Raw genomic sequence first — 230686 nt, forward strand, 5'->3', positions numbered from 1 at the left:
GATGGTAGCGTTAAAAGACTATACCCGGCCAAATTCAACATTGACATGGCTAAATGTATGTATTGTGGGCTATGTACTGTCGTATGTCCGACAGAATGTATTACCATGACCAACGAATATGACCGCAGCTCACAAAAACTGACTGATCTTATCTATGGTTTCTCCGATATGACCGATAGCGAGGTCGCACAACGTAAAGCAGAATGGACCAAGTTTCAAGCTGAAAAGGAGGCAGCAAAGCAAAAATAAAAGATGGAAAGTATTTTATTCTACGCCTTTGCTACCCTAGCAATCGGTTCAGCACTTTTGCTCGTCAATCTTAAAAATATTGCACGTGCTTTATTCCTGTTTTTTATTGTGCTATTTGCAATGGCAGGACTTTACCTATTTGCTTTAGCCGATTTTGTGGCCATTACACAAATTATGGTGTATGTTGGCGGCGTGCTCATATTGATGTTATTTGCCTTTATGCTTTCCAATAAAGAGCTTTTAAAAGATCTCCAAGATAGTAGCGGTTCATTCTTAAGCCTACCCAAATGGCAAACTATTCCAATCGTGCTTGGTTTCCTGTTACTGATGCTTTATGGCATCGTCGAGTGGCAACAAGCTTCTCCAGCATGGTGGATCTTAAATGCCAAGGAAAATAATACCGAAATCCTCGCAACAGACAATAATATTCATCAGATCGGATTACGTTTTATGACTTTTTATGTATTGCCATTTGAAATCATATCCGTGTTTTTGATGATGGCCTTGATAGGTGCCTCACATTTATCCAGAAAGGAGCGTACAATATGATTACGCTGACGCATTTTTTAGTTGTCAGTGCCTGCATCTTTTGCATTGGTCTTTATACCGTTCTTTCCAAGAAAAATGCAATTATGATTTTGGTCGGTATTGAGTTGATGATCAATGCCGCTATCCTGAACTTTGTTGCTTTTGGAAAATATGATAAATTGAGTTATGGTGGGCAAATTTTTGCATTATTTGCCATCGTTCTTGCTGCGGCCGCAGTCGCTGTTGGATTGGCTATCGTATTAAATGTTTATAGACATTACAAAACCATTAATCCGGATGAGATAAACCAATTAAAAGACAAGTAAGCATTGGATCAATTTGTTCACATATCGCCCCTTCTGACCGCGTTGCTTACCTTGATAGCACCATTAGCGGCATTCGTATATCAAGCAATAGTAGGTAAACGCGACCAGTCCGGCCTTGTTTCTCTCACGGCCATCATCCTCAGCTTTATCGCTGGCGGCTTAACCTGGTTCTCCATATGGAATAATCCGGCTGTATCAATTCAGGTAAATTGGTTCACCATCGGTGAAACGTCATTTAAAGTTGGTATCCTGCTGAACAATCTGAGCACTTTGATGCTTTTTTTGGTACCGACTGTTGCCTTACCCGTACATATATACTCCAGAGCCTATATGCATGGCGATACAGGTATTCACCGCTATTGGATGTATCTCAGCTTATTCTGTTTTGCAATGTTGGGATTGGTCATTATGGATAGCCTCCTGTTGATGTATGTTTTTTGGGAATTGGTCGGTTTTGCATCGTATCTCCTCATCGGCTTCTGGTTCACACGTGAAACAGCTGTACAAGCCAATAAAAAGGCATTTTTGGTCAATCGCATCGGCGACCTCGGTTTTCTAATCGGGCTTGCGATCCTCTTTACACAGTTCAAGACCCTCAATTTAATCGATCTATTTGGGGATAATGGCTTAATTTATCAATCCACAATCGCCCAAGGATTATGGATATCTCCAGTCAATAGCTTACCTCAGATTTGGCTTACCATTGCAGGCTTAGCCTTCTTCTTGGCAGCTATGGCTAAATCTGCACAATTTCCATTACATGTATGGCTTCCTGATGCCATGGAAGGTCCTACATCCGTATCCTCGTTGATTCACGCCGCGACAATGGTTGCTGCTGGTGTATTCCTGCTGACTACCGTATTTCCATTATTTAATGAATCTGCCTTATTATTTATTGCCATCATTGGTACAATAACCGCTGCTTTGGCCGCTTACTTCGCGCTTGGCCAATACGACATCAAACGTATTCTTGCCTTTTCGACCATATCGCAGCTTGGTTTTATGATGGTTGGCATTGGTATTGGAACATGGGATGCTGCTTTATTTCATCTGACAACTCATGCTTTCTTTAAGTGTCTGTTGTTTCTTTCTGCCGGAGCTGTCATTCATGAAATGGCGCATCTTAAAGAACATAGCCACCTGGACTTTGACCCGCAGGATTTACGGAATATGGGCGGGCTACGTCAATATATGCCAAAGACCTTCGTGCTGATGAGCATAGCTTCGCTAGCACTTGCAGGATTCCCTTTGACTTCAGGTTATCTATCCAAAGATAGTATTGTTATCTCTTCCTTTGAATGGGCTATTTCAAAAGGTAACTTATACCTTATCATCCCCATAAGTTTGATTCTGGTGAGTATTTTAACGGCTTTCTACATCGGTCGTTTGCTATTCAAAGCCTTTTTTGGGGAGTTCAGACTGTTGAAACAGCTTCAGGGCAAACTACATGATCAACCGCTGCATGAAGCGCCAAAAACCATGTTGATCCCCATGTTTGTTTTGGGACTGTTCTGCTTATTCCCACTATTTTCTTTCAATCCGTTTTCGTATCACGATTCCTGGTTGATGGACGGCCTTTTATTGGATGAATATACTTTTGCACCAAGCCACAGTGCGCACCTTATCATTCCTGTCATATTGCTACTAGGTTCGGGTATTGGCTGGATCATCGGCTGGAAATGGTATGTACAAAATAAATACCCGTTGAACGCCGCTAGCCAGGGATTAAAAGCCGCTTTCAACCAGGGGTATATCAATGAGTTTTACCAAGCAGTCTTTGTTAATGGCACATTAAAATTAGCACAGTTCTGTTATTGGTTTGACCTTCATATCGTTGACGCTTTAATTTCTTTGATTCAGTTTATCGTCTTATCCCTTTCTCAGCTAAGTGTTTGGATAGACAAATATATTGTAGATGGTTTTGTTAATACGGCTGCTACTGTAGCCTATTGGACAGGCAATCAGGTTCGCCTGGTCCAAAATGGAAAGATACAGACAACATTGTATTCCGTCTTTTTATTAGTTTTACTTGGTTTAATTTATCTTATATTCTTTTAGGAAATGCCTATTTTATCCTTATTGATATTTTTACCGCTATTGGCTACGGCGCTCATTCTCGCCCTACCAACACGATATAAATCGAGTTACAAATATATTGCTTTAGCATTCACAGCAATACAATTTGTACTGGCCGGAATATGTTATGCACAATTTGATGCAAGCAAAACAGGAGTCCAAGATCTGGGGGGCTATCAATTTATTGAACAGCTTTCCTGGATCCGATTAGATTTAGGATCAATAGGTAAATTGGAGATCGATTATCTTATTGGTATTGATGGGATCTCCATGCCCTTGTTATTGCTGAGCGCTTTCGTTATGCTGATGGCTATAGGCGCCTCTTGGAATATCCAGAAAAGTCCGAAGGGATACTTTGCCTTACTCATGGTACTTAATATGGCCGTTATGGGGATTTTCTGTGCATTGGATTTCTTCCTATTCTATTTGTTTTATGAAGTCATGTTACTGCCACTCTACTTCTTGATCGGTATCTGGGGTGGTGCAAGACGCGAATACGCGGCTATAAAATTCTTTCTATATACCCTATTCGGGTCTGTATTTATGTTGTTGATTATCGTAGGATTGTATTTTTCAGTAATCAATCCTTTGACTGGAGCACATACTTTCAACATGATCTATATGATGAATCCACAGAATTATCTTGAGGGTTCTATTTTCGGCTGGGAGGGTTACCAGGAAATTTTGGGTGTTTCGGCTCGACTGATTGGTTTCATTGTGCTTTTCTTTGCCTTTGCCATTAAAGTACCCATTGTTCCCCTACATACTTGGCTGCCGGATGCGCACGTTGAAGCGCCGACACCAGTATCTATTATTCTTGCCGGTATCCTCCTGAAAATTGGTGGTTACGGTATCATCCGTATCTGTTATAGCATCTTTCCCGATATGGCAGCCTTATCCAATTGGTGGCTTGGATTAATCGGCGTTGTATCCATTATTTATGGAGCCTTGAATGCCTTATCACAAAAAGACCTGAAACGAATGATTGCTTATTCATCGGTCTCTCATATGGGTTTTGTGCTGCTTGGTATTGCATCACTGACTGCCGAAGGTATTTCTGGCGCCATGTTTCAGATGATTTCCCATGGATTCTTATCAGCGGCACTCTTTTTCCTTGTTGGCGTGGTCTATGACCGAGTACATGACAGAAATATCTATAGTTTCCGTGGCCTAGCTCAAATTATGCCTAAATACACAGGTTACGTCGCTGTCGCATTTTTTGCATCCCTGGGCCTGCCCGGCTTTTCAGCCTTTATTGGTGAAGCCTTTGTCATTATCGGTTCCTTCAATGCAGCGAGCATAGGAACCGGGTTACCGCGCTGGATGGCACTTGGGGGTTCCATAGGTATCCTATTAAGTGCAGCCTATCTACTTTGGACACTGCAACGTATGTTCTTTGGACAAATTCGCTTAAAAGGTGGTGAATCTTGGAGTAATGCACTTACAGACCTAAATTCACGCGAGCAGATCATCTTATTTCCTACCCTAGCGCTCGCCTTATTACTTGGAGTTATGCCGGCATTAGTATTTAACAACCTAAACGCTAGTGTTCTGAATCTCGTGAGTTTTATCCAACAATTTATTTAATTCGCATGCTCGCATTCAGTCCATATATCAGTTCTTTCATCGATCAGATTATCGTAAGCGTTCCTTATTTTAAGCCTGAACTGACATTGATCGTCACTTTTATTGGTACTATTCTAGCTAGTCTTTTTATTGACAAACACTGGAAGCATACCTCTTTTGTCATCACCCTCATTGGACTATTGCTCAGTGGCTGTTACCTTGTGGGCCAGGGACTCAGTAAGGTAGAGATGGCTGGCTTTTTTGATATGATCCAGGTTGATGCTTTCGCTACTTCGGCGCGATTGATTATACTGCTGTCAACAATCCTGATCGCTGTTTTCATTCAACAACGTCATCAAGAACGTCCTTTAGGGGATCTTTACGCCGTGTTGCTTACGGCAACCCTTGGCTTGAACCTGCTGACTATGTCGAGTAACTGGTTGATGATCTTTATTGCAGTGGAGACAGTTTCGATCAGCTCCTATATTATGGTTGGCTATTTCTCTTCAACAAAAGTTCAATCGGAAGCTGCTTTAAAATATGTACTGTTCGGATCCATCTGTGCTGCGGTTATGCTCTATGGTTTGTCTTTACTATACGGTTTCACGGGAAACCTGAATTTTGACGCTCCAAGTCACATTGCTGGCTTGATGGAAGCACCCCAGATCATGATCAGCATTGCTTTACTATTTTTACTGACAGGTATTGGTTTCAAACTGAGTTTTTTCCCGTTTCATGTCTGGAGTCCGGATGTTTACCAAGGCGCCCCAACAGTTATTACAACCTATCTCGCTACAGTACCCAAAATTGCTGTTGTTGTGCTATTATCCAAGATACTTTCAGCCTGGCTTAACGTGTCCTTTTATTTTAGTGATTTCTTGACTTATGTGATTATTGCGATCGCCATTGCAACTATGCTAATTGGTAATTTAGCCGCTTTGCGCCAACAGGATGCCAAAAGGATGATGGCCTATTCTTCTATAGGGCATACGGGGATACTTCTTATGGCTGTATTGGTTTATCAAAATAATGAGTCAAATGTGCTCTTATTTTACCTTTCCATATACGCCCTGATGAATATCGCTGTGTTTATCTTCATTGATGCCTTGGAAGCTAGTTTAGGAAATACTACAATTGAATCGTATCGCGGCTTAGGAAAGCAGTACCCACTGCTGTTCACCTCCTTTTCAATTGTTTTAATCGCTTTGGTGGGGCTACCCCCTACTGCAGGTTTTGTTGGAAAACTTTTGGTCTTTTCCAAAGTGTTCGAACAATATCAAAACTTCCAATCCTTTGGTTTATTGGCATTGCTCCTAGTTGGTGCATTGACATCTGTCATTTCTCTATTTTATTATTTTAAAATACCACTGAATGCATTTTTAAGAGAAAATACGGGATCTCCAGCAGTGAAGTTCAATATGGTACTCTTGTGTATTGGAATCTTATGTACCGTAGCCGTATTGATCTTAGGTATCTTTCCCGATGTATTACTTTCGGCATTCTAGAAAACAGGAAACTTCTTTCATTTTAAATAAGTCTATCGTCCAATTCATTCCCTTAATGTCTGCGTTGAATAGTAAGAATAACTCCATAATATATTTTATATTTCCTCAATAAAAGTATTATCAATGGTTGAGGAGAGACCGATAAATTGTTTTTTATGTAAAGCGCAATTAAATTGCATATAAAAAGCAATTTATCTAAGTTTGTACCATGATTAGTGCAATAGCAAATCCAATTTTTCAGCGTGCTATCCAGGATTACCACGTCTACGATCAGATTGATCATCCAATCCAAAATCCGTATGACAAACAATCTCTGGAACATCTCCTCTATTTAAAATGCTGGATTGACACCGTGCAATGGCATATGGAAGATGTAGTACGTAATCCCTCGATTGAACCCCAAGAAGGCTTATACTGGAAAAGACGTATTGATGAATCCAATCAGTACCGCACAGATACCGTAGAGTATATTGATAGTTATTTTCTACAAAAATTTCAAGATATACAGGCGAGTCCTACCGCAACAATCAATACTGAAAGTCCGGCATGGGCTATTGATAGGCTTTCCATTCTGGCTTTAAAAATCTACCATATGGAGCAGGAAACATTGCGCACGGATGCTTCCGAAGCACATATCATTTCCTGCCAAGAAAAACTGAACGTTTTATTGGAACAAAGGAAAGATTTGTCCCAAAGTATTGATGAATTGATGACCGCAATCGCATCTGGCGATAAATACATGAAGGTTTATAAACAGATGAAAATGTATAACGACCCTTCATTGAACCCTGTCCTATATTCTTCAGGAAAATAAAACATGTCCTTACCGCAACGGATCATAGTAACCCGATTTTCAGCTATGGGCGATGTTGCCATGGTTGCCTCAGTGTTGAAAGAATTCTGCATTCAGTACCCTGATGTAGAAATTATTATGGTCAGCAGGCAATTCTTTGCCCCATTTTTTGATGGAATAAAAAACATACGGTTTCACGCCATTGAGCCCAAAACAATTCATAAAGGTTTTTTTGGTTTGGTCAGGCTAAAGAAAGAGCTAGCACAGTACGGCACAGATGCTATTGCCGACTTACATTTCAATTTGCGTTCGCGTATAATTGATCTATTATTTTCCTTATCGGGCGTAAAAGTAAAGCAGCTTGACAAAGGGCGGGAAGAAAAAAAAGCTTTAAGCCGAGAAAATAACAAAATTAAGGTTCCTTTAAAGCCAACGGTGGAGCGCTATGCAGACGTATTTCGTGCATTAGGGTTCAAATTTGAGCTCAGCAAAAAATTGGTTTCTAATTTGCAAGATGTACCCAAAGCTGCTTTTAGTATGTTTGCAAACTTCAATCGAAAGAAAATTGGTATTGCCCCATTTGCACAACATCGTTATAAGATTTTTCCTCAAACCAAAATGGAAAAGGTGATAGACGAACTCACGCACAATGGCTATGATGTTTTGTTGTTCGGCGGTGGCGAACAAGAGTTCCAAATTGCCCAAAACTGGACCGAGCGATTTCCCAACACCTATAATACCATAGGCAAATTTTCGCTGCGGGAGGAACTGGATTTGATTTCGAACCTAGATCTCATGATCAGTATGGACTCTTCCGGACTTCATATGGCATCGTTAATGGGCGTAAGGTGTCTTTCTTTGTGGGGAGCAACGCATCCTTATGCTGGATTCACAGGTTATGGGCAACAGCTAACAGACTGCATCCAAGTTGAGCACCCCAATAGACCAAGTTCAGTCTATGGCAACAAGCCCTGTGATTGTGATGGGATAGAAGCAATTGATTTAATTACACCGGAAATGGTGATCGAAAAAATAAGAGCAATAGGATGAAAATAGGATTCGATGCAAAACGCTATTTCCTAAACAAAACAGGTCTGGGAAATTATAGTCGGGACTTAATTCGTATGCTCGAAAAGTATGCTCCCGAAAATGAGTATCTAAAATATACACCAAAAACCGGTGATCAATATATCAATCAACCAGCATCTCAAAAAAATATCCGGTTGCCACAGGGTTTTATCAACACTACTTGGCCTAATATCTGGCGTAATCAACGTATTGTTCATGATTTGAAAAAGGATAAAGTTGATATTTACCATGGACTGTCTGGAGAAATTCCATTAGGTTTAGCAAAGGCACATATTAAATCTATCGTTACCATTCATGATTTAATTTTTTTGAGACACCCTGAACTTTATCATCCAATTGATCGTTGGATTTATAAGAAGAAATTCAAGCATGCCTGCGAGGCATCTGATCGTATCGTTGCCATAAGCGAATGTACTAAAAACGATATTGTCGACCTTTTTCATATACCCGAAGAAAAAATCGATGTTGTTTACCAAGGTTGCCATGAAGCATTTAAAACTATCAAAACTGAAGAGCAGAAAGCAAATCTTCGAGAGAAGTTAAAATTACCACAGGATTTCTTATTGAATGTTGGAACTATTGAACCGCGTAAAAATATTTTACCAGTAGTGAAGGCCATAAAAGACCTTGATATCCCCCTTGTTATCGTAGGTAAACCAACACGTTACTATCAAGAGATCATGGCCTATATGCAACAAAACAACATGGAAAACAGGATATTCTTTTTCCAAGGATTAGCAATGGAAGAATTGGCCGTTCTTTATGCATCGGCAACGATTTTCATTTATCCCTCAATTTATGAAGGCTTTGGAATTCCTATTATAGAGGCGCTTTACTCAGGCACTCCTGTTATCACCAGCAATATGGGCGTCTTCCCAGAAGCGGGGGGACCGGCATCTTGCTATATTGACCCTACAAATATTTCAGAGATAAAGCATGTTATAGCGACGCTGCTTGTCGATTCATCCAAGCGCCATGAAATGATCGAGAAAGGATTGGAATTTGCGCAGAAGTTTAATGATGACCGTGTTGCCAAACAGATGGCTTCTATTTATGCCAGCTTATAAATCGACCGACTGGCCCGTTGAAATAAAATACTTCTTCAATACATGAAGAGAAACCAACTCTTCTTGTGCCCGATCCATAAATAATTTCACATAGGCATTGGCCTGTTTAACAATTGTTTCAGCCTCGTCCGGATGATCTATATAAAACTGTAATTTTTCTTCCAGGTCCGAATAATCGTTTTTAATACAGATAAAATGATAGTCCGGTAATAAGGTTCCTTCCATAAACCAGGTTTCATACGTTGGCATCGGCATGACAGCGATGGAATTTGAAGACATGATCCATTTTAAGTTGGTAGCGACGTCATTTCCTTCCAGGGCAAGAATAAATTTATAAGCTAAATGTCCAGTGATAGAAAGGTAATCGTGATCAGAAGACCTAAATGCTCTTCTTAAATCACATAAGGGATGTTTGTGGTATTTCTGAAAGAAAAGTTCCCGATGGATCTGTGCAAATTCACTCCTTCCAACAAGCTTATTTTTTTTCTCCCGAAAAGGTATATGGTCAGTAATAAAATTAAAGTGCCTACTCTTATCTAGGTTAAATAATACCGAGTTGGCATTGTCACCTGCGATTGGCCTACTTTTCACTAAGGCAGGTTTATCCGGAATAGCAATAATATCACCTGGAAGGATCTGAAATTTCAGTTTTTGATTAAAATAATCAAGAAATTGTTTACTATCAAAATAATAAACACGAATCTTCTTGGGCATCTTATAATCTTTGATCGGAATTGCATCGATTGACAAAGACCGCTGCCGAGATAGTTTATTATAATAGTTTATCCGAAACCGAACCCATTCAGACTGCTGGGCCAAATCTCTGTTCAGCAACACCGAGGCCTTTTTCCGCAGCAGAAACTTTGGTCTCAGCTGTCGTCCAAATACCCTCAAATAATAAAAGAATTTAACATTCTTATTTTTTAAAAAGATTTTCTTGAAATTCAACTTCATACCATATATAAGAAATAAGAGCTGTCGTTATCTAATCGTCCTTAGGTTTGACGACAGGTACACGAAGCTGCATTTTTTTCCAATGTAACGAGCGATCGCCGTAAATCAGAATTTTACTTAGCTTATACTTGAATTTCAAAAGTCCCTGATAATCGTCTGTTATCCGTCGATAGGCAACCTGAGGATCATCTTCTAAAACCCGATTTATAGCTTCGGTATATACCGTTGGTCCTGTCATCTGATGGACATCATGTGGATATCTATTTTCCTCGATATTACGGACGATCAACTCAATTGTTTTTTTCAGGAATGGATGCCCTTTATCGTAGATCAATGCCCATTGTGCATAAAGACTTCTATTCTTCTCATGCGTAATAACCGCCGTATCCTCAGGTTTAATCACTTCATCCAAAACGCCAATAATATCGCTATCTAAATCTAAATAGATACCGCCATAAACATATAAAACCGCATACCTAAAAAAATCCGCTTTGGCAGCTCCGATCTGTAAACGGGCAAAGGCCTTATACGTACGTTGGTCAAAATTTTCCCTGATGAGCGTATCGATTTGCCCATCATCAAAAAACCGTCTGCTATAGCCCTTATTTCGTTTTAGAAATCGCCAAATATAAAACTTCGTCAACAAGGGTATCTTATTGGTTTTAAAAGTCTGATAAATAACTTTTGGAATCGCCACTTGGATTAAAAATTAAATTATGGTAATAAATAGCTTATACAGTATTGTAAAAATAGATTCAAAACTATAAAACATACAAAAATAACGATATATCCCTTACAAACACGTATTTTCTTATATTTAGTTAATCAAATATTCGCTAACTGAGAATAAACTTGTACTTCACAAACATTTCATATTTTTTATATTTTATTACAAAAAATATGTAATATATTTGTCACAATGCAATAAAGTCCACTGTGGTGATCTACATTGTGAAAACATTAAATGTCATTTTTTCAATTTGTTTGTAACGAATTAGCGAACTTTCACGTTACAATAAAGTAAGGTCCAATTTTTCAATTATATCGTATACCTTGAGTCAAAAATTAAGCGCTTTAATCATTACATACAATGAAGAGGATAATATAGTAGAAGTCCTCAAAAGCATGGATTTTGCAGATGAGATTATTGTTTTGGATTCATTCAGTACTGATCGAACGGTTGAGTTAGCCGGTCTGCACCCCAAAGTGAAAATTTATCAAAACAAATTTGAGGATTTCACTAAACAGCGCAATTTGGCTCTGGCATATGCGAATAACGATTGGATACTTTTTTTGGATGCCGACGAGCGTTTGACTTCAGCATGCCAAACGGAAATACTATCGACAATAAACGATCCGCAAGCAAAAGACGCTTATTACATGTATCGTTTATTTTTCTTTTGTGGTGAACGCATTAATTTTTCGGGAACGCAAAACGATAAGAACTTCCGTTTGTTCAAAAAAAGTAAAGCAACATACGACACGAAAAAGAAAGTGCATGAGACATTACTGGTTAATGGTACAATTGGTAGCTTAAAAAACAAGATATGGCACTATTCCTTTGCAGACTACGCGAGTTACAAAGAAAAAATGGTCCATTATGGTCAGCTTAAAGGGAAAGAACTATACGCTAAAAATAAGCAGTACTCGCTCTTAAGTCACCTGGCGAAAGTGTCCTTTAAATTTTTTAAGGCATACTTTTTGAAACTAGGAATATTAGATGGGCGACGAGGATACCAACTTTGCTACTTACAGAGTCTCAGTGTGCATGAAACTTTTAAGTCATTGAAAAGAGAAGAAAAAAAATGAAGATTTGCATTATAAGCTTTGATTACTGGAATTACGACCACCACATTGTAAAGAAATTACAAGAAAAGGGTATTGATGCATCACATATCAATATGGGTACCTATAAATACAAGAATTTTAGTGAAAGGGCTTCCAATGCAGTCAGCAAAATTTTTCTAAATAGAAATATCAAACATATAAAACGACAAGAGTACGTATTAAATACCTTGGAAAAACTAGGTCCTCAAGATCAGATATTGGTACTTAATCCACATACTTTAGATTACAAGACTATCAAACAGATCAAATCTTATACACCATATTTAATTTCCTATCTGTATGATAACCTCGAGCGTTTTCCAGTGGAAGAAAAGTTGGAGTTGTTTGATAAGATCTATTCATTTGAAGATAAGGATGTAAAAAAATATGGTTTTGAAAAGATAACAAACTACAATTATCTTTCAGAACAACCCATTCAGGCCGAAGAAATTGAAAACGACTTATTCTATATCACTTCCTATGACAAACGGCGTATCAAGCTTTTGCGTAAACTCGCGGCTCGTCTTTCTACCCTCCAAGTACGAAGTAAGATTATTGTGGTCGGAAAACAGGTATGGAAAGAGAAATTACGGAACTTTATATTAAGGCCGAAAGGCGCATCACTGATAGAATACCGAAAAAAACCTATCGACAATGAAGCCGTATTAAAAGAATACAAAAAGTCAAAAGCGATAATAGATTTGATGCGTGAAGGACAAGAAGGTTTAAGTTTTCGAGTTTTTGAAGCGATGGCTCTAGAGAAGAAAATAATAACAGATAATCCATGTATTATTGATTATGATCTATATACCACACAAAATATTCTATATATAGATAAAAATTTAAGTAACTTAGACACATCATTCTTAAATAGCCCATATAAAGCTTTATCCAACGACATTTATGAGCGCTATACACTTGATGCTTGGCTGCAGAAAATTTTTAATCTTAAAACTCTTCTATATTAAATGAAGAAAAAAATTCTATTTATCGCTCCAGGATATTACGGATTTAATGAAGTGGTAAGCGATGGGCTCAAAAAATACAGTGGCTATAAAATAATTGACGTCAATTCAACACTCCCCTACCAATACAAAAATCTCGGAGAACGTATCTATAATTTTTTCCTCAAAACTTTTTTGGGTAAAAATTTGAAAGAGATCAAAAAAGGACAATATATCCGACAAACTATAACTCAGCACGGAGAAATCGATTTATTAATCGTTAATCGCCCAGATGTATTGACAACAGAAGATTTACGTCTTGCTCAGCAAGCCTGTAAACGATCAGTATGCTTATTCTGGGATAGTATAGATAAAATTCCCTCACAAAAGAATTTTATTAATTCTTTCGATACTATATTTAGTTTTGACCCCGTCGATTGTGAGCAATTTGGTTTTAAATCAATTACAAATTTCTATTTTGCAACTCTACGTAAAACAATATTACAATATGATATTGCATTACTGATGACTTACGACAAAAGAATCACTGATGCAATTAAATTGTTCAAATATTTTGAAAAACATGGAATAAAAGCTAAAGCAAAAATATTCACCTACAAATCCCACCCTATTAAGGAAGATCTTCCAAAAAATATGGAAGTAATTCATACAATTGTTCCATTTAATAAGGCCTATGAATACTATCTTGATAGCAAGATAATACTAGATTTAGCACACCCAAACCAACGCGGCCTATCATTTAGACCATTTGAAGCTATCGGTTTGGAAAAAAAATTAATAACGACTGCTAATATTGATCAAGCGGATTTATATCATGAGGACAACGTATACATCATTAAAGATATAAATACGATAGATATACCTAAATCTTTTATAGAGAACGATTATAGGATAATCAGCAGCAATATCAAGGAAAAGTATTTTATAAAAAACTGGATTCAAACGATCATATCATAATGCCAAATACGCCAACTATTTATTTTATTTGTCCAACCAATAGATCTGCGAGCGGTGGTGTAAAACAAATGTACCGTCAAGTACAAGTCCTAAATGAGGCTGGGTATCATGCTATAATTCTACATCGTAAAATAGGGAAAGTAGAACGTTGGTTCCATGCCAAAGTTCCCATAAAATACAATCCTTGGTTATTCAAAAGATTAAAATACGATTACCGACAAAAAAAGATCACATTCACTAAAAAAATATTTTTAAAAATACTTCGGTTGATTAGCTGTCATATTGAAAAAGATGCTATTCTAGTATTCCCTGAAATCTATGGTCCCAGAATCCATAAGATCATGCCCTTAAATAAGCGTGTTATTTTTAATCAGAATTGCTATTATACTTTTGACCATTTTGGATTAGATGAAGACTATAAAGATACACCTTATAACTCCACCGATACTCTAGCTACAATTGTCGCCTCTGAAGATGCAAAAGATTATTTTAATTATGCTTTTCCGCATATAAAAACCCTAAAAATGAACTTAGGAATAGACCATAATATCTTTTCATTGGGCACAAACAAAAAAAAACAGATATGCTTCATGCCTAGAAAGCTTGGTGGAGACGTTGCGCAGGTTATTAATATTCTTCGATTAACTGAGCTGCCAAACGACTGGTCTCTCATATCTATTGACAATAAAACTGAATCAGAGGTTGCCGCTATTATGAAAGAGAGTATGATCTTTTTAAGCTTCAACTTTAGAGAGGGCTTCGGTTTACCGCCTGTTGAAGCTATGGCATGTGGTTGCTATATAATAGGTTATATTGGTCAAGGTGGCAGGGAATATTTTAACCCTTCATTTACAACGGCAGTTAATGAAGGAAATATCATCGATTATGTCGAATCAGTAAAGAAAATTATTGATAAATTTAATGTGAACCAAGACGAGATGTTAGAAAAGGGTCGACTGGCTTCTAAATTTGTTTTTGCTCATTACACGATAGAAAAAGAAACAGAAGATACGTTAAACATTTGGAATGAAATCATGCAATCCTCCAAACTATTGGCTCGATAATCACGATTTAAAATACGAATGGAATACAATAATAGAAAAATTATTATACTGGGTACTCCAAAAAACTTTGGGCTGAATTTAGTAATCCGCGGACAACTGGAATCTTTAGGATTTGAAGTTGTGGATATTAATATAGAAGAAAAAGCATTTTATTATAAAAGTTATTTCCTACGGCTCAAAAACCTTTTTCGAAAACTTATTTTAAAAGATCATCAGTATAAAAATCTATTACGCAAAAGATTTTTGGATGAACAATATGAGGAAAAATTTGCACATATCCAGCGAGCAGATTATGCACTTTTTATCCGAGCAGATATTTTTCCCAAATCAATTATTTCTCAGGTAAAAAGTATCACTGAACTTACAGTCGCTTATCAGTGGGATGGTTTAAATCGATATCCAGATATTTTTTCTAGAATGGAGCTTTTTGATCGATTTTTTGTTTTTGATCCTGCTGATTTAGCCATTGACGGTACTTTACCATTAACCAACTTCTATCTGGATCAGCAATTAACTGAACAAGAAAACGGCAGTTTAATTATTCCATCCATTGATATACTTTTCATAGGCACCTATATTGAAGAAAGAATCGCTGATATTTATCGGTTCTTCAATTTATTCAAAGATCGAAAAGAATTAAAAATCAAAGCAATAATTAATACTCACAGCGACAAGTTGATAAAAGAAATAAAAGAAAAGTGCCCTATCATCAGCACTATTTATGATGGCATCACTTATTTAGAGAATATTGATATGGTTAAGAGGTCCAACGTCTTAGTCGATTTTTCTAATTATTTACATGATGGATTATCTTTTCGTGTTTTTGAAGCCATTGGCTTCAAAAAAAAGCTGATCACAACCCAAAAGTCGATTAAAGAATATGATTTCTATCAACCAGAGAATATACTGATCATTGATTCTACAACAGATTACGATCAGGTCATTACATTCCTTAACGCCCCTATGCAAGAAATATCGTCTATAATAAAGAGAAAATATAGCTTCTCTAACTGGATTAAGTATGTTCTTGACCAGAAAGATTATATTCCGATCAATTTCCCTATTCAGCTATAATTTATAAGGTTTCAATTCATTAACTACGTAGTTTAACATCTTTTAAAAATAAACAGATGTAATGAAAACCTCTTTGTACTCGTTATTGATTATAATCATATAAGAAAATATTCATTCCGATAGATGAGTACGGTCACAACTTTTTTATAACTAATTACACAATGGCATGTTGTGATTTTAAAAAAAATAGAACGAAATGGGAGAAACAAAAAAGATCTTAGTAGCAACTAATCATCTAGCCGGAGTCGGCGGTTCAGAAATGTATACTTATGATTTAATCAAAGCACTTAACGTACGGCCTAATGTTGAAGTAGAATACTTCACTTTTGATAAAGGCTTAATTTCAGATAAGATAGAAGAAGAATTACACATACCTTTTATGAAAAAGAAAAGGTATGATCTGATCTTTGCTAATCACAACAGCTCGGTTAAAGAACTCTTTGCTAAGGCGCCCATCATTCAGATCTGCCACGGTATTGTACCCGAGTTAGAACAACCCTCTCCACTTGCAGATTATCATGTCGCCATTTCAGAAGAAATATCCGATCATCTAGTGAACCTCGGTTATGCAAATGATATTATTTTAAATGGAATTGATGTACAGAAAAAAAAACCATTACGTCCAATAAACAGCACACTTCAAAGCGTACTGTCGTTATGTCAGAGTGATAAGGCCAATGCAAAATTAAAGGCTGTCTGTGATGCTAAAGGTTTAGACTTTCAGGCTTATAACAAAAATAGTAATCCAGCAGTCAGCATTGAGCAAAAGATTAATCTTTTTGATTTAGTAGTAGGAATCGGCAGATCTATTTATGATGCAATGGCATGCGGACGTCCCAGTTTAATATATGATCATCGTGTGTACAACGGAAATAAAGGAGATGGCTATTTACGTCCTGAGAATTTTTCAAAATATGTGAAGATGAATTGCTCCGGACGTTATCTTAACCGACAGTATCAAGAAAAAGAACTGATCAGGGAACTGGAGAAATACAACCCCGAAGACGGAGAGAAATTAAGAAAGATTGCTTTGTCAGAATTGAATGCCTATAAAATGGTAGATCAGCTGCTAAATACCGAAGAGCGATTAAACTGGCGTAATCGCATCAATAAATGGAAACGTTTTACCGAACATACGAAATTAATAAAACATGCATTTTTCTATAAAAAATTATATGCATTTACCAAAAATGAGTATTTCAACAGATAGTTAACCCTCCAATAGTCATCGGAAAAAATCAAGTAATTTCTTCCTTAATAGCGTGTTTACTGTATATTCTTTTTTTCAAAATAATCGAATTTCATTTTATATTTCATTGAGCCAAAGTTCTCTAAGCTGTTCAGTTTATACCAAATAGGGAATTCGTAGCTTTTATTTCTTTTGTCACTCTTTTCTTTGAACACCTTCCATGCGGCTTCTATTTCCTTCAATCCTTCAGCTCTTTTAATATAACTTTCCTTACTACCACTGCGTAGATAGATAACTATAGAGCTTAATTCTAAAAGATCTTTATCTGTATTATCCAGCTGCTCACCTGCTTTCAACTTCTTCAAGATATTCTTGATCTCATCAACAGCATAATCACTTTCAACTAAAATCAAACTATGTTGCCCATAAGCAGCAGCGCTTACATAGGTTGGCACATTCCCTTCTGTAGTCAGGGATTCTACATATTTTTTATCGAAGAAAGCCACAAACTCGTCATATTGTGTTCCAAGCACAAGGTCCAACAAAACCTGATCTTCATAATAACCATGCTTTCGCTGCACCATTCTTTCTCCATCTTTATCCTTCACAATGAGTGTGAGAATTTCATCCGCATCAGAGCTATTTTTTAAGAAAGTCCTGATCATATTGTAATCAGAGAAATTACCATAGCTAAAATTGACATTTGCAGAAAATATATCATTCTTAAACAACTTTGCATAAGCTGCAACATTTTGATAATTCGGGGTAAAATCTCCAAACTTAATCGTACTTAGATCGGAATTATGAACAACTTTCATCTTAAAATTACTGATGTCTACACGTAGCTTCTCTAATTCCCCCCCTTCCTTTGTACTATCAACCAACCACAATCCTCCTAAGAAAAGATCTTTATCAATTGTGTTTGACATCATAAAATAGTTTGAAGAAAATACAGCGCTATTTTTACGATACTCCACTAGATCGGTTTCATTATCAAATTGTTCATCTTTCGAACAAGATGTTAAAAATAAAACTGGAATTAAAATAAAAGATAGAATCTGTTTCATTGCTAATAATATTACAATATATAATCGACAAAATTAAATTAATATTTATTATACACAATTAATTTTCATCTATTTTTCTTAAAAAAATTATAACACCTCTATCCCCTTCTTCAGATAATCCTGACAAATCCAATTATTGCTGATATAGTTTTGAATACTTCTTAGGCTTAAACAATAAATAAAATATACGTTTATACCATTTATGATAATATTTCCTTCTGAACTTTCCAAGTTCATCTTCCAAGATAAACAGATAATCCAGAGACATTTCGTTTTCAACATAGATCTGTTGATGTTTTTGAAAAATATATAACTGAACCTCCCGAAGTATCCTATGGTTATCTCTATATTTATCTAATGCCGAATCTATAGTAAATCTTTTTCGATAATAATATTGGGGTTCTTCTATTCGATATACCTCGGCATTAAACTGCTTAAATAAATGGATCCAACATTCCCAATCTTCACAGAAAACAATAGACTCATCGAAGCCACCAATAGCTCGCAACTGGTCTGTACGAACTAAAGCAAATACAGGAATACAGTTCGCTTTTAAAAAATTTTTTAAATTGAATTTAGCTAAAGGGAAAGGACCTGATTCTCGCTCGAATAGCTCCATATTACTATAAACGAGGGTTAAACTCGGCTTCTTTTCAAATATATTTACTCCTAAATCAATATAACTATCCTTTAACTTATCATCACCATCCAAGAAAACAATAAAGCTTCCTCTAGCGACCCTTAACCCCAGGTTTCTCACCGCTGATACACCTTTATTTGTTTGTGAATAAATACTCAATCGAGAATCACCTTTAATAAGCTCCGCGACAATGGACTCCGAATTGTCTACTGAACCATCATTTACTACGATCACCTCAATATTAGTATATGTTTGAGACAAAGCTGATCCAATCGCTTCCTCGATCGTATTTTCACAATTATAGCAGGGAATTACTATGCTTACTAATGGTTTTACAAATTGATTAATCATATAATAATTGCTAATAAAATCTATTTTATTACTGAAATTTTTTGACACCTATCTTTTTTAAGAGTCTAAAGGCACTTGATGATCGAATCTTCTCTAACGTATTCTGTGTATTTGTATGTGTAAGATAATCTTGATAAAAAAGAGGGAATTCTATTTCTAAAACAGCCTTTCTTTCATTTGCGATCTTTAATTGATTTTCCTCCCTGGAGCTAATTCCATTTGTATCAAAATTGGAAATAACTTGTTTGACATGTTTGGTAGAGGCATTTTTTTGCGCTATGACTTTAATAAAGAAAGCCCAATCAGCAGCTATTTGAAAACGCGTATCATATTTTCCAAAACGTCCAAATAGATCCCTCTTTATAAATGTCGCAGGGTGTGCCAAAGAAGCATTAAATAGAAATGAAAAGGATAGCTCCGAGGGATAATGATATATATAAGGGTTTAGCTTGTCTGCAAAAAACAAATCACCATAGATAATGTCAAACTGGTTTAACAATGGAACTATTTTTTCTAAAGTAGTATTTTCATGGAGGCAATCACCACTATTTAAAAACAACAGATACTCACCAGTGGCAAGTGCTATACCCTTATTCATTGCGTCGTAAATTCCTTCATCTTCTTCACTAACCCATTTAGAGATAAATTGAGTTTGTTCAATTAATTCTTTACTCCCATCAGTAGACCCTCCATCAATCACAATATATTCTATCTCATTAAGAGTCTGTTTTTGGATAGATGTGATTGTCTTCAGCAATCCTGTTTTGTTATTTAAATTGACTGTAATAATCGAAATGCTATACTTCGTCATTTTTTCGTGCTTGTTTATAAAAATTTATTCATTACCTCCACAACCCTATTGATATCCTCTTCTGTATGACCATAGGAAATTGGTAGACTGATTATTGTACGATGGATTTCTTCAGAGATTGGATATCCTCCATCTGATAGGATTCCTTTCATCGCTTTTTGTTGATGTGGAGGGATTGGATAATGAATTTCCGTTCCAATTTCATTTGCCAAAAGGTGAGCGCGCAATCGGTCTCGTTCGGGATGACGGATCGCAAAAATATGATAAACATCTTCTTGTCTAGGTTGTACAACTGGAAGTATAAAATCGGACTTTAACTCACGTAGATAAACTGTTGCCAACCTCTGTTTGTGCGCTGTAATTTTATCTAGGTATTTTAATTTCACAGACAAAAAAGCAGCTTGCAGTTCGTCGAGCCGCGAATTATACCCCACCTCATCAAAGACATATTTAGCAGATGAACCATAATTCCGTAGCGTACGAATTGAATTATTCAGTATATCGGCCTTACATGTAATAGCTCCAGCGTCTCCCAGTGCGCCGAGATTTTTGGTAGGATAGAAACTAAATGCACCAAAATCACCAAAAGCTCCTGCCTTTTGACCATTGTACTTAGCACCATGCGCTTGTGCACAATCCTCGATTATCTTTAAGTCATATTGAGCGGACAGCTGAAGAATGGGATCCATATCACTCATCTTTCCATAAAGATGGACAACAAGTATGGCCCTCGTTTTTTTTGTAATGCACTCTTCTATCCGTTTTGGATCAATATTGTACGTGTTTATATCCGGTTCAACAAGTACTGGTTTCAAACCAACTTGAACAATAGCCAATATCGAAGCAATATAGGTGTTAGCAGGTACGATAATTTCATCTCCGGGTTGAAATCCAAAATAGCGCAGTGAAAGAACCAATGCATCTAGCCCGGAGGCTACTCCGATACAGTGCTCGACACCACAGAAATTCGCAAATGATTGTTCAAATTGCTGTACCTGTTTTCCCAAAATATACCAACCTCCGCGTAATACCTTCTGAAAAACATGCGTGTATTCATCCATAAATTCCTTATTGACCTGCTGTAAGTTCTCGTATGCTATCATGTTTTAAATAGGGTTCATAAATGTAATCTGTAGCGTCATAATATTCAGAAGCAAGCACCATAAGAATAGCATCCTCCGAAAAGTCGAACATCTGATGCCAATCTTTTGGCTCTAAAATCAAGCATTGGTCCGGTGAATTCAATTCAAAAATTTGTTCCTTTGCACCATCTTGATTGTAAATTGCACAACGTCCACGCAAGCAGACTGCTGCTTGAACGGTCTGATAATGTCGATGCCCTCCTCTGATAGAATCATCAACTCCATAGATATAGAATATACGCTTGACATCAAAAGGAATAACCTTTTCAATCACTGTCAAATTACCGCGATCATCAGTAAATGTCTTTAAATCAACTTGGTAAGCCATCTCATTTTAAAATAATTGTTGTGATAAAACTCTCCTGTTTTTCCCTTAAAAAAGAGGTTAGCAATTCGACGAATGGATGTCCTAATCTTCGGAATTTTGATATTTTCATGTAGTACAGCAGTAATCCCCCGTTTCTTCAATCCATTACTTACTTCTACCAAAGCGGACATATAGGGCTTATACATAAACAAGAGGCCATTATCATTTAAATCATAGTACGCTGTTGGTAACGGAATAAAACTATTAGCTTCTGCTATCTTGAGCCCATGATAGTGATAAAATATGACTGGAAAACTAAGTCTAGTCCCTATACTTTTTGCCCATATTGAACTATCCCTATCACCAAATTCATATTGTTGAATATTCCAGGGAGCAATTCCCGCTCCTCGATGTTCACAAGCATGAACACAGTTAAATCTCGTCATCCAATCATCAAGATATTTCTGATCGCCAAATTTCCCATCTTCCACGCGCGCATAACACCAATCTAAACAAGCATTGCGCCACCATTCAAGTACTTCCATTCCCTCTTTCGTGTTTTTGAAACAAACGAATTGAACACAATATGTTCCACTTGTTGCTGACTGATCGTATTTTTCAGTATAATGATGTGGTGTAATTAATACCGAATTATCTCCCATCTCTTCAAACAGAACCTGTGGATTTCCAAAAAACAACAAGTCTGCATCCAGATATGTACACGATTGCAATCCATAGGTATTAATTGCATAACGTATAATAGATGGTGTACAAGTCCAGCAATATTCTGCAGCTGTACGCGTCGACTTAACAGCAAGTAAATCCCTATCCTCAAACTGGATTAGCGGAATAATTGTAGCTTTCGGCAGATTGAGATTTTTTAAAATTGAAAAGCACGCCTCATCAAATGCGAAAATATAAAGATGAAATCCCTTAACATACTTATCGAGAGAATTATACATTGCTAATCCTCTAGTCAAATATGTTGAGTTAAATAAAGTACAGTAGTTATGCATCATATCATTTTCTTAAAAAAAAATCCGCTATCATATCCTGCCAACTTTCCATCAATTAGCATATCTTGTTCTCCAATAACATAGGATGCAAATTGAGCTTGTAGTTCATACTCATTAAAATGGTTCAGGAATTTTGCCTCATTAAAAAACCATGCTGGGTAGGATGCATCATAAATAGATGGTGGCACACGTTGCAAGGTAAGGCGGTCAGGTCCCTCATAGACAAACGCCGTACGATCGAAAAAAAGATAGGCTATTCGCAAACCCGTCAAATAACTGAGAAATTCATGCGGTTTTTCCAAATATTGGACAACACTGGATAGAATAATTATATCTGGCAGGCCATCAGCAATACTCTCTTCTATTGTTTTATAAAATTTTAACTGCTTATTTTCAAACTCTTTTTTACCAAGCTCTACATAGGACTCTTGTTCCACAATGTGCCATTCTAACGATTCCAAAGGCTTTAAAAAGTCACGTGTTTGATAATAAGTTGTACCCAAAGAGCCTCCAAAATCAATGACTTTCAATTTCAAATCATTTTTTGTTGCTATATAAAGAAGACTTGAAATTAGTGCAAAAGGAAATTCTTTTTTCTCAAATAGCACGGAATCTCTCTCATATACAGCATGCCCATCACGAATTTTAAGCATCGATTGATAGGTTCTGTTCAAAATCAAATTCGCATCATACCCATCTGTTAAGCTTTTAACATCTTCCCAATACATATATCTTCCTGACCAGCCATATCCATGATCAGTCCTTTCTTTATTACTTTTTTTTGAAAAGAACTTCTTTATCATTTATCTTTTATATTTTTTAGAATCGCAGAACTCATACTTTACTATTTTGTTATAATGAAGAAAGTAATCTCATCATTTTTACAATGAAATATTGCTATCAAGCGTTATTAGTATAGAATCAAAAATTTTAATCATGGACAACAGTAAAAAACTTTATATCATCCGACATGCCAAAGCTGAAACCATTCCGGGAATAAACGATTTTGACCGAGCTCTTACCTCCGATGGAATTCAGCATGCAAAACAGGTTGCTGCCAAGCTTGCCACAAAATTGAATCTTGACGAAAATAGTATGGTGATCAGCTCCCCAGCCAACCGCGCACTTCAAACAACGCGCACTTTTCTGGACGTCATGGGTTCTTCTTCTTTTGATATTCAGATCGAAGAAACGATCTACGAATGCACATACAAACATCTGCTATCCATTATCAATGCAATTCCTGACCATATCAATCAAGTTCTGCTCTTCGGTCATAATCCTACGTTAACTGATCTCGTTGAATACTTAACCCGGAAAGCGGCATATCTACGGACCTCATCATGCGCAGAGATAAAACTCGACACCGGTTTCACTTTTCAGATGCTCAGCGGCAATTGCGCTGATCTTGGGCAAATAATTGATTAAAATTCAAAGAACCATTTGTATTGAAGCACGTCTAGTTGTTCAATCTTTAATAATGACAATAACATTATTAAAAAGTCCTAATAGCATTTTCATTTTCTAATCAACAAAATTTAATAGAAACAAATTCACATAAAAAAAGCCATATACGATTCTTACGTATATGGCTCTTAATTTTAATGATTAAATTGGCTATTTAGCGTTTCTAATATCTTTCATCGGAACTGTTTTCTTGATTCCATCCATTACATAGAAAAATCCAAGGGCGTTTCCCGTAACATTTCCTTGTACATTCGCAGGGACTGCTGACAATAGCCCTTTCCATTTTGTTTCTTGGAACAAATTATATAAAAACTTTGCATATCTCGGCGAAATCGCAAATTTAGAAATCGCTAAACTGTCTTTCCTTCCCATTTCATAACTATAAGTAGCAGCCAGCAATGTATTTAAAACATTTGGAGCTCCCGACCTAAAACTATAACTATAGGGTGCTTTAAAAAATACCATACTTTCATCCGAAAATTCCTTTTGCGGCATGATAAGCCATTTATTGGAATTGCTCATACCAAATAAATATGTATCAACCTTGACATGCCATTTTTTATTAACATCAGATTTTTCTACCGGAATAAAAGACTTTTCTATCGGCACATTGGTGATTAGCTGATCTTGTGATTCATACACCTTCCCATTCAATTCAATTTTTAATTGGAATATATTTCCAACGGTATCTCTTAAATCAAACAATTGACCTCTATACAGACCATTTCCAACATCTTCAAAATCAATTTGATTTGGACCATTTGTCACGATAACCGTAGCAGCAGTAATTCCTTCAAGTTCACTAGTAACGCCAGAAATATGAAGTCGCTTTAATTGAATATATTGCTCTTTATACATGGTATTGATACCACCTTCCACGATCATATCATAAGATTGCCCATCTTCTAGCGCTGATTTTTCACAGGCGTAAAGCATGCTGCAGCAAAACAACAAAACAAGGACTTTCCAATAGATATTTTTATTCATCTGCCCCAACCTAATTTACTAGTTCCAAATTTACATTAACCATACGATTAAAATGAACTTTTAGATACAGGGAACATCATTTATTTTAAAATCTTATTGCATAATTTACTGACGGAACAATTCCTGAAAATGAAGTCTGTTTAACGATGGGGGAACCATTTCCACTCTCTAAAAAACTATAATATAATGGATTACGCCGGTCAAAAACATTATATAGACCTATATTTAAAGTATTTAGCCGACCTTTTTCTCGCTGTTTTTTCGTTTCTAAATCGAAAGAACAGCTTATATCGAAGCGACTAAAAATCGGCATACGATGTGAATTTCTATCCGAATAAATAGGCATAACTATGCCTTCATACTCCGTAAACCCCATTGGATATGTTAATGGCCTTCCTGACTGTAATACATAAAATGTATTCAAATGAATAGTTGTATTGATATCGTAAGACAAACTAACTTTTGCCACATGTGGAATGTCATAGTTAGCCACGTATTCATTGCCTTTATTTATTCCTACAATTTTGCGAAAGGACCGAGAATAGCTATATAGAACAGTTCCCTCAACAGGGCCTATACGTTTATTAAAAGAAAATTCTAAACCATATACTCGACCGTTTCCCTGTTTTATCTGAGTTTCTATAAAAGGATTTAAAATAAGTTGCGCATGGTCAATAAGTTCAACTTGATTTTTCATCTTTTTCCAATACCCATCTATCGCAATGTATCCTCCATGAATCATTCTATTTATGCGAAATGAGACTGCATCTGTATATTGAGGTTTTATATTTTGCCCAGCAGGTATCCAGGCCTCCAACGATGAAAAAGCCAATTCATCATTCTGTAAAAGCTGTAGATATTGGTATACACGGTTATAAGATATTCTTGCATAATAAGCATCGGCAAACTTATACTGAAAAGAAAAACGAGGTTCGATCCCGTAATAAGTCTTTTTCTTATCCAAATCTCCCGCCAATACTTTGTATTGGTTATTCAATAAATAATATTGTCCAAACGAAGTGCTATAAAAAGCATTTAAACGTGTACCTAAAACGACCCGAAAGGAAGAGTCAATCTTCCAGTTAAAGGATACGTAGCCTGCATACTCATATGCTTGTGCCCTGAAAATATTTTCTTCCTTAGCTAGATCAACGGGAGAAATTTCCCCAGGTTTGAACCTATGCAGCGTCCCTTGGATTCCAAAATCAAGCATGCGATCTAATCCTCCAAAATAGGTAAAATCAGTTTTAAGGCTAAAATCTCTAATTTGGGTCAGCCATGTTCGGTTTTCTGGCGATTCGGGTTTACTGATATCCAACCTGTTCGAATAATTACTAAAAATCGCGGACAAATTCATAAACAGGCGTGGACTATGCACATAATTCCATCGTAATGTAGACGCCCAATTCCCCCAATGATTAGTATTTTTATTAGGTGCAACCACTTTATCTTGCCCGATATATCCAGAAACATAAACCCTATGACGGTCCCCAATTGCGTAATTCAATTTGGCATTATAGTCACTATAATTCCCCTTCACATTGAACAAACGATATTCTTTATTGAACACATTCGATATACTTGATCTTGCCGTCACTAAAAAAGATCCCTTCCCTTTCTTTATAAGTGGACCTTCAGCTCCAATGCGAGCAACTAGTAAGCTTGCGCCTCCGAAGACATGTACTGTGTTTACATCGCCATCACGTGTGCTCATCTCCATGATGGATGAAATCCGTCCTCCGAAATTCGATGGGATAGCATCCTTATAAATTTGAGTATGTTTTAAGATATCAGGATTAAAGACAGAAGTCAAACCAAATAAATGCGAGGGGTTGTAAACAACGGCTTCATCCAACAATATAAGATTCTGATCTTTACCACTGCCTCTAACAAACAAGTTACTCCCCCCCTCAGTCAATCCGTTAACACCATTTTGCATCTGTAAAACCTTGATAATATCCGCTTCTCCCTTATAGAAAGAACTTCTCCGAGCTCTATTCCAGTCTATCTTCCCATTTAACACCTGTAATTGCTTACTTCGCCCGATAGAGTCTCCATTGATCACAATTTCACTTAGATTCATATCTAGAGGAGAAAGTTTGATTAAAAATGTACCAAACTCCATATCGGGAGAAAATCTCACAATTTTTGTTTTATACCCGACATAGCTTACCACACAGACATTGGTCTCCAGGGGTAGAGTTAATGAATAAAACCCATATTTATTACTAAAACTACTTTTACTTTTCTCAGCAATCAACAAAGTAGCACCGATCAGGTTTTCACCGCTTAGACTATCTACAACACGCCCCTTAATGGTAAAAGTCTTATCCTCTTTGTAGAAGATCAGGGCCCTATTGATCATTGTGAATCCAATATTGGAATCTTTGAGCAAATAATTAAGAACCTCTTCTAAACTCGATTTATTAAATGATCGACTATAGATAATGTCCTTGTTAAAAATCTGCTCATCATAAGACATGGATATATCGTATGTTTTATGAATTTCGACAAGTATCTGAATGATCTGTTTGTTATGTGTGTCAATTGAAATTTGCGAATCCGTAGGAGAATTCTGCCCCATGGATTTCGAACACATGACTATAACCAACCAGCATAAAAAGAGCAGACGATACAGTACCCTATCTTTCATATCAGCAATGCGAAAAGTCTATTCGTAGATTCTATATCCTTTTTTACCCGATTTCCATTTCACATTGAGGGTCTTGGAGAGAATCTGAACAATCTCATTGAGCGTTTGTCCATCAAAATACATGGTCAGCTTCCGCGCTTTTAAGCTATCCCCAACAACAGTAATATTCGCCCGGAAATGCTTTTCCAAATCCGCACAGATACTATCCAATCGAATATTCGAATAGCTCAGTTTCTGAGCAACTTCGGTATCATTTTGCTCAGAAAGATCTATTTTGGACAAGGATGCTGTTTGTTTTTTATACAGGCCTTTCTGATTTTTTTGCAGAATAAGTTCTTTTGCATGATCTCCTTTTCCACTGCTCAAGGCGACAGAGCCCTCCTTAACAAAAACCTCAACATCATTTTCAAGCAAATTCACTTCAAAAGTAGTTCCGATATCACGCACATAATTGTTTTCAAGATCTACGACGAAAGAATTCCCCGTTTTGTGCTTTACATCAAATAGCGCTTTTCCCTTTTTAAGTTCGACAATCCGTTCTCCTAGAAATGTTCGCCTATTGAACAAAGCTTCCGCTCCTGCATGCAATATCACAATTGAACTATCAGGAAGCAAAATGGGCTGCTGCGCTGCTGATCCATATATTCGGATTTCATTGTCCATCCAGCGGTCAAAGTTCAGATAACAGGCAAAACCGACAACCAACAATACGGCTGCAGCCACAAATTTCATCCAGGGTTTCCAGATTGCTCGTACAGGTGTCTCGATCTCCGCTTCTTGTTGATCCCCTGTTTTATCCAACTGATTTTTAAATTTTTCCCATTGGTTACTGGCATCTACCTTTTTATAGCATTCCAGTGCTCTAAGATCATCAGCTATACTTCTAACTTCTTGGTATAGCTCGTAGTTCGCCACATCCTCCGAAATCCAACGCCCAAGCAACACTCCTTCCCTTTCGGAAATAGTCCCATCCAGCTCTTTCTGAATCAAGTCATAAGGAATAAATCTTGAAGTATTGTTTTCTTCCATATCTATAAGATAATAAACTGAACAAAAAGTCCTAATGAAAAAAATAAAAAGCCGATTAGAAGCAACAGAAATGTCTTTTGCCTGGCCAAAGCCACCCGAATTTTATCGTAAGCAATCGTCAAATGATTTTTTACGGTTTTAATGGAAATCCCTAATTGATCCGCTATTTCCTGTTGTTTCATCTTATCGTACTTACTCATAAGAACGATTTTTCGACACTGCGGCGGCAGCCCTTCCAATATACTTTCGATCATCAATAATTTGGATTCGTAAAGTGCTGCGCTATCGGTCTGATCTTCCTCATCTGTCAGATCCAGTTCCTTGCTATAATCATTATTCCGTTCTAATAAACGTTGATTCTTTTTGAGGTAAGTAAGCGAGAGATTGATAACACTGCGGGATAGGTAGGCTCCAAGTGATTGATTAATGATCAATTTTCCTGCATTTTCCCATAACATCATAAATACATCATTGGTGAGCTCTTCAGCGATTGCCTCCTCTCGCACATACCGAAAAGACAAGATATACAATTTACGGAAATGACTCTTATAAATAGCTTCAAAAGCATTTCTATCTTTTTGGACTATCTTCTTAAGCAGATCAACGTCATTTGACATAGGACTTCGGTAAAGCTAATAATAAATGCATGTAAAACTAATCAAATTCATCGGACATTATATAACATCTAATTAATTTTCAATCCAATGAAGTTACTTTAACACGACGTAGAAATAAAAAAAAATGCTACAGCAAAGTTTATTGCCTGTATGTTTTTCACTAGGCTCGTTAATAATTACTTTTTCACTACCTTCGTCTTATGGCGAATCAATTGCAATTTGAAAATTCACCCTACCTTAAACAGCACGCACACAATCCAGTAGATTGGATGCCCTGGGGGCCGGAAGCTTTAAAAAAAGCAAAAGACGAAAATAAACTGATCATTGTAAGCATTGGCTACTCGGCTTGCCATTGGTGCCATGTGATGGAGCGTGAAAGTTTTGAAAACTCAGCCATCGCCCAAACCATGAATACGTTTTTCGTATCGATCAAAATTGACCGCGAAGAACGCCCCGATATTGATCAAGTGTATATGCTTGCTGTGCAACTGATGACCAATGCCGGGGGCTGGCCATTGAATTGTATCTGCCTGCCCGATGGGAGACCTATTTACGGTGGTACTTATTTCAAACCGCACGACTGGCAGAATATCTTATTGCAAATTGCACAAATGTGGGCGGAGAAACCCGAAGTCGCATTTGACTACGCCGAAAAGCTAAACAATGGCATTCAACGGGCCGAGAAACTCCCCATCCATCCCATCCCCGATCAATACACGATTGAAAATTTAAATGAAATTGTTGCCCCTTGGACCGAGATGTTCGATAAAAAAGAAGGTGGTTATCAAAGAGCGCCCAAATTTCCGCTACCAAACAATTGGTTATTCTTCCTAAAATATGGCGTACTTGCCGATGATCGGGAGATCTTAGATCATGTCCATTTTACATTAAAAAAGATAGCATCTGGTGGTATATATGACCAGATCGGAGGTGGCTTTGCCCGCTATTCGGTGGACCATTATTGGCATATTCCCCACTTCGAAAAAATGCTTTATGACAATGGCCAGCTACTGTCCCTGTATGCCGAAGCTTATCAACAAAGTCGGGATCCATTCTATAAACGGATTATCGAAGAAACGATTACTTGGGCCGAGCGTGAAATGCTTGCTCCAAACCATGGTTTCTATAGCGCTTTAGATGCCGATAGCGAAGGCATTGAAGGGAAATACTATTCCTTCTCCAAAGTTGAATTTGACGAGGTATTGGGCGATGATGCTCCCCTACTCGGGCAATATTTTAACATAACCCAAGCCGGCAACTGGGAGGAGGAGAAAACCAACATTCCTATTTGCGCCATTAATGCAGACCAGTTAGCAACAAAGGTCAATATGTCAGCTGACGAATGGGCAGATTTTTTAAAAATTTCAAAGAAAAAATTATACAACTATCGTGAACAACGGATCCGTCCGGGACTCGACCATAAGCAGCTAACCACTTGGAATGCGCTATTTCTAAAAGGACTAATAGATGCCTATCACAGTCTTGGAAACAGCCATTTCCTTGAACTCGCTTTAAACAATGCCCAGTTTATCTGTACACATCTTATTCAAGACGATCTCCAGTTATTGCACCAACCAAAAGATAACAATAGAGCGATCGCAGGCTTCTTAGATGACTATGCATTCACTATTGAAGCCTTTATAGCATTATATGAGGCGACATTTGACCTCAATTGGCTCACAAAAGCAAGACAGCTCACTGATAAGGCCATTGCATTGTTTTACGATGGATCACAAAAAACATTCTACTATACATCGTCGCAGGCAGAGGAACTCATCGCACGGAAAAGCGAAATTATGGATAATGTAATTCCATCCTCTTCGTCGACAATGGTTCGTCAGCTGAAACGATTAGGTTTGTTTTTTGATGATGAAAATTACATCGCCATTACAGACCAATTGCTGGCGAATGTATTCCCGCAAATCAAGACTTATGGTTCGGCTTATTCAAATTGGGCAATATTATTGCTAGAAGAAATATATGGAATCAATGAAATTGCATTGACGGGGGATAAAGCAATGGCTTTCAAAAATGAACTCGGCAACTATTATATTCCAAATAAAATTGTTCTTGGCGGTACAGAAGAAAATCTTCCATTGCTCGAACATAGAGTCGGAAAGGAGACAAAAGCATATCTTTGTAAAAACAGGACCTGCAGTCTACCACAGGATTCCATACAAGCGTTAATAAATTATATTTAATAAACGGTAGCCTCGGGCTTCCAAAAATCAAAATCAGATGGCTATAAAAGCAAACGACGTCGTAGCATTGACGTACAGACTTCACACAGTAGAAAACGGTGAAAAAGTTTTCGTTGAAGAAACAACTGCAGAACAACCTTTAGATTTCTTATATGGTGTAGGTATGATGTTACCTAAATTCGAAGAAAACATCGCAGACTTAAACGTTGGTGATAAAATTTCATTTGAATTGGCACCGGATGATGCTTACGGTCAAAAAGATGACAAGGCGTTCGCACAGTTGCCAGTAGATATGTTCAAAGAAACAGGTTTACCTCCAGTAGGAGAAGTATTGCCTTTGCAAGACAACCAAGGAAACCAATTCCGCGCTGTAGTAGCTGAGGTTACTCCAGAAGTAGTTGTTGCTGACTTAAACCACCCAATGGCTGGCAAAACATTAAATTTCGATATCGAAATCTTAACTGTACGTCCTGCTACTGAAGAAGAATTGTCTCATGGACATTCACATGGTGTAGACGGTACACAAGGTCACTAATCCTGACCCAAGATACAAAAAAACAAAGCCGGGTGTCAAATGACACCCGGCTTTGTTTTTTTGTTCTTTAAAAATCGTATTTTGTTTTTAAACACACGAACAATGCTAACATTTGCGGAAAAAGTAATTTTATTCAACAAACAACTTCATTACAGAGGGAACCTACCTGTAGGATTCAACGTTATCAACCCCTACCTTGATAACCCCGAAACATTAGTCGTAATGAAACAGTTCTACCAGAAATATTACAATGATAATCTAACCAGAAAATTCATTATCGGTATTAATCCGAGCAGACACGGTGCTGGTGTAACGGGAGTTCCTTTTACAGACACCAAAAGATTAACTAGTGCATGTGGAATAGAGATGCAATCTGCACATACCCATGAAATATCTTCGGTTTTTATGTACGATATGATTGAAGCTTATGGTGGACCAGAGATCTTCTACAAACAGTTTTACATCAATTCGCCATTTCCCCTCGCGATTGTCCGAGAAACAAAGCCCAACAACTGGATCAATGCAAATTATTACGACGACAAGCAACTTTTTGATATGGTCAAACCCTTTATGATCGATTCCCTAAAACAGCACATTTCCATAGGCTTAGCGACGGATGAGGTCTTTGTGCTCGGAAAGAAAAATGCAACCTTTCTTGCTAAAATCAATAATGAAGAAAAGCTCTTTGGAAAAATGACCATTTTAGACCATCCCCGCTATATCCAGCAATATAAATCCAAAGACAAACTGCATTACATCGATAATTACATCAGCTTGTTAAGCGGCCTTTAAATATATCAGTATGTCTTCCCTCCATCATGCTTTAGCCTTCATTCCGACTTTAACTCGGAGACAACACGGACACATATCGTACTCATGTCGCTAGCATGTCGAGCCTATCACGTCGTTGTCCCGAAGCTGTTACGAAATTATTCCGAAGCTTTCTCGAAGTGTATACAACGATCATACAATTTAGATAGATCCCTAACTGTGATGGCGTATTTTTTACAAATTCCACAGCGTCCTTTTGCTTCCTATTTCCAAATCTCCAATAGGAGTCGAACAGCAATTTCCATTTCCCCAAAAATTAACAACAAATTGTTTTTAAGTAACTTAACAAGTAATTTTATCCTATGGCAACATTAAAAAATGGAAATCTGAAAGGCGCCGTTGGAAATATCGTCTTTCGACAATCAAATGAACAAACAATCGTACAGACGATACCGAAACCTGTAAAGAAACCGACTCCGGCCAAAAAAGCTATTGGATCAGATTTTGGACATATCAGCACCGCCGGTGCCCGAATCAGGGAATTCATGGGGGATATACATTTGAACATGCATGATAGCGACATGCACAACAGGTTAATTACACAGCTCAAAAGAGTGGTCCGCCCAAATGGGCGTCCTACTGGAATGAAAACCATTCATGGGGGAAAAATAGATCGTTTAGTCAATTTTCAATTCAACGATAAATGCCACATCCATGATTTTATGCATTTTGACCCAGATCTTAGCTTATTGGATAAGCAGGTCCATATTCGATTTCCAAAGTTCGACCTTCGCAATGACATCGTATTACCAAAACATTGCGACGCACTGGCAATAAATTTTACCGTCGCCGTATTTAACTTCGAGCTACAGCAGCATATCCATTTTTATTGCCACGAGATTGAACTTAACCTTCATCGATCAGAGAAAATAATCGAGCTTGAGGAGCTTATTTTTGATATGGATTATAAAAACGCCGAAACAATAATCGTGGGCATGAATATAGAATATTACAAATTGTTACGTCAAAAACACCTGTTACTTAACAATAAAGAATTTCATCCAGCTGCTATTGTTGCCGCATTTGCTATTGAATCCTAAATAAACCGATATTTTTAACAAGCAGGGAACAAACGGAGTATTCGCCTTTTTTTGCGGCAAATAATTCTTTTATTTACCGCATATACTTTAAAGTCACGGCAGTTTATACACATGAACGATATCGTTTTGGGCAAAAGTACAAACGATACGGCGGTTATTCGCCCCTTCATGCTATGATATAAGAATTATCCGTTACAACTTCGTTGCACGCAGCATTTCTCGCTTGCCAGGCGCACCAGGCGCCTTTTCTATTGAAAATCCCAATGCTTTCATACTGCGTTTGAGGTTTCCGGTAATAGCATAAGTCACAAAAACACCACCAGGTTTAACAAACTGCGCAATATGCCCCAATGCAGCATCATTCCACATCTCAGGCTGATGCACTGCCGCAAAAGCATCAAAATAAACGATATCAAACAAGCGATCCGACTGGAAATTCATCAATAAGGTATGGTCAATATGAAGCTTTAAGTACTCGTTAATCCGTACGTTTTCCGTCAAAGCCTGCTCGTATGCATTCAAATAGCTTGCCCACACGGTCGGATCTACCGTCGCCTCATAGCCCGTTGCAGCAATAGTGGATAAAGGCAAGGGAAATCCTTCTATTCCGACATATTCCACCTGAACGGATTTGGTCCTAAGAAAGTCAGCTGTTTGCAAAAAATTCAAACCTGTTCCGAACCCCACCTCCAAGATACCGACGTCGGTTACCCCTGTTGTTTGTACATAGTGGTCAAGCCCCGTTTTTATAAAAACATGCCTGCTTTCCTGTACTGCACCATGTTTCGAATGATAACATTCTCCTATTTTAGCATTAAACAACGTTTTCGAACCATCTCCTGTCGTTACAAATTCCATTTTTATACAAATACTTTAAGTTCCAATTTTCACACATTCAGTCTAAACAACTAAACAGTAATCCAAATAAATGGCGCATTCCTTACCCATGACACTTAGTCACTGCTACTGTCCAAAGATAAAAAAGCCAATTCGAGTATCAAAACCTTCCTGATTTCAACAGCATCAACAGCTGGGAAAGCGGACGGAAACTCTTTTGTAGATCATAAGCCGAGCATAGCAAGCTCTTTGATACCTTAATGAAAAGATACAAAGCAATCACCTAGATATTTGCAGAAAAAAGCGGATTTTTTCAGCAAGGTAAAACAAAAATGAACAAACACGCATAAATTCAGCTCGTTTTAATAGACCTATTCGAGAAAAACACTATTTTAGCAATCTAATTACGAAATATTCACAAAACCTAATGAAATATCCAAACCTAACAAGCGCAAGCAATACAACAGCATTGGATATGCTCAATGTGACCGAATACAAAGACAATATAAGCAGTTCTTCCATGTGAATGAACTCCTTTTAAAATAACTAATCATACACCTATGAAATACGCTACAAAAACTTTTGTGCAGAACTACGGCAGTATCTTACTTCTACTCCTTGGGATCAGTATTGGAAGTTTGATCGGCATCTTCTTTCCGCATATCGTCAACAATCTTAAACCGATCGGTGACATTTTCCTAAACCTCCTCTTTGTCAGCGTTATACCATTGGTGTTTTTTGCCATATCCGCATCTGTTGCTAATATCAATGGCGACAGTGTACTGGGAAGGATCATCGGCATGATGTCGTTCGTATTTGTACTGGGTATTGTCGTCGCTGGACTGTCAAGCATCTGCTTCCTTTACCTCTTTCCAGTGGATGCTCCACTGCCTATTGAACAAACAAACAAGATCATAGAAACAGTTGTTCATGATTCTTGGGGTGAAAAAATGGTCCGCTTTTTAACCGTTAGCGAATTTTCAAGTTTATTATCACGACAAAATATGCTGGCCTTTGTCATCTTTTCGTTCCTCGTTGGCATTGCTACGCGCAAATCAGGGGCATCTGCAGAGACCTTCCGTAAATTTATAAACTCGGGCAATGTTGTGATGGGAAATCTGCTCGTGATGGTCATGAACCTCGCTCCCATTGGTTTGGGAGCATATTTTGCCTATCAGGTTGGAACATTAGGCCCTCAGCTCTTTGGTTTTTATGCCAAACCTATCGGTCTGTATTACTTTTTTGGAATCTTCTATTTTTTCACGGTATTCAGTTTATTCGCTTTTTTTGCATTCGGGCTAAGGGGTGTCAAACGCTATTGGCAAAATAACATATTGCCTTCCTTGACCGCATTGAGCAGCTGCAGTAGCCTCGCCACCATGCCAGCGAACTTACTTGCAGCCAAGCAAATTGGAATCCCGGACAGCGTCGCTAGTGTCGTCATTCCCCTAGGCACAACATTGCACAAGCATGGATCCGCGATCGCCTGTATCTTTAAAATCTATATCGCACTTTTATTAAGCGGCAAGGAATTTTTTGATCCAGCCAATCTGATTATGGCGGTTGGCATTACTTTACTGGTGAGCATCGTAGCCGGAGGTATTCCTAATGGTGGCTACATCGGAGAAATGCTGATCATATCGGTTTATCAGATGCCAACGGAGGTGATTCCTTCCATTATGATTATCGCCACGCTGGTCGACCCATTGGCAACAATGCTCAATGCTACTGGAGATACCGTAGCCGCTATGCTCACCACCAGATTGATCGGGCAAAAACTGGCTGACCATATTCCCGAAAACCCAGGTTAAACAATCTCCAAACGACAAACATTTGAACGCTGGACCAACGAAGATCCTATCAAGCGGATCCATGTAGGTCCTACCTATGGCCGGCTGATCAAAATCGGTAGGCAAAAAACAGCTCGCCATATTGATGCCGGTGAAACACCGATTTGAGCTCTTTCGAATTGAAGATGTAATTGATACCGTAATTGATCTTGTGGTTAGACCAATTGAAACCAATGCGGTGACTAAGCATCCAAGGCTGAATAGTGTATAACTTGCCTATGGGATCATTTTTACCTCTCCCTCCTTCTACCGTTGCGCTGTAAAAAATACGAGACACGCTTGGTTGATAGACAAAATACCATTCTTTATCATTGTCTGCTCTTCCCTGTGTCAAATGTCCATGTGTAAAGGTGGATGCCTGATAGGATTTCAGCTTCCCCAACCGAAGCGGGGCCGCAATTCCCATATTGGTATTATTTAATCCAATGGTCCCCTCACCTATAATTCCGACATCGAATTGCTGATTTTGACTGCGATATAGTCCTTTTTTATAGGTTGCACTTAAATCAATACCAAAGGAATTTCCAAGCTGCGTATCCCAACCTGTCGCCTCGTACATCCCAAAGAGATGATGGATAAACTTCTGTGCCTCTTCACCGTAGGATTTAGGGCCGATCTGCGCCAATTCAGTCTTGAACTCAACAACCTGATCGTGCGGTAAAAACCGCGTTACCCCAGCACTAAAATAGAGGTAACCTGCAAATGGTCTATCGTATTTCTTTTCCTGCCGTCTATAGTCAATGATACTGATACCATTGTAAATCCGTTGGCCTATTTCAAAATCCAATACCGTATTTGAAGTCTGGCTATCTGTTTTCCCTGGCAACGCAATCCTATAGTTGATATTGATACCATTGGTATAATAGCGGTCCTGACCGGTCAGTAGATAAACGTCATTGTCATTTTGGATAGCAATTTCCTGATTACGGAATTTTACCTGTCCAAAAACAAAAAAGCAGGGGAATATAACAGCCCAAAAGAGGCCTAAAAATCGCAAAGCAACACTCATATTAACAGGCAATTGTAAAATTCATGCGATATCATTAGAACCAAAATAGCAAATTTCACTTCAAATTATCCAAAAGCATTCGAATCTAGCTTATTTTTCCAATTAATTCAAACTATTTAGAATAGATATAAATAATATGGAAAAGTTGCATTATTCCTTTCTTAGCGAATCTATTTGTAATTTTGCATTCGATTAGGTCTCAAATGTAATCAATTTGGGATTTTAGTGAGCACAACGTTGTCAGATTTGGGTAATAATCTTTCTGAAAAAAAAGGAGAATATCTGGCAGATCGGAACTGCTATCCATCGTTAAGAAAAAACAAACCGGGTGAAACGAGCTCATTTTACGATGAGATCAAACACTTATAAAATAAGTAAATACAAATGAAAAAAAGTTCAATTATTCTAATCGCTATCATTGCTGTCGCAATTGCCATGATACTTGTTATCTATACCGATTCAAGTACCTATTCGACATTTACCGAAGCTAAAGAAAAGAAAACCGAACTATATGTGGTAGGTCAATTGAATAAAGACAAAGCGCTTCATTATGATCCCAAAACTGACGCCAACAAATTTTCGTTTTTCATGCGTGACAACGATGGTACAGAATGTGAAGTGATTTTTAGAGGCGCCAAACCTCAAGATATTGAACGTTCAGAGCAAATTGTATTGACAGGAAAAATGGACGGAAATGTGTTTAGGGCAAGTAAGATATTGATGAAATGTCCGTCAAAATATAACGATAAATCGGTCGTCACCGAGATCAATGCTACTGCTTTCAATAATTAATTCGTAAAATCAATTTTCAATGGACGTTAATTACGTTGGTGAGCACCTGCTACCAGGGCAGATCGGACAATTCTTTATTGTACTTTCTTTTGGTGCTGCACTTCTATCTTGTATCAGTTACTTTTTTGCAACAAAATACCCTGAAGAGAATTCATGGAAAAAAATTGCACGTATTGCCTTTTGGGTTAATGCGGTCTCCGTAGTGGCGATTGGTGCAACTTTATTTTATATTATATACAATCATCTTTTTGAATATAATTATGCTTGGGCGCACTCGTCCAAGACACTCCCTACCTACTATATCATTTCCAGTTTTTGGGAAGGTCAGGAGGGTAGTTTTTGGCTCTGGATGTTCTGGCAAACAGTATTAGGTTCTGTTTTGCTATTTAAAGCAAAAAGCTGGGAATCGTCTGTCATGACTTTCGTCATGTTATGCCAAGCATTTTTAGCTTCCATGATTATTGGTGTGGAAATCTTCGGTCTGCGTATCGGTAGCTCTCCGTTTATCCTATTGCGTGAAGCAATGGATATTCCAATCTTTAGAGAAGCTAACTATCTTTCACTTATCACCGACGGTAATGGTTTGAACCCTTTGCTTCAAAATTACTGGATGGTAATTCACCCACCAACACTGTTCCTTGGCTTTGCGTCGATGATTGTTCCTTTTGCGTATGCAACAGGTGCTCTTTGGACCAAGCGATACAAAGAATGGATCAATGCAGCACTTCCTTGGGCTTTATTTGCCGTGATGATTTTAGGTGCAGGTATTATCATGGGTTCATTCTGGGCTTATGAAGCACTTAACTTCGGTGGCTTCTGGGCCTGGGATCCAGTAGAGAATGCATCAATTATTCCTTGGTTTACCCTGATTGCTGCTGTCCACGTCATGATTGCTTATAAGAATTCAGGCCACTCCTACTTCACCGCTACATTTTTGGCGATGATCAGCTTTGTACTTGTTATCTATGCATCTTACCTGACACGTAGTGGTGTCCTTGGAGAGACTTCTGTACACTCCTTTACCGATCTGGGAATGAGCGGACAATTGATCTTATTCAATGTTGTCTTTTTGGTAATTATGGTCGTATTTCTTACCGTCAAAAAGAAAGAGATGCCCATCACAGAAAAGGATGAGGATATCTATTCAAGAGAATTCTGGATGTTTATTGGCGCCTTGGTATTGACTGTCGCATGTGCACAGATCATTGCTTCAACATCAATTCCAGTATTCAACAAGATCTTTGGCACCAAGGTAGCTCCACCTTTGGATCCGATCCAACATTATAACAAGTGGCAATCGGGTTTTGCGGTGATCGTTATGATCTTAACCGGATTTACACAATTTTTAAAATACAAACGTACCGATAGCCGCAAGTTTTTGGCTTCTACGGTAGCATCGTTGGTTGTGTCTCTCATTCTAACGGCTGCTGTCGTCTATTTTACGAAGACGTATACCAACCTGATCTATATTTTGATCACTTTCGCAAGTATTTTCTGTATTTTGGCGAATATCCGTGTATTGGGTGACGCTGTCAAAGGTAAATGGAAGCTGGCCGGCTCTTCGGTAGCCCATATCGGCTTTGGATTACTACTTATCGGTGCCATGGTGGCTGCAGCAACCAACGAGGTCATCTCGGTCAACAACACAGGTTACATTGCTGTATCCGGATTTGACAAAGTAGAGAAACCTGGCGACAACTTATTCTTGACCGAAGGTGAACCTGTACAAATGGGGGAATACAAAATAACCTATATCGGTGATAGCATTGTGGCTCCAAATACGTTTTATAAAATAAAATACGAGCGGATCGACGAAGAAACAGGTAAAGTGAAGGAGCATTTTGTGCTGCAACCTTTTGCACAAAACAACGCGAAAATGGGCGGTTTGATTGGTACTCCAGCGACCAAACATTATGTCACGCATGACGTGTATACACTGATTACCGCAGCTGCAGCTGAAAGTCAGGCAACACATACGAAAGTTCCGGCAGAAGACAAAACTGGTTTCGAAGACTACGAGGAGCCGGCAACGTATCAGGTAAATATCGGTGATACCCTACGCTACCGCAATGGATATTATGTCATTGAAGGCTTAAACAAAGAAGCTCACCTGGAGAAAATTCCAAAAGGTCCTAGTGATGTCATGGTTGGATTGAAAATAAAAGTATTTTCGGCCGACAACAAACAGTATGAAGTACAACCAATCTACTTAATTAAAGACGGTGGTGTTTATGACTTCAATAAAGATGTCAACGAGCAAGGGCTTAAATTCAGATTTACGGGAATTAAACCTGACAAGGATAAACTGGAAATCATGGTTTATCAAAAGCCGCTTCCAGAAAAGAAATGGGTCGTATTTAAAGCCATTAAATTCCCATACATCAACTTTTTCTGGTGTGGAACGATTGTCATGACCATTGGTTTTATCATGTCCATTGTGAGAAGAAATAAAGAGGAGAAACGAAAAGCACTTAAATAATGAACATTGTGATCTTAGGAAGCGGTAATGCCGCTACGCATTTTGGACAACAGTTTCAAAAAACAGGACATCATATCGTTCAGATCTACAGTAAAACAAAGGCCAATGCAGATGCATTGGCCTTTGCTCTTCATTGCGCAGCAATTGACCAACTATCTGAACTAGACCTACATGCTGATCTTTACCTCATTGCCGTTACCGATCAGGCCATTGTATCGCTGGTAGAAGCGCTACCAAAAGATATAAAAGGTGTTGTTATTCATTGTTCGGGAGCAACCGATCTTTCTGTACTAGCCGGATTTAAAAATGCGGGAGTCATCTATCCACCACAATCATTATCCAAAAATAAAGCAGTCGATTTTTCGACCGTCCCACTTTGTGTTGAAGGTAACACGGATGAAAATAGTGCCGCGCTACTTCAGGTAGCACAGACATTTGCACCGCGGAGCATCTATTGTAATTCCCAGCAGCGCTTAGCCATCCACCTTGCCTCGGTCATGGTCAACAATTTCACTAACATCCTTTATCAGATGGCCTATGAGCTCTTAGCAGAAAACGACTTGTCCTTTGATCTAATCAAACCAATCATCCTTGAGACGGCAGAAAAAGTGCAAAATCATATTCCAATAACAGTTCAGACAGGACCAGCGATCCGACAGGACAGCACAACAATGCAAAAACATTTGCAATTTATTAGCAATAAACCAGATTTACAGCAAATCTATCAACTTTTATCGCAGGAGATTAATAAAAGAAAATAGTTTGTGAGAAACGGTTATAAACTTATCAAAACTTACCTCCAAGGGGTAAATATATCCATTTACTTCAGGAACTTTAGTACATTTGCTTCGTCCAAAAGCGCATTTTGGAATGCTAATTGAGTAATAAAATAATCAGTTGGGCTAAACATTAAAATAGCGAATTAAAACTAAACAATCGTATTTTCTATGGAAGTTAGAAAACTCATTCTTTCAATAATGATTGTGATTAATTTAATCATTGTATCATTTGGATTTATATTTACATCAAGCTGGTTTTGGCTGCTTATCATCCCATTTCCATTGCTATTGATCGCGTTATACCATAGTTTCCAGACCAAACATGCCATCCTACGCAATTATCCCTTAGTTGGATATTTCCGTTATATCTTCGAATCTATTCGTCCTGAATTGAGACAATATTTTTGGGAATCAGACATGGATGGACGTCCTTTCAACAGAAGACAGCGTTCGATCGTATACCAACGTGCAAAAAATCAACGTGAAACTGTCGCATTTGGTATGCAGACTGATCCACAGGCTGTCGGGAACGAATGGGCTGCACACTCTGTTTTCCCTTGCCATATCGAAAATCACGACCTGCGCACCACTGTTGGAAATGCAGCCTGTAAAAAACCTTATAGCTTAAGTGTGTTCAACATCTCGGCAATGAGTTACGGTGCGTTGAGTAAAACAGCGATAACGGCATTAAATAAGGGTGCTGCACTTCAAAACTTTGCACACAATACCGGCGAAGGGGGAATCAGCGATTACCACAACAATGGGGGTGATTTAATCTGGCAGGTGGGTACAGGTTATTTTGGATGCCGTAATAAGGAGGGAAAATTTGATCCGGAACTTTTCCGAGAAAAATCCAATCGTGAAAACGTGAAGATGGTCGAATTGAAACTTTCGCAAGGTGCTAAACCCGGTCATGGGGGTATCCTTCCAGCGGCAAAAAACACCCCTGAGGTCGCGGCTATTCGTCACGTCATTCCAGGAACAGATGTGATGTCGCCTCCAGCACATAGCGCTTTCTCCTCACCGACTGAAATGATGCACTTCATACAACAGCTGCGCGAGCTATCGGGTGGAAAGCCTATCGGTTTCAAAATTTGTATCGGCGATAAACATGAGTTTATCGACATCTGTCACGCCATGCAAAACACGCAGATCTTCCCGGATTTTATCTCCGTAGATGGATCAGAAGGTGGTACAGGAGCTGCGCCACTAGAGTTTACAGATAACCTAGGAATGCCACTATACGATGCATTGGCATTTGTAACGAAAACCTTGATTGCTTTTGGTTTGAAAAAACATGTTAAAGTTATCGTATCCAGCCGTATTGTAACGGGTTTCGACATCTTAAAAGTTATTGCCTTAGGCGCAGATGCATGTTATAGTGCTCGCGGTATGATGTTCGCTTTAGGTTGTATTCAAGCACTTAAGTGTAATGAAGACGTTTGTCCGGTTGGAGTTGCCACGCAACAGCCGCATTTATACAAAGGACTCGACGTAAATGATAAATATGTACGCGTAGCTCAGTTCCACCGCAACACATTACGTGCTACAGTCGAAATTATGGAAGCTTGTGGTTTCAAAACACTTTCAGATGTATCTGCTGATAAATTCTATCGTAAGGTAGACGCTATCCGTACATTAAGTTTTCAGGAAATCTATTTCGGAACTGAAGGTAAATTGGTCAATAGCCACACAGATTTCGAAAGCAAACTTTTCGAAGATTAACTGCTAGAAATTCATATAAAAAAGGCCCCCTATGTATTCAACATAGGGGACCTTTTTTATACCCTGATAGTTCACTTATAAAATAACCCCCACTAAGTATCTTTATTTCAAATTAAATAATACGCGATGCAGAATGGTATTTGACAAGGCAATTTGATCGTCGGCTAATCCGCCTAAAGCCTGTTCAATGGTATTTTTTGCCTGCTTCATTCCTTCATCCTTCATCTTTCGTCCTATTTTTGTTAAATAGATCAGATTGGACCGTCTGTCGTTTTTATCATTAACGCGGATAACCAAATTTACCCTTTCCAGGTTATTAATTAATCGAGTGACACTTGGTTTATCTCGAAATGTGCGAACAGCAAGCTCCTGCTGGGTGAGCCCCTCTTCTACCCACAGGTTATACATGATACTCCATTGTTCAGAAGTAATGTTTAACCCGGCCTCCTTGAGATTACGCTGTAATCTCCGCATAACTGCAATTGAGTATTTCCCTGTTAAGAAATTATAAAAATACTCTTGTGATACTAAATCTTGGTCTAACATATGAATAATGGTTATGGTTGTTTACGCAACTTATTGCAATAATAAAACGTTGTCTTTCATATAATTTGAGAAAAAGCTAAACGTATTTTGGCTAATAGTTAGCCTAAATTACACTTTAATCTAACTGTCTCAAACAAAATTTTATCAACATGTCACCAGTAGATGTTGATAAATCATAACAATTTGATTTATACTAGACTGAATTTAACAAATAAAAAGGATACAAACAAAACCTTCATAACTTTAGAAACACCAACAGCAATTAAATCAAACTGAAGGTTCTTTCTGACCAATAAGATCAGGCACTCTCAGAAAAAATAAATGCTTGCAATTATACCTAATTTAGAGCGTGTTACCCGATTGTAAAAGAATCGGAGTCTTTTAAGAAAGGAAATTTCTCCCGTGCTTCCAACAGGTCATTCGGATTTAAGGTAAATGTATACAAATCCTCGTCTTCTGGCTTATAATACACCACATCACCAAGTGGAGAGATACACATAGAACCACCTGAATAGTAAATATCATTACCATCATGCCCAACCCGGTTTACTCCAACAACGTAAGCTTGATTTTCTATAGCACGTGCTGGAATAAGGGCTCTCCAATGTGCAGAACGCTTATCCGGCCAGCTGGCCGTATACACTAAAATATCATAGGCGCCATTTTGATTTTTAGACCAGACGGGGAATCTAAGGTCATAACAGATCATTGGGCAAATTTTCCATCCTTTGATATCCACCAGGATACGTTCATTTCCTGGCTCGAAGTACTCGCTTTCTTTAGATAGTCCGAAAAGATGACGTTTATCATATTTGACATATTTACCATCAGGGAACATCCATACAAAACGATTATAGTATTTCCCGCCTTCTTCAATAATCAAAGAACCGGCAACAACGCAGTTAAGTGAGCTTGCCATTTCAAATAGCCATCTTGTTGTAGGTCCATTTGCAGGTTCTGCACATTTCTCGACATTATTCGTGAAGCCTGTATTAAACATTTCGGGGAGAATAATAACATCCGTTTTCTCACGCAATGAGGAAAGTCTCAATGCAAGATTATTTAGATTCTTCTCGATATTTTCCCAGAATAAATATGCTTGAAATACGGTGATTTTTAAAGGCTCCATGAACGTAATCTAAAAATTTATTTAATTATTTTCTTACAAAAAAAACATTTACAGGCAAGATACGAATTTTAATAGAATTTATACTTATTGCTGTCTTACCAAAAGGTTATTTGCTAACACTAATAACGCTTCTTTGCGATCATTTGGTACATTCAATGCTTCCATTTTTTCAAATGCCCGTTGTGTATATATATCTTTCAATTCGTCGGCAGCACTTTTAATCGCATACTTCTCGTATAAGGTAAGCATATCCGCTACTTTTGATGGAGCAGTTGCTATAGACGCGTCCAATAAGCCTTGTAAGACGGTCTTATCTTCGTCCGAAATTACCGCCATCAACTTCACCAATAAAAAGGTTTTTTTATTGATCATGATATCACCACCAACGATCTTTCCAAAGGTATCTGGATCTCCATAGGCATCCAAGATATCGTCCTGTAATTGAAATGCTAAGCCGACATTCTCTCCAAAATCGTAGATCAGCTGCTGTTGCTGTTCATCTGCTCCAGACAAAATAGCACCCAACTGTAACGCTCCGCCCAATAACACCGAAGTTTTAAGACGGATCATCTCAAGATATTCAGGCATTGTCAGCGAATCCCGACTTTCATAATCCATATCTAATTGCTGCCCCTCACATACTTCCATAGCCACTTTACTCAAAATTTTCAAGGTTGCAGGCAGGTAAATAGGATTACACTTTGAAATTTCCTCATAAGCTTTGACCAACAAGCCGTCTCCAGACAATATAGCAATATTAGCATCCCACTTTTCGTGAACTGTCGTTTTACCCCTTCTTAAAGGAGCCTTATCCATCAGATCATCGTGGATCAGTGAAAAGTTATGAAAAAACTCCACTGCCTTGGCAGCAGGGATAATTTCATCCATCTCTTGCATACCGAATAATTCGGCTGCCATCAATGTCAGCACTGGTCGAACCCTCTTTCCGCCCAAAGTCAATATATACCGTATCGGATCATATAAATTTGATGGTGTTTCAGGAAATTGACTTGTCTCTATCGCCTCTATCACGAGTTGTTGTAAATGTTGCATATATCTTTACGATCGAATCTTGCGAATATAGCAATAATCATATAGAAATGGCAATTTTGTCCCTTTAAAGGAAGTCACCTCAAAATTGTACATTTGTATAAGTCTTTTATTATGCGCATACTGATTATCCATACATTTTATCAAGATCCTGGTGGTGAAGACACTGTATTTCAGCAGGAATCTTCCCTCCTCGCGCAAGGACATGAGGTCCAAACGCTAACCTTTCAAAATAAAAAGGGTTGGCAGGGTGCATTACAGACAATAGGATCTTTTTGGAATATTTGCGCTGCTCAACGTGTCAAAAAAATAATTCGGACGTTTAAACCGGACATCGTTCACGTTCACAACACCCATTACGCAGCGGGCCCGATTATCGTTCGTACAATTGCAAAACTCGGCATCCCTCAGGTCATGACCTTGCATAACTTCCGTTTACTATGCCCTTCGGCGACGCTGTACCACCACAACCATCTCTTTTTGGACTCACTCCAAGAGGAGTTTCCGTGGACAGCCGTTCGACAAAAAGCATTTAACAACTCTATAGTAAAAACATTTCTTCTCGCACTGAATTACTGGTTTCATCGTAAAATTGGAACTTGGGCAAAGGTAAATCGCTACATCAATTTAAGCTCTTTTGCAAAGAACATCTTCGTTGAATCGACCATACACCTTCCGTCTTCTAAGTTCGAGATTAAACCGAACTTCGTTTTCCCTAATGCAATAGCGCCCGAAGATACACAGGCCCACTTCGTATACGTCGGTCGTCTTTCAGATGAAAAGGGGATATTGAATCTGATCGATACTTTTATCGGAACAGATTTTCAACTACAGCTAATTGGTGGCGGTCCGCTCGAAAATGAGGTCCTGAGAAGAATTAAAGACCAGCCGAATATTTCCTACCTCGGTTTTAAAAAAAGGTCAGAAATACTTCCCCTGATAGCCAAAGCACAGGCACTACTCGTACCATCGATTTGTTTTGAAGGTATGCCGATCACGATTCTTGAGGCTTATTCAGTCGGAACAGCTGTGCTCAGCTCAAATCTAGGCCCACTCCCCGAACTGATTATCCCCGGCAAAACAGGACAAACTTTCGATCCCCACAACAAAAACGATATCATCCAATGTTTAACGGAGTGGAGTACAAAAACGACAAATGAAAAAGATGAGATAAGAAAGACCTGTATTGCTTACTATTTTAGTAATTTTACTCCTGAAATAAATGAAGCGAAATTATTAGCGATCTATCAAAACGCTATTCACGATAAAAACTGAATAAATGAGTATCATTGTATTAGATAAACTGGGTCTAGCGCCACAAATCCAAGCTGTACTGGAAACAATTTATGATCCTGAACTGAAACCTGCAAATATTGTGGATTTGGGGCTTGTCTATGAAATCATTACGAAGGAAGAGGGTATTGCAAAGATTGTAATGACGCTGACGGCTCCTGGCTGTCCCGTGGCAGGCGAAATCATGAATGAAGTTCAAGAAAAAGTTGCTGCCGTCGCGGGTGTCAAAGAAGCATTGGTCGAATTGACATTTGATCCACCCTGGACAAAAGACATGATGTCGGAAGAAGCAAAGCTAGAATTAGGATTTTTGTAAAATTCAATAGCTCATACAAGCAAAGGAGGGTCCTACAGTACTGTAGGATCCTCCTTTGCTTGTGAGCACTCATTTAAGAGCAACTCTATCATCCAGAAGTGCTAAGTGGTCTGCTTATTTTCTAAATCACTCAACTTTTTCAAAGGCTTGGAGCTATTGGTATCCGCACCGAAAAGTAATTTCCACAGATTACGGGACTCTTTGGTCAATAGTGGGGATACTATGGAAAGAATGAGAACATATACAACCACAAAGGATTGAATAACGGGCAATAAAGCCCCTGCTTTACCAATGTTTGCCATGATAATGGAAAACTCTCCCCGCGCAGACAAGGTAAAGCCAATATCAAAAGAAGTTTTAGGTTTCATGCCCGAAAATTTAGCTGCAAAATACCCCGATGCAAGATTACCCATCACCGTCACCAGTGCTGCAATCGAAGCCCAAAATACAGCTCCCCCAAGTGACATAATATCAATAGACAATCCGAAACTAAAGAAAAACATTGCCCCAAAAAAATCTTTATAAGGCAGTACCATCGATTCAATCTTTTTGATGTATTGCGAATCTGCCAACACCAAGCCAGCCATCAACGCCCCAATAGCCTCCGCAACATGGATGGTTTCAGAGAAACCTGCTACAATAAACAGTAAGGCAAAGATGATCAATATAAATAGTTCAGAAGTTTTCTCCTTCAATAAGCGATCAATCGCAGGCACCAGTTTTCTGCCCAAAATCAAAAAGGCCAATATAAATCCCAAGGCCAGTAAGGACGTTCCTGCTACCGTCCAAAACGAACTGCTTCCTGTCAGTATCAAGCCTGAAAGGAAAGAGATATGCATCGCTATAAACAGATCATCGAACATAATCATCCCCATAATGACCTCAGTCTCCGGGTTGGCCGTACGTTTGAGATCTGTAAGAACCTTTGCGACAATGGCCGTGGAAGAACTTGTCATGATACCGCATAAGACCATCATCTCCTTAAATGGCATATCCATTAGCCATCCGATCAACAAGCCTGAAGTAAAGTTCAATAAGACGTAAATTGTCCCGCCTGTCACAATTGCTTTACCGGATTTAATAAGGCGATTGACCGAAAACTCAAGTCCCAAGTAGAACAGCAGGAATAATACACCCAACCGTCCCATGAAATCTATAAAGGGTTTACTTTCTGTAAATGTTAAATCCACCAGACCAACCTGCGGAGCGTGCTGTCCCAAAACCATTCCTATAATAATGAAAAATGGAATAACAGAAAACTTAAGCTTATTGGCTATTAGGCCAACAATGGCAACAAGTCCTACAGCGATTCCAATTTCCAGTATTAAGGTATGTGATAGCATAAATTACAGTAAAATTTCCTTCAAAAGTTTAATATTATTCTTCTTTCCAGCAATGACAAGTGTGGTGCCTGGGCTAATCAAATAAGACGGTCCTGGATTGATAACCGTATCATCATCCCGTATCCCAGCAATAATCGATGCACCTGTACGTTGACGAACTTCCAGCTCTCCAATCGTCTTTCCGGCCCCCTCATTTTTGCCTTCCACTTTGTACCATTCAATGCGTAAATCGTCCAAAGCAACTTCAATTGTCTCCAAAGCCTTAGGCTTGTAGGACAAACCACCGATAATACCCGCAATCTGCCGAGATTCATCGTCATTGAGTGTCATGACGCAACGTGACTCATGTTCCTCGTCATCATAGCGATAAAGTTCCCGTCTGCCATCGTCATGGATAACAACAACCATATTGTCTCCCGCATCGGTTTCAATTTGAAATTTTTTTCCAATTCCAATCAGATCGGACTCTCTTACAATAGACATAATCTTCTATTTAAATAAATACTAATAATATAAGCTTCATAACGTTGTTTACAACAATTACGAAAACAAGCTAAAGGTTCTTTCTAACAAAAAACAAAGACTTTTAGAAAAAACAGCATCAGCCCTTAGCTACTAAAACACAAATTTACCCAAAAAATCAATCTTAAACGAATCCGCTGGTATCTGACGGGATGGGCTACAAAGACCAAATTACCCCAAAATACTAAAAAAAGAGCAGAAAAACGACCCTTTTAACCGATATCATCCCTTTTTTCGACGTATGGCATCTTGATGACACAACTGAACAACAATAAAAGCGCTCGACGCACACATGTTATTAACGATCGGAATTCCTAGCCGAATAAATCAGCTTTCATTAGCTCCAATTTTTCATTACAAAACCCCATTTCTATAACGTTTTCGTAGTTCGTGCAATCGTTTGTTCCAAGAAGCAATAGAATTGCCAACGCTTTATTTCTTTATAATTGCCGCATTAAACACTTACTGAATCTAAATTACACACCTATGGTCAAAAAGAGTCATCTCATCCTTCTGACACCATTATCAATTTTGTCATTAGCGGCACCTATTTACGGGGTAGCAAATCCACGTAATTTGGTTGCAATAACCAGTCGTTCACCCTTCCAGCAAGCCGTCTCCGGAAAGGTCGTTGACGAAACGGGGAAACCAATAAGCGGTGTTACTGTTTCTGAAAAAGGTAAAGCAGCAGCAACTACAACCAATCAAGACGGTATCTTCTCACTGAACGTCAGTTCAAAAAGCGCCATCCTAACATTTAACTCGATCGGATTTACGGCGAAAGAAGTTCCCGTATCACAAGCATCACAAATAACCTTGACAAAATCCGAGGATGTTTTGGATGAAGTTGTGGTCGTAGGTTATGGTAAACAGAAAAAGAGCGATTTGACAGGAAGTATCGCTACAGTGGAAGCAAAATCCCTGGAACGAATAAATTCACCGAATGTTGTCGATAAACTTCAGGGTAAGATTTCCGGTCTGGCGATCAATTCCGGTTCGGCCAAACCTGGCGAAACAGCTTCTATCAATATCCGCGGTGAGAACTCGATCTCCGCGTCCAATGCCCCCCTAATTATCCTGGATGGAATTCCTTTTAGTGGTTCCCTGGGTGATATCTCTTCCAATACAATTGCCAGTATCTCGGTACTGAAAGATGCTTCATCCACCGCAATCTATGGTTCAAGAGCTGCAAATGGCGTTATCCTCATCACCTCAAAAAAGGGTGCAGCAGGAAAAGCACGCATCAATTATAACGGCTATTTTGGGGTTCAAAGTGTAGAACGCCGCCTTAAATTGATGAACGGTCCACAATACATCCAATTTATGCGTGATTACCAGGCTTCGAAAGGAAAAACCGGCGATCAACTCAACCCAGAAAATTATCTTTTTGCCAACGTATTAGAACAATACAAAAAAGGGGAAGAAGTCAATTGGCAGGACGAAGTATTCAATAGTGGCGCTCCCATTCAGGAACATCAACTCAGTTTTTCGGGTGGAACGGATAAATCCGATTATTATGCATCTGTAAGCTACCTAAATCAAGATGGTGTGGTAAAAAACACGCCCTACGAAAGATATAATGTCAATCTAAACCTCAACCAAAGTTTAAGCTCTTGGTTAAAGCTAGGAATGACCATGCAGGCTTCTCAAGGGAACCGTGACGGCGTACAGCCTAACCTTGAAAGTGTTGTAAAACTTTCCCCTTACAGTAAAAACCGTGATGTCGATGGCACTGCTGTAACGTACCCAATGTACGCACAAACGCTGTGGGCACACCCTTTCGCAGACGAAAAAGGCCAGTGGGATCAGACCAGAAGAACGGTCTATGCGAATACTTGGCTTGATGTGAAACTCCCTATTGAAGGATTAAGTTTCAAAACCACATTCGGAACCAACTACCGAAATATTAACGAAAACTCCTACTATGGCTCAAATACGGTTACAGGACGTGGCGTGAATGGTACCGGATCAATTTACAATGAGCACTTCTGGGACTGGACCTGGGAAAATCTCTTGACCTATGACCGTACCTTTGGTGACCACAAGATCAATGTCGTGGGCCTCTATTCTTCTCAGAAAACAAATTTGAAAACTTCAAGAATGAATGGAGACGACTTTGTATCAGATGCCGGATATAACAACATGGCTTCTGCCTCTAAAAATCTTAAGATCGAATCCAACCTTCAAAATACAGCGATGATTTCCTACATGGGAAGAATCAACTATGCCTTTAAGGATCGCTACCTATTAACCTTAACAGGTCGTTCGGACGGTTATAGCGCATTTTCTGTTAACAACCGATATGCATTTTTCCCATCCGTTGCAGGAGCCTGGGTGGTTTCTAAAGAAGGGAATGTGCAGGACTATTTCGACTTGTTAAAACTTCGTGTTTCTTATGGTAAAAATGGAAATCAGGCCGTATCACCTTATCAAACTTACGACCGTCTGACCAACGTCGATTATATCTATGGTCTTGACCCAGTCAAAGGACTTGTGATGAATTTCAATGGACGTGGAAGCAATCTAACTTGGGAAACGACAGCTTCATTAAACCTTGGTTTGGATTTTGCGATTCTCAAAAATAGACTTTCAGGAACGATCGACTACTACTCCTCAAAAACATCGGATCTTTTATTAAGTGAACAGGTCCCTGTCATGAACGGCTATAACACCATTTTAACCAATATCGGTGAAACTTCCAACAAAGGGATAGAAGTTACCTTGAATGCCATACCTGTCAAAAATGACAATTTCCAATGGAATGTAAATACAACCTTTGCCTATAACAACAATAAAATCACCAAACTGCGCGCTGACGGAAAAGATGATTTGACCAATGCCTGGTTAATCGGAAAGCCTATCCGTATTTTCTACGACTATAAAGTCATTGGTGTATGGCAAGAGGGCGACGACATCGCAAACTCCTATCAACCTAAAGCGAAACCTGGCGATGCCAAGTTAGCAGACCTCAACAACGACGGTAAAATCGATGCCAATGACCGTACCATGATGGGGAACAAAATATCACCTTATACGCTCGGTATAGGCAATGATTTCACGTACAAAAATTTCTCCCTGTCGTTCTTTATGAATGGGGCATTTGGTGGAACGAAAATAGATGATTTCAAAAACATCGAACGTTTCTTACCTAACAACGGCGCCAATTATCTTGCTGACATGCCTTACTGGACACCGGAGCGTACAAACACAGACATCCCATCCCCTGGATACACGCCAGTAAACAACCATACGTATTATATCAATTCATCCTATTGGCGAATTAGGGACTTTAGCTTGGGCTATACCTTTGATGGCGATTTTCTAAAAAGATTGAATCTCTCTTCCATTAAAGCATTTATTAACGCCCGTAACCTCTATACATTCTCGAAAATCAAAGGTTACAACGTAGAGGCATTAAGCGTAAGTTCGACCACAGGTAATCCAACAACGACAAATATTGCCAGTCCTTATCCTGTTGCGAGAACATTCTCATTTGGAGTAAATGTCCAATTCTAAACACATCAAGATCATGAAGAAAAGAAATACAACTTTATATACAATGCTAGCTGGCCTAAGCTTACTTTTTACAGGCTGCAGCAAGAACTTCTTAAATGAAGACACCAGCAGCTTTCAGTCACCTGATAATACCTATATTAATACGAAAGGCTTCGAAACTGGACTAAATGGTTTATACTCTTATGCCCGCATGGAATTCCTGACCTGGAACGGTAGTATCTTTTCCCAAGGAGCAACTCCACAGGAAGCGCTACAGGTCGGAACAGATATCGTTGCTATCAAAACCACAGGTACAGACGCTACATTGGCTCCATTCAGCAATTATACGCTAAATCCTGCTTCGTCTTATGTCCGCAATTATTGGAAATATGCCTACGGATTTATTGGTAATACCAATACCATCCTTGAGGCTTTAAAAAAGGATGGTATTAGCTGGACAGACAAGGACAACGATCCAAAACGTGTGGAAGCAACGGCTCGTTTCTTCCGTGCCTACAGTTATCGCTACTTAGTCAACCTGTATGGCGATGTGCCTTGGGTGGACAAAGTATCCGAAACACCCCGTCGTGATTTCACGCGTACACCGAAAGCTGAAATCTTGACGCACATGATTGAAGACCTTAAGTATGCAAGTGAAAACCTGCCCGACAATCCAGGAACAATTCAGGAAGGTAAATTGACGAAATGGGCTGCTTTACACTACCTGGCAGAAGCATATATCGAAGCTGGACAGCCTGATTTAGCTGCAGAAGCTGCCAACAAAGTTATTCAAAGTGGCTACTTTAAATTGAACGATCAACGTTTTGGCGCCGAAAAAGATAAACCCGGGGATTATTTCCACGATATGTTTATCGAAAACAATCAAAATCGTGGTTCCGGCAATCAAGAAACGATCTGGGCCATCCAATTGGAATACAATACACAAGGGGGCGGCGACCGCTACACAGATTGGAGTAAACGTGCCTGGGTACCTTTCTATTCACAACAAAAAGGATTTGCCTTGGCCGACTCACTTGGTGGAAGAGGTCTTGGGCATGTACGTCCTTATCAATGGTGGCTGGATAGTTATGAAAAACAAGATGTCAGAAACTCCTCTTTCAATATCAAACGCGATTGGTATTACAACGATCCTTCCGTCCCTGAACTTTATGGCAAGAAGATCGAACTGACCGACGCCATCAAAGAATCAGGCAATGTATTCCCGACAACAACCAAATTTTTCTACGGAAAGACAGCTGTTGACCCTGCATTTGAAGGAAATATGAAGGACCGTGTGAAAGTACGTTTGGCAGAAACTTACCTGCTATTGGCTGAAGCATACTGGCGCGCCAATAAACCGGCACAAGCTAAAGACGCCATCAATGCTGTCCGCGCGCGTGCAAAGGCGTCATTAATCGATGCCACAGCAATCAATGCTGATTTGATTCTCGACGAACGCGCCCGGGAGCTTATTGGTGAGGAAATGCGCCGTATGACCCTTGCCCGTTTTGGTGAGGACATCTTTTTACGTCGCGTGCAAACATTAAACACACAATCAAAAAATGTGGTGAAAAAAGAATTTATTCTTTGGCCTATTCCACAAGAAGTTATTGACAGTAACACTGGCGCAGCCTTCCCGCAAAATCCGGGATACTAAACCTTCCAAAAACCTCCATGTTCCCAAAAGGTCATGGAGGTTTTTCCTTTATAACTTTGCGTCAACTAGCTTATAGGTTCCATCTTCCCGGATCTGACTACGGCCAATGGTTATATTTTTAGAATGATAAAACAAAAAAATCCAGCCCGCTGGCGCGCCTTCTGCCCAATACTCCTGACGCAAGGCTTTGGAGCGCCGACCATCGAAATCATATTTGGCGACATAATTATGGAAAATTTCTTCAGGCTCAGGTAATACATCTCCGCCAAAGAAATAGTGCTGATCATCCGTTTGAATATGAAATGCCTGATGATGTGCGGTATGTCCACCATTGAGCGCATAGCTGATTTCATCATTTATTTTTCCTTCACCTTCCACCAGTACCAAATTTCCACTGCGTTGAATCACATCAAAAATCTCGGTCCTGTATGAACTGGAGATGCCTGAATAGGCGTCTTCCCATTCGCCACGCTGAACAATATATTCGGCTTCAGGAAATGCGATACGTCCTGTTCCGTTTTCAAATGTCACCATCCCACCGGCATGATCCTTATGAAGATGGGACATCAGTACATATTTTACATCTTCGGGTCTAAAGCCAGCCTTACGGATATTATGATGCAGCTGTAGCACAGCACTGTCATCCGTATAGCCAAGGCCGGTATCACAGAGAATAAGCCCGGAATTAGTTTGGATCAAGAAGGGATGGACATGGATAAACATCGCCCCCGGTCGGTCCTTAGGGTCGTCTAGAAGTGGGTCAAAGGGAATAAATTTTCTACTCTTGTCTACGGAAAAAGAACCTTCATATAAAGAATAAGCCTGCACCATATTTAAAACATTGGGAATATGCACGTTAAGCAACAGCGGATCAATACCGGGTTTAGGAATTAGGTAAGTCCAGCCTTAAAACGTATATTTACACTTAAAATATTGTGCAAAGATATGCAAAAAAGGTGGGTACTAAAATCTAAAACTGATGTCAAAATAACCAACAAACTGCGCGAGGAATTAAACATCAACACTGTATTGGCAGAGTTGCTCGTGAGCAGGGGAATTGAGACTTTTGACGAATCAAAGCAGTTTTTTAGACCTCAATTATCGGATTTGCACGATCCATTTTTGATGCGGGACATGGAGAAAGCCATCACCCGTATTATCCAAGCCATCGGCAACAAAGAAAAAATTCTGATCTATGGAGACTATGACGTAGACGGTACCACAGCGGTAGCCGTTGTTTATAGTTTTTTCAGGGAATTTCATAGCCAGCTGGAGTTTTATATACCAGACCGCTATGCCGAAGGTTATGGCATCTCTACACAAGGCATCGACTATGCCGCAGCAAATGGTTTCAGCTTAATTATTGCATTGGACTGTGGTATCAAGGCAGTCGATAAAATAGATTACGCAAATAGCAAAGGAATTGATTTTATCATTGGCGATCACCACCTTCCCGGTGAAGAACTTCCTAAAGCCTATGCCGTATTAGATCCCAAGCGTGCAGACTGTGAATATCCCTATAAAGAACTTTCAGGTTGTGGAATCGGCTTTAAGATTATTCAGGCTTTTATATTGACCAATGGCATGGATATCAATGCCTGCTATCAGTTTCTAGATCTTGTGGCCGTGAGTATCGCTTCGGACATTGTTCCGATTACCGGTGAAAATAGAATACTCAGCCACTTTGGCCTTATTAAACTTAATACGAATCCCTGCGTCGGACTAAAGGCACTGATTGATTTATCAAATAATCGAACGAAGATCTTTACAGTTAACGACATCGTGTTCCAGATCGGCCCACGCATTAATGCTGCGGGCAGAATAGACCATGCCAAAGACGCCGTCAAGCTTTTGATTTCCAAATCGCTACAAGAAGCCAAAGACTTCAGTTCGAGCATAGACGATCAAAATAATGTCCGTAAAGATTTTGATCTCAAAATAACAGAAGAAGCGCTGGCACTCATTGAGGACAATGCCCTACTTAAAAGCCGCAAATCCACGGTATTGTATAAAGCCGACTGGCACAAAGGTGTCATTGGTATTGTAGCTTCCCGCCTGACCGAAAAATATTACCGTCCGACGATTATATTGACCGAAACAAATGGTCATATTGCAGGTTCCTGCCGTTCGGTACTGGGTTTTGACTTGTATGAAGCCTTAAGCGAATGCGCCGATCTATTGGAACAATTTGGCGGTCATAAATATGCTGCCGGATTAACGATGTCCTTAGATAATGTCACCCTATTCCAAGATCGTTTTGAGGAAGTGGTATCGCGACGTATCAGTCCTGAAATGCTGACCCAAGAAATTTTGATCGATGCTAAGCTAGCGTTGAAGGATATAGATGCTAAGTTCTTCCGTATTCTCCAGCAGTTTGAACCTTTCGGGCCCCAAAATGAATCTCCCATTTTCCTCAGTAAAAAGGTAAATGCAGTAGGACAAGCTTTTATTGTAGGCACCAATCACCTCAAGATGACCGTTGTTCAAGAAGACTCTCCTTCATTTGACTGTATCGGTTTTGGACTGGCAGAACATATCACACATATCAATTCCGGACAAAGTTTCGACATCTGTTACAGCATTGAAGAGAATGTGTGGCGCAACAAAAGAAACTTACAGCTAAACATCAAAGGGATTAAGTATTAGTATTGCAATAGTAAGAAGATATTAAATATATTTACACAAGATTTGGTCAGGCATAAAACCCTCATACTGGATTAGATACCAGGCATGAAAGAACGGTGAGGGTTCTTAAGTAGTCCTATTGAACAGATACATATAACACAAGACATTCCACGAAGATGATTTTAAAGGCAGAACATCTCATAAAAAAATATAAGCAGCGCACCGTTGTCAACAATGTTTCCTTCCATGTGGAACAAGGAGAGATTGTCGGGTTATTGGGTCCTAATGGGGCAGGAAAAACGACCTCATTCTATATGATTGTTGGTCTTATCAAGCCCAATGAAGGCAAAGTATTCCTCGACGATCAGGAGATTACGCAGGATGCGATGTACCAACGTGCCCAACGTGGGATAGGTTACCTCGCTCAGGAAGCATCGGTCTTTCGGAAGCTCTCCGTAGAGAACAACATCCTGGCTGTATTAGAAATCCACTATCCGAATAAAGAAGAACGTTTGGCAAAACTGGAAGAACTACTCACAGAATTCAGCCTGCACCGTGTCCGCAAAAACAGGGGTGATTTGTTATCCGGTGGTGAGCGTCGACGTACCGAAATTGCGCGAGCATTAGCTGCAAATCCATCTTTTATACTTTTGGATGAACCTTTTGCAGGGGTTGACCCAATCGCCGTAGAAGAAATTCAGACGATCGTAGCCAAGCTCAAAACCCGTAATATCGGCATCTTAATTACCGACCACAACGTACAGGAAACCCTATCTATTACGGACAGGGCCTACCTCCTGACCGAAGGAAAGATTATGCTGACGGGTACACCTGAGGAAATTGCAGATAATGAGCTTGCCCGTAAATTTTATCTCGGTAGACATTTTGAATTAAGAAGGAAAAAATTTTAAAGATTAAAGAATCTCTCCCCCTATGGCCTTATTAAACTCCATTTTTACTTGGTTCATGAAAAAAAGAATTCACCAGATTGAACTTTTCATGAAATACCCACACGATGTACAAGAAGAATGGTTTCAGAGTTTAATTGCCACTGCTGAAGCTACGGAATGGGGAAAAAAATACGATTATACAAGTATATTAACGCCCGAAATCTTCAAAGAACGTGTCCCTATACAGGACTATGATGATATTAAGGGCTACGTTGATCGCATGATAAAAGGCGAACAGAATATCTTGTGGCCTTCTGATATCAAATGGTTTGCCAAGTCCTCAGGCACCACATCTGACCGTAGCAAATTTATTCCCGTTAGTGAGGAAGCACTCGAAGAGTGTCACTTCCAAGGCGGTAAAGATATGCTTACAATCTATTGTCATAATAGACCCGAAAACCGCGTATTTACGGGAAAATCTGTTGTTATTGGTGGTTCTTCACAAATCAACAATTTCAGTCCGGATTCCTACTACGGCGATCTTTCATCAATCCTCATCCGTAACCTTCCTTTCTGGGCAGAATTTAAGCGAACGCCCAATATGGAGGTTACTTTAAACCCAAACTTTGAAGAGAAAATTGAACAGATTGCCCAAATTACACTCAAAGAAAACGTAACGAGCCTAGCCGGCGTACCGACATGGAATATTGTTATGGCCAAACGTATTCTTGAGATTACAGGCAAAGACAACCTCCTGGAGGTATGGCCAAATCTAGAGTTTTATGGGCATGGCGGAGTGAGCTTCAAACCTTATCGCGAGCAATTCCAAAAATTGATCCCTTCTGACCATATGTATTATCTAGAGAATTATAATGCCTCAGAAGGATATTTTGGTCTACAAGATCAATCGGATTCGGAAGACCTTCTGCTTATGCTAGATTATGGTATTTATTACGAATTCTTACCTACTGAGCGAATGCACGAAGAAAATCCGTCAACCTTACGTTTGGATCAGGTGGAGCTTGGCAAAAACTATGCATTGATCATTTCAACGAATGCTGGTTTGTGGCGTTATAAAATCGGAGATACCATCAAGTTTACGTCATTATCTCCTTATCGTTTTCAGATCTCCGGACGTACCAAACAATACATTAACACCTTTGGCGAAGAGGTTATTGTTGACAATGCCGAACAGGCCCTGGCCGAAGCGAGCAAGTTGACACAGGCACGTATAAGAGATTATACTGCTGGACCTGTCTATTTTAAAGATGCCGAAGCCGGAGCACATGAATGGGTGATAGAATTTGAACAACAACCCAATGATTTTAGGCGTTTTTGTGAAATATTGGATGCTAAACTCCGTGAAATCAATTCGGATTATGACGCCAAACGTTTTAAGAATATGGCGCTACGACCACCTATTGTACACAATGCGCCCGAAGATACGTTCTATAAATGGATGAAATCAAGAGGTAAGCTAGGTGGACAAAATAAGGTTCCAAGATTGAGCAATAGTCGCGAATATCTCGACCCGCTATTGAAAATACTAGCCGAATAATACGGCTTACAGACTGAAATATTCCGCACATTGACCGAATAATAGGGGGTCTCCGGCTGGAGATTAGCCAAAATTTTTGGATTCCCTTATTTTGGCTAATCTCGTATTGCTGAATTTTGTTGTTTTAATGAACCGCTGTGAGTTCGTCTAATTGGTAAGCTCAAGAAAGCTTAGACTATAATGGAGATTTGTTAAGGTTTAATTGCCGTTTTATATAAAAAAACAAAAAAACCAAGGATAAAATTCATAGAAATACCTTTCTTCTGAACTTCAACTTCACCCTGTAACACTGAGCGATTATCGCCTGATGTTACTTCACTACTTTTGTTAAGACTGTGAGTCAATTCCATATTAAGTTTATTTTTATGATAAGTGATTTTATAGCGTTACTGCGGACCAAAAAGCCCATCTATAGGACCGCATTCTTTATGGCCAAACTTTATGCCATAATATGAAACCACGGTGTTAATTAATAAATAATTAATACATTTAATTATTAATATAGATCAACCGAGAGATATGAAGTAAAATTCTTCCATTTCAAAAAAAGTGTAGTAAAATAGAGAACAACTGTCCGAAATAAAAGGCATATCAACGCGGGTAAATTATCCGGGTACAGGTGCAACTTATATTTCATTTTTTTCCTAACTTAGCCTAAGTAATTAAAAAATAAGATGAACGCGACAGAGAACTATTCAATTCGCGTAGAGCCAACTCAAAATTCAAGACTCTCGCAAGTAGATTTCGACAATCTAAAATTCGGAAAGATTTTATCCGACCACATGCTGGTCGCAAACTATGATGACGGTGAATGGAAAGATGTCAGCATCGTCCCTTATGGAGATATCAGTATTAGTCCTTCGATGTCCGCTTTACATTATGGTCAAGCGATCTTTGAAGGAATCAAAGCTTATAAATTTGCAGATGGAACAGTGAGTATCTTCCGTCCGGACAGAAACTGGGAAAGATTCAACAAATCTGCCGCACGTCTTCAAATGCCGGAGGTACCTGAGGAGATTTTTATGGATGGCCTAAGCAAACTATTGGACATCGACCGTAACTGGATCCCGGCAAAAGAAGGTTCATCATTGTACATCCGTCCATTTATGTTCGCAACAGAAGCAGCATTAGGTGTACACCCTTCAAAGTCGTATAAATTTATCATTATCACTGGCCCTGTAGGCGCATATTACAGCAAAGCAATCAGCTTAAAAGTTGAGACCTACTATACGCGTGCAGCAGAAGGTGGTGTTGGCTTTTCTAAAAATGCAGGTAACTATGCATTATCGCTTTACCCTACACAATTGGCCAATGATGAAGGTTATGACCAAATTATGTGGACAGATGCTTCTGAACATAAATATATTGAAGAAGCAGGTACGGCAAACCTTATTTTCCGCATTGGAGATACGATTATTACACCACATGGTGATACGATCTTACACGGTGTAACACGACGTACAATTATGGAATTGGCGGAGAAATGGGGTTATAAAGCCGAGCAGAGAAAGGTATCTATTCAAGAACTAATTGACGGTATTAAAGCCGGTACAGTAACTGAAGCTTTCGCAGCTGGTACTGCAGCCACAATTACGGATATCAGCCGTATCGGTTTTGAAGGACAAGATTACCACTTGCCACCAGTAGAGGGCCGCGAGTTTTCAAATCGTGTTTTGAATTACCTCAACGACTTGCGCTATGGCAAAGTAGAAGATCCATTCGGATGGAACTATTTAGTAAAGTAATTTCCAAAATAAAATAGAAAAGCCTTTGTTATTAATAACAAAGGCTTTTTTTATGGCCTATATACGTTATGCATACCTTGAAACGCGGTCTATATACCTCGTCTGAACCTTCGAGGATAACATCTAGTTCACTGCTGCTAGATCCTTAGGAATGCTCTCCTGTCAGCTCCTTTTGAATAAAATCAATTATAGCGGCTGTCTCCTGGGATTGAAACCAGTGCGTATTACCATATTTTTTAAACCATGTAATCTGTCGCTTGGCATAACGTCTCGAATTTTGTTTGATTTTCTCGGTCGCTTCCGTCAAAGACTGCTTGCCATCGAGATAATCAAACAACTCAGCGTAGCCAACAGTGAGCAATGCAGGCTTCGTTCTGAAAGGAAGTAAAGCTTTCACTTCGTCCAGTAAGCCATTTTTCATCATCAAATCTACACGTAAATTGATCCTTTCATACAAGTTCGCCCGATCCATATTCAAGCCAATGGTAAGGATATCAAAAGGTCTTTTCTCGACATCTTTCTTATGGTAAAATGACATCGGTTTACCAGTCGCCTCAAAAACTTCAAGCGCCCGTACGACACGTTGCGGATTATCGATGTCTGCCGTTTCAAAATATGCAGGGTCAATACTTTTCAATCGATCTTTTAAGACCTCCAATCCCAATACTGCAAGTTCATGATTAAGTCGCTCGCGCACTTCATCCCCCGCCTTGGGCAGATCATCCAATCCTTCGCACAGGGCCCGAACAAACAGGCCCGATCCACCTACCATAATTACGACGTCATGCAATTGAAATAGTTCTTCTAGTTTCAGTAAGGCCTCACGTTCAAAATCGCCTGCAGAATAATCCTGCGTGATGGAGTGTGAATCAATGAAATAATGAGGAGCAGCAGCAAGTTCCGCTGGATCTGGTTTAGCTGTACCAATAGACATTTCCCGATAGAACTGACGAGAATCAGCAGAAATTATCGCTGTTTTAAAATATTGCGCCAATGAAATAGCCATTGTGGTCTTACCAACAGCAGTTGGCCCCACAATGGCTATCAATGTTTTTTTATTTGCCATAATATAGCACTTCACAGGCTGAAAAGAACCTGTAAAGTCTTGTTAATTAATATTCGTCTTCGTAGCCGTTGGATTCTTCACGCTCTTCACCTTCTTCGCCCTCTTCCTCATCGTCACCATCACTGTCGAAGCCATCCAATTCGTCTTCATCATCGACGCCATATTGCGTATCATCTTCCTCTACATAATCGTCCTCTTCAACCGAATCTGACACGGGGAAATTAGCCGCAGTCATAGTTTTGGGAACCTGACCCATAGACTTAAACAGCGCCGGATAGTCTTTTCCATCCTCTTCCTTCAAGATCTTGATCAATTCAACCTGGAAATCATAAGGACGATCAAAATTGTAAACGTAGTAAAATTTCTGATGTGGATCATCAATAAACTTACTTAAACGGATATTCTCCATCAACAATACCTCAGCATCTTTTTTACGTTGTGTAGGCTTGAATGCAATCTCCGTTCCCTTTTTCCACTGATCATTGCTCACATAGAACGAGGAAGATGCATCCGCAGCATAACCTGTTGATTTATGGATTTCCTCATGCAGGTCTATAAATGTACTTTTAGAAGGCATGTCGATCTCACGATATACATCTTCATAATCCTCAAAAGTAACTCTAAATCTATAAATTGCCATCTCTGCTATTTTCTTCTTTTAACCCTCTAAAATTAATACTATATTTTAAGAATTGGAAATTTCCAATGGGATTTCTTGTTTGATCGTCAGGTTCATTTCCCCTGCTTTTTTCACCAAGAATTGATAAGCTTCTACCCTGGAATTTGGAATATCGCCCTCCAGAATAGCCTCACGAATCAAATTTTTCAGCTGGCCTACAGTACGCCCTGGCGCTAAGCCAAATAGGATCATGATATCCTCTCCACTGATCGGCGGCTGCCAGTTTCGAACCTTGTCCCGCTCTTCGACATCCTTCAATTTTTGTTTGACAAGTTCAAAATTCTGACGATATTTTTTCTTTTTAAACTCATTTTTTGTAGTCACATCCGCATGGCATAGCATCATAAGGGCTTCAATATCATCCCCCGCCTCAAACAAGAGACGACGTACAGCAGAATCCGTTACGATATCCTGCGCCAAGACAATAGGCCGAAGATGCAATTGTACCAGCTTCTGAACAAATTTCATTTTCTCATGGAGCGGCAGCTTCAATTCAGCAAAAAGCTTTGGTACCATACGGGCACCACGATCTTCGTGGCCATGAAACGTCCAGCCGAGCTTTTTATCGAAACGTTTTGTTGCAGGTTTAGCAATATCATGCATAATCGCCGCCCAACGTAACCAGAGGTCTTCAGACAATTCACATACATTATCCAGCACTTCCAACGTATGGTAGAAATTATCTTTATGGCCTTTGCCATCAATAACATCAACCCCGTGTAAATTATACATGGCCGGAAATATCAATTCCAGGAGACCGGTATCAAAAAGATATTTAAAACCTACTGACGGCTTAGGTGAGAGAATAATCTTATTGATTTCATCGATAATACGTTCTTTCGAGATAATCTTTATTCGCTCTTTGGTATCGCTAATCGCTTTGATCGCATCAATCGTGATTTTAAAATTTAGCTGTGTCGCAAAACGGATAGCCCGCATCATACGCAGTGGATCATCGGAAAACGTTTCTATCGGATCCAGAGGCGTTCGAATAACACGCTGTTCAAGATCTTGCACGCCGTCAAATGGATCCACTAAAGTACCATAATCCGCTTTATTCAATGAAAACGCCATCGCGTTGATCGTAAAATCACGTCGATTCTGATCATCGGACAAGGTACCGTCTTCCACAATAGGCTTACGTGAATTGGCACGATAAGATTCCTTTCGGGCACCGACAAACTCCACATTGAGTCCTTCATAAACCAACATTGCTGTACCAAAATTCTTATAGACAGCAACTTTAGTATGTAGCCTATCACCCAATAAAGTCGCAAATTCAATGCCGCTGCCGACGACAACAATATCCACATCATTCTTAAAAGGCCGCTTCATAATATAGTCGCGAACATACCCCCCAATGACATAACATTCTGTATTTGTTGTCTCGGCGAGTTCCTTAATGATTGAAAAGATTGGATGTTGTAAATTATCGTACATAGTCAAAACAGCAGGTAAAAAACCAAACAGTTTGCAAAAGTAACATTTTTTTTCCCTAATCCCTATCTTTGGACAACTTACGGAAAGCAAGTGGATTTTTAAGTAATTCGGCTTGTTCACGACGGCGTTTTACAATATGTAAAGCCGAGAAAATTGCCTCTACAAAAGAGCTTTCAGAAGCTAAGTTTTTTCCAGCAATATCATAGCCTGTACCATGATCTGGCGAAGTGCGTACGATAGGTAAACCGGCTGTAAAGTTTACACCGGCACCTTTGGCAATATGCTTAAAAGGGATTAACCCCTGGTCATGGTACATCGCGAGTACCGCATCGAATTTCTCATAAGCACCTTTTGCGAAGAATCCATCGGCAGGATATGGACCAAAGCAGAAGATCCCCTGTTCGTTTGCTTTTTCTACGGTAGGTCTAATGATCTGATCATCTTCGGTGCCAATAATCCCATGATCGCCAGCATGTGGATTTAGTCCCAAAACTGCGATCTTAGGCTTTTCAATCCAAAAATCTTTCTTCAACGAGTCATTCATCAGGGCTAGCTTTTTAAGAATAGCTTCTTCGGTAATATTAGCCGCAACCTCATGCAGTGGAATATGACCTGTTACCACACCAATACGCAATTCATCACAAACCATAAACATCAATACATCATCCGCCTCTACTTTGGCCTGCAGGTATTCGGTATGGCCCGGAAATTGAAATCCCTCCTGTTGAATATTATGCTTATTAATTGGGGCAGTCACTAAAGCATCAATCTTGCCGGCTTTCAGGTCCTCAACAGCTTTCTCCAACGAAAGGAAAGCATATTTACCGCCAATTTCGTTTTCTTCACCCAACGAAATCTTGACGTCTTCCTGCCAGCAATTGATCATATTTGCTCTTTTGGAATGCGCCTGCTCAGCATCATTGATCACGTTAAAACTAAAATCATTTACACCGATCGCTTTACGGTGAAAAGAAGCAACCTTTGTATTTCCGTAAACCACTGGCGTAAAGAAATCGCACATACGCTGATCTACCAAAGATTTAATGATGACTTCAAGTCCAATGCCGTTAATATCGCCTACGGTAATTCCGATTTTTAATTTATCGCTCATTCTATTTAAATGCTTTGATTCAAAAATAGGGATTTTTTTCTTAGAATGACTTTTCACTTATTTATTTTTTACTTTTGCAACATGAGCACAGTAAGAGCAAAAAAACATTTAGGACAGCATTTCTTGAACGATAAAAATGCTGCACAAAAGATTGTGGAAGCATTGGATCCTAAATTGGGTTTTAGCCAAGTGCTTGAAGTAGGTCCAGGAATGGGTGTACTTTCTGATTTTCTCTTGCAAAAAGAGGAATATGAAACCTATTTGATCGATGTGGATGACGAATCCATTGCTTATTTAGACGATAAATATCCCCAATTGGGTAAGCGATTGATCCACGGTGATTTCCTAAACCTTGACTTTTCACAGTATTTTGGTGAGAAAATGGCTGTCATTGGCAATTTCCCTTACAACATCTCCTCCCAGATTCTCTTTAAAATTTTGGATGAACGCCAACGTGTCGTTCAAATGACGGGTATGTTCCAGAAAGAAGTAGCCGAACGTTGTACAGCTAAGGCGGGCAGCAAGGAATATGGTATCTTGAGTGTCTTTTTACAGGCCTATTATAAAGTAGAATACCTTTTTACTGTAAAAGCAGGAGCTTTTAATCCACCGCCAAAAGTATTGTCGGGCGTTATCCGCATGACGCGCAATGACCGTGAACAATTGAATTGTGATGAAAAACTATTTTGGCGTGTTGTTAAAGCGGGCTTCAATCAACGTCGTAAAACCCTCCGTAACTCACTTTCGGGCGTTGTTCCCAAAGATAAAATGTCCGACAATCCACTGTACGAGCTACGCGCAGAACGATTGACGGTAGATGATTTTGTCGGTTTAACAAACGAAATAGCAAACAGTCTTTAATATGCATTCGACGGACAGCACATTTATTATCGTAGGCGGAGGTATCGCTGGATTATGTGCTGCAATAGGGCTTGCAAAAGTAGGTATTGAAGCACATGTCTATGAAAGCGCCAATGAACTCAAAGGCATAGGTGCTGGATTCGGGCTCGCAGCCAACGCCATGCAAGCTTTGGAACATCTCGGATTGAAGGATGAAATCGTTCCGATTGGGCATTACCTTGCATCTTATAATGTCTTGGATCAAAAGGGAAATATTCTTGTTGAACCAGACACCAAGTCAATCAGTCAAAAATATCAACAGGACAATTTCGCTATCCATCGGGCAGATCTGCATCAGTTTCTCTTATCCAAAATCCCCAATGGACAAGTTCATCTCGGCAAACGTGCCGTTTCCTTTAAACGAGAGGGAGAAGATATTCAAGTTTATTTCGCAGACGGAAGCCATGTACACGGCCAAGCCCTTTTGATTGCCGATGGCGTACACTCAGCATTACGACAACAACTCATACCAGGCTCGGCACCTCGTTATTCAGGCTATACCTGTTGGCGGGCCACCATCGATAATAGCAGTATACAGCTCAGTAAAGGGACAGAAACCTGGGGCAGCAAAGGCCGCTTTGGGATGACCCCACTTGTCAATAACCGCATCTATTGGTACGCATGCATCAATACTGAGGCACAAAATCCGGTCTTAAAAAACTGGAAAACAAAGGAGCTCCTCGAAAATTTTAAAGATTATCATGCCCCTATTCCAACGATTCTTTCGGAAACAAAGGATAGCGAGCTAATTGCAAATGACATCATTGACATCGAACCACTTCAGCAACTCGCTTTTGACAATATCCTATTATTGGGTGACGCTGGACATGCAACGACTCCCAACTTGGGCCAGGGAGCCTGTCAGGCTATTGAAGATGTTGCTGTTCTCGTGGATGAACTCCAGACCGCAGCTTCCGTTAGTTTGGCTTTTCAAGGATTCGAAAAAAGAAGATTGGATCGGGTAAATTACATCTGTAATACTTCCTGGAGGATAGGAAAAATCGCACAATGGGAGAATCCATTCCTGATAAGAATGCGAAATTTTGGCATGAAAATAATGCCTAACCGCATGAAACAACAACAATTAAACAAATTATTATCTGTAGATTTTATGCAGATCAACCATAATCATGACGCTGGGATCTAAATCATCGTACTACACCACAACAGTATTCACTGATCAGTCCCACATAAAAAAATAACTGAATGAAAACTACCATTTTGATCGTCGACGACATTCATGAAATCATGCTTGAGAAATTTGAAGAGGCAGGAATCGCGTTCCATTATCAACCGGATATCAGTCGGGAAGCGGCTGAAAAAATTATCAGCAATTACTCGGGGATGGTTATTCGTTCCAAATTTCAGGTAGATAAGGCTTTTTTTGACCTGGCACCAAACCTCCGCTTTATCGCCCGTGCTGGTGCAGGTATGGACAATATCGACGATACAGTTGCTGCGCAAAGAGATGTGCTGTTAATTCCGGCCAATGAAGGCAATCGGGATGCTGTAGGTGAACATATGATCGGTATGTTGCTCAGTCTAATGAACAATCTGAATCGGGGTGACCAACAAATACGATCTGGCCAGTGGTTGCGTGAAGCCAATCGTGGATACGAACTTAAGGGACGTACTGTAGGCTTGATCGGCTATGGGCACAATGGTATGGCCATGGCAAAAAAACTATCCGGTTTTGATGTACAGGTGCTTGCTTATGATAAATATCGAATCGACTACGCCGATCAATATGCATCAGCAGCAGACATGGAAAAGATCTGCAAAGAAGCCGATGTGATCAGTTTCCATATCCCCTTAACGGATGAAACAAAGGGGATGATTGATGTGGATTATCTGGCTAAATTTGAAAAACCTATTTTCTTTTTACTGGGGGCACGAGGCGGTATTGTACAAGTACCCGCAGTGCTTAGCGGCCTTGATTCAGGTTCCATTATCGGAGCAGCATTCGATGTGTTGCCCGTAGAAAAGTTCCCAAAACTCGCTGAACAGAACTGGTATGCAGATCTTATCCGTAGAGACAATGTGATCTTATCTCCACATGTTGCCGGATGGACATTCGAAAGTTATTATAAATTATCGGAAGTGGCTGCCGATAAGATCATCGCCTTTCTGACATCTTAATTTTTACAAAGAGCTATTTGCCAAAATCTCCAATCAATCAATCAATCAATCAATCAATCAATCAATCTAGCAATCAATCTAGCAAGCAATCTAGCAAGCAATCTAGCAATCTCCTCCTATCCATACACGCTTAGGAGGTTAAAGTAACCTATTGCTCTTGAAACGTATAAAAAATCAGGTTCCGGCACTAAAGATACCGATAACAACAACAATCAGAAACTGAAGCACCAAGCTACCGTCAAGTAGATAAGCATAGTGATAATGATCTTTTGTTTTGAAAACAGCCAATTTTAGCAAAGCAAATATGAGCACGTTGGTCAGAATCAATCCAATTTTAATCGATACTGTATAAGGTACCGTCAGGATCAAAACACAATGGAGGCCCAACAGCCCATAAGTTAGATTTTTAGCTTTTTGTTCGCCCAGCATATTGGGCAAAGTCCGCAGGTGATAATAGGAATCCTGTTGGATATCCCGAATATCAAAAGGCAGGGTACAGATAACCAAAAATATGAACTTCAATCCGCAGAGCGCAATAAAAACCCACTGATCTATTTTGACACCGACGTTGGCCAGTTCCACATAGGGAAGCACCACACTGCTGCAGACCCAGACCAGGGCAATATGAAAAATCTTGGCCCCGGGTATCTGTCGAAGGCCCACTTTGCGGTCACGGAAGGTAAACAGGGGCATTCCGTATAATAGACTCAGGATTCCAATAAAACCCAAAAACAAAAAAGAGTACACATGAATATACCACAAGCAATAACCGAGCACAAGCAAAGCGATACCATTGTTTAACCACATGACCCATTCATGATTAAAGATCCAGCGTGTCCGCGGGAATTTTGATTCTTTTGGGTTCTTCGGTTTGGACCACCACAGGCTAAAATTATAAAGCAACAAAGTCGCTGTTCCTTCCACTAAAACAATATACCAATTGATAGGTCGTTCAAATATGATATAAGTCAGCGCGCATTGTGCCATGGCCGCCATGGCGATCAGCAGATTTGTATAGATTGTAATATAGAATAGCTTTCTTAGAAAAGACATCTTGGTAAATCTTGATGCAAGATAACAATCTTATAGATAAAAGTAGTTTAACATTATATTAAACATCAATTTTTTGATAAAATGGGCAAAAACCGCTAAATTGTACACCGAAATCGAAATATCAAAAACGATTTCGCAACGATAACAATATAAATTAAAATAATTCATAATAATCCTAATAACGATGAGCCTACAAATAAAATCATTTGAAGAATATCAAAGTGAATATAAGCGAAGTGTAGAACAACCTGAGGAGTTTTGGGCGAGCATTGCAGATCATTTTTTCTGGAAGAGAAAATGGAATAAAGTGCTGAGCTGGAACTTTGAGGAACCCAATGTCAAATGGTTTGAGGGTGCAAAATTAAATATTACAGAAAACTGTCTTGATCGCCATATTTATGCGAATGGTGATAAACCAGCCATCATCTGGGAACCTAACGATCCCAATGAAGCGCACCGCATTCTTTCCTATAAACAATTACTACAAAAGGTAGAGCAATTTGCCAACGTACTTAAAAATAATAACATCAAAAAAGGAGACCGGGTATGTATTTACTTACCGATGGTTCCTGAATTGGTTATTGCAGTATTGGCCTGTGCACGTATCGGTGCCATCCACTCGGTGGTATTTGGAGGTTTTTCAGCACGTTCTATCGCGGATCGTATCGTCGATGCGGAATGCAAACTGATCGTTACTTCAGATGGTAGTTACCGTGGCAACAAAACCATTGGTTTAAAAAATATTGTGGACGATGCTTTAATGCAATGTGACACTGTTGAAAAAGTAATTGTCTTAACACGTACACGTACACCGGTATCGATGATCAAAGGACGCGATGTATGGTGGGAAGATGAGATCAAAAAAGTAGAAACACAAGGAAATCCAGCATGTCCAGCAGAAGAGATGGATGCGGAAGACAACTTATTCATCCTTTATACATCGGGATCCACAGGTAAGCCTAAAGGTGTAGTACACACCTGTGGCGGTTATATGGTGTATACAGGCTATACCTTTATGAATACGTTCCAGTATAAGCCAAACGATGTATTTTTCTGTACAGCAGATATTGGCTGGATTACAGGACACAGTTACATCGTCTATGGGCCGTTATCACAAGGAGCTACTTCTTTAATGTTTGAAGGTATTCCAACCTTCCCGGACGCGAGCCGTTATTGGGACATTGTTGATAAGTTCAAGGTCAATATTATCTATACATCCCCTACTGCCTTACGTTCATTGATGGCTTTTGGTGATGAATTTGTCGACAAGAACGACCTTTCCTCTTTGCGCGTTTTGGGATCTGTAGGAGAGCCAATCAACGAAGAAGCCTGGAACTGGTTTAACGAAAAAGTTGGTAAAAAGAATTGTCCTGTCGTTGATACCTATTGGCAGACAGAGAATGGAGGCCACTTGATCACTTCTTTGGCGGGAGTAACACCGGAAAAAGCAAGTTATGCGATGTTCCCGATGCCGGGCATTCAACCCGCTTTGATGGATGAGAATGGGAAAGAAATCGAAGGCAATGATGTCACAGGAAACCTATGTATCAAGTTCCCTTGGCCAGGTATGCTACGCACGACATGGGGGGATCATGACAGATGTCGTCAAACCTATTTCTCGACGTATAAGGATATGTATTTTACAGGCGATGGATGTTTCCGTAGTCCGGAGGGTTATTATAAAATCACAGGCCGTGTAGATGATGTATTGAACGTTTCGGGTCACCGTATTGGTACAGCAGAAGTGGAAAATGCCATCAATATGCACGCTGACGTTGTTGAATCGGCCATTGTCGGATATCCCCACCCAGTAAAAGGCCAGGGTATCTATGCTTATGTCATTGCGAATCACCACACCGATGCAGAAGCCACCAGAAAGGATATCATGGAAACCGTTTCACGTATTATCGGTCCAATTGCTAAACCAGACATTATCCAATTTGTTGATGATTTACCAAAAACACGTTCAGGAAAGATCATGCGTCGTATCTTACGCAAGATTGCCGAAGACGATATCGCCAATGTAGGAGATACTTCAACACTTCAGGATCCTGCCGTTGTCGAAGGAATCATCAAAGGCGCTGCGGCTTTGAAAAAATAACGTATAAAGTATCTTAAAAAAAAAGCCTTCCAAATGGAAGGCTTTTTTTTGTGTGAAAATAATCATCTATTGAGTCTAATAGGTAGCATGTAAGCCACATTTACTGCTTCACCGCGCTGTACACCAGGCTTCCATTTCCCAGCCTTTTTTAGCACGCGAATACCTTCATCCCCTGTACCAAACCCCAAATCCTCTTTCACTACAGCATCTTTTATATTCCCTTCATGGTCGATCATGAACATAATCAACAACACACCGCTTACATTATTTCGAATAGCTTCTTTGGGGTAAATATAATGACTGCCGATATAGCCCATTAGTCTAGATATTCCACCTGGAAATTGAGGTGGAATCATATAATTTGTTGAATCATAACTTATTAAAACCCCATTTTCTTTAGTTGTGATACCCGAAATCAATTTATCCTTGCTATAGATTTCAACGTAGCTATCTTTTCCCAATTTGCCATGCCATTTACCCTCACGCAAACTATTTAACATAGTTCCTTCCTCATAGTTATTCTTGTACCCCGAAAAACGAATTAAGCCATTACCATTTTCCAATGTTTTATTCCGAAGAGAGTCATAATATGCTACATAAATCGGTTTTTCTACCTGTACTTCCCCCTTTGCGTCGATCCTATTTGGATAAAACAAAATTTTCTCCAATTGATTATTTGGATAAAAGTAAAAGGCAGAATCTATTTTGGTTCCATTAAAAAAATTTTCTAAATTTTTTAAACGACCATTTTCATAAAACTCATATTTTCTCCCATGATATTTTAAAGGTGATTGGGCAGTTTTACTTATAGCGTTAAGCTTAACTGAATCATTGTGAAAATAGAATTCCTCCACGCGATAAAATGTATCAATTCCATTTCCTTCGGGACTAACTATCCTAAGGTAATAAGCAGAGTCCTTCAGCCTAGTTTCTTCTCCATTTTTTTTATAGTAGGAAATCTTGTTCTGAGCGAGAAGATGTGATACACAAAGGGTGAATAATAAAAAGCAGATAGATCTTGTCAAAAAATGTAAATAATACTTCATAATAATTGTTAATACAGGGGTAATAATAACAAATATCCAGGATAGTAAAAAAATTAAGCGGTTAAATAATGTTTAGTTTTATCGCGTTGGAATTGCCAATACCTGTTTTATGTTATCCACATTATGTTGATAACATTGTGGATAACATAAAAACCGACAGTCATTATATCCTTAACGTACATAATTTAGCCGTATGGGCAAGGTATAACCCACTCTTACGGACTCTCCTCTCAGTATACCCGGCTTCCATTTCTTAAGCATTTTTACAACTCGGATACCAGCTTCACCAGTGTTAAATCCCAAATCACTCTTTACTTTTATATCTTCGATATGGCCATCTCTGTCGACCACAAAATCTATTTCTACTAAACCATTTACCCCATTTTTGACAGCTTCTTTGGGATACTCATAATTTTTAGCAATAAAAGTCAATAACTTATAGATACCTCCAGGGTATTCCGGTTGCGCAAAATAAGTTTTCGCATCATAGTTTATGAGCTCCCCATTTTCTTTGATTTTACTACCCTTTAATAGCTTTCCTTTTTTATACGTTTCGACAAAAGTTTCATTATCTGCCATTCCTTTCCATTCTCCTTCACGCAAATTATTGACCATCCTCCCCTCTTCAAAATTATCGTCACCACCTTCACGTAAACAAATTAAACCATTTCCATCCGCCAATGTTTTATTCTCCAACGAGTCAAAATAAGCCACATAAATAGGATTCTCTGCAACCCGGTTACCTCTTTTATCGAATGAGCTTGGGTAAAATACAGTCAACTCAGGCTTACCATTTGGGTACCAATAGTATGCAGAATCTATCAGTTCACTCTTTTCACTGAAATTTTCCAGGCTCCTTAACACTCCATTTTCGTAAAACTGAGATTTCTGACCTTGAAAGCTAAACTGAGATTTCTGACCCTGAAAGCTAAATGGAAAACCAGCATCTTTGCTGGTGCCTTTTAACTTAATCGTATTGTTATTGATATAATACTCTTCAATAACATAATATTTTTTGTTTTGATCGCTTACAGGACGAATAATACGCTTAAAATAAGCGGGGTCTTTCGCTGTTATTTCTTTCCCATCTTTCTTATGGAATGTTGTGTCGATATCTTGGGCCGCCGCATCCTGCAGATAAAAGACCAATAATGTAATGAAGCAAATGAATTTCAACAATTGATTTAAATAATATTTCATAAAATGTGCGTAGGACAATAATTTTATGGGCTAATTTACATAATTCATGCGATGCATCGATTTAGTGAGGAAAAAAAACAGTTTTCCACACGATGTTAATAACATTGTTGATAAGTTCAAAAGCACTTTAAGATTAACAGAAACAAAAATGCATTAAACACAAAAAAGCCACATCATCCCGACGTGGCTAAAATAAACATATGAATTTAATTAAACAGTTTCTATTTATACGAGTTTACGGAGCTTGCAACCTTCCAGGTTCCCGATTCATTGATCAATGTCACCAAATCTGTTTTCGTGAAATCCTCAAACTTCATGGTGACACGTGCTACCATATAGTTTTCAGACTCCTCGAGTACTTCGGTACTTGTACTGCAGTTCAATTTTTCACCTTTTTGCTTTTTTAGGAACGAAATGACTTCCGAACGGCTATTGGTGCGTGCAGCTTTTCCCTGAAATTTTTGATTGAATTCCGATGCGAACAATTTTTCTACGCCCTGAGATGCACCTTCTGTCATTACCGACACATAGCTATCGATGGCCAAATCGGCTGTGGAAAGGTTCAATGCTTTGCCAGGGTCAGCTGCTGCCATTGCGAAAGTTGATAGTGTAATCAATGCTGCTGCTGCGAATGTCTTTACTAAAGTTTTCATAATTGCTATACTTTATATTGTTAGTTTTTTTATCTCTTTTCTTATTGTCGCAAGGAAGTTGATTTTGTTGCATCATTTCCTTTAAGATTCTGATTCAAAAGTAAGACAACGCAGCATCCCATTTTATTACATTTAGATCAACGGAATAAAAAAGTCGGTAAATGGAGGTAAAGGAGCGGTAAATGGATATCCGCTCCGGTAGGAAAAAACACAGGTACGGGTTAACGTTACTTTTATAACTGGAAAGCAGCTAGAATAGTTGCAGGCGTACAATCAACTTCATTCAGCACATTGCACCGTCGGCCATTTTTATGAAGATATATGATCGTAAATCCAACCAGGATCGGCGTACCAACAAATTCGTTGCATGGAATGCTGATTGTCTTGGCCGGAATTGGATCCTGCCCATAGACGATATCGATTTCCCATTCTTCATCCTTTACCTCAGTGAACTCCCTTTCTTTGAAATTGAAAGAAAAGGTATGGAATTTAAAGGCGATAGCATTACAATCTTTGGGTAGCAGCAATGCTCGGTTAATGTCAAATATTGGAAATGATATTTCGATCTGATTCTCCTTGGTAAGGCTAACCGTTGGATCGATATTCAGCGCATCCTGCATATGGAAATTTTCGTTGAATTGGAAATTCACCAATCTGTCGAGCCTACAGTTGTTTAGGCAAAGTGTTCCCCTATCGTCATTGATATTTGTCTTCATTGCCCTATAAATCTGTCTATTCAAGCGATTGCCCATTTGTCCATCATGCAGTTCCTGATGCACTAACCCAAAAGCCTGCCTAATTGCGGCGCCCGCGCGACTTGCCTGTCCAAAATCTTTACCAGCATTCTTCGTGTCGACGTTTTGTTTTACACGATGTGGTTTACCTTGAATGTAGTTCTTTGTTCCTACCTTCCTGCTTACCAGTGGGCCAACCAGTCCACGGATATAGCCATTATCATTTATTCCCATACAATAAATATACCACCAAAACGACCCTATGTCAAGTATCTTGTTCATTTTTAAGGATTTCGGAAGCTGCAGCAAACAGCAATTATAAATTTGAAAATTTAGTGATACCTTTTTGGGGATTAGTTATAACCAATTCCTAACCACCTTCTAATTGCAAGCAAGATGCAGACAGGATGTCTGTACAGTGAAAGCACCCTTAAAAGGTGGACTCAACGTGGACTCACTGTGCACACAAGGTGGTTACAGTACGGAGTTGATCGCAAGTTGGTATGGAGTTGCTGTCAGGAAAATATAATTATTTGCGCCGAGCGGCTGTATTGAACTTTGAGAATAGTGTAATCACAATAGAGCTTGATATAGCCCCTACGAACAAAGAATCGGGAATGGACGATTTCTCATCCAAGAAATAGTATACAGCAGCTGCTATTGAAAAGCAGACGATGAAGGACAATATTAAAACAAGTATAAATTTGGTTTTCATTAGTCAAGGGTTAATAGAGTACAATTTAATATACAAAAGACATCTAATATATAAAGGTAAATTCATTTAATTTATACCATTAATCCATTTCAGCAACTAGGAACACTATTTAACTACGCTGGAGTGAGAACGTTTTCCACAATGTTATTAACAAACTGTGGAAAACTGCAAACACATCAAATTTTACTCGGAAAATAGGACGATATACTATGTTCTGTCGAAAGTTTTTTACGATGTAAATAAGAGATACATATTATTGTTTATTCAGCAGCCGAATAAAGCTACCATTTGCATAATCGAGTTTCTGCGCATAGTAGTTTGTTTCAGGGCCTGCTACCAACACACCTCCTATTGCACCTAGCAACACGGAAGCTACAACAACATTGGTTGCAGATGCAGTTTCCATAACGGGACCCACAAAAATAAAATCATCATCTTCCTTGATTAAAGCATAAAACTGATCCTGACTTGAAATAAAAGGATTACCAGCATGCACTACTGCATAATAATCTTTCGGGTTTACCTTTTTAAGTTTCCCTTTTTCATTCTCTTTAAAGAAGCCTAAGTTTAAATCCCCCTCTCTTAATTGGGCCTGCCCACCTGATGGTGTTTGAAGGGCAAATTCTTCGTAGGTCAGATATAACCCATCTTTATATGTTTCCGTGTTATAAAGTGCCAATTGTTTCTTTTGAATATCGTCGTAATGTTCGATTTCACTGAGACTATAGCTTTTTGTGGTATCGCCGTTTTTGGTTAATGCATCAAGGATCAGGTTATTGACAACCTCGCTGGCGCGTGCCAAAGTCGCTTTGGTTACATCCATCCCTTTAACGACGATAGCTGTATCAGCTCGGGCTAGCTGTAAATATTCTCCATTAGCCTCTTTTGAGAATAAGATTGCTCTAAAATCCAAAAATCCCTTTTCAGAAAAAGCTCCCGTCAATTCCGCTATGCAGAACTTTTCCAACCGCATCAGCAATTCACCATTGCCTTTACGACCGGTTATTTGTTCCAATTGGCTCTGCAACTGTTTTTCCAATGATGGCTCCGCCACCAACAACCGGTTTGCGTTCATTATACCGACCTGTATGACGCCCAGATTATCTTTTATCTCTCTTGCGTCGTATAGGTTTATTTTGCCATACTTAGCGTTCTCGACGATCTTATGTGGTTTCGTAAATAGAAATGCTCTGGTCTTTTGTTGCGCTTGCACGGCAACTGTATTTATAAGAATAATGAATAGGAGGAAAATAATCCGTTTCATGATAAGTAAATTTCAAAAAATAGGTTACGCTAAGTTATCGCATTATTTGCTTTTCTGCAATGTCCATACTTCTTTATGGATCATGGGCTTTCCACCCGAAGCGCTATCTATATCATTTACAACAAGTTCAAGTAGTCCATTTACAAAAGCATAACGATAAGTTAACTTCTGTGAGACTGGTAATGGTTCCAATTGAAGAGTGATGGTATTGCCATCGACCTTATAGCTGGCTCTTATCCTATCGGCCGTTTTACTTTCGCTATCAGGTTTGTCCGGGTCCTCATATAGGTGCCCATCATCGTTGGGCAGCGTGAATATCTCCGATGTTATCAATGCGGCACTATCAACAGCATAAAACAGCAGTCCTTTATAGGTCGATGGGTAATAGCCATTCTTTGTCAAAAATGTTTTCACGTCCGTTGTTTCCTCTTTTAGTCCAGCAACCGGGTCGGTATACTTTGTATAGATAGTCTTGATTTCCCACTCTCCTACGAAAGGATTAACATCGTCTTTTTCTTTCTTACATCCTAGAAAGAAAACAACAAAGGGAATAATAAACAATAATCTTTTCATCATTTTTCGGTCAAATACGTTGTTATCTACTATAGAAGTTAGAGTTTGTAATTACAATCACAGCACCGTTAGAAAGTCAGATAATATAGCTTCATTTCAAAAAAAATAACTATCTTTAAGTATGCCAAATTTAAACCTATAATACAATAATCAGAATGATGAAAACATACTTAAAAGCGAAATCCCCATTGTCATTAGTTTTGAACATTATTACTGCTCTATTCTTACTCAGCCAAATGCCTCAGCATATCCTAATACATCGAGATGCTGAAATACTGAAAATTATATCAGTAACATTAGTTGATATCTGTGCTATTGCAATTCTGATCTATTCTCTATATAGACTTATCTTTAATAGATTAAAATTCTAGCAATGAACACAATTTTATTAAAGATTTATCAATTTTTTACGACAACCACTATCGTCGAAATATCTATAGGTCGATGGCTTAGAATAATATTTGCTCTCCTTTTATTGGTTATAGGTATAAAGGATAAGCACCATTTAACCACTTGGATCGCACTCCTATTTATTTTGACAGAATTAAATGTCGACATTTTCTCCAAAAGAAGCTCAAAAATTAGAAACGAGAAGTAAGTTAACTTTTATTCCAAACCGCGGGCTCTTGCCTAGCTTTAAGTGTGAACCAATTAGATGTTAATAGCTCCTTTTTAGCAACGGATTTATATCTTCTTTTCACCTTTCTGACAGCCTATTAATAAAAAATAATCTTTTCATCATTTTTTTGGTTAAATAACATGCTTTCCTATGTTTTTCAGGATACCGCATCCTGTTATAACAACCTATATATTTAAAGATCTGAAATTATTTACGTTTCTTAGTTTTAATTTCCACAAATGTGAGTACCAGCGCACCGACTATTAAATACACACATGTTGCAACTAGTCTACCGACGGTAAATTCTGTCACTTCACCTCGAAAGTAAACGTCAATAAGTTGCTGACTGAGTATGATTACCAACATGATCTGGCAGTAGATAAAAAATAATTTGCGGTGTGTTTTCATAAAGATCTATAAGTGCTGACTATTACTCCTGTTTGCTAATAAAATAAATTATCCTTTTTTATCGTCCATTACCCCAAGCGAATTGCACATAGAAATTTCCAAGCCTATCCTTCGGCGCATTCGAAACAGCAGCATTCACTACTTTCCATTCATTTTTTGTAATAGAAGATTTATAACCTACTCTGCATTCAGGACGAAAGATATTACGTTCCGTATTGAAAGTTTTCAAGGTGACACTCAAGTCTACGATAGCAGCATCGTGCTCCATTTTAGTTTGGTTGGACTGCCTGGTCAAAAAGTCTCCAAATTCTCCATTCAGATTTTTCTTTTGAACGGTAAAAGTAGTAGACTGCGTACCTACTCCCAGCTGCGGGCTAAAGATCAATCTGCCTGTACGTATCGCATTGGTAGATACATAAACCGTAAAATCGCCTGTATTCATTGTATTGTCATTTTTACTGCTTGTGGAAAGGCTAAAATTCACGCCAATGAGGGGTTGTTTGATCCTATATGCAAGTCCAGCTCCAGCATTCCACCCAAATAGAGGTACCTTTCCGGAATCATAATCTTTCAAGATCCTATTCAGATTGCTAGCGTTATTAAATTGAACACCGGCAAAATAGATCGTCTCAAATGGCAGATGTTTAGTCCGAGTAACCAATTCGTATTGACGAAACTTTATTGAGGAAAAAGACTATTTCGCTTCGATAACATTGATATTGGGTGCAATTTGTTTCAATTTATCAATAAATTGGGTTGGATTTTCCGGATCAACGAATATATCATCAATTACATTATAATGCAGAATCATTCCCCTTCTATAGGGCCTTAAAACGGTGAACCTCATCGATCCAAACCAAAATACCTTATCAGCTTCAACTTTGCGAATGGAGTTGACATCAACAGAATCGGTTCCCCAGATACTTTTAATAAACAGTTTATTGTCTTCAATCCAATAACGTTTATAGAAGAAAGTGAAATACCAGGTTAATGCAAATACCGCAAACAACAAAAGTGCCCCAGTGTAAAGTCCTTGCTCCAAGTCTCCATATGATACCATGGCAATAAATATAATCATCCCAGCCCCCCATATATAACTACCGAAGGGTATGTGGGTATTAAATACTTCTTTCATAATCAATAGTTTGCTAGGTCAGTTACTTTTATTCCAAACGGTAAAATTTTGCTTAACTGAAAGCGGAAACAAATTATAGACTTCACGATATTGTTCGAAATCTTCTTTCGTATTAACCTGAATATGGTAGATTGGAGGAATGACCTCGCTATCTATATTATCTTTCATAAAATTTATTTCTTCACGTAACAGTGCTGTTTTAATATTTGGCAACCAATCTTTTGCTAAGAGCGCGTTTAATCGCTCTGAATCCTCGAATAATTTAAGATCATTATAATGTGCCACTACTTGTTGAAGACTATCTTTTTGATGTCGATTTTTAGCCCTATAACGATCCACTAATGCTAAGTATCTATTATATAACTTGTTGTTTGCTCCATCGGATACTACTGCAATTTTAATTGATTCACTCCCATTCTTAGCCAACAATAATTCTTCTAGCTCCGATTGTTGATAAGTACTGTCCAGTAACAATGTATAATTATTTGACTCTTTTGCATCTAACCAAAATGTGGCTGACAAATAATATTTTGGTGTACCAAGTTCAGGTTGACGGGCAAATCGTTCGATCTCCTGTGGCTTCACCACATCCCTCTCCCAGGAAAAAACGATTTGATAGATTCCTTTTGGAAGTTTATCAAGCTTTATCTTGAAGGTGTCGCTATATAGCGTGTCTGCGATAACTTTACTTCCACTTTCCATCTCATATAAATCAAAATAAAACGGCGACTTGACTTCCAGACTTCCGGTAAGATCCACCTTTTGATTCCTTTCACAAGCAAATAGACTTAGAAAGAAAAAATATATTATTCCGTGATATTTTAACATAATCCTATATTAGTAATCCTATACGCACTTCATGCGGATAATAGGATATTAGGTTCGACATACTGCATCGAACCTAATATTAAATCAAGATGTTATTAATTATTTTGTCCAGTAAAATAGAAATCAGGATGTTCAATGCTTTTAAATTGAGACATTACCTCAAATGTTTCAGGATTTACAAAATAATCTAATTCAAATGTATCGGTGTTGATTCTTTCTTGAAGTAAATAGCGTACATCATTATAAAGTGCACCTTCATTACCGCCTGGCGTTCCACTAGGTGTAAATTTAAATTTGCCGTTTTCTACTGTATACGTATAATTGTACGTCAATGTCGTTCTGTTTTCGCCATATTTAATGTTAAATACAACAGCCATCTTGTTGTTCACAACTTGAAATTTAAAATCTGTCGTATTTAAAATAAGGGTCTGGCCACCAATATTCCATCGACCGATACCTGCCTTTGTTGACGCCTTCCTTGCGATAAAATCTGTACTCCACCCGTTAAAGGTTGTAACATCTGGAATAGTAATGATTGAAAAACTAGTCCCCAATGCTGTAATATAAGGAATAACAGAAGAAGAATTAATTTTCACAGGATATTCTTTACCTCCGCTGTCGATTCCAACAATCGAATTTTCATCCTTCCAAATAAAACGTTCTATTTTAGCATTACCTAATAGCGCTCCGCCAACAATCTCTAGTCCATCAATCGTACTACAAAAATCTGCAAACGAAGAAGAAAATGTACCATCTGAATTAGCAACAACCACAGACATCTTTTTCGTACTAAAACCAAATGCTATTTCTGCTTCTACCCCGTCAACGACAATGGAGGTCAATGGGTTCTTCTTAAAAAATGTCCTATTTTTTGTAATCGTATTCAGATAATCTTTCGCAATATATTTACTTGCTTCTGATTCGTTCGCCTTTACCAAAATTAAAGGCTTTTGAAACTTTCTTCCTTCAAAAAACAAAGTATCTCCGTGAGTTTTAACATAATCAAACTCAACATCACTTCCCATTCCTTTACCAGCCTGACCTCCATATGTTCCCGGATTTGGATCCTGTAGCATGGTGAGATAGTTATAGGTATCAAATGACAGGGTCGCCGCCATAATTTGACGGACCCTAAAAGTAGATTCTTTGAGTTCCGAAGAAGTTGCATCATTTAAATCGGCAACCATTTTTACGCGATCGTTATCGCCAAATTGCATGTAAAACCCATAGCCGCCAGAATACTCTGTCGTTAAACTTGCTTTCCATCCATATGGAGCACCAATTAATGTTTTCCTAACATACGAAAGGGTATCAGAGATGCGAGAGTCTGGATCAGACCCCAGCTCCAGTTCGACTTCTTTTGATTTTGTACAACTCATTGCGAGTAATACAAAACATATAAAATAAAATATCTTTTTCATCTATACATATTTTTTAATTTCCAATCCATAATACGGAATTTGTTATTCCAAATTCACCTTCTTTATTAAGTGGCATTTTAAAGAGGATTGGTAAATGATTAATATTTCTTAGTTGAGACCTTACCCGTGAGACTAAACTGAGGATTTGCTAAATCCTGAATACTTACAAATTTCAAATAATTAAGTGGCGTTTGTACACCGTTTATGCTCCAGGAGAATTTAAAACTTGTGCTCTCTAAATAATTTAATAAAGGTTTCACATCACTTATAATGTAAGAAAAATTACCGTATCCGTACCCGGCATCGGTCCCTTGTACAGTAGACAATTTTATCTTGTAACTCTCATTATCGATCTTAATAATATCCAAATCATATAAAGCATTCCAGGTATCAGTATTATTGCCAAATGGAATGGACAAGGTCATCTTGCTCGCACTAAGCATCTTTAACCGTACCCCTTTAACCTGATAACTTCCAAATCCATCTAGAATAGGCGTAAATAATTCAATCTGCTTAGGTGATAAGACATTTTCCTGTCCCCAGCTTGATCGAATATCCATATCGATGGTTTCAGTGATTGTTTTGTTCGTCACAGCCGTCAAAAAACTATAAGATTGACTCTTGTACTGCTCCTCCATTACCCTTTGAAATTCCATTTGTAATTGAGTAACATCAATATTAAAATACTTAATCATATAGTCCCGCACAATGGTCTCTTTTTGCTTTAACTTAACATAGGGAATTGAGTCAGATTGATAAGCAAATTGGTCATAATACAATTGCCCTCCAACAATTAGGTGCGACAACGTTTCGGCAAAATCCTCACCAATATTTTTACGGGCATATGGAGTGATAAATCCAAGTGCTCTCGCTGCTGCTGGTGTATTTTCTTGTGCAGTCCAATTGGAATAATAATCTCCAACACATACTTTTTCAAAATCGACTGGTATAAATCGTGTTTGATTTAATATATGGGTAAATTCATGATGGATCACTTGTAAATTCCCAATTACTGAATTAGGATTATTCTCATTCAGTCCATTTAATCCATAGAGTGTTATCCGGCGTCCACCATCAGCTGTTCCTCCTTTCACTGAGCCATCTGGGTCATAATCTCCGGAACCAAATAATGCAAATTGTTTTGGGGTATAGGTTTTAATAAAGGTGGCTCCCCCAATTTTATTGTATACATCCAAAAATCCCTTTTTAACAATATCCATTTGCGGAATCACTTTCGATTCATCTGCAGGAGATATATTTTTATTTATATCATGCATATTACGCTGATAGCGGTATACGACTTCGATATTATAGGGATCTGTCAGATTTTTAGTAATCCATTCATCAATCGCCCCCGGAACAAATGTATCGTAGTTCTGAAGCGTGTAATTTAGTTTATCTTCTTTATTACAGGCAAAGATTAATCCGATCAGACTAACTCCTGTAAATATTTTAACAATTGTTTTCATGATTTATCTTGGGTTTAGTTCGACACCTGCTAACTTCGCTTCTTGTGGAATTTGAAAGACTCTCCTCGGATCTTCAGGTTTAAGTTCTAGAATGGTTTCACGCTCATCATTGCCAATCATATTGTGCCTAACAGTTAATCCTTTACGTATAATATCAAACCAACGGAGACCCATCGACATAAAGCCAATTTGCTTAAACTGTAATGTTGTTTCAATCAAGGCTTCTTTATCATCAGCCACACCAAAAAAATCCTTGGATTTTGCAACTGTTACAGCATAGGTATTGGGATTATAATTATTAATCCTATTGCTGGCAAATAAATTAAGATCCGCCAAGGCACTATTGGTATTCCCCAATTCGGCATAAGCTTCTGCTCGATTCAATAATACCTCATCTGTAATCAATACGGGTACCATTAACATTGGATAGCCTGTATTTGCGGTTGGATTTGTCACGTACCAAAACTCTTTCCACAGATAGGTGGTGTAATGTGGAGATCCATAACTTACCCCAAAGTTATAAAGCTTAGCTCCAGCAGCCGTCATACCATTATAAATATTTTGAAACACATTTATCCCCATCGCATAACGATTGTTCCACCATCTTTGGTAACCGCTATAAGTTTCATTAATCAATAAGTTATAGGGCTGTTCGGCTTTGGCAAATTCTGTACGAACGGACTCAAACCCCAATGTCTTGAACGTGGAATTATAAGGAATTAATTTACCCGTAAAATTACCACCGAAAATCTTATTGGCATTATCCACTACCTTTTGCCATTCTCCTGTAAACAAGTAAAAACGTGTAGCAAAAGCATGAGCCGCTTCAGGTGTAAAGTGATATTTAGGGACATCCCAAAGTCCTTTTCCTTTGTCTAATAACGCTAATCCTTCTTCCAGATCCTGACGAATATTATCATAAGTCGATTTAACGGTTCCTCGATCATATTTTTTTATAAGCACCGTTTCAGGTTCTTTCACATAAGGTACACCTGGGGAATCATTACTAGCTCCCGATTTTGGGTCATATACTTTTGCAAAATAGTTGGCAAGCATAAAATGACAATAAGCACGAGCAACAAGTGCTTCGCCCTTATAAGGCAAAACATCAGCGCCAAAATCATTCTTCTCAATAGCATCCAGTGCATGATTAGCTGCTGCAATTGCCTCATAACATGAATTCCAATAAGCGGTTGGAGAATCCGTATCATCGCCGATAATATCTTTCCACTCATAAAGAGCAGGAACCGGTTGATACAAATCGCCAACACCTTTGTCTTCGACATTGTCCGAATACGTTTCAGCCATAGCCAAAGAATTTCGCCCAGGATAGGCTGACGCAACCAATCGTTTGACTTTATCTACAGTATTGATCTGAGCACGCATATCAGGCTCCTGATCAAGATATTTGCTACATCCGCTGAACAAAAAAGCAGCGGATAAAAGAATATATTTGATAGTATTTAATTTCATGATTTATATTTTTAGAATCCCAACTTCACAGATAACGTAATTTGTTTTGGCACAGGAAGAGCAACTCCACCATTACTATAAAACTCCGGATCGACTCCGTTTAACTTCTTATCTGAGTATAATAACCATAAATTATTCCCTACAAGATTAAACTGTGCTGTTCTGAATTTAATGCGTGACACGAGCTCCTTAGGTACATTGTATCCAATAGAAATTTGTGACAAACGAATATAGTCGCCTTTCGCCACACGCTCGGATGAATAGTTGTAAGCATTGTACGTATAGTTTGCCGCATTTCTTTCTTCCAAAGCATTCTTAACATCGAATTCTGCCGACAACGGATCCAAAGTCGAGGGAATCACCGTTATATACTCATCACCACGATATAAAAACCTATTGATCAAATCCTTTGATACATTATACATATCCAAATAAGATGAGGAATAACTAGGTTGCAGACGAACCTTATTACCAAAAGCAAATTTCATTAAAAAGGACAAACTGAAATTTTTATACTCTAATCGGTTATAATATCCACCCGCTATTGTAGGGTCTACAGGGCCTTCATATTTTAAGAAATCAGTTTCATTGTCCTGCAGCCAAAAATACGTAGCACCTGGTGTCCCGTCAGTACCGATAAACATCGGGTACCCACCTCTTGCGTTAAGCTTATCGAAATCGATAGAATACAATCCACGATGTGGCTTTCCTAATTTGGCCCCACCTTCAGCAGAAACTAAATTCCAGATGTTACGTGTCACATCAAGTTTTGTAATTTCTGTTTTATTAAAGCCTAGGGTAAACTGGGTCCGCCAAGTAAAACCTTGCGGATCTTTAAAAGGATATCCGCCTAGTTGAATGTCAACACCATGCCCCTTCATATCCGCATAGTTACCCAGTTTTTCGAACTGACCTCCAATACCCGATGTTCGAATAGGCCCAATCAAATCGAAAATGTTTCTTCTATAATAATCAAAGTTCAAATCAATTCGACGATTTAAAAAGCTTAGGTCAGTACCAATATTCAATTCGTACATCTTTTCCCAAGTCAATTCTGAATTTTCTAAACCGTCAATATTAATTTTACCTTCTTTCTCCGATTCGTAAGGTCGATATGCCACCGCATTATAAAATACAGCAGAGGAGTTTGACGCATTTCCCATATTTGCCACAAGACCATAAGTTGCTCTTAAGCGTGCTGAAGAGAGAATTTTATTTTCACGGTTGAAAAAATTTTCCTGGTCAATGTCCCATGCTCCCGATAAATTCCAGGTAGGCAGCCAGCGAGCTACATTAGAATGTCCCATTTTATTTGAGCCATCATACCGTGTCGTAAAGTTAAATGAATACTTATCCTTATAATTATAAGCACCTCGAAGTGCATAGGCCAATTTTCGATCATAATTATAGGCCATTGAAAAAGGAACGTTGCCACTTTCAATCGCATACTTGTAATAGCGATAGGTAGGCATTACTAAATTTCCATTGCCATATTCTATTCCTGGACCATTAAAATCATGATTTTGTTTGTCCGCATACTGAAGCTCGTAGGTTCCAAATAAATTTAATGTATGATCATTCCATTTTTGGTTGTATTCCAAATTGTGGCGCATATAATAACTGATCATATTATTATTGGCAACATTAAAGAATCCTCCATTGGGTAATATCACATATTTATCCGTATTGGGGAAATCTGGATCCGCGTACAAAAACCTATTTCCTGCATTTACTGTTTGATCCTGGTTTGCTCGATATGCTTTGGAAAGATTCGCATTTTCTGTGATCATATGCTGTCTTTCGGAGTTGTAATAACGATACATCCCATTTGCAGAATAAGTCAGAGAAGGTAAAATTTTATACGTTATACCAGCTTGAACCTTAATATCCATCAATTTTAACTTGATATAATTATTATCGAGTTCATTAAGGATATTGAATGGTGCGTAGTCTCTATTAAAATACTCAAGTTTTCCATTTTCATCGTAAGCGGTTATAATACGACTCGTATTTAGCGAATAAGAGTATGGGTTAATATCAAAATCACGAGAATAGCTACCATACACAGCATCCGAAACTCTATTTAATGTTCCTGGAGTACGCTGATCCCTAATATTACTTTGGAAGATAAATTCGGTACTCAATTTATCATTGATTTTGTAATTATTACGGACATTCGCAGTAAAACGCTTCGCAGAATTCCCCAACGTAAAACCAGAATCATTCATAAAACTAGTAGATGCATAGGTCTGGCTTTTAGCCGTCCCTGTAGACATACTTAGGGAGTGATCGTGAACAAGGGACTGCTTAAAAAGTAAGTCGAACCAATCTGTATTTGCATTGGTATAGCGCTGCAAAAATTGATACCGAGAGGGAGCATCATTGCGTAAAGCATACGAATCAGTAGAAGGATCATAATCATACATCAGATTATACATCTTGTTAAAGACACCTCCAGTTGGGGAGCGAGAAACCTGTGAATGATTTAAATAGCCTTTGTTTTCCATATCAATGATCAATTGCATCTGCTCCGCTGAGTTCATGATATCAAATTGGTTGTAATTAGGCTTAATATAGGTGGTGAAGTTTCCTGAATAATTAAAATTGACAACACCATCTGTATTACGTCCCCTTTTCGTATTTACGACCACAACACCGTTCATTGCAGCAGCACCATACATGGCTGTGGCAGCAGCATCTTTCAATACAGTGATCGACTCAATATCATCTGGATTTAAACCTGCTACAGAAGAACCTAATAGCGTATTTGCATCCCCTGTTGACAATGCCTCATTGGAGATATTGACCGCCTCATCCAGGATGACACCGTCAATTACCCATAATGGTTTGTTATCTCCAGTCAATGAGGTTGCACCACGTACCCGAATTTTAGGTGCCGCACCAAAAGTACCAGACACGTTCTGAACAGAAACACCAGCCGCTTGTCCCTCCAACATACGAGAAATATCCGGAACCCCTGCACGTTCAGCCTCCTTCGCATCGATCTTCGATGAAGCGCCTGTGAATAATTTACGATCCAAATTTTGGTACCCCGTGGCAACCACATTGACTTCATCCAATTTTTGATCATTAGCTGTAAGTACAATATTTATAGTTGACTTACCAGCCATGGAAATTTCCCTGGTTCCAAACCCGACATACCGAACGACCAAAACCGCAGATGAAGAGGCATTAATCCTAAAGTGCCCTGAATCATCTGTTTGCGTCGAAATAGAAGTTCCCTTTACAGTTACAGTAGCGCCACTTAATCCCTTTCCATTTTTGTCAGTGACTGTACCTGAAACGGATTGCTGAATAGCCAATGGGACTGTCATGCTGATATTCTTTGCATTACTGTTGACCGAAATGGTGTTAGCAATAATTTTGTATTCAATATTATTGCTTTTCAAGACAGCATTCAATGCTTCCTCAACGGACGCATCCTTAACGTTCACAGAGATCCGTGCTTTAGTATTCAGATTTTCACTATATAAAACACGTAGATGGGACTGCTTGGAGATGGCAGACAATGCTTCTTCAATACGTGCATTTTTCATATTCAACGTGACTTTTTGTGCCGTGCTCTTAGCGTGCACACCCGTCACAAATGCGAATAGAAGACATGTACTAATTTTCATAATACGTAATGGTTTGCAAAATCGTGGGTCTTGAGGGATCAAGCTCCACCTTTTGCTAAGTGGTAAGTTATTCATACATTTACACTTTGTGGTTAATTGGGATTTAATTGTTCATTTTTAGATTTAGGACCTGATGATCGCATCTTTTTCTGAACAGGGATGCTGCAACATTCCTGTTCTCTTTTTTAGGTCATTGCTTTTTGATGTATTATTTTATCATAGGCGCGCTATTTTCTTTTTTATAAATTGTTAATCCTTAACTTTTGGTAGCAATAATCAATTTATTGCCTTCTACTTCAAATCTTAGGTTACTGACATAGGATAACATCTCCAATACTTGAGACAGTTTTACATCACGCTCGATACTTCCGGTATACTCCTTGTCCAACTGCACATCTCCTCGGAATGTAACATCGAGATCATACCAACGTGATAGTTGATGTGCAATATTCGTAATCGTTTCCTTCTTGAAATAAAACTCATTATTGTGCCAAGCAAGATCATGGGCCAGATCTGCTTTTCCCTTAACTAAGTTGTCTTTAAAAGAAGAAGCATATTCACCAGGAAATAATTCTACCCGTTGATCATGTTGACGTACCTCCACTCTCCCCTCTGCTAAAGTTGTTCGAACATGATCCGAATAAGAATTAATATTAAAATGCGTTCCGAGCACTTTAATTTCATTACCTTTCGATTCCACAATAAAAGGTTGATCTGACTTGGGGGCAACCTCGAAATAGGCTTCTCCATCCAAAAAGACTCTACGTTCTTTCGGTGAAAACTGCGCAGGAAATTTCAATTGCGATAGCGCATTTACCCAAACTTTTGTGCCATCAGCCAAAGTCATCTTATAGAAACTTGCTTTTGGCACAATCAAAGAATTATACTGCAATGGGATCGCTTGATCTGTTTGCTTAACGATCAGCTCATTGCTGTTCCCGATTAGATTATTGTTTTTAGTCAAGGTTTTAGTGGAATCACTATTCAAAGAGAGCCTGGAGCCATCAGCCAGCACTAATACTGCACCACTTGTAGCAGGAGCAATATCTTGCTTTTTTGAAACTATTACACTTTTATCTCCCGAAAAGAATGAGGCAAAATCACCTCTCCATAATAGAAAACCACCTAACAAGAATACAATAGATGCTGCAATGCTTAAAGACCATTTCCGGAAAGATCTCGCACTGTTGGATTCTTTATTTTTCAACCGCTCCCATGCCTGATTTACATCCAACTGCCGAATAACGGCCAAATCTTCTGCTATATTTTCCGCTTTTCGGAAGGACTCTAAAAGCTGCTTATTTTGTGAACTGGCATTGAGCCATTCATCAAGCTGCACTTGTTCCTCTGCTGTCAATTGACCACAAAGGAATTTCTGTATTAAATCAGTGATATGTCTTGTGTTTTCTTTCATCAATTACCATAAAGAAACTTAAGACGAAGAAAAGGGTGACAAGAATTTAAATATTTTTTAACAAAAATATAATAAGGGGTATAAACTCGGGATTCAAACGTTTGAGTAACATTTTCATGCCGCGTTGCTTTTGTGTTTTTACAGTATTGATACTAATTTGCAGCTCCCGTGTAATTTCAAGATTGGATAAACCTTCAAGATAACCAAGCCGAAAAACTTGTTGACAGGCGAAAGGCATTTCCTCAATAATTTTATATATTTCCTGAATGACCTCACTGTGAATCATATTCAATTCAAGCGCAGTATTATCTTCTTCGGTAAAACCTACAACATTCCAATATTTTTGACGGACCTTTTCATGACGGATATGATTATAACAAGCGAAACGCACAGAACTATAGAGATAGTTCTTTATTGCAATCTCATTATCACTGACATGATCAGTATTTTTGAAATAAGCAATAAAAGAGTCTTGTACCAGATCTTCTGCTAGAGAAAGGTCACCAACAATCTTCCAAGCAAAATGGCAAAGTCCATTATAGTGTGTCTTAAACAATACTTCTTCTTTCTGCATAGTTAGATCTCTTCCACACTCTGATTCTATTATTTTTAGAGATGAGATTATTTAGGGTAAAAAACACATCCAATTGAGGATGTTTAATAATTGTATCGTAAAAATGCTCTTTTTTTTTGTCAATCCCAAATAATAATTCTAAACCCGCATTTATTCCTCTCTAGATTGCTAAACTAGTTTAGTTTTTTTCCGACAAACAAAACAAAATTCCTGCTTTTATTATTTATATAGCGAGAAAACGGCCAAAAACTAGCATTTTTTCGCTTTTTTTTACTATATTGTAAACTTTCAAAAAACCTTCATCGCCATATAAGCATTGGCAACGATGAAATGTAGAAGGTTAAAAATTAAAACAAAGACTACATGCTATTTACTGTTCTTTCAGGACTAATAACATCGAGCCTTATTGTTCCATTTGGTCGATTCCTAAAAACCAAATGGGGTTTTATTCTCGCATTCTTACCGGTACTTCTATTTCTATACTTTGCTCAATATATTGTACCTATTGGTCAAGGCTCCTATTTCGTCCAATCAACATCGTGGGTGCCCTCCTTAGGCATCAATCTGGATTTTAAATTAGATGGACTGTCACTACTTTTCGCCTTATTGATTACTGGGATCGGATCCTGTATATTCTTTTACGCGAATGCCTATCTCAAAGGTCATCGATATATCGATCGATTCTTTGGCTACCTCTGCCTTTTTATGTCGGCTATGCTGGGGCTTGTCCTGTCGGACAACATGTTACTATTGTTTATCTTTTGGGAACTGACCTCGATCAGCTCATTTTTTCTCATTGGATTTAACAATGACAAAAATGATTCACGCAAAAGCGCACTGACTGCACTATCCATTACCGGGTTGGGTGGTTTTTTTCTACTGGCAGGTTTTATTTTGCTGGGTAATATTGCTGGCACTTACCATATTACAGCTCTCATCGGCAAAGTATCGATCATTCAGCAACATCCACTCTTTCCCCTGGTCTTTGGCCTCGTAGCACTTGGAGCGATTACGAAATCAGCACAATTCCCTTTTCATTTTTGGTTACCCGGTGCCATGAAGGCGCCAACACCTGTGTCGGCCTACTTACATTCGGCAACCATGGTAAAGGCCGGAATCTACCTTTTGGCCCGTTTTTCACCGATACTTGGGGGCAACCCGATCTGGATGTATTCCCTCATGGCCATTGGTGGCCTCACGATGCTTTATGCCGCCTTCCATTCGCTTTTCAGAACAGACCTCAAGGGAGTACTCGCTTATTCAACCATATCCGCCCTCGGTATTTTGGTTTTCTTATTGGGGCTCGGCACCAAGGATGCCATTATTGCTGCAAGTGTCTTTATACTCGTACATGCCCTATATAAAGCCGCATTATTCTTGATTACGGGGATTATAGACCATGAAACCGGAACGCGGGATCTTACAGTCTTGCGGGGGCTACGCAAGGTATTAATGCCTGTCGCTATCGCAGGTTTCCTAGCGGCACTTTCCAGTGCAGGTATTCCACTTACATTTGGATTTATTGGAAAGGATCTGATTTACGAGGCAACACTACATGCCACACCCGATTTATTTCTCTATTTGACCTTCGCTGCAGTAGTAACAAATATACTCTTGGTCTCTGCTGGATTTATGGCCGGCATCAAACCTTTTATGGGTAAGCTACCCGAGCAATTTAATACAATCCACCTGCCCTATAAAGCCATGTGGATCCCACCTCTACTTTTAGCTATATTAGGCGTTGTCTTTGGGTGCATCCCAGGACTTGTCGGGGAATGGATTGCCGGACCTACCGCAACAAGTATACTCGCAAGCCGCGAAACATTTCACCTGAAAATCTGGCATGGCTTTAATTTAATCCTGCTATTAAGCGCTATTACAATTGCCGCTGGCACGTTACTTTATTTCATAAACAGGCCCAGCGAGAAAAAATTGGCTTGGATTGCAAATTTCAATAAGATTTCTCCTGAATATATCATCCAATTATGTGCACAGGAAATTGTTTTGTTCTCTACTTTCTTCACCAACAAAATGCACAATGGCTATTTGCGTTCGTATCTGTTGAAAATTATCTTATTTGCCGAATTATTGATCGCCTACCAGTTATATTTGGGCGGACCACTCCATATCAAATGGGAAACCTTATCTCCAGTGAGTTTCTACGAAGTCACCACAGTCTGCATTTTGATCGGCGCCATTGTACTCACCATCCGCACCTCATCCCGTTTAACAGCCGTAGTAGCCACCAGTGTTGTAGGCTATGCCATATGTCTTATTTTCGTGTTTTACAGTGCCCCAGATCTAGCGATGACGCAATTCACCATTGATACACTCACGGTGGTACTCTTCGTATTGGTACTCTTTAAGCTCCCTTCTTTTCTGAATTTGGCCAACCGACGCACCATCATTCGCGACGCCGTGGTCGCTATCGTTTTTGGAATTCTGCTATCCATGGTCGCACTCCGTGTCCTCCATGAACCAACGACAACCAATATCAGTGATTTCTATGGCGATTATGCTTATGTGCTTGCTAAAGGAAAAAATGTCGTCAATGTAATACTTGTGGATTTCAGAGGTTTTGACACCATGTTTGAAATTGTAGTATTGAGTATTGCTGCATTAGGGGTATATAGCTTATTAAAATTACGTTTAAAATCCTCTGATAAAGAATAATGATTGATAAAGGTTATGCACAAATGAGCTGATAACTCCTTGCTAAATAGTAACAAATGAACAGTACAATATTACAGACCGCTACGCGGTATTTATTACCGATACTCTTACTTTTCTCGGTGTTCCTTCTACTCAGGGGGCATTATTACCCCGGCGGAGGTTTCGTTGGCGGCTTGGTTGCTTCGATTGCCTTTGTGCTGCATAGTTTTGCCTTTGGTCCTCAAAATACCATGAAACTGATTCAGTACAAACCCCTGTCACTCATCCCCATCGGATTGGGGATTTCGGCCATAAGCATGTTCTTACCTGCATTTTTTGGCTACCCCGTCATGACCGGGCTTTGGCTGGAAGAGAAAATCCCCGTTATCGGGATGATAGGAACCGCCTTATTTTTTGACCTTGGTGTATACTTTGTTGTCATCGGTGTTGTCCTGACAATTTTATTTACAATTGCTTTAACTACTGAAGAAGAATAATGGAACTGATACTCGTGTTATTGATCGGCATCCTTTATGCTGCCGGAATATACCTCATCTTGCGTCGAAGCATGGTGAAATTGTTGTTGGGGATTATGTTACTGGGCAATGGTACCAATATATTGATCTTCTTATTGGGAAACATTATTAAAGGTAAACCACCCATCATTGGACCCGATCTGAAGGTATTCACAGATATTTATGCGGACCCGATTCCGCAAGCACTTATTTTAACGGCCATCGTGATCAGCTTTGGCCTAACCTCCTTTGCCATCGTTTTACTCAAGCGTGTATATGCATTGCTGGGTACAGATGATCTGGATGATTTGAACACGCCTGAGGAAGAAGATATATGATAGACAACCACATTATTGCCACGATTATCGTGCATTTATTTATTGCTATTGTCCAACTGATGTTGTGGCGCAAATCCACTGCACAACGTTTTCTGAGCGTTGGCGGAAGCTTGCTCGCACTTATTCTTGCCTTTAAACTATTCTTCAAGGTTTATGATGATGGTATTCTGACCATGAATGCAGCGAATTGGAAAGCTCCTTTTGGGATCGTTTTTGTTGCCGATCTATTCAGCAGTACCCTTGTTCTCCTCACTTCTATCGCAGGCCTGGCGGTCTCCATCTTTTCCTGTGTCGGTGTGGGGCGCCAGCGCATACTCTATGGTTATTTCCCGATCTTTCACTTTTTGATGATGGGGCTCAATGGGGCTTTTCTAACCGGTGACATCTTCAATCTGTATGTATGGTTTGAAGTTATTATTATTTCCTCTTTTGTGCTGATGACTTTGGGGGGCAGAAAATCCCAATTGGAAGGTGCCGTAAAATATATGGCCATGAATATTCTGGCTTCCACATTTTTCTTAACAGGAATAGGTATACTTTATGGTATTTCAGGCTCATTAAACATGGCCGACCTGGCCCTGCGTATTCCTAAAATACAAAATCAGGCTTTAGTAGAAATTACAGCAACATTTTTCCTGATCGGTTTCGGTATTAAATCCGCCGTATTTCCACTCTATTTTTGGTTACCGTCCTCTTACCATACGCCACCTTCGGCCGTAGCAGCGACATTTGGAGGCTTATTGACCAAGGTTGGGATCTACGCCTTGTTCCGGGTATTTTCCTTACTATTTATTCCCAATCATTTTACCAAGGAACTGCTTATCGTCTTAGCCATATTGACTATTCTAACGGGTGCTTTTGGCGCACTGATCAAAACTAATATCCGAAGGTTGTTTTCTTATTTGATCGTTTGTCATATCGGTTTTATGATTGGTGGACTGGGCTTATATAGTAAATGGGCTTTATTGGGGGCAGTATTCTATCTGATTCATGATATCATGGTCAAAACGAATTTATTCCTCATAGCCGGTGTTATACGACAACTCCGCGGCACCATGGATATGACTAAACTGGGCGGACTTTATGCCCAATACCCAAAGATTTCATTACTTTTTGCCATTGTTCTTTTTTCACTGGTGGGCATCCCGCCTCTCTCGGGCTTCTGGCCTAAAATCTATCTATTCAAAGATGCCTTCCACTTAGAGAAGTATGCTTTCGCGGGAGCCCTGATTATTGGTAGCTTTATCACCTTGTTTGTCATCGCCAAAATGTGGGCGCAGGTATTCTGGAAAGATGCGCCTGATCCGGAAATCATTGAGGACAAATTTGCGGGTATGATCGGCTATAAAAGAACAATGCTCATACTGCCTGTTGTTATTTTGGCTTCTGCGTCCCTGTATATCGGACTCAACGCTGAAGCGATTATCCATGTCGCGGATCAAATCGCTACACAATTATTGGACACATCACCTTACATAAACGCTGTATTAGGAGGGCAGAAATGATATGATAAAACAGTTTTTAATGAACCTCATGTTATCCTTTATCTGGGTCGCATTGACGGGATCGATGTATTACACCAACTTCCTATTCGGCTTTATGCTGGGATTTGGTATCCTCTGGCTTATGAACAGGAATGAGGTGGACCAACGCTACTTTTATCGGGTCCCCAAAACATTGAGTTTTATTCTTTTTTTCCTGTGGGAAATGATTGTTGCCAATGTGCAGGTTGCCTACGACGTAATAACCCCCAAGTTTTTTATCAAACCTGCGATTGTCAAGTACCCGATGGATGCAAAAACCGATTTGGAAATTAACCTGCTTTCAACCTTTATCTCGTTGACACCCGGCACACTTATCCTCGACGTAAGTGAAGATAAAAAAACGCTCTTTATTCACGTCATGTACATGAAAAGCAAGGAACAGTTTGTTTCTACCCTTAAAAATAATGTTGAACGAAGACTTTTAGAACTCTTAAGATGACTTTAAATAGCTATTTTGATTATGTGATCCTTCCGATCTTGACTATCTCAGTCATACTGGCTTTTATTCGTCTGTATAAAGGACCCCAGATATTTGATCGTGTTATTGCCCTAGATCTCATTATCACCATCGGAATTGGCATTATTACCGTTTATAGTATACGAACTTCGCAGGAAGTGTTTTTAGACATTGCCATGATCTTGGCGCTTATCGCATTTCTTGGTACGATCGCATTTTCATTTTATTTAGAAAAACAAAGCAAAGATGATTGATATTACTTTAGCCATTCTCAGTACCATCGGGGCCTTGGCCATACTATTTGCGTCTATTGGTATCTTGCGGATGCCCGATTTTTATTTACGCCTTTCGGTTACGGTAAAGGCGGCAACGCTGGGTGTGGGACTTTTACTTATCTGTGCGGCAATGACCTTCCCGGATGTATCCGTAACGACCAAGGCTATAGCTATTGGATTTTTTCTGATCCTAACGGCTCCGGTTGCAGCACACATGATTGGTAGGGCAGCCTATATCCAGCGGGTAAAAACATGGAAGGGAACCACCTTAAATGACCTTGAAAAGGAAGGTAAATTAGATTGTAGAAAAGAAGATTTTTAAGAAAAAGCGCATACGGTTTTTCCTAAAAATCTTCTTTTCTTATTCGAACTTCTTTTCTGGATTAGAAGATAATGCAAACAGGTGCTGGTACAGCAATTTCTTTTCCAGTATCTGTCAACAAACCCGTTTTAGCATCCCGGCTAAACAAAACAATGTTGTTGGTATATTGATTGGCGACCAAAAGATATTTCCCATCCGGAGAAAGGTTGAAATTACGCGGACCTTTACCTTTTACTGAAAGATTCGCTATTTTCTTCAATTCCCCATCCTTCTCGACCGAAAAAGTAGCTATCGTATTGGCATCGCCACGGTTGGTCGCATACAGGAATTTTCCATCAGCCGACATCTTAATATCCGCACCACCATTATTCCCTTTAAAACCTTCGGGGTTAATATCAAAAGTACTTTGATACATCCATGCATCACCATCTTTCTTATACGATGCAATTTGACCGGTCATTTCCAATACGACATACAGGAATTTCTCTTTCTTATCAAACACGATATGACGCGGTCCCCCTCCTGCTGGCGTAAAGATATCTTCTGATTCATCAGCAAGACTATAGGCATTTCCCGTTTTACTCACCGGATAAATAGAAATCTCATCCAAACCAAGATCTTGGACGTACAACTTATCTCCTTTATTGGAGAAAAAAGTAGAATGTACATGTGGCTTTTCTTGGCGTACGGGGTCCACCCCCTTACCCTCGTGTTGTATTAAGCGTGCTCTTTTGCTTAAAACACCATTACTTTCTAAATCAAACAACGCCGCAGAGCCGCCTGTATAATTTGCCACAGCGAGCAAGCTACCCTTAGGATGTACCTCAACAAAACAAGGCGACTCCCCTCCGGAAGGAAGTGAGTTTAGAAAAGTTAAATGACCGTCCTTAAAAGAATAGGCAGAAACAGACCCCTCTTGATTTGGAACCTCATTAACGGCATAAATAAAGTTATTATTTCGCGCTAAAAAGGATGGATCTTTACTTTCTTGCGTGCTCGACAAGGTTGTTTCACCAGTTTTAACATCAAAATTATAAATATAGATGCCCTTGCTCGCGGTTTTGCTCGTATAAGTGCCCACAAACATGGGAATCTGTTGCGCAAAACTAGCCAGAGGTAAAATTGTCATCAAATAAATAAATGCTTTTTTCATTGAAATTATTTTATAGATGTAGCTACTCATTTATCGAATGAGACCATTACATCAAGTTTGTTGCTAAATTATACGGGAACCCAATTAAATTCCCTAATTCATTCCTCCGTCTGAGGATCTAAAACCCCCTCCATTTTACAGGCGTAAATATCGTCAATAGACTTGTTAAATTTGGTTAAAACCGTCCTTTCTAATAGGCAAATGCGTATTTTAGCACATCAATTTTAACAATTCTAAAATCGCCCATTTAAAATATTGGGAATACAAAAATATTGTTAAATAAAAGTACGAATAATTCATATAATCTGATAATTTTGTGCTGTTGTTCAAAAAAGTATATATTGAACACAATTACTACGTATACCGCCGAAGGCAGCGTGAATGCTTGTGACAAAAAAATAAATGATGAACAAATAACCGAGTGAAACGAGTTCATTTATACAAATGAAGATCACTCATAAATATCATAAATAATTTATACGGATGAAAAAAAACATTTATATATTGTTTTTATTGCTGTTTGCATCAATTCAGGCCAGTCTTGCGCAACGTCAAGTTATTGATCGCGTTGTAGCAACGGTTGGATCGGGCATTATCTTACAGTCCGACGTGGATATGCAATATTCTCAATGGTTAGCGCAAGGGAATAAACCTAATGAAAATTTTAAATGCGGCGTACTTGAGCAGTTAATCATTCAGAAATTGCTTTCCCAACAGGCAGTAATTGACTCTATAGATGTAACGGAAACCGAAGTTGACGATAACCTTAACTCTCGCCTACGTCATATGTCACAACAGGCAGGAGGGCAAGAACGTCTTGAAAAATTCCTCAATCGCTCTTTATTGCAATACAAAGAAGAAATGCGTTCAAGTGTTTTTGAGCAATTGAAAGCTAACAAAATGCAGCAAAACATTGTTCAAAAAGTAGACGTAACACCATTGGAAGTAAAGCGTTATTTTGAAGGCTTGAATAAAGACAGTCTGCCTTACTTCAATACCGAGGTAGAAATTGGTGAGATTGTGATGATGCCCAAATTGACAGATGCGGAAAAAAAAGAGCAGCGAGATAAGATTGAAGGTATCCGCAAGCAGATTGTAGATGGATCGGACTTTGGTACAATGGCTCGTATATACTCGCAAGATCCCGGATCTGCTCCGTATGGAGGTGATTTAGGTTTCGGCACACGTGACAACTACGTAAAGGAATTCTCCGCGATGGCTTTTAAATTAAAACCGGGAGAAATTTCACCAATTGTAGAATCCAAATTTGGCTTTCATATTATTCAGGTACTCGAACGACGGGGCGAAGAGGTGCACACACGCCATATCCTGATGAAGATCAATCCTGGTACTGCTGCGTTAGAAAGAACCAAAAATAAATTGGACAGTATCTATAAACTGGTTGTTGACAAAAAAATGGATTTCTATCACGCTGCTACAAATTATTCGGATGCAGAAGAAAGCAAATTCAATGGTGGTATGATCCTAAATCAAGAAGGCTCAAGCCGCACAACCGTAATTCCTATGGATGGCTTGGAAAAATCGGTATTTACAGCAATCGATCCCCTAAAACCAGGAGAATACTCCAAACCAGAGCAATTTACAGACAAAATGGGCGATGTTGGCTACCGTTTCAATTACTTGAAAACACGTATTCCGCCGCACAAAGCAAATTTGGACGAGGATTTCACCAAAATCAAAGAGGCTGCCAGACAAGATAAAATCAATCGCAATCTAAGTAAATGGTTCGATGATAAATCGAAAACAACATTTATCAATATCAGTGACGAGTTTGGTTCATGCGATGAATTGAAAAAATGGAAAAAACAATAAGTGTACAGTACAACACTTATCCTATAAAAAAAGGGCTTGAATAGTATATATTCAAGCCCTTTTTTTATTTGGCAATCGTCATGCTATTTCTCAAACATCATCTCGATCAGAATATTCCAGTTCGCTTTCTTCACATCATCCTTCGCCAATTCGCTCAGTTGCCAGATACGAATATAATTATACTTCACCACCTTATCCTTTTGTCGTACTGTTGCAGTTCCTTTTGTATAGGCAAAATCGCCACTATACGAACGTTTTACTTCTTCGGGCACTGTTTCTATCGTCATCCGTTGTTTTTTGAGGTAAGCCATCATTGTGGCCTTTCCCTCCATCGGACTAGTCCAAGGAAACAAAAAGCGGACATCCTCACTTAAAAACTCCTTATATGCGGTTGGGTTATCGGCCTTCAGAACTGTTGACATCAATTTGTCTGTCTCCAGGACAATATCTTCACGCTGATTCAATCGCACTTTAGAGCGGTGCTTCAGATACCACGAATCGGTAGGTTCGATATATTCAAGATCAAATTCCCCATCCTTCCCGTTGTTTTCAACTTCGGCCCGAATATCGACCAGCCACTTACCCTTTTTGTTGCGTTTCCAGACAGTCAAGTACTCTCCATGACGCAACCTTGCACCTACTTTCTGAAAGTCCATAGACCCCGAAGTCACACCAAATTCCTGACTTTTAGCAATCAACGCAAACGTAGGTTGCCAATTTAAAACATCGGGAATATTTGGTCTATTATTAAGATAGTTGTAAGCATTTACTGCCGATGGGACGTAAAACGTAGATTCCTTATCAATGATCGAAAGAAACGCTTGATGCGGCGTAGTGGCTTTAGCCAGTGCTGCAGCATCCTTATCGGCCTGTAATAGGCTTCCAACTTTCTCAGGTATCTGCGCATAAAGTGTTGTACTAGCAACACTCATGAATGCGACGACGGATAGCCTATTCCAAAAATTCATATGCAAATTGATCTTTCTTTTAAAGGTTACATGGAATATCCATTGGTTTCCACGATAATGTGTTTTCCCAATAGGAATATTCCATTTTATTCCTCTTTTATAAATTCGATTTCTTATCTATCAAATCTTATTCCAAAGTGTTCCTTCTTTGCTATCTTTCAATTGAATTCCAATAGAATTAAGCTCATCACGAATACGGTCAGAGGTGACGAAGTCTTTATTTGCTTTGGCTTCATTACGTAGTTTAATGACCAGATTCATGACGTCATCGATATCATCGGATGCTGAAGTCTGATCGTTTCTAAGCCCTAGGATATCCTCAACAAATTCTTTCATGAATACTTGAAGACCTTCCAATCCTTCAGCGGTTACTTTCGCTTTACCATCATAAATCGAGTTGATGATACGTACAATTTCAAACAATTCGGCAATGAGTACAGGACTATTAAAATCGTCATCCATAGCTGCGTAACACTTGCGGCGGATTTCAGCTAAATTGAATGAATCAGCACCCTTCGACACCTTCAATTTGTCTAAAAGACTGATCGCAGTCATAAGTCTTTTATACCCCTTGTCGGCCGCATCCAATGCCTCATTGGAGAAATCCAGCGTACTTCTATAATGTGCCTGTAACATAAAGAATCGTACGGCCATCGGCGAATAACCTCTATTCAATAAGGGATGATTTCCAGTAAATAGTTCGCCCGGTAAAAATCCATTTCCGGCAGATTTGGACATACGCGCACCATTTACAGTCAACATATTCGTGTGCATCCAATATTTGGCAGGGCTCGTATGGTTACATGCTTCTGATTGTGCAATTTCATTGGTATGATGTGTAGCTGCCAAATCCATTCCACCGCCATGAATATCAAACTGATCACCTAAGTACTTTCTGCTCATGGCCGAACATTCGATATGCCAACCTGGGAAGCCAACACTCCAAGGTGCAGGCCAACGCATAATCGTTTCAGGTTTTGCTTTGATCCATAAGGCAAAATCCAAACGCCCCTTTTTCTCATCCTGACCGCTCAATTCACGGGTATTATTGAGCATATCCTCCAATTTACGATTGGTCAATATCGTATAATCGTATGTTTCAACGTATTTTTCAACATCAAAATAGACGGTACCGTTGCGCTCATAGGCATAGCCATTCTCTATAATCTGTTCGATCATTTCAATCTGCTCAGAAATATGTCCTGTCGCAGTAGGTTCAATACTGGGCGGCAACGTATTGAAAAGACGCAATACGTCATGAAAACCTATCGTATACTTTTGAACGATTTCCATCGGTTCCAATTGTTCCAATTTTGCTTTTTTTGCAAATTTATCATCCCCTTCATCACGATCGCCTTCCAAGTGTCCCGCATCGGTAATATTGCGCACATAACGCACTTTATAACCAAGGTGACGCAAGTATCTAAAAATCAAATCAAAAGACACAAACGTCCGACAGTTTCCCAAATGCACATCACTGTACACTGTGGGCCCACATACATACATACCAACAAGATTGGGATGAATAGGTTCGAATTTTTCTTTTGTTCGCGAAAGCGTATTGTATAAATAGAGATTATGGTCCATGTTTAATCGCTGCTTGGAAATCTATTTTTGTCTGAAATATATTTGAATTGGCACCCCTGTAAAGTCAAAGTTCTCACGCAATTTGTTTTCAATAAAACGTTTGTACGGATCTTTGATGTATTGTGGTAGATTACAGAAGAATGCAAACATCGGTGTCCGTCCTGGCAACTGTGTTGCATATTTAATTTTGATATATTTACCCTTTAAGGATGGCGGTGGATAATTCTCGATAATATCCAACATCACTTCATTCAATTTGGAAGTAGGGATCTTTTTGGTTTTGTTGGCATATACCTTGTCGGCAACTTCCAGTACCTTAAGAACACGTTGTTTTTCGGTTACGGAAGTAAAGATAATAGGCACATCTGTAAATGGTGCTATTTTCTCTTTGATGCGATCTTCAAAAGCCTTCATTGTTTTGTTGTCCTTTTCGATCAAATCCCACTTATTGACAACAATTACGATACCTTTACGGTTCTTCTCTGCCAGGTTGAAAATATTAACGTCCTGCGCTTCTAATCCATCCTGTGCATCCAACATTAAAATCGTCACATCAGAATCTTCCAAGGCTTTGATGGTACGCATCACCGAATAAAACTCAATATCTTCATTTACTTTGGACTTACGACGAAGACCTGCAGTATCGATCAATAGAAAGTTATGTCCATATTGATTGTAATGTATACGGATTGAATCACGTGTCGTCCCTGCCATTGGCGTTACAATGTTGCGATCTTTGCCGATCAAAGCATTTGTCAAAGAAGATTTACCCACATTCGGGCGGCCTACGATGGTATATTTAGGTAAGGATTCTTCTTCTTCCTCCTCCACTTCGAAATGAGAAACCACAGCATCCAACAGTTCACCTGTACCCGATCCTGTAGCCGACGAGATATTGAAAACCTCTCCTAAACCAAAGGCATAAAACTCTGCCGATTCATGATGCAATTTCGCGTGATCGACTTTATTGGCCACTACATACACAGGTTTGGAGCTTCTTCTCAGAATATCAGCGATTTCGTCATCCAAGTCGGTAATGCCAGTTGTGACATCCACCATGAATATAACTACTGAAGCTTCTTCAATAGCGATATAGACCTGATCGCGAATAGCTTCTTCAAAGACATCATCCGAACCATGTACAAAACCACCTGTATCAATTACTGTAAATTTCTTTCCGATCCACTCGGCTGTTTCATAATGACGGTCGCGCGTCACCCCGCTAAAGTCATCAACAATCGCTTTTCTACTTTCTGTAAGACGATTGAATAAGGTAGATTTACCAACATTTGGACGACCAACAATTGCAACAATATTTGCCATATTTATTTTATTTGATCCACCCACTATCACAGCAGGTGGCACTTTTATGCTAAAAATATACTTAAGGGAACAAAGATACGGATTCGAAAGGGATTATCGCGACACAAAAACAAAAATGGCTTTACCGTGAAGTAAAGCCATTTATAGGGTTTAAATTATCAATATTCGCCTAGTTAGACGTTGGATTCTGAGTCAATTTGCCCGGATATGAATTGATCGCATCCTGAGGAATAAAATAAGTTACTCTAAAATCTGTTGGTACAATATCTTCAAATTGTTTCTGTGGCCCCGGATAGGTACGGTTTAACGGGTCCCCATTACGGAACACATCGTAGCTGCGTTCAGCCTGATAGGCCAATTCCAACTGACGTTCTTTGTCAATCAGTTTGCTTGCACTGGCCGCATCAATTGAAGTATATCCGCCATTGACAATAGAACGATTTCTGATGGTATTTAAATCATTTAGCGCTGCACCATAATTACCTAATTTTGCATTAGCCTCTGCGCGGTTTAAATAAATTTCACCCAAGCGGCTGATTACAGGGGAGTGCAGTTGAGACTCCTCACCTTCACGTGAGCATTTCACAATATAAAACTGTGGATAAGCACGATTTAAGGAAATATAGTAATCAATCATACCCGAATAGGTATTACCGTCTTCATAGGTAATGGAATAAGTTTGCTGACCAGCATTAATTGTCGCTAAAGTATATTCTTTAACAACTTCTTGATCACCCACCTTTTTTACTTCTCGAGCAATTACTGTATTCCCATTAATAATGGCCGGAATTTGCACATAACTTAATGTTTTAGGGTCACCGACTTTTGCAGGTGAGTTCTGTTTGATAAATCGAAAAACAGTTGAGTAATTGCCTTTATCGTCTTTGGAATAAGTCGGCTCTATAAAAGCTGCGCGTGCGTCCACAATGCTATAATGATCTGGCCGCCAGTCATTACGACCAGTTTCATTCAAAAGATCAATATATTTGGCACTGGAATACATCTCACCCCAGCCCATACCACCAATATTGGAATACATACCACCGATACCATAATAATGATCATCGCCCGAGAACTCAGACGCAACACGTTTCACGGCAAAGATGGTCTCCTTGTTATCTTCAGGTCTAAAGGTATTGTATTTCATGAACTGCTCACGGGCCAACAAGACATATTTACCTGAATTAATCACCTTATTGGCATACTCTAAAGAAAGACGTGCATATTCCGCGTTCGGATTCTTATATGTCCCGCTCATGTATAGATAAATGCGAGAAAGCATTGCCTGCGCTGCACCCTTAGACGCATACGCTGCCCCTTTATCAAGTGTCATTAAAGCTTCTGCTTTTTTCAGGTCACTGATCGCTTGCGCGTATGTATCTTTGACAGACGAACGATCGGGCAAGTTTAAATCATTGAAGACATCGTCAGGAGTACCATTAACGATCGGAACACCAAGATTTGTCTCTGGACTTTGATAATATGGCTTCCCAAATGCACGGCAAAGGTAAAAATACATCATTCCACGGATGTAATAACATTCACCCAGTTTATTATCCATTTCTGTACTCTGACCTTCCGCAAACATCTTGATTACGTTCGAAGACTGTGCAATAGCCTTATAGCCATAGTCCCAAAAATTTTGCAAACGGTAATTATTGGGTGTTCTCGCATAGGAGATAAATTCGTAGAACGCATCTGTCGACGACCCGCGGATCATCATATTATCACCAGCGTATTCACCAAGACGGTGCATCGGATCAGACCAAGCTTTTAACTGCGCATAGGTACCTGTTACCATTGCATCCGGATTATTAACGATATTTTCTTCATCCATTGAAGTATAAGGAAGACGATCTATATCACAAGAGGACACTGCTGTAGCTATTAAAAGTCCTATTAGTATTTTTTTCATGATTGATTTTCTAAACGTTAAAATTAAAATGTCACACTTGCGCCAAACATATATTTACGAACCATTGGGTACACCGAAACGCCCGTTGAACGGATCATTTGACCACCCCCACCTTTGCCATCCGGCTCAGTCAATGGAAGCTCTGGATCGACACCTGAATAGTTTGTAATCGTAAATAAGTTCTCCCCAGCTAAGAAGACACGTAAATTTTTGATGTTATATTTCTTTAGATCAAAGTTGTACCCTAAGGTCAGTGATCTCATTTTCAAGAAATTGTTACTTTCTAAAAAGCGTGTTGAAGGTGAATTACCTTTATCTTGGTTGTCGTATCTTGCAATCGGGTGAGTGGCAACATCGCCAGGTTTTTCCCAACGGCTCCAACCATCCTGTAACTTCATCTGGTTACGATCCGTATAGGTTCCATCCGAATCAAATTCCTGACGCGAGTAATTATATAATTTCCCCCCCAAGGAGAAACCGAACACGGCATTCAGGTCAAACTGCTTATAACTTAAAGCCGTGCTGAAACCGCCAAAAAGATCCGGATTTCCTTTTCCTACATTACGGAAAGTTGCATTGGAATAGTTCGACGTCGTTGTCCTTGTTTCATTGCCATTGGCATCAGTCTCGTATCGATACCACATTGGCAAACCATTATCTACGTTAACACCAGCCCATTCTTTTAAATAATAGGTATCTACCGGAAGACCTGGCTGAAGCAGACGTTGCGCCGATCCAGCGATACCTGATCCATCACCTGCGATAATTGGTTTTGAAACAAGATTACCATTGGCATCTTTTGTCGCAAATAGCTCGGTCAATTTATTCACATTGTGACTCAAATTAACATCCAAGCTCCAATGTACATTGTCATTTCGAACGATGTCGCCACCGATGGTCAATTCAATCCCCCGGTTTTGCATCTTACCAATATTTTTCCAGATAGAAGTAACACCGGTCAGACCGCTGATTGGCACTTGATAAAGTACATTATCGGTCTTCTTGTCATAATAATCAACATTGAATCGCAATCTATTCTTAAACAAGGCTGCATCAACCCCAAAACCAGTTGTGTAAGTTTTTTCCCAAGTCAGATCTTTATTACCAATTTGGCTAATTAATGCCCCTGGTATACCATTATAACTTGATGATGCAGACACCGAGTAAAGACTATATTGCGGATATAATGAACTTGGTCTATTACCTACCGATCCATAAGCCGCTCTCAGTTTTAAATTATCTACCCAATCAGCCTTGAACCACTCTTCCTTATTGATATTCCAACCACCACTAACTGAAAAAAAGTTCCCATATTTTGCATTGGTACCAAAATTGGATGCTCCATCACGACGGAAAGATACCTGTGCCAAATATTTATTATCGTATGCATAGTTTGCATTAGACAAAAATGACTGTACTGCCCATTCGGAAATTCCACCTCTGGTTCGCTCTGGTTTTGCAACAACATCCAATACCTCGAAACCATTTACAATACCTGTTCCATAAGCATCTAAGGTTTTTGTCCAATAGTCGTTAAATTCGTATGCAGCCAATCCATTCAGGCTATGTTTATCCCAAGTCTTGTTGAAACGTAAAATCTGGTTGGTATACCGACGGGCAAATTCCATGCGATAATCTGTCACACGACCAATTACACTTTCGCCGCTGTTTGATCGTGGATCTTGATAGCCGCTATCGGAATAACTATTGTAACGATAATTGTTGACAGAAGAGAAAGTCAACCAATCTGTTAATTTGATGTCGAAATCTAAGTTACCCATAAATTCATAATTGGTATTGGCACTATGATTCCATTGGAGGTCGTACAAGTAGTTTGTGCTTGCATTGTTGACCCAGCCGCTGTAACGATGTGGCACTAAATTTCCATTTGCATCGTAAGGACTGTCCCAAGGCAGGTTTCCATACATGGCATTGACATCATATTGACGATCATCTACAGCACGTCTTGATCCCGCAATAGATGGCTTAATGGTCAGCCAATCGAAAGGCTTATAGTTGGTACGTAATCTAAAATTATAACGATCGTAATCATATCCTTTTACAGCACCGGCTTCGTTGTAGTAACCTAAAGACAAATAAGACTGTAATTTATCATTTCCACCCTGAATAGACAAATTGTGGTTTTGGACAAATCCGGTTTTTGTCGCCAGTTTCCACCAGTCAAAATTGCTATCACGTAATTCAGAATTCCATCGTGGAAATTTGATGTCACCTGGATTAGAAAAAGAGGCAAAATAATCATAAAGTTCAGCTCCATCCATCATTTCCATGTGCCCATTGGAAAGTTGGTTGACACCCATTTTTGTAGAAAAGCTAATGCTTGTTTTGGATGCAGTAGGGTTTTTAGTTGTCACAACGACAACACCATTCGCACCTTGAGAACCATAAATCGAGGTTGAAGCAGCATCTTTTAGGATGGTTAATGACTCAATGTCGTCCGGATTGATATCACCTGGGCTTGAGCCAACAATAACACCGTCAATGACCCACAATGGGCTGGTCGTACCACTTAATGTTGCCTGACCACGAATCACAACACCGCCATTTGACCCTGGTTTACCGGCTCCTGGGGCAACATATACCCCGGCAGCTTTACCATTCAGCATGTTTTCAACCGATGGCGTAGTGACATCGCGTAATTTGTTTCCTTTAACCGCCTGAAGAGCGCCAGTCAAACTTTCTTTTTTCTGTTGTGTTCCATAACCAACAATGACAACTTCCTGGAGTGCTTCACTATTGGACTCCATATTGATGTTAACAACCGGTCCTGTTACGGTCACTTCTTGTGCTTTATAACCAACACTTGTAACGACCAGTACATCACCATATTTAGCATCTATTGTAAAACGTCCATCTGCTCCTGCGGATGTCGATTTACCGCTCCCCTTAACGCTAATGGTTGCTCCAGCCAATGGGCCGTCTGTAGACTGCACTTTTCCATTCACTTTTTGTTGATAAACCGCGTCATTCAACAAAATATTGTTGTTTGGAAATGTAAGACCATTAGCATTAGCCGAGTTGTGTGTACTTGCAATGAGTAAAGCTAATGATAACAGACTCAACTTTTGATTGTCGAGAATCTTTGAAATCATAATATTTAATAGTTAGTTTAAAAATTGATTAGCTTGCTAATCAAAATTTAGGTACATGAATGCTAAAACTAACGGATGATGACAGCATATCAAAATTTAGCGACAAAGAAATAGATTGCGCCAATTAAACAAACGATTGCATAAACACACATTTTACAGCGTGATCCAATATCAAAAAATTAGAACGATTAAATAACAGCAAAAGACAGTTTGTTAACAACCTCACGACAATCGATAATAAGAAATTTAGAAGAGTAGGAAAAAAAGATGATCCTGAAAAACAGGCGGTATTATAGCGTAAATTAGGACACAAAAAAAGCCAAGATATTCACCTCGGCTTTTTTCTTTTAGTAGCGGGGACCAGACTCGAACTAGTGACCTTCGGGTTATGAGCCCGACGAGCTACCAACTGCTCCACCCCGCAATGTATTTTAAATTTCTTTAAAAGAACCGATCATTGCAATCGGCTCTTTCTTTAGTAGCGGGGACCAGACTCGAACTAGTGACCTTCGGGTTATGAGCCCGACGAGCTACCAACTGCTCCACCCCGCAATGTATTTTAAATTTCTTTAAAAGAACCGATCATTGCAACCGGCTCTTTCTTTTAGTAGCGGGGACCAGACTCGAACTAGTGACCTTCGGGTTATGAGCCCGACGAGCTACCAACTGCTCCACCCCGCAATGTATTTTAAGTTTCTTTAAAAGAACCGATCATTGCAACCGGCTCTTTCTTTAGTAGCGGGGACCAGACTCGAACTAGTGACCTTCGGGTTATGAGCCCGACGAGCTACCAACTGCTCCACCCCGCAATGTATTTTAAATTTCTTTAAAAGAACCGATCATTGCAACCGGCTCTTTCTTTTAGTAGCGGGGACCAGACTCGAACTAGTGACCTTCGGGTTATGAGCCCGACGAGCTACCAACTGCTCCACCCCGCAATATATTTTTGAACAAAATTGCTTTTTTCTTTTGAAAAAACAAGATTATGATCCTTCCGAATTGGAGTACAAAGATATATTTTGTTTCTTTGTAATCCTAATAAAATTTAGAAAAATGTCACATAAAGCAGGATTCGTAAGTATCATCGGAAAGCCAAATGCTGGTAAGTCCACCCTAATGAACGCTTTAGTGGGTGAAAAAATGTCTATCATTACACCCAAAGCGCAAACGACAAGACACCGCATTATCGGTATTGTAAACGATGAAGACCATCAAATTGTGTTTTCGGACACCCCTGGTGTTATCAAACCAAACTATTCTTTGCAAGAATCGATGATGAATTTTGTCCAAGGATCGTTGATCGATGCAGACATTATTTTATTTGTGACAGATATCCACGAAAAATACGATGAGAACGATGTCCTGGAGAAATTGCGTAAAACAAATTCCCCTGTTGCCGTGCTTATCAACAAAATCGATAAATCTTCGGAAGAAGAGGTCAAGGCTAAGATTGAATTTTGGCAGGAAAAATTAAATCCGGATACCGTTTTTGCGATTTCAGCAAAATTAAATCATAATGTTGCTGCCGTGATGCACTACATTAAGGACAAGTTACCGATTCACGAAGCCTATTATGAAAAGGATGAGTTAACGGATAAATCCATGCGTTTTTTTGTCTCTGAGATGATTCGTGAAAAAGTATTCAAACTATACGATAAAGAGATTCCCTACAGTACAGAAGTAATCGTTACATCTTACAAAGAAGAAGCAAATATCACACGTATTGCTGCCGAAATTATTGTTGAGCGCGACTCTCAAAAAAACATTATCATTGGAAAAGCAGGAGCCATGATCAAAAAAGTCGGCACCTATGCGCGCCAGGATATTGAAGAGTTTATCGACGGAAAAGTATTCCTCGAGCTTTTTGTTAAGGTAATTCCTGACTGGAGAAGTAAAAAGAACTACCTTAAACGTTTCGGGTACGACGATTAATCCGCATTGAAAAGTTCGTACGGAGATCTTTTTATACCGACCTCCCCTACACGAATTGTTCTTCTTGTAAATTTTTACTTTGCAAAATATTCACGAAGTGCTTTAATCTGTTTCAGATTAAGCACTTTTTTTAGCTCTTCATCTGAGGCTTCCTTCGCTTTTTTCACCGATTTAAATTCAGTTAATACTTTCTCAACGGTTGTTTTACCTATGCCCGGAACGTTTTCCAGCTCTGAAACGAAGGTCTTCCGGCTCCGTTGATTCCTGTGGAAGGTGATTCCGAAGCGGTGTGCCTCATCCCGAAGATGTTGAATGACCTTGAGGGTTTCAGATTTTTTATCTAAATAAAGTGGATATTGATCACCTGGGTAGAAAAGCTCCTCCAGTCTTTTGGCAATACCGATGACGGTTACTTTTCGCTCTATCCCCAACAAGCGCAGGCTCTTTAAGGCTGCGCCTAGCTGCCCTTTTCCGCCATCGATAATGATCAACTGCGGCAAAGGTTGATCCTCATCCAACAATCGTCTATAGCGTCTAAAAACAGCTTCCTCCATCGTGGCAAAATCGTTGGGTCCCTCAACTGTTTTCACATTAAAGTGACGGTAATCTTTCTTCGAAGGTTTTGCATCCTTAAAGACAACAATAGCCGATACGGGATAATTCCCCTGAATATTCGAGTTATCAAAACATTCAATATGCTGAGGGAGCACATTCATGCGAAGATCTTTTTGCATCTGTTTTAAGATGCGCTCGGTCCGAATATCAGGATTAAGCTTTTCATATTGCAACAGACGCTCTTTTCTAAAAAATGCCACGTTCTTTTGAGACAACTCCAGCAATTTTTTCTTTTCGCCCAGCTTCGGAATCGTAAATCGAATCCGTTCGTTCTCTTCAATATCTAATTCAAAGGGTACGATAATTTCTCGCGAAAGGCTTTTGAAGCGTTCCCGAATCTCCGGTATGGCCAAGGCCAAAAGCTCCTGTTCACTCTCATCCAAACGCCGCTTCATTTCGAGCGTCTGTGTCTGAATAATAACACCATTCATGACTTTCAGGTAATTGACAAAAGCGTATCCCTCGTCTGAAGCGATACTAAATACATCCACATTTGTAATGGATGAGTTGACCACCGTAGACTTGCTCTGGTAATTGTCCAGCTTATCCAGCTTCGCCTTAATTAACTGCGCTCTTTCAAAATCCAGAGCTGCTGCTGCGGTAGCAATACTCTCCTTTAAACGATTGGTCACCACAGCAATCTTTCCGTTCAGAATATCCTTGATATCACTCAGGTTCTGATCATAGTCGTCTTCGGACTGATACCCTTCACAGGGCCCCTTGCAATTTCCAATTTGATATTCGAGACAGATCTTAAACTTGCCTTTCCGTATATTTTCCTGTGTTAGGGCCAAATTGCAGGTACGGAGGGGAAACAATTCACGGATCAGATCCAATACAATATGCATCATCCCCACCGAAGGATAGGGGCCATAATAACGGGACCCATCCTTGATATATTGTCGGGTCCAAAAAACCCGCGGAAAAGGTTCGTTCTTGATGACAATCCATGGATAGGTTTTATCATCCTTCAACAGAACATTATACTTGGGTTTGTGTTTTTTGATCAATGAATTCTCAAGCAGCCAAGCATCAATCTCCGTGTCAACGATAGTAAAAGATATACGGTTGATCTTCCGAACCAAAACACGGGTTTTGCCATTCAGCTGATTTTCATTAACGAAATACGAACCGACCCGGTTACGCAAATCCTTCGCTTTACCGATATAGATCAGTTCGTTATTTTTATCAAAATACTGATAGACTCCCGGTCGATGCGGTATCTTCTTTAATTCTTCTCTATAGTCAAATACGTCCATTATGTTCCAATATCAAACACCTTTAGCAAAAAAGCCAGACAACAAATCTCGAAAAAATTTATTGTCTGGCCCAATGGTATTCGTTAAAATAACTTAGAAACCTAAGCGATCATCTTTTAGTTTAGTCGCATCTTTGCCGCTTGAATCTGTAGACCCATCTTCGACATCGGAGCCACCACCGCCCCAATACTGATTACAGTCAATGACGCGGGTAAGCCCACCCTGCGGTTGCTCAAAATCACCCTTGGTATACTTCAAATTTGAATCTTTATACACTTTCTGCATGTAGTAAGCGAATACTGGCATCGCTGCTGCAGCCCCTTGTCCGTACTCCATCCTGTCGAAACTAATGCCTCGATCTTCTGCACCAGTCCAAACACCCGTAACCAGTTCCGGTGTAATACCAATAAACCAGGCATCTGAGTTATCGTTGGTTGTACCTGTTTTACCGCCAATTGGATTTGTGAGCTTATACATCCATTGAATACGTCTCGCCGTACCCTGGGATACCACCTTTTTCAACATATCAACAATAATATAAGCGGATTCACTATTTAAGGCTTTTACAACCTTTGGTGCTTTATCATAGATTGGTGTACCATTTTTATCTTCAATCCGTAAGATCGCTGTTGGCTCAATCCAAGTTCCTTGATTCACAAATGCCGAATAAGCACCCACCATATCAAAGACCGACGCTTCATAAGCACCTAATGAGATCGATGGATAGTTAGGCACATCACTTGTTATACCCATCCGTTTTGTCAATGCAGCTACTTCCGCAGCGCCAACTTCGTGCACCAGATAGGCCGTCGCATAGTTTTGTGAATACGCCAATGCTTTCGCTAGGGTAATCGGGTTTCCACCTTGTGCATTTCCTCTTGGTGTCCATCCGTTATAAGTTTGTTGGTAATTGGGAATACTGTAACATGGGGAATAACCATTGTCAATCGCCACCGCGTACGTAAATGGTTTCGCTGTTGATCCGACTTGACGCGTACCCATTTTTACCTGATCATATTTGAAGTGGTCAAAGTCAATACCTCCAACCCAGGCTTTGATATGTCCGGTCTTCGGCTCCATAGACATCATCGCATTGCGCAACATGAGTTTATTGTACTTAATGGAGTCCATTGGCGTCATCATCGTATCAACACTTCCCTTCCATGTAAATATATTCATCGGAACCTTGACATTGAAGGCCTTTTTGATCTCGTCTTCATTCAAGCCCTCTTCTTTCAAAATACGGTAACGGTCAGAGCGCTTCATTCCGCTAACGAGCAGCTTGGCTTTATCTCCTTTAAAAGGATCTCTATTTTTCCATTGCGCGGCAAATTTAGACTGCAGTTGCCTCATCCACTCTTTTTGCGAATCTTCGGCATATTGCTGCATAGACATATTGATCGTCGTATAGATTTTCAATCCATCACGATCGAGGTCATAAGGTGTACCATCCGGTTTGGTGATGGACAATTTTGCAAATTCCTTTTTGATTTCATCCTTTAATACCGCTCTAAAATATGGTGCCAAACCCTCACCGTAATTTGCGATCTTAAGTTCTAAACCAAGTGGTTTTTCTTTTGCTTTTGTAGCCTCCTCAGCCGAAATAAAATTTGCGGCAACCATATTATTCAACACCGTATTACGGCGTTTCATTGCATTTTGAGGATAACGTACAGGAGAATATACGCCAGGTCCTTTCAGCATCCCCACCAAAAGGGCTGCTTGATCAGCTGTCAATTTATCTGGAGTCGTATTAAAATAAGTCCGCGCTGCAGATTTGATTCCGTATGTATTGTAAGCACCAAAGTCTACCGTGTTAAAATACATGGTAATAATCTCATCTTTGGTATAATTTCTTTCTAAGCGAACAGCTGTAATCCATTCCTGAAATTTCTGGATGACACGTTTAAGAAAATTCTTTTGTCGTCCATCCGAAAATAGATTAAGTGCCAGCTGCTGTGTAATTGTACTCCCCCCCTGTTTGTTACCGGTCAAGGTGTGAAAGATAACTGTAAAGGTACGCGAGTAGTCTATCCCAGAGTGATCATAAAAGCGCTTATCCTCTGTCGAAACCAATGCTTTGACCAAATAAGGTGACAACTCACTGTACTTCACATTGGAGCGGTTTTGGACAAAATAGGTCCCTAATACTTTATGATCTTCCGTGATAACTTCGGAAGCTAAATTACTTTTGGGGTTTTCCAAATCACTGAAGGAGGGTAATTTTCCAAATACGCCAAGACGTATACTCAATATAAAAAGGAAACCTATCGCGACGATCCCGACGATAATTTTCCAAAAATTGAACGTATACCGCTTGACATCAGCCTCAGTAAGTTGATTTTTTTTTGATACTCGTTTCATCTATTTACTAAATTTCAGACGTAAATATTATTCATTTTAAAGACCGCAATGCATAGTCCATTTTTCCATCTGCAGTCGTGTTTTGCAAACTTGGATACGGCATTTTTCGATCTTTAAAGACTTCAATTAAGACATTAATGCTCACTCTATCAGATAGTGTGCCAAGAATCCCTACTTTGGCAAAGGTATTACTAATTGGGCCAAAAGCAAGAATTTAAACGTGAAAATATTGAGGCGAACTACGCGCGTTCAATCAAACAAACCGCATAGGCAACCACCCCTTCCTGACGACCGATAAATCCCATCGTTTCATTTGTTGTTGCTTTAATAGAGATGTCGTCGATGTCCAAACCCGTTGCTTCAGCCAGTTTAACTTTCATTTGTGGAATATAGGGTTTGATCTTAGGAGCTTCGAGACACAGCATCGCATCAATATTGCCAAGCGTATATCCCTTCGCAGCAATCAGCGCCATACATTCTTTTAACAACAATAAGCTACTAATGCCTTTCCAGCGCATATCTGTATTTGGAAAGTGGTAGCCAATATCTTCTAAATTGGCAGCGCCCAAAATGGCATCACATATCGCATGGACCAACACATCGGCATCAGAATGCCCAAAGGCACCAGCATGATGCTCCAATTGCACTCCACCAACAATAAATGGATGACCTTCTTTCATCTGATGGACATCAAATCCAAATCCTACCTTAATTTTCATTACACGATTATAGCTATGGTGTCTGTTCATATCCTAGAAAACATGCCCAAACACCCGATTTAAATACAATAAAATACAGCCTATGTATGCTATTTGATAACCTAGCCTATTAGGTCTAGATCAAACCCGATTCATCTTCGCGGAGATCCCCGGGCATGAACATCTAAACACAATGACAGATTACTGCGAAGATAACAATTCGCAGCTACATTTACCGCGACAAAAGGTTTCTAGCAGGTAGCGCAACGAAAATCATTGAAATAACGGTTTGACCGGATGAAAAAAGAGACGCATAAAAAAAGGCTATCCTTGAGAATAGCCTTTTTTATATTATTGTCTGTTTGTTTTTCGAAACGCTTCTAAAAGTAAAGCTTACGCTTCTACTTCTTCGGGCGCAAACTGATCATACACTTCTCCAAAAGCATCGTAGTCCTGATCGCCATTAGGCTCAAAAACCTGAATATCCTTTGAGCGAGCAAAATCAACTATTTCAGTGTTGACATTTTCGTCAGCGACAACCACCATATCGGTAAAATGCAAAGCACCTTTGTAGATCGCCTCATAACTACCATCACCGTACACCTGCGCATCCGCGGCTTTAAAGGAACCTTCTGGCGCCATTTCAGCATACTTTGTACCTAATGTACCTTTAAATTCTTCATTGAACAAAGAGTACATCACTTTTGCATCCTTGAATGTAGGATCGTCTTTATAAGTTGTCTTCACGTAAGCCGGTACCAAAGCAGAGAACCATCCATGACAGTGTACTACATCAGGGGACCATCCTAATTTCTTCACAGTTTCCAACGCTCCTTTACAGAAGAACACTGAACGCTCATTATTGTCTGCAAAGAATTCGCCATGCTCATCACTAAAAACTTTTTTACGCTGAAAGTAGTCTTCATTATCCAAGAAATACACCTGCATACGGGCCGCAGGTAATGAAGCAACTTTAATAATTAGCGGATTATCATTATTATCCACAACAATGTTCAAGCCTGAAAGACGAATAACCTCATGTAATCTATTTCTACGCTCATTGATATTCCCAAAACGCGGCATTAAGATCCGGATCTCAAAACCCTTTTCTTGCATCGCTTGTGGAAGTTGACGTGTAATTTCAGAAATTTTAGTTAATTCGAGGAAAGGCGACATCTCGTGAGTAATAAACAATATCTTCGTTTTTGCCATCTCCAGTTATTTTTATTTATTATTTTCGAACAGTAAAATCGGTCTACAAAGGTACGAAAAAAATACTTACTATGCAATTTACTATTAATCATCGTTTTATATTCCCAAAATATTATGCACCTTTGCCAACAAAAAACTAAATAGCAAAGTGGAAATTTTCAAAACGAAAGCATCTCTCCAAGCATACCTGCAAGAAGCCCGATCAACAGGTCAAAAAATCGCCCTAATCCCTACGATGGGCGCTTTACATGAAGGACATTTATCCCTATTAAATTATGCAAAACCGATCAGTGATATTCGTGTTTGCAGCATTTTTGTAAACCCCACACAATTTAACGATCCGAAAGATCTCGAAAAATATCCACGGCCCATTGAAAACGACATCAGATTACTGGAATCCGTTGATTGCGACATTCTTTTCTTACCAAGTGTTGATGAGATGTACCCCGATAAAAATGAGGCCTGGCATCTCGATCTTGGCGAACTGGACCAAATTTGGGAAGGTGAAAAACGCCCTGGCCATTTCCAAGGTGTCACGCAGGTGGTCTATAAATTATTTACATTGGTACAACCGGATATTGCTTGTTTCGGGCAGAAAGATTTTCAGCAGGTCATGGTTATCAAACGCATGATAGCCATGAAGGATCTCGCGATTCAATTGGCGATATGTCCTATCATTAGAGATCAAGACGGCCTAGCACTGAGCTCTAGAAACGCACGCTTAAGCGAAGCTGGAAAAAGAACCGCTTTGGCACTCTCCCGTTCGCTGCAATATGTAAAAGATCATATACATGACCCTATCCCCCTAGCGGAAATAAAAGACAAAGCCTTACAGATTTTAATAGACACCGATGGGCTTAGCGTTGAATACTTTGCGCTATGTGAAAGTTCAACGTTAAAAGAAGTCAACCACATCGATTTCAGCAAGCAGCATGTCGCACTTGTCACGGCCTGGGTCGAAGGTGTCCGTTTGATTGACAATATGATTCTGAATAATTTGTCAAATTAATTGACAAATCTTTCAAATTCAGCAGAAAGCCCTACCTTTGCGCCATGGTAATAGAAGTAATGAAATCCAAGATTCACCGCGTTAAAGTCACACAAGCGGAATTGAATTATGTGGGTAGTATCACAATAGATGAAGATTTGATGGATGCCGCAAATATCATCGCTAACGAGAAAGTTCAAATCGTAAACAACAATAATGGAGCCCGTCTTGAAACATACGTCATCCCAGGTCAACGTGGATCAGGTATTATCTGTTTGAATGGTGCTGCGGCTCGCCTGGTTCAAGTTGGCGATATTGTCATCATTATTTCCTACGCGAACATGGATTTTGAAGAAGCTAAGCAGTTTAAACCTTCCGTTGTATTTCCAGACGACAACAATCATCTGATTAAATAATCAGGAAGCACTGTAAGCTTAGTATATAGATATTTCATATTTTTTTAATGAGTAGATCACGAATACTCACAAAATAAAATCGTATTTTTGAAGCGTTACCCTAAAAAGTAGCGCTTTTTTATGTACCGAAAAACAACAAAATCCCCACGTCAGCTTATCGCATTTTGCCAATTGGTATTAATGTCGCTGATTATTATTTCGGGTGTTGTTTTTATGCACAAAGAGGTAAAATCAACCGGTGAAATTGTCATGCACACCCACCCTTATGATTTTACCAAAAAACAAAAGCCGCAAGAAACAGATGACCAAATCGAATACCTCAATGTCATCTATCACAATACCTACGTACAAACCGAATTTACTGTCCTTGAATTTCCTATTCCGCGTGAAGTAAAAGAAGAACATTATAATTCATTTTGTCCGGAGGCGATCAGCACAACGATCGATCACTACCACTTACGTGGTCCCCCCTGCTTAGCATAAACCAAAAATCAAAGATTTCGAGGGCCCGTCCCTGGTTCCATAACAATCAAACGAACTTGGTGCAAACAAGTAAGACATTACGCATGTGCTAAATCGCTTGGCTCCAGAACGACAGCATGAAATACCGCTATCGAGATATCATCTTTGATCCCATTTTTATTTGCCTCTTCTTTGAGAATTGTCCCTGTTACAATAGCGAAAACCTTCGCTGAATACTGTCATTATGGTTTCAGTGAGCTCATTGGCATACATTACCTTGTCGGAAACAAGCTATTACCCTGCTTCCGATAAGACGCAATGCCTTGGACGCTATTCATAACGAGGAACAGACCATGCTATACGAGGCCTGTATTTATAAAATTTTTATAAAATTACGATGCTAAAGCAATACACTTTATTGGCCACATTACTGGCTGGTACATCCACTATATACGCCCAATCAAAACTTGAAGGCTACTTATTCAACAAAAACCATGAGGCGGTTCCTTCTGGTACACTGACTTTAAAAAACAGCAAGCTCGCAACTACATCCGATCCAAATGGCTACTTTAAGCTATCCGCCATACCAACGCAAAAAGTAACCTTAAATATATCGGCAGTGGGCTATCGCTCCATCAGCAAAGTCATCTCTTTAGACACGTTGAAGACGCCCTTGCAAATTCAACTGGAAGAAGACAACCTCAATTTGGATGAGGTCGTTGTTTCGGCTACACGCTATGGCGTCAAACGTAAGGACGCCCCCGTGGTTGTCAATGTCATTGGTCCAAAATTATTTAATGCGACACAATCTGTTGCTATGTCGGAAACATTGAATTATCAGCCGGGTGTACGGGTAGAAAACAATTGCCAGAATTGCGGCTTTTCACAAGTCCGCCTGAATGGCCTCGAAGGCCCCTATTCACAAATATTGATCAACAGTAGGGCGGTATTTTCCGCGCTAAATAGCGTATATGGATTGGATCAGATTCCAACAAGTATGATCGATCGTATTGAGGTTGTGCGCAGTGGCGGTTCGGCATTATTTGGTGCCAATGCGATCGCCGGAACCATCAATATTATTACAAAAGATCCTGTAGAAAACGACTGGCAAGTAAAATCCACCAATTCACTCATTGGCGGCAAAAGCTGGGATAATACGGTCGACTTCAATACATCAACAGTTTCGGAAGACCTCAAAAGAGGAGCCACATTCTACGGTATGCACCGTAATCGGGAAGCTTACGATGCCAATGGCGATGGTTTTTCGGAAATAACCAAACTTCGTAACACCACCTTCGGCACAAAACTATTTTACAAACCGAGTGACGTGGATAAGATAACGGTTGATTTTAGTACCGTGAATGAATTCCGTCGCGGTGGTGATCAACTCGATAAAGTACCGCACCTGACGCAGATCACCGAGCAGTTGGAAACCAGTTCGCTTGTTGGCGGAATCACATACGATCACTATTCCACAGATTATAAGCAAAAAATGTCGTTGTATGGCTCTGTGCAGAAAACTGTTCGCGACAGCTACTATGGCGGTCTTGGGGGCGGAACAACCCTTGCGGACAGCACATTAGCCGCAAATGCCTATGGAAAAACAAATGATATTGCGCTAGTTGCCGGGGGACAATATACCTACAACTTTGAAAGAGATGTATTTACTGCCGGAGTGGAGTTTTCATACAACAACACCCAGGATGAAATACCAGGGTATAAACGAACCATTGATCAGCAGAACAAAGGACTAGGCAGTTATGCCCAATACGAATGGAAGCCTTTAAGCAATTTTAAAACGTTAATCGGAGCGCGATATGATTACACCTATGTTGACGGTAAATATAGTCTTGCAGGTATAAACCGAAACTCGGATCAGCGCTTCGGCACCTTTAGCCCACGGTTGACCATCTTATACGATATCACAAAAGACCTTCAATTTAGAGGCGGCTATGCACGTGGCTTCCGCGCACCACAAGCATTTAATGAAGACATGCACGTCACTTCCATTGGCGGAAACCAAGTATTTGTATTGATCGGTGAAAATCTGAAAACCGAATACTCCAATGCCTATACAGGTTCTTTTAGCTACAATAAAAATTTTGGAAATGTACAAACAAGTTTGCTCGTGGAAGGATTTTACACGGATCTAAACAATCAGTTTGTCAACGTCATGGCGTCTGAAAAAGATGGATTGATTATTCAGGAAATGCAAAATGGTGAAGGCGCCAGGGTGTACGGTTCCAATATTGAAATCAATATCGCACCATCCTCCTGGTTCTCTTTCCAAACCGGTGGGACGATCCAGCGCTCACGCTATAAAAAAGACCAACTCATCTATACAGGAAAAGAAGATGGGCAGGACATCCTCACCAAGAAATATGTCCGTACGCCAAATATCTATGGTTATATGAATAGCAACCTGAAAGCGACCAAACAATTTGCGATCGATCTGACGGGCGTGTACACGGGAAAAATGATTGTTCCACATATCCAACAAGATGTAATGACCCTTAAAAATGCCCGGGACTTTGTGGAATTAAATCTCCGCTTAGGGTACACCTTTCCAATACATAAAGATTTCAGCATTGAAATTTTTGGTGGTGTACAAAACATGTTCAATGCTTTTCAGAAGGACTTCGACAAGGGAGCACTACGTGATTCAGATTATATCTACGGTCCAACACGCCCTCGAACTTATACGCTTGGCCTACGTGTTGGTCATTTTCATTAAGACAAATTTGGGATATGAAGCATTTCCAAAAAATATATGTGCTATTGATCCTATTCTTTTATCCGCTCTGTTCTCATGGACAGGAGCGGATAAATTGGATTGATTTTGCACAACTGGATTCACTCCTGACTGTTTCTCCGCGCGAAACACTTCTCTTTATTCATACAGATTGGTGCAGCTATTGCCGGAAAATGGAACAGGAAATCTTTACAAAAAAGGAGATTGTCCAATTAATCAATGAGCGCTATTACGCCGTTCATTTAGATGCAGAATCTATCCAAGACATTTCTTTTGACCAAAGTATATGGAGGCCCTTAAGCAAAAGAAAGAAAACAGGACAATACCATCCTTTAGCTTTGCAATTGCTACAAGGAAGAAAAATGATCTTCCCAACTCTCCTACGTTTTGACAGCGAATTTTGTCTAAAAAGTATACGACAAAAATACCTGAACTCAAAGGAGTTAGCCGTTTTTTTAGAATAATTTAACATTTACTTGTAGCGAACTCCATTATTCCTGCGTTTTGGATTTTATAATTAATACACACTTTAAGAAATTATGAAAAATATCACGAAATTATTAATGGCGTTTTTGTGTCTGGGGGTTCTTTTTACGGCTTGTAATAAAGATAATATCGATTATGATGCATTGAATAGACAACAAATAGAAGCTGCTAGAAAAGAAAAAGCACGCAGGGATTCCCTATTAAGAATACAAGCACCTCTTTTAGAGCAATACGCCAAAACCAAATGGAAAGAAAATGCACGGTTTTCCGACTCTACAGGAATCTGGTACAAAGTAGAGCTTGCAACAGATAACTCAACACCATATAGTTATACAGGAAGTATCGGCTATTATGGTCCACAAGCAAACGCGTGGTCTGCAACCTTAAACTTCAAAGGCGAACTGATGGATGGAACTGTGTTCGACAAAAATACAGATGGTGTTCCTAAAGTTTATGACGACATTCGCGTTGCCATAAAAACTTATGGCCAAGCATGGGTGCAAGCATTTATTCCTACCATTATTAATATCCAAGGTCAAGATGTAAGATTTGAAGGTTTATTACAAAAAGGATTGCAAAAAGGAGACAAAATAAGCTTTATTGCTCCTTCTTACTATTCTTTTGATCAAGTAGAATATACAACAGGAAGCGAAAAGGTAACTGTTCCTAAAAATACACCAGTAGTATACACCATCGACCTAAAAGCTGTTGGTGCTGTTAAATAAAAAATAAAAACAATGCATTCATCGAAGCCGTTCTCCTAGTGAGAATGGCTTTTTTGTAAGTACACGTTCAGAAGTGTAAATTAATGTATCAAAATGTTAATTGTTATAGCGAAAACCTTTAACGAAGAAAAAATAATATACATTTGCAAAGCTACTTTCATAAAGAAAATAGCTTTTCCTTGAAAAACCAATAAAAAATATAATGAAAAAACTGTTATCACCACTATTCATGGGAATTGCAGCAATCGCTTTCCTTATTATCAGCTGTAACAAAAGCGACGATGCGCCGGTTTATGATGCGAATGCACAATTTAAAACGGATTCTGTAACACTTAAAAATTACGTCAGCCAAAATTACCCTGATGCACAATACAACAGCGAAACAGGAATTTGGTATGAAATTCTTGCCGAAGGAACAGGGAACTATGAATATAAAGTGGTTGACACATTAAATGGCAAATACTTAAAATTTAAACCGACTGTAAAATACGTTGGAAAATTATTGAGTGGAAGTGTATTTGATCAAACTGATACTGCCAAAGAATTTGAAATCATCACAAACACGGGGTATCAGTATCCATTTTACAGCACCATTATTCCTGCTTGGACCTTCGCATTTGCTCCGCAAAAAATCGGTGACATGAAATTAGGTGGCTTAACGGAAAAAGGTCTACAAAAGGGCAGTAAAATTCACATCATGGCACCTTCCCTTTATGGATACCAAAACCAGGCTGTGGGAACTATTCCGGCAAACTCGCCATTGGATTTTGTGATTGAAGTAACGGATATCAAATAATTATAGCTTCTCTTGAAGCAATAAAGCATAAAAGCTCCTAAAATGACATCATTTTAGGAGCTTTTTAGTTCAATGAGGTTTTCAACAATTAATGTGTTTATTGTACGATAGTTTTATATGCTAGCAAAATTATCCAAAACTTAAAAGTAAGATAGATCTTAAAACTGATATATTTTAAGATCAACCTATACCTAATAACAATTTTCAATCGCTTTTTAAACAGTGATCAGTCATTGATCATTCAGTCTACACTGAGCAATCACTGAACAAGCACTGAACAATCACTGAACAAGCACTGTCAAAAGAGTTAATTTGATCACTATCTGATTTTAATTTGCCGCTAAAAAATAAAAGAGAAAAAGGGTAGAAGCTATACTTACGTAACAAAAAGAGCGCTGTTGTGCGACAATAGTATGATCCATAAACAACACCTTAAATTAATTAAACAAAGAAGGAAATTGAAACACGACTTGAAACAGGTGTCTAGAAAGAATAAAAGCTCGAAGTGGGGAACTCCGAGCTTTACCTAACCAATTATTAACCTAAATTATGAAAAGTTCTTTATATATTATTTTTAATATCTTTCGTTTCTTTTGATATATCAAAGGTACTACAGATCTGCTTTCATGTCAAGAAATTTAACAGCATTTAACGTTGTTAAAATTATGTTAAAACAATTTAGCACATTCAATACCGTCCCGCGTTGTAAAAAACATACATCTACAACGATAGCAGCTCAACAGATAGGCTCAACATGGACTCACTGTGCATTCATTCCACTTACAGGCCATAGCCGGTAATACGATGTTCTTCAATTGATCGGAAGATAATTTAGCGCTTTTATTCGACCAAGGGCGGTCTGAGTATCAAAAAAAAGAAATAAATTTGTGAGAAGATCCGACATCAATTGGTATCTTATTTAGTTAGACGATTAATAGCATATGAAAATAGCTTTAGCACAATTGAATTACCATATCGGTAATTTTGAAGCAAATACTAAAAAAATAATTAGCGCGATCCAACAGGCCAAAGAAGCAACGGCCGATCTTATTATTTTCGCCGAACTCGCGATTGGTGGTTATCCTGCCAAGGATCTTTTGCGAAGTAAGGCCTTTAAACGTCAATGCGATGAAGCTATTCATCAAATCGCTGCTCATTGTCAGGATATCGCCTGTATCATCGGAGCCCCAGTCAAAAACAGTGATCCTGAGGGCAAAGAGCTTTATAATACCGCTGTATTTATTGAGCATGGGGAAGTCCGAAACATTGTTAAAAAAGGCCTTTTGCCCGATTATGATGTATTTGATGAATATCGTTATTTTGAGCCCAGCAGACGTTTTGATTGTATCGAGTTGAACGGCGTAAAAATCGCCTTAACCATATGTGAAGATTTGTGGGATGACGACGAAGGGGGCAATTCTTACGTTGGTGACCCCATGGCAGAGCTGAGAAAAGAAAATCCAGACCTCCTCATCAACATTGCGGCATCCCCTTTTTCCTATACCCATTTTGATGAACGGATCAAGGTCCTCAGCCAACAGGTAAAAAAGTCTGGCAGACCGCTAATTTATGTCAATCAAATTGGCGCTCACATGGATATTATCTTTGACGGCCGCTCAATCGCCCTGAATAATGAAGGAACAAAAATTGCTGAGCTAAAAAGCTTTGAAGAAGATCTTCAATTTGTCACCTATCATCAACGAAATATAACCTCCACCACAGCATCTTCGAAAGAGTCTATTGCTGAGATGGCTCTTATACATGATGCATTGATCCTCGGGCTACGTGATTATTTTCAAAAATCTGGTTTCAAGAAGGCGGTTTTAGGTCTGTCCGGTGGGCTAGATTCGGCCTTAGTTGCTGCTTTGGCCTGCGAGGCTCTGGGTGCCGATAATGTATTAGCCATTCTGATGCCATCGGTCTACTCTTCCGACCATTCGATAAAAGACGCGATGGATCTCGTCAACAATACCGGTTGCAAACATTATATCGTTCCGATCAAAGATATCGCCAATGCCTTCGAACATAGTTTAGCTCCTCTTTTTGAAGGGCTACAGCCAGATACGACTGAAGAGAATATTCAAGCGCGCGCACGTGCGGTAATTCTGATGGCCGCTTCCAATAAATTCGGCAATATTTTACTCAATACATCCAACAAAAGTGAGGCTGCTGTAGGATATGGTACACTCTATGGTGATATGGCAGGCTCCATCTCTGTAATCGGTGATGTTTACAAATCCAAAGCCTACGATTTAGCGCGCTATATCAATCGAGAAAGGGAGATCATTCCAGTCAATACCATTGAAAAAGCGCCTTCTGCGGAACTTCGACCAGATCAAAAAGATTCGGACTCGCTACCCGAATACGATCTATTGGATCAAATCCTCTTTGAACTTATCGAAAATGAGAAAGCGGGATCTGAGGTTGTAGCAATGGGCTTTGAAAAATCGTTAGTAGAAAGGGTATGTAAATTAGTTAATAATGCGGAATTCAAACGTTTTCAAGCTCCGCCTATCCTGCGTGTTAGTCCAAAAGCTTTTGGTCCAGGAAGGCAGATTCCGTTGGTGGCAAAATATCCTTATTAATTTTACAATTCGGATTAAACCATATTTATAGTTTTTTGTCTAAAGTAATAGATTGTAAAATCAAAAAGGATGGTAGCATCCCGGACGATAAAAAAACAATTGCCATGAAGACCGTCAACTGTACAATTTTTACAATTGAAAGGTATGCGGATAAAGAATAAAAACAAATTAGTTAAATAAATATAAGTTCCATATAGGCCATGAACCATCATGAGTGTGGTTGTCCAATGCAGCGACAAAATACTCATGGTAGATTCATCACAGTTGATAAATAAATTACTACGATGAAAAAGATTCTATTATTTTTGGTGCTTTGCGTTGCACTCGCATCATGTTCGTCTTATCAATACAATACCACTCGGGTAGAAAAGATGGATTTTACTCCTTTCAAGACGTATGCTTGGTTACCTCCGGTAGACTCGCTTTCGAAGTCTTATTTTGACAACGATATCGCCAAAGCCAATATCCTGGATGCCGCGAATACTGCGCTGGAGGCAAAGGGCCTACAATATTCTAAAGATAATCCTGATTTACTATTTCGGTATATTACCATTGTCAACAATAAAAGCCGTTTGGTCTATGGTGGCGGCGGTTATTACGGATGGGGTGGCCCCTGGGGCTGGTACCGTCCATGGTTTTCACCATATTACTATGGCGGCGGCTATTACCCAGTTGCAAAAGAACGCTATCGTTATGGCCATTTGATTATCGAGGCCATCGATCGCAAAACGAACGCTGTGATCTGGCAGGCACGTGGTTCTGGCGATGTTGACAACCCCGAAAAAGCAATTAATAACATCAGCAAGGTTGCAAAAGGTGTTATTGACTTGTTCCCTGTGAAGACCTTAAAGAAATAAAAACCTACTAGCTGCTTCTTTGATTATTGCATCATAATACGCAAAGAGCTAGAAAATATTTATCAAAAAAAACAGGCTAATCAGCGCGATTAGCCTGTTTTTTTGGGTCTATACAGAAGGCCTAAGCTTTAAATAGAATGGCACTTCAACGCGATCTTTAGATTTATTGATAATCAATTCAGCAGCCATTCTCCCCATCATTTCAAAGTCAGTCGATATTGTCGTAATACCATTTAGGATAAACTTTTTCAATGGAGTTTCATTATAGGAAATGATACCCACATCTTTTCCTATGACCAGTTTTTTCTGAATAACCTTGTTTAACAATTTTACCAGATCATCTTCTATAATATTGATGTAACATGTTCCTTTCTCTACTTTCTCTTCATCAATATCGGATACGAGCTCGTGTTCAAATGCATATTGCTGACAAAACTTATAAAAGCCCTTGATAATGGCTTTTGGAAAGTCGCTATAATCGGGAAATACCAGTTTCAAATTCTTGTACTTACTCAGTACGTCATTAGCTTCCTCCAATGCGGAATAAATATCATGTTCGTAATTTTCATAAACTGCAGGAAAGTCTCCGGGCACATCTTCAATAAACTTACCCAATAACATCAGCTTTTCTGTCGGAATCTTACGGATGATGTCAGGTGCTTTGTCCCTTCCTTCTTTGAAATGTGGAAATAGAACATAGTGGTCATATGTCTTTGTTAAGCTTCCCAACAGTGTATTCAGATACGATAGGTCCGAATTGTATACAAATAGATCCAGGTTGGCATAGTCACTCAGCTCTTTTGCAAAGGAATCGTATACTATTTTTTTATGGGCACTTAGTTTGTTTAGAAAGAGTGCTATCTTAAGTTTAGATTCGACATCCGTTTTATTCACATAATACCCTTTTCCCGGGTTAGATGCGATAATTTCATTTTTCTTAAGATAACGATAGGCCTTCTCAACCGTATCACGGGATATTTCGAGATAAGTGCTTAATTCATTAATGGAAGGCAACATATCATCTCTGACCAATGTTTCATTTTTAACAGCATCTATAATTGTATTTGCCAATTGCAAATATTTTGGAGTAGCAGAAAAATCACTGATTTCTAATGTTTTCAGAAACTGATTTATGGAATTGGTCATTGTAAGATCTAAATAAACCCTAAATTACTGATTTCAATAGTTTAAAACAAGTTGGTTAATATTTATCCATTCACAAATTGCTGAAGTTATCTGGATCAAAAAAACAAAAATAGATTACTCCCATCCTAGTACCACCTGACCTAAACCAAAAAAGACCTTCCCTTGCTTCGTATAGCGTGCGGTGTAAACGACGGTAAACGATCCATCTTCTTCTTCTATCGCACCCAATGGTGTACGGGTGGCATGGTCACCGGCATCGGCCCAAAGGTTGTTGGGGGACTGTACCTTCAGCCGGCGCTCTTTAGCCCAATGGATACCATCGTCAGAAAGGCTGTAGCCGATTTCCTGATCACCAAAAGAATCAAAAATAGCGAGATAGCCACCAGCTTTAAGTTCTGTAACTTCTACATTTTCATTAAAAATAGCCGAAATCGGGATGGGGTTTTGTCCTTCGGGCAGCCGGGTCCAGGGGCCACTTAATCGGGGAGCTTTCGCGATCCCCAGTGGCCAATCGCTCTTGGGCACATGATTATGTCCATCGTAAAATGCATACCAGCTATCCCCTACCCGATAAGGATTGAATGCTGCGATAGCTTGCTGCCCTTCCCAGGATTGACTGTTTGCATCGGGCTGCAAGACAATACCCGTATCGACATAAGGTCCTGCTATACCATCCCGACCCGCAACCGTCGATTTTGCCCGCCAGATGCGACCGGCATAGTCATAGCCTTCCAGTTCGCCCCGGGCCTTGTCACCGCCACGATAGGCCACATAAAAGATATTCCAGGCCTGCTCTTCTTCATTAAATTCAACAGCGGTCACCCACACTTCTGAGCGCAGGTTAGTTGCCGAACGGCCGGGTACACTCTCAACGACGGTGGATTTTCTTTTCCAGGTTACCGCATCTGTACTTGTCCAATAGGCAATCCGCATATCCAAATGTGGCCGACCAAACATTTCATTGACAAACATGTGATATACGCCCTTGATTTTGACAACCTGACCGGTTTCAAAGCCACTTTTATTGCCGCTAGCGCTAATATCTGGGTGCTTATGGTCAATAATTGGGCCTTCTTGAATCTGTTTAACGACTAATTCCTTTTTTCCCTGTGCACAAACTGTTACAGCCATGAAAATACTGGTTATTAAAGCACTGAAGTATAATTCCCCTGATTTTCTACGCATGGTTATCTTTTTGATCAAATTGGTTTTTGTATTATCCTATTAAAACCTGTTTGCTCCTACTTATGTCCTTATTGACAGCGCAAGCACTAGGTTACAGATGTATTTTTCCAATAAAAATAATCAAGCTTTTCCGAGCAACTGTTCTGCACCGTTATGCCCATCAACAGTTCAGGACAGTCAAATCATTTCTTTTCATGATCTTTAAACCATCATATAATAATTAATATAATTATTCATAATTTTAGGTTAAAAAAAGGTTTTCATTCTCCCCGTTTGAAAGCCTTTTTTATGTTCAATTGTATCTTGGAGATAACCGCTCTTAATCACCCCTGATTTATTTTCTTCCGTATATCCTTCCCATTCGATCTAAATACCTTAAAAAGCTGCTGTGGTCCTATAAAAAAGGCCAGACAACGAATTGCCTGACCTCACACGATAACTAATAAAAAAACTAAATTTATTCACCTAATTCATTAATGCAATGCTTGTTTTGTTCTGAAATAACGCAGCTCAATGATATCATTGGGGATGGCTTGCGTATTCCAATGGTCGTGAATGACGAGTGCCGCTCCCAGGGCAGTGGCCTGCGCCATGGAAGCACCGAATACTTCACTGTTGGGAAAGGCTTGTGCGAGTAAGGCCATATAGATCGGATTGCGGCTAAAACCACCATCCACAAATATGCGCTGTACGCCTTTTTGGTTCATCACCAGCGATGTTGTTTTAATCTGTGCCTTGACCAAATGCATGATCAGCACATGATAAGCCTCGCTATAATTATCAAAATGACTCAGGTCTATCGTCGAAAAAGCAGATAATTCATCTGAGATATCCAAAGCCTGATATTTCTCTATAATAGCCCAGTCCAATGTAATCTGCTTGAATTTCCCGGTAGATACCTGAAATGCTTTAGCAATCCGTTTCATCTGTTCCTCGTGCTCATAGCCTGCAAACAAACGGGATGCTTTGACCGGTTTACCCGTATAGGTCATATATAAGAGACAGTCGTTATTCAACTCATCTTGGGTCAGCGGATCCGTGTTAAATGGATTGAATGATATGCACCAGGTACCCGTGGAAATCAAGATAAAAGGTTCATGAAAATTCAATAAATAGGGGATCAATGCCGAGGAACTATCATGTAGTCCGCTCCCCACCAGATACCCACTACCTGGAAATGTTGCCCGATATAAACGATCACCAGGGACAATAGGGGCCATTTTTTCGATGATGCCGCTATCCTTCACCCATTGATGGTAATCATTTTTCCGATAATCCCAGAGTGCTGTATGACAGCCTATACTGGTCATATCTGCATAAGGCGTACCCGAGATCAGATAACTCAGGTATTGGGGCAGGTGAAGTGCCCATTTTACTTCCTTGAAGATCGCCGGTTTCAATTTGGACAGACGATAGACCTGCAGGCCTGAATTGAGGCTTCCCAAACTTGGCGAGGAGGTCTCCGTCGAAAATTTCTCTTTGCCACCATACTGGGCATAAAAGGATTCCAGCATTTTTTTCGGATATTCTTTCAAGTAATTGTACAGGGGTGTCAATGGGCGGCCATCTTTGTCGATATAGACAAAGCTTGCTCCATAGGAGGTGAAATTAATGGCCTTGATCTCAAACTCCCCTTTCCGAAATACTTCATGCAATGAATCAAACACAGATAGGCGCAAACTTTCCAGGTTTTCACAGGGATCGCCGTCTTCATCTACTGTTTCCAAAAAACGGGCTGACCGCTCAAATACGATCTGATACTGCTCGTTAAATAGAAACAACTTCTTATTCGTCTTCCCGACATCAAATATCGCCACTACCGGTATTGGTTTCCCCTTCATTTCTCTCCTTCTTTATAAACCGGTGGCTACGGTATTCAGGCCACGTTCGGCGATAAGTTGATCTCTTAATTTCGTCTCATTAAACAATTGAACAGGGTTCAATGCTGCGCCACTGCGCAAACGCGCTTCAGCTACCAGTGACCTCACATCGGTACGGAAAGCATCCTGCAAAATTTCCTGTGCTTTAACCACGTCGTTTGCCTGTTGCGCCTGCTTCAAGGCAGTACGGTCCACCAGCAGTGCCTGCGCGTAAGCGATCTTAATGGCTTCCACAGATTGCAATAAGTCCACCAATGGATCTTTCAGGTTATGTGAGGCATCAATCATCCAGCCCAACCCTGAAGCATGGTCTATCCCATTGCGGTCCATTCCGTCAATCAATTCGTTAAAAATCAGAAACAATTGATAAGGCTTGATACTTCCCGCCGTAAGATCATCATCTGCATATTTACTATCGTTGAAATGGAATCCCCCCAATTTGCCTTCCATCAGCAACAAGGAAACGATCTGTTCAATATTGGCATTTGGCAAATGATGTCCCAAATCCACCAAAGTATAGGCCTTGGGACCTAATTTATTGGCCAGCAGCAGGGACTGTCCCCAATCACCGATCGTCATCGAATAAAAATAGGGTTCAAATGCTTTATATTCGACAAATAGCTTCCAATCCTCCGGTAGATGCTTATAGATTTCCTGTAAACTCGCCAAGGTATTTTGAAAAGCATCCCTAAAATTTAATTGCCCGGGGAAGGATGATCCATCTGCCAGCCAGACTGTCAGCGCTTTCGAACCGACAGCTTTACCATAGTTGATCACTTCAATATTATGAGCTATAGCCTGTTGACGAACTTTGGGGTCCACGTGGTGCAATGAGCCGAATTTATAACTATGCTCCTGTCCGACCTGATCCTGAAAGGTATTGGAATTGACCGCATCAAAACCGATTTCCAGAGAAGCTGCCAGGGCCTTTATTTTTTCGCTGTCCTTAGGAATATCCCAAGGAATATGCAAGGATATTGCACCGCTGGACTTATTCAGGGCATGAAGTAGGCCTACATCTTCAATTTTCTGCTCCAGGGTACCTGGCTCGCCTGGGCCAGAAAAGCGGCCAAAACGTGTCCCCCCTGTTCCCAGGGCCCAGCTCGGAATGGCAATCTGGAATTGTTGAAGTCTTTCGATAATGGGTTCCACATTCGGTATATCCTGAGCAAGGTAGCCAAATGCTCTTTTATGTTTATCGATGAATTGGTTATTGTGCTGATTTATAATTTGCTTATCAAGAATCATAATGTTTTGGTTATTGTAAAAAATCGTTAGGTGCCGCGCCTGTTTCCCTTTCCACACGCGACACCTAAGATATAAAAATTAGCGTACAAATGCCATTGCCACACCACCATCAACGTTCAATACATTTCCGGTCGATTTGTTCAACAGTCCACCCACAAAGGCAAAACAAGCGTTGGCAATATCTTCAGGTAAAATGATTTCATTGAGTAGCGTCCGTTTTGCATAATATGCTGGTAATTCCTCCACTTTCACACCATAAGCTTTTGCCCGGCCTTCAGCCCAGCCCCCGGCCCAGATATTGCTATCTGAAATCACCGCATCTGGATTGACTACATTCACACGAATACGTGCCGGTCCAAGTTCTGCTGCACATAGGCGGCTTAAATGCAACTGGGCACCTTTGGCGCTGCCGTAACCCGTATTATTTGGGCCACTGACCAAAGCATTCTTACTTACAATATTCAGGATATCACCGCCAATATCCTGACCTTTTAATACGGATATGGCTGCCTGTGTAACCAAAAACTGTCCCTTTACAAGCACATCATACAAGAGGTCCCAATCTTTCTGGCTATGTTCTTCAATGGATTTAGAAATCGATAGTCCAGCATTATTCACAATGATATCAATTCCACCAAATGCCAACGCCGCGTCCTTCAGTGCAGCATGAATCTGCTCTTCATTGGTGACATCGATTATTGCTGCGATGACCGCATCTTTACCAAAAGCTGTAATGAACTCCTGCTCAGAAGCCGCCAGGCGCTCGGCGTTGATATCATTCAACACGATCACTGCACCTTCCTGCGCCATCTTTTTGGCGATTGCTTTCCCTATTCCGCCGCCACTGCCAGTGACCAGTGCAATTTTTCCCGACAGCGGTTTGGGCTTCGGCATACGTTGCAATTTCGCCTCTTCCAATAACCAATATTCAATATCAAAGGCTTCCTGGCGTGGTAAGGCCGTATATTCACTCACCGCCTCAGCGCCTTTCATCACATTGATTGCATTCGTATAGAACTCTGCTGCCACACGGGCGGTCTGTTTATCTTTGGCAAAAGAAAACATCCCCACACCCGGGTACAATACGATAACCGGGTTTTTATCACGGATGGCAGGACTATTATCATGTTTACAGCTTTCATAATAGGCGGCGTACATGTTGCGATATTCTTCAAATAATGGCGTCAGTTTTGCTTTCAGCTCTTCGACGTTATCCAAGTTCTCCGACTTATCAATGTTCAACACCAACGGTTGGATCTTAGTTCTTAAGAAATGGTCTGGACAGCTTGTCCCTAAAGGGGCCAAACGGGTCAGGTCATTCGAATTAATAAATTCCAATACCCGCTCATCATCTGTAAAATGGCCGATCATATGGCGTTCGCTAGAACAGAATCCTCTCAGGATAGGCGCTAATTTGGCAGCTTGTGCTGCACGCTCTTCCTGAGGTAGGCTTGTTTCCTTTTGACCAGCAAATACAGGTCCTTTTTTTCCATAATTTTGCTCCAGGTAGGTCGCACAGGCTTCAATGACATCCAAGGAGTTGATATAACATTCGTAAGCAGTGTCCCCCCAGGTAAACAAACCGTGTGAACCCAGCATAATACCACGAATACCCGGATTTTCTTCCAAACAGGCTCTTAATTGTAGGCCCAGATCGAAGCCCGGACGTTGCCAGTCTACCCAGCCGATCGTTCCCTTAAACAGTTCTTGCGTGATTTGCTTACCATCTTTCGCTGCCGCAATGGCAATTGCTGCATCAGGATGCAAATGGTCGATATGCTTAAACGGCAGGAATCCGTGCAATGGCGTATCTATCGATGGCGCTTTGGAAGCTAAATCATAGATACAATGATTAAATAATTCGACCATCTCATCCTCATGTTCAATACCGCGGTATACATTCTCCAGATTGCGGAGCCGCTGTAAGTACAATGCTGCAAGGCCTGATTTTTTGAGCGTACCAATATCGCCTCCTGAGCCCTTGATCCACATGACCTCTACTTCCTCTCCGGTCAACGGGTCTTTTTCCGTCACTTTACAGGATGTATTTCCACCACCATAATTTGTTATGCGTAGGTCAGCGCCTAAAATATTTGAACGGTACAGCAGTAAAGCAACCTCGTCACCTGCTAGCGATTGTGCTTTCTGGTCGTCCCATAAATAGTTTACATGTTTGTATGTTTTCACTTTGTCTATATTCATATTAAGTCATTATTTTTTAATAGCTGTTCTAATGTATCCATGCGTTTATGATAACAGCATTGTTTCCAGAGCACAAAAGGGTACTCCTGATCTATTGCTGTTTGGTTCCTTTCAATCGCTTTAGCCGTTCATACCTATTAATTTTCCAATGTTTTTGCGAAGCCGACCACACCGATCGAAATAATGATCGTCACGATACCGGCAATGATTGAACGGTACGTTGGCTTGTCGACGCCTTTCCATTCTTTGAGCGCAACACCCCAGGCATTTGAAATCAAAATGATAAAGGCCATATGCAGTATCCATGAGCTTGCCCCATTACCCAGTCTGCTTTCCCCCATTCCATAAAAGAAGAACTGTAGGTACCAGGTTGTACCGGCAAGGGCGCAAAGCAGGAAATTTTTGGCTTTCGGTGCCGCGGGTTTACCATAATCCCGATAGCTTCCATTTTTTAAGAGTAGATAAGCGCACCAGATAAAATTGGTGGTGAAGCCACCCCAGAGGATGACAATATATGTCACGTTATTCTGATAGAGGAATTCACCCTGTCCTGGATGGGCGGCCTTCCAAAACGCATTAGCCACCTCGGCCATTGGTTTGCCAGCTTCGATACCAAAATTGAAACAGGCACTTAAGATACCAGACACAATTGCAACGATAATGCCCAGTCCAAAATTGTAATCCGACTTTGTTTCCTTGGACAAAGAAGATAGGTGCTTTTCTTTAGACATGCCGGCTTTGCCACAGAGGTATACGCCCAAAACGCAGATCATGAGACCGATGAAAATACATATTCCCGAATGTGTGGTAAAGAAATAATCGATACCGTGTTTACCGGCGGTTTGATTGAAGAAATAATAAATGCTTGGCATGAGCGAACCAAAGACCATACTGAGCCCCAGAATAATGCTGCTGCCCAGCGAAACACCGAGATAACGTACCCCTAATCCATAGGTAAGTCCACCGATTCCCCAAAGTAATCCAAAGAGAAATGTATAACCCAAAATGACTGCATCCGTACTTTGGATAATCGTCACAAAGTTGGGGATAGTCAATAGGGCGGCAATCGGAGGAACGATGATCCAGGAAAATAGCCCACCTAGAATCCACATCGATTCCCAAGACCATGCTTTCACTTTTTTGTACGGCACATAAAAACTTCCCGAGGCGAATCCGCCTATGAAATGAAATATAACTCCGAAAACTGCATTCATATATACGTTATTTAGGTTCTTAGGGACTAAGTTAATTCTTTGACTTTTCAGAACTGTTATGCACTGTTATGATCCCCTCGTTTGCGGGGTCAAAAACACAAAGGTGCTGTCCAAAAAGATTGGACAGCACCTTTGTGTTTTGGTATACGCTTAGCCCAACGATACGGGGCTCAACGATGAAAGCCTGATTTTTTTCGTCTGAAGTGCTTACCTCACTCAGCGTCATTCATTGCGCTATAATGAGATAACCGGCCATTCAGGACAAAAGTTATTTTAAAAGATTGACGATGGCAGCTTCCCGATCCTTTGGAAAAACATTCAGTTCAAGCAGTTGCCCATTTTTCAAGCGTCCTTCGACAATGGTCTGGTTGGGTGCATGTAATTTGAAATCCACATCCCAGTCCTTAGGCCAGGCCGGAAACAGGTAAATCTTATCATCAGTTGCCTGCAGCAGCATTTCCTGCAGTCCGATCATGCCAGAGCCACCCCAATTATGATCCGGCACCCAATCAAATCCGGGTCCCCAGAATGTTGGAAATCGCCGGTCAGCATTTTTGAGTTTTAAGACCGTGAGCTCTTTTGCTTCTTCGGTCAAGCCCAGGCGTGCAGCAAAAATATTATGCTGTTTCCAACCGACGTGGCTCCGGAATTTAAGCACATCGGGATCGTACTTGTAGGTATTTATCGCGGTAGCTAGATCGGGTTTACCGATACCATAAATTCCCCAGGGATATACGGCATATAACTGTGGCGATTCTGTATTGTTGACCCTCGCCCATTGCTGTGCCGGTGCCAATAACGTTTTTCCGTTCAGCTCGCGTAATGGCAAGGGTGGAATGCGTGTCAAAAAGCCCTGCAGATAACTTTTAAGTGTTGGATCGACCAGCGTTTCTGGCAAGGTCAGCATCCGGCGGGTCACCTGCTGTAAGGCTGCAATGGTCGTTGCTGAATTATAAGCCATTTTATACGTTTCGGCCGAAGAACCTGGATACAGCACAAGGTGCCCTTGATCGTCCAGGACCTTACTTCCGCGCTGACGTGCTCGATATTGATAATGTTCATCAAAAAAACGTAGGCAGCTTTCGATAAATGGAATATACGTATGAATATCAGCGCCCTGATACCGTTCTGTCTCCAGCATCATCATGCAAAACTCCAATACCGTATCCCACTCATATTCCAGCCAGGCATTGTATTCAAGACCTTTGTCAAAATCTTTTGGCCGTTTCCAATTGTATTCTGCCGGATTAGGAAGGCCGAAATTTTCGATCTGTTCGGTAAAACTCGCTCCCGCATGCCCCCAATAAACCTTGGACCTCCACTCGGCATTTTTTAGTATCCGTTGATAAAACTTGAACTGCGCCGGAAGCATATCTAAATCCCCACTTTTCAGCATGGGCCAATACACCAAACGCTGATTTTGGGCCGTATGCGTTCCCCCACCCCAGTTTCGAAAATCCGGTGTAAAATTAAAACTGCTATCGATGCTGACAGGATCATAGGTAAACAATCCACCATTAAACTTTGTTGGGTAATCGCCATAGGCATTACAGGCCAACATAAACCGAAATAACTGATAGTTCCGGCCGACCTGCCAAGCGGTATCGTTAGGGTCTTTCTCTCCGGGCTGGATAACGATATGACTTCGGTCCCAAAAGGATTTCCACCAGGATTCTGTCGCCTGCTTGCGGGATACCAATGTGGGCTTGGTTGCTGCCAGCTCCTTTAGTGCTGTCTTCCATGCATGCTGTTCAGTCTCCTGCCCCACATGTAAGGTCACTTGAAGTGCATGATGGGTTTTTGCAGTTTTACTTTTGAGGATCCAGGATCGATACGGTGTATTCATGTAGCTGCCTGACCGCTGACCGCTGTACACAAAATCCCGTCCTTGAACAAGACCACCGGAGATCAACTTTTTCAGCGGATTGTACAAGGAATCTTTTATTGCTGCCAATCCTTGTTGATTCACGACAATATCGAATGCGGTACTGTCCTGATTTTGATGGTAGAAAACAATATTATTTGCTGTTACTTCTATCTGGTCCTTGGGGGTTACCACCGGTTTTGGGGGAGCCCATTTCCAGGAGTTGGCATTATTTTCCTTTTTCTTTGGAAAGAGATCCTGAAAACGCCAGCTTTCATAAGCGGCTTCCACCTCAATTTTCCGATTGGCCTTCACTTCGAGATGGACATTGGGGCTGAATACATCCACCCAGACCAACACTTCGGCCTTGACACCTTTATGTTCACCTGTCACGACGATATGACCTTTGTCCAACTGCAATTCTTGCCGGAATTTTTGGCCTTCAAAGGGGTTCGGATACAGCTGGAGACGAATCCGACCGAGTTTCAACAAGGTGTTATTTTCATCAAATGCGCCTGTTTTGCCCAAGTACAAAAGCAACTCCCCATTCTCCACCCAAACGTTCAGGCCAATATCTCCCCCACCCACAGGCATCGATTCAGCAGAATTTTTGCTTTGTGTCGTCCAGGAGACGTTATAGTCTTTCCAGTTGAATTCTTGGGCCCGGGCGGGCGCAACGAAAACAACGTACAGGAATAGCATACCGAAGATAAGTTTTCTAGTCATTTTATTTACCAATCGTCTGTTCGAAAGGAGCTCAATGGTAAGCCATTGACGCCAAACACATCTCCAATAATATAATCTTTAAAGGCATACCGTACCGCCACCGGTTCAGCCACCTTCGGTGAAGCAACAACAATCGTCTTTCCTTTTAATACAGCTTGTGCAGGATAAAACTGCTGATCCTTACCGGCAATTTCAAAAGTCTTTACTTCTTTGCCATAGGCTGTCAATCCCAAAGGTGCATCGCTGAAGGAAAGTACCGCTGTGCTGCCTTTGATTTCAAGCTTGTCGTAACGGGGGCTTTTCAGATTCAGTGTACTAAAGCCATAACTATCGTGCAAGGCGAGGTAAGCCAGACGTTCACCACTTTGTTGTTTATGCGCCGGATGGATACAATTTTGCTCACCCAAATCCATTGTGACGGCCATTCCCGCCTGGGGAATCTTATCGAGCGACTGACGCTGTGCATCCCGCAGGTAGGCTGAATTATATTTTCCACCCACATGATAAGGGGGTAATGCAGCATAATCAAAGGGGGCAATCTGCGTAAAATAGAAAGGCAACTCCTTATTTCCCCACAGATCGCGGAATTTTTCCACCATTCGGGGAAAGAGAACTTCATACTGATCCGGACGCTCGTAATTGGATTCGCCCTGGTACCATATCATCCCCCGGATCCCATAACCGGCAACGGGATGGATCATACCATTATAAAGCATGGTCGGAACCCGGTTTTTATCTTTCAGCCCTTCTTCTTGTCTGGGGATCTGAATATCCTGTTGATCTGCTAGCCAGGAGGCTTCCATCCAGGCCTCGACATTGGAACCGCCATAGCTGCTATGGATCAAACCTACCGGTACGCCCAACGTCTTGCGCAGTTGTCGCCCAAAGAAGTACGCTGTTGCACTAAAGCCGACAACCGACTGTGGTTCGGCTTTCTTCCAACTACTGGGTTTACTGTCCACTGCCGGTTGGAGCAGTGGATTGCGCGGTATGGTGTAGATACGCAACTGCTCATCTTTTGAATTCATGATCGCTTCTGTACTGCCCAGGATAGGTTGTCCGGGATAACCTTTCAAAGGCATCTCCATGTTTGATTGCCCCGAACATAACCACACTTCACCGATCAGGATATCCTGAAGTTCAATGACATTCTTTTCAGCGACTTTGATCTGATAAGCACCGCCGGCAGCCGGTGTTTGCACCTGGATTTTCCATTGGCCCAAGCCGTCGGCTTTCGCCTGGTATTTTTGTCCGTTCCAGGACGTTTGCAAAGTCACAGTAGCCTGTGGATCAGCCCAGCCCCAAACAGGAACCTGCGCCTGTTGTTGCAGCACCATTCCGTCCGTAAAAAGGGCCGCTAAACGAACTTTCGCCATCGCGCTCCACTGCATAAGTAGCAGCGCTATCGTAAAAAAATAAGGTTTCATGTAAACGATGATCTATTGTTTTTGATTTCATGGGAATGAATAACACATAACAGGCATGATTCACTCCGGTTTATGATCAGTTCTCATCCTACGCTCAACGCGCTCGGTTTATTCATCTGATGAATAATCATTCAGACCCTTTTGTTGATCCATAGGAACGTGCGATAGACTGCACAATCCTATGGATGGGTGCATCACAACGCAGGTAACCACACGCTCATATCACCAAATGTACGGTTTCCCCAAGCAAAATAGGGCACCAATCGTACAGGAACAGTCTCCTGCTTTCCCGCAGCAGCTCTGCGGTACAGTGAATTCCATTCCGTGCTGCTTGTACGATAGGCGTTTCCTTCCAATAAGACAATATCCTGTCCGAGTATATCCTGATGTTTGGGTACAAAGTCCGTTGCCGGTTTCATTTTTAAATCAAAGATATTGACATCTGCTGCAACATCCTGCTTTTCCAGACAATACACAATTGGTCCACGCATAACAGCGACCTGGTTACGCGTTTCCTCAACAAGCGGATTTGACTCCATCAAAGAAATCGCCATTGGTAATCTGATCTCGATGCGGTCACCTTTTTTCAGCGATCCAGTTAAAAGGGCATAACCTTTCTCGATTGGTGTTTCAATCTTTACATTATTTTTCCATATTTCGGCTTTGCCGGCCCAACTTGGCACTCGTAGTTTCAGGGTATAGTTAGAAGGAAACTCTTTTAGAGTAAAGGTAGCAGATCCTTCCCATGGATAGCTGGATTCTTGTACAATGTTGATCTGTTTGCCTTGATACCTTGTATTCAATTCATTTCCACCGTACAGGTTGACCGCAACAGCATCTTTGGATAGTCCGTAAGCATAGTTGGCTACTTCTGCAATCGTACGAACGATATTGGGTGGACAGCAATTAGATAATGAGATATAAGGAACCCGCTTTTTCGACCAGCGCTGCTGGAATGGAAGATCGGAGGAGTAACTCAATGGATTGGTATATAAAAATTTGTCACCGTCCAAACTAATTCCCGAAAGCACACTGTTGTAGAGAGCCAATTCCAGGACATCAATGTATTTTGCATCACCGGTAAAATTGGCCATCCGCCAATTCCACAGCATATTGCCGATATTTGCACAGCTCTCATTATGGGCTGTCAAATTGGGCAATTGATAATCCCGGCCAAAAGCTTGGTGGATCTTTTGCACGTCCGTTGGGTCATAGGATGTTCCGTCCGGTGAGGTTCCGTCATACAGTGCACCTAAGCCTCCCGTGATGTACATCTTACGCTGGGTGACATCATCCCAGATCTCAAAAAGACGGTTGCTCAGTGTTGTATCGGCCAGCTCGGCGCATAAATCCGCTACACCCGCATAGAGGTAGCTTGCACGCACGGCATGCCCTGTGGCTTTATGTTGCTTCCGGAAAGGAATGCGGTCCTGATTGTCGTCCGTGCCATCTTCAATTTCACCTTTGATATCGATCAAATGTTTAGCCAGTTCGAGGTACTTGGGGTCCTTGGTTGTCCGATAGAGTTCGATGGTCCCCATATAATGGGACGGACAAATCGCATTGCGGGCCAAGGTTGGGTTGGACTTTTTATAGAATCCATACAGGTAATCTGCCGCTTTTATCGCAATATTCAATAGGTCGCGCTGTCCAGTCGTGCGATAATGTATGCATCCGGCGGTCATTAAGTGACCAATATTATAGGATTCAAAACTTAAACGGTCCTGAAATTCGATATTCTCACCCGATCGTTGCTGGTCAATGGTTGCTTTGGTATAGATATAACCGTCTGCACGTTGCGCTTTGCGGATTACTGGGATTACTTCGTCCAGCATGCGAAGCAGCTTTTTATCTTTCGTCTGTGCATAGATGGCGCAGACAGCTTCCAAGGTTTTGTAAAAATCACCATCATGAAAGGAAGGTCCGCTATGTTCACCCTTTTCCAATCCAGCGGCTATTTCAAAATTGCGATAGGCATGACTGATGGAGGCATCAGTATAGACGTGCCAAAGTTTCGGCACCATCTGCTCATAGCATGACTTTGTACGATCCGCCCAAAAGCCTTTCGTCCATTTCACGTCGCCCATATCTACAGCTTTCTGAACAGCATAGGGACTCGCCCCCGTGTTGGTAATTGACTTTTCTTGCGCCTGCGATCTCCAGGCAAACGCAACAGAAAGGGCCATCATTACTAATTTACGCTTCTTCATCTTTTTCTATTTTACATCTAACCACAGTAAGTCAACTTTCCCTTGTAATCCGGAAGGTAATAAGCCTTTGAGGAACTTGTCTGACGCTGTTGTCTGTATTTTCTTTTCTACTGTTGTATTCTCTTTTTCATAAAGGAAACGGTTCCCCCATGTATTATAGACCTTGACGTCTATTATATTATCACCTTGTCGAATAAAATCTGTTACATCAATTTGATAGGGTTTGGTCCACAGGACACCTGCATATCGGCCATTGATAAAGATTTCGGCCATGGATTCAATGTCCGAAAATTGCAAATAAGCCCGTTGATTTTTAACTATTTTTTGGATATGAACGGTAGTTTGATAATTTCCCGATCCAGCATGATATTTAATGTCATCGTCTGCACTGGCTGTCCAAAACTGAGGCTCTTGCTGTTTAATTGCCCGCTTGCGGGATAGCCCATCAGCCGTAAATGACCAGGCTCCTGTCAAAGCTGTTTTTCGGGAGTATTGATAGGTCGGTATATCGATTTTTGTATCGCTGGTCAATACAAAGCCAGATTGATAAGCATCAAACGATAGTTCAGCCACTGTCCTATCGTTGATCACTTTAAACGGTAAAACCGCTAGTTTATCGCTTACAGGATCGTAACGGTAGGCATATTTTACTTTTGTCCGTAAAGATAAAGTTGCCTTTTGTGCTAAACTATCTTGATTGGCTACAAAAAACAAATCACCACCATCGAAACGGCGATGGTTCCAAGAAATATGTCGATTGTACCCTTCGTTGATCAGCACATCGGGAGCAATATTTAATGGACTAAAATCCTTGGCGTTATAGTTTCCCACAAGTACGCGCCCTTTGCCGAATTGCTTAACTTGTACTGTTGTATTTGTCAATGGTTTGAGGTCGCTGAATAATTCTGCGAGCAAAGCGCGATACTGTTGTGCTTTTTCGTCCGTCAGTTTGCCCCGCCATGTCTGTGGGATATCTTGGAAGAGCACCGTAGCCCCCGCATGGACGAGCGTACGCAAGCGTTCCAGGGTACGTAGTGAATATTGACTGCCATTTGGATTCAACGCAGTTTGACCTGGCATCACAAGGATAGCATAAGCGATATCGTCCGCAAAAATCACCTTACCGTCCTGCACCCGAGTCTGGTTCCAAAGCGCATCGGGGTTGAAGGAATCGTAGGCATAGCCGCGTAGTGGATCGACCCAATCTTCCGGCCTATACATATTGGCTCCAGTAGTTACACCAGCGATTTTTTGCAAGGGTAAGCCGACATTGGCCAACAGAGAATCTGTCCGATGGACACGACCTTCACCGATAATACCTGGCAGCACATCGACCAAAGCACTTGGGAGTACCGATCTTCGGGGAATCTCCTCACCAATAAACACGGCCACATCGCGTACAGGTACCCCGTATTGCAATAACTGCTGTGAACGGATCGCATAATTGACCCATTCCTTAGCGGGTTTCCACCAGGTTTGATCGCGCTGAAAATAGGTTCCGATACCATCCATTGTCATGCCTGGCTTACGGTTCATCCATGGATTATGGACATACACATGGTAAACCAGATTGTTGATCCCCAAGGCATAATTTCGGTCCTGAAGACTTTTCAGGAGCCGTGGATGTTCATCCCATTGCGCTCGAATCTGGGTAAAGGCTTCGGACATGGTGACCCGCTTGCCATAAATATGGCTTCCTGAAATGGCATCTAGGATATCCGCAGGTTTGTCGTGCGAGGGGCTTCTGAGCCAAAATTCCCCCATCGGACGATCGGTCGAAGCAAAATGAGCCAAACCGTCACCAACCATCACAGGGGCTGTGGCCTCGGCAGTAAATTCGACACCGTATTCATCTGCTTTCCGACGTAATGTTGCATAGCCATTCTCCTGCAACAGTTCGCTGATCGTCTGTCTGTAATCTTGCAAAAAGGCTTCAGAATCTTCCACAGTATTGACAAAACAACCTGCTAAAACAGGGAGATAGCCGGTCAGGTCATATCCCCGGCGTTTTAAAAACTCATCCGGAAAACTACGGGTCCAGTTTTGACTGCCACATTCCCAAGAATCAATATGAAATACCGTGAGGACTTCTTTAGATAACTGTGGATCCACATGCTTTTTGGCTGCTCCAAACCACTGATCAAATTGAAAAGCAACTGTAGTAGCGTCCAATTTATCACATTCCAGCCCCTTTCCAGCCCCAGCAGTTTCATTTTTATGCCCTGTGGAGGTATGTCCAAGACGCAATATTTTCCACTTTCCTGCGGGTAATGTTAAGTCTACACGGCTTGCTTGGTCTGGCCTAGGCAAACGGATAAGCTGCTGTTGTCCGAAAACAGCTTCCTTGGCAACAGCGCTTGGGTCGGATTTTTTCCCAACACGCCAGATCTCTCCTGTCTTGCCTTCGATTTGATTAACCTGCGCTTCTTCAAACAGACTGATTCCATTTAATTTTAGGGAAGGTTTCCATTTACCGGAATCAAGATCTTCGGCTCCCGGCTCACTTCCTGTAGGATCGTATACAAAGCGGAAATATTTCGCTTTGGTGTAGGGGATCAGATGTGTTACGCCATTATCCCAATCCAACCAGCCCATTCTCGGGGATTCTAATTGTGTAATCTTCCGAAAGTTTAGGCCATCATCACTGGCCCAAACTTGCAAACGATTCGCTTGGTAGTTGGATGCTGTCCATTCAATCTTCAATGAATTGCAGGGGAAGGGCTGATCAAAAGTATACTGTATCCACCCTGGCACAGCTGTTGCGAAATTTTGGTTGTTACCCTTGTCAGCAAGACGTTTCAGATCTTCACCATAGCTATTGGATACCTGTACCTTCTCTGTAAAGCTTTTTCGCGGCGAATGCGCCAGTGGCATTGCAAATAACGCAATATCCTCGTAATAGCCTTGTTGGGCTTGTGGTTGTGGCAACTGAATATTCCGCAACCGCTTCCCATTGCTATCGATTATGGTATCGGCATACACGACTTTCTGCATCGACTTCTCGGGACTGATCCACGGTCCCCCCGCGGTTGCAAATCCATCATTGGGCAATAAAGCTATTTTTACTCCGTATTTTTTTGCTTCACGGACGATATATTTGAACATATCCCACCATGCTGGTGTCAACGTCTCTGTCGGCGGATCGAAAAGAGGCGGATTAGTTTTGCCCTTGATCGGTGCTAGATAGGCTCCTGCGATCTTATTTTCTGCCATGGCTTTCAGATCCGCAGTAATCCCTTCCTTGGAATAGCTGGCATGCATAAAGTACCAAAACGCCCAAGGTTTTGCTCGTTCAAACGAATGTTGATCCAAAGGAACTAATGCCGTTGGAATACCTTTAATCTGCGCATTGCTGCTCAAACAGCCCAAAAGAAGACTTGTTCCTAATAGCAACTTAATCCTCGTCATATCTTATCTTGTTCTTTAAAGCTATCCAAAAAGGTTGGACAGCCTATTTCTTTCAATTTTGAATGTATCTCCCTTATCGCGTCATTTCAAGTAGTCGACTCTTACAGGGTTTAACTTTACTTGCTGGATATCTTCCTGCTAACCTTTATTTAATCAGATTTTACAAAATCCTTGATCGATTGCTTCAAATCCGTCGGAATCAAATAAAAGGAATAGTTGTAGTTTTTTGCCGGAATTTGATATTTTTCCAACGGTTGCGACACATCTGTCCAGGTGTCATTTCCGCCAACCCCCATCTGCTTTAAATCGACATTTAAAGTGATCTTATCTTCTTTTTTCAATTTAAACCAGTGTTTTGCTTCGACGATTGCTTTTTGTGAATAAGGCCATGCACTCATATACAGCGGCTGCTCGCCGACAACCAAAAGACCTGCATTTTTATTTCGAAGGTGCATCCAACGAACATCCATCCGATTCCCGTTTTCCTGTGGATAAAGATAATGCTCCATGAATTGATCGATGTTCATGTGATAAACACCAAGATCAAAACCATAGGCACGATCAGGGTAGTTTTCCATTGGCCCTAGGCCATAATATTGGATATCTTCAAATGTAGGATTGATCCCCATTTGAAGCCCTACTTTCGGAATATTGGGGAGTCCAACCTTCACCTGCAACTGGTAATTTACTGACACAATACCTGGATTTTTCACCGTATAGATCACTTTTACCTGTGCAGAATCAGCTGCAAGGGCATACAGTGTATGTATTTCATACCCTTGATCTTTTTCCTGCGCGTTTACCGACACTATTTTTGGTGCGCCATACCAGTATTTTAGTTTTTTATCCGGTTTCCAGCCCCGGCGGTCATTGTCCGTAGCCGGCCGCGTAAAGCTTGGGCGAATTGCTTCTTTGATTATTTCTTGTCCCTTGTAATTAAATGCAGTCAAACTTCCAGTCGATTTGTCAAAGCTAACCTGAAAGTCTTTGCCTACGATCTGATACTTATCGGCAGTTTCTGTCTTGATCAATTTACCTCCTTTATTTAATAAAGGTCGCAGGATATTGGATTGTTCCTGCAATCGAACCTGCGAGGAAGAGACTACAAATCCCGCTGGTCCCCATGCTGTCGCTTCCCGTAAACGAAATTGAATATCGAGTTGATATTCCTGATCTGCGGCACGTTTGAAAGGTAAATATTTGGCAAAGCTTACCTGTGTAGAATCGCCTGCGGCCAGATTCATGGCCGATATCGGCACTTCTTTTACGAGCAGCCCATTTCTGCGAAACAATAAGACGGCATCGTAATGGTTGAGGTTCAGCACCGACGATCTATTTTTTAGCTGTACCATGATCTTCTGCGCATCAACCAAAGTGACCTCTGCAGGCTGATAGATTCGTTTATTCTCATACATCGCCGCTTTTGGTCGCCCCCAGGCATCGGTGATACCATTCAAACTAAAAGCGCCATTGTGTACTTTTTCGCCAAAATCACCACCATAGGCCAATACTTTACCATAAACGGAATCTTTGCGAATCAAGGCCTGATCCTTATAGTCCCAGATAAAACCACCGATCAAACGGGGATGTGTACGAAAGATATCCCAGAAATCACGAATGTTACCGGTCGAATTGCCCATGGAATGGGTATATTCAACAAAGAGAATCGGCCGATTATCACCATTATTTTGACGTAGTAAGAGCGCGGGGGTGAAAATGCCCGGATAAAACCGCGACACGATATCGACATAATATTGATCCTTTATGTTCTGAATCCGGTGCGAGTGATCGTTGGATTTTGGATAACGTGGGTCCGAAGGATCAATATACCCCGGTAGTTGGTGGCTTCCCATTGCCGGTTCGTAATGTACAGGACGTGTGATGTCGAAATCATGGATCCAGGCAGCCATCGCGGCAGTATTCGGACCTCTTCCAGATTCATTTCCCAACGACCAGATGATAATGGAAGGATGATTCTTGTCCCGTTCCACCATGCGTGTGACACGTTCCTGAAGCGCCGCCAGCCAGGAGGGATCGTTCATGAGTTTTCCACCAAGCCCATGGGTCTCCATATTAGCTTCATCCATCACCATAATACCATAACGGTCACAGAGCTCATAGATGTAGGGATCATTCGGATAATGAGAAGTACGGATGGCATTAAAATTAAATTGTTTGATTTGGCGAATATCCGCTTCCATATCTTCACGTGTCAGTGCCTTCCCACGTTCGGGATGATGATCGTGACGATTGACACCGTATAGGTAGGTGGTTTTGCCATTGATCAAAAGTTTACTGTCTTTTGAAGAAAAAGCGATGCTCCGAAACCCGACTTGACAAGTCTTCGCTTCCAGCAAGCGATTTTCCTTATCGTAAAGGGTCAGTACCAAACGGTAGAGATGAGGTTCTTCCGGCGACCATTTCTTTGGATTTTTGATCGTCGTTTCCAATAGTCCGAACTTCACATTATCCAATCTCGGATAGATTTCATCAAAGATAGCCGAAGCATCTTTTTCTAATGGTTTGTCGAGAATAGGTTTATTATTGCTATCATACAGTTGTGCTCGTAGCGTAAAACCGTTAATGCTGTCGCCCGAAAAATTATCGATTTTTGGGCGAAGTGAGAATTTGGCGTCCTGATAAGCCCCATCTAAAGTCGCCTGCCAATGAAAATCGGTAATGCGAACTTTCGGTTCTGCCATCAAAAACACCTCGCGGTGAATACCGCTCATGCGCCAATGATCCTGATCTTCTAGATAGGAAGCATCGCTCCAACGCAAGACTTGGATAGAGATGCGATTTTTACCTTTTTTAAGATAGGGTGTGGCATTAAATTCAGATGGCAAGCAGGAGTCTTCCGCATACCCTACGTATTTGTCATTAATCCACAACTGATAGGCAGAGATAACACCACCAAAATGTAAGGTAATATTCATTCCATCCCATGATTCGGGCAATTCGAATGTTTTTTGATAAGACCCTACACCATTGTAATCTTTGGGAATGCGCGGCGGATCAATTGGGCTAAATGGATAGACTGCCGAACGGTAAATGGGAATATCATAACCTTTCATCTCCCAATTGGAAGGCACCTGGATTTTGTCCCATCCCTTGACCTCGGATAAATGAAAATCTTGCGGTGCATCGGCCGGTTTAACGGCAAATTTAAAATCCCATTCGCCATTTAAAAAAAGCATCCGTTTGTTTGTTTCTCTTTCATTCTTCAAGGCTTCTTCAAGCGTGGCATAGGAATATCCTGTCGCACGTGAGGGGTCTCTATTGATGGAAGTAATCATCGGATTTTCCCAAGGCGCGGCAATCTGACCATTCGGTACCGGAGGGATGACCGCTGGCTTACCGTCTACCGTTTGCGCCTGTACTGAAACCGCAAACATCGACAGCAACAAAGCAACACTCAGCTTGGACACGACTATTTTTTTATATAACCTAGTATTTGTAATCGACTTCATATGTTATTCCTTTTTCCAAAACGAGCTCATAGTCGTTTCCTGAGATATGTTTTACCTGACCGTGTTTCACGCGTGGAACAACCTTGCTCCGCAGTTTTAATGTCCCTGTTCCAACAGGTGATTTTACCTTGATCTTGTTTTTCGACACGTAAAGTTCAATCTCACCATTTGGTGTTGGTATTTTTCCCTCCATCCACGCTAAGGATGCCAAATAGGGCTTGATTTCGTACTGCGAATAACCCGCAGCCGTTGGTTGTACGCCGAGATAATACTTGCCCAGAAGATAGATCGGACTTGCTCCCCACGAATGACAGAGGCTCTTACCAAAATCCCTTCCATACATCGCATAGTGTTCAGCTCCTTTTTTCGCTGGATTAAATTCTTCCCAAAAGGTCGTCGCACCCAATCTCAGCATACCGCCCCAATAGTCTTTCATTTCTTTCATCACATAGTCCTTTTCACCAAGTGCACACAAAGCTTCAAGTTCGTAGTAACGCATATAAGGTGTGGTAATCTGTTGGACTTGATCATTTAACAAGACATTAGCCTTCACGCCTGCCTGTTGCTGTTCGTTCAGATAATTAAAGAAAATCGCAAACATATTGCTGTAGCGTGTCACGTTATCGGTTTGCTTGCCATCAATACGACTATGTGCAAAGGCTTTTTTCTGATCGTTCCAATAATAGGCAAATAGCTTATCTTTGAGTTGTTGAGCTTCTTGTTGATAGTGTTGGTTGTCTTTCGGCTCATCAACCAAATCGGCACACATTGCCATGGTTTCGAGACTACGGCACAGCAATAATTGTTCAAAGCTCACTTCCCCTTGCTTGCTGAGACCTTCGGCCCAGTCAATAAAAACCCAATCGCCAGCTAAACCTTTCATCAAACCATCGCTATTTCTTCTATCCAAACAAAACTGCATCAGGCTTTTCATACGTGGATAGATGCCTGCTATAAATTCCTTATCACCGGTATAACGGTAATAATCCGCGATACTCAAAAACCAATAGAAGGTATAGTCCATAATGGTGTTGATATGGCTGATCGTCGGTTCTTTACCCCGTAAGGCTAAAATAGTTCTCTTGACGGCTTCGGAATCAAAACCCAAATAGTAATTCATGGCATACGATTGATAGGCGTCACCACTCCAGATCCATCGATCACGTTTGATACCATCAATAAAAAACTCACGTGTGGTTAGTTCCATGGTATATTTGGCAACATCCCATATCTTGTTTAATTCATTATCGGAACTACGAAAGAATCCGCGATCTGCCACTGGTAAGTATTCATATTTCATGGATATTTGATCAAACTTTACCGATCCTTCGGGTTCTAAATAAACAAAGCGGAAAGCTTTGGATAGATCAAGTGTACTATCTTGTGGCTGTTGATTATGTACCTCAAGTAAATCGATGGTCTCACTGGTTTTCGTCGAAAGTGCTTCCTCTCGGGATTCGCCATAATAGATGTTCAGGCGACCTGTCCCCACCAACTTATGCAGAGTCAGAAAACCAAATGTATTTTTTCCGAAATCGACCAAAATACCATTACCTTGTTTTTCTCGCGAAAACGCTTCTTGTGGTTTCACGGGCAATTTAAACGTGGATGGTCGAGCTGTTGGTTCGTTAAAGTTCCATTTACCGGCCTTAACATAGTTTGTTCCAGATTGATCAGACGCTTTACCTGTCTCATCAATCCATTCCTTATCTTCATAGGTTGCGTTCCAATCGCTATCTGTCGTTACGTTTTTTCCTGCAACATACAGCGCGGGAACATTTCCTTGATTGTAAACTTTAATATTGATTTTTTGCTTTCCCTTTTGAAGCTGTACTTTAGCAGGTGCCCCTGGAAGCATTTTCCCGTTGATCTTGACATTATACTTGCCTTCGGCATAAATACTGATTTCTTCATCAGCAGGCAAATCAAACTCTTTACTGAACTCGACAAGAACATAGTGACTATCCATCTTCCAAAACGGTGGAAAGAAGGTTCCTCTGTCCGTACGACGATTTTGCATGTTGTTGCTTAACCACACTTCATAATCTCCAGGATACCAGATCCAGGTACTTACCTGTTGTGCAAATGCTGTCGTTGTTGCAATTAAACAACCTATAATTAAAATAATTTTATTCATATTCGAATCATTGTTAATCAATTCACTAACACCAAAACCAACGCTAACTTCGGCGGTATACGTGTTTTTCACTAGTAAAACACGCGCTCTAGTTTTTTCAATTGCTCACTAAAATACACGGTGAGACACAACTTAGGCTTTTGCCGGTTTATATCCTTTCAATGCAAACCATAAAATAACAAGATAACAGACCAAAGGTACACTATAACCAATCTGCGTATTATCATGCAGCGCATCAATAATATTTCCGGTCACAAAGGGAAATACGGCACCGCCGACAATTGACATAATCAACCAGGAAGAGGCTTGTTTCGTCTCGTTTCCGAGTCCAGCAATACCCAAAGAAAAAATCGTAGGAAACATAATTGACATAAAGAAACCAAGTCCACCTAGCGCATACAAGATGGCCATACCTGTACCCGAAATGGCTACAGTTGCCAATATAGCACAGCAAACGGCATAAATAGCCAATAAACGCTGGGCTGTCGTATAACGCAACAATAGTGTACCGACGAAGCGTCCGCCCATAAAGAGCAAACCATATACACCTAGGAAATATCCAGCAGTCTTCTCGTCAACACCTGCTCCCTGCTGTGCCATACGAATAAAAAAACTGGTTACACAAACCTGTGCTCCAACATAGAAAAACTGCGCGATCACAGAAAAACTCAAATGCTTGTGTCTAAGTACAGCAAATAATCCCGACTTTTCACCCGTTTCTCTTTCTTCCTTTTCACTTTGAATTTCAGGAAGTTTTATAAACAAAAAGACAAATGCTACAACTAACAAGATTAAACCTAATATCAAATAAGGCATTTTTACGGAAGACGCTTCATGGAGCAGATATGCCATGCGATTACTTTCTGTCATAGCCGACAATTCCGTTTCTGAATAGCTCGTACCCGACAAAATAAAGGTCGTACCTACCACTGGAGCGACCATTGCCGCCAATCCATTAAAAGAGGCCGCCAAATTAAGCCGATGTGTTGCTGCTTCGGGCTTACCCAAAACTGCAGCATAGGGATTAGCCGCTGTTTCTAATAAAGCTAGTCCACAACCAATAATAAATAAAGCCAATAAAAAGAGCTCATACATCCGGTGATCTGCAGCAGGGATAAATAAAAATGCGCCGACGGAAAAAGTAAGCAGCCCGAGAATAATAGACAACTTATATCCCCACTTGCGTAATATATAACCTGCGGGTAGAGCCATAATGAAGTAAGCGAAGAATACGGATGTATCAACCAGTGCCGATTGGCTGTTATTCAACTGACAGGCTTTTTTCAAATGCGGGATCAGCACACCATTTAAATTATGAGCCATACCCCATAAGAAAAACAGGCTGACAATCAGAATAAACGGAAGGAGATAGCCCTTATTAGACGATGCCTCTGTTAGCTTGATTGATGATTTTGTACCAATTTCCATATGCTTATCATTTAATTGAAGCTTCCTTACGTTTTGCTAGCAGGATATGGTCTGCGACCAACACCACTTCACCATGTTGATTGATAATTTCAACATGCTCAACTACAGTACCGAATTCAGGCTTTTTTGCGTCGGATTTTTCAGAAATAGTCACCTCAGCGTGGATGGTATCGCCAATAAACACAGGCTTAACAAAACGAAGGCGATCGTAGCCTTTGGAAAATGCTTCCGGATTAATAACTGAGGCCGTCAGTCCGATACCAATCGCAAAGATCATTGTTCCGTGCGCGATGCGCTGTCCGAAAGGCTGGGTCTTGCACCATTCCGCATCCAGATGATGGGGAAAAAAGTCGCCCGTATGTCCAGCATGAACAACAAAATCTGTTTCGGTAATCGTACGGCCCAAGGTCGTCCGTTTGTCGTTTAATATATAGTCTTCAAAAAAAATCGATTCAAAATGCATATTGTTTATTTTATGTTTATAACCTCTAGTTCCTACTCGCTGATCTCCAATCTTTATTTTCTAGTCTCTACGATAGGTACACCGCCCTGAGCACTGCTTTTATAAGCAGCCTCCACGACGGCCATGGTCTCGATCACATCCTCCACCGCTGCCGGTAATAAGGCAATTTCGCCCAGTTTAAAGCGCATCAAGCTACCCATACTACCGATAAAGGCGTCTGGAAACCAAGTCCCTTCGATCGGGAATTGTACCCACTGCGGCTTACTACCGTCGGTCGGTTTGATGCAATATTCAAATACGTCGGGCACGCCGTGCGGATAATCCATCAATAAGCCCATCGTAGCTTTGATCGCTCCTTTAGTCCCTTCCCATTTGATGTAACTTTCTTCGTTGTGTGGTCCAAATTCATGGTCGTGATTGGTATTAACCACCGCGTGCATAGTATCCCCATAATCAAATAACAAGGTTGTCCGGCTCGAAGATAGTTCTTTGGCTGGATGCTTCAAGGTCTTGGCATAAACCGATGCCGGTGTACCCAAAAAAGAACGGATCAGGTCTATATAATGCACGCTATGGTATAGTATTTCCAAACGCGGATGCACCATCACGTGTGGAAAAAGCTGCCAAGGGGTATGCACGGCTACGCGCACCTCTATATCGTAGAGTTCGCCGATGTAACCTTGATCGATCAGCCAACGAGCCGCATTGACAAAAGGTGCCTGACGCAACTGACAATTGATCGCAGCCACCAACCCCTTGCGCTGGCAGACCTCCAAGATTGCCTGGCTACCGACATAGTAATCGCCCATCGGCTTTTGGATCAATACCGCTGCTCCATCGGGCAAAGTCTCTAAGGTTTCGACATAGATATCCGGCATAGTCGTAATATCGTACACCGCATTTTCGGGTGCCTGCGCGACGGCATCCGCCACCGTATCGTATACATTCGGAATACCGAACTCCTGTGCCAATGCTTCTGCTTTCGCCTTTGTACGATTGACAATACCATGGACATGAAAGCCTGCCTTACGATAAGCCGGGAGATGTGCATCTTTCACTATCCCGCCTGCACCTATTATAATAATGGGCAAAGACGTTTGGGGTAATATTGTTTTATATTGAATATCTATCCTATCCATGTATTTATTTTTTTCTGTGCTTTACTCAATAATGAAAGACTACTCTCCTCGGAATTAATCGCTGCTATGACGGTCTCATCAATGATATGTGCAATCTGCGGCCAGTTGGCCAAGCGCGGTAAAGTACGTGCAGTATTGTGCAATTCAGCCAATTTATTATAAAAGGGTATTATCTGATTGATTTCGGAATCATACCAGGTAGAGTAACGACAGCCTACTCCCCCTTCGACGGTGAGCTGTTTGTCTTGTTGGCGGCCAACTGCAAAGCGGATAAAGTCATACGCAACTTGCTTATGGCGGCTACCTTCTGGAATAGCATACAGCCAATACACATTTAGAGAGGATGACATTCCACCTTCTGCTGAAGGAATGGCTGCTACATCTACCTTACCTTGCGCTGCCGACGCCGCATCAATTTGTGCCCAGGATGCAAATCCAAACCAATTGACCATCATGGCTACTTCTCCCCGCGCAAAGGCGGCACCGGCCTGCACGGATTCATAATTGACCGATTCGGGGTGCAATCCCCTACTCTCTTTAAATAACCCTCTATAAAAATCCAATGCTTCTACAGCCAATGGCTGATCCAGCTTAACAGGTATCTCTCCTTGCTGCAAATCGCCTCCACGGGACCAAAGTTGAATACAGAAATCGAATACCGCATTGTGTCCATCCGGATAGCCGGCAAACACGGTTCCGTACAGGTTATCTTCCGGACGCGTAAAAAATGTAGCAACGGTTAAAAAATCAGTCCAGGTTGTTGGGACAGCCAAAGGCTTTCCGTAAAGCGCTTGAAAACGGCTCTGCTCCTGTGGATCATCGAACAGATCTTTCCGAAAGACCAGGCATTCGGGACCATCATGAAAAGGTAAACCAAACACTTGCCCATCAAAACGTTGTAAAGCCTGTAAACTTTCGGGCCATGCACGCTCCACTTCTTCGGGTGGGTATTGATCGAGCATAAGATCGAGCTTAGCCAAACCTTTCGTTTCGTAAGCACGTGCGATCCAATCGGTATTGATATGGACAATATCCCAATCACCATTATGAAGGCCTTGATTTTCAAAGAAGGCTGCTGTCAATTCCTCTAAATCTAATGGAACAAACTCTATCTTCATATCCGATGGATATAGCTTCTGATAAGCCGCCCAACATTTCTCCATGGCACGCTCAAAAGGTTCAAATTTCCGCACTGCAAAACGTAATTTATCCATATAGTTCCTCCAGTATTTTAGCGGTGTGCTCACCTAGTTTGGGCGAGCCTTTTGTCGCGGTTAACCGCTCGCCATCGATGCGAATCGGACAACGGGTGGTCTCATAAACGAAGCCGTCGCCCATCGCTACTTCCTGTAGCATGTCTAGCACTTTAAAAGCATCGTGCTCTGTCAAGCGGCGCCAATCCAATACGTCTGCACACCAGATGTCAGCTGCTTCCAAGATCGCTAACCAATGCTCCGTAGATGCTGTTGCCAAGTGTACCCCTAATATCGCTTTAATGGTATCTCTTTCGCGGAAAGCCTGTTCACCGTCCGCGAAGCCTTCCAGCGCTGTGCAATCTAATAATTTGCTGAGAAAAGGAATAGAGCCCATAGCAAGCGCCAGAAAACCATTTTGGGTACGGTACACGCCATATGGCGCCGCCAAATATGCATGCGCATTGCTCACCTCGCTACGTTGGGGTAACAATTTACCATCACGAAAATAGGTTGTGACGGCCTCAAATTGTATATCCACAGCAGAATCCAACATGCTAACATGCACGTGTGCCCCCATCTGTTGCATCGCACGACGATACAGGCAAGCCAATACGGCACTACATAGGTTAGAGCCGGCAAACATGTCCACAATGGAAAGCCCCATGGCCACTGGACCATTATTGGCATCGCCGCTCAACCAGGTCATCCCAGTAAGCGATTGCAATAATAGATCCTGGCCAGGTCGCTTCACCCAGGGCCCTTCTTTTCCATATCCCGAGATCTCTCCATAAATCACTGTCGGATTGATCTCTCGGACACCTGCATAGTCAAAGCCCAAACGTTCCATGACACCTGGGCGAAAGTTGTGCAGCACCACATCTGCCCGCGCGATTAAATCACGTATGATCTGTTTGTCGGATTCGCTTTTCAAATCCAAAACCATACTTTCTTTATTCCGATTAATGGCATGAAACACTGTTGAAGTACCATTCAATATTGTATCAGAGGTATATAATTGCCTGCAAATATCACCCGTCTCCGGTTTTTCTATTTTTATAACCCGCGCGCCTAAGTCAGCTAGCCGTAAACTTGCTAATGGGCCGGATAAAAATTGACTAAAGTCGACTACGGTATAACCTGCTAATGGTAACATATTAATTTTCTAAATAATCGTGAACAATTGATGCGGTATGTTGACCCACTTTTGGTGCAGGTTTGTCCGCATATAAACGCTTTCCATCAATCTGGTAAACACTACAGGTGGTGGTTAGTCCGGTACCGTCCTGTAAACTGACTTCCTGCAACATCCCTGTCTCCTTAAAACCTTGCTCCTCAAAAAAACGATGGTAATCGTTGACTGCACCACACCAGACCCCTTCCGATTCCAAACGGGATACCCATTCGCTAGTGGTCTTCTGGCACAATACCGTAGCAAAGGCCTCCAATATTTCATCACGTCGCGAAAACCAGGTTGAAGCATCTTGATAAGGCTCACTAGACAGACCTATTGTTTCTGCAATATGTCCCACGTTGCCCATAGCCAAAGCTAGATAACCATCTAGTGTCTTATAAAGTCCATAGGGTGCACTTAAATAGGCATGGCCTGCTCCTCGAACAGCCGAGCGCTGTGGCAACTTACGTCCATCATTGACATGTGTGGTCAGCATTTCAAACTGCATATCCAACACAGATTCAAGCAAACTGACTTCAACAAGAGCGCCCTGTTGGCTTCGGGCACGTTTCAACAATGCCGCCAATATACCTTGTGTCAGATGTGTCGCGCAATACATATCGACCACAGCCAATCCAAAAGGTACTGGTCCATCCTGCGCACAGCCTGATAACCAAGAAAGTCCCGACAGCGACTGCACAAGTAAATCTTGCCCTGGTTTTTTTGCCCAGGGACCTTCATTCCCGTAGCCAGTTACTGTGGCATAGATCATCTTTGGATTGATTTTCCGTACGCTCTCATAATCCAAACCGATCTTTTCCATCACTCCCGGACGGAAGTTATGTGTCATTACATCCGCCTGACGGATTAATTTCTTAATATTTTCCAGATCATTTTCGTCTTTCAAATTGGCCGCATACGATTCTTTATTTCTATTAATGGTATGAAAGACCAGGCTGCTCTCATCTACAAAAATATTTTTAATCGCAATCTGTCTTCCGCCTTCTCCGGCGCCGGGACGCTCGATTTTGACAACTCGGGCACCGAGATCAGCCAACCGCAGGCCAGCGGTTGGCCCTGCCATAAATTGTGAAAACTCGAGAACTAAAAGTCCTTCCAGTGGTTTATTATCCATTGTCTTCTCTGTTCAATAATGATTCCCGATACATCTTGTTCATCTTTTCTAATACGGCAATTTCATCCCCGCCCTGTCTGAGATAGTCAACTACAATATCACCTGCATGATCCTGAAAATACAGATGACCATCATAACGCGGGCGCAGATAGGCACGCTCCAATGTAGGTAGGGTATTTTTAAAATAGTCGGCCGTATAGGCGTTGACTTGCTCATCTTCCCAGGCACCTAAATGTCCCGGCTGACCACCATTTTCGACATATAATGTTGCCTGAATTTCTGGTGAAGCAACAAATCGAGCGTAATCCATACCCACAGGAATATGTTTGCTCTGAGAGGATACTGCCAATCCCGCACCACCCAGTGTACTAATCATTGGCGTACCGTTTAACGACACTAAATCATGAAAATGCAATACTTTACTGGCATAACCAGTTCGCGCATAATTGGAATAACCATACGCAAATGGACAATAAGCAATTTCATCCCGCTGCGTCATTTCTTCGAACACTTTGAATGGATTTTTCTCATAAAATCCAGCATCCAATTCATCCGCAAGTGATTTGAATAATTTTAAGACCTGTACCCCGACAACTTCGCTGATTACTTTTTCGTCGTTCTGGCAAGGTTCTTCACCCAAAGAACAACAAAGGCCATAAAAGTGCATCAAAGAATCAATCGGCAACAGTGAAAATCCAACCCGTCCTGCTTTAGCTAAGGCCAAGACTTCTTCAATGGTACGAGGGAGCGCCACATCTAGAGAACGTAAAATATCAGGGCGGCTTGCAGCCACTGGTGTCGCCGCATCAGTAGCCAAGGCCCATTGCTTGCCAAGAAAGTTGTAACTTTCATAAGACTTCCCAACACTATTCGCCTGTTGATCGGCCAAAAACTCCGTGGACAGATAATCATCATATGGGGCCAGCATCCCCTTAGCCGCGGCATGTCCCGTCCAAGGGTGATCGATCACCAACAGGTCATATTCCTTGGCTAAATCCGTTACCGACTTATCAGCGAATTCCTGCAAAGTACGTTTTGTCCAAACAATCTCTACTTCCGGATGTAATTCTTCATAACGTTGTGCCGTTGCAACCATTGGCACAAAACCTCTCGTATGCCCCCAGGTAATCCCCTTTAACCGGATTTTCTCTGTCATTGTATTTATGTATTATTTTATGTAGTCTTGTTGAGATATTTATCCAACCATTTGATTACCAAACTTCAACTTATTCCAATATCAAAAAAAAGTAAAACATAACATTGTAGTTGTAGCTATTTTTATCCTATTCTTCTTGACTATCCAGTCACGATAATATAGCCCAAGCAGCGCAATACTGTAATCTAATGTTGATATTAAATATGTTTATAATCTTTTTCCCTTCTAATGCTTTTTCGCAATGAAAAAAGCGGTTTATAATATTCAAATATAAATACAATATTTGAATATAAAAATTTAACCTGTTTTTTGAAGAGCTAAAACGCCGCTTCAAATACTTTTTCTATCTTTAGCCCGATCATTTGTAAGCAAAACATTTTATGACATCAAATAGCTCCGATAAATATAAAGCGCCAGCGCTCGAAAAGGGATTGCAGATTCTGGAATTTCTGGCCTTACAATCCACAGCACAATCACAATCCGAGATCGCCTTGGGATTACATCGAAGTCCCAATGAGATCTATCGGATGCTTGCATCGCTGGAGTCCAACGGCTATATTCATCGTGACCCAATTTCATCCAAATATTCGCTTTCACTGAAATTGTACTATCTTTCGCACCGTCATTCCTTTATAGAGAAATTACGGGCAACGTCTTTATTGCCAATGCAGGAGAGCTCCAACGAAATTAAGGATCCATGTCACCTGTGTGTGATTTACGACAATCAAGTCATGGTAATTGCCTACGCCAAAGGATCTTCCCCCATCAGCATCGTTATTGAAGAGGGTAAGTTATACAATAGTTCACAAACAGCTTCAGGCAAGCTCCTTCTAAGTTTTTCCGAGACCGAAAAAAGAAAATCCATTTTAGAGGCTGATTCCTATTACCGGAGTTTGAAGAAAGCAGATCGCCAACAATTCGACCGTGATTTGGACGATATTAGAATTAAGGGATTTTATGAGATGCCTAGTGCTTACGCAGAGGGCATCATCGATATTTCTGTCCCTATAGGAACCAGCGAAACAGGCACCATCGCCTGTCTCACTGTTTCAAAACTCATCCGACGTCAAACTGAGCATACCGTGTCTACGGAGGACATTGTAACAAGCCTAAAAAAATGCAGATCACAAATTGAATCCAATCTCGGGTTGAGGTGAAAAGGCTACTTAAATACGGTGTACAACAATACCATGACGACAAACAGCATTCCCCAAGCAATTTTGACCCGATTACTCGGTTTTTCCATCCTGATATCAACCATATCTTGATGTGCTAATTCGTAAGCTGATTTTGGGACGAGCAACGATACACCAGTTCCAATAAGCAGCAATAGAACAAACAAACCGAATGAAAGCATCAAGTAATGCGGCCAAAAAGTATAGACATCTTTAGGAAATATCCAAAGATAACATATTCCTGTACCCAAACTTAGTAAGGCTCCAAAGGTTAAAATGGTATTGATGGCCGTTCGATTAGTCCGTTTCCATAATACAGCCATCAGGAAAGCGACCGCTAACGGGGGCGCGATAAATCCAAGGATAGATTGGAACACATCAAAAAGATTAAGTCCTTTAATCTGATCAATCGCCAGTGCGACAAAAACCGAAGTTAAACAGCCCACAATAACTGTATATCGCCCTATCTGCGTAATCTGCTGATTGTTTGCTTTTGGTCGAATATGCTTGAGGTAAATGTCCATGGTGAACACCGTACTCAAGGAATTAAGCGACGAACCAATGGTGCCCACCAATACAGCAATTAACACCACGATTACCAATCCATTCAGGCCTGTAGGAAACAGGTTAGTCACCATCGTCATATAAGCAAGTGATGGGTCTTTAAGTCCCGGAAATAAAACCGAACAGATGATACCGGTGAGGATAAACAAAGGCAAGGAAAGTATCTTGAGCCAAGCGATAAAGTTAATTCCTAGTTGCCCCTGTTCGAGATTCTTTGCCCCCAAAACTGATTGTACCATGGCTTGATCCGTACAGAAAAAAGCGATCGCTGCCACTGGATATCCTAAGGCGATGGCGTACCAGGGGTAATCTGGATCACTCGCAGGTCTAATCAATGACCAATAGCTAGTGGGAGTCTGCTGCGCCAAAGCACTTAACCCTCCGATTTTGGACAGTCCCAGAAAAGTCAAAAATGCCGACACGGCGATCAGCAAGATCATCTGAAAGATATTGATTTTAGCAACTGTCTTTAATCCTCCCGTATACGCAAACAAACCAGCTAAGGAGACTAAAACAGTAACCGATTGCCACATTGGAATACCTAAAATCTGCCGCACTAAAAATCCGCCAGCAAACAGTCCCAACGACAACCATGAAATAAGCATTTTTACCAATGAATACCAAGCCAGAATAGTCTGCGTATTTGGACCGAACCGCTTGCCCATAAACTCGGGTAAGGTACGTACTCCAGTAGCAATATAGCGGGGTGCGAACACCACCGCTAACAAAAATAAATAGATAAAAGCATACCAATCAAAATTGACTGCGACGATACCTGTTGTATAACCTACTGTAGCGAAAGCGAGCAGCATAGATGGTCCAACATTGGTCGCCCACATATTGAAGCCAATACTGTACCAGCTTAAGGATTTGCTGGCTAGGAAGTGTTCTGCCCCTTCTACCTTTTTACGAGATGACAAGAGGCCGATTGTCAGTAATGCTAACAAATAAGCTACGACGATGCAATAGTCGTAAATGGTTAACTTGTCTAAGATACTGTTCATCTTCCTAAGCTCAAGTCGACACCATATCTTTCCAGCAGTTCATTTGGACGGACAGGCTTTCCTGTTGTCAATGATTCATCCATAGCTTGCAATAAAGCTATTGTCCCGATACCTTCTTTCATATCTGGATAGGCTTCCTCTCCAGTACGTATAGCTTTTGCAAAATGCTCTAGGTAATTTTGATACTCACCAGCGTGATGGCTTTTTCCTTCAAAACGGAAATAGTGTTTTAGTTGATGCTCCCAAGTCAACATGCGTTCTTCGCCGGTTTTATCTGTGATCGCATAACGAAGGTCCATATAGTCAGCCTGGCTCGCCCCTTCTGTCCCTCTTAGAATACAGCTCATTTCGCTATCTCGTGTAACAGGCTGTACAGGACCCGTATACGCCCCGCTCACACGGGCGACCCGGCCATCTTCGGCTTTAAAAATAAAATGCATCGTATCAACATTTTGAAGCCCACCTTTTTTCCCATTAGCACTCAACATGCCATAGCCCATCACCTCTTCAATATTGGGGAGGTACCAGCGGATAAAATCAACTGGATGGCTCAATCCTCCATAAAGCCATTTGAAAGAAGACTGCAAAGACCAAGGTTTATCCAAAAACCAGCGGTGATCAGCATGATAATAACCTTCGATCGTAATTAAGTCACCAATAAGTCCAGCGTCAAAATCTTCTCTTTGCTTTTTTACCGGTTCAAAAAAACGGGAGCTCTGTCCGACAAATACACGTTTGTTTTTCTGTGCCGCGAGTTCCAATAAATCGTTGGCATCGGCTAGGTTGTCAATGAATGGTTTGGTGCAGATCACATGCTTATCGTGTGCCAGCGCCAGCCGAATATGCTGTGCGTGAAGATGATCGGGCGTATAAATGGCGATGGCTTCAATACTTTTGTCATTGAGCATCACCTGATAGTCATTGGTATACGCATGAAAATCAAATTCTTTCATACGCTTGCGCCCAAGTTCTTCATTCAGGTCACAGATCTTGACCAATTCGACATATGGGCTTTGCAATGCTGCAGACATGGTGCTACGGCCCTCACCTAGTCCTAAAATTCCTAATTTTAACTGCTGTATATTTTCCATTTTACTGTTTATAAAAAATCCATGTTTCATTTTTTTTGGTTCCGGGAATACCTTCCTGATAGGAACTCATGAGTTTGTTCCACTCCACAACTCGTGGATTATCCTTGGTTGTCAACGGATCAATTGTTTTAAAATTCTGTCCTTTTGGAAAAGAAATATATAACATCAGCTGACGCCCATTGCGATAGACGAGCACTTCGTCAAATCCAGCGTTACAAAAACCTGCCGCAACCTCGGGCCATTCTTTAAATTGTCTTTTATGTGCGTTGTAATAGGCCTCCTGTTTGGACTTATCGTCTACCAGCTGCGCGGTAAGCAGCACAAAATCGGTTTCTTTCACTTTTCCGCCACAGCTGCTGCGATCGAATGTGTAAAAAAGATCATTAAACAACTTATGGGGAATTTCCGGATAATTGGCTATCCAGGCACTGGATATTTTCTTTCCGATCTCATCATCTGTCATGAGCAGGATATAATCCTTCCAACGATATACCTGGCTGCTATCAGCGCCTTGTCGAGCAAAAAAATCTTTTATTTCAGCCATTTTAAGCTGCATTTTCACATCGTGGATCTGGAAAAACACAGGCTTTGTAAATGGTACATAACTGTTGATCCTGTCCGTTGCTACCCATGACTTTTTTGCTTTCAGCAGCTCCAGGTACCTGGATTGGATACCGGCTTGTTGGGGCACCTCAGCAGCGGCGTCAGGCCCATTGTCATCCCATTCCACGCCTGGGCCATTCGCATTTTTCAATATCTTGTTCGTAGGAAACCAATTGTTGCTGACATTCATATCGGCCGAACCTTCATCAGTATAGAGATAAAACCAATGATCCGGCATATGGGCATAAGGTGAGACATAGATACTATCGATATAATTTTCCTGTATTTTTGTTCCAGGTTGCGCCGATAAGGTGTAGATACCAGCTACATCATACATGTATTTGCCATAACGTGTGATCTTATTTTTGAAAACACGATTATTACGCATAGCATTGACTGTAGGTGTCCAGCCCCAGCCCAGGCTGATACCTGTGTACGGAAGATCCAGCAGTTCGTTGTGCAGAATGGATACATTGCGGACAAATCCAGCGCCTATCCCCACTGTTCCCCAATCTTCATTCCCAATATCCTGGATTAGATTGTTACTGACCACAACGCCATCTGTCAAGATTCGCCCATCGCTGGGCTGAAAAGGCAAATGTGCTTCAACTTGCTCATCTGAAAACTGACCAAGCAGTACGCCCGATCCGCCGATCTCCTGGAATAGATTTCCAATTAGACTATCCTTAAGGTTGCCCTGCCGATAATCAATGCCGGTGGATGCCAAATGGGAAAACCGGCAAGCTGAAATACGGGTAAAGGCCGTGTGGCTAAGTGTGACTGCCGCCTGTGGCCGACCCAACCAGGCCTGATTTTCCAGCCCAGCTTTATCAACAGTCCCCGGCTTAGCTAATTTATACGCATCCAAAAAATACATACCTGCCTGTAAAGCAACATGACCGTAATAATGAGGTCTTAACCAGGCACTATGCTGAAATTTCAACCCTTCGATATACACATGGCTAACAGGCGCCTCTAATGTACCTTGCATTGTCAGAATTGTCTCCAGGTAAGGAGCAACAACATCTAACTGGTCTAAATTTTCATCAGGTCTTTTGTAATAATATACCTGATGATTTTCTTCATCTAAATACCATTCTCCTGGTTGATCCAAGAATTCAAGCGCATTCACTAAGCGAAATGCAGAGTTGCCATGTTCTTTGGATAGCCATGGCTTTGGCCAAGGATGTTCGTTCTGGATTTTCCCTTCCGGTTCATGAAAAAATAGTGTGATACTATCTTTTGTAACAATCGTCTCACGAATACGAAGCTGTGCTATTGCCCACCATTGATGGATAAAAAATTCCATACCGGCTTTGTAGCTGAATTTTTTGGGTAACACATTGGGGATAATAGCCGCCTGTTTGTTAAAATCCCAATTGATAATCCGGGGCAGATGGGCATCGTCATGACTTTCTGCCCGAACCGCCTTCCGAGAGCCGATCCATAATTGACGGAAAGGAAAATATTTTCCACCGGCCTGTGGGGCATCGGCCACCATAATATGCTTGACAATAGCAGGGTCCAGTCGTTTTTCGCTTTTTACTGGCCGCCAGCCGGCAACCGCAATCCCACCTGAAAAGATCGCGTTTCCTCCTACGGCTTTAATTCGGGTTGGGCTTTGAGCTGTACCGCTGTCTTCTGGCCGAATCAAAATGGTCTGAACGGGTGCATAGACTGCATCCCGAACCCAGATTGTGATACCATGCTGCATCCTTGGATCCTGTAATCGCCGCCATTCCCTCGCCTCGCGCAAGGCATCTTCCAAATTTGAAAACGGTGCTTCGAAGCTGCCGTCCCGTTGCCCCTTTTTACTTTGTTTACCCACATAGATTTCTCCGCACTGGGCTGAAAATGCCAAAAGCGAAAACACTATAAAAACCGATATGAGAATGATCTGCTTCATCTGTTAATGATTTTTGTGGTATGCCTGTTTTAGTCCTGTGACAGACTAAAGCAGGCACATTTTTTTGCTCAATGACCATGGAAGAGCGAGTTCATACCATAACGCGCTACCATCTGTTCATCCATCTGCTACATAGGGCTATTAATAGCCATTATTCTGAACAAATTCGCCAGGATTGCTGACGGCATCCATCTGTCCCTGCGGAATAGGCCGAAGGCCATGTACGCCATCTTTAAAATATTGTCCTACATCAGGGTTGACCGCCATCAGATAGGAGCGGTTCAATTTGCCCATTCTTTTCAGGTCATACCAACGTGTATACTCACCACATAATTCACGGGCGCGCTCATCGAGTATAAACTGGGCCGTAAGATCCCCAGCTGTAATCTGTCTGGCTCCAACCCGGTCGCGTAACACATTGATGTAGCTGGCGGCTGTGGCATTGGCGCCGTTCAGATAAAAGGAAGCTTCAGCAGCAATCAGGTATACCTCCCCCAGGCGCATGACAGTAGCATAGGCGTCGCTGGTAAAATTGTTTGCCTTCGGACTGATTAACGATCCGGAATTGAATTTCACTAGAGATGGATAAAAACCGATGAATGGATTGTCCACCTGTCCCGGCTGCTGGTTTGTCCGCGTATATTTCATTTTGACCTTATTATCCGATCCATAGACATCTTCGAGGTCAAGCCAAATATAATGCTGTTGAAATTGGGTCTTTTTCTCTTCGGCGTAGCCGGTTTCCTCGCTACGGGCTATTTTAATCGCTAGACTTCCTTTGGGAAGGTTAGCCCCGACGGAGACAGCATTTTCATCACGGTCAAATTGCACGACAGCATCTCTGCTCCAGTTGTAATTGGCATTGGAGGTCCACTGTGTTTGGAATGAAACACCATAACGGGGATCTAAGGTGTTATCGCTATTTTTGAATACATCAAGCAGGTATTTGCTCGGCATAAATGTTCCACCGGACCAACGCCCTACTTCGGTCTGAAATCCGGAAAGCTGTATGGCACCAAAGGTCGTCGGTGTACAGTAAAAACGCTTAAAATCATTGTTGTGATCGTATACATTGGTAGATCCATACTCCTGCGAGTAAGGAATCTGGTAAAGTGCTTCGGCGTTTTTCTTGTTATTTGCCGCATTAAAATTGTCTATAAAGGAGGCGTAAAGGCGTACATTGTAGCCTGCCTGGTTATCAATCAATTTCTTTGCCGCCAGCAGCGCTTCTTCCAAATATTGGTTGGCATTATATTCTTTTGTCTGCAAACAGGCCTTAGCCAATAGTCCCAATGCAGCCTTTTGGCTTGGCCGCCCGGCTTCTGTAGGTCCTACAGGCAAATGCTCTGCCGCAAATCTCAGATCGGGCAGGATACATTTTTCATAAATTTCCAACACAGGTGTACGTATGGCGGCAGTATTGGCTGTAGTTGTCTCCGTAAGATTGAGCGGACAAGGACCAAACTGTTCGACCAAATGAAAATAATACAATCCTCTTAAAAAATAAGCTTGGGCAACTTTTTCCTGTTTTTCCTGCTCACTAGAAAAATCTTTGACCTGATCTACTCTACCGATGACGATGTTGCAGTAATTGATGGCATCATAAGCACCATTCCAGTAATCCTTAGCCATGTCTATGGACATGGAGCCACCGGAAGCATATTTTAAATAATTTTGGTTGTTATTTGAATTGAGATCGGAAGTCCATAAATCTGTTCCTCCTTCGGTAACAAGTAAGAAGTTTCGCCCATAGAAATAACGTGGCAAATCAAAATAACAGCTATTGATTAATTTATCGAAACCGGCCTTATTTTCTGCGACTTTATCCACAGTGACCCCTGAGGGATTATATTCATCAAGACTACAGGAATTTAGAAAAAGGCCAGCACATAACAGTATATTAAAATAGTTGATTTTCATAACATATTGGCATTAAAAAGTAACATTCAATCCTACAACAAACTGCTTGGTCAAAGGAAAATTATCCGAACCGTTGGATTCGGGATCCTGATACTTTAACAAGTTGCTTTTCGTAAAGATGAACGGATTGTTAGCGGTTGCATAAAAACGGAAACGTTCCATGGAAAGCCGCTTAATAAATGATTTCGGCAAACTATAGCCCAAGGTGATATTTCGAATCTTGAAATAGGATCCATCCACGTATTTCAACGCATCAAACCCGATATAACCACTGGTCGAGGAATGTAATCCTGGTCTTGGCAAATAAGCGTCTGGATTTTCTGGTGTCCAGTAATCTATATCATCGGGACTATTTCCCACGCCTGTTGTCGGATCATATCGTGTGATCAGGTTGCTGGACAGCATCTGCCCCCATCTTGCGGTTAAAAATACCGAAAGGTCCCAGTTATTGTATTTAAAATTATTCTGAAATCCACCGGTCCATCTCGGGACCGCTGATCCGAGAATGCGCTTATCGTTGGCACCATAGGCATGGGTACCATCTTCATTGACCGTACCATCGGTGGCTAATTTAATATCACCTGGCCTAGCATTGAACAAGGCTGCCTGCTCCGCTTCACTTTCCTGCCAGATGCCGAGGTATTGATAATCAAAGAATGTTCTGATCGGCTGATTTAAAAATAGGTTATTTGAAATCAGGTCTTTTCCTCCGGGTAGTGCAGTCACACGTTCTTTATTCGCTGCAAAAGTCAATGTTGAATTCCAGGTAACCCCTTCCCCCTGAATATTTTTTGTATTTAAGGTCAGTTCAAATCCTTTGTTGTTCGTTGCACCAATATTCTGCCACATCTTGAAAGGGGCACCCCAGGAACCGCCTAATGAAGCTGGCATATCCCTTAGAAAGAGTAGATCTTTTGTTTCCGTATTGTACCAATCAATGGTCAGGTTGGCTCTTTGGTTCATGAATTGCGCATCGAGACCAATATTGGTCGTATACGACTTCTCCCAGCCCAGGTCCCTATTCGCCAGTTGTTGATTCAGAATAAAGGCCGGGCCGAGCGTACTTTCGCCAAAACCTACCGGCTTAGGTGCGTTATATCCTCCTGCTTGCGTACCGTAAGCCCCTACACCACCAGAATTACCGGTGATACCATAACCAGCGCGTAGCTTTAACTCCGATATTTTGCTTTTCAATGGCGCAAAGAACTGCTCGTCACTCAGGCGCCAGGCAAAAGCTCCCGCTGGAAATACATCCCATTTGTTGCCTGCCGAGAGTCGGGAAACACCGTCCCAACGGCTTGACAAGGATAGCAAGTACCGTCCTTGATAGTTATAGTTGATCCGACCTACATAAGACATTGACTGTGAACCAATATAAGAAGAGCGGATTACGGAAGTTGTGGCCGCACTGAGGTTATGGAAAGAATAGGAGTCGAGGTCGAATCCCGATCCGCCCGCATAGGCCTGCTCTGCTTGGTTTTTTGACCATGATGTGACTGCAGTAAGCGCAAAATGATGATCTTCACGTAGGTTAAATTCATAATTCAGGATATTTTCCCAACGGTAGTTGTAATTTCTGTCATTGATGATAACAGCTGCAGGCAATTTGAATCCAGCCTCCGGATTTGCAATTGACTGCGAGCCAAAATATCTTCCCGTCCGTTGAGAGCCAATCGTCGCACCAAAAATTGAACGAAAGGAAAATCCTTTGACCGGCGTAAAATCAAGATAGGCATTGCCTGCAAAATAATTGTTCAGGATATTATTTTTATACTGATCCTTAATCTGATCGGATAAAGGGTTGGTGACTCCGTCCACTGGAATATGATTGATATTACCGTCGGCATCAAAAGCATCACCTAAAGGCAAAAAGGTCAAACTATTACCGAATACATTTTGTGCAGCCTGGTTATTATCCTTATACGTATACTGTAGATTCGTACCTACTTTAAACAGGTCAGAGAGTTTATGATCTATATTTGCCCTTACAGCGTATTTTTTACTATTATCATTTTTTATAAGGCCTTCTTCATCGTTGTAGTTGAGTGACAAAAAAGCTTTTGTTTTTTCATTCCCGCCATTCACTGAAAAGCTATAGTTCTGCTGGATTCCGTCTTTTAAGACCAAGTCCATCCAGTCCACCCATTTATCATTTTCAAAAGCCTCCAGCTGTGCGGGATTCTTAAAAATATTATTGGCAAATTCCGGATAGTTACCATGCTCACCCCGGTACGCTTCCCTTTTCAGTTTCATATAATCGTCTCCGACCAACCCATGGGGGTATTTGGGAAATCCATTATATCCAAAATAGGAATCAAAATTCACGATTGCTTTACCGGCTTTTCCCTGTTTTGTCGTAATGATAATAACACCGTTTGAACCTGCAGAGCCATAGATTGCCGTAGATGATGCATCTTTGAGAATGTCTATGGATTCGATATCGCTTGGATTTAAACTGGTAAAATCACCTGGGATACCGTCAATAATATAGAGCGGATTATTATCACCATTGATGGATCTGTTGCCCCGTAGGCTCGCACTGACATTGGCACCTGCACGTCCGGATGATTTGCTGATATCCAGACCGGAGACTTTTCCCTGAAGCGCGTCCATGACATTAGCCGTAGGCGTCATCATAATTTCTTCTGATTTGACCGAAGCTACCGCTCCTGTCAAGTCCCGACGTTTGGCCGTACCGTAACCGATGACCACGACTTCGTCCAATGCCTGATCATTTTTCTTAAGCACCACATTGACACTATTTCCAGCTTTTACGGTCAGCACTTTTTCAGCGTAACCCAATGATGTAATTTTGATGGAGCCACTTTCACCTGACAGCTTCAGGATAAATTCTCCAGAAGCATTGGACGAAGTGGTCTGCGTCGAATTACCAAGCGCCACAGTAGCGCCCACGATTGGATTTCCCTGCTCATCCGTAACTTTACCTTTTATTTCTTTTACCTGATTGACCGTGACTTTATGAAGCGTAGCGGCATTTGACACAGCAGTGGAGAAGAGTGCCCCGCCTAGTATAAAGCTGCTGCAAAAGAGCATTAACATCGGATACTTTGAACCGGAAGCAGCGGCCCCCAATGTCATTTTCCCGAGATTAATCTTGTTTGTATTCATATTGAGTTTTTAGATTTATTTGCGTAATGTGGTTATTTTTTTATTTGTTTAGATCCAGCTGTCTCTTTATCATAAATGAATAGCTGGACTTAGATCGTTATTTGTTTGTCACCTAAAGCCGAGCGGATGATCACAGTACAGGGTGTGTCGGCCATTTTTTGAATCATTCCCAATGCTTTTCCCTTAAATGTTTTTCTTTTGGGCTGATGTAAGCCCCTTAGATCGGCCTGAAATCCGTTATCGGTTCCGAGCACTTTCGCATTTCCCTTTACAATAAACTCAATTTCCTGATCATTGTGCAACACGGACTGTCCTGCCTTGTCCACCAGTTCTGCGGTCACAAAAAAAAGGTCTCGGGATTCTCCAGTGGCAAATTTTTCATGTTCCACAGAAACTTTTACTGCATGTGCTCCTGTAGCCGTGCGGACACTCGCTTCCTGAACAACTTTACCATCTCGTTTTTTAACGACTTTCAATTCCCCCTTTTCAAAGGGCACCTTCCAGCTGGCGTGCAGACGATCTGCGGTTTTAGCTGAAGTTCCCAGACTCTTTCCATTGAGAAATAGTTCGACATCATCAGCCTTATTATAATAGGCCCATACATCTACACTGTCGCCAGCTTTCCAATTCCAATGCGGTAAAAGATGAAGGACATCCTGGTTTGTCCATTCAGACTGATACATGTAGTACACATCTTTGGGAATACCAGCAAGATCAACAATACCATAATAGGAGCTCCTTGCAGGATAAGGGTAAGGAACAGGCTCCCCAAGATAATCGAAGCCGGTCCAGACAAATGTTCCCGCCAAAAAAGGACGGTTCTTAACCGCTAGCCAGGCTTTCTCATGGCTTGTACCCCAATAGGCAGCAACATTATCATAAGCCGAAACCGTAAAATCGGGATTACCATTGACGACATATTTGTCTTTTGATGATGCTGGCCATAGCTGAATCGTATCTTGCAACTTGTCGTATACCCCTCTAGTCTCTAGGGCAGAAACAGTTTCTGATGCCAACAGCGGTATATTTTTGAATTCTACAGGTAATTTATCATAATCTTCATGTTTGTAGTTGAAGCCCAGTACATCCAAAGCCTCTGCCTGTGCGATAAAATTCTTTACATAATTATTTTCGGTCAAGGCAGCAGTAACGGGGCGTGTTGGATCCAGAGATTTTACCAATTTGGCCATTTCTTGCGTTAAGGCAATACCCGTGGAGTCAAATTGTTCTCGGATTTCATTTCCGATGCTCCATAGGATAACCGAAACATGATTGCGGTCTCGACGCACCCATGTTTCAATATCCTTGAGGTGTTCCGTAGGAAAGTCAATGTGGTAGTCGAACTTATTTTTTCGCTTTTTCCACATGTCAAATGCTTCATTATAAACCAAAATTCCCATTTCGTCGCAAAGATCGAGTAACTCTTCTGCCGGTGGGTTATGCGCAGTGCGAATAGCATTGGCGCCCATTTCTTTCATCATGACAAGCTGCCTTTTTGCAGCGGACTTATTGAAAGCGGCCCCTAAAGCGCCCAAATCGTGATGCATGCAGACTCCATAAATCTTCAAAGATGCGCCATTTAAGTAAAAACCTGTTTTTGCATCAAACCGAATTGTCCGGAATCCGATACGCTTTTCAATTTGATCTTCAACTGTATTATTTTTATTTAAAAGAGTGAGTTGCACGCGATATAAATTTGGCGACTTTGGATCCCACAACTGGGGTTTTTCCACTTGAAGTGATGCATCAATATATCCATCTTTCTCAACCCCTGTTTTTTTCAGCAGCAGATTGCCATTGGGATCCCATACCGTAATTTGATATTTCTTCCCTGCAACTCCATTAGAACGGGACAGCTTGTTCAATTTGGAAAGTATTTTCAGCTGCCCCAGTTCACCATGGATTTCGGGCGTGGTGATAAAAGTCTCCTGCTCATCGAGGTGTACTGCGCTGCTCTTGATCAGGTAGACATCGCGGTAGATTCCGGAGCCCGAATACCACCTGGAGTTTGGCTGTTTACTATTATCCACACGGACAGCAATCCGGTTGGGCTGATTCCCAAACTTAAGGTGTGGCGTAAGATCCAGTGTAAAGGAAAGGTAACCATTGGGCTTTTTTCCCAAATAAACACCGTTGATCCATATTTCCGAGTAGCGATATATTCCGCCAAAGTAGAGTTGTATACTTTTGCCCTGATCTGCTGCCGGCAATTTAAATTCCTTACTGTACCAGCCAATTCCGCCCGGCAATGCTCCACCGGCATTTCCTGCGGGATAAGTAGCAGCAAAATCAGCGTTGATACTCCAGTCATGAGGCAGTTTGACCGATTCCCAGGCCTGCGGATTGATATCCTGCAGGCGGTAGCCCAACCGGTCCTGCAATGTAAAATGCCAGCTATCATTAAAGCTTATTTTGGCAGGTCCCTGTCCAGATACAAGTTGAAGCTGCAGTAAAAAGAGCATGGAAATAAAATAATGTAACTTCATGTTCAAATGGTGATTTATTAGCACCGCTTTCATTGCCGTCAATGAAAGTGTTGCCTATTTATTTATTAATCAATTTTAGGGTATTTATGCTACCCTAGTTTCAAAACTCAGGTGGAGAGGCCCTCCATAGATGATGATTGCCTAAGGGCTATTCTCGTTTTTGGTTTAAGATCTTAAAAATGCAGGTTACTCCGGCCTAAATCTTTAGAGGTCGCCAAGGCTATGCCGCGGTTACCTTTGCTATCTACGGCACAATAAAAGTGATAGACGATACCCTCCGTTTTCAATACAAAAGACTTGTGGGCATATTGCTGATCAAAGCTTTCACTTGATTCAATTAGGTTGGCGCCTTCCCAATCCGTCCAATGGATCAGATCTTTGGATGCTGCAAAGCGGTTAAATGCGCCCTTACGATCCTTCCAAAATGCCCCGAAATAGAACATTACCCAGGTGTCATGTATACGCTGGATCATGGGGTCGCCTGTGATACCCATGGGATGATGAACCACCGGATCTTTTTGAAAACGCTTCCAGGTTTTCATATCGTCAGATACGGCCATACCAATGCGTTCATACCAGCGGGTTGCCTTGTTGTTCGCCAAAGAATCGCCCACAGCATTGTAATACATCACAAAACGATGTCCCGTATTTTTATCAGGGTCTTCAATGACATAGCTTTTAAATAGCTTATGACGGTTTTCCCACCAAGAAACATCTGGGTCTGTACTGTTTAGGACTGGATTGGTCAGCTGCTGCCACTGGACGGGTTTGATGGGTTTCATACCGGTATAAGCGATTCCTATCGACAAAGGTTCAGGCTCATAACCTGCAGTAGAACCACCGAAATAGGACATCCAATATTTTCCAGCATAGGTATTGAGTTTATATTTTCCGGCCCATTTTGTATCAACCAAGGCATTGTAGCCTGCTCGCTGCTTGGCATCCCAGCTGCCGTCGGGTGCCACAGAGAGCTGTTTCCCCAGGGTCTTCCAATTCAGGAGATCCGAGCTCTGCGCTAACCAGGTCTCATAACCACTTCCATCAAATACAATATAGGTCATATACCAATATTTTCCGGCTTTGTATAGCGTTGGACAGTCCATCAGCTCACCTTTATGCTGCGGAACCAGCACGAGCCCGTACTTGTAAGGTGTCTTTACTTCTTGATAAATTTTTGTCATTTCCGCACTGGAAATTCTTTGGGCCTGTGCCCGAGATGTCCAGCCTGGCAATCCAAAAAACAGCAATATTAGTATTCTTTTCAGTTGTCTCATCTATAATCGTTATTCTTTCATCGTTGCTTTCAAGTCCCCCATGTGACAGCAAAACCATCGTCCATGCTACTTTTAACGACAGGGGGCTTGCTTGTTTTTACTTTGTGATGGTATATTTTCCGGAACCCAACTTCAGCTCTACCTGCTCCTTCGCAGACAACACGAGATCGGGGTCCAGCTGTTTTCCATTAACCAGATAGCTTCCTTTGGGCAATACCAAGGTACATTGGCTATTGACGGGGATCTCCAACTTGTACACTTCCGCTTGTTCCCGGTTAAAATAGATCTTCCCATAAGGGCTTCCAAAACTTATTTCACAATCCTTCAGCAGGTCCATCATTTTGGGCTCGATCCGAAAATTTTTAAATGCGGTAGAACCTGCAGCTTGCTGTATGCCACCCAGACCGGTATGAAACCATTCCATCAGGTGTCCGAGCATAAAATGATTATTGGAGACATTCGGGAGCCCCGCCCAGGATTCGGTCAGTGCTGTGGCACCTTTCCGCAGCTGATAACCATATCCGGGCCTGTCATCACGGTGATGCATGGCATAGATCAGGTCATCACGGTTGTTGGCCTGCAACACCTGCAACAGGTAACGATGACCGATATCTCCGGCCGTCAACGCTGTATCGTTTCGACAGACCGTTTTTGTTAATCTGTCAAAGACTGCCTGTTCAGCCTCCTGAGGTACTAAACCAACGTAGAGCGGCATGGCCAGCGCTGTCTGACTACCAGAGCCATAGCTATGCTCCTGAGGTCGATAAAATTGCTGATTGAACGCATTGAATACAGCCTGCTGTAACGTCTCGAATTTTTTGGCATCTTCTTTTTTTCCAAGCTGCGTAGCAATTTCTTTCATCAGTTTGAGGTCATAGTAATAGATTGCCGTAGCCGTGATTCCCGGGGTAGTCAGCTGGGAAACACCCGGACGCTCTGGTCCCAAATCATACCAGTCACCCAAGCCCTGTGTCAAAATATGGTCCTTCGCCTTGGAGCCCAAATAATCGATATAATGGGTCATCATGGCATAATTATCGGCAAGAAAAGCGTTGTTTCCATACCAGCGATAGGCATACCAGGCCAGGATAATCGAGCTGCTCCCCCACTCGGGTGAGTCCCTGAACATATCGCCCCCCCAGTCAAACTGTACATATTCGGGCGCTATTTCAGGAACCAGACCATCCTTTGTCTGAGATTGTCGCATATCTCGCAGCGACTTGGCAAACAGGCGTTCAGCATCAAAGTTAAATTGTACCGACGGCCCCATTAAATGTAACTGCTCCAGCCAGCCCAATTTTTCGCGGTGTGGACAATCGGTAAAGACACTGACCATATTACTCTTAATAGCCCAATTGATCAATCCATGGATCTGATTAAATAGCGTATCGGAGCTTTGAAAGCTTCCTACCTGCGCTGTACTATTCCGGATATGGGCCAACTGTATCGCATCCATCCGAACCGCTTTGCTACCGGCAGGATGTAACTGAACTTCGGCATAACGAAATCCATAATACGTAAAACGTGGCTGCCAGGACACAGCCCCATCTTTTGCAAAAATATATTGATAATAATAGGGGCTTCCTGAATGTTTTTGACTAGGGCGTCCATCCGCTGTCAGCAATTCGGCCGGATACACCCGTACGGTATCACCAGCTTGCCCGGTCATTTGCATGGTGACTATGCCTGATGCATTCTGTCCAAAATCATAGGTGATCCGTTTCCCCCCATCAGCCTGCTGAAATCCAACAGGTGCGAAGCGCTGCATAATTTTCACCGGATCGATATCCTGTGCCCGTAGATGTGGTCCATCCGTTATGACCGCTTGCTGCCAGTTCCGGTCATCGTAAGCAGGAGCTGACCAATCCTCATGCAAAATTCGTGCATCATAATCCTCGCCCCCATACATGCTGGAAAAAGTAATTGGCGACCGATGTGTTTTCCAGTCGGCATCACTAACGATGATTTCTTGCGTCCCGTCCGTGTAGGTATTGACGATCTTAAGTTTGAGCTTTGGCAGGCCAAAAGCAACTTTATGTTTTTGAAATCGGCCTTTAATTGGTGGGATATAATAAAACCCATTTCCTAATAGGGCAGCGATAGTATTCTTTCCCTGTTGCCAGGCTTGGGTAAGATCGTAAACCACATAATAGGCTTCTTTGTCATATTTTGTCCAACCCGGCTGTAGCACTGCATCATCTACCCGCTTGCCGTTCAATAGCAACTCGTAATGTCCCAAGCCTGCCACATAAGCGATTGACGAACTGATCTTCTTTTTCACCTGAACTGATTTCCTGAAAACCGGAAGGTCGTAAGTTTTATCCAACCGAAGCTTACTGGAGCTTAGTGGCAGTGGATTGACCAACGAATCCGGTAATATATCTTTAGCAATCCATCGGGCATTCCCCCAATCTTCTGCATTCAGCAATCCCGTATGAAATCGTTGTACCGCGCTTCTGGCTGTCTCGTTTTTATTATCACGAACGTGTATCCTGATGTAATAACTTGTACCTGTAACTAAAGGGCTTCCCTGGTATAACAAATTTAGGGATTGTTCTGTCGCTACCCATTGGGAATCCCAAAGTATATCCTGTTTTGCAAAACGAGTGCTTTTACTGATCCGGATACGATAAGCTTGTTGTTGTACATCAAATTTATCGCTGTGCAATTGCCAGCTAAATGAAGGTTTTAATGTATTTATACCCAATGGGTTTTCGCGTCCTTCTATCAAAACACGCGTTACTGATAACTTGGCCATACCAACTATGGGCATAGCAAGCAATAACAGAAAAATGCTTCCTAAAACGATTCCCTTTTTTACAATATTCTTCATTCTTTTTCTTTTTTCCCCGACTGTATTCATATCCAACTATTAAGGCGCTTCAGTCATCACGCGGACACGATCCTGTATCAGTCCCGAAACATTGATTGTCGAAACGCTGGTATCTTTACACACAAAAACACTATTTTTAATCTTGATATTTTTAGCATCTTTAATCGACAAATACCGGTCACCGCGTCCGAAAACACGATCAATAGATACGTTTTCCAAAACAGACTCCGGAATACCTTCAATCTTAATACAGTTTTTAGCCGCATCAATATATATATCCTTTATTTGGATATTCGAGAAACGTGGTGTCAGAGCATTCTTCTGAACTTCGAAATCACGGCTAGCTTGATTGCCTACATGTTGGGCCTGTCCCAGCATATCCCAGCGTAAAGCTGATTCGACCTCCTGCATCCGGATACGCTCAAAGTAAATATCAGATCCGCCACCACCCCGTGGCCTTCTCGTCTTAAAACGGATACCAACATTGGTTTTTCCAAACACACAGTCATGGACATACACGTGCTTGGCCATGCCGGCAGTCTCACTACCGATCGTAAACCCACCATGACCTTTTTCCGAAAAACAATAGCGGACAACAATATCCTGCGAAGGTCTGTTCACCCGCAGTCCATCATATCCACGTCCTGCTTTCACGGCAATGCAGTCGTCGCCGGTATTCAGAGTACAGTACTCCACAAGTACACGGTTGCATGATTCAATATCGATCCCATCCCCACGTGGTATACCCATAGAATGGATGCGGACTCCACGGATCACGACATCCTCACAATAAGTGGGCACGATATTCCAAAAAGCCGTACGCTCGAGCGATACACCTTCAATCCAGACCCTTTTGCAGTTAATGGGCGCAATGAGTGCCGGTGGAAAGATGAAATCTGCGGTCTTCCCATCGTAAATCCGCTGCTCAACAGGCGTATTACTGTCGACAATATTTTCAATGACGTCATGCGTCATGGTTTTATTCCGGACGTTGCCTTCACCGGGGCCAATAATTCTACCTGATCCCGTGATGGCAATGTTTTCTGCCCCATTGGCGTAAATACAAGCCCCCAAACTATATAATTCTACCCCTTCGTTCCGTGTAAACACCACAGGCAGAAAATCATTAATTTCATTCTTAAATTCCAAAACGGAACCTTCATCCATTTTTAGATTAATATGGGATTTTAGCGTAATACGTCCTGTATGGTGGTGTCCTTTCAGTACTAACGTACCTCCTCCATGAGCTGCAAGCTGATCGAGCTTACCCTGAATATCGTCATTCGGCCATACCGTATCTTGTCGCATCGGAAATGTTGGCCGCTGGACATTCCATGCCGTAAAAGGGGATTGCACCTTTTCTGGCTCAGCGGGCATCTGTCCAGCCCCTACCTGATCGGAACGCAACAGTATCTTATTCAGCCGCTTTCCAATCGGAAGACTTCGACATCCCTGCATGCCCATTACTACCACTACAAGCGATATTATCCAGTTTAATTTCATTGAAACACCTGTTTTACGTAACGTGTATTTGCACCAAAATTTTCTTTGACGGCACGTGGTGATAGATTAGCATCGCGAGATCGCTCGATCACGAGCCAACCGCGCCAGCCCATACGGTCCAAGGTCCGTTTTACCAAAGGCATATGCAGTCGTTTGTTATTTTCGAGCCATACACCATCTTCATCCGTACAGTGAATCTGACAGATCCGCTTCTTTCCTAAAATAGTCAGCTCCTGAATCAGATCACGCCCTTCTTTCAACGGATTGGAAAAATTAAAATAGATTTGGATATGTTTGGACCCAATTTCCTTTAAAAGCTCAACCTCAGCTTTTGCATCCAATGCTGTTTCAATCCCGATGATCACACCGGCCTTTTTTGCCATTTCACCTACTATACGAAGACGCTCGACGATAGCAGGTCGCAGTTCGGGATATTTAACCAAGTCGCACGTCACGCCTAAAGGCAAAAAAGCCACTTTAACCCCCATTTTCTGACAAGTGTCCAAACAATCCCCTACCATCTGCTGATAAGTCGGCCGCGTAGCAAAAGACTGTGCATAAAAGCCGGTCATGGCCAACGAACAGATCGTTATTCCGGTTTCCTTTGCTTTGTCAAGAAAGGCCTTCCGTTGCGCAGGATCGCCCAACTTACTATCGAAAGTAATCCGGTTGCCCAATCCGCCCATATCAACTTCCAACCCATCCGCTCCTATTTCTTTTGCCAGGTCAAATGCACTTAGTTTTTGCCGCTTTAAAATCATCAGATCAATTACGGCGACATTGTAACGCTGCTTAGGTGCGGCAAAGACAGCAGAAGGCAGCGCTGCTACACCAATTAAGGCCAAGGTATCGCATATAAATTTTTTTCGGTTCATCATAGTTCAATCTGATATGATTTTAACAATGCTTTCAATTGTTCCATCCCACGAATCGCGTTTTTTGGTAAGTTTTCCCCCTTCTTTCCAAAACTGTATAACAACTCCTCTGGCTCGATCTGAATACCGGTCTCCGCGATGTTATCGGCAGCTTTCGCTTGATCCAAACGAAAATGATCTAGCAGGAATTTGTAGAGCGCCTGTCTTTTGTTATAGCCAAAATCATGACCTTCCTCAGGAAAATGTGCGTGTCGTACCTGATTTTGCTGCCCATAATATCCGTATATCCTTTGCAGGTATGGAAAATCGTTGATAGCAGTCTCCTTCGTCCAATCCTGACCATCGGAGATGATCAGCTGTGGTTTGGGCGCTGTCATCGCAGCCAGTTCGACATTATTGGTCCCGCCACAGACAAAATGCACGGGCAGTCCACTCTCACAGGGACATCCACCAAAGAAGTAGGAGGACATCGCCACGACAGGAGCCACCAACGTAAAGCGATCGTCTAAGGCAGCCATCAAAATACTGTGACTACCACCACCCGATCCGCCACTGATTCCTATTCGCTTTTGATCTACCTGTGGCAAGCTGGTTACGTAATCTAAAATACGTTCAGCGCCCCAGGTCTGCATCAACATGGCTTCGCTGCTGCGATGATCTGAACCAGCAAACTGCAATAAAGACTCCCCCCAGGCAAATAGGTCATAGCTTACAGCCATACAGCCCAGTCGAGCCAAGGTGATAAATCTCTTCTGCGCATCCGAACGATACCGCTGCTGTGGCCAATGACCGTCAGGAGATAATACCACAGGAATGTTTTTCTTCTGTTTGAGCGGAGAATAGATACTGCCATTGATATAGACCCCTGGTATAATTTCTAAGGCAAAATTCTGAACTTGGTAGTCCGCATAGCGACGTACCCTGCCCAATCGAATGGGTTGATTCGGTATACTTTTCAGCTTATCCCAGTACATCGCTTGTCTCAACGCAACACGCAATTGATCTTTTCTCTTTTCCCAACTTGCCTTATCCGTATATTTTTTGGACAGTAAGCTCAGAAAATCCCAACCCTCCTGTGGTTTCCAGCGGTTGTATTCGTATGATTTTAATTTATAGGTATCGGGCTTGGCTTCCTCCTGCAGTTTAAAACCCAATGGATACAGTAGATTGATTTCTGTGCCCACAAGATCTGCCCTAAACTTCCAAGGTGCGTAGTCCACCATAATGTCTTTGACATTGCGTGGATCATATTTGATCTTGACCTGATACCGTTCTTGCATCATTGCCAGAACTTTTTCCAGGGGCTGCTTAAATTTATGTTCATAATTGAGTAAGCTGTCCTGCCCCTGGACAACAAGCGAGACAAAAAACAAGCAGACTGCACAAACGAACTTAATCTTCTTCCTTAACATATGCATTAGGGTCTGGTTTTTTATATCCTTTTTTTGTTGGCCAGATGCCATCCTCAATCGGGATTAACTTCACTTTCTTCGGATCTACGACGACATGTTTCATTTTCTTTCTACGCCAGGTATAGCCAAAATGCAATAGCCCATCTTTGGTTTGAATCACTGCGGGATAAGAATACTGACTGATTGGCGAATCCTCAAGTATAAGTGCGGCCTGCCACTGCTTGCCATCTTTGGAAAAAGCCACATTCAATGGTGTACGCGCCCCTTTGGCTAAGTTACCTTCCGGAAGCACGTGGTTATACACCAGTACATGCCGACCGTCTTTCAATGTTACAGCATCTGTACCCGAATTATTATTGGGGAGCGTCGTTTTTTCCAGTGGGGTCCAATGTTCGCCCCAGTCCTTAGACCAAGATGTTACGACCGCACGGTTGCGTGTGCGCGCCAATATTTGCAACTGACCATTTCCGTGATCAAGTATGCTCGGTTGTATGGCATCCAGATTATCTGCACCACGGGCGATTGGACCTATTTTGCGCCAGGTCTTACCAAAATCCGAACTCGCTTCAAAATGTATGTTCCAGCCACTTCCTTCCGTACTGGAAGGACTCAGCAGGGTGCCATTTTGCAAAAGAACAGGCTTATTTTTCACCGGTCCAATAAAGCCTTCAGGCAACTTTTCGGCAGCAGACCAGGTCTTACCGCCATCTTTGGAGCGTTTGAGCATGCCCCACCATTCCGATGGTTTAGGCCCAATTTTATAGAATAACAAGAGATCTCCGTTAGGTATTTGATATAAAACTGGGTTCCAGGTCGGCAAGCGCTTGCCATCCGGTTGTACACCATCCGCTGCCGACACTGGCGCTAACCAGTTGCCGTTTTCAAATCTGCTCACATAGATCTCCACATCGGGATGACGTTCTTTCGTTCCACCAAAAAAGGCATAAACCAAACCTTGGTCTGTCTCTGCCATGGTAGCGGAATGGCAGGAAGGGAAAGATGCCGTATCATAAATAAACTCATCTTTTATGACCCCTTTTTGCCATTTTTTTAATGTCGGATTTTGTCCGTAAGAACTCAAGGAGCATAAAAACAATAGGGCTGTTGCCAATTTGATCTTTATCTTCATCTGTTTATCGATATTTTATACGTATGCATCTTAACTGTTTTTTCCCCTGCCAACGCATACGATGTTTGTTTTTTATTGGAACTGATTTGGTAAACTCAAGTCTATTTTTGTTGCTTTTCTTTTTCGGATTTTACCTTTGCCACATAATCTTTGAATAATTGACGCCAATTGCGGCCGTTGGCATTTAAGTAAGCTTCACATTTATTTTTGTAAATTTCAAAAATGGCAGAAACTTGCTTAATCCCTTTATAATCTATTGCTTTTTCGCGGGCTTCTTCTAAATTTTTACGGATGGTCTGTTCCTCAACTGCTGTCAGATCTGGGACAATTGCCTTATATCCTTTTAAGGTGAAATCAACTTTTCCGATCGTGTATTTGTCCAAGATAAAAGCAACCTGTTGCTCTTCAAGCTCTTGACGCAAACCAGCCATCAAGTTGTTGTGTATAGAATCGGGCTGCGCTGAATCTGCAATAATGGAACGATCCATATCACTTAATTTTTCGCCCGTGTACGGATTTATTCCTGCTGGAACAGTACTAATCGGATGGCTATTATGCCACTCTTTCACGGCTATCAAATGGTTCAAGATCAAGCTTTTGATCTTTTCTTCTTTTGCAGGATTGGCAAGCTTGAGCTCTGCAGTCCACTCCTGCGATTTTTTCTGCTCCGTTGAATTGTCCTGTGCATACAAACTCAGTGCAAACAAGCTGAGGATAAAGATTGACAAAGTCTTTTTCATATTGTTATAATTTAATGCTGAACTGGTAATCTCCGGATCCGATCATGAACCAAGTGCCTAATTTTTCCTGTCGTAGGATCTGAATATCTTTATCGTTTTTTAATTTTCGGTTGCTTTCCAGGATAGATGACCGTACTGTTGTGGGCAGATAGATCTCTGCTTTGGTATTGGCCGGAATAGAAATCTTCCATTCAAAAGCCGATTTGCTTTTGCTCCAATTGGATTGAATGGTTCCATAAACACTTTTGTAGCTTGCATCCACATGATCCAACCCTGCTACGACCTGCGGTTTCATGACAACAGTCTGAAAGGCATGCTCCTTTGATTTGATACCCGCTAAATCCTCATAGAGCCATACCAAGAGATCGCCCAACATCATCACATGATTTTGTGAATTCATCTTGGGATGGGCTGTATTGCCATTCCATAGTTCCCAAATTGTTGTGGCCCCATTTTCGACCATATAACCCCAGGAAGGATAGGTCTTATTGGTTGCAATCTTATAGGCAAGATCTGCTCGTCCGATTTCGGTGAGCGCACGCATAATCCATTGTGTTCCGATAAGTCCTGTACTCAGATGCCCCCGATTTTCTATTTCGACAATCTCCACAATCCGCTTACTGAGCTTTTCTTTGTTTGTATCTTCGACTAAGCCAAAAGATAGCGCCAATAAATTATCAGTCAATGAATTGCTACCATAATATCCTGCATCGTGATAGAAAGCGGCATTAAATGCGACTCTCATCTTCGCTGCACGATCCAAAAAGTTAGCTTGATCCTGTCCGTTGCCGACGAGGACACTAAAGCGGGCCATGGTCTGTAGCAAATGATAGTAATAAGATGTCGCGATCAATGCGCTTGGATATTTTTTATCGGCAATCTTACCTCTGCCGGCTTCAATGGTTACCGGTGGGAAACACCAATCTCCATAACTGTCCTTGGTAATGATACCGCCCGGGCCTGTATAACGGGCCTGCATATAATCCATCCATTTTTTCATGGCCGGATAATGTTTTTCCAAAATGCGTAGATCTCCGGTCTGCTGATAGAGCATATCGGCGATAAATAGATAAGTTCCTGGCCAGCTGATATTATCACTATAGTAGCGCCAGAAAACTGGTGCAACATCCGGTAACGCGCCATCCTCCTTTTGGGACAGCCGAATATCTTCGAGCCATTTATGATAAAAATTGGCGTTATCAAAGAGGAAGTTCTCACCGTATGCACTGACTGGACGGTCACCCAACCAGGGCTGACGCTCATTGCGTTGAGGACAATCTACCGGAATACCTTTGTAATTGGAAGCGATACCCCACCATGCATTCTGATGAATCTGATTGATGAGTGTGTTGGAAGACACAAAGGTTCCTGCATCGGGTATATCGTCGTAGACAAAACGGCCAACAAAATTACTTTTTGAAGCTACACCCGGATAGCCGCTGACTTCGACATAACGAAATCCATGATAAGTAAATCGCGGCTCCCAGGTTTCCTTTCCGCCACCTTTTAATATATAATGGTCCGTTGCTTTCGCGTCACGCAGATTGGTCGTAAATAATTCGCCGTCTTCGGTCAAAGATTCTGCAAAACGGAATGTCACTGCTGTTCCACGCGTACCGGACACCGTCATCTTTACCCAACCCGAGAAATTCTGTCCGAAATCAAGGATGTATTTTCCTTCAGACTTTTTGACGATCGAAACCGGTGCAATATCTCGCATCACCTTCATACCTTCCGACTGCGCTTCATAATTGCCACCGGGCTCCTGCACAAAAGCAGCCTTTAACCATGTTTTATCGTCATAATCCGGATTTGCCCAACCCGTTAGTTCTTTTCTGGCATCATAATTCTCACCGTCATATTCGTTATTTGCCGTTATGGGTCCTTCGGTCGTTCCTTTCCACGAATCATCGGTCTTAATGACCTCTGTTGAACCATCCGTATAAGTCAGCATAAGCTGCATCTGCATTTTTGGGAATCCAAAAGTTTTCACTTTATAGGGCTTTGCTTGACGCATGGCATAAAACCGTCCATTTCCCAAAATGACACCAAGCGCATGTTTACCCTGCGAAAGTGATTTTGTTACATCCAAAACATTATATTTAATGTTCTTGGTATAATCCGTAGACACTGGAGCCAGTACTTGATCCCCTATCTTCTTGCCGTCGATATATAACTCATAAAGTCCGAGCCCCATCACATAGGCTGTAGCCTGCTTAATCTGCTTGGTTGTTATAAATTCCTTTCTGAAATAACGGGCAGCCAATTGACCAGTCTTTTCATTGTCTGTCGGGAAGTACTGATCAAAACCAATCCAGCGTCCTGTCCAATCCTTGTAATGCAGCAGTCCCATGGTCCAACCCGCCGGCTCAGACCAGCTACTTTCACCCTTATTCGTATACACTTTTACTTTCCAGAACACTCCCATGCGGCTCCGCAGAGCGCTGCCTGCATAAATAACATGCGTAGAATTATTCGAAAGCTGTTTCCCAGAATCCCAAAAATCGCCGATATTCTGATCCAGTTTTTCTTGTGAAGAAGCAACCAAAACCCGATAGGCTTCTTGTCGGATAGACCGCCCGCTGCCCTGCAATTGCCAGCTCAGTCTTGGAGCAATGGCATCTATACCGATCGGATTCGAACGTAATTCAGTCCGCAGGTTTGCAACAGTGATCTGCGCTGTAGCTTGATGCCACAAGATCGACAAGAAGACCATTACAGTAGATATGACAGTTCCTGCTTTCATTAGTTTTCAAAATCAAAATAGAGGACCATATGCAGCGCCCGGCTCGGTTCCTTCTCAAAATCGTAGTAAACGTGCTTCATGCCCATAGGCCCGGTCGTTTCTGGCTTTTGTGTTTTCGTGCCGATGGCTGAAATACCATTCATAAAAGAAATATCGCCTTTCGGAAAAGTAGGTTCCATGTTTTTCCATTCGGTATCTTGCTGTCCTTTTGGCGTATATAAACGCAGAAACACATCCTCCCGATCGGTAAACACGCGGAAACTTTGATCCTTTCCGATAAATTTGGTCCAATACATATTGGCATGGTACCCTTTAAATTCGGGATATTCGAATGGCGATTCGCCCGTTGCGGTATTATTGTACTTCTTTTTCCAAACGCCAAACTGATTCCCTTTCATCCGATTTTTCCAAACCCGATAAGGGCCCATTCCCCGATACTCAACACCTTCGATTTGATCTTCTGGAAAATCGAAATTCACTCCAACAAAACGTGTAAAATAACTTTCAGGAAAATATTGAACATGCATTTTCAACTGTCCCGAAGCAAGGATTTCCCAACGCAAGGTATTATAACTATCTTTTTTATCAAAAGTAGATGCGATAATCACTTTCCCTTCCTCACGGCCCAATTTGAAATTCTTATAATTTGTCGCCGCTTCCTGCAAAACCGGTCCGTTTTTGAAAGGAATTATTCCTTTGGCATTTTGAACCTGCTCCAGCAATCCGCTTCTCTTATTGATTTGAAAGCGAATGCCATTCGCTTTCACCAGATAGGCATTCGCGGTCTCCTGTACGGCAATCTCCCCTGTTCCATTTGGTTTCAGAAGGCTACTTGCCACCTGATTCGGCAATGTAATCGGAAAGCTCCAGGTAAAGAGTTCCTGTTGATGCACATCCTTTGCGGTAAGATATAAGACATCAAAGTCCTCCCAACCCGTAGGGAAATCAACTTTTAAAATCCCTTTATCACCGGGGCGGATATTGGGAGCGACAATCGTTCCGCTTTTTGTTGCTTTCACTTCATCATAGCCGCCTAACTTTTTGAGTTCGTACGAAAATGTACACTGATTAGTATTGGTAAAAGAATATCTATTTTCAATATGGAACGAACCATCAAATCCTTTTGTCATTTCTCGTTTTTCAAAGAAGATAGGACTCCAAACTTCTTTTATGGTAAAGAAGCTTCCTTCCTTTTCGCCATGTGGACCAATAATACCATCCGAACCGCGATTTCCATCAGTATCTATAATACCGCCTTTATCTGTCCTAACGATCCCCTGATCGCGAAAATCCCAAAGAAAACCACCCGCAGCAAGGGGATTGGCAAGCATCGCTTTCCAATAATCTTCCAATCCAGCACCATGCCCGCCATCGTACATGCCATGCAAAAACTCCGTCGGCATAATGATATTGTGTCCATGATCATAGGTACCAATACCATAGTTATATTCCCGGTAATGGGTTGTTTCAAAACCATCATGTACGGCCCAAGGATAAATCACGGCACGTTTTTGAATATCCTCCTCTGCGAAGATGGGATCGAAATCCGGATTATGCCCACCTTCATTCCCATTTGCCCAAAAAACAACGGACGGATTATTTTCGGATACCACCATCATCTCCCGCAATAATTTAGTACCGACTTCCTTATCGTAGTGCCCGTGCCAGCCCGCTATCTCGTTCATGACATATAAACCCAATGAATCACAGACAGCCAGAAAATGATTGTCTGGTGGATAATGGGCCATCCGAACAGCGTTCATATTCATTTCCTTCATGAGTTTCACATCGGCAATGCTAACTTCTTTACTCGTCGTCCGTCCGGATTCCGGAACGAACGCATGCCGATTGACACCTTTAAATCGAACCTTTACGCCATTGACATACACGCCATCACGTTCTTTCACTTCTATGGTTCGAAAACCAAATTTTTGCTCCAGCTGGTGCTGTACCTTACTATTTTTCGACAAGGTAAATTGTGCTATATATAAGTTTGGAAATTCAGCAGACCATAATTGCGGAGCTGAAAATTGTCCCTCGAGCCAATTGTTTTTGTCTGACAGCTTTGCTTTCAGCTGTTTTCCAAATTTCTTTCCTTTTGCATCAAGCAGTTGAACCGTAATTTCGTCCGCTTCTCCCACCGTGGCAATTTTAGCCCGGAATGTACCATCGGCTTTTGCATCCAACGAAACACGTTCAATATGATGCAGGGGCAGAGCCTCCAAATAGACCGGTCTAAAAATGCCGCCGAAAATCCAGAAGTCACCTTCCCGTTCCGCCGCATTCACTGACTTGTTTGCCGAATGCTTAGCAACATGGACCTCCAATAGATTTTCTTCGCCAAATTTCAATAGTTTTGTAATATCGTATTTGAAAACATAATATGATCCTTGATGGATAGCGCCAGCCAGCTTACCATTGATCTTGACTTCGGTATCGGTCATCGAACCTTCAAAAACTATCCGAACCTGCTTATCTTTCCAGGCATCGGATACATTAAATCTATATTTATAGTGACCGACCTCTTTGCCTTTATCAGCCTCTTTATTGAAGCCGTAATTATATTTCCCAAAGCCCTGTTGTTCCCAGTTGGAGGGAACTGGTATTTTAGTCCATTTCCCAGCGTTCAAGCCTTCGGTCACATAAAAATCCCATAACACACCATCATCCTTTCCTGTTCCAGAGAGGTATTGGCTCGCTGTTTTTTGGGCAGATACCTGCAATCCCATAGTCCCAAAAAAAAGTAAGGATAACGCTATTTTTGTTTTCAAGTTCATGATCGCTAAAGACTATTTCAATTTAATATGTTGTAATGGATTATTTGTTCTAAAAGGTGCGGCCGGCAGGTCAGCGGTATTCACCAGGTTGGGTTGCGCGACTTCGTCCCATCCGAACCGAACCTGACGGATCTGCTGTACCTGGTCACTTTCAAGTATGACTGTCTGTCCGTTGATAGCAGCCTGTGCTGGATAAAAGATGCCATCCTCACCCGCAACTTCAAATGATGTTAAGAGGTTACCATCAATGGCCTTTAAGCCTTTCGCATGTTTCAATTTTACCCTTGCTTGTTTGCCTTGATATTTTACGATCTTTAGTTCAGGGCCATCGGCTACAATATTTTTATGATAGACATATTTTAAAGCCTTAAGGGCATGACGACGACCGATTTCCCATTTATAACTTGGATGGAGATCGTGTGGATCATCGACCAAATCCGTCGTAATGATACGTGCTGTATGCGGCAATTGTAAAACCAGATCTTGGGCTTCCCGAAATTCCGGCAACACCGTTCTCGGCATACGGACATGATCTTTTTCGTCCAGGGAATAATAAAAAGGTGCGATCTCGGTAAAATAAAACGGTAATTTGGGGTTCTCCCAAAGAGTCCGCCAATTTTCGATCAGCGCCTTCATTTTATAACTATAACTAATATTCTCTTTTAAAAAGGTATTGGATTCACCTTGATACCAAACAAATCCTTTTAAGGTATAAGGCGCTAATGGCTCAATCATCGTATGAAAGAATTTACCGGGATCGCCTTCTTTCTTTTTATCTTTCAGATAAGGTGAACCTGCCCAATATTCTTCAGAGAACCAAGGCTCGATTCTGCTGCCGCTCACAGCTGATGAAATAATGCCTACAGGAACACCTAATTCTTGCTGTAGCGTTTTCCCAAAGAAATAGGCCGGTGCAGAAAATTGACGCAGTGCCGAATCCCGTGCTACAGCCCAGCCCTGATATTGGCCATCCGGCTTGGCCAGAAATTTTCGGCGTACTAAAAAAATTCGGATATTGGGATTGTTTGCTTCTGAAACTTCATTTTTAGGGAAATAGGTACCTCTCAACGGAGCTTTAACTTTCTCAATTTTACGCATTTGGTATTCCATATTCGATTGGCCCGAGCACAACCATACTTCACCGACCACAACATCTTTAAGTTCGATCGTATTGTTTCCCCTGATGGTCAACGTCTGTCCAACCGCATTAGCCGGCATGGCTTTTAGTTCAACTTTCCAACGACCATTTTGATCGGCTTCTGTCGTCTTCAACTGGTTTTGAAAAGCTACGCTTACCTGCTCGCCAGGGCTCGCTGAACCAAAAATCGCGACCGCTTGGTTGCGCTGCAAAACCATGTGATTCGCAAAAATATTCGGCAATATGACATTCGCCTTTGCCGAAAAACCGGCTACCAATAAAGCTATATGTACAATAAACCGTCTCATTTATTTCAGCTTTTGAGCTTTCAACGAAGTAATCTGATAAGTAGCTTCTTTTACCGAAGCTCCCGCATTTTCGACATCAAAGTCCTGATCTGTTTCCGTATCCGCATTGGGAAACCTTCTGACATCGCCCGTACGGAACGACACTTTGCTCACGTTGCTTACGGGTTGGAAAAATAGCTTCATACCTTTGTCCTCGCCATTAATGGCAACTTGATAAGAACGGGTGTTCACATCGAAAGTTAACACAAAGTGGTAAGATTTTCCAACCTCATATTTCGTCAACGAAGCATTTCGGTACCCGGCTTTATTTTTAATAATGCCGTCTTTGTCCATGATAATTCGCGCAGCTGCTAAGCCACTATCATTCACCAATTCGATCTGTAAAGAGCCATGATCATTTTGCTGTGGCGTCACCGTAAATTCAATGGTCCCTTTTTGGGCCGATTGAATCACACGATCTGCCTTCGCATAGTCAAAAGGATCTTTATCACGCAAGACCAACGCTTTTCCTTCAACCTTGGCACTTGCCCACAATGGACTATAGATATTCCAGTTGTTATAGGCTTGTCCTGCATTTTTCGCAAAATCGTCGTTCACGGCCTCATCTACGGTAGATTTGATCGGAACAGGCACAACTGCAGTCCAAATATCTTCCTTGTTCATGCTGTACGTCAACCACATGTTACGATCGGGAACAACACCATTACCTTCGACGATACCACGAACATATTGCGGTCCATAAGACTTATAGTTACCGCCATAACGCATAGTGGTGATCTCCCCGTTAACCAATAACAAATCCGTGTAATTCAATCCATCATTACTGGTCGATACGGCCAACGGCCATCTGAATTCCGATGGGTTATACACTGTTGCATAGCGCCCGTCGGATGTTTTTTGTCCCCAGATTTTTGCATTGCTATTCACAAATCCGGGGGCACGCAACGGTGAATATTGCCAGGTCTTTCCATTGTCCTTGCTCATCGATGTCAATGCATGCTTCCATAAACCGACGACCCTTCCATCATTGAGATGATAAAAGGAAAACGCTTTTACCGGACGTTGCAAAGGAATTAACGGATCGTTTCGGTCGGACTCCTCTACCCATTGTTGCATCATAAGCGGCGTGCCGAGCAACTCGTCACAAGCTTGTACAAATGCCTTGTCCTTACTCTTCTTATAGAACGGATATTTTGCGGTCTTCTCATCGAAAGAGGCATTGAAGTGGATAAAATAGATCGGCCCAAAGCTACCATCTTTGTGGATCTCCCGAACGACACGTCCAAGACCATTTCCATCATTTGGATCGTCCTTTGCATCCAGGGCTACACCGTAATATGCGAGCGTCAGCAGTTTATCATTCTTTGCATGATAAAAGCCCATACGTTGGTGCATGATTGCATATAAATTTTTCCCGGCCTTATCAGTATGTCCTGGCTTGGTAAAACCTTCCGGAACCAGATAAGTCGGGAACAAATCCGTTGGATTAGACCAATTGCGGCCATCTTTTGACGTCAGCAACAAGGTCTTTCCTTCCGCGATATGCTCACCAATAGGATTGCTCAGAAACTGTAAATAATAAGTATCATTCCAATACGCTAAAAAAGGCTGATGGTTATAGGTAAAATTGTGTCCGCCGGCCAATTCAGGAAATTCTCTGTTTGCTCGAAATACCTGGATATTGTGCGTACCCACAGCAGGTGTCAGCTGTCCGTGGTGATAGTCTACATTGGATAATGTCTTTCCTATATACCGTACCGTATCTTGCTGTGCTACCACCTGTTGCACGACAGCAGCCAGCGATAGACTGACTAATACTGATTTGATCGTCATATTATTTCTTTTTGGCTTCATCCCGAAGCAAATTTTTTAAATCTTTATTGGACGCTTTGAAGATCGTTCCATGTTTATGCCCTTCTGGAACGGAAATCTTGTCGTTGATTTTTTCGAAGACCTTAAAATCTTTGGTGGACACAGCCTCATAGCTTTTGCTACCATATGAATCGAAATAGATTAACCATTGATCCTTGACTTTAAGCACCGCAGGCCCCTCACTTAAATACGGCGAGAAAGGCTCAGAGATCTGCTGAAATGGTCCTAATGCATCTTTTGCAAAAGCCACTTTTAGATTCCGGTTGGGCCGCGTATTATCTTTTAGTACCAATACATAATCTTTTTGCGCCTTCTTGACAATGACCGCATCAATGACACTAAATCCGGGATCGCTAAATAATTTGGTTGCCGTAAAAGATTTAAAATCCTTGGTTGTCGTAGAGTACATGCGGTGATTGTTTTTCTCTTCTTCTACGCCTTTTGCGAAGCGATAAGGAATGGTGGAAGCCCAAATAATAATAAACCGGTCTTCTATATCATCATAAAATAACTCTGGCGCCCAAACATTGACAGTGGTTGCTTCTTGTTGCATCACTGGAACGATCTGTTGATTTTCCCAATGGATCAAGTCTTTTGAACGTGCATAGCCGATTCCTTCATTTCCCTGCCAACCAATGGTCCATACCAAATGATAAATACCTTGTTTATCCCGTATCATCGACGGATCGCGCATGATTTTCTGTTTTCCTAATTCCGGTTTCAAATAAACCCCATTAATCGCATTCCAATGGTAGCCATCTTTGCTATACAGATAACGTAAACCTTCATTAGCTGGTTCGCGGAAGGAGGTAAATAGGTAAACATCCCTCTGACATGAAGCCAAGAGAGATGTCACACTAAATAAAACAAACAATTTGACTAAATTCCTCATTAAATGCTATCTAAGATCAACACCCAGTCGTTTCCCTCCTTTTGCCCGCCTTCGGGCACAAAAGTTTGTACACCTTTATTTTCAAACTCTCCGATTACCTTGGTTGATCCATTTCGGGGGTCAAACCAGGATGCTTTTACTTTGTCCCCTTCGATTTTTCCCATATTAATTTTCATTTCCCTCCCATTGTAATTGTAGATAAATGCGTAATTCCCAGTTCTTGTCGCGAGTAAACGATTGTATTTCTCACCATTATCCGCAATTAAAGACTGATCGGGAACACGATCAAAATAATTGTCTCTTGACAGCATAAGCTCCTTCAAAAATCTCATTTGGAACGCACCCGGCGCATTAATTGCCGAACTCCATAGCTCATCCGAACCATACGCCGAGGTGGAATCTTGCTTCCCATGCATCTGCATGACCGAGTTTTGCCCATAGGTATAACCAAATGCACCCGCAAATACAGACCAATAGCCATATCTTCTGACGTCAGCATCTTTCCAGCGCGGTTGGGTGATATCGTGTAATCCCTGTGGGATGCCTTCATAAGAAGGTTCCCCGTCGATCGTTGGTTTAATGGGTTTTATATCCCAGTCGGCTGCCATAAACTTCCAGTTATCCTCGCCATAATGTTTCTGTTCATTCGCGGAAGTGTCCTGAGCGTAGGTACGGTGTCCAGATTGCACCATATTGAAATCCAGCCAGGGTCTATCGTGGAACCAATCCGAAGAAGCCGTTCGTCCTCTAGGATGAAAAGTCATTAAATGGTTATGATCGATGGCTTTTATTGTTTGGCCGATTTTCTCCCACACTTCCATCTTATCTGATCCCTTAATATCACCACCATTTAACCAAATGATATTCGGACGGTCTTTCCACCTTTCCGCAAGAAACGTGGCATATTTTTCTGCTTGCTCAGCTGATACTTTTCCATCCTTCACCGGTGATCCCCAAACCGGGACCAAAGCAACATAGAGTCCCTTTTCAGCAGCCTTATCAATAATGTAATCGACATGATCCCAATAATCATACGCTGTTGCATTATCCGGATTGTTCCCTTCGGTCACAAGCGGTCTGGAAATATCTTTGTTGACAACCGAAGAATCACCATAACTATTTACGGAAGGAACGGTATGCAGGACCATGGCCTGGATGACATTGAAACCTTTTTGTTTCCGATCCTCCAGGTATTGCTCCGCTTCCGCCCGGTTCATCTTGTTGAAAAGCAACCAGCCCGTATCGCCCAACCAAAAGAAGGGACGCCCATCCTCGGTCATCATATATCGGCCATTTTCCGAGATCTTCAAAAGCGTGGACTGGTTGGACTCCTCATTGGACGCACACGAAAAAAGGGCTCCTGCAACTGTAAATAGTATAAGTTTCTTACGAATAGACATGTTGTTATTTCTTATTTAGCCAAATAATTTCTGGCTCTTTTGTATAATTGCTCAAATGAATATGCTTCCCGAGATTGATCTTCTCCGTTTTAATAATCGTTCCGTTTTTCGGATTAATGCGTGTCATTTCAAAACCGCCTTTATAATCGGATAGATCAATATCTTCTGCATCGGATTTTTCCTTATAAATGATCAGACCTTGGCTACCTTTTAGCAACCAAGTGCCATTGATTTCTGTCGCTTTCATCGCTGATGCTGCACGGTAGACATCGTTGTTTCCTATCTTAGGTAGGTTTGCCATAGAGCCACCTGCCATAAAAGATGCCCAAGCCATCGTTGGGTAGTTGTCAGCAAAGTATAACACTGCTTTATCCGGATATTTTGTGCGGTATTCGGATACGGCTTTATAAACGGCCTCCATCGATGTTTTCTTTGGTTTCAACAATCGTGCATGCTGACGCGGCGCCAGATTTTGCCCACCTTGGGGAGCATAGCTCTTTCCATCGGCTTGATAATGCCAGTAGCGGATATCAATGACCTGAATTTCTTTAGCACGTTCTTTATCGGCTAAGATGGCATCTTGTACATCTTTTGTTGCACTCAAACCAATAATTGGATTTTTACCTGTCTCCGCTTTCCATTCTTTGATTACGTCGACCCAAAACTGAACGAAATGTAAGGGTCCCGTATATTCGGCGCTGATCATCTGAATGACTCCCGAGTTATCTTTAAAATTATCCAAGCATTGACGGATATAAGCGCGATGTAACGAACGACGAACAGGGTTATCGATATCGTAGAACTGTTCTGCCATAAAAATTCGTTTATTACCAGCATAAGGAACCGGTTCTGGAAATCCGACATTATTGATATTATTAGCTGCACGCCATGGGAAGTCCGCGTAATGTGCACCAGCTTCGATAATATTATGTTGAAAATAATTTTGATGCAGTAATACCAAACCTTTTTGGTCTGCTAGATCTGCATATTGTTTCAAGCGTCCCCAGTAAAATTTGTTGTACTTTGTCAAATCATACTTAGACAGGCCGTCATAGGCTAACCCCTGACCACTACGCGCAAATGGCAGTTCATAAAACGGAGGCCACACCTCCCCATTGATCCGACGAATACGTTCGTGATCATCACGTCTCCGATCGTACCAAAGTCCGTAATTGTGATCAATGGCGATAATATTATCTTTTTTTAATGAATCCGTCATCTCCTCAAGATCGTCCGTCAGCCCCGTGCCAACATCTCCAGGCACATAGCGCGTGATATGTGGTTTAGCTTTTTCAGCACCATGCGGTCGAGCGCTACCACTCCACCACGGAACATCCGATTTGGCCCCTACGAGTACTTCATCACCACGTACCAACCAACCGTTTACGACACGCATATCGGCTTGTTTTTTTGCTGGGGTAGTCTCTTTATAGCCGATTTGATCGATGGTTTTTACATTTGCGGTCGTATTTAAGGGATAACGATCACCGGCTTCTGCAATAAAGTCTACCAGTTTCGTCATTGGATTTTCAGACTGACGTGTCAGCTCCATGGCAACACTGACGGGCGGACTACTGGATGCTTCGGTCAAAACTGGCAACAGTACTGCGCGTTCATCAGCCGCTAGGCCAATTCTTTCCCGTAACTGTGCATAATACAAGCTTTTGGGCTTGATATATTCATTCGATTGCTCCCAATAGCCATTTCCCTGAAATTGAGACCAAATCCCAAAAGCCCAGTTCTGTGCCGTTGGGGGTTGGAAACACTCCACGAGTCCAGCTGTAGACTGCCAAAACACAGAATTTGCTGCTGACCAGCCCGCTCCTTGGCCATCTTGACCTCGGTTTTTATAGCTTAGCGCCTGCGCATCAATATCTGTATTATCAAAAAGAACCCCCGATGCCCAGCTATCTATCCCGCCACTAAAACTGAAAGGTTCTACTGCCTGGCATTGGACAAAAGCATTTGGCCCTGCAGCCAAATAACCTACTGCGAAATCGTGGTACCCATGTTCGGAATAGAGCCGTTGAAACAAAGTCTGCTGACCCTTTGTAAAAAACGTATATCTTCTTTGCCCACCGATTTCCGAAACCGGATCCCGGGAAATACAATCTTCTACAGTTAATTTTTGAGTACTTGCCAAAGCGTAGACAGCTGATCCTGCAAAATGCCGGAACTGCATGCGCCGAACCCAAACGTTTTCAGCATTTTCAATCGTAATTGCCATCCAGCGATGGTCTTCGTCTTTTGGGTTATTCGCATCGAAAGCAGATTTAAGTTCGATATTTTCGACACCTACATTTTCGACTCTTCCTTTCCAATTATATTGCTCAACAGTCGCTTGGCCATAGCGTCTGTCCAATGCTGTTGTGATTGGTGCATCAATCTCGATACCATTACCTTTCACTGCGACAATCGTTCTATCCCAAGTAACATCGCGTTGCCCGGGTTTCCAACCTAGCGAAGTAATGCCACCACCAAAATGATCAGTACCAAGCTGATTAATCCAATCTTGCGTGGAAGGTCTTGTAATCCTAATTTTATCTCCAGCTTTATAGGAAGCCGCATGATCAATATCCAATACCCGCGCGTTGACAGGGACGTAAGCACTTGTTACGTTTGTCTTTTTTGCAAACGTGATATCGTCTTTTCCGAGAATACGGATGAGTGTTTCTCTTGTTGTTCCTTCACCAATGATGACCGTTCCATTTGTTGTGAAACCACTACCACGCAGAATAACACCTGAGGCACTTATTTTAAGAGAACCGGAAACAGAATAAACTCCCGCTTGTAAAAGCACCACTCCTCGTAATCCATCTTTACCCAACGGTAGCATTGACACATAGTTGATAGCAGCTTGAATACGCTGTGTAGCATCACCTGTTTTTAGAGGAACGACAACAGCAATCTCCCCTGTAGGAATAGCTGCATTTCCCCCTTTGTATCCCGCATAGGAAAAATCAGGAATCTGATTTCCAAGCGAATCTGCATGGTACACAAACTTTGCCTCATCCCATACCAAAGGTGTATACGCTTTCATTTGTTGTGCATGTGCAGTAAAAGCAATACAGGTGAAAGCATATAATCCGATACAAGAAAAAAACTGCATTCTTTTTCTCATGGTTATTTTTATTTTTTGGGTACGACAGCATCTAATGCTACAACCCCATTTAAATAGTTCTCAATATTGGCATAGCCGTTTTTTGCTATTTTTCTCGAATCGCCGGGATCATTGGGATTTAAACCCATGCTCTTTTCCAGATTGTCAGGAATACCGTCATTGTCTGAATCTTGATAAGGTTCCCCCACATAAGTTGGATAACCGCCCACCTGCGCGATATCCGATATAATTCCTTGTTTGTAAGAATCTTCTGGGAGGCGTCGCTTAACATATGGTGATACAAATCCATGTTGCGCTTTCGTTGTATCATAATAAACCTTATTCTCCGACACTTGCTTAATGATCCGTTGATCAACAGCATCCTGTTTAGGCAGAAAAGCACCTACGTTTTTAAGGACATAATTGTAAGCATCTTGAGCGGATAGTGTTGTAACTGGAGCCATTGGAAAAGCTTTATCAACACGGATTTCTTTTTCACGGCCGCCAACATTCGGTAGATCCTCAATCTGGATACCGCCATCCCAGTTATTGTCAGTGACCTTTGGAAAACCTTCTACTACATTTCCATGTGCATATACCTTACCATACTGATCTTTAAATGCTTTATCTCTTCCAGACTCTGGCTTTAAGATACGGTATGCGATCGGTTTATCTTTAGGTGTAATCGGCCCGGGTTTATAGTAATTATTGATAAAGTTGAATAAGGATTTATTGTCTCCGCCATCAGCACTTCGATTCCACCAGTTCCAAATGACATTATTAACAAATCCAAAGTCACCATACATTCCTATGGAAGGATTCCGGCTAATATTTGAAGCCCATAGATTACGCATAAATGTACTATTCAATCCGCCTATTGTACTTCCGAATGCGTGGTTGTAAGCATCCAATGCTTCAGAAAAAATAGAATTCTGGATCGTAATATTTAATGTAGGCAATTTGAGATTTTTGCCTTCGCGGTCGTATACATGCCGGTAGATCGACATATTTTCATCCAGGCCCCAGCTTGCAGATACGTGATCAATCATGATATTACCAACTACATTACCGCCTACAGCATCATCACGACGCGTTACGTCAGTTTCACCGCGACGTAAACGTAAAAAGCGTAAAATGACATCGTGTGTATCAATCAGAAAAGATTCTCCAGCCACACACACTCCATCTCCTGGTGCTGTCTGTCCAGCAATCGTAATATAAGGCGCCTTAACGACAATTGGTTTTTCCAGTCGAATAATACCAGCAACATTAAATACAACAATACGGGCACCACCAGCTTCACAGGCTTCTCTCAACGTTCCCGGTCCACTGTCCGCAAGACTCGTCACAACAAAAACTTTTCCACCTCGGCCACCAGCAGTGTAAGCACCCCCACCTTCAGCCCCAGGAAACGCTTTAATTTTCGCCTGTGGTAAGTCATTAGGTTTGGCTGCCCAAGGAATATAGGGCTTCCCTTCTTTCTTTATAACTTCCTGTGCCTTCACCCACACTTTTTCTAAGCGTATGTTTTCCATATTTTCCCGTTCAGCAGCCAATTTGTTTAGTGAATCTGGAATAACGGGATATTGAGCTAATGCTGCTATTGGGCTTATTAACCCCAAAATTAACATGGTATTTCGCTTAAATAATGATTTCATATGTAAGTAATTAACATAAGCTCGCAAGCTCCGTTTATTTTTTTTGGTTATATAAATACCCAGCTTACTTGATGCTGTGCCTATCTCCTAAACAAGGGTATGCCAGCAGCAATTATTTCGCCGCCAAATTATTCAGATAGATTTCGATATTCGCATAACCTGATGCTGTAATCTTCGCAGAATCGCTAGGATCATTTGGATTAAGTCCCATTTCTTTTTCTACTGCATCCGGAATACCATCATTGTCGGAATCTTTGTAAGGTGTCCCTTTATATACTGGGTATCCGCCCACTTGGGATATGTCAGTAATAATACCGATTTTATACGAATCCTTTGGTAATCTCCGATGTTCAAAATCTTTTTCTGGCAGTTTCACATTGCTTAATAGTTTGACTGGCTTACCGTTTTTAACATCGCCAATAACCCGTGTATCGACAGGATCTCTTTTAGGTAAGGTGGCTCCTGCATGTTCAAGAACAAAACCGTAAGTTTCCTGCGCAGACATTACAGGGAAATTAGCATGAGGAAATGGTTCCTTTGCGCTCATTGCTGCAAAGTAAGGTTGCGCTTCAGCATAAGTCATCGCATCCCCCTTTTTATTTTCCAATTGTACTCCACCATCCCAGTTGTTTGAAGTGATTTTGGCGTTCCCTTCCACAATGTTACCTTTAACATGTGCACGGCCAAATACCACGTAAGACAGTTTACTTCTGCCGGATTCGGGTTTTAAGATCCGGTAACTTACAGGCTGATCCAGTGGGGTCGCTGGACCTGGTTTAAAGTAATTATTCACAATATTATAAGTCGCCTGATAATCACCGCCATCAATTGAGCGATGCACCCAGTTGTAAACAACGTTATTATAGAAATTGAACAAACCATTCCAGCCAATAGATGGGTTACGGGCCGCATTGTTCGCCCAAAGGTTACGCATAAACGTACAATTTTCTCCACCTAAGGTACTACCGAAGGCGTGGTTCCAAGTATCCAGCGCTTCAGAGAAAATAGAATTTTGAATAGTTATATTCACTGTACCTCGTTTTTCCTCTGCTTTTCCCGTGCTGTCATTATACATATGACGGTACATGGACATATTTTCATCCAGTCCCCAACTTGCAGAAACGTGGTCTATCATAATATTTCCCACCGGATTCCCTCCGATCGCATCATCCCGACGACCGACGTATGTTTCACCGCGTCTAAAACGCATATGACGAATCAAAACATCATGTGTATTGATCCAAACGGATTCACCCGCCACGCAGACACCATCACCTGGTGCAGATTGTCCAGCAATAGTCACATATGGAGCCCGAATAATTAATGGCGTTTTCAGACGAATGATACCCGAAACATTAAATACGATAATACGAGGGCCACCTTTCTCACAGGCTTCCCGCAATGAACCAGCACCATTATCTTCCAGGTTGGTCACAACATACACCTTTCCACCACGTCCGCCAAAAGTAAATTTACCACCACCTTCCGCTTCTGGAAAAGCCGGAATAGTCGCTTGTGGTAAATCTGCAGGCCTCCCAGCCCAAGGAATATAAGGCTTACCTTGTTTTGCATATTCTTCTATGACAGGTAGGGCTTTTTGCCAAGCTTCATCAGACTGTTTGGTCGCTTTGCGCATCAGCTCATCTGTATTCTTCTTAACGTCTTCTGGAATTTTGGGATACTGACAAAATGCGATTGATGTAATGAGACTTAACAATGCTGTCAGCGTTATTTTATGTAACATGTTTATCTAGTTAGTAGGATTTATAATTCTTATTTCAAATATATGTCAGATATACATTTATAAAAAACAATGCGTGTCACAATTCACATACATTGCTTTAATATTTTTTACAAATGGAATTATTTTAGCGGATCAAAAGTTCCAGCTCCATTCATGCTATCCCAACCTGTAGTTTGTTGTAAATAAGGTGAAGTAGATAAGGCTGTTTGATTTAATCCGAAAAAGTAATACTCTGGGTACCATTTAAATTTCCATGGAGTATTTGTCGGATCCAAATCATCTTTTTCAGCAATTACAAAATAATTATCGTACAGATAATCCAAATATTGCTCCTGATTTTCAATTCCGTCAGGATAAGTGGCGGGCTGGCGTTCAACTACAGGAACATTTGAACCATTCCGAACTAACGGATCTGAATTACCGGTATATTCCATGCCATTGTTTTTTACCGTAATTAACAAACCTGTTCTTCTTGTTCCATTTAATGGTTTTAAACCAATACGTTGGGCAGTAGGTGAATCCTCTTCAAAAAGCTTCCAACGTCTAAGATCATAAAATCGTTTACCTTCATACGCAAACTCCAATTTGCGTTCATTAATAATCGCCCCAAATAATTTATTGCGATTCCCTGCAACCGTGGCTAAACCATATGATCCATCACCGACCTCAATTCCTGCACGTTTCCGGATTTCAATGATTCCATCTAAACCTTCTTGTAATTTATCGACGCCGATAGCCGATTCTGCTAAATTCAATACTACTTCAGCAAAACGCATTTCCATATAGTCTGTACCACTTTGCTGAAATCCCGCTGCCCCATTCGATGTAGCAGACGCAGCAGGGTTAGATCCCTTTCGAAGATAGATACCACTTGCGTTAGAACCTTTAGTTTCCGTCGAAACGTAGGCTCCTTTACTATTTTTCCAATAATAGGTCCATTGGCGGTAGCTCTCCCCATTTGCATAAGGAAATAAAGCTCCGTTATAAACGAAAGTTCGGGCAAAGCGTGGATCTCTATTTTTATAAAACTTTTTCGCATCATAAGTATATGTAGATGTCGGATCGTCAATATTTTTACCATCTAACATCGGGAAAGCGTCAAATATCTGCTTAGTTGGCGAAATCGATCCTGCACCGGAAAGTTCTCGCGGGCGAATTACTTGCTCCCAGCCGTTATTTTTTACAGCTGTTGAACTGGAAGATGCATTATTAAATCCGTATACAATAACAGCTTCGGGATTATTTACTTCAGTAAACCACATATCACTCCAAGCCTTGCCTCCTACAGTACCTCCGGTTTGAAATAAACCGAAGCCATTTTGCTCCAGTAGCGCTTTTGCTTCCGCATTTGCCGCATAAGCCGCTTCCCAACGATCACGTGAATCATTTGGATTAAATTGCGGACTAGCATAAGTCAAGAGCACGCGTCCTTTTAACGCTGCTGCTGCACCGCTAGTAATCCGCCCCCAGTTGCCGCCATCCCATTTACCTGGCAAGAGGCTTTTGGCTAAATCCAGATCTTTCACAATTTGCGCAATACATTCTGTAGTTGTACTTCTGGGAATTGAATTAGCATCACTATCTCCTACTATCGGATTTTGTGATTCGAGAACTAAAGGTACACCACCATACATCCGAACCAATTGGAAATACTGAAAAGCACGCCAAAAATACATTTGACCTTTTAATTGATTTCGAGTTGCTTCGTCAATCCCTCCCAGATCGATTTTTTCGAGAAAAACATTGATCTCTTTCATTCGCGTCCACACATTATTCCCAATACTAGCACTCATGCGCTGACCAAAATATTTATTTGCATGATTATTAATATAGGAAATCGCATTCCATTGCTTATTGAAATCGGTTTCCCCAGCTAATTCATCTGTGGTTTGTGTAAAAGTATTGTTATACCCTCCGTTATCCGAAGCATCTTGAGTAGCAACAAAAGATTGTGCATTATTCGCTGGCAAGAACAGGCCATAAACATAATCCACATAAGCTGTGGCTAAAATAGGATCTTGAAACAAATCTGTTTCATCAACGGCCCCTAAATCTCTTTTTTCCTCTAGAAAGTTATCTTTACAGGCTTGATTGGTCAGTAACAAACAACAAAGTCCTATATTTAAAATTGTTAATTTTTTCATTGCCTAATTATAATGTTACGTTAATACCAAAAGAATAAGTTCTCAAATTCGGATATACATCCCATCCTCCACCATTACCGTCTTTATAACCAAATGGATTATAAATTGTCAATGGATTCATAGCACTTAAATAGGCCCTTAGATTTGAAACTTTCAAGTATTTATTAACTTTATCTGGAAATCTATAACCTACATTAAAGCTGCTCATTCGCATTTGAAAAGCTGGAACAGTCCAGAAATTCGAACGAACATTATACATATCTGCCCAATTGGGATTTGGCATATTCCCTGTTGGGTTTAGCACTGGATCATAAACATCTCCCCAAAAAGCGGGTAAATTCGTGTAAACACGCGAAATATCATTATTCAATGGTTTACGTTCAGTAATTTCATTATAACCGCCGAAAGAACCAGTAATAACTGCTTCCGCACTTATCCCTTTATAACCAGCCTTTAATGTCATTCCAACTGAGTAATGATTGGTATTATTTTTGGCTAATTGAATTTGGTCGAATTCGTTGATAATTCCATCAGGACCAGCAAATGTACCATCAGCTTGGAGCGCCCCCCGAACGTCACGATAGTAGAGCATACCTGGCCTCAACTTATCGGCCGTCTCATTGAACACTTGGGTAATATTATACTGGCTGACGTAGTTATCGATATCTTGTTGTGTCTTAAACATACCCAAATAATCATACCCCCAGGCACCATTATCTGAAGAAGCATTTAGCTGGGGATTCCATGGATACATCATATCCACATCATTATAATTCCACACCAGAATCTTATCATTTGTCCATGAAAGGCGCGTGCTAATTCCATAGCTAAATTCGTTAATTTTATCTTGCCACCCCAAGTCAAACTCAAGACCATAAGTATTCTTTTTTGCAAAATTCTCAGCAGCAACAGAACCGCCGACCGAGATTGGGACATTTCCTGTACGCTCGAGGAGCAAATCTCGTCCGAAATTATAATAACCATCGATGGTAGCCGACAACCGACTATTGAAGAAACGGGCATCGATACCGATATTATTTTTATAATCATTAGCCCACGTGGCGTTCCTGTTAGCAGTTTTCTCCATCTTCATTCCTGTGGTTGCGTCGCCGTTTCCTCCAAATACTCCACCTTTTCCGATTTGATAGGTATAACGTTGTTTCCATCCCCAAGCGGCGGTCTGATCATTCCCCAATTTACCATGTGAAAGGCGCATTTTTAAATAATCAATACCTTTTACATGAAAGAAATCCTCTTCACTGATGACCCAACCTACAGAGACGTTATAAAACTTACCCCAATAGTTTTCGGGCGCAAACTTCGTCGAAGCATCCGAACGGAATAATACCTCCGCAAGGTATTTTTCGCTATAGCGATAATTTAGTCGGCCAAGGTAGCCTAAGGTTCCAGATTCATAAGCCGCTGTACGTCCTTCTACAGTACCAAAAGCAGTTCCAAATTGTCCATTCGTATTTTGTAATGGATCATTTTTCCAAACGTCTTCCTGGGACGATTTTGCTTCCGCTTTTTCCACCGAAAATAATCCCGAGAAATTATGCTTCTTCCACTGTTTATCATAGGTCGCCGTAAAGTTTGCCTGATAATTATTACCGGTTGCATTTGAAAAATAAACGCGATTACCGTTGCTAAAAGTGACAGCCTTTTCTCCAGATATATTTTCATCGTAAATATGTCCGTTTTCACCGCTTCTTTGATCAAATGTATAAGTTTGATACTTTGTCCCAATTTGGTCCCCACGCTCATTTTTTAAATTTTTAGCATAGGATCCTCGTAAAGTCAAACCTTTTAACCAAGGGGCTTGATATTCGGCATTGAGGTTAATACTGAATTGTCTTGAATCGGTAGTTGTTAAATTACCTAATTTCTGCAATTCATAATAATGATAAGCAGATAGATCACCTGCTGTTCCCGGCAGACGAACTGGCAAACCATTGACATAAGCTGGAACATAGGGCGAAGCCAACAATAGATTTCTGTAATCGTTATCGTCATTTTCACCGCCAATCTTATTAAAGGTTTTTTGCTGGTTACCTGTATTCCCCGAAACCTGCATACCTACCTTAAAGTTACTTGCCACTTGAATATCACTTCCGGCTCGGAAATTCCAGCGATCATAATCCAGTGTACCCAAATTACCGTTTTGTTTATTATAAGCCACATTTGCAAAATAAGTCGCTTTATCTGCCCCGCCCGAAATATTCAACGAGTGTCGTGTCAGATAACTTGCTTTCCAAGCATCGTCTAACCAATTATAAGAATGATTCTCAAAATAGTCTAGCTCATCTTGCGAGAAAAACCATTTGTCAAAACCAGCTGCTTTTGGGTCACGGTTTGCTCCATTCAGTCCGTTCATGATATTAAAGTAATTAGCAAATTGATACGCATTCATCACTTTTGAATGATAGGTTGCATCATTAATGGCATACGAACCGTTGTAACTGATCTTTGGCGTACCCACTTTCCCTTTTTTGGTTGTTACCAAAACAACGCCATTTGCCCCTCTAACGCCATACACCGCCGCAGCACCATCCTTTAAAAAGGAAATATTCTCAATTTCTGAAGCATCGAGATTATTAAACAACGTCTGATCAGGTTGATTTTGTCCATCTACCTGAATCACACCATCAATCACAAATAAAGGGGCACTTGTTCCGCCATCTTTACCGCCGCCCATTGGATTCCGTAGAATGTAGGAGGGCTTTGCTCCCGGACGACTCGTTCCCCCGCTGACGTTAAGACCTACAACCCGGCCCACCAATGTCGAACCCACATTCGTCGAAGGTAAATCTTCAATTTCTTCAGCTTTTATCGCCACAACCGATCCAGTCAAATGTGCTTTTTTCTGTGTGGTATAACCAACTGTCACAACCTCTTCGAGCTCCTGACTTTCAGCCTCCATGCGTATGTTTAACACATTCTGGTTTCCAACTGGTATTTCTAATCTTTTATAGCCAACAAAATTGAGCACCAAAATCTCATTTCCAACTGGCAAATTTAGCCTGAATGTACCATCTGCGTCTGTTGACGTCGCAGTTTTTGATCCCTTAATGGATATCGTTACCCCCGCAAGAGCTTTTCCGTTTTGATCAACAACCTTCCCTGTGATATTTTTAAAAAAGTGTAGATTGTGTTCACTTAGATTTACTCCATAGGAGTATGACGGAATGATCCCGCCAGTCATTATTCCAATGGCCAGCAGTTTTGCCAACCTTTTAGAGGATTTACTCGGGAATATGAACTGATTCATAATTTGGGTATTAATTTGATTTATTGGGTTATTTTTTTAATCTCGCGGCCCATTTATCGCCTTCTTCTTTGAGGTTATAACCGTGGGAAGCTAAATAGTTATTGATTTTACCTTTGTATTTGCCAAACCAAGCATGCTTTTTTTCAGATGATTCAGCTTGCATGGCAAAATCCCGTGCTTCATACAACAAACTATCAATCATATGAACTTCATCTTTTGTAAGCAGCGGAATCATATCTTGGTAGGCTCTCACCGTATTTGGATAGACATTATAGGTCATACCGTTTTTAACCGCCTCAACTTCAGGCTCTGTTAAAACCTCTTTTAGCCGAGCTACAAAAGCTTGATTTAAACTAGTTGTTTCCCGAAGCGTTTCTTGTGTGATTTGTTCTTTTAGGCTCTTATCCGTATTCTCCTTGATTTTCAAATCACGAAGCGCATAACAAGCGTTTAAAAGATAATACTGATCACGAATAATGTGAACTGCTGCTTCCTTTTTTTTCTGATCTTGTAACGATAATTTCGCTACAATTTTTTCTGACCGATCGGTAATAGTTTTCCAATAAGCGTCTTGTGTTTGACTAAATGTCATAGACACACTTAAAAATAAAAACGTGAGTAATGCAAAACGTTTCATAGGCATGAAATGGTTTATCCCTTCTTTTGGTTATTATTAAACATAAAATAAAGTCCCTTAACTTTACTTTCTTATATAATCTCTCAATTAAACGTCAAAACGACAAAAAAAATTGAGTGTTCAATATAACTGAAAATTTTATGGACAACCATCATGTACTATCCTGACATCAATATTATTTAACCTCCAAATTATCAACAATAACCCCCTCTGAATCACCAGAATACATCTTTACATAATAAGTACCTGCATTGATCATCGTCTTTGTATCAGTATTGATATAATTCCATTTGCCTGAGCGCGTGGGGTCCAATTGTATTGGAGTTCTAGGCACAAGTACATGCTTATCCTTATCTAAAATCTCGTAATAACTTTGACGCGATTGGTTAAATGGATTATGGTACTTAATAGATAATGAATAAACGTCTGCGGCACCTACCTGAAATTGCCAACCAATATAAGCTTCTCGATTGCTAAATTCCAAACGTTTTTGCCCTGCAAAATCAATTTCTGAAACACCTTGTCGCCAACTACTTTGGTAGGCCTTATAGTTTTTCACTTCTTTAAGATCATAGACAGGCAGAAGACCGCTTTGCTGCTGAAATACCACAACTTCCCCATGGCGCTCCGTGGTTAAAAATACCTCATCACCTGCTTGCAAAACCTTACGAAAAACGGAAAGATATTTCCCCGTATTTAATTGTACACTGTCCTTGGTATCTTCAAAATCATAGGGTTTCATCTGCCCCAGAAAAAAGACATTAGTTGGTTCTTTAAAACGTAAATGATAAGATTTATGGGGGTCAATTTCAAAATAATCTGAACCAAACAGAGATGGTGGCAACGAGAAGAATGATGTAACTGAATCCCCCTCCTTCTTCAATACACTACCTATATCCAGCCAACTATGGCGTTGAATTTCCTGATTCCCTAAATCAAGATTATAATGATCTTGAGCACTTGATTTTGAGACTAAATGAACGGGCTTCTTTGACACAATAGTAATTGCCTGTATTAAAGCCTGACCAGCATACGCACGTGGAAAGTTGATCAATAGCTTTCCACCAACCACGTTGACAGCATACGTTTTTTTGATCGCTTGCTGGAAACCCGCATTTTTATAAATATCAAACTTATGTTCTACAATTTGGCCATTGATAGCAATATCGAAAACTCGATCGCCATTTCCCGACGAAAACTTTCCGTACCAAGGTTCGGCAAAATATAATTCAACCCAATAAGTTCCATCTGGAAGATCAAATTGATAGCCCAACTTATCCAGTCCATAGCGGAAGCTCTGAAAAAGCGACCAGTCTTTTGTTCCACCAATTGGATCAAAAATAATCCGTTGACTAGCAAAATTAGTATTCATCCCTTCAAAACTATCCGCCCAAGATCTACTACCCCAGCCTAATTGGGACCGATAAGGTTGGTCAGCTTTCCACTCGGCCCCGTATTCATCCGTAAAATTATCGCCGCCACAATTAATCCGGTAGATATAGTGATATCCCGGCTCAGGTTTTAGAATCTTCAATGGATCTTGAAACAGGTCAGTAAAATGTGGACTTTGTGGAAAATTTTGCAATATAATGGTATCACGAGTAACAACTTTTCCTCCGATGCGACCCTCAGCGTACAATACGTTATACTTGACATTTACACCGTCAAATTCAATATGCTGTCCAAATCCAGCATGTCGTTTTTTCCCTAATGACAGGTATCCTAGATCATTGAACAGTTCGACTTCCTCACAATTCGAAAAAATACGGATATTGTCTTTCACTCCGGGAGCTAACCAACGGTTTGGCCAAGAATGCATAGCAATATAAACCATGGGTTGCTCCTTCTTACCATAATGCGAAAGATACATATAATAAGCGTCTGTGGGTTCCCCCCAAGGTGTCAATAAGCCTTTATAGTTAACTGGTCCAATCCGATCGATCTCTCGATTTCCCTCTCCTCCCTGAATACGGCCCGGATTATCATGGGAGTTCCAAAGCCATAAATAATGACCTATGACATTATTTCTAACAGAATCTGCCAAACGTACTTTTGTTTGTAGGATATCAGCAAAACGCTCTTCGCTGTATTTATTTTCGTTAGGAAGATAGGGTGGCCCGGCATGCATTCCCAAACTTCGCCAAGCGCCATATTCACCAACAAGCAGCTGTTTTTTCAAATCTTCACCATAATATTTTTGGTCTCCCCCGTAGGTTCCCGTCCAATTTTGCGGGACATCCCAATCGGTCCCACTGCCACCATTACATGTCGTCACTAATCGCTGTATGGATGCTGTAGGATCTAGTTTGCGAATTAATACTGTACATTCGCGCGCAAATTCTTCTGGAAGCGTGCTTTCATTTTCGAGCCCCCACAAAATCACTGATGGGCTATTTCTACGTTCGCGAACCCATTCTGTTAATAATTTTTTAAAATTCGCACGAAATGTGGGAGTATCAAACCAGATATGGGCTGCGAGCTGCGTCCATAATAAAATACCGTGTTGATCCCATGCTTGTTGATAACGTAAGTTATGTGGCTGATGTGCATCCCGAAATGAATTGAATCCGAGAGTCCTAATTTGTTTAACCCGGGACTCAATCTCCTCTTTATCAAAGGCATGTGATTGCCCCAGTTTATGTTCATATTCTGCAATGCCATTAATAAATACGGGCTTTCCATTGACAAAGAGACGTAGATCACCAGAAGGCTTTAAACCTTTTGACCAACGAACCGAGCGAATTCCATAGCGCGTTTCTACCTCATCAATCACCTGCCCACCATGTTTGAGTTGCATTTTTATACGATACAGGTAAGGTGACTCCACAGACCATAGTTGTGGATTTGTCAGCACAAGATCTTTCAGCCGAATTTCCTTAATTGCGTTTCCCTCTATCTGGTCCTCCGATGTTGATCGAATAACTAATTGGCCCATCTGATCCAAAACTTCGGTTACAATCTCCAAATCTTTACTTTTCTGGTTTTTATTATTCACTTCAACGACCTGATGTACGACCGCTTTACTAGGATCAGCAGTCTCATCATTCCAGTAGTGCTCGCCAAAAGGTGTGATAGCGACTTCGTTTTTCATCAATAGGCTCACTGGCCTAAAGATTCCCATAGGCTGCGATCCTTCGGAAAAACCGCGCTCCATAGAACAACCTCCATCGACCCAAGGAAGATCCATAATATGAACTGGATGGTCTGCTCGGACAGCTAATAGATTAGGAGTACCGTCCAATCTAATCGCATCAGTAACATCCAATGTAAATGTGGTTCTTCCGCCCGCATGATACCCAACCCGTATACCATTTAACCAAACTGTAGCATAGGAACCTACTCCCTCGAAAAATAAATAGAATCTATTTTTATTTCTTTGTTGATTGAGCGAGAAATTTTTCCGATACCATGCGTAACCATGTAAATTGCCATGTAGCAATCTACGATATCCTTCGTAGCCATCCCAGTTATGTGGAACATCGACCTTCCGCCAGTCCTTATCTGTCTTAAAAGACAGATTGTGAAATCCATTGTACCTCGCAGAATCTTTTTGGTCCATTATCGTCTCCCAGTCAGTATCCAGTGTAATCGTCTTACGAAAGTTCTGACCAAATGAAAATAGTCCAAAAAATAAGATACATAGGCAGCAAAACAGCTTTCTCGTCAACATCAATCTGGTCTTCATTATTTCTTTAAAATCAACTCTTTATCAAAGGCATAAGATTCGCCTCTCTTAGTTTTTATCTTTACTTCATGGTCCTGATAACGCAAATGGAGTTCTTCTCCTGAAAGCGATTCAACGGTCACGGCTAGTAACTGACTATCTTTCCATTCCATACTAATCTGAAAATCACCACGGGATTTGATCCCTTTGACTTTCCCTGTGCCAATTTCAACTGGTAATGCCGGTAATAGCTCAATTCCATCCGTCTGACTCTGGAGCAACATCTCGATAATTCCCGATGCCCCTCCAAAATTCCCATCGATTTGAAATGGAGGATGAGCGTCAAATAGGTTTGGATAAGAGCCGCCACCTTTCCCCGCCGGTCGCAATAGCATTTTTACCATGTGATAAGCATGCTGAGCATCTTTTAATCTAGCCCAAAAATTAATTTTCCATGCCAAACTCCAACCTGTCCCTTCATCTCCCCGTAACACCAACGAGCGTTTTGCAGCCTCTACCAACTGTGGCGTACGAATCATATTGATCTCATCTCCGGGAAATAACCCCCACAAATGGGATACATGCCGATGTTTATTCTCTGGATCATCCAAATCCGTCAACCACTCCTGCAGCTGTCCGTACTGCCCAACCTGGTTCGGCGCAATCTGATTCCGCATCTTTATAATTGAATCCCGCAAGAGATTATCGGCATCCAACAACTTCGAGCTTTGATTGAAAATATCAAACAATGAACGAATAATTTGATGATCCATTGTAGGTCCCTTCACCAACCCGCCGTTTTCAGGAGAGTTTGAAGGCGAGCTTACCAACCATTCCGTTGCTTTGTCTTTGACGAGAAAATCCTTAAAAAATAAGGTAGCATCTTTAATGATTGGATAATATTCTTTTAAAAAGTGTATATCTTGCGTATATCGATAATGCTCCCAAAGATGTCTCACCAACCAAGCTCCACCTGTAGGCCATATACCATGATTGGAACTATTGATGGGAGCTGTGCCGCGCCATAAATCCGTGTTATGATGCAAAACCCAACCTCGAGCAGCATAATATTCTTTGGCCGTTTCTGCACCCGCCATATGAAGATCTCGAATCATTTGAAATAGAGGTTGCTGCAACTCAGAAAGATTTAAAGCTTCAGTCGGCCAGTAATTCATCTCCAAATTGATGTTAGTTGTGTATTTGCTACCCCAAGATGGTTCTAAGGATGGATTCCAAATACCTTGAAGATTCATTGGCTGGCTACCTGGTCGAGACGCAGCAATTTGAAGATATCGGGCATATTGCACATAAAGTGCGAGCAGCCCTGGATCATCAAGCATTACTGCCCTTTGTAATCTTCTATCTATTGGAATAGTATCAAGTTGGCTCCCGTCGCCAAAATCTATTTCAAAGCGATGATGCAACTGTTGATAATCTTTTTGATGGAGTTCATACAATTTATCAAAGTCCAACTTACATAAATCTTTGAATCTATCCAATGCAACTGCAGAATACTGATCATTCAACTCTTGATATGATTTAAAATTTGTTGCGGCAGTCAGATAAATTTGAGCTTCATCCGCTTGTTGCACGACAAGTTCGTTGCCAGTATAGGACACTTGTCCCCCTTTCAATTTAAGCTGAAGAAAAGCTGTTCCTCGCATTGCTCCATTTTTCACCCATACTTCCAAGCGGATTGATGATTTATTGAGGTGATCAAGTTTTGCACGCTGATGTTTGGTATTCATTGCAAGCCTAAAGGTAATTTTTTTCTTCTGGTCAGCCTCCAACCGTATGCCGATAAAATTCTGGGGATAGCTTGCAAAATAAGTTCTTTTATAATGGATTCCACTAGCATCATAGTTGACGCAAACTTCGCCTTTATCCATATCGAGTATCCGGCTGTAGTTCTTTGCCTCTCTGTGATTGAACTTTAAATTTAATGTACCAAAAGGCTGATAGGATGCCTGAAAACTTCCTATTTTAGGAATATTTTGATCTTGAATATAGTATCTCCAGTGCCCATTTAGTGAAATAATTTTTCCGCTCGCACTTTTTAATCCTATTGACTGCTTTGTATCCTTATATCCAGCTACACCTCCTTTCCCTTCCAAATTGATCACCTGAATTGCGATACTATTTCTACCTTCCCGCAGCAGCTCTTTAGGTATTTGATACAGCCTTCGGGTATCATCTCCCGCTGACTGGCCGACAAGCTTACCATTAATATAGGTATAATCATTGGTCCGGATTTTATTTAAATCCAACGACCAGCGCTCTGATAGCTGATTTTTTGAAAGGTTAAATTCATAACGGAACCAAACAGCGCCATCCAAGCCCTCCAGTCCCAGATTCTCCCAGCCCTCGTAATGCGGCACCACTATAAGCGGCCATTTGCTATCGTCAAAAACGACCTGAAATGGCCCATGTTTCTGCTCACGAATTTTCCCAATTTTTTCCAACCAGGCACTAGGATCTTCTGATTCACTTTTAAGCCCCATAAATTCCCGCATCGCCAAAGATTCCGCTTCTTTCTGTTGACCTTGATCAAGCAGGTTCCGTATACTTTGAAGATACTTCGATGCGCCTTTTTTATTATAATTTCGTGGTCCATCCGTCCATAATGTCTCTTCATTAAACTGTAATTCTTCTTCCTCGACCCCGCCATAAACCATGGCCCCAAGCCGCCCATTACCAATAGGTAAAGCCTCCTCCCATTGTTTGGCAGGATGATCAAACCATACACGCGTTTGTGCAAAAGCGGAGTTTAAGAGACATATCGATAAAAACGATAATAAAATATACAGGTATAAACGCATTATTTAGGTTCCGAAGGGTTTATATTTGATATGAACTGACCACTTTTGTAAGTACCACGGAGAATTTGCTTTACTCGGGCTAAATTATTGCCATGAATATAAATCGACTCATTCTCTGATCCTACTAAATCCAAAAATAGTGCTGTACCTAACAAAGGAAAACAACTCTGCACATTCACTGATTTACAATTTTCAAGCTCGATCAGCGATTTTTCTGCCACTGGTGTCGCATTTTTTACATTTACTAAACTCAGTTCCTTAGCATTGTTGACAGATAATAATGCACCTTGTTTGATTGCTATGTTTACGTTACTCAATGTCAATCCATTCACATTGAGTGCTGAAAACCCCGTATTCCCTTCCATATTTATATCCGAAAACACTACATTGTCTATTGGCATTTCTGCTAAGCCTCGCATGTAGCCAATACGGTTTGTTGTGCCAGACAAATTATTAATAAAGATATTCCTGAATTTAGGCGTACGTTCACTAATTGGCCCCGGTTCACTTTTAGCATATTCCATGTCCATGACAATCGCCTGATCTCGAATATCGCGCATCACAATATTAGAAACTTGAATATTTTCCACGATGCCTCCTCTACCTCTTGCGGTTTTTAGACGTATACCGCGATCTGTTCCGTCAAAAATACAATTAGAAATAACAATATTTTTAACTCCACCGGACATCTCACTCCCGATAACCACCCCACCATGCCCGCGAAGCATTGTACAGTTTGTAATGGTATAATTCTCTGCTGGGATATTGATCTTTCTTCCCGAGCGATCCTTACCAGATTTTATGGTAATACAGTCATCCCCTACACTAATGTGGCAATTGGCGATACGAACATTGGAACAAGATTCTGGATTTATACCATCTGTATTAGGCGACGGGGGGTTATCAATCGTTACGCCGTCTACGGTAACGTTATCACAATATTGTGGATTAATTGTCCAAAATGGCGAATTTTGAATTTTAATATCCTTGATCTGTACATTTTTACAGTTTAAGAACTGTATAAAGGGCGGTCGTAAAAACCCTCTTTCAATCCATCCCGGAAGGTCTGGAGCCAAAACATTCTTATTGAGGCGTTTAAATTCTTTTTGCCATTTACTATCTTCTGTCTGTTTTTTAACTTCAACCTCCGAATAGCCCCACCATTTTTTACCGTGTCCGTCAATAATCCCACGTCCTTGAATACTAATATTTTCGAGGTTATTTCCATAAAATAATGGCGAAAAATTTGTTACAGCAGTTCCTTCCCAGCGGGATTCTACCATGGGCAAATAATCATCAAAATTATCGCTAAAATGTAACTCAGCTCCCGCATCGATATAAATCGTAATATTGCTTTTCAAATGAATTGGTCCAGTGACGTATTTTCCTGCCGGGAAATAGATCGTACCCCCGCCTTTATTTGACGCTGCTGTAATAGCCTTTTTGATAGCCAATGTGTTACTTCCGGTACTATCTTTCTGGCCACCAAAATCCATGACATTTAGCCAAGTTTGTGCTTGCAAACCCAGCATGGATAAACAGAGCAAAACAGTTATTATTCCACGATGATAGCGCTTTCTGATCATATTAATTTAAGTTAATCTTACAATTTTTTAAATCCCTTTTTTGTAGTGATTTCACTCCATCTACATAGATGGTCAGTCCCTTTCCTTTGTGATATTTTTCGCCAGTGACATCCCAGTAAATAGCAATGTTCTTACGGTGATACGTTAATTGGGTCAACGCAAAGTAGTCCCACTTATCTTTCGAAATCAAGGGTTTTATTTCAAGAATAGAATTAATTTGTGGTTTTACTCCAATTAAATCTTGAATAATGACATCCGCAAATGTGGAATGGTTATAAAATTTACTTCTCGGATTGTCTCCTTTCAACCATTCTCCAGTCTTCTCATCCTGGTATTCACCTATATAAGGTTTACCGTTCATCACATGCGATTTAGCATATTTATGAATTTGGTCATATAAGTCGTTTGCATCCAATTCCTTATTCTTTTTATAATCGCTTAAATAATTAGCCATTCCTCTAATGGTCTGTGAACTCGTAAAAGGCCAAATTGCTCCGTCCCATTCACAACTATGACCAGTTCCGCGCGTTCGAAATGTCGGCTCACGTCGTTCAGCGGTTGTTGTTCCCCACAGCGCATTAAATCCTGCTGTATCAGGAAGCTGGTGCCAAGCTTTTCCATACGTCGTTTTGTCTGGTGGCAAATGAAAATACCACGGTATAAAACCAATTGCCTCACGTGTAGGATGTAGACCTCCTTTTTCTAACCTCGTTTTAAAGAACTGATCTTCTTTGTCCCAAAGTGAATCCAATACTAGTTCACGTAAAGTTTGGGCATAGGTAATGTACTTTTTCTCTAATGCTGAATTGGACACCAATTTGGCAATTGTTGCTATTGCTACAGCGTTCCCATACATATAGCTATTGATCGAAGGTCTCATATTATGAACTTTACGTCCACCAGAAACAGACTCTTCCATGCCATCCTGAACGTCAAATTGCCAAAAGAGACCGTTTTTACTTTTTCTTTCTTTCTCCCATTTTTCAAAATCTAGATCAAGGTCCGACAGTCTATCTCTTAAGTATTGCTTATCGGGATTTACTTTATAATAAGCTAATAAAGCATCTGGCAACCAAGAACTGAACTGATGAAACCTCGGTTTAGATTGATTTTTATCAGCATGATAAAGCCAAAAGTCTATGTATTCTTTTAGAAATGCATTGTCACGAATCCATCTTCCTTCATACAAATGGTGCCCTAGCGCACAGCTGATCGAATTGTATTTTCCAGCGTGTTTTACAGGTTCAATGAATTCGGTTACCAAGGTACCTTCGGGGCTCGATTTAATATGTTTTCGAAAAGACCACCATCGAAAATAATAAGTTTGCTCAATTTCTTTATCGGGACAGTCCAATAAAGGAATATTCGCCAGCATCCAATCATAGGCATCCTTATTCGGAATTTTATTGATCACAGCTTCGTTATCGTTGTTATTAAACTCTTGAACATAAGTGTGAACTTTATCCACTAATTTTTCTTGTGCTTTTGCATAAGAAAGAGCACAGAAAAGAAGCGCAAGAATAGATTTTTTAATTTTCATTCCTTATTCCTTATTATTATCAAAAAAGTTGAAGTAGATCTATTGTGTTTTCGTAAAATACCTACTTCGTTTAAGTTGTTTATCCTGTACTATCCTGAACATAGTTATATTTACAATTTAGTTCCACGGTAATAACCAAACAAATCGTCTAGATCATCGCCTTGATTGTCCACATCAGCATTATATGGATTTTGGAGTTCCTTGTCATCCACAATGCCTAAGATCAGCACTTCTCCTTTCGGTATTTTTAGCTCATTGGTTCCTGGAGGAAAGGAATAAGTATGAATATCAACCATTGGCATGTACTGAATTCGGATGGCATTACGTACTTTTGTTTCTGCCTGCCCAAAATCATTAGCGCTCGCATCAATTTCAAGTACAGGTTTAGGTGCGAAAACTTTGTCGGTGCTATTGTAGTAACCCACCAATATCTTTACAGCTCTTTCATTCTTAAATCGAAGCTGTGTTCCTTGGAGCTTTTGCTTTTCAGCGTCAATCTGTAGCGCTTGAAGTCCTTCCAATTCATTCGCCATATGTGTAACTACCAATTCCTGATCTGCATACAATTTTGCTCCTTTTTTCAATGGGAGCAATTGTTGACGATCTTCAAAGGTAATCTGTTGGGATTTTAGCTTTTCTTTTGAAGGCGCTGAAATGCCAGTCCTCGTTGATAAGGAATCTATCGCATGTTTAAAGTTATTCAATTCAGTTTCAAAGACAGGCAACATCTCATTCCAGTGAATGAAGGTAGCATCTGCTCCACGCATCGGTATTTTTCTTTGTTTGGTTTGCATACTGTTTGCGTATAAATAGCTTTCATTCGTTATCTCTGTCAGTTTACGGTATTCCAAAACACTTTTTTCAAGATCAGGCAAAGCTTTTCGAAGAGCGTTTAGTTCATGAGTATATTTATACTGAAGAAGCTGAATTGCGGCCTTAACCTTACAACTATAATGGTTCGCTAGTAAATGATGAATCCGAATATCTTGGAGCCAGCGATTAAATTCAGCCACATTTTTAGTCGGCTTTCCCAATCCGCTAATGAGCGTCAGCGCACGTTCGCCATGCTGCACAATTTCTTTTGCCACCTGCACTGGAGTTTCTCCAACATGAGTTTCATGGCGATCATCCTTCTCTACATAATCGACTATCATTTCCCCTGCTGGAGCTTCCGACTCATAAAGTAAAGTAAACAAGCCATAGCGATAAGGATTAATCAACTGCGTCATCAACATTCCCAAGGAGGATGTCTGCCTGTTACCATCTGTAATACCAAATCGTCGCAAAATTTTAGGCGATATCTCACCAATTTCTTCAATAGCCAATAATAATTTTTGAGCATCTGTCTCACTGATACCATAATATTGAGCAAGCTCCTTCGACCAATACGATTGCTCATGTAGTAAATCTCGATTTTCATCCCAAGCATACCGTGCCCACGCTTTGTACCACATCCAATCCCGATCTTGTTGCAGCAATCTATTAGCGACCTTGTCGGCCGAATATGGCCAATCCCAATACGAAGCTTGTGGATATATATGGATACCATTGGAATGATGAATTCCGTGCATAGCTTTAACTGATTTTTGAATAAAATCAGGTGAGCCATATCTAAAAGGTTCCAAGTTGGCCAAAATATGGACGTTCTGAATATGGACCGTGCCGATAGCACTTAAAGAGCGGTGTAACTCCGCCCACTTCCCTCTCGGCGTATACGTAGTCAGTGCCTCACCATTATATTTTGCCATGGTATACAGGTTCTTATAAATTGGTAAAGCGGCCTCCATTACCGCAGGTGCGTCGGTATCGTGTGCTCTTAAAATAATAGGCGGCTCAACGCTGATCCCTGATGTATGTAGTCCATCCTGTACTCCCGGAATAATTGTCTTCGTAAACCAGTTGACATCATCCTGGCCGACGCCTTCCATTGCCTCTCCTAACGTTATTAGTAAACCCACATTAGGATATTTAGCCACAAAAGCGGCAATACTTTTTCGGGTATAATCGGAAATTAAGGGCGTAATAACCCGATTTCGTTCCTGTGTTTTTAAACCATGGCGATCGGCGAATGGCTTTGGCAAGATAATATTGTAAAACATCTGGATAATCCAGATCCCTCTTTTATTGGCTTCTTTGGTCAGAAATGTATAAATCTCCTCGTTTTTTCCAAATGTTCCCTCATCCACCTCTAGCGCATAAGGATAATCCTTTAATTTTACTAACGAAGAAAAAGGATGCCCATTCCATAGATACAGAGCATTATATCTATTTTCGGCCATCATATCCAAATAGTTTAACCATAACTTCTTATCGTAAAACCAAGGAAAAGATTCCGGTGTGTAAGGATACTCGTAAATATCATGGCCGGGCAAATAGGTTGTTTTCTGAAGTCCAACACTTGTCCCGCGCATAACCATTTTTGGACCGTCGGCAAAAAAGAATGGCTCCCCTTTCAACCATTGTCTGTGTGCAAGCAATGTCATACACCCGTAAAGCACACCAGATTCGTCCATACCAATCAAGGATATTGCTCCTTTACTGGATTTTCTATATATAATAAAATGTTCCTTATTAACTAGCTTTTCTTTCAAAGAATCGGGCAACGAACTATGTTGTCCCACTGTACTGATTTCTATCTTCGTGGTTAATGACGAGACCTCTAACTCATGTTGGAGAAGTTCAATCGCATAATGAAATCTATCACGATTTGTAATCCCATCCATTGTATAAGAAACGGAGGATGTTTTATCTCTTGCGTTGATCTCAACAACAAGAGAACAGACACAGAGTAACGTGCATAATAGCCTTCTGTACATAATTGGTTATTTTAATTCACTAATAAATGTCAATTTTACATATAAAATTTCAATAATTTAAACACGTATCTCGTTTTTTACAAAGCTATCCTTCTACAAATAGAGATTTATATATTTAATAACTAGATTATTTTAGTATTTTAGAATTCATTCAACTGCAATTCATTGAAAAAATATTTGCTATTCTTAGATACGGAAACATCTGGTTTACCGAAAAAGTGGAACAAGAGTTACATGGACGGTGATAATTGGCCCCACATCTTGCAACTGGCTTGGATCATTTATGACGAAGAGCAACATGAAGTTAAACGAACCAATAAATATATTTATGAGCCGTTAATACCAATCAGTCCTGCATCAGAACAGATTCATGGATTGACACCGCCTTTTCTAATGAAATATGGTGAGAAGAAAAAAGAAGTATTACGGAAATTCAGTCATGACATCAAAAAATATAAGCCCCAACTTATCGGGCATTTTCTTTCATTCGACCTGCAGGTATTAGCGGCCGAATTCTATCGATCCAACTTGGCTATTCCATTTCATAACTTAGCTTATTTCTGCACCTTGTTGCATAGCAAAAAATACGTTCGGAATCCGAATATGGTGCATCTTCCACTTTCATCGCTGCATGATACACTATTTGCGACTCCAGCCACAGAAATGCACAATGCTGAAAAAGATGCTGAAATAACTGCTAAATGCTATTTTGAAATGATTCGAAGAGATGAATTATCCGAGCAGGACATACAAAATCAGCAAGCTGAATTCGAGAACATCTGTTAATGTGACTTCCATGAAAAACTCCGACGCTATCCTACCCCTGCTGAAATCTACGCAGCCATTTCAAATTCTGCCCGAAACCCTACAATTGAGTATTGTCGACAGATTCAATGAACATCGTTTTTCCAAAGACACCTTAGTTTATCGGCAGAACATTACCGATATGGATGGTGTTGATTTAATCCTCGAAGGTGAATATGAAACATTCTTTCTAGATGTTTCCGATAATAAACGATTGGTCGAGATACACCATAAACCGTATTGTTTTGGTGGAATATCGGTCTTATTAAACCGAACGAAAGCACTCAAGTCCGTCATTGCCAAAAAAGGTACGGTCATTTATCGTTTACCCCGAAAAGACTTTATTGAGCTCTGTAATGCGAATGAAGAGTTTTTCCATTTTTTCACCAATTCCTTTGGAAAAAGAATGTTAGATGAGGAGTTTTCTCATTTTGTTAAGTCGCCAGCCTCCTTCGAGGAAAGCTATTTTGCTGCAGATCAACTTTATTCGCGTAAAATTGAACACATCACCTACAAAGATATCGTTTCCTGTACACCGGATACACCAATCTTTGAGGCTGCACAAACCATGGCGAAACACAAGGTAAGCTGCATATTTATCAAAAAAGGGGAGCATATTCTTGGCTATGCGACAGATATTACCTTAAGAGACAATGTCGTGGCCCAGCAGATTCCTGCAACACAATCTATTGCTCAGGTAATGGATAACCCTATTGTCAGTATTTCGGATCAGGCCTATCTTTACGAAGCTGTACTGATGATGTTCCGTACGAAATCAAGATATCTCCTTGTTGAGAAGGCAGGCAATTATATCGGCTTCCTTAGCCGAAATCGGTTATTGAGTGAACAAGGGCAGTCTCCTCTCGTATTTATTCAATCGGTTAAACTCGCAGAAACATTGGATGAATTGCGTGAAAAATGGAATAATGTTCCTGAGATTATTCACCAATTGCTCGGTAGAGGTGTAAATGCAGAGATTGCGAACCAAGTTATTACGACCGTTGCCGACAGTATTGCACTTAAAGTAATTGAAAAAGTGATCGGGGAAATGGGCGAACCGCCTGCAAAATTTGTGTTTATGGTAACGGGTAGCGAAGGAAGGAAAGAACAGACGCTAATGACCGACCAGGATAATGCAATTATTTACGAAGATAAAGCAAACGAACAACGTGATCTTGTACGCGCGTATTTCCTCAATTTTGCCAGTCGCGTATCGGATCATCTCAATACAATTGGTTTTAGCTACTGTACCGGGGGGTATATGGCCAGTAATCCCGAATGGACACATTCGCTGTCACATTGGAAGAAAAATTACAAAAAATGGATTGAAGAAAGTATCCCCGAGAATGCGATTAAATTTTCGACCTTCTTCGACTGTAGGCGATTATATGGTGACCAGGGCATTATTGATCAACTCAAAGAATTTCTCAATATTGAGCTACAAAAACCCAACGAGCGTTTTTTTACGTTCATTGCAAAGAATGCGCTGCAATATGAACCGCCGCTCACATTTTTCAAAGCGATAAAAACGCAAACAATAGGTTCTTCTGAAGTCTTCAATATCAAGAAAGCGATGACGCCCATTGTTGATTTAGTCCGGGTTTACGCGCTGAAAAACAGAATTTATGAAGAAAATACAGGTGGTAGGCTAAAACAGCTTCTTGAGTTGGGCATCTTCACACAAGAACAGTACGAGGAATTAAATCAATCTTATTATTACCTGATGTCGATCCGCCTAAAAAATCAGGCTAACCAGATCCGTATCGCTAAACTGGCACCCAACAATTACGTACCTATAGATAGTTTGACAAATATTGAAAAGGCGACAATTAAAGAAATATTCAAAACAATCAATAATTTTCAACTCGGTATTAAGCTTAAATTCACCAGCAATTTATTTGGTTAAGTAACTTATTGCCATGTAAAGGCAATAAGTTACGAAGATCTGTTCTAAAAGCTTCTATTTTTTTTGCAAAGACAAATCAAACTGCCAATGCTTTGCTAATCGCTCCAGCTCTTGCTTTGTTATTGGGATGACAGCGCCATGTTTAGGCGAAGTGAAATTAGTAGATTTCATTTTACCTGCATTAAAGTGTCCCAAATCAACAAAATTTTTAAAATCTGTTGTTTCACTAAAGCCAAAATTATGGGGCGATATCCCATAGATATCATACATCAAAACCCATTTATCTTCCCCTATCCTTTTCCACACATTCGGAGCTTCGCAGGCTTCTGGTTCAGGATCATAGAAGCGATCATCGTACTGATAAGGGCCATTTGGAGAATCTGAAACAGCTTGCTTAATGCCCGGAATACCATCGTGGGCGACATAAAAAAGATGGTATTTATTGCCCACTTTCGTAATATCGCCATCGATGTAATTTTTATTTGCTTTGGGGTATTGAAACAAAAGCTGTGGTTCTGATTCAAATGCTGTAAACTCCTTATTTAAGTAGGCATAATAAAGCTGATTCAGTCCATTGCCAAACCGCATCGTAAAATAGATCATCATCTTCCCAGTACGATCATCATATATGAGTTCGGGAGCCCAGAAGGAGCCTACATTTTCCCAACCTTGAAAGGCTTTCTCCAAGTAGAGCTCCGTATGCTTCCAGTGAATTAAATCAGTCGATTTCATTAAGACAATACCTCGGTTGTTACCCCATCCAAATGCGACTCCGTCACGCTCCCATTCCGTATTTCTATAACCCTGCCTTTGTGCGTAGATATGTAAATCCGTCATGACCATATAAAAATAACCATCTTTTCCGCGCATGATATAGGGATCCCGGATACCTTTCTGCTGTGCAATGCTATCGCCAGCAATGATCGGTTTACCTTTATTGATATCGGTGAAAGAATAGCCATCCTGACTGACAGCAACATACAGACCATGGCTTTCATCCTTAAAGTAAACCATCAGGTAAGCCGCCAGATCCGATTCCTTTACCTGTGCAAACACGTTATGTGCAAATAGAATCAGGGTAGTAAAAAAGAGTCTACGGATATTCATCTTATTTAACGGACATTTTAATCAAGGTAAAGGAATAGGGTTCAAATGTTTCAACAATCGTCTTTCCCTTATAAGTTACCGTATTCTGTTTTGGACGGATGTTCAATGGTTCCTCGATACTGTTACTCAGGTTTAGGTTGGCATTGGCCAAAGTGATTTTCTCTGCTGCCGCAGCAGGCTTTTTCTTCGAATCTATGTCGAGGTTCACTTTCATCGGCTTACTGTTGTAATTGACGACTTTCACGATAAGCTGTTGCGCAGCTGCATCAAATACTGCAGAAGCATAGAGGCTATCTTTGCCAGCTACGAATTCGCCATCCCGTTTGATCGGAACAATGCTTGTTCCTTTATTGGTAGCATATAATTTTTGTACTTGGTAGCTCGGTGTTCCATATACCTGCAAGTTATCCACCCAAATTAAATCCGGTGACCACTGCCAGCCATCGACATGGCCGAATAATGGCGCATAAGATGCCATCTCCACGACGTCGCCATTTCGTTCGAGGCCCGTCATGAAAGCGGCTTCCGAGAGGGCCGCCTCCCAGGTACTTTTCCCTGGACCGTTTGGTCGCGTCGTATGCGAAGCGTATTCTCCTGCGAAAATTTTCACCCCATTTCTAGCGTAATTATCATAGCGATTGGCGCTAGACAGAAACCAGGATGGTGGGCGGTAATAGTGTTCATCAATGATATTGATATTCATCGCCCGCAGTTGATCATTTAAGAAGTCAAAACGATCTCCTTCGGGATCCGTGCCCGAACTGGCAATAATTTTGATCTCTGGATGCTTTTCGTTTAATGCTTTCTTGAAGACGGTCAACCGTTCGATATATTGCGGGCCCCAATTTTCATTTCCAACCCCCAGCATTTTGAGGTGAAAAGGCTCAGGGTGCCCCATATCCGCCCGTAATTTCCCCCATTTTGTATCTGTTGCGCCATTGGCAAATTCAATCAGATCTAAAGCGTCTTGAACATAGGTATCAAGTTCGTCTAATGGTACAAGTTCTCCGGTATTAAATTGGCAGGCCATACCGCAATTGAGAATGGGAACTGGAGATGCTCCAATATCTTCTGCCAGTAAAAAGTATTCATAAAATCCTAAACCAAAGGTCTGAAAATAATCAGGTGTCAGCCGATGGCTGAATTCGGTATTCCACCGGTTGATAATCAATTCCCTTTCTGTTATTGGTCCAACAGTTTTCTTCCATTGAAACCGATTAGCCAAATCTTTCCCTTCAACAATACAGCCTCCAGGAAAGCGGATAAATCCGGGTTTCATATCGGCAAGCATCTGAACCATATCTTTACGTAAACCCTTCGGTCTTCCTTTCCAGGTGTCTACTGGAAATAACGAAAGCATATCTACGTCTAACGTACCCGCCCCTGTAAACCAAACATTTAATTTGGCTTTATCTGTCGTTTGGTTGACAGGAAATTTAACTGCTGCTTCAGACCATGATCCGACGGGTTCAAGTGGAAGTTCAGCTGCGCCAATAACCTTATTCTGTTGATCGAGCAGCTCAACATGGATTTTCATCCCCTTAGCTGCACTTTGATATTGTACAGAGAACTCATATGCTGCCCCCGCTTTCACTCCTATTCCTCTAAAGCCTTCATTTTGTAGTCCTAATTTCAGATTAGCCACATTGTTTATCCTTAAATACCGTTTGTTGCCTTTACGTTTGCTATCATTTAGCAGCAGGTAGGTTCCCTCAGGACCATTTTCAAGCTTTTTCCAGCCCATCCAAGGCTGATCAAACTCAAATGATCTATTCTTTACCAATTCAGCATAGATTCCCCCATCGGCACCAAGATTGATATCTTCAAAAAAGACGCCCCACATATGTGGAGATATTTTGCCTGTAGGTTTATCCAATGCTATATTTAATGTTATCGGTGACTGTGCGATTGCTGAAGAGCCCAAGCTCGCTAACAGTAACAGTGTTGACACTACTCTTTTCATCCCTATATGTATTTGTTCAACAATAATTTATTATTTCAGGTTTTTACACCAGCTCTAACAGCATAAATAAGGTAGCACGACATGACAACCCTATCAAAATTGACTGTTATATTAATTCCAATACAATAACTGAAAATGCCGGAATGTCCACTTCAATGGTACCATTCACTACCTTTGCCTTATTGTACACAACAGGTTTAATTGTTGTGGGCTTCTTGAAGGAATTATAATCGCGTAGATTCTCCGCGGTAAGAATTCGGCCTGAAATTTTTGCAGCTTTCACTGAACCGAGATCCACACGTACCTTATTATTCTTTTTCGGATCAATATTTACCAAGGAGATATGAGTACGGCCCTGCTTGTCTTGTGACGCTGAAACCGAAACGGCCGGAATTTTTTCCTGGTTAAATTCAAAATCCGTTGATTGAAGGGAAATAGGAATTAACGTAGCATCCTGATGTACCTTATACATTTCCATCACATGATAAGTCGGGGTCAAAATCATATTCTTTCCTTCTGTTAGAATAACCGCCTGCAATACATTCACAGCCTGCGCTAGATTGGCCATCTTCACCCGACGAGCATGATTGTTAAAGATATTGAGTGTCATTCCTGCAATCATGGCATCACGCATGGTATTTTGTTGGTAGAGAAAACCCGGATTCGTACCAGGCTCTACCGCATACCAGCCCCCCCATTCGTCTACGATCAGATCCACAAGTCCTTTCGGATCGTATTTGTCCATAATGGCGATATTCTTTTCCACGAGCTCATTCATAAACCAAGCTGATTTCATGGTTTTAAAATACTCCTCCTCCGAATATTGGGTCGCAGAGCCCTTATTATCCCAGTTGATCACTGCATAGTGATGAAGTCCCATGCCTTTCATCAAACCGCTCGGAATTTTCTTCATGAGTGTCTCCGTCCAATTGTAATCTGCACTGTTAGCTCCTGATGCTATCCGATACAAACCACTTCCATTGGTCCAATCCGACATAAAAGTGGCGTATTTGCGATAAATGTCGGTGTAGTAATCGGCGGTCATATTTCCACCACAGCCCCAGGCTTCATTTCCTACGCCCCAGAATTTTACCTTCCAAGGTTCCTGCCGACCATTTTTTCGTCGCCAATCCGACATGGGGCTTTCTCCTTTAAAATTCACATATTGGACCCAGTCGGCAAGCTCCTGTACCTCACCGCTACCCACATTACCCGCCAGATAAGGTTCCGCTCCAAGCAATTCACACATGTTGAGAAAATCGTGTGTACCAAAAGAATTATCCTCTGTCACGCCACCCCACCAGTTGTTTACGATAGCAGGACGCTGCGCTTTGGGCCCAACTCCATCCTTCCAATGATAGGTATCGGCAAAACATCCACCCGGCCAACGTAAATTTGGAATGTTCAAATTCTTAAGGGCTTCGATAACATCTTTCCGGACGCCATCAGCATGCGGAATTGAGTCATTTTTCTCACCGACATAAAATCCATCATAAATACAGCGTCCCAAGTGCTCGGCAAAATGTCCATAGATATGTCGACTTATAATCTGCTCCTGCTGCGGCGTTTCTAATCTTACACTACTCTGTCCATACAGTAATCCAGTGGCCAGCGTAAAAACAACGCCTAATTTTAATCTTAGCTTCATCATATAGATTCAATTATTTCACACTGAACTGGTAGGTTGTTTTTGAACTATATTTTTCTCCAGGTTTTAACACCGTTGATGTAAAATTGGGGTGATTTGGTGCATCTGGAAAATGTTGTGTCTCCAAACAGAACGCAGAACGGAATGGATACACTTTTCCCTCTTTCCCTTTAGGGTCCGAATCCTTCATAAAATTACCACTATAAAACTGTAAACCAGGTTCGGTTGTGTAGATGTCCATTTCAATACCCGTTTTAGCAGCATACACCTGTGCGACCTTCTGAAAACCATCCTTCTTGTTTAGTTCAAAATTATGGTCATAGCCTTTTCCGATCTTCAGTTGTGCATTTTCATCTTCAATACGAGCGCCAATACGTGTAGGTTTTGTAAAATCGAATGCTGTGCCCGCTACAGGCAAACTCTTTCCAGTTGGAATCAAGGTATTGTCAACTTCGGTAATTGCCTTTGCATCAATTTGAAGTTCATGATCCAAAATAGAAGAATCTCCGGCCCCATTGAGGTTAAAATAAGCATGGTTGGTCAGATTTAAGACCGTCTCTTTATCTGTTGTCGCCTGATAGGCTATGGCCAAAGCCCCGTTGTCCTCCAGGGTATAGGTAACCTCCATCTTGACCGTTCCCGGATAACCCGCTTCTTTATCAGGTGAGGTATAGGCTAATGTGATTGATGTCGAAGTGCTACTGACGACATCCCACACTTTGTTGTAAACGCCATTGGTACCGCCATGAAGTGAATTCTCGCCATCATTCTTTTCTAAAGAATAAACCTCTCCATTCAGTTTAAAGCTAGCTTTGCCAATCCGATTCCCATAACGCCCTACAATTGCGCCGTAAAAATTATTATAGTTATCCTTGTATTCTTTGGCCGAATCATAGCCCAAAATCACATCAGTCAATTTACCGTCTTTATCTGGCACTTTTAAACTTACCAGGCGTGCACCATAATTTGTCAATGTAATAGCGAGTTTGTTATTCTTGAGCTGGAATAGTTTAACTTCTTTACCATCAATCTGGCTATCAAAAGCTTGGTTGGAGATAGAGTCAGTCAAGGTCGCTGCTTGCTTACTTTGAGTTGATGAAGACTGGCAGCCATAAGCCAATGAAGCACAAGTCAACAAACCAATAATAATTTTCTTATTCATCTGCAATTAAGTTTTACCCCATCGGTCCGATGGAGGCTTCCTAATTTTAATTAGGAATGGTTCATAATCATTTAATTATTCAAATGGGAACATTTCTACCAAAAACGCACATAGATAGCAGTCACCAACAATAAAGTCACAACAATTAATGCCAATACGGACGGTTCCACTTTAAACATCGATCGATCCAATACAAAAGCTTTTGGATTAACTTTTGGTCCAAATAAGCTGACAGCAATCATAGCGATCATCGTAAACACAAATGCTAATCCCATACATATCTGAAATGGAATTTCATAAACGCCCGCTTTGTTAAGATATGCCGTATAGATCCATGTTTCTGGTCCGAAAACTTTTGTTGCAAACTCGTTGAAAAATACCGACAATGCAAATCCCGTAACCAGGCCAGTAATGGCGGCTGCACCCGTAGTCCTTTTCCAGAACATACCTAGCAAAAACATCGCAAAAACACCCGGACTGATAAAGCCTGTATATTTTTGGATAAAAGTAAATCCTCCGGCGCCACCGATGCCCAACGCATCATTCCAGGTAAATAAAACAGAAAGTAGAATAGAGATCACAATTGTTATCTTTCCAACCCAGACCATTTTTGCTTCGCTCGCATCTTTATTGATGTATTTTTTAAAAATATCCAATGTGAAGATCGTTGCGATACTATTCGCCTTTCCGGCCAATCCGGCCACAATAGCCGCTGTAAGCGCCGCCAGCGCGAGTCCTTTCATTCCATTTGGCAGATAGCCCAATATCGCCGAGTACGCATTATCGGCATGAAATACCCCTCCAGGAGCCATTTCGTGCTGTAATGCTCCATTTTTATAAAGCACATAAGCAGCGATTCCTGGAAGCATGACGATAATCGGCATAAACAACTTTAGAAATCCCGCAAAAAGAATCCCTGTACGTGCGGTCTTTAAATCAGCTCCCAAAGCGCGTTGTGTGATGTATTGGTTACAGCCCCAGTAATTTAGGTTGACAATCCAGATCCCAGCAAGGTACATCCCTATTCCAGGCAGCATCAGATATTTATTGATATCTTCCTGACTGGCACCCGGTCCAGGTTTATCGACAAATAGGTTAAAATGCTCCGGCGAATCCTCCATCAGTTTATTGAATCCCGCTAAGGCGTCTTGTCCCAAACCAAAATGTTCACTGACCAAGGTCAATGCCACATAGGTCGTTGCTATACCACCAATAATTAATACAACAACCTGAATCACATCTGTAAAACCAATAACACGCATTCCACCCAGCGTAATGATAACGGCAAATACAGCTAAAGCAACTGTAATGGTGTGGAAACTGTCGCCACCTCCGGCCATACTCGAAATGGCGATTGCCCCGAGATACAAAATGGAGGTCAGATTGACAAAAACGTACAAAAACAACCAAAAGATTGCCATAATGAGACTCGTCGTTTCATTGTATCGGTTGTTCAAAAACTGGGGCATCGTGAAAATCTTGTTTTTCAGATAGACTGGAATAAACCAAACCGCAACAATAATTAGCGCTACCGCAGCAATGAGCTCATAAGCGGCTACAGCAATACCGACCTCAAATCCATTACCGCTCATACCAATAAACTGCTCAGCAGAAATATTCGATGCGATCAACGAAGAGCCTATGGCCCACCAGGTCAGTGATCCTTCTGCCAGAAAGTAGTCCTTGCTGCTGCTTAAACTATTCGTCTTTTTACGATAAATCCAGTAGCCATAACCGGCTACAATAAAGAAGTAAATTACGAAGATGATGTAATCTACCGTTGCAAATTTTTCCATATTTCCCAAATTGGTTATTATCAATAAGCCATCTATACCCGAAGAGCAGATATAAATGGCTTAGGCTATTATTTACTCAGTAAATAATATAGTTCATTCCATTTCAATTGATCTTCGAGTTTCGCTACCGTAGTATCCTCGTCGATCAATACATATTCCAGTCCGGCAATACGTGCAAAATCTTCCAGGTATTCGGGTGTTAAGCTCAAGCTGTAGGCTGTATGGTGTGCCCCCCCTGCCACAATCCAGGCGCTACAGCCTGTTTTCATATCTGGCAGCGGTTTCCATAACACACGCGCAACAGGAAGCTTAGGTAACTCTTCTTCCACAGCAACACCTTGTACTTTATTCACGATCAAACGAAAACGCGTTCCCATATCGACCAAAGAGGCATTCAATGCATCTCCGCTTTGGCCATTGAAAACCAAACGGGCAGGATCCGCCTTGCCGCCAATTCCTAGCGGATGTACTTCTATACGTGGTTTTCCAGTTGCTAAAGCGGGGTCTACTTCTAACATGTGTGAGCCAAGTACCATGGGATTCTGCGGATCAAAATGGTAGGTGTAGTCCTCCATAAATGCGGTTGTTCCAGCTAATCCTGCACCCATTACTTTGCAAGCGCGCACCAAAGCCGGAGTTTTCCAATCCCCTTCGCCGGCAAAACCATACCCCTCAGCCATTAAACGTTGTACCGCCAAGCCCGGAAGTTGCACCATCCCATGCAGATCCTCAAAAGTATCCGTAAAACCTTTAAAGTTTCCTTGTTCCAAAAATTTCCGTAGGCCAATTTCTATTTTAGCAGCTTCGATGAGGTTAGTATGATATTCACCGCCAGCTTTCACATTTTCGGCAAGTTCATAAGTCGCTTTGTACTCCGCTAATAATGTCGCGATTTCCGCTTCCGTACTCGCATTGATAACCGCTACCAAATCACCAATGGCATAGGTGTTTACAGCGAAACCAAATTGCGCCTCTGCCTCTACTTTATCGCCATCTGTAACAGCCACATAACGCATGTTATCGCCGAATCGTGCAAACTTAGCCCCCTGCCAGTCGTGCCATCCCGCGGCTGCACGTGCCCAAACATTAATCCGTTCCAACACTTCCGCATCTTTCCAATGCCCGGTAACGACTTTACGACCTATTTTTAAGCGGCTAACGATATGTCCAAATTCGCGATCCCCATGCGCACTTTGGTTGAGATTCATAAAATCCATATCGATGCTATTCCATGGGATATCTTGGTTATACTGTGTATGCAGATGCAACAATGGCTTTTGCAATGCTTTTAATCCTCGGATCCACATCTTTGCAGGTGAAAATGTATGCATCCAAGTAATAACCCCAATACAGTTTTTTTCATTGTTGGCGGCTGCCAATGTTG

General features: G+C 40.9%; 165 protein-coding genes and 5 tRNA genes (2 of these 170 running past the window's edge). 58 read left to right on the forward strand and 112 right to left on the reverse strand.

Translation table 11 applies throughout. The annotated features are described in order from the left end of the window. The 9 genes from K2F45_RS24105 to K2F45_RS24145 form a co-directional block, all read left to right on the forward strand. A protein-coding gene (locus K2F45_RS24105) for a NuoI/complex I 23 kDa subunit family protein (protein ID WP_046672765.1) crosses the window boundary here: on the forward strand, positions 1–249 show its end. 315 nt of this gene lie to the left of the window's left edge; the window shows 249 of its 564 coding nt (coding positions 316–564); the start codon falls outside the window, past its left edge; the stop codon is at positions 247–249. A gap of 3 nt (positions 250–252) precedes the next feature. After that, positions 253–798, forward strand: coding sequence for an NADH-quinone oxidoreductase subunit J family protein (locus tag K2F45_RS24110; RefSeq protein ID WP_075994231.1), 546 nt, complete (start codon positions 253–255; stop codon positions 796–798). Further along, positions 795–1103 (forward strand): NADH-quinone oxidoreductase subunit NuoK, encoded by a 309-nt coding sequence (gene nuoK / locus K2F45_RS24115; RefSeq protein WP_075994232.1) that lies wholly within the window; start codon positions 795–797, stop codon positions 1101–1103. The genes K2F45_RS24110 and nuoK overlap by 4 nt, the downstream gene beginning before the upstream one ends. 3 nt (positions 1104–1106) lie before the next feature. Then, entirely contained in the window at positions 1107–3161 is a 2055-nt protein-coding gene (locus K2F45_RS24120; RefSeq protein ID WP_248932554.1) for an NADH-quinone oxidoreductase subunit 5 family protein, read from the forward strand. 3 nt (positions 3162–3164) lie between these two features. Next, positions 3165–4766, forward strand: coding sequence for a complex I subunit 4 family protein (locus K2F45_RS24125; RefSeq protein WP_145329389.1), 1602 nt, complete (start codon positions 3165–3167; stop codon positions 4764–4766). A 5-nt stretch (positions 4767–4771) separates the two neighbouring features. Continuing rightward, entirely contained in the window at positions 4772–6250 is a 1479-nt protein-coding gene (locus K2F45_RS24130) for an NADH-quinone oxidoreductase subunit N (RefSeq protein ID WP_075994235.1), read from the forward strand. Between the two features lie 208 nt (positions 6251–6458). Beyond that, complete coding sequence (locus K2F45_RS24135; protein ID WP_075994236.1) at positions 6459–7064, forward strand: DUF4254 domain-containing protein; 606 nt, start codon at positions 6459–6461, stop codon at positions 7062–7064. A gap of 3 nt (positions 7065–7067) precedes the next feature. Then, a complete protein-coding gene (locus tag K2F45_RS24140) occupies positions 7068–8093 on the forward strand; it encodes a glycosyltransferase family 9 protein (RefSeq protein WP_248932555.1) in 1026 nt (341 codons plus the stop codon). Next, complete coding sequence (locus K2F45_RS24145; RefSeq protein WP_075994238.1) at positions 8090–9199, forward strand: glycosyltransferase family 4 protein; 1110 nt, start codon at positions 8090–8092, stop codon at positions 9197–9199. Before K2F45_RS24140 ends, K2F45_RS24145 begins: the two co-directional genes overlap by 4 nt. On the opposite strand, the gene K2F45_RS24150 is transcribed toward K2F45_RS24145, so the two are convergent. Then, positions 9194–10153: a glycosyl transferase family 90 gene (locus tag K2F45_RS24150; RefSeq protein ID WP_075994239.1), complete on the reverse strand. Its 960-nt coding sequence runs from the start codon at positions 10151–10153 to the stop codon at positions 9194–9196. The two genes, K2F45_RS24145 and K2F45_RS24150, sit on opposite strands and share 6 nt — an antisense overlap. A gap of 31 nt (positions 10154–10184) precedes the next feature. Continuing rightward, positions 10185–10850, reverse strand: a complete 666-nt coding sequence (locus K2F45_RS24155) for a glycosyltransferase family 32 protein (RefSeq protein ID WP_075994240.1) — start codon at positions 10848–10850, stop codon at positions 10185–10187. A gap of 356 nt (positions 10851–11206) precedes the next feature. Between K2F45_RS24155 and K2F45_RS24160 the strand changes: the two genes are divergently transcribed. The 6 genes from K2F45_RS24160 to K2F45_RS24185 all read left to right on the forward strand — a co-directional run bounded on the left by K2F45_RS24160 (position 11207) and on the right by K2F45_RS24185 (position 17250). After that, complete coding sequence (locus K2F45_RS24160; protein WP_216640410.1) at positions 11207–11962, forward strand: glycosyltransferase family 2 protein; 756 nt, start codon at positions 11207–11209, stop codon at positions 11960–11962. Next, complete coding sequence (locus tag K2F45_RS24165; RefSeq protein WP_075994242.1) at positions 11959–12948, forward strand: WaaS/CpsH family glycosyltransferase; 990 nt, start codon at positions 11959–11961, stop codon at positions 12946–12948. Before K2F45_RS24160 ends, K2F45_RS24165 begins: the two co-directional genes overlap by 4 nt. Continuing rightward, positions 12949–13902 carry a WaaS/CpsH family glycosyltransferase gene (locus K2F45_RS24170; protein WP_248932557.1) on the forward strand — a complete coding sequence of 318 codons (954 nt, stop codon included), beginning with the start codon at positions 12949–12951 and terminating at the stop codon, positions 13900–13902. Then, complete coding sequence (locus K2F45_RS24175; RefSeq protein WP_248932558.1) at positions 13902–14966, forward strand: glycosyltransferase; 1065 nt, start codon at positions 13902–13904, stop codon at positions 14964–14966. Before K2F45_RS24170 ends, K2F45_RS24175 begins: the two co-directional genes overlap by 1 nt. 18 nt (positions 14967–14984) lie before the next feature. Then, a complete protein-coding gene (locus tag K2F45_RS24180; protein ID WP_075994243.1) occupies positions 14985–16040 on the forward strand; it encodes a WaaS/CpsH family glycosyltransferase in 1056 nt (351 codons plus the stop codon). A gap of 196 nt (positions 16041–16236) precedes the next feature. Further along, a complete protein-coding gene (locus tag K2F45_RS24185) occupies positions 16237–17250 on the forward strand; it encodes a glycosyltransferase family protein (protein WP_075994244.1) in 1014 nt (337 codons plus the stop codon). Between the two features lie 56 nt (positions 17251–17306). Here the strand turns inward: K2F45_RS24185 and K2F45_RS24190 are convergent, their stop codons facing one another. The 7 genes from K2F45_RS24190 to K2F45_RS24220 all read right to left on the reverse strand — a co-directional run bounded on the left by K2F45_RS24190 (position 17307) and on the right by K2F45_RS24220 (position 23366). After that, entirely contained in the window at positions 17307–18296 is a 990-nt protein-coding gene (locus tag K2F45_RS24190) for a hypothetical protein (RefSeq protein WP_248932559.1), read from the reverse strand. Positions 18297–18429: 133 nt separating this feature from the next. Continuing rightward, positions 18430–19287, reverse strand: a complete 858-nt coding sequence (locus tag K2F45_RS24195) for a glycosyltransferase family 2 protein (RefSeq protein WP_248932560.1) — start codon at positions 19285–19287, stop codon at positions 18430–18432. A gap of 28 nt (positions 19288–19315) precedes the next feature. Further along, entirely contained in the window at positions 19316–20098 is a 783-nt protein-coding gene (locus K2F45_RS24200; RefSeq protein WP_248932561.1) for a glycosyltransferase family 2 protein, read from the reverse strand. A 14-nt stretch (positions 20099–20112) separates the two neighbouring features. Beyond that, entirely contained in the window at positions 20113–21201 is a 1089-nt protein-coding gene (locus K2F45_RS24205) for a DegT/DnrJ/EryC1/StrS family aminotransferase (protein WP_248932562.1), read from the reverse strand. Next, positions 21167–21568, reverse strand: coding sequence for a sugar 3,4-ketoisomerase (locus tag K2F45_RS24210; RefSeq protein WP_075994249.1), 402 nt, complete (start codon positions 21566–21568; stop codon positions 21167–21169). Before K2F45_RS24210 ends, K2F45_RS24205 begins: the two co-directional genes overlap by 35 nt. Next, complete coding sequence (locus tag K2F45_RS24215; protein ID WP_248932563.1) at positions 21547–22566, reverse strand: glycosyl transferase; 1020 nt, start codon at positions 22564–22566, stop codon at positions 21547–21549. Before K2F45_RS24215 ends, K2F45_RS24210 begins: the two co-directional genes overlap by 22 nt. Next, positions 22563–23366 (reverse strand): methyltransferase, TIGR04325 family, encoded by an 804-nt coding sequence (locus K2F45_RS24220; RefSeq protein ID WP_075994250.1) that lies wholly within the window; start codon positions 23364–23366, stop codon positions 22563–22565. The genes K2F45_RS24215 and K2F45_RS24220 overlap by 4 nt, the downstream gene beginning before the upstream one ends. Before the next feature lie 133 nt (positions 23367–23499). Between K2F45_RS24220 and K2F45_RS24225 the strand changes: the two genes are divergently transcribed. Next, complete coding sequence (locus K2F45_RS24225; protein ID WP_075994251.1) at positions 23500–23991, forward strand: SixA phosphatase family protein; 492 nt, start codon at positions 23500–23502, stop codon at positions 23989–23991. 189 nt (positions 23992–24180) lie between these two features. Here the strand turns inward: K2F45_RS24225 and K2F45_RS24230 are convergent, their stop codons facing one another. From K2F45_RS24230 to K2F45_RS24245, 4 genes are all read right to left on the reverse strand, one after another. Then, positions 24181–25017 carry a DUF4249 family protein gene (locus K2F45_RS24230; protein ID WP_075994252.1) on the reverse strand — a complete coding sequence of 279 codons (837 nt, stop codon included), beginning with the start codon at positions 25015–25017 and terminating at the stop codon, positions 24181–24183. 85 nt (positions 25018–25102) lie between these two features. Next, complete coding sequence (locus K2F45_RS24235) at positions 25103–27670, reverse strand: TonB-dependent receptor (RefSeq protein WP_083663762.1); 2568 nt, start codon at positions 27668–27670, stop codon at positions 25103–25105. A gap of 18 nt (positions 27671–27688) precedes the next feature. After that, positions 27689–28699 (reverse strand): FecR family protein, encoded by a 1011-nt coding sequence (locus K2F45_RS24240; RefSeq protein WP_248932564.1) that lies wholly within the window; start codon positions 28697–28699, stop codon positions 27689–27691. 2 nt (positions 28700–28701) lie between these two features. Beyond that, positions 28702–29316, reverse strand: coding sequence for an RNA polymerase sigma-70 factor (locus K2F45_RS24245; RefSeq protein WP_075994255.1), 615 nt, complete (start codon positions 29314–29316; stop codon positions 28702–28704). Positions 29317–29516: 200 nt separating this feature from the next. On the opposite strand from K2F45_RS24245, the gene K2F45_RS24250 reads away from it, so the two are divergent. From K2F45_RS24250 to K2F45_RS24265, 4 genes are all read left to right on the forward strand, one after another. Continuing rightward, positions 29517–31517 (forward strand): thioredoxin domain-containing protein, encoded by a 2001-nt coding sequence (locus tag K2F45_RS24250; RefSeq protein WP_248932565.1) that lies wholly within the window; start codon positions 29517–29519, stop codon positions 31515–31517. Between the two features lie 37 nt (positions 31518–31554). Further along, positions 31555–32052, forward strand: a complete 498-nt coding sequence (locus K2F45_RS24255; protein ID WP_075994257.1) for an FKBP-type peptidyl-prolyl cis-trans isomerase — start codon at positions 31555–31557, stop codon at positions 32050–32052. A gap of 102 nt (positions 32053–32154) precedes the next feature. Beyond that, positions 32155–32844, forward strand: a complete 690-nt coding sequence (locus K2F45_RS24260) for an SMUG2 DNA glycosylase family protein (RefSeq protein WP_075994258.1) — start codon at positions 32155–32157, stop codon at positions 32842–32844. 341 nt (positions 32845–33185) lie between these two features. Continuing rightward, on the forward strand, positions 33186–33923 hold the full coding sequence (locus K2F45_RS24265; protein ID WP_075994259.1) for a hypothetical protein: 738 nt from the start codon (positions 33186–33188) through the stop codon (positions 33921–33923). A 192-nt stretch (positions 33924–34115) separates the two neighbouring features. Here K2F45_RS24265 and mnmC2 read toward each other — a convergent pair whose 3' ends face one another. Further along, positions 34116–34781 carry a tRNA (5-methylaminomethyl-2-thiouridine)(34)-methyltransferase MnmC2 gene (gene mnmC2 / locus K2F45_RS24270; protein ID WP_075994260.1) on the reverse strand — a complete coding sequence of 222 codons (666 nt, stop codon included), beginning with the start codon at positions 34779–34781 and terminating at the stop codon, positions 34116–34118. A 539-nt stretch (positions 34782–35320) separates the two neighbouring features. On the opposite strand from mnmC2, the gene K2F45_RS24275 reads away from it, so the two are divergent. Beyond that, on the forward strand, positions 35321–36571 hold the full coding sequence (locus tag K2F45_RS24275) for a dicarboxylate/amino acid:cation symporter (protein ID WP_248932566.1): 1251 nt from the start codon (positions 35321–35323) through the stop codon (positions 36569–36571). A gap of 88 nt (positions 36572–36659) precedes the next feature. Here K2F45_RS24275 and K2F45_RS24280 read toward each other — a convergent pair whose 3' ends face one another. Beyond that, positions 36660–37619 carry a lipid A deacylase LpxR family protein gene (locus tag K2F45_RS24280; RefSeq protein ID WP_075994261.1) on the reverse strand — a complete coding sequence of 320 codons (960 nt, stop codon included), beginning with the start codon at positions 37617–37619 and terminating at the stop codon, positions 36660–36662. Between the two features lie 384 nt (positions 37620–38003). Between K2F45_RS24280 and K2F45_RS24285 the strand changes: the two genes are divergently transcribed. From K2F45_RS24285 to K2F45_RS24300, 4 genes are all read left to right on the forward strand, one after another. After that, positions 38004–38411: a cytochrome c maturation protein CcmE domain-containing protein gene (locus tag K2F45_RS24285; RefSeq protein WP_046672794.1), complete on the forward strand. Its 408-nt coding sequence runs from the start codon at positions 38004–38006 to the stop codon at positions 38409–38411. Positions 38412–38430: 19 nt separating this feature from the next. Then, the gene (locus tag K2F45_RS24290) at positions 38431–40890 is read left to right on the forward strand and encodes a heme lyase CcmF/NrfE family subunit (RefSeq protein ID WP_075994262.1); all 2460 of its coding nucleotides are present in this window, start codon (positions 38431–38433) and stop codon (positions 40888–40890) included. Continuing rightward, positions 40890–41651 (forward strand): Rossmann-like and DUF2520 domain-containing protein, encoded by a 762-nt coding sequence (locus tag K2F45_RS24295; RefSeq protein ID WP_075994263.1) that lies wholly within the window; start codon positions 40890–40892, stop codon positions 41649–41651. The genes K2F45_RS24290 and K2F45_RS24295 overlap by 1 nt, the downstream gene beginning before the upstream one ends. A 186-nt stretch (positions 41652–41837) precedes the next feature. Next, positions 41838–43394 carry an FMN-binding glutamate synthase family protein gene (locus tag K2F45_RS24300; protein WP_075994264.1) on the forward strand — a complete coding sequence of 519 codons (1557 nt, stop codon included), beginning with the start codon at positions 41838–41840 and terminating at the stop codon, positions 43392–43394. A 102-nt stretch (positions 43395–43496) separates the two neighbouring features. Here the strand turns inward: K2F45_RS24300 and K2F45_RS24305 are convergent, their stop codons facing one another. The 3 genes from K2F45_RS24305 to K2F45_RS24315 form a co-directional block, all read right to left on the reverse strand. Beyond that, entirely contained in the window at positions 43497–43940 is a 444-nt protein-coding gene (locus K2F45_RS24305) for a MarR family winged helix-turn-helix transcriptional regulator (RefSeq protein WP_070560735.1), read from the reverse strand. A gap of 352 nt (positions 43941–44292) precedes the next feature. Next, positions 44293–45069, reverse strand: coding sequence for an amidohydrolase (locus K2F45_RS24310; protein WP_046672799.1), 777 nt, complete (start codon positions 45067–45069; stop codon positions 44293–44295). A gap of 84 nt (positions 45070–45153) precedes the next feature. Beyond that, positions 45154–46122, reverse strand: coding sequence for a polyprenyl synthetase family protein (locus K2F45_RS24315; protein WP_075994265.1), 969 nt, complete (start codon positions 46120–46122; stop codon positions 45154–45156). A 111-nt stretch (positions 46123–46233) separates the two neighbouring features. On the opposite strand from K2F45_RS24315, the gene K2F45_RS24320 reads away from it, so the two are divergent. Next, positions 46234–47394: a glycosyltransferase family 4 protein gene (locus K2F45_RS24320; RefSeq protein ID WP_075994266.1), complete on the forward strand. Its 1161-nt coding sequence runs from the start codon at positions 46234–46236 to the stop codon at positions 47392–47394. 4 nt (positions 47395–47398) lie between these two features. Continuing rightward, a complete protein-coding gene (locus K2F45_RS24325; protein WP_046672802.1) occupies positions 47399–47728 on the forward strand; it encodes a metal-sulfur cluster assembly factor in 330 nt (109 codons plus the stop codon). Positions 47729–47829: 101 nt separating this feature from the next. Here K2F45_RS24325 and K2F45_RS24330 read toward each other — a convergent pair whose 3' ends face one another. Further along, entirely contained in the window at positions 47830–49071 is a 1242-nt protein-coding gene (locus tag K2F45_RS24330) for a cation:proton antiporter (RefSeq protein ID WP_088163023.1), read from the reverse strand. A 3-nt stretch (positions 49072–49074) separates the two neighbouring features. Next, entirely contained in the window at positions 49075–49554 is a 480-nt protein-coding gene (locus K2F45_RS24335; RefSeq protein WP_046672804.1) for a cation:proton antiporter regulatory subunit, read from the reverse strand. 525 nt (positions 49555–50079) lie between these two features. Between K2F45_RS24335 and K2F45_RS24340 the strand changes: the two genes are divergently transcribed. Next, positions 50080–53109 carry a SusC/RagA family TonB-linked outer membrane protein gene (locus K2F45_RS24340; protein WP_248932567.1) on the forward strand — a complete coding sequence of 1010 codons (3030 nt, stop codon included), beginning with the start codon at positions 50080–50082 and terminating at the stop codon, positions 53107–53109. A 13-nt stretch (positions 53110–53122) separates the two neighbouring features. Further along, a complete protein-coding gene (locus tag K2F45_RS24345; protein WP_075994983.1) occupies positions 53123–54745 on the forward strand; it encodes a RagB/SusD family nutrient uptake outer membrane protein in 1623 nt (540 codons plus the stop codon). Between the two features lie 48 nt (positions 54746–54793). Here K2F45_RS24345 and K2F45_RS24350 read toward each other — a convergent pair whose 3' ends face one another. Beyond that, positions 54794–55576 (reverse strand): MBL fold metallo-hydrolase, encoded by a 783-nt coding sequence (locus K2F45_RS24350; protein WP_248933813.1) that lies wholly within the window; start codon positions 55574–55576, stop codon positions 54794–54796. A gap of 114 nt (positions 55577–55690) precedes the next feature. Between K2F45_RS24350 and recJ the strand changes: the two genes are divergently transcribed. The 3 genes from recJ to K2F45_RS24365 all read left to right on the forward strand — a co-directional run bounded on the left by recJ (position 55691) and on the right by K2F45_RS24365 (position 59818). After that, the gene (gene recJ / locus K2F45_RS24355; protein ID WP_070560747.1) at positions 55691–57391 is read left to right on the forward strand and encodes a single-stranded-DNA-specific exonuclease RecJ; all 1701 of its coding nucleotides are present in this window, start codon (positions 55691–55693) and stop codon (positions 57389–57391) included. Positions 57392–57546: 155 nt separating this feature from the next. Beyond that, entirely contained in the window at positions 57547–58281 is a 735-nt protein-coding gene (lptB, locus tag K2F45_RS24360; protein WP_028072074.1) for an LPS export ABC transporter ATP-binding protein, read from the forward strand. 22 nt (positions 58282–58303) lie between these two features. Further along, entirely contained in the window at positions 58304–59818 is a 1515-nt protein-coding gene (locus K2F45_RS24365; RefSeq protein ID WP_248932568.1) for a GH3 auxin-responsive promoter family protein, read from the forward strand. Between the two features lie 191 nt (positions 59819–60009). Here K2F45_RS24365 and K2F45_RS24370 read toward each other — a convergent pair whose 3' ends face one another. Then, on the reverse strand, positions 60010–60168 hold the full coding sequence (locus K2F45_RS24370; protein WP_157698580.1) for a hypothetical protein: 159 nt from the start codon (positions 60166–60168) through the stop codon (positions 60010–60012). 324 nt (positions 60169–60492) lie between these two features. Between K2F45_RS24370 and K2F45_RS24375 the strand changes: the two genes are divergently transcribed. Beyond that, positions 60493–61563, forward strand: coding sequence for a branched-chain amino acid aminotransferase (locus K2F45_RS24375; protein ID WP_046672808.1), 1071 nt, complete (start codon positions 60493–60495; stop codon positions 61561–61563). 145 nt (positions 61564–61708) lie between these two features. On the opposite strand, the gene miaA is transcribed toward K2F45_RS24375, so the two are convergent. Genes miaA through pdxA form a run of 4 tightly spaced genes read right to left on the reverse strand, consistent with a single transcriptional unit; the run spans position 61709 to position 65859 of the window. Continuing rightward, positions 61709–62629, reverse strand: coding sequence for a tRNA (adenosine(37)-N6)-dimethylallyltransferase MiaA (gene miaA / locus K2F45_RS24380; protein ID WP_248932569.1), 921 nt, complete (start codon positions 62627–62629; stop codon positions 61709–61711). 46 nt (positions 62630–62675) lie between these two features. Then, positions 62676–63269 (reverse strand): IS1096 element passenger TnpR family protein, encoded by a 594-nt coding sequence (locus tag K2F45_RS24385; protein ID WP_070560757.1) that lies wholly within the window; start codon positions 63267–63269, stop codon positions 62676–62678. Positions 63270–63314: 45 nt separating this feature from the next. Further along, positions 63315–64748 (reverse strand): CCA tRNA nucleotidyltransferase, encoded by a 1434-nt coding sequence (locus K2F45_RS24390; protein WP_075994272.1) that lies wholly within the window; start codon positions 64746–64748, stop codon positions 63315–63317. Between the two features lie 55 nt (positions 64749–64803). Then, the gene (pdxA, locus tag K2F45_RS24395) at positions 64804–65859 is read right to left on the reverse strand and encodes a 4-hydroxythreonine-4-phosphate dehydrogenase PdxA (protein WP_070560760.1); all 1056 of its coding nucleotides are present in this window, start codon (positions 65857–65859) and stop codon (positions 64804–64806) included. A gap of 81 nt (positions 65860–65940) precedes the next feature. Between pdxA and rsmA the strand changes: the two genes are divergently transcribed. From rsmA to K2F45_RS24410, 3 genes are read left to right on the forward strand one after another with little or no spacing between them, the layout of a single operon-like run. Next, positions 65941–66720, forward strand: coding sequence for a 16S rRNA (adenine(1518)-N(6)/adenine(1519)-N(6))-dimethyltransferase RsmA (rsmA, locus tag K2F45_RS24400; RefSeq protein ID WP_070560762.1), 780 nt, complete (start codon positions 65941–65943; stop codon positions 66718–66720). A gap of 1 nt (position 66721) precedes the next feature. Next, positions 66722–67906: an FAD-dependent monooxygenase gene (locus tag K2F45_RS24405; RefSeq protein ID WP_248932570.1), complete on the forward strand. Its 1185-nt coding sequence runs from the start codon at positions 66722–66724 to the stop codon at positions 67904–67906. Between the two features lie 59 nt (positions 67907–67965). Continuing rightward, positions 67966–68898, forward strand: coding sequence for an NAD(P)-dependent oxidoreductase (locus tag K2F45_RS24410; protein ID WP_248932571.1), 933 nt, complete (start codon positions 67966–67968; stop codon positions 68896–68898). A 174-nt stretch (positions 68899–69072) separates the two neighbouring features. Here K2F45_RS24410 and K2F45_RS24415 read toward each other — a convergent pair whose 3' ends face one another. Then, on the reverse strand, positions 69073–69951 hold the full coding sequence (locus K2F45_RS24415) for a UbiA prenyltransferase family protein (protein WP_075994275.1): 879 nt from the start codon (positions 69949–69951) through the stop codon (positions 69073–69075). Positions 69952–70135: 184 nt separating this feature from the next. Here K2F45_RS24415 and acs point away from each other — a divergent pair, with 184 nt between their 5' ends. Next, on the forward strand, positions 70136–72052 hold the full coding sequence (gene acs / locus K2F45_RS24420; protein ID WP_088163031.1) for an acetate--CoA ligase: 1917 nt from the start codon (positions 70136–70138) through the stop codon (positions 72050–72052). A gap of 62 nt (positions 72053–72114) precedes the next feature. On the opposite strand, the gene K2F45_RS24425 is transcribed toward acs, so the two are convergent. The 15 genes from K2F45_RS24425 to K2F45_RS24495 all read right to left on the reverse strand — a co-directional run bounded on the left by K2F45_RS24425 (position 72115) and on the right by K2F45_RS24495 (position 91216). Then, positions 72115–73098, reverse strand: coding sequence for an energy transducer TonB (locus K2F45_RS24425; RefSeq protein ID WP_088163032.1), 984 nt, complete (start codon positions 73096–73098; stop codon positions 72115–72117). Positions 73099–73269: 171 nt separating this feature from the next. Next, complete coding sequence (locus tag K2F45_RS24430) at positions 73270–74298, reverse strand: energy transducer TonB (protein ID WP_088163033.1); 1029 nt, start codon at positions 74296–74298, stop codon at positions 73270–73272. A gap of 221 nt (positions 74299–74519) precedes the next feature. Then, the gene (locus tag K2F45_RS24435) at positions 74520–74951 is read right to left on the reverse strand and encodes a nuclear transport factor 2 family protein (protein ID WP_075994282.1); all 432 of its coding nucleotides are present in this window, start codon (positions 74949–74951) and stop codon (positions 74520–74522) included. Positions 74952–75184: 233 nt separating this feature from the next. Then, positions 75185–75967: a hypothetical protein gene (locus K2F45_RS24440; RefSeq protein WP_157698581.1), complete on the reverse strand. Its 783-nt coding sequence runs from the start codon at positions 75965–75967 to the stop codon at positions 75185–75187. A gap of 686 nt (positions 75968–76653) precedes the next feature. Then, the gene (locus tag K2F45_RS24445; RefSeq protein ID WP_248932572.1) at positions 76654–77664 is read right to left on the reverse strand and encodes a hypothetical protein; all 1011 of its coding nucleotides are present in this window, start codon (positions 77662–77664) and stop codon (positions 76654–76656) included. A gap of 42 nt (positions 77665–77706) precedes the next feature. Beyond that, entirely contained in the window at positions 77707–78240 is a 534-nt protein-coding gene (locus K2F45_RS24450) for a hypothetical protein (RefSeq protein WP_248932573.1), read from the reverse strand. A 1082-nt stretch (positions 78241–79322) separates the two neighbouring features. Further along, complete coding sequence (locus K2F45_RS24455) at positions 79323–79838, reverse strand: hypothetical protein (protein ID WP_157698583.1); 516 nt, start codon at positions 79836–79838, stop codon at positions 79323–79325. A gap of 120 nt (positions 79839–79958) precedes the next feature. Then, positions 79959–80399, reverse strand: a complete 441-nt coding sequence (locus tag K2F45_RS24460) for a PH domain-containing protein (RefSeq protein ID WP_075994286.1) — start codon at positions 80397–80399, stop codon at positions 79959–79961. An 18-nt stretch (positions 80400–80417) separates the two neighbouring features. After that, positions 80418–81227, reverse strand: a complete 810-nt coding sequence (locus K2F45_RS24465; RefSeq protein ID WP_248932574.1) for a hypothetical protein — start codon at positions 81225–81227, stop codon at positions 80418–80420. A 95-nt stretch (positions 81228–81322) separates the two neighbouring features. Then, positions 81323–82648, reverse strand: a complete 1326-nt coding sequence (locus tag K2F45_RS24470) for a DUF4302 domain-containing protein (RefSeq protein ID WP_083296084.1) — start codon at positions 82646–82648, stop codon at positions 81323–81325. Between the two features lie 98 nt (positions 82649–82746). Next, complete coding sequence (locus tag K2F45_RS24475; RefSeq protein WP_248932575.1) at positions 82747–84117, reverse strand: substrate import-associated zinc metallohydrolase lipoprotein; 1371 nt, start codon at positions 84115–84117, stop codon at positions 82747–82749. Positions 84118–84120: 3 nt separating this feature from the next. Then, positions 84121–85590, reverse strand: a complete 1470-nt coding sequence (locus tag K2F45_RS24480) for a RagB/SusD family nutrient uptake outer membrane protein (RefSeq protein ID WP_248932576.1) — start codon at positions 85588–85590, stop codon at positions 84121–84123. 11 nt (positions 85591–85601) lie between these two features. Further along, positions 85602–89228: a SusC/RagA family TonB-linked outer membrane protein gene (locus K2F45_RS24485; RefSeq protein WP_248932577.1), complete on the reverse strand. Its 3627-nt coding sequence runs from the start codon at positions 89226–89228 to the stop codon at positions 85602–85604. Positions 89229–89484: 256 nt separating this feature from the next. After that, a complete protein-coding gene (locus K2F45_RS24490; protein ID WP_075994292.1) occupies positions 89485–90642 on the reverse strand; it encodes a FecR family protein in 1158 nt (385 codons plus the stop codon). A 46-nt stretch (positions 90643–90688) separates the two neighbouring features. Next, entirely contained in the window at positions 90689–91216 is a 528-nt protein-coding gene (locus tag K2F45_RS24495) for an RNA polymerase sigma factor (RefSeq protein ID WP_070569139.1), read from the reverse strand. A gap of 363 nt (positions 91217–91579) precedes the next feature. Between K2F45_RS24495 and K2F45_RS24500 the strand changes: the two genes are divergently transcribed. The 7 genes from K2F45_RS24500 to mnhG are packed head-to-tail and all read left to right on the forward strand — an operon-like array spanning position 91580 to position 97319. Next, positions 91580–93889: a putative monovalent cation/H+ antiporter subunit A gene (locus K2F45_RS24500; protein ID WP_248932578.1), complete on the forward strand. Its 2310-nt coding sequence runs from the start codon at positions 91580–91582 to the stop codon at positions 93887–93889. Positions 93890–93945: 56 nt separating this feature from the next. Further along, positions 93946–94365 carry a Na+/H+ antiporter subunit B gene (locus K2F45_RS24505; RefSeq protein ID WP_075994294.1) on the forward strand — a complete coding sequence of 140 codons (420 nt, stop codon included), beginning with the start codon at positions 93946–93948 and terminating at the stop codon, positions 94363–94365. After that, a complete protein-coding gene (locus tag K2F45_RS24510; RefSeq protein ID WP_046671609.1) occupies positions 94365–94721 on the forward strand; it encodes a Na+/H+ antiporter subunit C in 357 nt (118 codons plus the stop codon). Before K2F45_RS24505 ends, K2F45_RS24510 begins: the two co-directional genes overlap by 1 nt. Beyond that, a complete protein-coding gene (locus tag K2F45_RS24515) occupies positions 94718–96226 on the forward strand; it encodes a proton-conducting transporter transmembrane domain-containing protein (protein WP_075994295.1) in 1509 nt (502 codons plus the stop codon). Before K2F45_RS24510 ends, K2F45_RS24515 begins: the two co-directional genes overlap by 4 nt. A 19-nt stretch (positions 96227–96245) precedes the next feature. Beyond that, positions 96246–96704: a Na+/H+ antiporter subunit E gene (locus K2F45_RS24520; protein WP_227550155.1), complete on the forward strand. Its 459-nt coding sequence runs from the start codon at positions 96246–96248 to the stop codon at positions 96702–96704. Continuing rightward, complete coding sequence (locus tag K2F45_RS24525) at positions 96701–96976, forward strand: monovalent cation/H+ antiporter complex subunit F (protein ID WP_046671612.1); 276 nt, start codon at positions 96701–96703, stop codon at positions 96974–96976. Before K2F45_RS24520 ends, K2F45_RS24525 begins: the two co-directional genes overlap by 4 nt. Next, positions 96969–97319: a monovalent cation/H(+) antiporter subunit G gene (mnhG, locus tag K2F45_RS24530; RefSeq protein WP_046671613.1), complete on the forward strand. Its 351-nt coding sequence runs from the start codon at positions 96969–96971 to the stop codon at positions 97317–97319. Before K2F45_RS24525 ends, mnhG begins: the two co-directional genes overlap by 8 nt. A gap of 61 nt (positions 97320–97380) precedes the next feature. Here the strand turns inward: mnhG and K2F45_RS24535 are convergent, their stop codons facing one another. Then, the gene (locus tag K2F45_RS24535) at positions 97381–98472 is read right to left on the reverse strand and encodes a lactonase family protein (protein WP_248932579.1); all 1092 of its coding nucleotides are present in this window, start codon (positions 98470–98472) and stop codon (positions 97381–97383) included. 483 nt (positions 98473–98955) lie between these two features. On the opposite strand from K2F45_RS24535, the gene K2F45_RS24540 reads away from it, so the two are divergent. Next, positions 98956–100305, forward strand: a complete 1350-nt coding sequence (locus K2F45_RS24540) for a peptidylprolyl isomerase (RefSeq protein WP_075994297.1) — start codon at positions 98956–98958, stop codon at positions 100303–100305. A gap of 83 nt (positions 100306–100388) precedes the next feature. On the opposite strand, the gene K2F45_RS24545 is transcribed toward K2F45_RS24540, so the two are convergent. The 10 genes from K2F45_RS24545 to K2F45_RS24590 all read right to left on the reverse strand — a co-directional run bounded on the left by K2F45_RS24545 (position 100389) and on the right by K2F45_RS24590 (position 110149). Further along, positions 100389–101273: a DUF4440 domain-containing protein gene (locus tag K2F45_RS24545; RefSeq protein WP_248932580.1), complete on the reverse strand. Its 885-nt coding sequence runs from the start codon at positions 101271–101273 to the stop codon at positions 100389–100391. A 120-nt stretch (positions 101274–101393) separates the two neighbouring features. Continuing rightward, positions 101394–102860, reverse strand: coding sequence for a cysteine--tRNA ligase (gene cysS / locus K2F45_RS24550; protein ID WP_120333619.1), 1467 nt, complete (start codon positions 102858–102860; stop codon positions 101394–101396). 21 nt (positions 102861–102881) lie between these two features. Further along, positions 102882–104183 carry a ribosome biogenesis GTPase Der gene (gene der, locus K2F45_RS24555; protein ID WP_070569188.1) on the reverse strand — a complete coding sequence of 434 codons (1302 nt, stop codon included), beginning with the start codon at positions 104181–104183 and terminating at the stop codon, positions 102882–102884. A gap of 169 nt (positions 104184–104352) precedes the next feature. Beyond that, entirely contained in the window at positions 104353–106098 is a 1746-nt protein-coding gene (locus tag K2F45_RS24560; RefSeq protein WP_075994299.1) for a RagB/SusD family nutrient uptake outer membrane protein, read from the reverse strand. A gap of 23 nt (positions 106099–106121) precedes the next feature. Next, positions 106122–109211 carry a SusC/RagA family TonB-linked outer membrane protein gene (locus tag K2F45_RS24565; RefSeq protein ID WP_248932581.1) on the reverse strand — a complete coding sequence of 1030 codons (3090 nt, stop codon included), beginning with the start codon at positions 109209–109211 and terminating at the stop codon, positions 106122–106124. Between the two features lie 351 nt (positions 109212–109562). Continuing rightward, positions 109563–109635 (reverse strand) — tRNA-Met (locus K2F45_RS24570). A 55-nt stretch (positions 109636–109690) separates the two neighbouring features. Further along, a tRNA-Met gene (locus tag K2F45_RS24575) sits at positions 109691–109763 on the reverse strand. Between the two features lie 56 nt (positions 109764–109819). Continuing rightward, positions 109820–109892: transfer RNA gene (locus tag K2F45_RS24580), tRNA-Met, on the reverse strand. Positions 109893–109947: 55 nt separating this feature from the next. Beyond that, a tRNA-Met gene (locus tag K2F45_RS24585) sits at positions 109948–110020 on the reverse strand. Positions 110021–110076: 56 nt separating this feature from the next. Continuing rightward, positions 110077–110149, reverse strand: a tRNA-Met gene (locus K2F45_RS24590). Between the two features lie 115 nt (positions 110150–110264). Between K2F45_RS24590 and era the strand changes: the two genes are divergently transcribed. Then, the gene (era, locus tag K2F45_RS24595; RefSeq protein WP_070570335.1) at positions 110265–111143 is read left to right on the forward strand and encodes a GTPase Era; all 879 of its coding nucleotides are present in this window, start codon (positions 110265–110267) and stop codon (positions 111141–111143) included. Positions 111144–111217: 74 nt separating this feature from the next. Here era and uvrC read toward each other — a convergent pair whose 3' ends face one another. From uvrC to K2F45_RS24615, 4 genes are all read right to left on the reverse strand, one after another. After that, a complete protein-coding gene (gene uvrC / locus K2F45_RS24600; protein WP_070570103.1) occupies positions 111218–113017 on the reverse strand; it encodes an excinuclease ABC subunit UvrC in 1800 nt (599 codons plus the stop codon). Between the two features lie 93 nt (positions 113018–113110). Then, positions 113111–115381 carry a transglycosylase domain-containing protein gene (locus tag K2F45_RS24605; protein WP_075994300.1) on the reverse strand — a complete coding sequence of 757 codons (2271 nt, stop codon included), beginning with the start codon at positions 115379–115381 and terminating at the stop codon, positions 113111–113113. 239 nt (positions 115382–115620) lie between these two features. Continuing rightward, positions 115621–116100, reverse strand: coding sequence for a 2-C-methyl-D-erythritol 2,4-cyclodiphosphate synthase (ispF, locus tag K2F45_RS24610; protein WP_070570337.1), 480 nt, complete (start codon positions 116098–116100; stop codon positions 115621–115623). A gap of 372 nt (positions 116101–116472) precedes the next feature. Next, a complete protein-coding gene (locus K2F45_RS24615; RefSeq protein ID WP_070570107.1) occupies positions 116473–117291 on the reverse strand; it encodes a glycogen/starch synthase in 819 nt (272 codons plus the stop codon). A gap of 148 nt (positions 117292–117439) precedes the next feature. Between K2F45_RS24615 and panC the strand changes: the two genes are divergently transcribed. From panC to K2F45_RS24660, 9 genes are all read left to right on the forward strand, one after another. Then, positions 117440–118300 carry a pantoate--beta-alanine ligase gene (gene panC / locus K2F45_RS24620; protein WP_075994301.1) on the forward strand — a complete coding sequence of 287 codons (861 nt, stop codon included), beginning with the start codon at positions 117440–117442 and terminating at the stop codon, positions 118298–118300. A 44-nt stretch (positions 118301–118344) separates the two neighbouring features. Beyond that, positions 118345–118695: an aspartate 1-decarboxylase gene (gene panD / locus K2F45_RS24625; protein WP_070570112.1), complete on the forward strand. Its 351-nt coding sequence runs from the start codon at positions 118345–118347 to the stop codon at positions 118693–118695. Positions 118696–118815: 120 nt separating this feature from the next. Further along, the gene (locus K2F45_RS24630; protein ID WP_248932582.1) at positions 118816–119178 is read left to right on the forward strand and encodes a hypothetical protein; all 363 of its coding nucleotides are present in this window, start codon (positions 118816–118818) and stop codon (positions 119176–119178) included. Between the two features lie 376 nt (positions 119179–119554). Next, positions 119555–121891, forward strand: coding sequence for a TonB-dependent receptor (locus K2F45_RS24635; protein ID WP_248932583.1), 2337 nt, complete (start codon positions 119555–119557; stop codon positions 121889–121891). A gap of 14 nt (positions 121892–121905) precedes the next feature. Further along, the gene (locus K2F45_RS24640; RefSeq protein ID WP_248932584.1) at positions 121906–122373 is read left to right on the forward strand and encodes a thioredoxin family protein; all 468 of its coding nucleotides are present in this window, start codon (positions 121906–121908) and stop codon (positions 122371–122373) included. A 75-nt stretch (positions 122374–122448) separates the two neighbouring features. Next, complete coding sequence (locus K2F45_RS24645) at positions 122449–123120, forward strand: FKBP-type peptidyl-prolyl cis-trans isomerase (RefSeq protein ID WP_088163058.1); 672 nt, start codon at positions 122449–122451, stop codon at positions 123118–123120. Positions 123121–123322: 202 nt separating this feature from the next. Then, positions 123323–123916 carry an FKBP-type peptidyl-prolyl cis-trans isomerase gene (locus K2F45_RS24650; RefSeq protein ID WP_088163059.1) on the forward strand — a complete coding sequence of 198 codons (594 nt, stop codon included), beginning with the start codon at positions 123323–123325 and terminating at the stop codon, positions 123914–123916. A gap of 941 nt (positions 123917–124857) precedes the next feature. After that, positions 124858–126501, forward strand: a complete 1644-nt coding sequence (locus K2F45_RS24655) for an NAD+ synthase (protein ID WP_075994304.1) — start codon at positions 124858–124860, stop codon at positions 126499–126501. A 284-nt stretch (positions 126502–126785) separates the two neighbouring features. Then, complete coding sequence (locus K2F45_RS24660; RefSeq protein ID WP_075994305.1) at positions 126786–127358, forward strand: DUF4136 domain-containing protein; 573 nt, start codon at positions 126786–126788, stop codon at positions 127356–127358. 108 nt (positions 127359–127466) lie between these two features. Here K2F45_RS24660 and K2F45_RS24665 read toward each other — a convergent pair whose 3' ends face one another. The 19 genes from K2F45_RS24665 to K2F45_RS24755 form a co-directional block, all read right to left on the reverse strand. Beyond that, positions 127467–128504, reverse strand: a complete 1038-nt coding sequence (locus K2F45_RS24665; protein ID WP_075994306.1) for a GntR family transcriptional regulator — start codon at positions 128502–128504, stop codon at positions 127467–127469. A gap of 114 nt (positions 128505–128618) precedes the next feature. Further along, positions 128619–129689: a glycoside hydrolase family protein gene (locus tag K2F45_RS24670; RefSeq protein ID WP_248932585.1), complete on the reverse strand. Its 1071-nt coding sequence runs from the start codon at positions 129687–129689 to the stop codon at positions 128619–128621. A gap of 473 nt (positions 129690–130162) precedes the next feature. Further along, complete coding sequence (locus K2F45_RS24675; protein WP_075994308.1) at positions 130163–131530, reverse strand: FGGY-family carbohydrate kinase; 1368 nt, start codon at positions 131528–131530, stop codon at positions 130163–130165. A gap of 12 nt (positions 131531–131542) precedes the next feature. Next, complete coding sequence (locus K2F45_RS24680) at positions 131543–132817, reverse strand: sugar isomerase (RefSeq protein ID WP_075994309.1); 1275 nt, start codon at positions 132815–132817, stop codon at positions 131543–131545. Positions 132818–132895: 78 nt separating this feature from the next. Next, complete coding sequence (locus K2F45_RS24685) at positions 132896–135019, reverse strand: bifunctional aldolase/short-chain dehydrogenase (protein WP_248932586.1); 2124 nt, start codon at positions 135017–135019, stop codon at positions 132896–132898. Positions 135020–135156: 137 nt separating this feature from the next. Continuing rightward, entirely contained in the window at positions 135157–136233 is a 1077-nt protein-coding gene (gene rhaT, locus K2F45_RS24690) for an L-rhamnose/proton symporter RhaT (RefSeq protein ID WP_075994311.1), read from the reverse strand. 268 nt (positions 136234–136501) lie between these two features. Continuing rightward, positions 136502–138823 carry a DUF5703 domain-containing protein gene (locus K2F45_RS24695; protein WP_248932587.1) on the reverse strand — a complete coding sequence of 774 codons (2322 nt, stop codon included), beginning with the start codon at positions 138821–138823 and terminating at the stop codon, positions 136502–136504. A gap of 5 nt (positions 138824–138828) precedes the next feature. Continuing rightward, a complete protein-coding gene (locus K2F45_RS24700; protein ID WP_075994314.1) occupies positions 138829–140250 on the reverse strand; it encodes a sialate O-acetylesterase in 1422 nt (473 codons plus the stop codon). Positions 140251–140444: 194 nt separating this feature from the next. Next, positions 140445–142460: an aceric acid hydrolase gene (locus tag K2F45_RS24705; RefSeq protein ID WP_075994315.1), complete on the reverse strand. Its 2016-nt coding sequence runs from the start codon at positions 142458–142460 to the stop codon at positions 140445–140447. A gap of 6 nt (positions 142461–142466) precedes the next feature. After that, a complete protein-coding gene (locus K2F45_RS24710; RefSeq protein WP_248932588.1) occupies positions 142467–145868 on the reverse strand; it encodes a glycosyl hydrolase in 3402 nt (1133 codons plus the stop codon). Between the two features lie 149 nt (positions 145869–146017). After that, positions 146018–149338: a glycoside hydrolase family 2 TIM barrel-domain containing protein gene (locus tag K2F45_RS24715; RefSeq protein ID WP_248932589.1), complete on the reverse strand. Its 3321-nt coding sequence runs from the start codon at positions 149336–149338 to the stop codon at positions 146018–146020. After that, on the reverse strand, positions 149316–151475 hold the full coding sequence (locus K2F45_RS24720; RefSeq protein ID WP_075994988.1) for an alpha-L-rhamnosidase-related protein: 2160 nt from the start codon (positions 151473–151475) through the stop codon (positions 149316–149318). Before K2F45_RS24720 ends, K2F45_RS24715 begins: the two co-directional genes overlap by 23 nt. Before the next feature lie 132 nt (positions 151476–151607). Beyond that, positions 151608–152903 (reverse strand): L-fucose:H+ symporter permease, encoded by a 1296-nt coding sequence (gene fucP, locus K2F45_RS24725; RefSeq protein ID WP_248932590.1) that lies wholly within the window; start codon positions 152901–152903, stop codon positions 151608–151610. A gap of 7 nt (positions 152904–152910) precedes the next feature. After that, complete coding sequence (locus K2F45_RS24730) at positions 152911–153366, reverse strand: MaoC/PaaZ C-terminal domain-containing protein (protein WP_075994318.1); 456 nt, start codon at positions 153364–153366, stop codon at positions 152911–152913. A 53-nt stretch (positions 153367–153419) separates the two neighbouring features. Further along, complete coding sequence (locus K2F45_RS24735; RefSeq protein ID WP_248932591.1) at positions 153420–154505, reverse strand: Gfo/Idh/MocA family protein; 1086 nt, start codon at positions 154503–154505, stop codon at positions 153420–153422. Next, positions 154493–155719, reverse strand: coding sequence for an extracellular solute-binding protein (locus K2F45_RS24740; RefSeq protein ID WP_075994319.1), 1227 nt, complete (start codon positions 155717–155719; stop codon positions 154493–154495). Before K2F45_RS24740 ends, K2F45_RS24735 begins: the two co-directional genes overlap by 13 nt. Next, positions 155712–156854, reverse strand: a complete 1143-nt coding sequence (locus K2F45_RS24745; protein ID WP_248932592.1) for a CaiB/BaiF CoA transferase family protein — start codon at positions 156852–156854, stop codon at positions 155712–155714. Before K2F45_RS24745 ends, K2F45_RS24740 begins: the two co-directional genes overlap by 8 nt. 1 nt (position 156855) lies before the next feature. Beyond that, positions 156856–158007, reverse strand: a complete 1152-nt coding sequence (locus K2F45_RS24750) for a CaiB/BaiF CoA transferase family protein (RefSeq protein WP_075994321.1) — start codon at positions 158005–158007, stop codon at positions 156856–156858. Further along, a complete protein-coding gene (locus K2F45_RS24755; protein WP_248932593.1) occupies positions 158000–159163 on the reverse strand; it encodes an ABC transporter substrate-binding protein in 1164 nt (387 codons plus the stop codon). Before K2F45_RS24755 ends, K2F45_RS24750 begins: the two co-directional genes overlap by 8 nt. A gap of 380 nt (positions 159164–159543) precedes the next feature. Here K2F45_RS24755 and K2F45_RS24760 point away from each other — a divergent pair, with 380 nt between their 5' ends. After that, a complete protein-coding gene (locus K2F45_RS24760; RefSeq protein WP_075994322.1) occupies positions 159544–160320 on the forward strand; it encodes an IclR family transcriptional regulator in 777 nt (258 codons plus the stop codon). A gap of 5 nt (positions 160321–160325) precedes the next feature. On the opposite strand, the gene K2F45_RS24765 is transcribed toward K2F45_RS24760, so the two are convergent. The 30 genes from K2F45_RS24765 to K2F45_RS24910 form a co-directional block, all read right to left on the reverse strand. Beyond that, positions 160326–161906 (reverse strand): sodium:solute symporter family transporter, encoded by a 1581-nt coding sequence (locus tag K2F45_RS24765; RefSeq protein ID WP_075994323.1) that lies wholly within the window; start codon positions 161904–161906, stop codon positions 160326–160328. Further along, positions 161903–162997, reverse strand: a complete 1095-nt coding sequence (locus K2F45_RS24770) for a Gfo/Idh/MocA family protein (protein ID WP_075994324.1) — start codon at positions 162995–162997, stop codon at positions 161903–161905. Before K2F45_RS24770 ends, K2F45_RS24765 begins: the two co-directional genes overlap by 4 nt. Before the next feature lies 1 nt (position 162998). Continuing rightward, the gene (locus K2F45_RS24775) at positions 162999–165506 is read right to left on the reverse strand and encodes an L-rhamnose mutarotase (RefSeq protein ID WP_248932594.1); all 2508 of its coding nucleotides are present in this window, start codon (positions 165504–165506) and stop codon (positions 162999–163001) included. A gap of 141 nt (positions 165507–165647) precedes the next feature. After that, positions 165648–167426, reverse strand: coding sequence for a RagB/SusD family nutrient uptake outer membrane protein (locus tag K2F45_RS24780; RefSeq protein ID WP_248932595.1), 1779 nt, complete (start codon positions 167424–167426; stop codon positions 165648–165650). Between the two features lie 12 nt (positions 167427–167438). Beyond that, entirely contained in the window at positions 167439–170555 is a 3117-nt protein-coding gene (locus K2F45_RS24785; protein ID WP_248932596.1) for a SusC/RagA family TonB-linked outer membrane protein, read from the reverse strand. Positions 170556–170644: 89 nt separating this feature from the next. Continuing rightward, a complete protein-coding gene (locus tag K2F45_RS24790) occupies positions 170645–173041 on the reverse strand; it encodes a glycoside hydrolase family 2 (RefSeq protein ID WP_075994327.1) in 2397 nt (798 codons plus the stop codon). A 173-nt stretch (positions 173042–173214) separates the two neighbouring features. Continuing rightward, the gene (locus tag K2F45_RS24795) at positions 173215–174315 is read right to left on the reverse strand and encodes a glycoside hydrolase family protein (protein ID WP_075994328.1); all 1101 of its coding nucleotides are present in this window, start codon (positions 174313–174315) and stop codon (positions 173215–173217) included. Between the two features lie 97 nt (positions 174316–174412). Next, positions 174413–177148 carry a family 78 glycoside hydrolase catalytic domain gene (locus tag K2F45_RS24800; protein WP_248932597.1) on the reverse strand — a complete coding sequence of 912 codons (2736 nt, stop codon included), beginning with the start codon at positions 177146–177148 and terminating at the stop codon, positions 174413–174415. Positions 177149–177187: 39 nt separating this feature from the next. Beyond that, complete coding sequence (locus tag K2F45_RS24805; RefSeq protein ID WP_248932598.1) at positions 177188–178651, reverse strand: glycoside hydrolase family 28 protein; 1464 nt, start codon at positions 178649–178651, stop codon at positions 177188–177190. Next, positions 178648–179529 (reverse strand): sugar phosphate isomerase/epimerase family protein, encoded by an 882-nt coding sequence (locus tag K2F45_RS24810; RefSeq protein ID WP_075994331.1) that lies wholly within the window; start codon positions 179527–179529, stop codon positions 178648–178650. Before K2F45_RS24810 ends, K2F45_RS24805 begins: the two co-directional genes overlap by 4 nt. Then, complete coding sequence (locus K2F45_RS24815) at positions 179526–180938, reverse strand: glucuronyl esterase domain-containing protein (protein WP_248932599.1); 1413 nt, start codon at positions 180936–180938, stop codon at positions 179526–179528. The genes K2F45_RS24810 and K2F45_RS24815 overlap by 4 nt, the downstream gene beginning before the upstream one ends. After that, on the reverse strand, positions 180919–182067 hold the full coding sequence (locus tag K2F45_RS24820) for a sialidase family protein (RefSeq protein WP_248932600.1): 1149 nt from the start codon (positions 182065–182067) through the stop codon (positions 180919–180921). Before K2F45_RS24820 ends, K2F45_RS24815 begins: the two co-directional genes overlap by 20 nt. 101 nt (positions 182068–182168) lie before the next feature. Next, positions 182169–182807, reverse strand: coding sequence for a DUF3826 domain-containing protein (locus K2F45_RS24825; protein ID WP_248932601.1), 639 nt, complete (start codon positions 182805–182807; stop codon positions 182169–182171). Positions 182808–182811: 4 nt separating this feature from the next. After that, a complete protein-coding gene (locus K2F45_RS24830; protein WP_248932602.1) occupies positions 182812–185553 on the reverse strand; it encodes an alpha-L-rhamnosidase in 2742 nt (913 codons plus the stop codon). Further along, positions 185553–188330 (reverse strand): glycoside hydrolase family 2 protein, encoded by a 2778-nt coding sequence (locus tag K2F45_RS24835; RefSeq protein WP_075994336.1) that lies wholly within the window; start codon positions 188328–188330, stop codon positions 185553–185555. The genes K2F45_RS24830 and K2F45_RS24835 overlap by 1 nt, the downstream gene beginning before the upstream one ends. Before the next feature lie 12 nt (positions 188331–188342). Then, positions 188343–189776 (reverse strand): sialate O-acetylesterase, encoded by a 1434-nt coding sequence (locus K2F45_RS24840; RefSeq protein ID WP_075994337.1) that lies wholly within the window; start codon positions 189774–189776, stop codon positions 188343–188345. Continuing rightward, positions 189777–191609 (reverse strand): exo-alpha-sialidase, encoded by a 1833-nt coding sequence (locus K2F45_RS24845; RefSeq protein ID WP_083663854.1) that lies wholly within the window; start codon positions 191607–191609, stop codon positions 189777–189779. It abuts the gene before it with no gap. A gap of 1 nt (position 191610) precedes the next feature. Continuing rightward, a complete protein-coding gene (locus K2F45_RS24850) occupies positions 191611–192540 on the reverse strand; it encodes a glycoside hydrolase family 43 protein (RefSeq protein WP_075994339.1) in 930 nt (309 codons plus the stop codon). After that, positions 192540–193940: a glycoside hydrolase family 140 protein gene (locus K2F45_RS24855; RefSeq protein WP_248932603.1), complete on the reverse strand. Its 1401-nt coding sequence runs from the start codon at positions 193938–193940 to the stop codon at positions 192540–192542. Before K2F45_RS24855 ends, K2F45_RS24850 begins: the two co-directional genes overlap by 1 nt. A 4-nt stretch (positions 193941–193944) precedes the next feature. Then, positions 193945–197061, reverse strand: a complete 3117-nt coding sequence (locus tag K2F45_RS24860; RefSeq protein ID WP_248932604.1) for a DUF6298 domain-containing protein — start codon at positions 197059–197061, stop codon at positions 193945–193947. An 8-nt stretch (positions 197062–197069) separates the two neighbouring features. Continuing rightward, entirely contained in the window at positions 197070–198698 is a 1629-nt protein-coding gene (locus K2F45_RS24865) for a polysaccharide lyase (RefSeq protein ID WP_248932605.1), read from the reverse strand. A gap of 112 nt (positions 198699–198810) precedes the next feature. Continuing rightward, entirely contained in the window at positions 198811–200442 is a 1632-nt protein-coding gene (locus K2F45_RS24870) for a polysaccharide lyase (RefSeq protein ID WP_075994342.1), read from the reverse strand. Positions 200443–200561: 119 nt separating this feature from the next. Continuing rightward, complete coding sequence (locus K2F45_RS24875) at positions 200562–202586, reverse strand: RagB/SusD family nutrient uptake outer membrane protein (protein WP_248932606.1); 2025 nt, start codon at positions 202584–202586, stop codon at positions 200562–200564. Between the two features lie 7 nt (positions 202587–202593). Further along, complete coding sequence (locus tag K2F45_RS24880; protein ID WP_248932607.1) at positions 202594–205854, reverse strand: SusC/RagA family TonB-linked outer membrane protein; 3261 nt, start codon at positions 205852–205854, stop codon at positions 202594–202596. Between the two features lie 28 nt (positions 205855–205882). Next, positions 205883–206491: a DUF3826 domain-containing protein gene (locus K2F45_RS24885; RefSeq protein WP_075994345.1), complete on the reverse strand. Its 609-nt coding sequence runs from the start codon at positions 206489–206491 to the stop codon at positions 205883–205885. A 175-nt stretch (positions 206492–206666) separates the two neighbouring features. Next, positions 206667–210176, reverse strand: a complete 3510-nt coding sequence (locus tag K2F45_RS24890; protein ID WP_248932608.1) for a malectin domain-containing carbohydrate-binding protein — start codon at positions 210174–210176, stop codon at positions 206667–206669. Beyond that, a complete protein-coding gene (locus tag K2F45_RS24895) occupies positions 210176–212974 on the reverse strand; it encodes a glycoside hydrolase family 95 protein (RefSeq protein WP_248932609.1) in 2799 nt (932 codons plus the stop codon). The genes K2F45_RS24890 and K2F45_RS24895 overlap by 1 nt, the downstream gene beginning before the upstream one ends. Beyond that, the gene (locus K2F45_RS24900) at positions 212974–214560 is read right to left on the reverse strand and encodes a glycoside hydrolase family 28 protein (protein WP_248932610.1); all 1587 of its coding nucleotides are present in this window, start codon (positions 214558–214560) and stop codon (positions 212974–212976) included. The genes K2F45_RS24895 and K2F45_RS24900 overlap by 1 nt, the downstream gene beginning before the upstream one ends. 1 nt (position 214561) lies before the next feature. Beyond that, a complete protein-coding gene (locus K2F45_RS24905; protein WP_248932611.1) occupies positions 214562–216100 on the reverse strand; it encodes an MGH1-like glycoside hydrolase domain-containing protein in 1539 nt (512 codons plus the stop codon). Between the two features lie 110 nt (positions 216101–216210). After that, positions 216211–218916: an alpha-d-galacturonidase gene (locus K2F45_RS24910; RefSeq protein ID WP_248932612.1), complete on the reverse strand. Its 2706-nt coding sequence runs from the start codon at positions 218914–218916 to the stop codon at positions 216211–216213. A gap of 165 nt (positions 218917–219081) precedes the next feature. On the opposite strand from K2F45_RS24910, the gene K2F45_RS24915 reads away from it, so the two are divergent. Further along, positions 219082–219702: a 3'-5' exonuclease gene (locus K2F45_RS24915; protein ID WP_248932613.1), complete on the forward strand. Its 621-nt coding sequence runs from the start codon at positions 219082–219084 to the stop codon at positions 219700–219702. A 10-nt stretch (positions 219703–219712) separates the two neighbouring features. Then, the gene (locus K2F45_RS24920; protein ID WP_075994352.1) at positions 219713–221626 is read left to right on the forward strand and encodes a DUF294 nucleotidyltransferase-like domain-containing protein; all 1914 of its coding nucleotides are present in this window, start codon (positions 219713–219715) and stop codon (positions 221624–221626) included. A gap of 54 nt (positions 221627–221680) precedes the next feature. Here K2F45_RS24920 and K2F45_RS24925 read toward each other — a convergent pair whose 3' ends face one another. The 6 genes from K2F45_RS24925 to araA form a co-directional block, all read right to left on the reverse strand. Continuing rightward, positions 221681–222733, reverse strand: coding sequence for a glycoside hydrolase family 43 protein (locus K2F45_RS24925; RefSeq protein WP_075994353.1), 1053 nt, complete (start codon positions 222731–222733; stop codon positions 221681–221683). 1 nt (position 222734) lies between these two features. Then, positions 222735–224696: an alpha-L-arabinofuranosidase C-terminal domain-containing protein gene (locus K2F45_RS24930; RefSeq protein ID WP_248932614.1), complete on the reverse strand. Its 1962-nt coding sequence runs from the start codon at positions 224694–224696 to the stop codon at positions 222735–222737. 106 nt (positions 224697–224802) lie between these two features. Then, positions 224803–226347, reverse strand: a complete 1545-nt coding sequence (locus tag K2F45_RS24935; RefSeq protein WP_248932615.1) for an alpha-N-arabinofuranosidase — start codon at positions 226345–226347, stop codon at positions 224803–224805. Positions 226348–226357: 10 nt separating this feature from the next. Continuing rightward, a complete protein-coding gene (locus K2F45_RS24940) occupies positions 226358–227506 on the reverse strand; it encodes an aldose epimerase family protein (RefSeq protein WP_248932616.1) in 1149 nt (382 codons plus the stop codon). Between the two features lie 95 nt (positions 227507–227601). Next, positions 227602–229302, reverse strand: a complete 1701-nt coding sequence (locus K2F45_RS24945) for a sodium:solute symporter family transporter (protein ID WP_075994355.1) — start codon at positions 229300–229302, stop codon at positions 227602–227604. A 68-nt stretch (positions 229303–229370) separates the two neighbouring features. Beyond that, on the reverse strand, positions 229371–230686 hold the 3' portion of the coding sequence (araA, locus tag K2F45_RS24950) for an L-arabinose isomerase (RefSeq protein ID WP_248932617.1). The gene runs 187 nt beyond the window's last position; only the last 1316 of its 1503 coding nucleotides appear in the window; its start codon lies off the right edge, out of view — the gene reads right to left on this strand; it ends in the stop codon at positions 229371–229373.

Origin of the sequence: Sphingobacterium siyangense, from assembly GCF_023277505.1 — a bacterium.
Classification (GTDB): domain Bacteria; phylum Bacteroidota; class Bacteroidia; order Sphingobacteriales; family Sphingobacteriaceae; genus Sphingobacterium; species Sphingobacterium siyangense.

Bases quoted from the DNA above. Each gene is read 5' to 3' on its own strand.
- K2F45_RS24345 (WP_075994983.1), top strand. From the start codon at position 53,123: ATGAAGAAAAGAAATACAACTTTATATACAATGCTAGCTGGCCTAAGC.
- K2F45_RS24520 (WP_227550155.1), top strand. From the start codon at position 96,246: ATGAACCTCATGTTATCCTTTATCTGGGTCGCATTGACGGGATCGATG.
- K2F45_RS24320 (WP_075994266.1), top strand. From the start codon at position 46,234: ATGCGCATACTGATTATCCATACATTTTATCAAGATCCTGGTGGTGAA.
- K2F45_RS24865 (WP_248932605.1), bottom strand. From the start codon at position 198,698: ATGAAATCATTATTTAAGCGAAATACCATGTTAATTTTGGGGTTAATA.
- K2F45_RS24405 (WP_248932570.1), top strand. From the start codon at position 66,722: ATGCATTCGACGGACAGCACATTTATTATCGTAGGCGGAGGTATCGCT.
- K2F45_RS24305 (WP_070560735.1), bottom strand. From the start codon at position 43,940: ATGTTAGACCAAGATTTAGTATCACAAGAGTATTTTTATAATTTCTTA.
- K2F45_RS24375 (WP_046672808.1), top strand. From the start codon at position 60,493: ATGAACGCGACAGAGAACTATTCAATTCGCGTAGAGCCAACTCAAAAT.
- K2F45_RS24195 (WP_248932560.1), bottom strand. From the start codon at position 19,287: ATGATTAATCAATTTGTAAAACCATTAGTAAGCATAGTAATTCCCTGC.
- K2F45_RS24675 (WP_075994308.1), bottom strand. From the start codon at position 131,530: ATGAAGGGGAAACCAATACCGGTAGTGGCGATATTTGATGTCGGGAAG.
- acs (WP_088163031.1), top strand. From the start codon at position 70,136: ATGAGCCTACAAATAAAATCATTTGAAGAATATCAAAGTGAATATAAG.
- K2F45_RS24660 (WP_075994305.1), top strand. From the start codon at position 126,786: ATGAAAAAGATTCTATTATTTTTGGTGCTTTGCGTTGCACTCGCATCA.
- K2F45_RS24485 (WP_248932577.1), bottom strand. From the start codon at position 89,228: ATGAAAATTAGTACATGTCTTCTATTCGCATTTGTGACGGGTGTGCAC.
- K2F45_RS24700 (WP_075994314.1), bottom strand. From the start codon at position 140,250: ATGAAACCTTATTTTTTTACGATAGCGCTGCTACTTATGCAGTGGAGC.
- K2F45_RS24920 (WP_075994352.1), top strand. From the start codon at position 219,713: ATGAAAAACTCCGACGCTATCCTACCCCTGCTGAAATCTACGCAGCCA.
- K2F45_RS24205 (WP_248932562.1), bottom strand. From the start codon at position 21,201: ATGATAGCATACGAGAACTTACAGCAGGTCAATAAGGAATTTATGGAT.
- K2F45_RS24830 (WP_248932602.1), bottom strand. From the start codon at position 185,553: ATGAAAGCAGGAACTGTCATATCTACTGTAATGGTCTTCTTGTCGATC.
- K2F45_RS24925 (WP_075994353.1), bottom strand. From the start codon at position 222,733: ATGAATATCCGTAGACTCTTTTTTACTACCCTGATTCTATTTGCACAT.
- K2F45_RS24290 (WP_075994262.1), top strand. From the start codon at position 38,431: ATGGACGTTAATTACGTTGGTGAGCACCTGCTACCAGGGCAGATCGGA.
- K2F45_RS24180 (WP_075994243.1), top strand. From the start codon at position 14,985: ATGGAATACAATAATAGAAAAATTATTATACTGGGTACTCCAAAAAAC.
- K2F45_RS24765 (WP_075994323.1), bottom strand. From the start codon at position 161,906: ATGAACAGTATCTTAGACAAGTTAACCATTTACGACTATTGCATCGTC.
- K2F45_RS24515 (WP_075994295.1), top strand. From the start codon at position 94,718: ATGATAGACAACCACATTATTGCCACGATTATCGTGCATTTATTTATT.
- K2F45_RS24150 (WP_075994239.1), bottom strand. From the start codon at position 10,153: ATGAAGTTGAATTTCAAGAAAATCTTTTTAAAAAATAAGAATGTTAAA.
- panD (WP_070570112.1), top strand. From the start codon at position 118,345: ATGGTAATAGAAGTAATGAAATCCAAGATTCACCGCGTTAAAGTCACA.
- K2F45_RS24875 (WP_248932606.1), bottom strand. From the start codon at position 202,586: ATGAAAAAATTAACAATTTTAAATATAGGACTTTGTTGTTTGTTACTG.
- K2F45_RS24505 (WP_075994294.1), top strand. From the start codon at position 93,946: ATGAACAGTACAATATTACAGACCGCTACGCGGTATTTATTACCGATA.
- K2F45_RS24165 (WP_075994242.1), top strand. From the start codon at position 11,959: ATGAAGATTTGCATTATAAGCTTTGATTACTGGAATTACGACCACCAC.
- K2F45_RS24440 (WP_157698581.1), bottom strand. From the start codon at position 75,967: ATGAACAAGATACTTGACATAGGGTCGTTTTGGTGGTATATTTATTGT.
- K2F45_RS24805 (WP_248932598.1), bottom strand. From the start codon at position 178,651: ATGAAATTAAACTGGATAATATCGCTTGTAGTGGTAGTAATGGGCATG.
- K2F45_RS24780 (WP_248932595.1), bottom strand. From the start codon at position 167,426: ATGAAAATCAACTATTTTAATATACTGTTATGTGCTGGCCTTTTTCTA.
- K2F45_RS24475 (WP_248932575.1), bottom strand. From the start codon at position 84,117: ATGAAAACAATTGTTAAAATATTTACAGGAGTTAGTCTGATCGGATTA.
- K2F45_RS24680 (WP_075994309.1), bottom strand. From the start codon at position 132,817: ATGATTCTTGATAAGCAAATTATAAATCAGCACAATAACCAATTCATC.
- mnmC2 (WP_075994260.1), bottom strand. From the start codon at position 34,781: ATGGAATTTGTAACGACAGGAGATGGTTCGAAAACGTTGTTTAATGCT.
- mnhG (WP_046671613.1), top strand. From the start codon at position 96,969: ATGATTGATATTACTTTAGCCATTCTCAGTACCATCGGGGCCTTGGCC.
- K2F45_RS24460 (WP_075994286.1), bottom strand. From the start codon at position 80,399: ATGAAAGAAGTATTTAATACCCACATACCCTTCGGTAGTTATATATGG.
- K2F45_RS24480 (WP_248932576.1), bottom strand. From the start codon at position 85,590: ATGAAATTAAATACTATCAAATATATTCTTTTATCCGCTGCTTTTTTG.
- K2F45_RS24720 (WP_075994988.1), bottom strand. From the start codon at position 151,475: ATGAATAAAATTATTTTAATTATAGGTTGTTTAATTGCAACAACGACA.
- K2F45_RS24860 (WP_248932604.1), bottom strand. From the start codon at position 197,061: ATGAGAAAAAGAATGCAGTTTTTTTCTTGTATCGGATTATATGCTTTC.
- K2F45_RS24500 (WP_248932578.1), top strand. From the start codon at position 91,580: ATGCTATTTACTGTTCTTTCAGGACTAATAACATCGAGCCTTATTGTT.
- K2F45_RS24425 (WP_088163032.1), bottom strand. From the start codon at position 73,098: ATGAAGTATTATTTACATTTTTTGACAAGATCTATCTGCTTTTTATTA.
- K2F45_RS24325 (WP_046672802.1), top strand. From the start codon at position 47,399: ATGAGTATCATTGTATTAGATAAACTGGGTCTAGCGCCACAAATCCAA.
- K2F45_RS24495 (WP_070569139.1), bottom strand. From the start codon at position 91,216: ATGCAGAAAGAAGAAGTATTGTTTAAGACACACTATAATGGACTTTGC.
- K2F45_RS24890 (WP_248932608.1), bottom strand. From the start codon at position 210,176: ATGAAGACCAGATTGATGTTGACGAGAAAGCTGTTTTGCTGCCTATGT.
- K2F45_RS24135 (WP_075994236.1), top strand. From the start codon at position 6,459: ATGATTAGTGCAATAGCAAATCCAATTTTTCAGCGTGCTATCCAGGAT.
- K2F45_RS24330 (WP_088163023.1), bottom strand. From the start codon at position 49,071: ATGCTATCACATACCTTAATACTGGAAATTGGAATCGCTGTAGGACTT.
- pdxA (WP_070560760.1), bottom strand. From the start codon at position 65,859: ATGAGCGATAAATTAAAAATCGGAATTACCGTAGGCGATATTAACGGC.
- K2F45_RS24340 (WP_248932567.1), top strand. From the start codon at position 50,080: ATGGTCAAAAAGAGTCATCTCATCCTTCTGACACCATTATCAATTTTG.
- K2F45_RS24295 (WP_075994263.1), top strand. From the start codon at position 40,890: ATGAACATTGTGATCTTAGGAAGCGGTAATGCCGCTACGCATTTTGGA.
- K2F45_RS24740 (WP_075994319.1), bottom strand. From the start codon at position 155,719: ATGGATAAATTACGTTTTGCAGTGCGGAAATTTGAACCTTTTGAGCGT.
- K2F45_RS24665 (WP_075994306.1), bottom strand. From the start codon at position 128,504: ATGACCAATTCCATAAATCAGTTTCTGAAAACATTAGAAATCAGTGAT.
- K2F45_RS24730 (WP_075994318.1), bottom strand. From the start codon at position 153,366: ATGCATTTTGAATCGATTTTTTTTGAAGACTATATATTAAACGACAAA.
- fucP (WP_248932590.1), bottom strand. From the start codon at position 152,903: ATGGAAATTGGTACAAAATCATCAATCAAGCTAACAGAGGCATCGTCT.
- K2F45_RS24635 (WP_248932583.1), top strand. From the start codon at position 119,555: ATGCTAAAGCAATACACTTTATTGGCCACATTACTGGCTGGTACATCC.
- K2F45_RS24795 (WP_075994328.1), bottom strand. From the start codon at position 174,315: ATGAGACAACTGAAAAGAATACTAATATTGCTGTTTTTTGGATTGCCA.
- cysS (WP_120333619.1), bottom strand. From the start codon at position 102,860: ATGGACCATAATCTCTATTTATACAATACGCTTTCGCGAACAAAAGAA.
- K2F45_RS24335 (WP_046672804.1), bottom strand. From the start codon at position 49,554: ATGTCTATTGTAAGAGAGTCCGATCTGATTGGAATTGGAAAAAAATTT.
- K2F45_RS24775 (WP_248932594.1), bottom strand. From the start codon at position 165,506: ATGAAGCAGATCATTCTCATATCGGTTTTTATAGTGTTTTCGCTTTTG.
- K2F45_RS24670 (WP_248932585.1), bottom strand. From the start codon at position 129,689: ATGCGTAGAAAATCAGGGGAATTATACTTCAGTGCTTTAATAACCAGT.
- K2F45_RS24565 (WP_248932581.1), bottom strand. From the start codon at position 109,211: ATGATTTCAAAGATTCTCGACAATCAAAAGTTGAGTCTGTTATCATTA.
- K2F45_RS24735 (WP_248932591.1), bottom strand. From the start codon at position 154,505: ATGGATAGGATAGATATTCAATATAAAACAATATTACCCCAAACGTCT.
- K2F45_RS24310 (WP_046672799.1), bottom strand. From the start codon at position 45,069: ATGGAGCCTTTAAAAATCACCGTATTTCAAGCATATTTATTCTGGGAA.
- K2F45_RS24540 (WP_075994297.1), top strand. From the start codon at position 98,956: ATGAAAAAAAACATTTATATATTGTTTTTATTGCTGTTTGCATCAATT.
- K2F45_RS24225 (WP_075994251.1), top strand. From the start codon at position 23,500: ATGGACAACAGTAAAAAACTTTATATCATCCGACATGCCAAAGCTGAA.
- uvrC (WP_070570103.1), bottom strand. From the start codon at position 113,017: ATGGACGTATTTGACTATAGAGAAGAATTAAAGAAGATACCGCATCGA.
- K2F45_RS24945 (WP_075994355.1), bottom strand. From the start codon at position 229,302: ATGGAAAAATTTGCAACGGTAGATTACATCATCTTCGTAATTTACTTC.
- K2F45_RS24275 (WP_248932566.1), top strand. From the start codon at position 35,321: ATGAAATACGCTACAAAAACTTTTGTGCAGAACTACGGCAGTATCTTA.
- K2F45_RS24130 (WP_075994235.1), top strand. From the start codon at position 4,772: ATGCTCGCATTCAGTCCATATATCAGTTCTTTCATCGATCAGATTATC.
- K2F45_RS24845 (WP_083663854.1), bottom strand. From the start codon at position 191,609: ATGACGATCAAATCAGTATTAGTCAGTCTATCGCTGGCTGCTGTCGTG.
- K2F45_RS24810 (WP_075994331.1), bottom strand. From the start codon at position 179,529: ATGATGAACCGAAAAAAATTTATATGCGATACCTTGGCCTTAATTGGT.
- K2F45_RS24315 (WP_075994265.1), bottom strand. From the start codon at position 46,122: ATGCAACATTTACAACAACTCGTGATAGAGGCGATAGAGACAAGTCAA.
- nuoK (WP_075994232.1), top strand. From the start codon at position 795: ATGATTACGCTGACGCATTTTTTAGTTGTCAGTGCCTGCATCTTTTGC.
- K2F45_RS24850 (WP_075994339.1), bottom strand. From the start codon at position 192,540: ATGAGGAATTTAGTCAAATTGTTTGTTTTATTTAGTGTGACATCTCTC.
- K2F45_RS24870 (WP_075994342.1), bottom strand. From the start codon at position 200,442: ATGTTACATAAAATAACGCTGACAGCATTGTTAAGTCTCATTACATCA.
- lptB (WP_028072074.1), top strand. From the start codon at position 57,547: ATGATTTTAAAGGCAGAACATCTCATAAAAAAATATAAGCAGCGCACC.
- K2F45_RS24745 (WP_248932592.1), bottom strand. From the start codon at position 156,854: ATGTTACCATTAGCAGGTTATACCGTAGTCGACTTTAGTCAATTTTTA.
- K2F45_RS24430 (WP_088163033.1), bottom strand. From the start codon at position 74,298: ATGAAATATTATTTAAATCAATTGTTGAAATTCATTTGCTTCATTACA.
- K2F45_RS24185 (WP_075994244.1), top strand. From the start codon at position 16,237: ATGGGAGAAACAAAAAAGATCTTAGTAGCAACTAATCATCTAGCCGGA.
- K2F45_RS24705 (WP_075994315.1), bottom strand. From the start codon at position 142,460: ATGAAGAAGCGTAAATTAGTAATGATGGCCCTTTCTGTTGCGTTTGCC.
- recJ (WP_070560747.1), top strand. From the start codon at position 55,691: ATGCAAAAAAGGTGGGTACTAAAATCTAAAACTGATGTCAAAATAACC.
- K2F45_RS24255 (WP_075994257.1), top strand. From the start codon at position 31,555: ATGGCTATAAAAGCAAACGACGTCGTAGCATTGACGTACAGACTTCAC.
- ispF (WP_070570337.1), bottom strand. From the start codon at position 116,100: ATGAAAATTAAGGTAGGATTTGGATTTGATGTCCATCAGATGAAAGAA.
- K2F45_RS24750 (WP_075994321.1), bottom strand. From the start codon at position 158,007: ATGGATAATAAACCACTGGAAGGACTTTTAGTTCTCGAGTTTTCACAA.
- K2F45_RS24695 (WP_248932587.1), bottom strand. From the start codon at position 138,823: ATGACTAGAAAACTTATCTTCGGTATGCTATTCCTGTACGTTGTTTTC.
- K2F45_RS24230 (WP_075994252.1), bottom strand. From the start codon at position 25,017: ATGAATAAAAATATCTATTGGAAAGTCCTTGTTTTGTTGTTTTGCTGC.
- K2F45_RS24260 (WP_075994258.1), top strand. From the start codon at position 32,155: ATGCTAACATTTGCGGAAAAAGTAATTTTATTCAACAAACAACTTCAT.
- K2F45_RS24215 (WP_248932563.1), bottom strand. From the start codon at position 22,566: ATGATGCATAACTACTGTACTTTATTTAACTCAACATATTTGACTAGA.
- K2F45_RS24300 (WP_075994264.1), top strand. From the start codon at position 41,838: ATGGAAGTTAGAAAACTCATTCTTTCAATAATGATTGTGATTAATTTA.
- K2F45_RS24125 (WP_145329389.1), top strand. From the start codon at position 3,165: ATGCCTATTTTATCCTTATTGATATTTTTACCGCTATTGGCTACGGCG.
- K2F45_RS24910 (WP_248932612.1), bottom strand. From the start codon at position 218,916: ATGTACAGAAGGCTATTATGCACGTTACTCTGTGTCTGTTCTCTTGTT.
- K2F45_RS24785 (WP_248932596.1), bottom strand. From the start codon at position 170,555: ATGAATACAAACAAGATTAATCTCGGGAAAATGACATTGGGGGCCGCT.
- K2F45_RS24170 (WP_248932557.1), top strand. From the start codon at position 12,949: ATGAAGAAAAAAATTCTATTTATCGCTCCAGGATATTACGGATTTAAT.
- K2F45_RS24370 (WP_157698580.1), bottom strand. From the start codon at position 60,168: ATGGAATTGACTCACAGTCTTAACAAAAGTAGTGAAGTAACATCAGGC.
- K2F45_RS24815 (WP_248932599.1), bottom strand. From the start codon at position 180,938: ATGTTAAGGAAGAAGATTAAGTTCGTTTGTGCAGTCTGCTTGTTTTTT.
- K2F45_RS24140 (WP_248932555.1), top strand. From the start codon at position 7,068: ATGTCCTTACCGCAACGGATCATAGTAACCCGATTTTCAGCTATGGGC.
- K2F45_RS24445 (WP_248932572.1), bottom strand. From the start codon at position 77,664: ATGAAACGGATTATTTTCCTCCTATTCATTATTCTTATAAATACAGTT.
- K2F45_RS24710 (WP_248932588.1), bottom strand. From the start codon at position 145,868: ATGACGAGGATTAAGTTGCTATTAGGAACAAGTCTTCTTTTGGGCTGT.
- K2F45_RS24525 (WP_046671612.1), top strand. From the start codon at position 96,701: ATGACTTTAAATAGCTATTTTGATTATGTGATCCTTCCGATCTTGACT.
- K2F45_RS24770 (WP_075994324.1), bottom strand. From the start codon at position 162,997: ATGGAAAATATACAGCAGTTAAAATTAGGAATTTTAGGACTAGGTGAG.
- K2F45_RS24545 (WP_248932580.1), bottom strand. From the start codon at position 101,273: ATGAATTTTTGGAATAGGCTATCCGTCGTCGCATTCATGAGTGTTGCT.
- K2F45_RS24245 (WP_075994255.1), bottom strand. From the start codon at position 29,316: ATGTCAAATGACGTTGATCTGCTTAAGAAGATAGTCCAAAAAGATAGA.
- K2F45_RS24930 (WP_248932614.1), bottom strand. From the start codon at position 224,696: ATGAAAAGAGTAGTGTCAACACTGTTACTGTTAGCGAGCTTGGGCTCT.
- K2F45_RS24935 (WP_248932615.1), bottom strand. From the start codon at position 226,347: ATGATGAAGCTAAGATTAAAATTAGGCGTTGTTTTTACGCTGGCCACT.
- K2F45_RS24605 (WP_075994300.1), bottom strand. From the start codon at position 115,381: ATGAAACGAGTATCAAAAAAAAATCAACTTACTGAGGCTGATGTCAAG.
- K2F45_RS24760 (WP_075994322.1), top strand. From the start codon at position 159,544: ATGACATCAAATAGCTCCGATAAATATAAAGCGCCAGCGCTCGAAAAG.
- K2F45_RS24560 (WP_075994299.1), bottom strand. From the start codon at position 106,098: ATGAAAAAAATACTAATAGGACTTTTAATAGCTACAGCAGTGTCCTCT.
- K2F45_RS24630 (WP_248932582.1), top strand. From the start codon at position 118,816: ATGTACCGAAAAACAACAAAATCCCCACGTCAGCTTATCGCATTTTGC.
- K2F45_RS24715 (WP_248932589.1), bottom strand. From the start codon at position 149,338: ATGAAGTCGATTACAAATACTAGGTTATATAAAAAAATAGTCGTGTCC.
- K2F45_RS24365 (WP_248932568.1), top strand. From the start codon at position 58,304: ATGGCCTTATTAAACTCCATTTTTACTTGGTTCATGAAAAAAAGAATT.
- K2F45_RS24435 (WP_075994282.1), bottom strand. From the start codon at position 74,951: ATGAAAACTTTAGTAAAGACATTCGCAGCAGCAGCATTGATTACACTA.
- K2F45_RS24145 (WP_075994238.1), top strand. From the start codon at position 8,090: ATGAAAATAGGATTCGATGCAAAACGCTATTTCCTAAACAAAACAGGT.
- K2F45_RS24190 (WP_248932559.1), bottom strand. From the start codon at position 18,296: ATGAAACAGATTCTATCTTTTATTTTAATTCCAGTTTTATTTTTAACA.
- K2F45_RS24895 (WP_248932609.1), bottom strand. From the start codon at position 212,974: ATGCGTTTATACCTGTATATTTTATTATCGTTTTTATCGATATGTCTC.
- K2F45_RS24905 (WP_248932611.1), bottom strand. From the start codon at position 216,100: ATGAAAATTAAAAAATCTATTCTTGCGCTTCTTTTCTGTGCTCTTTCT.
- K2F45_RS24685 (WP_248932586.1), bottom strand. From the start codon at position 135,019: ATGAATATAGACAAAGTGAAAACATACAAACATGTAAACTATTTATGG.
- K2F45_RS24235 (WP_083663762.1), bottom strand. From the start codon at position 27,670: ATGAAAGATAGGGTACTGTATCGTCTGCTCTTTTTATGCTGGTTGGTT.
- K2F45_RS24510 (WP_046671609.1), top strand. From the start codon at position 94,365: ATGGAACTGATACTCGTGTTATTGATCGGCATCCTTTATGCTGCCGGA.
- K2F45_RS24615 (WP_070570107.1), bottom strand. From the start codon at position 117,291: ATGGCAAAAACGAAGATATTGTTTATTACTCACGAGATGTCGCCTTTC.
- K2F45_RS24410 (WP_248932571.1), top strand. From the start codon at position 67,966: ATGAAAACTACCATTTTGATCGTCGACGACATTCATGAAATCATGCTT.
- K2F45_RS24415 (WP_075994275.1), bottom strand. From the start codon at position 69,951: ATGTCTTTTCTAAGAAAGCTATTCTATATTACAATCTATACAAATCTG.
- K2F45_RS24200 (WP_248932561.1), bottom strand. From the start codon at position 20,098: ATGACGAAGTATAGCATTTCGATTATTACAGTCAATTTAAATAACAAA.
- K2F45_RS24450 (WP_248932573.1), bottom strand. From the start codon at position 78,240: ATGATGAAAAGATTATTGTTTATTATTCCCTTTGTTGTTTTCTTTCTA.
- rhaT (WP_075994311.1), bottom strand. From the start codon at position 136,233: ATGAATGCAGTTTTCGGAGTTATATTTCATTTCATAGGCGGATTCGCC.
- K2F45_RS24825 (WP_248932601.1), bottom strand. From the start codon at position 182,807: ATGAAAAAGACTTTGTCAATCTTTATCCTCAGCTTGTTTGCACTGAGT.
- K2F45_RS24220 (WP_075994250.1), bottom strand. From the start codon at position 23,366: ATGATAAAGAAGTTCTTTTCAAAAAAAAGTAATAAAGAAAGGACTGAT.
- K2F45_RS24885 (WP_075994345.1), bottom strand. From the start codon at position 206,491: ATGAAACGTTTTGCATTACTCACGTTTTTATTTTTAAGTGTGTCTATG.
- K2F45_RS24790 (WP_075994327.1), bottom strand. From the start codon at position 173,041: ATGAAGTTACATTATTTTATTTCCATGCTCTTTTTACTGCAGCTTCAA.
- rsmA (WP_070560762.1), top strand. From the start codon at position 65,941: ATGAGCACAGTAAGAGCAAAAAAACATTTAGGACAGCATTTCTTGAAC.
- K2F45_RS24385 (WP_070560757.1), bottom strand. From the start codon at position 63,269: ATGGCAATTTATAGATTTAGAGTTACTTTTGAGGATTATGAAGATGTA.
- K2F45_RS24755 (WP_248932593.1), bottom strand. From the start codon at position 159,163: ATGACAGAGAAAATCCGGTTAAAGGGGATTACCTGGGGGCATACGAGA.
- K2F45_RS24110 (WP_075994231.1), top strand. From the start codon at position 253: ATGGAAAGTATTTTATTCTACGCCTTTGCTACCCTAGCAATCGGTTCA.
- K2F45_RS24650 (WP_088163059.1), top strand. From the start codon at position 123,323: ATGAAAAAACTGTTATCACCACTATTCATGGGAATTGCAGCAATCGCT.
- K2F45_RS24535 (WP_248932579.1), bottom strand. From the start codon at position 98,472: ATGAAAAAAGCATTTATTTATTTGATGACAATTTTACCTCTGGCTAGT.
- K2F45_RS24940 (WP_248932616.1), bottom strand. From the start codon at position 227,506: ATGAATAAGAAAATTATTATTGGTTTGTTGACTTGTGCTTCATTGGCT.
- K2F45_RS24470 (WP_083296084.1), bottom strand. From the start codon at position 82,648: ATGAAAAAGATATTTTATTTTATATGTTTTGTATTACTCGCAATGAGT.
- K2F45_RS24250 (WP_248932565.1), top strand. From the start codon at position 29,517: ATGGCGAATCAATTGCAATTTGAAAATTCACCCTACCTTAAACAGCAC.
- der (WP_070569188.1), bottom strand. From the start codon at position 104,183: ATGGCAAATATTGTTGCAATTGTTGGTCGTCCAAATGTTGGTAAATCT.
- miaA (WP_248932569.1), bottom strand. From the start codon at position 62,629: ATGGCAAATAAAAAAACATTGATAGCCATTGTGGGGCCAACTGCTGTT.
- K2F45_RS24800 (WP_248932597.1), bottom strand. From the start codon at position 177,148: ATGAAGAATATTGTAAAAAAGGGAATCGTTTTAGGAAGCATTTTTCTG.
- K2F45_RS24490 (WP_075994292.1), bottom strand. From the start codon at position 90,642: ATGAAAGAAAACACAAGACATATCACTGATTTAATACAGAAATTCCTT.
- K2F45_RS24280 (WP_075994261.1), bottom strand. From the start codon at position 37,619: ATGAGTGTTGCTTTGCGATTTTTAGGCCTCTTTTGGGCTGTTATATTC.
- K2F45_RS24465 (WP_248932574.1), bottom strand. From the start codon at position 81,227: ATGTTAAAATATCACGGAATAATATATTTTTTCTTTCTAAGTCTATTT.
- K2F45_RS24855 (WP_248932603.1), bottom strand. From the start codon at position 193,940: ATGTCTATTCGTAAGAAACTTATACTATTTACAGTTGCAGGAGCCCTT.
- K2F45_RS24285 (WP_046672794.1), top strand. From the start codon at position 38,004: ATGAAAAAAAGTTCAATTATTCTAATCGCTATCATTGCTGTCGCAATT.
- K2F45_RS24240 (WP_248932564.1), bottom strand. From the start codon at position 28,699: ATGGAAGAAAACAATACTTCAAGATTTATTCCTTATGACTTGATTCAG.
- K2F45_RS24900 (WP_248932610.1), bottom strand. From the start codon at position 214,560: ATGATCAGAAAGCGCTATCATCGTGGAATAATAACTGTTTTGCTCTGT.
- era (WP_070570335.1), top strand. From the start codon at position 110,265: ATGTCACATAAAGCAGGATTCGTAAGTATCATCGGAAAGCCAAATGCT.
- K2F45_RS24820 (WP_248932600.1), bottom strand. From the start codon at position 182,067: ATGAAGATAAAGATCAAATTGGCAACAGCCCTATTGTTTTTATGCTCC.
- K2F45_RS24655 (WP_075994304.1), top strand. From the start codon at position 124,858: ATGAAAATAGCTTTAGCACAATTGAATTACCATATCGGTAATTTTGAA.
- K2F45_RS24175 (WP_248932558.1), top strand. From the start codon at position 13,902: ATGCCAAATACGCCAACTATTTATTTTATTTGTCCAACCAATAGATCT.
- K2F45_RS24640 (WP_248932584.1), top strand. From the start codon at position 121,906: ATGAAGCATTTCCAAAAAATATATGTGCTATTGATCCTATTCTTTTAT.
- K2F45_RS24350 (WP_248933813.1), bottom strand. From the start codon at position 55,576: ATGGTGCAGGCTTATTCTTTATATGAAGGTTCTTTTTCCGTAGACAAG.
- K2F45_RS24880 (WP_248932607.1), bottom strand. From the start codon at position 205,854: ATGAATCAGTTCATATTCCCGAGTAAATCCTCTAAAAGGTTGGCAAAA.
- K2F45_RS24835 (WP_075994336.1), bottom strand. From the start codon at position 188,330: ATGAACTTGAAAACAAAAATAGCGTTATCCTTACTTTTTTTTGGGACT.
- K2F45_RS24645 (WP_088163058.1), top strand. From the start codon at position 122,449: ATGAAAAATATCACGAAATTATTAATGGCGTTTTTGTGTCTGGGGGTT.
- K2F45_RS24840 (WP_075994337.1), bottom strand. From the start codon at position 189,776: ATGAGACGGTTTATTGTACATATAGCTTTATTGGTAGCCGGTTTTTCG.
- K2F45_RS24390 (WP_075994272.1), bottom strand. From the start codon at position 64,748: ATGTACGATAATTTACAACATCCAATCTTTTCAATCATTAAGGAACTC.
- K2F45_RS24265 (WP_075994259.1), top strand. From the start codon at position 33,186: ATGGCAACATTAAAAAATGGAAATCTGAAAGGCGCCGTTGGAAATATC.
- K2F45_RS24210 (WP_075994249.1), bottom strand. From the start codon at position 21,568: ATGGCTTACCAAGTTGATTTAAAGACATTTACTGATGATCGCGGTAAT.